General features: G+C 44.8%; 221 protein-coding genes, 2 tRNA genes and 1 pseudogene (1 of these 224 cut by a window edge). 144 read left to right on the top strand and 80 right to left on the bottom strand.

Features of this window, described 5'->3' with window-relative positions; translation table 11 throughout:
* A protein-coding gene (locus L9Q40_RS11220; RefSeq protein ID WP_014233954.1) for a mechanosensitive ion channel family protein crosses the window boundary here: on the top strand, positions 1-226 show its end. The gene continues 635 nt to the left of window position 1, outside the view; only the last 226 of its 861 coding nucleotides appear in the window; the start codon falls outside the window, past its left edge; its stop codon occupies positions 224-226.
* A 145-nt stretch (positions 227-371) separates the two neighbouring features.
* Positions 372-1415 (top strand): NAD(P)H-dependent flavin oxidoreductase, encoded by a 1044-nt coding sequence (locus L9Q40_RS11215; RefSeq protein ID WP_498793323.1) that lies wholly within the window; start codon positions 372-374, stop codon positions 1413-1415.
* A gap of 32 nt (positions 1416-1447) precedes the next feature.
* Here L9Q40_RS11215 and L9Q40_RS11210 read toward each other — a convergent pair whose 3' ends face one another.
* The gene (locus tag L9Q40_RS11210; RefSeq protein WP_231113099.1) at positions 1448-2494 is read right to left on the bottom strand and encodes a LysR family transcriptional regulator; all 1047 of its coding nucleotides are present in this window, start codon (positions 2492-2494) and stop codon (positions 1448-1450) included.
* A 145-nt stretch (positions 2495-2639) separates the two neighbouring features.
* Here L9Q40_RS11210 and L9Q40_RS11205 point away from each other — a divergent pair, with 145 nt between their 5' ends.
* The 6 genes from L9Q40_RS11205 (at position 2640) to L9Q40_RS11180 (ending at position 8272) form a co-directional block, all read left to right on the top strand.
* Positions 2640-3419, top strand: coding sequence for an ABC transporter substrate-binding protein (locus tag L9Q40_RS11205; RefSeq protein ID WP_020333773.1), 780 nt, complete (start codon positions 2640-2642; stop codon positions 3417-3419).
* A 62-nt stretch (positions 3420-3481) separates the two neighbouring features.
* Positions 3482-4198, top strand: a complete 717-nt coding sequence (locus tag L9Q40_RS11200; protein WP_065298813.1) for an ABC transporter permease — start codon at positions 3482-3484, stop codon at positions 4196-4198.
* A 10-nt stretch (positions 4199-4208) separates the two neighbouring features.
* Entirely contained in the window at positions 4209-4928 is a 720-nt protein-coding gene (locus L9Q40_RS11195) for an ABC transporter permease (RefSeq protein WP_020333775.1), read from the top strand.
* Between the two features lie 82 nt (positions 4929-5010).
* The gene (gene dgcN, locus L9Q40_RS11190; protein WP_065298812.1) at positions 5011-6033 is read left to right on the top strand and encodes an N-acetyltransferase DgcN; all 1023 of its coding nucleotides are present in this window, start codon (positions 5011-5013) and stop codon (positions 6031-6033) included.
* Complete coding sequence (gene dgcA, locus L9Q40_RS11185; RefSeq protein WP_498793322.1) at positions 6026-7012, top strand: N-acetyl-D-Glu racemase DgcA; 987 nt, start codon at positions 6026-6028, stop codon at positions 7010-7012. Before dgcN ends, dgcA begins: the two co-directional genes overlap by 8 nt.
* Positions 7013-7594: 582 nt before the next feature.
* On the top strand, positions 7595-8272 hold the full coding sequence (locus L9Q40_RS11180; RefSeq protein ID WP_498793321.1) for a hypothetical protein: 678 nt from the start codon (positions 7595-7597) through the stop codon (positions 8270-8272).
* A 178-nt stretch (positions 8273-8450) separates the two neighbouring features.
* Here L9Q40_RS11180 and L9Q40_RS11175 read toward each other — a convergent pair whose 3' ends face one another.
* Entirely contained in the window at positions 8451-9479 is a 1029-nt protein-coding gene (locus tag L9Q40_RS11175; RefSeq protein WP_498793320.1) for a methionine synthase, read from the bottom strand.
* 28 nt (positions 9480-9507) lie between these two features.
* Complete coding sequence (locus L9Q40_RS11170; protein ID WP_498793319.1) at positions 9508-10485, bottom strand: DUF1852 domain-containing protein; 978 nt, start codon at positions 10483-10485, stop codon at positions 9508-9510.
* Positions 10486-10884: 399 nt separating this feature from the next.
* Between L9Q40_RS11170 and L9Q40_RS11165 the strand changes: the two genes are divergently transcribed.
* Together L9Q40_RS11165 and L9Q40_RS11160 are read left to right on the top strand one after the other, a co-directional pair.
* Positions 10885-11307 carry a MarR family winged helix-turn-helix transcriptional regulator gene (locus L9Q40_RS11165; protein ID WP_498793318.1) on the top strand — a complete coding sequence of 141 codons (423 nt, stop codon included), beginning with the start codon at positions 10885-10887 and terminating at the stop codon, positions 11305-11307.
* Positions 11308-11322: 15 nt separating this feature from the next.
* Positions 11323-13224, top strand: a complete 1902-nt coding sequence (locus L9Q40_RS11160; protein WP_498793317.1) for an FUSC family protein — start codon at positions 11323-11325, stop codon at positions 13222-13224.
* Between the two features lie 107 nt (positions 13225-13331).
* On the opposite strand, the gene L9Q40_RS11155 is transcribed toward L9Q40_RS11160, so the two are convergent.
* The 6 genes from L9Q40_RS11155 to L9Q40_RS11130 all read right to left on the bottom strand — a co-directional run bounded on the left by L9Q40_RS11155 (position 13332) and on the right by L9Q40_RS11130 (position 20471).
* On the bottom strand, positions 13332-14234 hold the full coding sequence (locus L9Q40_RS11155; RefSeq protein ID WP_498793316.1) for a hydroxymethylglutaryl-CoA lyase: 903 nt from the start codon (positions 14232-14234) through the stop codon (positions 13332-13334).
* A complete protein-coding gene (locus L9Q40_RS11150; protein WP_498793315.1) occupies positions 14215-16275 on the bottom strand; it encodes an acetyl/propionyl/methylcrotonyl-CoA carboxylase subunit alpha in 2061 nt (686 codons plus the stop codon). The genes L9Q40_RS11155 and L9Q40_RS11150 overlap by 20 nt, the downstream gene beginning before the upstream one ends.
* A complete protein-coding gene (locus tag L9Q40_RS11145; protein WP_498793314.1) occupies positions 16268-17050 on the bottom strand; it encodes an enoyl-CoA hydratase-related protein in 783 nt (260 codons plus the stop codon). Before L9Q40_RS11145 ends, L9Q40_RS11150 begins: the two co-directional genes overlap by 8 nt.
* A gap of 107 nt (positions 17051-17157) precedes the next feature.
* Entirely contained in the window at positions 17158-18765 is a 1608-nt protein-coding gene (locus L9Q40_RS11140) for a carboxyl transferase domain-containing protein (protein WP_498793313.1), read from the bottom strand.
* A 104-nt stretch (positions 18766-18869) separates the two neighbouring features.
* A complete protein-coding gene (locus tag L9Q40_RS11135) occupies positions 18870-20039 on the bottom strand; it encodes an isovaleryl-CoA dehydrogenase (protein WP_065298804.1) in 1170 nt (389 codons plus the stop codon).
* Between the two features lie 45 nt (positions 20040-20084).
* On the bottom strand, positions 20085-20471 hold the full coding sequence (locus tag L9Q40_RS11130) for a MerR family transcriptional regulator (RefSeq protein WP_005373242.1): 387 nt from the start codon (positions 20469-20471) through the stop codon (positions 20085-20087).
* A gap of 209 nt (positions 20472-20680) precedes the next feature.
* Here L9Q40_RS11130 and L9Q40_RS11125 point away from each other — a divergent pair, with 209 nt between their 5' ends.
* The 13 genes from L9Q40_RS11125 to choV all read left to right on the top strand — a co-directional run bounded on the left by L9Q40_RS11125 (position 20681) and on the right by choV (position 35913).
* Entirely contained in the window at positions 20681-21859 is a 1179-nt protein-coding gene (locus L9Q40_RS11125; RefSeq protein WP_065303460.1) for a thiolase family protein, read from the top strand.
* Positions 21860-21929: 70 nt separating this feature from the next.
* On the top strand, positions 21930-23423 hold the full coding sequence (locus L9Q40_RS11120; RefSeq protein WP_014233974.1) for a CoA-acylating methylmalonate-semialdehyde dehydrogenase: 1494 nt from the start codon (positions 21930-21932) through the stop codon (positions 23421-23423).
* An 84-nt stretch (positions 23424-23507) separates the two neighbouring features.
* Positions 23508-24662: an acyl-CoA dehydrogenase family protein gene (locus L9Q40_RS11115; RefSeq protein WP_014233975.1), complete on the top strand. Its 1155-nt coding sequence runs from the start codon at positions 23508-23510 to the stop codon at positions 24660-24662.
* Positions 24663-24710: 48 nt separating this feature from the next.
* Positions 24711-25487, top strand: coding sequence for an enoyl-CoA hydratase (locus L9Q40_RS11110; RefSeq protein WP_020333788.1), 777 nt, complete (start codon positions 24711-24713; stop codon positions 25485-25487).
* A 27-nt stretch (positions 25488-25514) separates the two neighbouring features.
* Positions 25515-26645: an enoyl-CoA hydratase/isomerase family protein gene (locus tag L9Q40_RS11105; RefSeq protein ID WP_498793378.1), complete on the top strand. Its 1131-nt coding sequence runs from the start codon at positions 25515-25517 to the stop codon at positions 26643-26645.
* A 72-nt stretch (positions 26646-26717) separates the two neighbouring features.
* Positions 26718-27614 carry a 3-hydroxyisobutyrate dehydrogenase gene (gene mmsB, locus L9Q40_RS11100; RefSeq protein WP_020333790.1) on the top strand — a complete coding sequence of 299 codons (897 nt, stop codon included), beginning with the start codon at positions 26718-26720 and terminating at the stop codon, positions 27612-27614.
* 9 nt (positions 27615-27623) lie between these two features.
* Positions 27624-28382, top strand: coding sequence for an SDR family oxidoreductase (locus tag L9Q40_RS11095; RefSeq protein ID WP_014233979.1), 759 nt, complete (start codon positions 27624-27626; stop codon positions 28380-28382).
* 625 nt (positions 28383-29007) lie between these two features.
* On the top strand, positions 29008-29607 hold the full coding sequence (gene betI / locus L9Q40_RS11090; RefSeq protein WP_014233980.1) for a transcriptional regulator BetI: 600 nt from the start codon (positions 29008-29010) through the stop codon (positions 29605-29607).
* Positions 29608-29625: 18 nt separating this feature from the next.
* The gene (betB, locus tag L9Q40_RS11085) at positions 29626-31086 is read left to right on the top strand and encodes a betaine-aldehyde dehydrogenase (protein ID WP_498793312.1); all 1461 of its coding nucleotides are present in this window, start codon (positions 29626-29628) and stop codon (positions 31084-31086) included.
* A 19-nt stretch (positions 31087-31105) separates the two neighbouring features.
* Positions 31106-32806 (top strand): choline dehydrogenase, encoded by a 1701-nt coding sequence (gene betA / locus L9Q40_RS11080; protein ID WP_498793311.1) that lies wholly within the window; start codon positions 31106-31108, stop codon positions 32804-32806.
* Positions 32807-32852: 46 nt separating this feature from the next.
* Entirely contained in the window at positions 32853-33791 is a 939-nt protein-coding gene (locus L9Q40_RS11075; protein ID WP_498793310.1) for a choline ABC transporter substrate-binding protein, read from the top strand.
* 92 nt (positions 33792-33883) lie between these two features.
* On the top strand, positions 33884-34726 hold the full coding sequence (gene choW / locus L9Q40_RS11070; RefSeq protein WP_041170393.1) for a choline ABC transporter permease subunit: 843 nt from the start codon (positions 33884-33886) through the stop codon (positions 34724-34726).
* 2 nt (positions 34727-34728) lie between these two features.
* Positions 34729-35913 carry a choline ABC transporter ATP-binding protein gene (choV, locus tag L9Q40_RS11065; RefSeq protein ID WP_118120311.1) on the top strand — a complete coding sequence of 395 codons (1185 nt, stop codon included), beginning with the start codon at positions 34729-34731 and terminating at the stop codon, positions 35911-35913.
* 99 nt (positions 35914-36012) lie between these two features.
* On the opposite strand, the gene L9Q40_RS11060 is transcribed toward choV, so the two are convergent.
* The 3 genes from L9Q40_RS11060 to L9Q40_RS11050 all read right to left on the bottom strand — a co-directional run bounded on the left by L9Q40_RS11060 (position 36013) and on the right by L9Q40_RS11050 (position 41021).
* Positions 36013-36795, bottom strand: a complete 783-nt coding sequence (locus L9Q40_RS11060) for a slipin family protein (RefSeq protein ID WP_014233986.1) — start codon at positions 36793-36795, stop codon at positions 36013-36015.
* Positions 36796-36804: 9 nt separating this feature from the next.
* Positions 36805-38184 (bottom strand): NfeD family protein, encoded by a 1380-nt coding sequence (locus tag L9Q40_RS11055; RefSeq protein ID WP_498793309.1) that lies wholly within the window; start codon positions 38182-38184, stop codon positions 36805-36807.
* Between the two features lie 188 nt (positions 38185-38372).
* Positions 38373-41021: a bifunctional diguanylate cyclase/phosphodiesterase gene (locus L9Q40_RS11050; protein ID WP_498793308.1), complete on the bottom strand. Its 2649-nt coding sequence runs from the start codon at positions 41019-41021 to the stop codon at positions 38373-38375.
* Positions 41022-41385: 364 nt separating this feature from the next.
* On the opposite strand from L9Q40_RS11050, the gene L9Q40_RS11045 reads away from it, so the two are divergent.
* The 4 genes from L9Q40_RS11045 to L9Q40_RS11030 all read left to right on the top strand — a co-directional run bounded on the left by L9Q40_RS11045 (position 41386) and on the right by L9Q40_RS11030 (position 44116).
* The gene (locus L9Q40_RS11045) at positions 41386-41508 is read left to right on the top strand and encodes a membrane protein (protein ID WP_014233989.1); all 123 of its coding nucleotides are present in this window, start codon (positions 41386-41388) and stop codon (positions 41506-41508) included.
* An 81-nt stretch (positions 41509-41589) separates the two neighbouring features.
* Positions 41590-42057 (top strand): OsmC family protein, encoded by a 468-nt coding sequence (locus tag L9Q40_RS11040; RefSeq protein ID WP_065303466.1) that lies wholly within the window; start codon positions 41590-41592, stop codon positions 42055-42057.
* Positions 42058-42237: 180 nt separating this feature from the next.
* On the top strand, positions 42238-43248 hold the full coding sequence (locus tag L9Q40_RS11035; protein WP_498793307.1) for a DUF2804 domain-containing protein: 1011 nt from the start codon (positions 42238-42240) through the stop codon (positions 43246-43248).
* 7 nt (positions 43249-43255) lie between these two features.
* A complete protein-coding gene (locus tag L9Q40_RS11030; RefSeq protein WP_498793306.1) occupies positions 43256-44116 on the top strand; it encodes a sterol desaturase family protein in 861 nt (286 codons plus the stop codon).
* A gap of 176 nt (positions 44117-44292) precedes the next feature.
* Here the strand turns inward: L9Q40_RS11030 and narL are convergent, their stop codons facing one another.
* The 6 genes from narL to cobA all read right to left on the bottom strand — a co-directional run bounded on the left by narL (position 44293) and on the right by cobA (position 52289).
* Positions 44293-44937, bottom strand: coding sequence for a two-component system response regulator NarL (narL, locus tag L9Q40_RS11025; RefSeq protein ID WP_498793305.1), 645 nt, complete (start codon positions 44935-44937; stop codon positions 44293-44295).
* 109 nt (positions 44938-45046) lie between these two features.
* Complete coding sequence (locus L9Q40_RS11020) at positions 45047-46801, bottom strand: bifunctional protein-serine/threonine kinase/phosphatase (protein WP_498793304.1); 1755 nt, start codon at positions 46799-46801, stop codon at positions 45047-45049.
* A gap of 173 nt (positions 46802-46974) precedes the next feature.
* Positions 46975-48444 (bottom strand): NarK family nitrate/nitrite MFS transporter, encoded by a 1470-nt coding sequence (locus L9Q40_RS11015; RefSeq protein ID WP_020333804.1) that lies wholly within the window; start codon positions 48442-48444, stop codon positions 46975-46977.
* Between the two features lie 89 nt (positions 48445-48533).
* Positions 48534-48860, bottom strand: a complete 327-nt coding sequence (gene nirD / locus L9Q40_RS11010) for a nitrite reductase small subunit NirD (protein WP_498793303.1) — start codon at positions 48858-48860, stop codon at positions 48534-48536.
* A gap of 35 nt (positions 48861-48895) precedes the next feature.
* A complete protein-coding gene (nirB, locus tag L9Q40_RS11005; protein WP_498793302.1) occupies positions 48896-51436 on the bottom strand; it encodes a nitrite reductase large subunit NirB in 2541 nt (846 codons plus the stop codon).
* A gap of 43 nt (positions 51437-51479) precedes the next feature.
* Positions 51480-52289 carry a uroporphyrinogen-III C-methyltransferase gene (gene cobA, locus L9Q40_RS11000; RefSeq protein WP_014234000.1) on the bottom strand — a complete coding sequence of 270 codons (810 nt, stop codon included), beginning with the start codon at positions 52287-52289 and terminating at the stop codon, positions 51480-51482.
* Positions 52290-52678: 389 nt separating this feature from the next.
* Between cobA and L9Q40_RS10995 the strand changes: the two genes are divergently transcribed.
* The 21 genes from L9Q40_RS10995 (at position 52679) to L9Q40_RS10895 (ending at position 72568) form a co-directional block, all read left to right on the top strand.
* The gene (locus L9Q40_RS10995) at positions 52679-55168 is read left to right on the top strand and encodes a molybdopterin oxidoreductase family protein (protein ID WP_498793301.1); all 2490 of its coding nucleotides are present in this window, start codon (positions 52679-52681) and stop codon (positions 55166-55168) included.
* Between the two features lie 236 nt (positions 55169-55404).
* Complete coding sequence (gene nifH / locus L9Q40_RS10990; protein ID WP_014234002.1) at positions 55405-56286, top strand: nitrogenase iron protein; 882 nt, start codon at positions 55405-55407, stop codon at positions 56284-56286.
* A gap of 55 nt (positions 56287-56341) precedes the next feature.
* Positions 56342-57808: a nitrogenase molybdenum-iron protein alpha chain gene (gene nifD, locus L9Q40_RS10985; RefSeq protein ID WP_498793300.1), complete on the top strand. Its 1467-nt coding sequence runs from the start codon at positions 56342-56344 to the stop codon at positions 57806-57808.
* An 87-nt stretch (positions 57809-57895) separates the two neighbouring features.
* Positions 57896-59467, top strand: a complete 1572-nt coding sequence (nifK, locus tag L9Q40_RS10980) for a nitrogenase molybdenum-iron protein subunit beta (protein ID WP_498793299.1) — start codon at positions 57896-57898, stop codon at positions 59465-59467.
* A gap of 125 nt (positions 59468-59592) precedes the next feature.
* Positions 59593-59811 carry a putative nitrogen fixation protein NifT gene (nifT, locus tag L9Q40_RS10975; protein ID WP_498793298.1) on the top strand — a complete coding sequence of 73 codons (219 nt, stop codon included), beginning with the start codon at positions 59593-59595 and terminating at the stop codon, positions 59809-59811.
* A 13-nt stretch (positions 59812-59824) separates the two neighbouring features.
* Positions 59825-60514 carry a NifB/NifX family molybdenum-iron cluster-binding protein gene (locus L9Q40_RS10970; protein WP_498793297.1) on the top strand — a complete coding sequence of 230 codons (690 nt, stop codon included), beginning with the start codon at positions 59825-59827 and terminating at the stop codon, positions 60512-60514.
* Entirely contained in the window at positions 60507-60806 is a 300-nt protein-coding gene (locus L9Q40_RS10965; RefSeq protein ID WP_020333812.1) for a DUF6129 family protein, read from the top strand. Before L9Q40_RS10970 ends, L9Q40_RS10965 begins: the two co-directional genes overlap by 8 nt.
* Before the next feature lie 149 nt (positions 60807-60955).
* Positions 60956-62374: a nitrogenase iron-molybdenum cofactor biosynthesis protein NifE gene (gene nifE / locus L9Q40_RS10960; protein WP_372379035.1), complete on the top strand. Its 1419-nt coding sequence runs from the start codon at positions 60956-60958 to the stop codon at positions 62372-62374.
* A gap of 1 nt (position 62375) precedes the next feature.
* Positions 62376-63746, top strand: coding sequence for a nitrogenase iron-molybdenum cofactor biosynthesis protein NifN (gene nifN, locus L9Q40_RS10955; protein ID WP_498793296.1), 1371 nt, complete (start codon positions 62376-62378; stop codon positions 63744-63746).
* Positions 63743-64222 (top strand): NifB/NifX family molybdenum-iron cluster-binding protein, encoded by a 480-nt coding sequence (locus L9Q40_RS10950; protein ID WP_014234009.1) that lies wholly within the window; start codon positions 63743-63745, stop codon positions 64220-64222. Before nifN ends, L9Q40_RS10950 begins: the two co-directional genes overlap by 4 nt.
* A 22-nt stretch (positions 64223-64244) precedes the next feature.
* Positions 64245-64535, top strand: coding sequence for a ferredoxin III, nif-specific (gene fdxB, locus L9Q40_RS10945; protein ID WP_014234010.1), 291 nt, complete (start codon positions 64245-64247; stop codon positions 64533-64535).
* Between the two features lie 254 nt (positions 64536-64789).
* Complete coding sequence (gene nifU / locus L9Q40_RS10940) at positions 64790-65680, top strand: Fe-S cluster assembly protein NifU (protein WP_498793295.1); 891 nt, start codon at positions 64790-64792, stop codon at positions 65678-65680.
* Entirely contained in the window at positions 65670-66902 is a 1233-nt protein-coding gene (nifS, locus tag L9Q40_RS10935; RefSeq protein ID WP_498793294.1) for a cysteine desulfurase NifS, read from the top strand. The genes nifU and nifS overlap by 11 nt, the downstream gene beginning before the upstream one ends.
* Before the next feature lie 10 nt (positions 66903-66912).
* Positions 66913-68055: a homocitrate synthase gene (gene nifV, locus L9Q40_RS10930; protein WP_014234013.1), complete on the top strand. Its 1143-nt coding sequence runs from the start codon at positions 66913-66915 to the stop codon at positions 68053-68055.
* Between the two features lie 26 nt (positions 68056-68081).
* Positions 68082-68375 carry a nitrogenase-stabilizing/protective protein NifW gene (locus tag L9Q40_RS10925; protein ID WP_239947135.1) on the top strand — a complete coding sequence of 98 codons (294 nt, stop codon included), beginning with the start codon at positions 68082-68084 and terminating at the stop codon, positions 68373-68375.
* A gap of 4 nt (positions 68376-68379) precedes the next feature.
* Positions 68380-68832 carry a nitrogen fixation protein NifZ gene (locus tag L9Q40_RS10920; protein WP_065298780.1) on the top strand — a complete coding sequence of 151 codons (453 nt, stop codon included), beginning with the start codon at positions 68380-68382 and terminating at the stop codon, positions 68830-68832.
* A 10-nt stretch (positions 68833-68842) separates the two neighbouring features.
* Positions 68843-69679, top strand: a complete 837-nt coding sequence (locus L9Q40_RS10915) for a peptidylprolyl isomerase (RefSeq protein ID WP_498793293.1) — start codon at positions 68843-68845, stop codon at positions 69677-69679.
* A 4-nt stretch (positions 69680-69683) separates the two neighbouring features.
* Positions 69684-70433, top strand: coding sequence for a molybdate ABC transporter substrate-binding protein (gene modA, locus L9Q40_RS10910; RefSeq protein ID WP_498793292.1), 750 nt, complete (start codon positions 69684-69686; stop codon positions 70431-70433).
* 23 nt (positions 70434-70456) lie between these two features.
* Positions 70457-71125, top strand: coding sequence for a molybdate ABC transporter permease subunit (gene modB, locus L9Q40_RS10905; protein WP_498793291.1), 669 nt, complete (start codon positions 70457-70459; stop codon positions 71123-71125).
* A 10-nt stretch (positions 71126-71135) separates the two neighbouring features.
* Positions 71136-72269, top strand: a complete 1134-nt coding sequence (gene modC, locus L9Q40_RS10900; protein WP_498793290.1) for a molybdenum ABC transporter ATP-binding protein — start codon at positions 71136-71138, stop codon at positions 72267-72269.
* Positions 72270-72391: 122 nt separating this feature from the next.
* On the top strand, positions 72392-72568 hold the full coding sequence (locus L9Q40_RS10895; RefSeq protein WP_498793289.1) for a hypothetical protein: 177 nt from the start codon (positions 72392-72394) through the stop codon (positions 72566-72568).
* 114 nt (positions 72569-72682) lie between these two features.
* On the opposite strand, the gene rarD is transcribed toward L9Q40_RS10895, so the two are convergent.
* Positions 72683-73582: an EamA family transporter RarD gene (rarD, locus tag L9Q40_RS10890; protein ID WP_065298776.1), complete on the bottom strand. Its 900-nt coding sequence runs from the start codon at positions 73580-73582 to the stop codon at positions 72683-72685.
* Positions 73583-74436: 854 nt separating this feature from the next.
* Here rarD and L9Q40_RS10885 point away from each other — a divergent pair.
* Positions 74437-77007: an ExeM/NucH family extracellular endonuclease gene (locus tag L9Q40_RS10885; RefSeq protein WP_498793288.1), complete on the top strand. Its 2571-nt coding sequence runs from the start codon at positions 74437-74439 to the stop codon at positions 77005-77007.
* A gap of 206 nt (positions 77008-77213) precedes the next feature.
* On the opposite strand, the gene L9Q40_RS10880 is transcribed toward L9Q40_RS10885, so the two are convergent.
* Complete coding sequence (locus L9Q40_RS10880) at positions 77214-78122, bottom strand: LysR substrate-binding domain-containing protein (RefSeq protein WP_409390018.1); 909 nt, start codon at positions 78120-78122, stop codon at positions 77214-77216.
* 122 nt (positions 78123-78244) lie between these two features.
* Here L9Q40_RS10880 and L9Q40_RS10875 point away from each other — a divergent pair, with 122 nt between their 5' ends.
* Entirely contained in the window at positions 78245-79138 is an 894-nt protein-coding gene (locus L9Q40_RS10875) for a DMT family transporter (RefSeq protein ID WP_498793377.1), read from the top strand.
* Between the two features lie 98 nt (positions 79139-79236).
* Here the strand turns inward: L9Q40_RS10875 and L9Q40_RS10870 are convergent, their stop codons facing one another.
* The 4 genes from L9Q40_RS10870 to L9Q40_RS10855 form a co-directional block, all read right to left on the bottom strand.
* On the bottom strand, positions 79237-79719 hold the full coding sequence (locus L9Q40_RS10870) for a gluconokinase (protein WP_014234025.1): 483 nt from the start codon (positions 79717-79719) through the stop codon (positions 79237-79239).
* 34 nt (positions 79720-79753) lie between these two features.
* Complete coding sequence (locus L9Q40_RS10865) at positions 79754-81031, bottom strand: TRAP transporter large permease (protein ID WP_049794701.1); 1278 nt, start codon at positions 81029-81031, stop codon at positions 79754-79756.
* Between the two features lie 151 nt (positions 81032-81182).
* Complete coding sequence (locus L9Q40_RS10860; RefSeq protein WP_498793287.1) at positions 81183-81731, bottom strand: TRAP transporter small permease subunit; 549 nt, start codon at positions 81729-81731, stop codon at positions 81183-81185.
* 52 nt (positions 81732-81783) lie between these two features.
* Positions 81784-82800: a TRAP transporter substrate-binding protein gene (locus tag L9Q40_RS10855; RefSeq protein WP_014234028.1), complete on the bottom strand. Its 1017-nt coding sequence runs from the start codon at positions 82798-82800 to the stop codon at positions 81784-81786.
* Between the two features lie 283 nt (positions 82801-83083).
* Between L9Q40_RS10855 and leuE the strand changes: the two genes are divergently transcribed.
* Both leuE and L9Q40_RS10845 read left to right on the top strand, forming a co-directional pair.
* A complete protein-coding gene (gene leuE, locus L9Q40_RS10850; RefSeq protein ID WP_498793286.1) occupies positions 83084-83725 on the top strand; it encodes a leucine efflux protein LeuE in 642 nt (213 codons plus the stop codon).
* 276 nt (positions 83726-84001) lie between these two features.
* Positions 84002-85213, top strand: coding sequence for a hypothetical protein (locus L9Q40_RS10845; protein WP_498793285.1), 1212 nt, complete (start codon positions 84002-84004; stop codon positions 85211-85213).
* A 140-nt stretch (positions 85214-85353) separates the two neighbouring features.
* On the opposite strand, the gene L9Q40_RS10840 is transcribed toward L9Q40_RS10845, so the two are convergent.
* From L9Q40_RS10840 to nifL, 7 genes are all read right to left on the bottom strand, one after another.
* Complete coding sequence (locus L9Q40_RS10840; RefSeq protein ID WP_014234031.1) at positions 85354-85761, bottom strand: VF530 family protein; 408 nt, start codon at positions 85759-85761, stop codon at positions 85354-85356.
* Positions 85762-86030: 269 nt separating this feature from the next.
* Positions 86031-86243 carry a transcription antiterminator/RNA stability regulator CspE gene (gene cspE / locus L9Q40_RS10835; RefSeq protein WP_014234032.1) on the bottom strand — a complete coding sequence of 71 codons (213 nt, stop codon included), beginning with the start codon at positions 86241-86243 and terminating at the stop codon, positions 86031-86033.
* A 314-nt stretch (positions 86244-86557) separates the two neighbouring features.
* Positions 86558-87082 carry a nitrogen fixation protein NifQ gene (locus L9Q40_RS10830; protein ID WP_498793284.1) on the bottom strand — a complete coding sequence of 175 codons (525 nt, stop codon included), beginning with the start codon at positions 87080-87082 and terminating at the stop codon, positions 86558-86560.
* Positions 87082-87342 (bottom strand): 4Fe-4S dicluster domain-containing protein, encoded by a 261-nt coding sequence (locus L9Q40_RS10825; protein WP_498793283.1) that lies wholly within the window; start codon positions 87340-87342, stop codon positions 87082-87084. Before L9Q40_RS10825 ends, L9Q40_RS10830 begins: the two co-directional genes overlap by 1 nt.
* Entirely contained in the window at positions 87320-88645 is a 1326-nt protein-coding gene (nifB, locus tag L9Q40_RS10820; RefSeq protein ID WP_498793282.1) for a nitrogenase cofactor biosynthesis protein NifB, read from the bottom strand. Before nifB ends, L9Q40_RS10825 begins: the two co-directional genes overlap by 23 nt.
* Before the next feature lie 141 nt (positions 88646-88786).
* Positions 88787-90385 (bottom strand): nif-specific transcriptional activator NifA, encoded by a 1599-nt coding sequence (nifA, locus tag L9Q40_RS10815; protein ID WP_498793281.1) that lies wholly within the window; start codon positions 90383-90385, stop codon positions 88787-88789.
* Positions 90382-91923 (bottom strand): nitrogen fixation negative regulator NifL, encoded by a 1542-nt coding sequence (gene nifL / locus L9Q40_RS10810; RefSeq protein ID WP_498793280.1) that lies wholly within the window; start codon positions 91921-91923, stop codon positions 90382-90384. Before nifL ends, nifA begins: the two co-directional genes overlap by 4 nt.
* Before the next feature lie 295 nt (positions 91924-92218).
* Here nifL and rsxA point away from each other — a divergent pair, with 295 nt between their 5' ends.
* From rsxA to L9Q40_RS10770, 8 genes are all read left to right on the top strand, one after another.
* Positions 92219-92794 (top strand): electron transport complex subunit RsxA, encoded by a 576-nt coding sequence (gene rsxA / locus L9Q40_RS10805; RefSeq protein ID WP_498793279.1) that lies wholly within the window; start codon positions 92219-92221, stop codon positions 92792-92794.
* Positions 92795-92807: 13 nt separating this feature from the next.
* Positions 92808-93335, top strand: coding sequence for an RnfABCDGE type electron transport complex subunit B (locus L9Q40_RS10800; RefSeq protein ID WP_498793278.1), 528 nt, complete (start codon positions 92808-92810; stop codon positions 93333-93335).
* 9 nt (positions 93336-93344) lie between these two features.
* Positions 93345-94976: an electron transport complex subunit RsxC gene (gene rsxC, locus L9Q40_RS10795; protein WP_498793277.1), complete on the top strand. Its 1632-nt coding sequence runs from the start codon at positions 93345-93347 to the stop codon at positions 94974-94976.
* Positions 94973-95968, top strand: coding sequence for an RnfABCDGE type electron transport complex subunit D (locus L9Q40_RS10790; protein ID WP_498793276.1), 996 nt, complete (start codon positions 94973-94975; stop codon positions 95966-95968). Before rsxC ends, L9Q40_RS10790 begins: the two co-directional genes overlap by 4 nt.
* A 2-nt stretch (positions 95969-95970) precedes the next feature.
* On the top strand, positions 95971-96579 hold the full coding sequence (locus tag L9Q40_RS10785) for an RnfABCDGE type electron transport complex subunit G (RefSeq protein WP_498793275.1): 609 nt from the start codon (positions 95971-95973) through the stop codon (positions 96577-96579).
* Entirely contained in the window at positions 96572-97252 is a 681-nt protein-coding gene (locus L9Q40_RS10780) for an electron transport complex subunit E (RefSeq protein ID WP_498793274.1), read from the top strand. Before L9Q40_RS10785 ends, L9Q40_RS10780 begins: the two co-directional genes overlap by 8 nt.
* Positions 97253-97254: 2 nt before the next feature.
* Entirely contained in the window at positions 97255-97521 is a 267-nt protein-coding gene (locus L9Q40_RS10775) for an RnfH family protein (protein ID WP_498793273.1), read from the top strand.
* A 136-nt stretch (positions 97522-97657) separates the two neighbouring features.
* The gene (locus tag L9Q40_RS10770; RefSeq protein WP_020333842.1) at positions 97658-98194 is read left to right on the top strand and encodes a flavodoxin; all 537 of its coding nucleotides are present in this window, start codon (positions 97658-97660) and stop codon (positions 98192-98194) included.
* A gap of 262 nt (positions 98195-98456) precedes the next feature.
* Here L9Q40_RS10770 and L9Q40_RS10765 read toward each other — a convergent pair.
* Positions 98457-98531 (bottom strand) — tRNA-Gly (locus L9Q40_RS10765).
* 403 nt (positions 98532-98934) lie between these two features.
* Between L9Q40_RS10765 and L9Q40_RS10760 the strand changes: the two genes are divergently transcribed.
* Positions 98935-99453, top strand: a complete 519-nt coding sequence (locus L9Q40_RS10760; RefSeq protein WP_020334727.1) for a DUF4136 domain-containing protein — start codon at positions 98935-98937, stop codon at positions 99451-99453.
* Positions 99454-99524: 71 nt separating this feature from the next.
* Here L9Q40_RS10760 and L9Q40_RS10755 read toward each other — a convergent pair whose 3' ends face one another.
* The 3 genes from L9Q40_RS10755 to L9Q40_RS10745 all read right to left on the bottom strand — a co-directional run bounded on the left by L9Q40_RS10755 (position 99525) and on the right by L9Q40_RS10745 (position 101402).
* Positions 99525-99848 carry a hypothetical protein gene (locus L9Q40_RS10755; RefSeq protein WP_065298759.1) on the bottom strand — a complete coding sequence of 108 codons (324 nt, stop codon included), beginning with the start codon at positions 99846-99848 and terminating at the stop codon, positions 99525-99527.
* Between the two features lie 20 nt (positions 99849-99868).
* Positions 99869-100360, bottom strand: a complete 492-nt coding sequence (locus L9Q40_RS10750) for a hypothetical protein (protein WP_498793272.1) — start codon at positions 100358-100360, stop codon at positions 99869-99871.
* A gap of 394 nt (positions 100361-100754) precedes the next feature.
* Positions 100755-101402 (bottom strand): murein L,D-transpeptidase catalytic domain family protein, encoded by a 648-nt coding sequence (locus L9Q40_RS10745; RefSeq protein WP_014234049.1) that lies wholly within the window; start codon positions 101400-101402, stop codon positions 100755-100757.
* A gap of 460 nt (positions 101403-101862) precedes the next feature.
* Here L9Q40_RS10745 and L9Q40_RS10740 point away from each other — a divergent pair, with 460 nt between their 5' ends.
* Positions 101863-102264: an NUDIX hydrolase gene (locus L9Q40_RS10740; protein WP_065301069.1), complete on the top strand. Its 402-nt coding sequence runs from the start codon at positions 101863-101865 to the stop codon at positions 102262-102264.
* Positions 102265-102717: 453 nt separating this feature from the next.
* On the opposite strand, the gene L9Q40_RS10735 is transcribed toward L9Q40_RS10740, so the two are convergent.
* Positions 102718-105090 (bottom strand): putative bifunctional diguanylate cyclase/phosphodiesterase, encoded by a 2373-nt coding sequence (locus L9Q40_RS10735; protein ID WP_498793271.1) that lies wholly within the window; start codon positions 105088-105090, stop codon positions 102718-102720.
* Positions 105091-105566: 476 nt separating this feature from the next.
* Between L9Q40_RS10735 and rbsD the strand changes: the two genes are divergently transcribed.
* The 6 genes from rbsD (at position 105567) to L9Q40_RS10705 (ending at position 111587) form a co-directional block, all read left to right on the top strand.
* Positions 105567-105986 carry a D-ribose pyranase gene (gene rbsD, locus L9Q40_RS10730; RefSeq protein WP_065298755.1) on the top strand — a complete coding sequence of 140 codons (420 nt, stop codon included), beginning with the start codon at positions 105567-105569 and terminating at the stop codon, positions 105984-105986.
* A gap of 23 nt (positions 105987-106009) precedes the next feature.
* Positions 106010-107515: a ribose ABC transporter ATP-binding protein RbsA gene (rbsA, locus tag L9Q40_RS10725; RefSeq protein WP_020334733.1), complete on the top strand. Its 1506-nt coding sequence runs from the start codon at positions 106010-106012 to the stop codon at positions 107513-107515.
* Positions 107512-108495, top strand: coding sequence for a ribose ABC transporter permease (gene rbsC, locus L9Q40_RS10720; RefSeq protein ID WP_020334734.1), 984 nt, complete (start codon positions 107512-107514; stop codon positions 108493-108495). Before rbsA ends, rbsC begins: the two co-directional genes overlap by 4 nt.
* A gap of 79 nt (positions 108496-108574) precedes the next feature.
* Positions 108575-109453, top strand: coding sequence for a ribose ABC transporter substrate-binding protein RbsB (gene rbsB, locus L9Q40_RS10715; RefSeq protein WP_014234055.1), 879 nt, complete (start codon positions 108575-108577; stop codon positions 109451-109453).
* Between the two features lie 189 nt (positions 109454-109642).
* On the top strand, positions 109643-110563 hold the full coding sequence (gene rbsK, locus L9Q40_RS10710; RefSeq protein ID WP_498793270.1) for a ribokinase: 921 nt from the start codon (positions 109643-109645) through the stop codon (positions 110561-110563).
* Between the two features lie 16 nt (positions 110564-110579).
* Entirely contained in the window at positions 110580-111587 is a 1008-nt protein-coding gene (locus L9Q40_RS10705; RefSeq protein ID WP_498793269.1) for a substrate-binding domain-containing protein, read from the top strand.
* 513 nt (positions 111588-112100) lie between these two features.
* Here the strand turns inward: L9Q40_RS10705 and cueR are convergent.
* Both cueR and L9Q40_RS10695 read right to left on the bottom strand, forming a co-directional pair.
* Complete coding sequence (gene cueR / locus L9Q40_RS10700; protein ID WP_014234058.1) at positions 112101-112487, bottom strand: Cu(I)-responsive transcriptional regulator; 387 nt, start codon at positions 112485-112487, stop codon at positions 112101-112103.
* A 149-nt stretch (positions 112488-112636) separates the two neighbouring features.
* Positions 112637-113605 carry a helix-turn-helix transcriptional regulator gene (locus tag L9Q40_RS10695; RefSeq protein ID WP_498793268.1) on the bottom strand — a complete coding sequence of 323 codons (969 nt, stop codon included), beginning with the start codon at positions 113603-113605 and terminating at the stop codon, positions 112637-112639.
* Between the two features lie 116 nt (positions 113606-113721).
* On the opposite strand from L9Q40_RS10695, the gene L9Q40_RS10690 reads away from it, so the two are divergent.
* On the top strand, positions 113722-115734 hold the full coding sequence (locus tag L9Q40_RS10690) for a TonB-dependent siderophore receptor (protein ID WP_498793267.1): 2013 nt from the start codon (positions 113722-113724) through the stop codon (positions 115732-115734).
* Between the two features lie 24 nt (positions 115735-115758).
* The gene (locus L9Q40_RS10685; RefSeq protein WP_329353136.1) at positions 115759-116040 is read left to right on the top strand and encodes a DUF2218 domain-containing protein; all 282 of its coding nucleotides are present in this window, start codon (positions 115759-115761) and stop codon (positions 116038-116040) included.
* Positions 116041-116110: 70 nt separating this feature from the next.
* Here L9Q40_RS10685 and L9Q40_RS10680 read toward each other — a convergent pair whose 3' ends face one another.
* The 3 genes from L9Q40_RS10680 to yccS all read right to left on the bottom strand — a co-directional run bounded on the left by L9Q40_RS10680 (position 116111) and on the right by yccS (position 119855).
* Positions 116111-116362 carry a YgjV family protein gene (locus L9Q40_RS10680; RefSeq protein WP_014234059.1) on the bottom strand — a complete coding sequence of 84 codons (252 nt, stop codon included), beginning with the start codon at positions 116360-116362 and terminating at the stop codon, positions 116111-116113.
* Between the two features lie 830 nt (positions 116363-117192).
* Positions 117193-117354: a hypothetical protein gene (locus tag L9Q40_RS10675; RefSeq protein ID WP_014234060.1), complete on the bottom strand. Its 162-nt coding sequence runs from the start codon at positions 117352-117354 to the stop codon at positions 117193-117195.
* Positions 117355-117701: 347 nt separating this feature from the next.
* Complete coding sequence (yccS, locus tag L9Q40_RS10670) at positions 117702-119855, bottom strand: YccS family putative transporter (RefSeq protein ID WP_239947093.1); 2154 nt, start codon at positions 119853-119855, stop codon at positions 117702-117704.
* 388 nt (positions 119856-120243) lie between these two features.
* On the opposite strand from yccS, the gene helD reads away from it, so the two are divergent.
* On the top strand, positions 120244-122313 hold the full coding sequence (gene helD / locus L9Q40_RS10665) for a DNA helicase IV (protein ID WP_498793266.1): 2070 nt from the start codon (positions 120244-120246) through the stop codon (positions 122311-122313).
* A gap of 77 nt (positions 122314-122390) precedes the next feature.
* Here the strand turns inward: helD and L9Q40_RS10660 are convergent, their stop codons facing one another.
* The gene (locus L9Q40_RS10660; RefSeq protein WP_014234063.1) at positions 122391-122846 is read right to left on the bottom strand and encodes a methylglyoxal synthase; all 456 of its coding nucleotides are present in this window, start codon (positions 122844-122846) and stop codon (positions 122391-122393) included.
* A gap of 71 nt (positions 122847-122917) precedes the next feature.
* Positions 122918-123922, bottom strand: a complete 1005-nt coding sequence (gene torT / locus L9Q40_RS10655; protein WP_498793265.1) for a TMAO reductase system periplasmic protein TorT — start codon at positions 123920-123922, stop codon at positions 122918-122920.
* Positions 123923-124083: 161 nt separating this feature from the next.
* Here torT and torS point away from each other — a divergent pair, with 161 nt between their 5' ends.
* Positions 124084-127035, top strand: coding sequence for a TMAO reductase system sensor histidine kinase/response regulator TorS (gene torS / locus L9Q40_RS10650; RefSeq protein ID WP_498793264.1), 2952 nt, complete (start codon positions 124084-124086; stop codon positions 127033-127035).
* A gap of 47 nt (positions 127036-127082) precedes the next feature.
* Here torS and L9Q40_RS10645 read toward each other — a convergent pair whose 3' ends face one another.
* The 16 genes and pseudogenes from L9Q40_RS10645 to L9Q40_RS10570 form a co-directional block, all read right to left on the bottom strand.
* Positions 127083-127274 carry a hypothetical protein gene (locus L9Q40_RS10645; RefSeq protein ID WP_014234066.1) on the bottom strand — a complete coding sequence of 64 codons (192 nt, stop codon included), beginning with the start codon at positions 127272-127274 and terminating at the stop codon, positions 127083-127085.
* Between the two features lie 81 nt (positions 127275-127355).
* The gene (locus L9Q40_RS10640; RefSeq protein WP_498793263.1) at positions 127356-128645 is read right to left on the bottom strand and encodes a site-specific integrase; all 1290 of its coding nucleotides are present in this window, start codon (positions 128643-128645) and stop codon (positions 127356-127358) included.
* On the bottom strand, positions 128642-128863 hold the full coding sequence (gene xisR / locus L9Q40_RS10635) for an excisionase family protein (protein WP_498793262.1): 222 nt from the start codon (positions 128861-128863) through the stop codon (positions 128642-128644). The genes L9Q40_RS10640 and xisR overlap by 4 nt, the downstream gene beginning before the upstream one ends.
* Positions 128864-128984: 121 nt before the next feature.
* The gene (locus L9Q40_RS10630; protein WP_498793376.1) at positions 128985-129221 is read right to left on the bottom strand and encodes a DNA translocase FtsK; all 237 of its coding nucleotides are present in this window, start codon (positions 129219-129221) and stop codon (positions 128985-128987) included.
* Positions 129195-130100 (bottom strand): annotated as a pseudogene (gene rdgC, locus L9Q40_RS10625) (recombination-associated protein RdgC); the annotation flags it as partial. The gene L9Q40_RS10630 and the pseudogene rdgC, both read right to left, overlap by 27 nt.
* A gap of 17 nt (positions 130101-130117) precedes the next feature.
* Positions 130118-130750, bottom strand: coding sequence for a hypothetical protein (locus L9Q40_RS10620; RefSeq protein WP_498793261.1), 633 nt, complete (start codon positions 130748-130750; stop codon positions 130118-130120).
* Positions 130747-131397, bottom strand: coding sequence for a phage N-6-adenine-methyltransferase (locus tag L9Q40_RS10615; RefSeq protein WP_498793260.1), 651 nt, complete (start codon positions 131395-131397; stop codon positions 130747-130749). Before L9Q40_RS10615 ends, L9Q40_RS10620 begins: the two co-directional genes overlap by 4 nt.
* Positions 131398-131716: 319 nt before the next feature.
* On the bottom strand, positions 131717-131926 hold the full coding sequence (locus tag L9Q40_RS10610) for a hypothetical protein (protein WP_498793259.1): 210 nt from the start codon (positions 131924-131926) through the stop codon (positions 131717-131719).
* Positions 131919-132083: a hypothetical protein gene (locus L9Q40_RS10605; protein WP_498793258.1), complete on the bottom strand. Its 165-nt coding sequence runs from the start codon at positions 132081-132083 to the stop codon at positions 131919-131921. Before L9Q40_RS10605 ends, L9Q40_RS10610 begins: the two co-directional genes overlap by 8 nt.
* Positions 132080-132349 (bottom strand): hypothetical protein, encoded by a 270-nt coding sequence (locus L9Q40_RS10600; protein WP_498793257.1) that lies wholly within the window; start codon positions 132347-132349, stop codon positions 132080-132082. The genes L9Q40_RS10605 and L9Q40_RS10600 overlap by 4 nt, the downstream gene beginning before the upstream one ends.
* Before the next feature lie 43 nt (positions 132350-132392).
* Positions 132393-134093, bottom strand: a complete 1701-nt coding sequence (locus L9Q40_RS10595; protein ID WP_498793256.1) for a lambda-exonuclease family protein — start codon at positions 134091-134093, stop codon at positions 132393-132395.
* Positions 134090-134833, bottom strand: coding sequence for a hypothetical protein (locus L9Q40_RS10590; protein WP_498793255.1), 744 nt, complete (start codon positions 134831-134833; stop codon positions 134090-134092). Before L9Q40_RS10590 ends, L9Q40_RS10595 begins: the two co-directional genes overlap by 4 nt.
* Before the next feature lie 11 nt (positions 134834-134844).
* Positions 134845-135300, bottom strand: a complete 456-nt coding sequence (locus L9Q40_RS10585; protein ID WP_498793254.1) for a hypothetical protein — start codon at positions 135298-135300, stop codon at positions 134845-134847.
* A gap of 166 nt (positions 135301-135466) precedes the next feature.
* Positions 135467-135543, bottom strand: a tRNA-Arg gene (locus tag L9Q40_RS10580).
* Positions 135544-136001: 458 nt separating this feature from the next.
* Positions 136002-136172, bottom strand: a complete 171-nt coding sequence (locus L9Q40_RS10575) for a DUF3927 family protein (protein ID WP_498793253.1) — start codon at positions 136170-136172, stop codon at positions 136002-136004.
* Positions 136173-136184: 12 nt separating this feature from the next.
* Complete coding sequence (locus L9Q40_RS10570) at positions 136185-136616, bottom strand: tellurite resistance TerB family protein (RefSeq protein WP_498793252.1); 432 nt, start codon at positions 136614-136616, stop codon at positions 136185-136187.
* 771 nt (positions 136617-137387) lie between these two features.
* On the opposite strand from L9Q40_RS10570, the gene L9Q40_RS10565 reads away from it, so the two are divergent.
* Positions 137388-137939: a KilA-N domain-containing protein gene (locus L9Q40_RS10565; RefSeq protein WP_498793251.1), complete on the top strand. Its 552-nt coding sequence runs from the start codon at positions 137388-137390 to the stop codon at positions 137937-137939.
* A gap of 28 nt (positions 137940-137967) precedes the next feature.
* Here the strand turns inward: L9Q40_RS10565 and L9Q40_RS10560 are convergent, their stop codons facing one another.
* Positions 137968-138609: a LexA family protein gene (locus L9Q40_RS10560; RefSeq protein WP_498793250.1), complete on the bottom strand. Its 642-nt coding sequence runs from the start codon at positions 138607-138609 to the stop codon at positions 137968-137970.
* A gap of 105 nt (positions 138610-138714) precedes the next feature.
* Between L9Q40_RS10560 and L9Q40_RS10555 the strand changes: the two genes are divergently transcribed.
* The 34 genes from L9Q40_RS10555 (at position 138715) to L9Q40_RS10390 (ending at position 162554) form a co-directional block, all read left to right on the top strand.
* Positions 138715-138903, top strand: coding sequence for a Cro/CI family transcriptional regulator (locus L9Q40_RS10555; RefSeq protein ID WP_498793249.1), 189 nt, complete (start codon positions 138715-138717; stop codon positions 138901-138903).
* Positions 138904-138922: 19 nt separating this feature from the next.
* Positions 138923-139384: a YmfL family putative regulatory protein gene (locus tag L9Q40_RS10550; protein WP_498793248.1), complete on the top strand. Its 462-nt coding sequence runs from the start codon at positions 138923-138925 to the stop codon at positions 139382-139384.
* Positions 139384-140238 carry a hypothetical protein gene (locus tag L9Q40_RS10545; protein WP_498793247.1) on the top strand — a complete coding sequence of 285 codons (855 nt, stop codon included), beginning with the start codon at positions 139384-139386 and terminating at the stop codon, positions 140236-140238. Before L9Q40_RS10550 ends, L9Q40_RS10545 begins: the two co-directional genes overlap by 1 nt.
* A complete protein-coding gene (locus L9Q40_RS10540) occupies positions 140235-141635 on the top strand; it encodes a replicative DNA helicase (RefSeq protein WP_498793246.1) in 1401 nt (466 codons plus the stop codon). The genes L9Q40_RS10545 and L9Q40_RS10540 overlap by 4 nt, the downstream gene beginning before the upstream one ends.
* A gap of 240 nt (positions 141636-141875) precedes the next feature.
* On the top strand, positions 141876-142082 hold the full coding sequence (locus L9Q40_RS10535; RefSeq protein ID WP_498793245.1) for a hypothetical protein: 207 nt from the start codon (positions 141876-141878) through the stop codon (positions 142080-142082).
* Positions 142079-142351 carry a hypothetical protein gene (locus tag L9Q40_RS10530; protein ID WP_498793244.1) on the top strand — a complete coding sequence of 91 codons (273 nt, stop codon included), beginning with the start codon at positions 142079-142081 and terminating at the stop codon, positions 142349-142351. Before L9Q40_RS10535 ends, L9Q40_RS10530 begins: the two co-directional genes overlap by 4 nt.
* Complete coding sequence (locus L9Q40_RS10525) at positions 142344-142592, top strand: hypothetical protein (RefSeq protein ID WP_498793243.1); 249 nt, start codon at positions 142344-142346, stop codon at positions 142590-142592. Before L9Q40_RS10530 ends, L9Q40_RS10525 begins: the two co-directional genes overlap by 8 nt.
* Complete coding sequence (locus tag L9Q40_RS10520) at positions 142592-142957, top strand: putative endonuclease domain-containing protein (RefSeq protein WP_498793242.1); 366 nt, start codon at positions 142592-142594, stop codon at positions 142955-142957. Before L9Q40_RS10525 ends, L9Q40_RS10520 begins: the two co-directional genes overlap by 1 nt.
* Before the next feature lie 2 nt (positions 142958-142959).
* Positions 142960-143406 (top strand): NinB/YbcN family protein, encoded by a 447-nt coding sequence (locus L9Q40_RS10515; RefSeq protein WP_498793241.1) that lies wholly within the window; start codon positions 142960-142962, stop codon positions 143404-143406.
* Entirely contained in the window at positions 143403-143756 is a 354-nt protein-coding gene (locus tag L9Q40_RS10510) for a hypothetical protein (RefSeq protein WP_498793240.1), read from the top strand. The genes L9Q40_RS10515 and L9Q40_RS10510 overlap by 4 nt, the downstream gene beginning before the upstream one ends.
* Positions 143757-143760: 4 nt before the next feature.
* On the top strand, positions 143761-144051 hold the full coding sequence (locus L9Q40_RS10505) for a nuclease domain-containing protein (protein WP_498793239.1): 291 nt from the start codon (positions 143761-143763) through the stop codon (positions 144049-144051).
* Positions 144048-144458: an antiterminator Q family protein gene (locus L9Q40_RS10500; protein WP_498793238.1), complete on the top strand. Its 411-nt coding sequence runs from the start codon at positions 144048-144050 to the stop codon at positions 144456-144458. Before L9Q40_RS10505 ends, L9Q40_RS10500 begins: the two co-directional genes overlap by 4 nt.
* Before the next feature lie 187 nt (positions 144459-144645).
* Positions 144646-144840: a hypothetical protein gene (locus L9Q40_RS10495; protein ID WP_498793237.1), complete on the top strand. Its 195-nt coding sequence runs from the start codon at positions 144646-144648 to the stop codon at positions 144838-144840.
* On the top strand, positions 144840-145361 hold the full coding sequence (locus L9Q40_RS10490) for a glycoside hydrolase family 108 protein (RefSeq protein ID WP_498793236.1): 522 nt from the start codon (positions 144840-144842) through the stop codon (positions 145359-145361). The genes L9Q40_RS10495 and L9Q40_RS10490 overlap by 1 nt, the downstream gene beginning before the upstream one ends.
* 9 nt (positions 145362-145370) lie before the next feature.
* Positions 145371-145559 carry a hypothetical protein gene (locus L9Q40_RS10485; protein ID WP_498793235.1) on the top strand — a complete coding sequence of 63 codons (189 nt, stop codon included), beginning with the start codon at positions 145371-145373 and terminating at the stop codon, positions 145557-145559.
* Between the two features lie 61 nt (positions 145560-145620).
* Positions 145621-145809, top strand: coding sequence for a hypothetical protein (locus L9Q40_RS10480; protein WP_498793234.1), 189 nt, complete (start codon positions 145621-145623; stop codon positions 145807-145809).
* 236 nt (positions 145810-146045) lie between these two features.
* Positions 146046-146324 (top strand): hypothetical protein, encoded by a 279-nt coding sequence (locus L9Q40_RS10475; RefSeq protein ID WP_498793233.1) that lies wholly within the window; start codon positions 146046-146048, stop codon positions 146322-146324.
* On the top strand, positions 146324-147505 hold the full coding sequence (locus L9Q40_RS10470) for a hypothetical protein (protein ID WP_498793232.1): 1182 nt from the start codon (positions 146324-146326) through the stop codon (positions 147503-147505). Before L9Q40_RS10475 ends, L9Q40_RS10470 begins: the two co-directional genes overlap by 1 nt.
* Entirely contained in the window at positions 147498-147746 is a 249-nt protein-coding gene (locus tag L9Q40_RS10465) for a hypothetical protein (RefSeq protein WP_498793231.1), read from the top strand. Before L9Q40_RS10470 ends, L9Q40_RS10465 begins: the two co-directional genes overlap by 8 nt.
* A 128-nt stretch (positions 147747-147874) precedes the next feature.
* Positions 147875-148480: a hypothetical protein gene (locus L9Q40_RS10460; RefSeq protein ID WP_498793230.1), complete on the top strand. Its 606-nt coding sequence runs from the start codon at positions 147875-147877 to the stop codon at positions 148478-148480.
* Between the two features lie 9 nt (positions 148481-148489).
* Complete coding sequence (locus L9Q40_RS10455) at positions 148490-149062, top strand: terminase small subunit (protein ID WP_498793229.1); 573 nt, start codon at positions 148490-148492, stop codon at positions 149060-149062.
* Positions 149040-150539: a terminase large subunit domain-containing protein gene (locus tag L9Q40_RS10450; RefSeq protein ID WP_498793228.1), complete on the top strand. Its 1500-nt coding sequence runs from the start codon at positions 149040-149042 to the stop codon at positions 150537-150539. The genes L9Q40_RS10455 and L9Q40_RS10450 overlap by 23 nt, the downstream gene beginning before the upstream one ends.
* The gene (locus L9Q40_RS10445) at positions 150539-152671 is read left to right on the top strand and encodes a portal protein (protein ID WP_498793227.1); all 2133 of its coding nucleotides are present in this window, start codon (positions 150539-150541) and stop codon (positions 152669-152671) included. Before L9Q40_RS10450 ends, L9Q40_RS10445 begins: the two co-directional genes overlap by 1 nt.
* 49 nt (positions 152672-152720) lie before the next feature.
* Entirely contained in the window at positions 152721-153632 is a 912-nt protein-coding gene (locus L9Q40_RS10440; RefSeq protein ID WP_498793226.1) for a hypothetical protein, read from the top strand.
* Positions 153633-153634: 2 nt separating this feature from the next.
* Positions 153635-154924: a P22 phage major capsid protein family protein gene (locus L9Q40_RS10435; RefSeq protein ID WP_498793225.1), complete on the top strand. Its 1290-nt coding sequence runs from the start codon at positions 153635-153637 to the stop codon at positions 154922-154924.
* Between the two features lie 49 nt (positions 154925-154973).
* A complete protein-coding gene (locus tag L9Q40_RS10430) occupies positions 154974-155324 on the top strand; it encodes a hypothetical protein (protein ID WP_498793224.1) in 351 nt (116 codons plus the stop codon).
* A gap of 14 nt (positions 155325-155338) precedes the next feature.
* Complete coding sequence (locus L9Q40_RS10425) at positions 155339-155803, top strand: packaged DNA stabilization gp4 family protein (protein WP_498793223.1); 465 nt, start codon at positions 155339-155341, stop codon at positions 155801-155803.
* A complete protein-coding gene (locus L9Q40_RS10420) occupies positions 155803-157224 on the top strand; it encodes a packaged DNA stabilization protein (protein WP_498793222.1) in 1422 nt (473 codons plus the stop codon). The genes L9Q40_RS10425 and L9Q40_RS10420 overlap by 1 nt, the downstream gene beginning before the upstream one ends.
* Positions 157224-158069, top strand: a complete 846-nt coding sequence (locus L9Q40_RS10415) for a tail needle knob protein (RefSeq protein WP_498793221.1) — start codon at positions 157224-157226, stop codon at positions 158067-158069. The genes L9Q40_RS10420 and L9Q40_RS10415 overlap by 1 nt, the downstream gene beginning before the upstream one ends.
* A 7-nt stretch (positions 158070-158076) precedes the next feature.
* A complete protein-coding gene (locus L9Q40_RS10410) occupies positions 158077-158442 on the top strand; it encodes a hypothetical protein (RefSeq protein ID WP_498793220.1) in 366 nt (121 codons plus the stop codon).
* On the top strand, positions 158439-159305 hold the full coding sequence (locus L9Q40_RS10405) for a tail fiber domain-containing protein (RefSeq protein WP_498793219.1): 867 nt from the start codon (positions 158439-158441) through the stop codon (positions 159303-159305). Before L9Q40_RS10410 ends, L9Q40_RS10405 begins: the two co-directional genes overlap by 4 nt.
* Positions 159292-160551, top strand: a complete 1260-nt coding sequence (locus tag L9Q40_RS10400) for a hypothetical protein (protein ID WP_498793218.1) — start codon at positions 159292-159294, stop codon at positions 160549-160551. Before L9Q40_RS10405 ends, L9Q40_RS10400 begins: the two co-directional genes overlap by 14 nt.
* The gene (locus L9Q40_RS10395) at positions 160536-162269 is read left to right on the top strand and encodes a hypothetical protein (protein WP_498793217.1); all 1734 of its coding nucleotides are present in this window, start codon (positions 160536-160538) and stop codon (positions 162267-162269) included. The genes L9Q40_RS10400 and L9Q40_RS10395 overlap by 16 nt, the downstream gene beginning before the upstream one ends.
* Before the next feature lie 51 nt (positions 162270-162320).
* Positions 162321-162554: a hypothetical protein gene (locus L9Q40_RS10390; protein WP_498793216.1), complete on the top strand. Its 234-nt coding sequence runs from the start codon at positions 162321-162323 to the stop codon at positions 162552-162554.
* A gap of 595 nt (positions 162555-163149) precedes the next feature.
* Here L9Q40_RS10390 and L9Q40_RS10385 read toward each other — a convergent pair.
* Entirely contained in the window at positions 163150-163818 is a 669-nt protein-coding gene (locus tag L9Q40_RS10385; RefSeq protein WP_498793215.1) for a KilA-N domain-containing protein, read from the bottom strand.
* Positions 163819-164158: 340 nt separating this feature from the next.
* Between L9Q40_RS10385 and L9Q40_RS10380 the strand changes: the two genes are divergently transcribed.
* On the top strand, positions 164159-166843 hold the full coding sequence (locus L9Q40_RS10380; RefSeq protein WP_498793214.1) for a phage tailspike protein: 2685 nt from the start codon (positions 164159-164161) through the stop codon (positions 166841-166843).
* A gap of 181 nt (positions 166844-167024) precedes the next feature.
* On the opposite strand, the gene L9Q40_RS10375 is transcribed toward L9Q40_RS10380, so the two are convergent.
* A complete protein-coding gene (locus L9Q40_RS10375; protein WP_498793213.1) occupies positions 167025-169385 on the bottom strand; it encodes a fatty acid cis/trans isomerase in 2361 nt (786 codons plus the stop codon).
* Positions 169386-169708: 323 nt separating this feature from the next.
* Positions 169709-170566, bottom strand: coding sequence for a LysR family transcriptional regulator (locus L9Q40_RS10370; protein WP_498793212.1), 858 nt, complete (start codon positions 170564-170566; stop codon positions 169709-169711).
* 140 nt (positions 170567-170706) lie between these two features.
* Between L9Q40_RS10370 and L9Q40_RS10365 the strand changes: the two genes are divergently transcribed.
* The 10 genes from L9Q40_RS10365 to yegS all read left to right on the top strand — a co-directional run bounded on the left by L9Q40_RS10365 (position 170707) and on the right by yegS (position 181719).
* Positions 170707-172224, top strand: coding sequence for an arylsulfatase (locus L9Q40_RS10365; RefSeq protein WP_014234069.1), 1518 nt, complete (start codon positions 170707-170709; stop codon positions 172222-172224).
* Between the two features lie 102 nt (positions 172225-172326).
* Positions 172327-173619: an anaerobic sulfatase maturase gene (locus L9Q40_RS10360; RefSeq protein WP_498793211.1), complete on the top strand. Its 1293-nt coding sequence runs from the start codon at positions 172327-172329 to the stop codon at positions 173617-173619.
* A gap of 9 nt (positions 173620-173628) precedes the next feature.
* On the top strand, positions 173629-174612 hold the full coding sequence (locus tag L9Q40_RS10355; RefSeq protein ID WP_498793210.1) for an AAA family ATPase: 984 nt from the start codon (positions 173629-173631) through the stop codon (positions 174610-174612).
* A gap of 11 nt (positions 174613-174623) precedes the next feature.
* A complete protein-coding gene (locus L9Q40_RS10350) occupies positions 174624-175586 on the top strand; it encodes a DUF58 domain-containing protein (RefSeq protein ID WP_498793209.1) in 963 nt (320 codons plus the stop codon).
* Positions 175587-176129: a DUF4381 domain-containing protein gene (locus L9Q40_RS10345; protein WP_498793208.1), complete on the top strand. Its 543-nt coding sequence runs from the start codon at positions 175587-175589 to the stop codon at positions 176127-176129.
* Positions 176122-177204 carry a vWA domain-containing protein gene (locus L9Q40_RS10340; protein ID WP_498793207.1) on the top strand — a complete coding sequence of 361 codons (1083 nt, stop codon included), beginning with the start codon at positions 176122-176124 and terminating at the stop codon, positions 177202-177204. The genes L9Q40_RS10345 and L9Q40_RS10340 overlap by 8 nt, the downstream gene beginning before the upstream one ends.
* Complete coding sequence (locus L9Q40_RS10335; protein ID WP_498793206.1) at positions 177197-178927, top strand: vWA domain-containing protein; 1731 nt, start codon at positions 177197-177199, stop codon at positions 178925-178927. Before L9Q40_RS10340 ends, L9Q40_RS10335 begins: the two co-directional genes overlap by 8 nt.
* The gene (locus tag L9Q40_RS10330) at positions 178924-180228 is read left to right on the top strand and encodes a BatD family protein (RefSeq protein WP_498793205.1); all 1305 of its coding nucleotides are present in this window, start codon (positions 178924-178926) and stop codon (positions 180226-180228) included. The genes L9Q40_RS10335 and L9Q40_RS10330 overlap by 4 nt, the downstream gene beginning before the upstream one ends.
* A gap of 50 nt (positions 180229-180278) precedes the next feature.
* Complete coding sequence (locus tag L9Q40_RS10325) at positions 180279-180704, top strand: bifunctional diaminohydroxyphosphoribosylaminopyrimidine deaminase/5-amino-6-(5-phosphoribosylamino)uracil reductase RibD (protein WP_014234077.1); 426 nt, start codon at positions 180279-180281, stop codon at positions 180702-180704.
* 109 nt (positions 180705-180813) lie between these two features.
* Entirely contained in the window at positions 180814-181719 is a 906-nt protein-coding gene (gene yegS, locus L9Q40_RS10320) for a lipid kinase YegS (protein WP_498793204.1), read from the top strand.
* A 6-nt stretch (positions 181720-181725) separates the two neighbouring features.
* Here the strand turns inward: yegS and L9Q40_RS10315 are convergent, their stop codons facing one another.
* Both L9Q40_RS10315 and L9Q40_RS10310 read right to left on the bottom strand, forming a co-directional pair.
* Complete coding sequence (locus L9Q40_RS10315) at positions 181726-183348, bottom strand: VRR-NUC domain-containing protein (RefSeq protein ID WP_498793203.1); 1623 nt, start codon at positions 183346-183348, stop codon at positions 181726-181728.
* 81 nt (positions 183349-183429) lie between these two features.
* The gene (locus L9Q40_RS10310; protein WP_498793202.1) at positions 183430-184662 is read right to left on the bottom strand and encodes an L-lactate MFS transporter; all 1233 of its coding nucleotides are present in this window, start codon (positions 184660-184662) and stop codon (positions 183430-183432) included.
* 622 nt (positions 184663-185284) lie between these two features.
* Here L9Q40_RS10310 and L9Q40_RS10305 point away from each other — a divergent pair.
* Complete coding sequence (locus tag L9Q40_RS10305) at positions 185285-185641, top strand: hypothetical protein (RefSeq protein ID WP_014234081.1); 357 nt, start codon at positions 185285-185287, stop codon at positions 185639-185641.
* Between the two features lie 83 nt (positions 185642-185724).
* Here the strand turns inward: L9Q40_RS10305 and L9Q40_RS10300 are convergent, their stop codons facing one another.
* The 4 genes from L9Q40_RS10300 to L9Q40_RS10285 all read right to left on the bottom strand — a co-directional run bounded on the left by L9Q40_RS10300 (position 185725) and on the right by L9Q40_RS10285 (position 191272).
* Positions 185725-187581, bottom strand: a complete 1857-nt coding sequence (locus L9Q40_RS10300; RefSeq protein WP_498793201.1) for a M48 family metallopeptidase — start codon at positions 187579-187581, stop codon at positions 185725-185727.
* On the bottom strand, positions 187582-188172 hold the full coding sequence (locus tag L9Q40_RS10295) for a LemA family protein (RefSeq protein ID WP_498793200.1): 591 nt from the start codon (positions 188170-188172) through the stop codon (positions 187582-187584).
* A gap of 251 nt (positions 188173-188423) precedes the next feature.
* A complete protein-coding gene (gene dcuC / locus L9Q40_RS10290) occupies positions 188424-189791 on the bottom strand; it encodes an anaerobic C4-dicarboxylate transporter DcuC (RefSeq protein WP_014234084.1) in 1368 nt (455 codons plus the stop codon).
* 356 nt (positions 189792-190147) lie between these two features.
* Positions 190148-191272: an acyl-CoA desaturase gene (locus L9Q40_RS10285; RefSeq protein ID WP_498793199.1), complete on the bottom strand. Its 1125-nt coding sequence runs from the start codon at positions 191270-191272 to the stop codon at positions 190148-190150.
* Between the two features lie 271 nt (positions 191273-191543).
* Between L9Q40_RS10285 and L9Q40_RS10280 the strand changes: the two genes are divergently transcribed.
* Both L9Q40_RS10280 and L9Q40_RS10275 read left to right on the top strand, forming a co-directional pair.
* The gene (locus L9Q40_RS10280; protein WP_498793198.1) at positions 191544-192092 is read left to right on the top strand and encodes a GNAT family N-acetyltransferase; all 549 of its coding nucleotides are present in this window, start codon (positions 191544-191546) and stop codon (positions 192090-192092) included.
* 209 nt (positions 192093-192301) lie between these two features.
* Positions 192302-194356 (top strand): hybrid sensor histidine kinase/response regulator, encoded by a 2055-nt coding sequence (locus L9Q40_RS10275; RefSeq protein WP_498793375.1) that lies wholly within the window; start codon positions 192302-192304, stop codon positions 194354-194356.
* Positions 194357-194569: 213 nt separating this feature from the next.
* Here L9Q40_RS10275 and ylqF read toward each other — a convergent pair whose 3' ends face one another.
* Positions 194570-195514 carry a ribosome biogenesis GTPase YlqF gene (gene ylqF / locus L9Q40_RS10270; protein ID WP_014234088.1) on the bottom strand — a complete coding sequence of 315 codons (945 nt, stop codon included), beginning with the start codon at positions 195512-195514 and terminating at the stop codon, positions 194570-194572.
* Positions 195515-195983: 469 nt separating this feature from the next.
* Here ylqF and L9Q40_RS10265 point away from each other — a divergent pair, with 469 nt between their 5' ends.
* From L9Q40_RS10265 to L9Q40_RS10245, 5 genes are all read left to right on the top strand, one after another.
* A complete protein-coding gene (locus L9Q40_RS10265; RefSeq protein WP_498793197.1) occupies positions 195984-199664 on the top strand; it encodes an ATP-binding protein in 3681 nt (1226 codons plus the stop codon).
* Positions 199648-200802: an EAL domain-containing response regulator gene (locus L9Q40_RS10260; protein ID WP_498793196.1), complete on the top strand. Its 1155-nt coding sequence runs from the start codon at positions 199648-199650 to the stop codon at positions 200800-200802. Before L9Q40_RS10265 ends, L9Q40_RS10260 begins: the two co-directional genes overlap by 17 nt.
* A gap of 3 nt (positions 200803-200805) precedes the next feature.
* The gene (locus tag L9Q40_RS10255) at positions 200806-201417 is read left to right on the top strand and encodes a response regulator transcription factor (protein ID WP_014234091.1); all 612 of its coding nucleotides are present in this window, start codon (positions 200806-200808) and stop codon (positions 201415-201417) included.
* Entirely contained in the window at positions 201414-202781 is a 1368-nt protein-coding gene (locus L9Q40_RS10250; protein WP_498793195.1) for a GGDEF domain-containing protein, read from the top strand. The genes L9Q40_RS10255 and L9Q40_RS10250 overlap by 4 nt, the downstream gene beginning before the upstream one ends.
* A 180-nt stretch (positions 202782-202961) precedes the next feature.
* The gene (locus L9Q40_RS10245; RefSeq protein ID WP_498793194.1) at positions 202962-203849 is read left to right on the top strand and encodes a LysR family transcriptional regulator; all 888 of its coding nucleotides are present in this window, start codon (positions 202962-202964) and stop codon (positions 203847-203849) included.
* Here the strand turns inward: L9Q40_RS10245 and L9Q40_RS10240 are convergent.
* Positions 203846-204454, bottom strand: a complete 609-nt coding sequence (locus L9Q40_RS10240) for a response regulator transcription factor (RefSeq protein ID WP_014234094.1) — start codon at positions 204452-204454, stop codon at positions 203846-203848. The genes L9Q40_RS10245 and L9Q40_RS10240 overlap by 4 nt on opposite strands.
* A gap of 353 nt (positions 204455-204807) precedes the next feature.
* Between L9Q40_RS10240 and L9Q40_RS10235 the strand changes: the two genes are divergently transcribed.
* On the top strand, positions 204808-205188 hold the full coding sequence (locus L9Q40_RS10235) for a hypothetical protein (protein ID WP_498793193.1): 381 nt from the start codon (positions 204808-204810) through the stop codon (positions 205186-205188).
* A 54-nt stretch (positions 205189-205242) separates the two neighbouring features.
* On the opposite strand, the gene L9Q40_RS10230 is transcribed toward L9Q40_RS10235, so the two are convergent.
* Together L9Q40_RS10230 and L9Q40_RS10225 are read right to left on the bottom strand one after the other, a co-directional pair.
* Positions 205243-206871: a response regulator gene (locus tag L9Q40_RS10230; protein ID WP_498793192.1), complete on the bottom strand. Its 1629-nt coding sequence runs from the start codon at positions 206869-206871 to the stop codon at positions 205243-205245.
* 62 nt (positions 206872-206933) lie between these two features.
* Positions 206934-207296, bottom strand: coding sequence for an Hpt domain-containing protein (locus tag L9Q40_RS10225; RefSeq protein WP_498793191.1), 363 nt, complete (start codon positions 207294-207296; stop codon positions 206934-206936).
* A 404-nt stretch (positions 207297-207700) separates the two neighbouring features.
* Here L9Q40_RS10225 and L9Q40_RS10220 point away from each other — a divergent pair, with 404 nt between their 5' ends.
* On the top strand, positions 207701-208423 hold the full coding sequence (locus L9Q40_RS10220; protein WP_498793190.1) for a sulfite exporter TauE/SafE family protein: 723 nt from the start codon (positions 207701-207703) through the stop codon (positions 208421-208423).
* 63 nt (positions 208424-208486) lie between these two features.
* Complete coding sequence (locus tag L9Q40_RS10215; protein WP_498793189.1) at positions 208487-208873, top strand: MAPEG family protein; 387 nt, start codon at positions 208487-208489, stop codon at positions 208871-208873.
* Between the two features lie 52 nt (positions 208874-208925).
* Here L9Q40_RS10215 and L9Q40_RS10210 read toward each other — a convergent pair whose 3' ends face one another.
* Positions 208926-209831, bottom strand: a complete 906-nt coding sequence (locus tag L9Q40_RS10210; protein ID WP_014234100.1) for a DMT family transporter — start codon at positions 209829-209831, stop codon at positions 208926-208928.
* A 194-nt stretch (positions 209832-210025) separates the two neighbouring features.
* Here L9Q40_RS10210 and L9Q40_RS10205 point away from each other — a divergent pair, with 194 nt between their 5' ends.
* The gene (locus L9Q40_RS10205; RefSeq protein WP_020334772.1) at positions 210026-210481 is read left to right on the top strand and encodes an NUDIX hydrolase; all 456 of its coding nucleotides are present in this window, start codon (positions 210026-210028) and stop codon (positions 210479-210481) included.
* Between the two features lie 9 nt (positions 210482-210490).
* Positions 210491-211039, top strand: a complete 549-nt coding sequence (locus L9Q40_RS10200) for a GNAT family N-acetyltransferase (RefSeq protein WP_065303524.1) — start codon at positions 210491-210493, stop codon at positions 211037-211039.
* Between the two features lie 60 nt (positions 211040-211099).
* Here the strand turns inward: L9Q40_RS10200 and L9Q40_RS10195 are convergent, their stop codons facing one another.
* Positions 211100-212503 (bottom strand): anion permease, encoded by a 1404-nt coding sequence (locus L9Q40_RS10195; protein ID WP_498793188.1) that lies wholly within the window; start codon positions 212501-212503, stop codon positions 211100-211102.
* The gene (locus tag L9Q40_RS10190) at positions 212496-212777 is read right to left on the bottom strand and encodes a hypothetical protein (protein WP_498793187.1); all 282 of its coding nucleotides are present in this window, start codon (positions 212775-212777) and stop codon (positions 212496-212498) included. Before L9Q40_RS10190 ends, L9Q40_RS10195 begins: the two co-directional genes overlap by 8 nt.
* 57 nt (positions 212778-212834) lie before the next feature.
* On the opposite strand from L9Q40_RS10190, the gene L9Q40_RS10185 reads away from it, so the two are divergent.
* Together L9Q40_RS10185 and L9Q40_RS10180 are read left to right on the top strand one after the other, a co-directional pair.
* Positions 212835-214352: an ATP-binding protein gene (locus tag L9Q40_RS10185; protein ID WP_498793374.1), complete on the top strand. Its 1518-nt coding sequence runs from the start codon at positions 212835-212837 to the stop codon at positions 214350-214352.
* Complete coding sequence (locus L9Q40_RS10180) at positions 214349-215041, top strand: response regulator (protein WP_498793186.1); 693 nt, start codon at positions 214349-214351, stop codon at positions 215039-215041. The genes L9Q40_RS10185 and L9Q40_RS10180 overlap by 4 nt, the downstream gene beginning before the upstream one ends.
* A gap of 78 nt (positions 215042-215119) precedes the next feature.
* Here the strand turns inward: L9Q40_RS10180 and L9Q40_RS10175 are convergent, their stop codons facing one another.
* The gene (locus L9Q40_RS10175) at positions 215120-215599 is read right to left on the bottom strand and encodes an aminoacyl-tRNA deacylase (RefSeq protein ID WP_498793185.1); all 480 of its coding nucleotides are present in this window, start codon (positions 215597-215599) and stop codon (positions 215120-215122) included.
* 152 nt (positions 215600-215751) lie between these two features.
* Between L9Q40_RS10175 and L9Q40_RS10170 the strand changes: the two genes are divergently transcribed.
* The 6 genes from L9Q40_RS10170 to L9Q40_RS10145 all read left to right on the top strand — a co-directional run bounded on the left by L9Q40_RS10170 (position 215752) and on the right by L9Q40_RS10145 (position 221469).
* Positions 215752-217299, top strand: coding sequence for a glutamate synthase-related protein (locus L9Q40_RS10170; RefSeq protein WP_498793184.1), 1548 nt, complete (start codon positions 215752-215754; stop codon positions 217297-217299).
* A gap of 187 nt (positions 217300-217486) precedes the next feature.
* The gene (gene katG / locus L9Q40_RS10165; protein ID WP_014234109.1) at positions 217487-219658 is read left to right on the top strand and encodes a catalase/peroxidase HPI; all 2172 of its coding nucleotides are present in this window, start codon (positions 217487-217489) and stop codon (positions 219656-219658) included.
* A gap of 198 nt (positions 219659-219856) precedes the next feature.
* Positions 219857-220132, top strand: a complete 276-nt coding sequence (locus tag L9Q40_RS10160) for a nitrogenase-stabilizing/protective protein NifW (RefSeq protein ID WP_014234110.1) — start codon at positions 219857-219859, stop codon at positions 220130-220132.
* A 114-nt stretch (positions 220133-220246) separates the two neighbouring features.
* A complete protein-coding gene (locus tag L9Q40_RS10155) occupies positions 220247-220672 on the top strand; it encodes a PaaI family thioesterase (protein ID WP_498793183.1) in 426 nt (141 codons plus the stop codon).
* Between the two features lie 43 nt (positions 220673-220715).
* Positions 220716-221105 (top strand): MazG nucleotide pyrophosphohydrolase domain-containing protein, encoded by a 390-nt coding sequence (locus tag L9Q40_RS10150; RefSeq protein WP_020334783.1) that lies wholly within the window; start codon positions 220716-220718, stop codon positions 221103-221105.
* Between the two features lie 112 nt (positions 221106-221217).
* Complete coding sequence (locus L9Q40_RS10145; protein WP_014234113.1) at positions 221218-221469, top strand: DUF2999 family protein; 252 nt, start codon at positions 221218-221220, stop codon at positions 221467-221469.
* Between the two features lie 97 nt (positions 221470-221566).
* Here the strand turns inward: L9Q40_RS10145 and L9Q40_RS10140 are convergent, their stop codons facing one another.
* The 3 genes from L9Q40_RS10140 to L9Q40_RS10130 are packed head-to-tail and all read right to left on the bottom strand — an operon-like array spanning position 221567 to position 224608.
* Positions 221567-222952, bottom strand: coding sequence for a TRAP transporter large permease (locus L9Q40_RS10140; RefSeq protein WP_014234114.1), 1386 nt, complete (start codon positions 222950-222952; stop codon positions 221567-221569).
* Entirely contained in the window at positions 222939-223481 is a 543-nt protein-coding gene (locus L9Q40_RS10135; protein WP_014234115.1) for a TRAP transporter small permease subunit, read from the bottom strand. The genes L9Q40_RS10140 and L9Q40_RS10135 overlap by 14 nt, the downstream gene beginning before the upstream one ends.
* Positions 223482-223534: 53 nt before the next feature.
* On the bottom strand, positions 223535-224608 hold the full coding sequence (locus tag L9Q40_RS10130; protein WP_014234116.1) for a TRAP transporter substrate-binding protein: 1074 nt from the start codon (positions 224606-224608) through the stop codon (positions 223535-223537).
* A gap of 210 nt (positions 224609-224818) precedes the next feature.
* Between L9Q40_RS10130 and L9Q40_RS10125 the strand changes: the two genes are divergently transcribed.
* The 5 genes from L9Q40_RS10125 to L9Q40_RS10105 all read left to right on the top strand — a co-directional run bounded on the left by L9Q40_RS10125 (position 224819) and on the right by L9Q40_RS10105 (position 230204).
* The gene (locus L9Q40_RS10125; protein WP_498793182.1) at positions 224819-226204 is read left to right on the top strand and encodes a cache domain-containing protein; all 1386 of its coding nucleotides are present in this window, start codon (positions 224819-224821) and stop codon (positions 226202-226204) included.
* Positions 226201-226830, top strand: coding sequence for a response regulator (locus tag L9Q40_RS10120; RefSeq protein WP_014234118.1), 630 nt, complete (start codon positions 226201-226203; stop codon positions 226828-226830). Before L9Q40_RS10125 ends, L9Q40_RS10120 begins: the two co-directional genes overlap by 4 nt.
* Positions 226830-227768 (top strand): LysR family transcriptional regulator, encoded by a 939-nt coding sequence (locus L9Q40_RS10115; protein WP_498793181.1) that lies wholly within the window; start codon positions 226830-226832, stop codon positions 227766-227768. Before L9Q40_RS10120 ends, L9Q40_RS10115 begins: the two co-directional genes overlap by 1 nt.
* 95 nt (positions 227769-227863) lie before the next feature.
* Positions 227864-229429, top strand: coding sequence for an acyl CoA:acetate/3-ketoacid CoA transferase (locus L9Q40_RS10110; RefSeq protein ID WP_498793180.1), 1566 nt, complete (start codon positions 227864-227866; stop codon positions 229427-229429).
* A 40-nt stretch (positions 229430-229469) separates the two neighbouring features.
* Positions 229470-230204: a beta-ketoacyl-ACP reductase gene (locus L9Q40_RS10105; RefSeq protein WP_498793179.1), complete on the top strand. Its 735-nt coding sequence runs from the start codon at positions 229470-229472 to the stop codon at positions 230202-230204.
* The last annotated feature ends 482 nt before the right edge of the window (positions 230205-230686 follow it).

Here is a 230686-nt window from a genome sequence, read left to right as displayed (position 1 = left end):
TGGTAATCCAGAGCCCGATGTATTCTTCCAGGACTTTGGTGATAACGCTCTTATCTTTGAATCGTATTTTTGGATCCATTCAACGGTTGAAGGAGGGATTCGTGCCGTATCCAGTCAGATACGTTTTGAAATTTATGAAGCCTTTGAGCGAAAAGGCATTGAGATCGCATTTCCTCAACGTGATGTTCATATTGATGGCGAAATTAAAGTTTCTCGGGAGCGTTAGCCAACCTTGCCTTAATTCACCGTTTCATGTGATGGCTCCTTAACCTTTAAAACCTTGAACCTCAGCGATACTCGCGGATTGTATGAATACGCAAAAGGTTGCATTATGTGTGCTTCGTTTTCTTAATTAGAGAAGCAGGGAAATAATGAACACAAGATATAAGGATTTATTAGGTACCGAACTTTGCGTTATTCAGTCGCCGATGGCGGGTGTCCAAGGAAGTAATCTGGCCATTGCTGTGAGTGAAGCGGGAGGGCTAGGGGCCTTACCTTGTGGCATGTTGAGTATTGATCAAATCGTGAGTGAAATGGAGGCGATCAAAGCGGCAACCAGCAAACCATTTAACCTCAATTTTTTCTGCCATGAGGCATCGCCTTTCAATCAACAGCGCCAAGCGATTTGGCAAAATGAGTTAAAACCGTTTTTTGATGAACTGGATTTAGATATGACGCTTGCGGCTGGTGGCGCGAACAGGGTGCCATTCAGCCATGAGATAGCGGATGCGATTGAACCGTTTTCTCCGGAGTTCATCAGCTTTCATTTTGGTCTGCCCGACAGTGACTTATTAGATCGAGTCAAACAATGGGGCACCAAAGTCGTGTCATCTGCGACGACGGTAGAGGAAGCACTTTGGTTAGAGTCTCGCGGAGTGGATGGCATAATTGCACAAGGCATAGAAGCTGGTGGCCACCGCGGAATGTTCTTATCCAAAGATATCTCGACGCAAATGGGCTTGGTTGCACTTCTTCCTCAAATTGTAAATCGAGTCAACGTTCCGGTGATAGCCGCAGGTGGTATCGCTGACAGTCGCTCAGTGCATTCTTGTTTACAGCTAGGAGCGACAGCGGTACAAGTCGGAACGGCTTATCTATTATGTACAGAAGCTCAAACATCGACACTACATAAACAGGCTCTGAAAGAGGCGAAATCACAACATACCGCACTAACGAATATCTTTTCTGGAAAACCAGCGCGTGGCATTGTCAATCGAGCAATGAGAGAACTGGGTTATATGAGCTCGTCTGTTCCGGAATTCCCATTTGCTTCCATCGAAATGACGCAACTTCGCAAGCAAGCTGAAAGCCAAGACATAGATGACTTCACCCCGTTATGGTGCGGCCAAAATACGCAAGGTTGCCAAGAAATATCGGCAAAAGAGATGACACTTGCGTTAGCTGGGCTGCGTTAATTTTCAATATTTATAGAGATTGGTAGTACGACTTAATCTCCCTGAGGCTGATGATGAGCACTCTGAATCGCATTAAGGGTATCGCGCACCAACTCTTGAGTTTGTTGCTTGAGCAGTTTAACAAACTGCACTTCAATATCGCTCAACGAGACCGTTTCTGGCGTTACCAGATACATTTCGGTTACGGGCAGTGATTCGTAGGGAGGAAGTGGCCACAGTAGTCCTTGTGCAACGTAAGGTTTGGCGCTTTCGACAGTCAGTGCACCAAAGCCGATTCCTGCCATGATCATGCGGCGAACTTCCTCAACATTGGACGAAACGGCAACTAATTTACCCCAAAACTGCTGTTGTTCACGAAAGTGGGCGATAGCGTCCAGTCCTTCTCCTGGCTGGTCGCTTTCAAAAGAGATGTAGGGCAAGCCTTTAATTTCGTCGAGGGTCAAGTCTTCGCGACCAAAGCACGGGTGGGTTCGTCCGCAATAAAAACCCATCTGTTCGTAGCCGAGAAAGTCACAGCGAATGCCTGTTTTTGCTATTTTCTTATTACTCAATCCTATGTGCAATAAACCGTCAGCGACGTGACTGACGATGTCAGCGCTTGGATGGGTATTAACGTTAAAAATAACGTTAGGGTACAGCGCGTGATAGTTCGCCAGTGTGGCATCAAACGCCGGGCACTGCAGATGACTGGCTATCTCAATCGTCAACTCGCCTTGAATATTATCCGCTTGATCAACAAATTGATCCGCCATGTTGCCAATGATACGACTCACTGATGAGGCATACTCGTAAACTCGCATCCCGTGCAGAGTAAGAGAGAACACGCCTTTTTTACGCAGGATGAGCCGTTTATCTACGTGCTCTTCAAGTCGCTTCAACGCATTACTTACGCTGGGTTGGCTGAGCGATAACTTGCGCGCAGCAGCACTAATACCACCTTCGTTAACAATGGTTAAGAACGTATACAGTAAGTTCCAGTCGAGATTACGTAAAAGGCGGTCTTTAGGGTTTAGCATGTGCTTCTTTCCTTGAATGGTTACTTGAACGAACACCCCATAGCGATAGGCTATGTATATCATACTAATTCATCATTATGGCTTTTAACTACTTTTTTCACATACTCAATACTGTCTTTGTGACCGTTTGCTGAAGTAGAAGGGAGATGTCTTCTTAGCGAGCGAGAATCTGGAATGAAACGATAACAAAAGTAGAAGGGAATCCATGATGTCAAAAGGAAAATTTTTAGGTGCTTTGCTTGCAACCTCCGTGGCCGTCGCTGCTTCAGCGGGCGTTAATGCAGAAACAATCAAAATTGGTACAGAGGGTGCGTATCCTCCGTTTAACTACTACACCGCAGACGGCCAGCTAGCTGGTTTCGATATCGAAATCGGTAAAGCACTCTGCAGCGAGATGAAAGTCGAATGTGAGTTCGTCGCTCAGGATTGGGACGGTATTATTCCGGCGCTTTTGGCGGGTAAATACGACATGATTCTGGCTTCCATGTTCATTACCGATGAGCGTAAACAACAAGTGGCGTTCAGCGCTCCGTATCAGGCGTCTGCGATGACGTTTGTTGTCGATAAGCAGTCAGGTATTAAAGATGTGTCCCCAGAGGCGATGAAAGGCATGATCATCGGTGCACAAGGCTCGACGACACAGGCTGAGTACCTGTTAGCGAAATACCCAGATTCTGAAGTGCGTTTATACCCGACACAGGATGCAGTAAACCTCGACTTGGTTAGTGGCCGTATTGACGCTCAAGCGGGCGACATCATGCCAATGACGGACTGGTTAAGTTCTGAAGATGGTGCTTGTTGTGAAAAAGTTGGCAACCTGATCATGGACCGACAATATGTGGGTGATGGCGTGGGTATCGCATTTCGTAAAGAAGATCAGGAACTTCGCCAACGTTTAGATCAGGCGTTAGCGAGCATCATCAAAAATGGTACTTATCAGAAAATCAACGACGAGTTCTTCTCGATTAACTTGCTGACTCTGAAATAAGTCAGATCTAATGTGGCGGCCTATGTCGCCACTAAGTAGTAAATCAAAAAGAGAGCGACGCGATGGATTATCTGATGTATCTGAGTCTGGGTGACACTGGCTGGGGAGACGAGCTGCTTAAAGGCTTAGTGGTGACTCTGGGATTAGCTCTGTGTGCTTTACCTGTGGGATTATTTTTGGGAACGGGCGTGGCGGCGCTATCAATAAGTACCAACAAGAGCCACCGTTGGTTTGCCAATGTTTATACCACTGTACTACGAGGGCTTCCGGAGCTGCTGACTCTGTTTATTATCTACCATGGCGTCGGTCTGCTGATTAACAAAACACTTAAATGGATTGACCCGAGTAACGGTTTTTTCGAACTGAATCCGTTTGGTGCAGGCGTGATTGCACTTGGTCTGGTCTTTAGCGGCTACGCGGCAGAGGTGCTGCGTGGTGCCTGGAAAGCGATGGATAAAGGTCAGCGTGAGGCCGGATACGCACTCGCGTTGTCCAGACTTCAAATATTCTGGCTGGTCGAGCGCCCGCAACTGCTGCGTTTGGCTCTGCCGGGGTTAGGTAACTTGTGGATCAACTTATTAAAGGATACCGCTCTGGTGTCGGTCATTGCACTCGATGACTTGATGCGTGCGGCGAACATCGCTGTAGGTGCCACCAAAAAGCCATTTTTGTTCTACCTGACGGTTTGTTTGGCCTATTGGGCGGTGTGCTTGTGCTGCGAAAGATTATTGGCAGCAATGGAGCAACACTCAAAACGTGGTATTCGAGTGAGTCGCTAAGGAGAAAGCTATGACGGATTTTATTGCTAAGGTCGCTCCGATGTTGCTCGATGGGGCATGGATGACGCTGAAAATCACCTTTATTTCGGTTTCGATAGCGGCTTTGCTGGCATTGCCTATGTCACTATTGCGTATTCAGCGGGCGCGCATCTATCGTTGGCCAGCACAGCTCTTTATCTCTTTCTTTCGTGGAACGCCACTGATTGCTCAGCTGTTTTTACTCTATTACGGATCTGGTCAGTTTCGCCCTTGGCTAATGGAAATGGGAATGTGGGGTTTCTTCCGCGATCCAGTTAACTGTGCGCTATTGGTGTTCACCCTCAACTCACTGGCATATCAGACCGAGATATTACGCGGTGCAATTCAATCTGTAGATGCAGGTGAGATAGAAGCGGCCAAATCAATGGGCATGAATAATAGCTTGTTGTACAGACACATCGTCATGCCGCTTGCGTATCGTATTGCTTTTCCTGCCCTTGGGAATGAATGTATTTTAATGCTCAAAGGCGGCGCAGTCGCGAGTGTGATTACCGTTATGGACTTGATGGGACAAACTCGACGCGCATTTTCTCAGACTTTTGATATCTCGACGTACTTTCTGGCGGCAGCGATGTATTTGGTGATTGCAACTGTATTTGTAATGGCCTGGCGTCAGGCAGAACGTTATCTCTATCGTCATCAGATCCAGCGAACGCCGGGCACACAGCCAGCGACTGTCGCTACGACCTGATTTTTCAACCCTACCACAACCTGATGGCAACAGGAGCAAAGACTCTTGTGGGCTCGTTTGACTTTAAAAAAGGATCAACACAATGAACAAGATTGAATTGAAAACGCCTTATTTGGTGTTTCTGGGCGATGCAAATGATCTTCTAATGGCGAAAGTAGCTAAAGGTGTGGCTCACTGGCGACCAGAAAAGTGTCTGGCGCAATATCGACTTCCGGGCGCAAAAGCAGACCTTGGTATCGCGGAAATGTCACCGCGCGAAGCGGCTGCGTGCGGCGCGAAAACCTTTATTCTTGGCCTAGCGCCCGTAGGTGGCACGTTGCCACTGGCTTGGATTGACATCTTAATTGAAGCGATGGAGTCGGGAATGGACGTCGCAAGTGGTTTACACATGCGCCTAAACGACATCCCTGAACTGGTTGCAGCGGCTGAACGTACGGGGCAAAAACTATTGGATGTTCGCGTGCCTCAAGGGCCAATGGTATGTGGCACAGGCCTTCCGCGCACTGGTAAACGTCTGCTGAGCGTTGGTACTGATTGCTGTGTTGGAAAAATGTTTACCACGCTAGCGATTCATCGAGAGATGGAAAAACGCGGTATTCCGGCAACGTTCCGCGCCACTGGCCAAACCGGTATTCTTATTGAAGGCAGTGGTGTGCCTGTAGATGCCGTGGTTTCCGACTTCATTTCTGGCATGGTTGAAACGCTCTCTCCAGATAACGCACCAGAACATTGGGACATTATCGAAGGGCAGGGCTCACTTCTGCATCCAGCTTATGCGGGGGTAAGCTTGGGCTTGTTACATGGTGCTCAAGCGGATGTGATCATCGTTTGTCACGAGGCTGGTCGCACACAAATGGATGAAATGGAAGGTTACAGCGTGCCTGATCTACAAACGGTAATCGACATTAACCTTACGATGGGCCGCGTGACGAACCCGAATATTCGTCTGGGTGGTATCGCGCTGAACACGGTGAATTTGAGTGAAGAAGAGGCACTCGCTGAAATTGCACGTATTGAGAAACAATTTGGTGTACCTGTGGTCGACCCTGTCCGTACAGGCGTGGCGAAAATTGTCGATGGCATCGAAGAGGTTTGCTATGCGTAAGATGAGTGTGCGCGTTGAAAGGTGGCCACTGCATGAACCATTTGTCATTTCACGCATGGATCCGATGCTGCATGGTGAAGTTGTGGTTGTTGAGATAGAACAAGATGGACTCGTAGGGCGTGGCGAATGCGAACGGATGAATGTCTTCGAGCCCGATTACCCTTACGATGTCTTGGCGGATGTTGAATCTGTTGTTCAAGCAGTAGAGTCGGGTATCAGCCGTGAAGAACTCGGTGAGTTGCTACCATCTGCTGCGCCACGCAATGCCGTTGACTGTGCTTTATTTGAACTGGAAGCCAAGCTAAAACAGCAACCAGCATGGCAAATGGCGGGTTTTAGTGACGCACCTCAACCAGTAACAACGGTATTCACTTTATCACTCGATAGTGCTGAAAAAATGGGCAAAGCGGCTGAAGCGCAAAAAAATCGCCCAATTCTGAAGCTAAAACTCGGTCGGGATGGTGACTTAGAACGTGTCCGTGCAGTACGTGAGGCAGCGCCTAATACCCGTTTGGTGATTGATGCCAACACCGGTTGGAGCTTTGCACAGCTGTGTGAGTACTTGCCAGTTCTCGCTGAACTCGGTGTGGAAATGGTTGAGCAGCCGTTGTCGTTTGAAGAAGAGCACTTACTGGAAACGATCACGCCGTTGTTGCCCATTACCGCGGATGAGTCTTGTATTGATCGTTCCTCGCTAGCTGCTTTGAAAGGACGCTATCAGGCGGTGAATATTAAACTGGACAAAACCGGTGGCATGACAGAAGCATTGGCTTTGCTTAAAGATGCGCAGGAGATGGGCTTTGAAGTGATGGTCGGGTGCATGATTGGGACTTCTCTTGCTATGGCTCCGGCACTGCTTCTCGCTCAACAAGCTCGATGGGTCGATATTGATGGGCCACTTTTGTTATCAGAAGACAGAACACCTGCGCTCAATTATTGCGAGAGCGTAGTCGAGCCGACAGAAGGTGTATGGGGATAAGACTGCAGCCTGACTTTTATCTAACGTCTAACTTTTATCTCGTTCAAAGCCATGGTCAAGTGCCATGGCTTTTTTGTTATTTTGGCGAGAGCGAATTCCTGATCGTATAAATTAGCCACAGTCTCGCTTGGCTTAGGCCTCTGAGGGACAGGTAATTTCTTGCAACCATTTGTTGACTTCGAATGCATTGGCTCCGAATGGTCAAATGATGATGAGGTATCGTAGGTGCAGGAGTGGCATTGAAAGCAATGTTGCCTGTCATTTGGTAGGATGTTGTTCTTTTTATAAGTTAACTGGTTGTTAGAGCTAAAAAATGGCGTTCAGCACTCCCTAAGTTGCAACTATGTTGATAAGATGACGGCGACGATTATGTAAAGAAGGCAAAATTACATCGGCAAAGAGAGCAATGCTGCTGACTTGCAGCGCATTTTAGTTCTTTGTCTCGGGGGATCGATTGCTTTGGCTGACTTGATTAAAAACCGTGTATGAAACGGAAAGCAAACTATACATCCACAGTAAAGACTGATGTAATACCTTCGAGCTTCAATATTTGTGCGAGTAGCGCTGAGTAAAAGACTGTATATGAAAAAAATTATCTCCTTGGCTGTGTTAATTAGCCTAGCAGGGTGTGTTACGACATCTACTAGTAATCCTGTTTTATCGGATGTACACGTAGAAAAGTGTGAAGAGCTCGGTAGACTAGTCGTCACTCAAGATAAAGAGTTCCAACCATCAATGTCAGTGTCATCGCTCGTTTTAAACCAATTGCCAGTTGTTGCTGAAGATTTTAAGGGTGGTGTTCTGACCTGTACTGTTGTTGGTGCTACTGATACGGGTTACGCCATTGCGTATGACGAGAGTTCAGAGATTTATCTACACCGCAGGTTTAGTGGCAACAACAAGACTGCAGTTCTGGCTAGTCTGACCGAGCAAGTGGCACAAGAAGAGCAAAGACGCCAAAATTTAGAGCGCGAGAAAAGAGAACAAGAACAAGCTGCTAAACGTCAGGCCATGATTGATGAACGCATTCAGTTTTGTTTGGACTTTGGGGCAAAATACGCTGATATCCTTAAAGGGCACGGCATGAGAGTTGATAACGTGTCAGTATACGACTCGTGGAACAGCGGTGAATCCGTCACTTGTGTTAATAGTTACGACGGTTACTGGGTCGATGATATTAATGAAAAGGGCACCGAACAAGTGAGAGAACAGCATGTTATCAATAAGAAAACGGGAGAGTATCAAACGATTTTTCGCTGATAATCGACCGTTAGATTAGGCCGAAACCTTAGATTACTCAGATTTCTATTTGTTTGCCCAAGCCTAATTCTAAAGGCAAAGATAGACAATCACATTTGATGAAGGGTTACCAATTGGACAATGGATTCAGAATCCATTCTGTTCGAACACGGTAACCCTCGCTTTAGTTTGAGAACGGTTAAGCCAATAGTTCTCTTCTAACGATGTCTGCCCCGGCACTTAGGGCGTTAAGTTTGCCTCTCGCTATTTGGCGAGACAACGGTGCCATACCGCAGTTAGTGCAAGGGTAGAGCTTATCGGCATCAACAAACTCAAGTGCTTTTCTCAACGTATCGGCGACTTCCTCTGGTGTCTCAATCGTATCGGTTGCGACATCAATTACCCCAACCATCACTTTTTTACCGCGAAGAAGCCCGAGCAACTCGATAGGAACTCGAGAGTTGTGACATTCTAATGAGATGATATCGATATTAGATTTTTGCAGCTTTGGAAAAACTTCTTCGTATTGACGCCACTCTGAGCCCAACGTTTTTTTCCAGTCGGTATTGGCTTTGATGCCATAGCCATAGCATATGTGGACAACCGTTTCACATTTCAGACCTTCAATGGCTCGTTCTAATGCTGCGATGCCCCAATCATTAACTTCATCAAAGAACACATTAAACGCAGGCTCGTCAAATTGGATGATGTCCACACCTGCAGCTTCGAGTTCTTTTGCTTCTTGGTTGAGTATTTTGGCAAATTCCCAAGCCAGTTTTTCACGACTTTTATAATGATCATCGTACAGCGTATCGATCATTGTCATAGGACCTGGCAATGCCCATTTGATAGGTTTATCGGTCTGCTGGCGCAAGAACTTAGCATCTTCAACAAAAACTGGCTTTTGGCGAGAAACAGGGCCCACTACGGTTGGAACGCTTGCATCATAGCGATCACGAATTTTAACCGTTTTGCGATTCTCAAAATCAACGCCGCTGAGATGCTCAATAAACGTCGTTACAAAGTGTTGTCGCGTTTGTTCGCCATCGCTAACAATATCAATATCTGCGAATTGTTGTTCTTGTAAAGAGATACGTAACGCATCTTCTTTACCGGCAGTAAGTTCTTCACCTTGTAATTTCCAAGGTGACCAAAGTGTTTCAGGTTGAGCGAGCCAAGAAGGTTTAGGTAAACTGCCTGACGTCGAAGTAGGTAATAATTTTTTCATAATAAAGGCTGCTGTCTATATTCGTTGATTATAAAGCGTAGTTAACTGACCAATTCTCAAGAATCGTTTTATACGGTTTGATGAAATGTTCTTCAGTAAACTTGCCCTGTTCAATAGCTAACTGGCCACGTTCTTCTCGGTCATAAACAATTTGAGTTAATGAATGATCCAGGTTATTTAAATTTGGCTGATAGCGCTTTCCTGCCGTCGAATTAGCATTATAAATCTCAGGACGATATATTTTCTGGAAGGTCTCCATCGTACTGATCGTACTAATGAGCTCAAGATTGGTGTAATCATTGAGCAGATCACCAAAAAAGTAGAAAGCTAAAGGCGCGACACTATTTGGTGGCATAAAATAGCGAACCTGTAAGCCCATTTTCTTGAAGTACTGTTCAGTCAAAGAAGACTCATTAGGTTGGTACTCAAAGCCCAGCACAGGATGATGGTTCTCTGTACGTTGATAGACTTTGTTGTCTGAAACACTCAAGCAGATAACCGGCGTTTTTTTGAAGTTTTTCTTGTAAGTATCTGAATCTACGAAGCTCTTGAATATCTTGCCATGTAAATCGCCAAAGTTATCTGGAATGCTAAATTGATTTTGGTTCTTGTTATGATCCAAAAGTAATACGCTAAAATCATAATCTCGAACATAAGAAGAAAAGTTATTGCCAACAATGCCTTCAATACGCTCATTAGTTTTATGATCAACAAAGTTCGTTTTTAATATTTCAATCGAGGGGAAGGTTTGACCGCTGCCTTCAATGTCCAGATCAACAGAAATTATTTCCAGTTCGACTGAATAACGATCGCCAACGGGATTATCCCAGCTCGCTAAGGCGTTAAATCGATTGTTAATCATCTTTAAGGTGTTGCGTAAGTTCTCTTGACGACTCTCACCTCTTGCCAAGTTGGCAAAGTTTGTCGTGATACGTGTGTTATCAGAAGGCTGATAATTTTCATCAAAGCAAATGCTATTAATCGTAAATGTAAAGTCTTTATTCATTTTGAGCTGACATCCTATACCTAAGGTAAACCTGAACTTATTCCTAGCTATCTCTGTTCTTTCTAAATTTTTTCTGACGTTATGTTTGTTGTTAGTGACAAAAAATCGAGTAGAGATTCAAATTCAATATTATTTTGAGTTATAGATAGAGTGTTTTTTATACCCTTCGTGCTACATGAATTAAAACGCTTTTACTTAATGTGGCACATGAAAAATATTCATGGTGTGGCATAGAGAGTAGGGAGAGGCTCAATAATTTTCTTGTTGTCAGTGTTAAATCTGCTTAATCAAAGCTCGTAAGTCCCAAGCGTGACGATAACGACAGAGAGATTGATCTCTGCAAGAATGCTGTTATCATTTCAAATAGTTTGAATTCAAATTATATTAATTGAAGTTATTATGAGCAGATTAAAATTCGGTATTCAATTTTCGATTACCTCCCGTTTATGGCGAAGACACATCGACCAACGACTAGCTCAGGTAGGTTTTACCGATGTGAGTTGGTCACCGCTTTTGCACTTAGACGAGTTTGGTGATGGTATCAGCCAAAAAGCGTTGGCATCTTCTGTTGGCATAGAAGGCTCATCACTGGTTCGCCTTCTCGATAGCTTAGAAAAGAAAGGCTTCATCACTCGCCAAGCTGACCAACATGATCGGCGGACGAAACGAATTTATTTAACAGGAGAGGGGCGCCAGCAAGTTTCAGTATTGCGCGCTCATTTGCTGGAAATTGAAGAAGATATGCTGTCTGACATCTCCGATGAAGAGATAAGCACTATGCTGGAAGTGCTAAATAAATTAACCACACGTTTTAAGAGTTAAGTAGTGAGAGGCCAAATGCTGGAGCGATTAGTACAATGGGGATTTGATGCCAGCCGTCTTAGTTTTGCGTTTAGGACGGCCATTGCGTCTTGTGTGGCGTTATTTATTGGATGGTTACTTGGACTGGATCACCCATCCTGGGCGGCGATGTCTGTTTGGGCAGCCTCCCAGCCAGGGCGGGGAATGCTGATAGAGAAAGGGCTATTCCGTATTCTGGGTACACTGATTGGTACGCTAGTTGGGTTGGCTTTAATGCATCTTTGCGGTGATCAGTTATTTTTGCTGGTTATCGGCTTGGCATTATGGGTTGGTCTATGTACAGCCGCAGGTAATGTCATCCATGGTTTGTTTAGCTACTGCACCTTACTGTCTGGCTATTCTGCTTCACTGGTTGTGCTTTTAAGTGAGGTCAACCACCAAAGTATCTGGACGCTTGGCGCGGACCGCCTTCTCACAGTTCTCACTGGTGTCATTGTGGCACTTGTGGTCGGCCTTGTGTTCGCCCATCGAAGTGACGAGGACGCGCTGATCTGGCGACTTCGAACTCTGACGGTATCCGTACTGCGTGCGTTGCAGCAACAGGTTCGACAAGAGCCGCTTTCTCAGTCTGTCGAACAACTTCTATTGGAAGCTTCACAAATTGAAGAAGCGTTAGATCCACATAGCGCAGGCTCACTTCGTTCTCGTCGTGCTGTCCAATCCATGCGTGCTGTGGTGTTTGCGCATGTTTCTCTCTTAACGATACTGGCCGAAAAGCGTCCTGTTCTTCGCAATGATGAGCTGGCGGATTACTTACAAAAAGTCATTGATGCGCATGATCTGAAATCTCCTCTTGAGCAAGTGGTATCTAACCTGACTTATGCCATTCAAGCCTGTAACACACCTCATTTCGCTCAGGGACTGGCTGAACTAAAACAAGCGTTATCTGGTAGGCACGCATTTAATCAACACGGTCGAATGACTACCACACAATCGCCTTATCACGTTGTACTTCATCGTGATTGGGTAAGTGCTTTGCAGGCTATGTATCGCACTAGTGCGCTTATCCTTATTGCGGGTTCAGGTTGGGCGATTACCGGCTCGCCGATTGGGGCATACGTTTTACTCGGAACATCTGTAATGGTGACGCTGTTCTCTACCTTTGAGAGTCCGGCACTTATTATGAAACACATCACCTTATGGCAAGTGGTGGCAGTGGCTGCAACTGCTATCTGTCAATTGTTGTTGTGGCCATTGGCGAACTCGGAATGGCAAATGCTAGTCATGATGGTTCCGTTTATTTTGCTCATCACACTTCCGTTTGCTTACCCTAAGGTGATGTCAGGTTCGATGGATTATGTGATGATCTTTTTGTTGCTCTCGACACCAAGTTTGCCTTATACCCCTGATGCAGGTGAAATGGTCATCAAAGGCGTCGCAATCATCGCCGGACCGACACTGGCATTACTCGCATTTAAGCTTATCTTTCCGACCAATTTGCTTCGCAGACAACAAGTGCTCATGCAGGCGATGTGGCGTTCTCTTTCCTCTCTAGCTTCAGATACTACGTCTTTCCCGTTTTGGCAGGCGCGTATGAAACACAGAGTTGTTAGGCTAACGAGTATGACTCGAAAAACCAGTATGGACTGGCCGCAGCATGGTCGCGCAGGACTCGGGCTTCTGATGCTTGGTCAGTGTGTTGAAAACTTGCGCCGAGAAGCAGTAGAGTCGCCAGAAGGGTATCATCAGTCACGGCATCAGGTTTGGTGTAAGCGCCTGCAACAGGCATTACGTCAGTCACCACAAGACACGTTAGCGCTATTACATCGCTATGCTGAGATGGAGAAACATCGAACGCCACACCTCAGTGCGCAGGCTTCAAGTGCGGCGGAAGAGTTGGCACAAACTCAGCCACTTTGGAGTCGTTGGGTAGGGTAATTTGTAGGTTTATGATTAGGCTGACTATGATGCAGTAACTCAGGTTGGCTGGCTTATATCGCCAGATTACCCTGAGTTACTGTGTAGTCACTTTATAGGCTTCTCGGTTAAAGGCTTCTCGGATCGCCAATTGCGAGTGCCACTTTTGACGCTGGTGGTTTACCTAATGCGCGGCAAATTTGCCAACCTGCTTCATTGACCGCGTTAAGATCAACGCCCGTGTCAATACCAAGTTGCTCACACAGATAAAGCACGTCCTCTGTTGCGACATTGCCGCTCGCTCCTTTTGCGTAAGGGCAGCCTCCCAGACCTGCAACGGCGCTATCAACGGTGTTAATTCCCATTAATAAAGCTTGGTAAATGTTGGCCAATGCCTGCCCGTAAGTATCGTGAAAATGTACTGCGAGAGCATCTTTTGGTAGTTGCGTTAACAGCGAATCAAGCATGGCAATAACGCGATTTGGGGTTGCTTTACCGACAGTATCGCCCAGAGAAATTTCATAACACCCCATATCAAACAGCGTATTCGCTACCGCGGTGGTTTGCTCTGGTTTGATTTCGCCCTCGTAGGGGCAAACCATGGTGCAGGATAAATACCCACGCACAGAAATGTTATGCTGCTGTGCTAAAGCGATCACAGGTTCAAACCGCGCGAGGCTTTCCGCAATACTGCAGTTGATGTTCTTCTGGCTGAACGCTTCAGAAGCAGAGCCAAATACCGCAATTTGCTTTACGCCACTTTCTAGTGCTCGTTCTAATCCTGCTAAATTTGGTGTCAGCGCACTGTAAACTACGTCTGGTTGTTGAGTTATTCCCGCAAATACCTGATTAGAATCGGCCATTTGTGGCACCCATTTCGGCGAGACGAAAGAACCCGCTTCAATGTGTTTTAACCCGCTGAGGCTCAATTGATCGATCAAGCGGACTTTATCCACCAACGTCACTGCGGTTTCATTTTGCAGGCCGTCGCGAGCGCCAACTTCGACGATATTAACCTTCGCTGGTAGCATACTCGCGCTCCTTATCTACATAGACACTCTCTGATGCCAAAGTTAAATGCAGCAGTATCGAACCATGCTGTACTTGGTCTCCATGCTGATAAAAAAGTTCATCAACGGTGGCAGCTACCGGAGCGGTGATGGTGTACTCCATCTTCATCGCTTCGAGAACTAACAATGGATCACCAGCCGCCACTTCGTCGCCTTTATTCACCATGACAGCGGAGATTATGCCGTTAAGTGGCGCCGTTGGGCTAAGCTCATCCTCTTTGCCTTTTGGTGATTCAAAGCTTGGTTGGTGCGCAAATGTACGTTGCTGACCAAGATAAAACAGTGTCGTTTTCTGCTCGTCGTTGAGTGCATTAAAGATGTAACGCACCTCATCAATATCAACGATGAATTGTCCATCTTTTTCAAGCAGGCAGACCTGATGTACTTGATCACCACATTGAATCGTAAATTGATCAGGATGCTGGAAACCGGACTCCTTAGCAGAATGGTGTAAGCGTACTTGATGGTTAGACGTTGCATCCGTGAAGTTAAATCGATACACGTTCTCAACCGACAGCCTAAAACCTTGTTTAGTAGGGGACGGTAATGATGAATCTCCAGACGTCGAGGTGATATCGTTCCAGCGCGCAATGGCGGCCAATGTGAGCCAGATCGAATCAGACACGTTTTGTTGCTCGTTAATGCCTTGCTGGTGTTGGACCAAGAATCCGGTATCAAGCTTAACATCAGCAAAGGCTGGCTGCGAAATAATGCTGTGCAGATAACCGATGTTGGTGGTGACGCCACGCACGTGATACTGAGTTAAAGCCTGTTTAAGCTGTTTGAGTGCAATGTCGCGCGTTTGACCCCAGACGATCAGTTTACTGATCATCGGATCGTAGTACTCGCTAATGGCATCGCCTTGTGTGACACCACTATCGACACGCACGCACGCCAAGCGAACATTGCTGTCTGAGACGGGTTCTTTCAAGTAATCAATGCGGCCAGTTGATGGCATAAAGTCATTCTCGGCGTCTTCGGCGTAAATTCGTAGCTCGATTGAATGACCGTTATGTGTGATTTCGTTTTGTGAGATAGGCAAACGCTCGCCAGCCGCAACGTTGAACTGCCATTCAACGAGATCAACACCTGTTATCAATTCAGTGACTGGGTGTTCAACTTGCAGACGAGTATTCATCTCCATGAAGTAGAACTGACCACGGCTATCAAGTAAGAATTCAACCGTACCAGCGCCAACGTAGTCGATCGCCTGAGCGGCCTGAACAGCGGCTTCACCCATTTGTTTACGCAGTTCATCACTCAGACCGGGAGCAGGCGCTTCTTCGACGACTTTTTGGTGACGACGCTGAATGGAACAATCGCGATCAGAAAGATAAACGCAGTTGCCATGGTGATCGGCGAATACCTGCACTTCCACGTGGCGCGGCTGCAATATGCATTTTTCGATAAGAAGCTGTTTGTCGCCAAAGCTTGAAAGTGCTTCGCGCTGCGCACCGTCAATGGCTAACGGCATTTCAGCCGCACTGTTGACTACTCGCATGCCTTTACCGCCACCACCTTGAGTCGCTTTTAGCATCACCGGGTAACCGATTTTTTCCGCTTCTGCTAATAAATGCTCTACGCTGTTGTCTGTGCCGTGATAGCCGGGAACCAATGGTACGTTCGCCTCTGACATGATTGCTTTGGCTTGAGATTTAGAACCCATAGCCTCGATTGCGCTGGTGGAAGGGCCAATAAATACTATGCCATTTTCACTGCACGCTTTCGTCAGTTTCGGGTTCTCCGAAAGAAAGCCGTAGCCAGGGTGAATAGCGTCGGCTTGCCATTTTTTTGCAGCACCGATGATGGCATCAATGTCCAGATACGACTCACTCGCCGGAGCGGGGCCAATAAATTCGGCAAAGTCCGCATGTTTGACGTGCAGGCTGTTGCGATCGGCCTCGGAATAGACGGCAACGGTTTCGATGGCCATGCTTTTTGCGGTTTTAATGATTCGGCATGCGATTTCACCGCGATTTGCAATCAGTATTCTTTTAAACATGATTCCTCCAATTAGCGGCACGCTTTTCGAAAAAAGCAGTCAGGCCTTCTTGTCCTTCTGCGGACACACGAGCAGCAGCTATCGCTTGGCTGGTGTATTCAATTAATGAGTGGTTGATAGGTTGGTTATCACAACGTAAACAAAGTGCTTTTGCCGCCTGCATGGCTTGCGGACCATTATTAATCAGCTGATCAACCATACGATTGACCGCCTCTTTTGGCTGGGCATCGATTTGATGAAGAATGTTCATCGAAAGCGCAGTCTCGGCATCAATCAGTTCAGCGGTTAAAAAATAGCGTCGGCTTTGTCGTTGTCCAATCGCTCGGATTACGTATGGGCCGATGGTCGCGGGCAATAAGCCGAGTTTCACCTCACTCAAACAGAAGCGGCTCTCAGGTGTGCCAATGGCAATATCGCAGCAGCAAATCAGCCCAAGCGCACCACCAAATGCTGCGCCATGCACCATGGCAATCGTTGGTTTGCTGAAGGTATCAAGCGTATGCAAAAGTTTTGCTAGTTGCTGTGCATCTTGAAGGTTTTCACTTTGGGTTTTGGTTGCCATTGACTGCATCCAGCCAAGATCAGCCCCCGCAGAAAAGTGTTTTCCCTGTGCAGTTAACACCAGTGCACGGAGAGAATCTTCCTTTTCGAGTTGCTCTAGTGTCTCAATCAGTGAGGCAATCAATTCGTCATTAAACGCGTTGTGTTTTTCTGGCCGATTCAGGCTCAACCAGGCAACGCCATTGCTGTCTTTTTCAAGCAGTAGTCCGGTCATGTGACTTCCTTTGTCTGACATTTCAGTCTGATATTCCAATGCTCGCTAATCAGCACTTTATTCATCATTGATGGATAGCGAGGAGTTAAGGTTTGCTTTGTATCCGACTACATACGGAAGATGCCAAATTTGCTGTCTGGTATCGGTGCATTAAGCGCAGCAGACAGAGCAATGCCGACAACATCTCGGGTTTTCGCGGGATCAATAATGCCGTCGTCCCACAGACGAGCACTGGCGTAATAAGCGTGGCTTTGTGTCTGATATTGCTCCGCAATTGGGCGCTTGAACGCTTCTTCTTCCTCTGCGCTCCAGGTTTCACCTTTGCGCGTTTTAATATCACGGGTCACTTGCGCCATTACGCCCGCAGCTTGCTCGCCACCCATGACGGAAATACGCGCATTTGGCCACATCCACATCATGGTTGGATCATAAGCTCGGCCACACATACCGTAGTTACCTGCGCCATACGAGCCACCAATAACAACGGTAAATTTAGGCACGTCCGCACATGCCACAGCGGTCACCATTTTTGCGCCATGCTTAGCGATGCCTTCTGCCTCGTATTTTTGACCGACCATAAAGCCTGTGATGTTCTGCAAGAAAAGCAGAGGAATTTTTCGTTGTGCACACAGCTCAATAAAATGGGCGCCTTTTTGTGCCGACTCTGAAAACAGAATGCCGTTGTTAGCAACGATCCCAATCGGCATACCATGGATATGAGCAAAGCCGCAGACTAAGGTTTCACCGAATAAGGCTTTAAATTCATCGAACTGGGAATCATCGACGATTCGAGCAATTACTTCTTTTACATCAAACGGCTTTTTAAGATCGGTACCGACGATGCCGTAAAGCTCTTGCGCAGAGAAACGTGGTTCTTGTGGCGCTTTTTGCTTAAGTTGGATCGGCTTTAAGTGGTTGATTTGTGAAACGGCCTGTCTTGCTAGCTCTAACGCATGGTGATCGTTTTCTGCATAATAGTCGGCTACGCCAGATGTACGGCAGTGAACATCGGCACCGCCAAGATCTTCAGCACTCACTTCTTCACCAGTCGCTGCTTTCACAAGAGGTGGACCCGCTAAGAAGATCGTACCTTGCTCTTTTACGATGATGGAAACATCACACATGGCAGGAACGTAAGCACCGCCAGCGGTACACAGCCCCATCACCACAGCAATTTGTGGGATGCCTTTGGCCGACATACGGGCTTGGTTGTAGAAAATACGGCCGAAGTGGTCTTTGTCTGGAAATACTTCATCTTGGCGAGGCAGGTTAGCGCCGCCAGAATCGACTAAGTAAACACATGGCAGTTGGCATTTTTCTGCAATTTCCTGAGCTCTTAAGTGCTTTTTAACGGTAAGTGGATAGTAACTGCCGCCTTTTACCGTCACGTCATTAGCGACGATCATGCACTCTGTGCCGTCTATCACACCCACACCTGCAACCACTCCGGCGCATGGAACGTAATCAGGGTACACATCCCAGCCAGCAAACTGACCGATTTCTAAAAAGGACGAACCTGGATCGAGTAGGGCCAGAATGCGCTCTCGAACAGGGAGTTTGCCTTTCTTCTGCTGATGTTCTCGCGCTTTTTCGCCGCCACCGTCTTCTATTTGCGCGGTCACGGTATAAAGTTGATCCACAAGTGACGCCATAGAGCGGTAGTTTTCCTGATACTGCTCTGAGTGGGTATTAATATTGGTCGTCAAACAAGCCATAAATAGCCGATCTCCATTCGGAGTGACAGGCGCAGATTGCCTGTCACCAATTTAGGTTGAATAATGAAATGTGTTGAGTCAGTCCGCCTGGGGTTAAATGATGGCTAGGCGCTTTCGTTAAACAATTCGCGACCAATAAGCATGCGTCGGATTTCCGAAGTGCCCGCGCCGATTTCGTAGAGTTTGGCATCACGAAGCAGACGACCCGTATCAAACTCATTGATATAGCCGTTTCCACCGAGTAACTGGATCGCATCCAAAGCCATTTTGGTTGCCAGTTCCGCGCTGTAGAGAATCGCACCAGCGGAGTCTTTACGTGTGGTTTCACCGCGATCACAAGCGGCTGCCACAGCGTAAACGTAGGCTTTAGCAGCATTCATTTGTGTGTACATATCCGCGATTTTCGCTTGTACAAGCTGGAATTCGCCAATGGATTTGCCGAACTGTTTACGGTCGTGAATATATGGCACAACGATATCCATACATGCCTGCATAATGCCAAGCGGGCCGCCGGCAAGCACAACGCGTTCGTAGTCCAAACCGCTCATCAGCACTTTCACGCCTTGGTTTTCTTCACCAAGAATGTTTTCAGCAGGGACTTCGCAGTTTTGGAATACCAATTCACAAGTGTTCGAACCGCGCATGCCTAGTTTGTCGAGCTTTTGCGCTTGAGTGAATCCAGGGTATCCACGTTCTACAATAAAGGCCGTGATGCCTTTGGAGTGCTGGCTTGGATCGGTTTTGGCGTAGACAACATAGGTATGTGCATCTGGACCGTTAGTGATCCACATTTTGTTGCCATTTAGCAGGAAAATATCGCCTTTACGTTCGGCTTTGAGCTGCATGGATACCACATCGGAACCTGCGCCAGGCTCGCTCATTGCTAGCGCACCAATATGTTCACCGGAGATAAGTTTAGGCAGATATTTCTCTTTTTGAGCTTGTGTCCCGTTGCGGTGGATTTGGTTAACACAAAGGTTGGAGTGCGCACCGTAGCTTAAAGCAACCGAAGCTGATGCCCGGCTGATTTCTTCCATCGCTATCACGTGGGCGAGGTAGCCCATGTTTGCGCCACCAAACTCTTCGCTGGTGGTCACACCTAAAAGACCCATTTCACCTAATTTGGACCAAAGATGGTTTGGAAAGTCGTTAGATTGGTCGATAGATTGCGCGAGAGGCGCAATTTCTCTTGCAGCAAAACTATTGATTTGCTCGCGAAGCAAATCGGTATTTTCGTCATAAACAAAGTTTAGGGAAGAGTAGGTAGATTTCATTGCGTGTCCTTGCCTTTACGTCACCTACATCCCAGTGCTGAGGTGTCAGGTGACTTTTTCGCCTTTCATGGATCTCAGTGTGTTTTGGCATCGCAACTGCGCAGCATTTAATTCCATCATTACCGCTTGAATGTCATTCGCCTGCTGTTGCAATGCTGCCTTCTTCTCTTCGATCAACCGAATCATATAGTTCAACTGCTCAGTACTTTGATCGGTATCGTAGAGTTCAAACAACTCTTTGATATCTGCAAGAGAAAAGCCTAATCGCTTACCTCGCAAAATCAGTTTTAGTCGAATTCGATCGCGACCATTGTAGATTCGAGTGTTGCCTTTACGTTCTGGAGTTAGCAGACCTAAATCTTCGTAAAAGCGAATACTTCGGGTTGTAATATCGAACTCCTTCGCGAGCTCACTGATCTTAAATGTATTCATTCTTTAACCTTACGACTTTCGTATAACATTTATCCGAATATACAATTCGTTAACGTTAAAGTAAACAACTAGTGAACACTCTTGAGCCTTGATATTACTGACGTTTACCCGAAACTGACGATTCACTCGAACAAACAATAACCTCAAACTTGACGTTAACGTAAATGTTAGTATAGTTATGACGTAAACGTCAACAAAAGGTTAACAGAATGAAAAACGAAACATGGATTGTTGCCGCTAAACGAACGCCTATCGGTGCTTTTCAAGGGGCATTAGCTTCAACCGATGTCACTGAACTCGGGGCGACAGCCATTCAGGGCGCTTTAGCAGAAAGTCAGCTTGATGCAGACAAAATAGATGAAGTACTGATGGGCTGTGTTCTGCCAGCAGGTGTGGGGCAAGCCCCTGCAAGACAGGCGAGTTTAAAAGCTGACATGCCACAATCCATAGGTTGTACCACGCTGAACAAAGTGTGTGGGTCGGGCATGAAGACCGTGATGCTTGCTCATGATCTTATTCAATCTGGCAACGCGCACGCGGTTATTGCGGGTGGTATGGAAAACATGTCTTCGTCTCCTTATCTATTAAAGAAAGCGCGAGAGGGTTTCCGTTTAGGCCACGAACAAGTGCTCGACCACATGTTTTATGATGGTTTACAGGATGCTTATAAAGGCGAGCTGATGGGTGTCTTCGCTGAACAAACAGCGCAAAAGTATCAGTTTAATCGTGAAAGCATGGATTCTTGGGCGCAGCAATCGGTGACTCGCGCGCAGCAAGCAATTGAGCAAGGTTTGTTCAAAGAAGAGATCGTGCCTGTTAACGTGAAAAGTCGACGCGGCGACATCTTAGTTGCCGACGATGAGCAACCGAGCAAACTCGACGTTGCCAAAATTCCAACTTTGCGCCCTGCGTTTGCTAAAGATGGTGGCGTAACAGCGGCAAACTCAAGCTCCATTTCAGATGGCGCGTCGGCAATGGTATTGGTCGATAGCGAGTTTGGTCGTCAGGAAAACCTTCAACCTCTGGCCAAAATCGTGGGTTACAACACACATGCAAGGCTGCCAGAAGAGTTCACCATCGCACCTGTCTTCGCGATTGAAAAACTGCTGGAAAAAACGGGCTGGGACAAATCGGACGTTGACCTTTGGGAAATTAACGAGGCCTTTGCTGTTGTCACTCAATACGCAGTGAAAGTACTCGAACTCGATGAGAACAAAGTTAACCCGCGCGGTGGTGCTTGTGCGTTAGGTCATCCTATTGGTGCCAGTGGTAACCGCATCCTCGTGACGTTGATTCACGCGCTTAAGCAAACTGGCGGAAAACGTGGCGTTGCATCGCTTTGTATTGGTGGCGGTGAGGCAACCGCGATCGCGATTGAAATCTGCTAATTCATTCTCAACAAAGTTTCACTTACATAACAGTAGTCAGTAACAAGCTGAAAAATACAAGGATGTCATCATGACAGAACAAGTAAAGCAGTATATCGGTGGTGAATTCGCCATCTCCGACTCAAAACAATGGCTAGATGTAACCAACCCGGCAACTAATGAAGTGATTGCACAAGTGCCTTGTGCCACGGAATCAGAAATGAATGCGGCGATCGCCAGCGCAACAGAGACGTTTAAGCGTTGGAAAGAAGTGGCTGCACCGGAGCGTGCAAGATTGATGCTGCGTTACCAACATCTACTAAAAGAGCAGCACGACGAGTTGGCAATATTGCTTTCAAGCGAGACAGGTAAAACCCTAGCGGATGCTAAAGGTGATGTTTGGCGCGGGATTGAAGTCGTTGAACAAGCTGCAAACATTTGTAGCTCAATGATGGGCGAAACGGTTGAGAATGTCGCAACGAATATTGATGGTTACTCTTACATTCAACCACTTGGTGTTTGTGCAGGTATCACTCCGTTTAACTTCCCTGCGATGATCCCTTTGTGGATGTTCCCTATGGCGATTGCGTGCGGCAACACCTTTATTTTGAAACCGTCGGAGCAAGTGCCGCTAACCGCGATGAAACTGGCTGAACTGTTTGAACAGGCCGGTGCACCAAAAGGTGTATTGCAAATTGTCCACGGCAGTAAAGAGCAGGTTGACCGCATTCTTACCGATCCAGTCGTCCGCGCTATCTCCTTTGTTGGCTCTGTGCCGGTTGGAGAGTACATCTACAAAACGGGCACTGACAACCTAAAACGCGTTCAGTCATTTGCTGGTGCGAAGAATCACATGGTTATTATGCCTGATGCAAATAAACAGCAAGTGATTAATAACCTTGTTGGCGCATCCGTAGGTGCCGCAGGTCAGCGCTGTATGGCGATTTCGGTGGCGGTGTTTGTTGGTGAAACGAAAGAATGGATTCCAGAGCTTAAAGAGGCGTTAGCTCAAGTTCAGCCAGGCGCGTGGGATGATGAATCAGCAGGTTATGGACCGCTTATTAGCCCGCAAGCGAAACAACGTGTGGTGAACTTAATTAATGAAGGCAAAGAATCTGGCGCGAATTGTGTTCTGGACGGTACCGACTGCCAAGTGGCTGGTTTTCCTGACGGCAACTGGGTGGGTCCAACACTGTTTACCAACGTGACGACAGACATGTCGATTTATCAGGAAGAGATTTTTGGCCCAGTGTTGCTGACCATGGAAGTGGATAATCTGGACGAGGCGATTGAGCTTATCAACGCGAACCGTTTTGGTAACGGTACGTCTATTTTCACAGCGAATGGCGCTGCCGCGAGAAAGTATCAGCACAATATTGAAGTGGGTAATGTGGGTATTAACGTGCCAATCCCAGTTCCGTTGCCATTCTTCTCATTTACGGGTTGGAAAGGCAGTTTCTATGGCGATTTGCATGCCTACGGTAAACAAGCGGTTCGCTTCTACACTGAAACGAAAACGGTCACCGCACGCTGGTTTGAAGATGACATTCCAAGCGGTCCGAACATGACCATTCAGCTTAGCTAATTACCCACGTTAACAGTATATGGCCAAGCTTATTCCTGCTTGGCCTAGATTCAAATGCAATGAATTAGACCTTAGGACTTCAAGATGGATTTTGAATTAAACGAAGATCAAATCGCATTCGCAGACGCAGCTAAACAGTTCGCAGAACAGATGCTTGCACCGCACGCCGCAGAGTGGGATGAAAAACAACACTTCCCTAAAGATGTACTTCGTCAGGCGGGTGAACTGGGTTTTTTGAGTATCTATACGCCACCTGAGCACGGTGGCCTGGGGCTTTCCCGTTTGGATGCTGCGATTATTTTTGAACAATTGGCGATGGGTTGTACGGCAACTACAGCGTTTATGACTATCCATAATATGGCAACCTGGATGATCACCAGCTTTGCCAAACCGGAAGTTGCTCAACAATTTAGTGGTGAATTGATCACGGGTGAAAAGCTCGCTTCTTACTGCCTCACTGAGCCAAATGCAGGTTCTGACGCGGCATCTCTGACGACGAGTGCAGTGCGTGATGGCGATGAGTTTGTTTTGAATGGCGCAAAAGTGTTTATCTCTGGCGCGGGTGATACGGACGTACTCGTTGTTATGGCTCGCTCTTGTGGAGAAGGTGCTGGCGGTGTATCTGCTTTTGTTGTACCTGCTGACAGCGAAGGCATCAGTTACGGTAAGAAAGAAGCCAAAATGGGCTGGAACTGCCAACCAACGCGCATGATCACCTTCGAAAACGTCCGAATTCCGGCTGACTACTTGTTGGGTGAAGAGGGTGAAGGCTTTAAATTCGCTATGCTCGGCCTTGATGGTGGCCGAATCAATATCGCTACCTGTTCTGTTGGTACGGCACAACAAGCGCTGAACGAAGCAAAACAGTACATGACAGAGCGTAAACAGTTTGGACGTTCACTAGCTCAATTCCAGGCGCTGCAATTCAAGCTGGCGGACATGGCAACAGAGCTGGTCGCTGCCCGTCAAATGGTGAGACTTGCGGCTGCAAAACTCGATGCTCAACACGCAGAAAAAAGTGCGTACTGCGCAATGGCGAAACGCTTTGCAACGGATGTGGGCTTCAAGGTTTGTGACGAGGCACTGCAAATTCACGGCGGTTATGGCTACATCAAAGAATATCCAGTTGAGCGTCACTTCAGAGACGTTCGTGTTCACCAAATTCTTGAAGGTACCAACGAAATCATGCGTCTGATCATCTCAAGACGTCTGCTCACGGAAGGCGTTGAGCTGGTTTAGCCTGCGCGGTAGAGCTTTACCTTAAAGAACAAAAGGGATTGAAAGATTATGACAGCACAAATCAAATTAGAGCGCGAAAATCACATTGCCAAGCTAACCATCAGCAATCCACCTGCGAATACGTGGACGCTTGAGTCTTTGAATCAGCTTAAAGAGTTGGCAATTGAACTCAGCAACGATCGCTCTATCTACGCTTTGGTACTAACGGGTGAAGGGGAGAAGTTCTTCTCTGCTGGTGCAGACCTTAATAATTTCGCCTCGGGTGACAAATCGCAAGCGGCGGATATGGCGTTCGCATTTGGTGAAGCGTTTGAAGCCTTGTCAGCGTTTGATGGGGTGTCTATCGCGGCGATCAATGGCTATGCAATGGGCGGTGGTTTGGAAGTCGCGATGGCTTGCGACATTCGTATCGCTGAAGAGCAAGTACAAATGGCGTTACCAGAAGCGTCGGTTGGCTTATTGCCTTGTGCCGGAGGAACGCAAAATCTCACTGCGTTAGTCGGTGAAGGTTGGGCGAAGCGCATGATCCTATGTGGTGAACGTGTGACGGCCGAGCGAGCAGAGAAAATTGGTTTGGTTGAAGAAGTCGTTGAAAAAGGACAAGCGTTGGAAACCGCAATGGAACTGGCACAGCGTGTCGCGGGTCAATCGCCTAAGTCTGTATCTGCTTGCAAAACACTCATCCAAAATCGACGCAGCCAGACACATGCGGCAGGGCTGGTTTTGGAACGTGAACTGTTCTTACAGCTTTTCAATACGCAAGATCAGACAGAGGGTGTGAACGCTTTCTTACAAAAGCGTAAGCCAAACTGGACCAATAGCTAAGGAGTCACCATGGCGAGCAACGTAGAGATGACCAGCAAAGTAAACGTGTCAAAGCTTGAGTGTGCCGATAGTTCTGTCATTGGTGTGCTGGAGTTAGATAATCCGGCAGCGCTCAACGCACTGAGCTATGTAATGATCGAGCAGTTATACAATCAGCTGCTCGAGTGGCAAATCGATGACAACATTGTTGCGGTATGTTTGCATGCGAAGGGTGAAAAAGCATTCTGTGCAGGTGGTGATATTCAAGCCATTTACCGCGCGTTAGAAAACAAAGAGCAAGATTTTAACTCTGCACTTTCCGCGATGAAGACGTTCTTCGATCTTGAATACCGCTGCGATCACCTGATTCATACCTATTCAAAGCCGATTATCGCTTGGGGGCATGGCTACCTGATGGGTGGTGGGGTCGGTCTGTTTATGGGCGCAAGTCATCGCGTGGCGGAGACCAACACTCGCTTTGCGATGCCAGAAATCAAAATTGGTCTTTATCCGGATGTGGGCGCGACTTACTTTTTGAATCAGTTACCAAAACACTACGCGCTGTTTCTTGGTTTAACTGCCTGTCAGATTAATGCGACCGATATGAAAGCATTATGGTTGAGCCAATGGATTACCCAGCCTGATAGCAAAGGGGATTTCTTCTCCCAACTGTCTGATATCAATTGGAAAAGTGAGACAGACATTAACGAGAAGATTGCGACACTACTTCGTACTCTAGAAGTCGAAGAGCCGGGCGAGGGATTGATGTTACCTCATGCTAACTTGATAGAGCAGCTTTGTCGTGGCGATTTACCAACGATAGCTGACGCGATAGCCAACGCTGATGTGGATGATAAATGGTTCGTGAACGCGCAGAAAGCACTCAGTTATGGCAGTCCTCTTTCACTCAATCTTACTTACCAACAATTGACTCAGTATCAGGGGCTGTCTTTGGATGCTTGTTTTGATATGGAGTTTAATCTCACATTGCGTTGTGGCTTAGAAGGTGACTTTAGAGAAGGGGTTCGTGCGCTCATCATCGATAAAACCAATCAGCCAACGTGGATGCACAAGAGTGTTGTCGATGTGACACCACAAGAGCTGCAACGCTTTTTTGCACCCATTGATTCAGTGGATTACCCACTCAAAGACACGCAATTGGCGACAGCTGAATTTTAGTTGAACGGAATAGTTAAGCGTAATAGTTGAACGGAATAGTTAAACGGATTAGCGACAAGGAAGAGACAGAACATGGATAAAATAGCATTTATTGGTCTTGGCAATATGGGCGCACCTATGGCTAAGAACCTGGTTAAAGCCGGTTTGAAGGTTGAAGTATTTGATTTGAATCCGAACGCTGTGGCGGAACTGACCGCACTTGGCGCTTCGAGTGCTGATTCTGTTCAGCAAGTCGTTCAAGGTGCTGGCATTGTCGTCACTATGTTACCTGCTAGTCAGCATGTAAAAAGTGTCTATCTTGGTCAGGATGGCATTTTAGAAAGCGTTGAGTCTGGAACATTGCTGATTGATTCATCCACCATTGATCCCGCGACCGCACGTATGGTTGGCGAAAAGGCACAACAGTTAGGCATCAGCTTTGTCGATGCGCCGGTTTCGGGAGGTGTGGCTGGCGCAGCAGCAGGGACACTAACATTTATTGTTGGTGGCTCACAAGAGAACTTTGTTCAGGCTAAAGCGTTGCTTTGCCATATGGGAAAAAACATCTTCCATGCGGGTGACGCTGGTGCTGGTCAGGTGGCGAAAATCTGCAATAACATGATGCTGGGTATTCTGATGAGCGGCACTTGTGAGGCACTTAACCTCGGTATCGAGAACGGTCTCGATCCTAAAGTGCTGTCTGACATTATGCTGCAAAGCTCAGGTCGAAACTGGGCGTTAGAGCTTTACAACCCGTGCCCTGGCGTGATGGAGAATGCGCCGGCGAGTAATGGCTATCAAGGTGGTTTTATGAGTCAGCTTATGGCGAAAGACCTCGGTCTTGCTATGGAAGCGGCAGTTGCTAGTCAAACTTCAACGCCAATGGGTAGCGTGGCACGCAATCTATTTAATTTTCATAACGGTCAGGGCAACGGACAAAAAGATTTCTCTAGCTTGTTTGAGTTCTACCAAAAGCAAAACCAAGCCTAAGGAGCGCTTATGGAGTTAGCAAATAAGGTTGTTGCGATTACAGGTGCTGGGCAGGGGCTTGGCAAACAGATGGCATTATCGCTGGCAGAAAGCGGAGTGAATCTCGCGTTAATCGATCTCAATTTGGAACAATTGAGGGAGACACAGGCAGAGTGTGAATCTCTGGGCGTTAATGCTCGAGTTTATGTGACGAACGTGACAAACGAACAACAGGTTTGCGCGGCATTTGAGCAAATTGAAGCGGACTTTAAGCAGCTCAATGGCGTGATTAACAACGCTGGCATCATGCGTGATGGTATGTTCATAAAAGTGAAAGACGGTCAGATTACGCCAATGTCTCTGGAGCAGTTTCAGTCGGTTATGGACGTAAATGTCACGGGTACTTTCTTATGCGGTCGTGAAGCGAGCAAAGTGATGCTCAACACCGACAGTAAAGGTGTGCTTATTAATATATCCAGTGTGGCTCGAGCTGGGAATATTGGTCAAACCAACTACTCTGCCTCCAAAGCAGCAGTGGCGACAATGGCGACGGTGTGGGCGAAGGAATTAGGCCGATTTGGTATTCGCTCTGTTGCGATCGCGCCGGGCGTAATCAAAACGGCGATGACGGACCAGATTAAACCAGAAGCTATGGACAGGCTAATAAAGATGATTCCTGTCGGTCGTTTGGGGCTTGCTGATGAAATCTCCGCGACCGTGAAATATGCATTAACTAACGAGTTCGTGACCGGAAGAGTATTAGAAGTAGATGGTGGTATGCGAATGTAACCTCACTCACAAGGCTAACAATGTTCGTTGTATTGTTAGCCAACATCAAAATTTCCTCATTAATGGCAGTTGCATAAAACAAGATTGAGCCTCTCTATCTGTTTTACGTTACATGCCAATTTATCTTTCCCGTTTCTCTTTACATCTTTTTAAGTGCTTTTTCTAAAACCGTTTACGGATCACACTTTTGAATCGCCGTTATCGGGCATGAAAAATCCTACTTCATCGCGACCAATAATTGTGCAAATGAAAATTATAATGTTATGAGACTGTTACCACATGGCGTGGGCAATGTTTGTGCAAACAGAACAGTATCGGTGCAATCATTAGTGTACGATGTAAATTTTTTGTGTTGATAAATTTGAAAATTAATCTACCCGAAAATTAAAAAACACAAAGATAATAATTTTATGTCTATAATATATTGAAAAATAAAGATTAATTTTCTTTAGTTAAGCTGTGTATCGTCTTTTAATGAGTCATTTTCAACACGTCATCTCTGTGTCTCAAAGCACAAATTTCCAACATTCTTCGGATGAATCTACAAAAAATAGTTTGAGATCGAACTAAAATTCAGGCATTTTATATTTAACTAACCGTTCAATTAAAAATGAAAGGGGATGAAATGCCGAAGGTGGGAATGCCTGAAATCAGGAAGCCACAGCTGGTGAAAGCGACAATGTCAGTGATTGATAGGGTGGGCTTACATGCAGCGAGTATCTCGTTGATCAGCAAAGAAGCTGGCGTATCAACGGGTATCATCAATCATTACTTTGGTGGTAAGCACGGGTTATTGGAAGAAACGATGCGCGAGATCCTTCGCCAGCTTTCATTCACGATCACGAAAAAGCTTCGTGAGCTGCCGGCTGACGCTCATCATCAACGTATCAATGCCATTATTGACGGTAACTTTGTCGGCTTTCAGGCTGAAAATAAAGTGGCCAAGACATGGCTAGCCTTCTGGTCTTATTCGATGCATGACGAACAGCTAAAGCGTCTGCAACGTGTAAACGAACGACGTCTTTTGTCCCATCTAAGAAGAGAATTAAAAGCACTATTAAGTGCAGAGCAAGCGGAATTGGTTGCTCACGGGATTGCGTCACTCATTGATGGAATATGGCTACGCGGAACGCTCAACCCGCAAGGCATCGATGCAGAAAAAGCAAGAGTCATCATCAACGATTATCTCGAAAAGCAGCTAACGTACTACTCACAAAAAATTTAAAAGTCACAGGTCTTCAAAATGGAAATGAAAACACATTACATCGACGGTGCAATGTACACCGGAAGCTCTGAAGAGCATTTCACCACATACAATCCGGCTAATGGTGAGCCGTTAGCCAATGTTAAACAAGCAAATCAGCATGATATGGAAGCGGCGGTTGAGTCTGCAAAACGCGGCTTTGAAGTATGGTCTGCAATGACGGCAATCGAACGTAGCCGTATTCTTAACAAAGCCGTTGCGATTCTACGCGAACGCAATGACGAATTAGCCGCACTAGAAGTAGCGGATACAGGTAAGCCAATCCAAGAAGCAAACGCTGTTGATATTACGACAGGTGCTGATGTACTGGAATACTATGCGGGCTTAGCGCCTAGCTTACAGGGCGAACAACAACCGCTTAATGAAAACCAGTTTTTCTACACACGCCGCGAACCTCTCGGCATTTGTGCGGGTATAGGTGCTTGGAACTACCCAATTCAAATCGCGATGTGGAAATCCGCACCGGCGCTTGCTGCTGGTAACGCAATGATTTTCAAACCATCGGAAGAAACGCCTCTGACAGCACTTAAACTGGCTGAAATTTACTCAGAAGCGGGCATGCCTGACGGTGTATTTAATGTTGTGCAGGGTGATTACCGTGTTGGCCAAATGCTAACGGCGCATCCGGATATTGCGAAAGTCTCGTTCACTGGTGAGTGCGGTACAGGCAAAGTCGTTATGGGTGACAGCGCGAAATCACTTAAACAAGTCACCATGGAACTGGGTGGTAAGTCACCACTGATCGTATTCGAAGATGCAAAACTGAATGATGCAGTGTCGGCTGCCATGGTTGCAAACTTTTACACTCAAGGTGAAGTATGCACCAACGGTACCCGCGTATTTGTTCATGAATCCATTTACGACGAATTCGTGGCGCAGCTTAAAACTCGTACTGAACTGCTGGTTGTCGGTGATCCCCTTGATGAAAACACGCAAATTGGCGCTCTAATTTCAAAAGAGCACGAAGGCAAAGTGTTGTCTGCAATTGAAGAAGCGAAAGCAAGCGGCGCGACCCTTTTGACCGGTGGTTACAAAGTTACGGAAAATGGCCTTGCTAACGGTAACTTCGTTGCTCCAACGGTATTTATCGACTGTGACGATAGCATGAGTCACGTACAGCAGGAGATCTTTGGCCCTGTTATGTCTGTGCTTAAGTTCAGTGATGAAGCAGAGGTTATCGAGCGTGCGAACGACACGGAGTATGGTCTGGCAGCGGGTGTCTTCACGCAGAACCTCTCTCGTGCACATCGCGTTATTCATAAGATTCAGGCGGGTATCTGCTGGGTTAATGCCTGGGGTGATTCTCCGGCAGAAATGCCAGTAGGCGGTTATAAGCAATCAGGTATTGGCCGCGAAAACGGCGTCGAAACACTGAAGCACTATACGCAAACCAAGAGCGTACTAGTTCAACTGAGCGATTTCGAAAGCCCTTACGCTTAAACCTTCCAGGAGAATCAAAATGCAACAACGCTACGATTATATTATCGTCGGTGCGGGTTCGGCCGGCTGTGTTTTAGCGGATCGCTTGAGTGAAAGTGGTCAGCACTCTGTTTTATTGCTAGAAGCGGGCGGCACAGATAAGAGTATTTTTATCCAAATGCCAACAGCACTTTCTTATCCGATGAACACCGAAAAATACGCTTGGCAATTCGAGACCGTGAAAGAAGACGGCCTTGATGGACGCCAACTGCACTGTCCTCGCGGTAAAGTTCTTGGCGGTAGCTCATCTATTAACGGCATGGTTTACGTACGTGGTCATGCTTGCGACTTCGACCAGTGGGAAGAAGAGGGCGCAAAAGGCTGGAACTATCAGGCGTGTTTACCTTACTTCCGTAAAGCGGAATCTTGGGTTGGTGGCGCGGACGAATACCGTGGCGATAATGGCCCTGTTGGTACCTGCAACGGTAATGACATGAAGCTTAACCCGCTATACGAAGCGTTTATCGAAGCTGGTAAAGATGCGGGTTACCCAGAAACGGATGATTACAACGGTTACCAGCAAGAGGGCTTTGGTCCGATGCATATGACTGTTGATAAAGGCGTGCGTGCTTCGACGTCTAATGCGTACTTAAGCCGTGCTAAAAAGCGTAAGAACTTCACGTTAATGAAGCGAGTCACCGTCCACCGCGTTTTACTTGAAGGCAAGAAAGCGGTCGGCGTTGAATTCGAGCAATCAGGTTCTGTTAAGCAGTGTTTTGCAAACAGTGAAGTGATTTCTAGTGCGGGTTCAATTGGTTCGGTACAGCTGCTGCAACTTTCCGGTATTGGTCCTAAAGATGTGCTGGAAAAAGCAGGTATCGAGGTGAATCACCAGTTGGAAGGCGTGGGTAAAAACCTGCAAGACCATCTGGAGGTTTACTTTCAATATCACTGTAAACAGCCGATCACGCTTAACAGTAAGTTAGGTTTGGTGAGTAAAGGGTTAATCGGTACCGAGTGGATTCTCACCCGTAAAGGCCTCGGTGCGACCAACCATTTTGAATCGTGCGCGTTTATTCGTTCTCGTGAAGGCTTGAAGTGGCCGAATATTCAATACCATTTCTTACCAGCTGCGATGCGTTATGACGGTCAGGCTGCCTTTGATGGTCATGGATTCCAGGTGCACGTTGGCCCTAATAAGCCAGAAAGCCGAGGCTCAGTAGAAGTTGTTTCATCGAATCCGAACGACAAGCCGAAGATCGAGTTTAACTACATCTCCACCGAGCAAGATAAGCAGGATTGGCGTGATTGTATCCGTCTGACACGTGAAATCTTGAATCAGCCAGCGATGGACGAGTTCCGTGGCGATGAGATTCAGCCAGGTTTAAACATCACGACTGACGAGCAAATTGATGAATGGGTGAAGCAGAACGTAGAGAGTGCTTACCATCCATCGTGTAGCTGCAAAATGGGCGCGGACGATGACCCGTTAGCCGTACTGGATGAGCAGTGTCAGGTACGTGGCATCCAAGGATTACGTGTTGTGGATTCATCTATTTTCCCAACCATTCCAAACGGCAACTTGAATGCGCCAACCATCATGGTTGCCGAACGCGCTGCGGATATGATCCTCGGGAACGCATTACAAAAATCAAACAATACTCCAGTTTGGATTGCACCGAACTGGCAAGAGATGCAACGAATGCATCCACCAAAAAGAAATTTAGATTCAATCTCATAATTCAAATAATCAACAAATAGTCAGTAATCATTACAAGGAACTAAACATGTCTAAGATGACGAAAATTGTATCAACTATCGCGTTAAGTACCTTAGCAACCGGTGCTTACGCAAATCAGTGTGAAACCGTTCGATTTGCTGATGTAGGTTGGACAGACATTACAGCAACAACCGCCGTTACTTCAGAAATACTAAAAGGGTTAGGGTACAAGACCAAGACAGATCTGCTTTCTGTACCCGTAACTTACTCATCAATGGCCAATGGTGACATTGATATTTTCCTGGGCAACTGGATGCCAACAATGGAAGGCGATATCGCCAAATACCGCGATGCTGGCACCGTCGAAACCGTTAAAGCGAACCTTGTCGGAGCTAAGTACACGCTTGCGGTACCAAAATACGTTTATGACTCGGGCGTAACGAGCTTTGCTGACCTGGTAAGACATGCTGACAAGTTTAAAGACCGCATTTATGGCATCGAACCAGGTAACGATGGTAACCGGTTAATTCAATCTATGATCGACAGCGATGCATTTGGTTTAAAAGGCTTCAGCCTTATCGAATCGAGTGAAGCTGGCATGGTGTCACAAGTTTCACGCGCAGTGCGTCGTAACCAGTGGATTGTTTACCTGGGTTGGGCTCCGCACCCGATGAACAATAACGTTGAAATGGAATACCTTTCAGGCGGTGATGACTTCTTCGGCCCAAATTACGGTGGCGCGAATGTCTACACAAACGTACGTAAAAACTACCTTTCTGAGTGTCCAAATGTAGGTCAACTAGTGAAAAACCTAGAGTTCAGCCTAGAAATGGAAAACGAGTTAATGGAAGCGATTCTTAACCAGAAGCAAAAGCCATCAAAAGCGGCACAAGCGTGGTTAAACGCGAATCAAGATCAAATCGAAGCGTGGCTTAAGGATGTGAAAACGGTCGATGGCCAGGATGCACAGGCAGCGATCACAGCGTACCTAAAAACAAACGCTTAATTCGATTTATACCCCAAGAAACTCAACTTGAGTAACGATTTGGGGATAGTAGTGGGCGGTGATGCCCACTTCATTAACACAAAGGGTTTATTGTGAATATTATTACGGACAACAAACTACCATTAGGGCAGTGGATGGAAACGGGTGTTGATTGGTTAACCATCAATGCGTCCGGGTTCTTTGATACTATCTCAATTACACTTGAAACCATCATTATGTTTGTGGTGGATATTTTCAAATGGATGCCACCTGCGGCTCCAATCATTATGACGGCGGCAATTGCGTGGTTCCTACATCGTAGTCTTCCTCTTGTTGTATTTATCGTGCTTGCGTTACTCGCGATTCTTAACCTTGGTTATTGGCAAGAGATGCTGGAAACCTTTGTCCTTGTTTTTGCTGCGACAACGATTTCCGTATTAATTGGTGTGCCTTTAGGAATTATGGCTGCGCATCGTCCTTGGTTATATACATTACTCAGACCGATTTTGGACCTGATGCAAACCGTACCAACGTTTGTATACCTGATCCCGACACTGGTTCTGTTTGGTTTAGGTATCGTACCGGGGCTAATCTCAACGATTATCTTCGCCATTGCGGCTCCAATTCGATTGACTTATCTAGGCATCATTAAAGTGCCGGAAGAGTTGTTGGAAGCAGGTAAAGCGTTTGGTGCAAGCCGAATGAAACTGCTGTTTAAGGTGGAGTTACCTGCGGCATTACCAAGTATCATGGCAGGCGTGACGCAATGTATCATGCTGTCTCTTTCAATGGTGGTTATTGCGGCGCTAGTGGGTGCTGACGGTTTAGGTAAGCCGGTTGTACGTGCGCTAAACACCGTAAACATCTCACAAGGTTTTGAAGCAGGATTAGCGATTGTTCTTGTTGCAATCATCCTTGATCGCTTGTGTAAAGCACCAAACCAGAAGGAGGCGTAATCATGGACGCAATTACTATTGAAAACCTTGATGTGGTTTTTGGTCAACAGCAAACGCAAGCGCTGAACCTGCTAGACCAAGGTAAATCGCGACAAGAAATTATCGATGAAACTGGTCAGGTCGTTGGTGTGGACAACGTATCGTTGAGCGTGAAACAAGGTGAAATTTGTGTGCTCATGGGCTTATCCGGTTCGGGTAAATCCAGCTTGCTTCGTACTGTGAACGGATTGAACGATATCTCCCGTGGTTCACTGAAAATCAAAGATGGTGACGACATGGTGGAACTGGCGAACTGTGATGAACAGACGCTTCGCCATTTACGTACTCATCGTGTTTCTATGGTATTTCAGAAGTTCGCTTTGATGCCTTGGTTATCGGTCTTAGATAACGTGGCGTTTGGACTGGAAATGCAAGGCATTGGCAAAGCTGAGCGTCGTGAAAAAGCACGTGCACAGTTAGAAATGGTGGGATTGTCAGAGTGGGAAAACAAGTTTCCTCATGAGCTTTCTGGCGGTATGCAGCAGCGTGTTGGCTTGGCTCGCGCCTTTTCGATGGACACTGACATCTTATTGATGGACGAACCGTTTTCAGCACTTGACCCATTAATTCGTGCGCAGCTTCAGGATGAACTGATTTTGCTCCAAGAGAAGTTGAATAAAACGATATTATTTGTAAGTCATGACTTGGATGAAGCACTTAAAATTGGTAACAACATTGCCATTATGGAATCGGGCAAACTGATTCAGCATGGCAAGCCAGAACAGATCATTCTGACACCAGAAAACGATTATGTGGCTGACTTCGTGGCACATACTAACCCGTTAAACGTGCTTAAAGGCCGTTCTTTAATGCAGTCGTGTGATGCTCTGGTACGTCAAGAAGAACGTGTTCTCATCTGCGCTGATAAAGACATTTGGGTGTCGCAAGATCCGAAAGGATTGAGGTTAATCGATACTGATAAGCTGTTGATTCTTTGGGATAGCGAATCATCGAACCTTGATGATGTGAAAGAAAATACGTTGGTTCAGGTTAGCCCGGATATCAGTATGCGTGAAGCGATAGAGCTTAAGCAGCGCAGTAACCAGCCTTTATTGATGGTTGAAGATAACCAGTTGGTCGGCATATTGAGCGACAATGAGTTGTACAATGCACTACTGGGTAACTTCAGGTCAGATAAAGTGGCTTGATAACTCCAGAACAGAAAGTTCGGAGAATAAAAAGAGCCGCAGCTTTGGTACGCTGCGGCTTTTGTCTATCGAGTCGAAATTAATTTCAATTTACTCTGCTCATTGCTCTTTCTTTTCTTTGTCCTTATTCACTGCTTTCGCAATATCTTGTACCGCTTCAACTAAATTAATTGGCATCGGGAAAATAATTGTCGAAGTTTTATCGGTGGTAATTTCAGTTAGCGTTTGCATATAGCGCAATTGCAAGGCATTTGGTGCTTCATTTAGCATTTGTGCCGCTTCTTTTAACTTGTTAGACGCTTCTAATTCACCAGTCGCATGGATGATTTTTGCACGACGATTACGCTCCGCCTCGGCTTGACGAGCAAGCGCTCGAACCATACTTTCATTCAAATCGACATGTTTAACTTCAACGGTGGCTATTTTAATCCCCCAGTCATCCGTTTGTTGATCGAGGATGGACTGCAAATCTTTATTGAGTCGCTCTCGCTCAGAAAGAAGTTCATCTAGCTCATGCTGCCCTAATACTGAACGAAGCGTTGTTTGCGCTAACTGACTGGTCGCCTCGCTGTAGCTCTCAATATTGTTGATAGCCATTTGCGGGTCGACGACGCGAAAATAGACCACAGCGTTTACGCGAACAGACACATTATCTTTCGTGATAAGGTCTTGTGTCGGTACGTCCAACACGACAGTTCGCAGGTCTACGCGCACCATTTGTTGGATAAAGGGAATCAAGATGATCAGGCCAGGGCCTTTTACCTCTTGAAATCGACCCAAGAAGAAAATTACGCCACGTTCGTACTCGCGCAGAACTTTGAAAATTTGTGTCGCTAGTGCGATCAACAGAACCAGGATTACAGAAACAGTGTAGAGCAACATATTCGCCTCCTATTCATTAGGGCGGTCATTTGGCTTTACCGTTAAGGTTAGCCCTTTCACATTGACAACGGTAACTTGGTCACCTTGTTTGAGTCCTTGGTTTAATTCAGCTTTGGCGGTCCAAAATGCGCCATCCATTTGCACGCGACCTTCACCGTCAATGAAATCATCACTTACGACTGCTTGTTTGCCAGGGTAGGTTTCAAGACCAGTCGTGACCCTTCGGTGGCGTATTCTCACTAGCATACCGACAGTCAGAATGATCAGCGCAACTGAAAAAATGGCAAGACCAAATATTAAAGGCAATGCGACTTGAAAACCTGGTAAGTCACTGTCCATCAGGAATATCGAACCGAGAATAAAGGCAACCACACCGCCCAAGCCCAAAACTCCGAAACTCGGGCTAAATGCTTCGGCAATCATTAGCGCAATGCCGAGTAGTAGTAGCCCCAGACCAGCGTAGTTAACGGGCATCATCTGAAGTGCGTACATCGCAAGTAGCAAGCAGATGCCACCTAATACGCCGGGTAAGCCAATTCCGGGATTGTAGAACTCTAAAAGTAGACCATAGATACCAATAAGGATCAGAATGTAAGCAACGTTGGGATTGGTGATGACGGCAAGCATTTCCGCACGCCAATCAGGGACTCTTTCTACCCAGACAGGGTTTTCCAATGATAATGTCACGGGCTGATTGTTTATTTTAACGGTTGTTCCGTTAATAGCCTGAACCAGCTCTTCGGGTGAATTTGCTATATAGTCAATGACATTCAGCTTTAGCGCTTCCTGAGCGTCGAGACTTGCCGCTTCACTCACGGCTTTTTCCGCCCATTCAGCATTGCGATCGTGAAGCTTAGCCAACCCTTTTATATATGCTCTGGCGTCATTGATGACTTTCTTTTCCATCGCTGTTTTAGCTGGGACTTTTTCAGAGGTGCCATCTTCAGTTTCTTGTTGGTCTTTGGCTTTTTCGTTTTGATCGTCGCTAGGGGAAGGGGCTCCTGGTGCCCCACCACCCAATGCGACAGGGGTAGCAGCGCCAAGATTTGTAGCCTCTGCCATTGCTGCGACGTGGCTGGCAAGAAGAATATAAGTACCCGCACTGGCTGCTCGAGAACCCGATGGTCCAACCCATGTTGCGACGGGAATGGAGGAAGTAGTGATGGCATGAATAATGTCTCTCATCGAGCTATCCAGTCCGCCCGGTGTGTCCATCCTTAAAATGACTAAACTGACGTTTTCCTGTTGGGCTTGTTCTATTTCTCTGGAAAGGTAATCACTAATAGCGGGGCCAATAGCACCGTTGACCGGGACGATCCATACCGTGTTAGCCAATGCCTGACTAGCAAACAGGATAAGCGGTAATAGCCATATTCGTATCCATTTCATACAGTCCTCCTAGTGCAGTGACAGGGACTTATTGAAAAGCTTATTTAAAGTATATACGCAAGTAACAGGGACAGTATGAGCACAGCGCTATAGATTTATTTAATGGGATGGCAGTTTGAACAACCCGATACGGTTGAACAAAGGATAACAAGGAGCGGGGAAAGAGTTGGAGCCATTTTCCCCCTCTATCAGAGCAACTCGCTGACCTGATGACCAGAGAACGTTTTAAGTACAGCATCCATTGGCATCGGTCTGTAAAAATAGAAACCTTGTAGGTTATTGATGTTCCAGACTTTGAGCTTACGCACCTGACTTGCTGTTTCTACGCCTTCAGCAACGATCGTTAGTCCTAACTCTTGCGACATATTGACGATGTTACGTACCAGTGTTTTAGCTCGGTCATTGAATTCAATTTCATCAACGTAGGACTTGTCTAATTTAACGATATCCAACGGGAAGTTGCAGATACTGCTGAATGAGGAAAAGCCAGTACCGAAATCGTCTAGCGCAAGTAGAACGCCGAGGCGCTTAATCTCATTAATGCAGTGAATTGAGTCGGCTTCAGTCCCCATTAACATGCTTTCGGTAATTTCAAGCACAATACTTCCTGAAGAGATTTGGTACTCATCAATCAGCGTCGTGAGGTATGAAATAAGCCTTGAGTGATAAAAATGACGGGCACTTAAGTTAATGTGAACCGAAAGCTGTGGTAGTCCTTTAGCATGGCGAATTTGGTTAAGTTGTCCAATAAATGCACAAGATTGTTTAAGAACGGACTCTCCAAGCTCAATAATGAGTTTACTTTGTTCAGCCATTGGTATGAAAACATCAGGCGGAACCATACCTAAATCCGGGTGTTGCCAGCGAGCAAGGGCCTCGAAACCTATTACATCTTCGGATTGTGCATCAACAATGGGTTGGAAGTGCGGAATGATGGCGTCTTGATGTATTGCCGCTTCTAAATCACGGTTAATAATATTTACGGTTTCTGCTTGATCAGACTGTGCTTCACCAGTAACGAAAACCTCTCGAATCTGACGTCCGCTTAACGATTGTGCGGAGTGGCGAGCAGCCATCAACAGATGTTCGGCTGGCTGATGCGTAATTTGAGGATCCATCATCACGGCTTTGCTATTAAGAGACACAGTAATGTCTGCAAATACGGTCCTATAGGAAAGTTGGTTTAACAGATGGTTAGTGGATTCAATGACATCATGATGGTTTACACCTTTAGGAATTAGGACGACAAATTCATATTCACTGATACGACCAATTTTATATTGCCCCAACGCCTCACGTATCAACCGAGAAATGTGCACTACGGCTTCATCAAACACTTGGTGTCCGTATACCTCCGCGATCTGTTTAAGTTGCTTACTTTTTAGCAAAATGAACGAGAACTGATTGGGTTGAGTTTTCACCAACGTATCAAGCGCTTCGACGATGACGGGACGATTACAGAAACCCGACACAGGGTCTAAATCGGTCAATTTTTGGATCATCTCGGCTTGTTGTTTTGTTTCCCGGATGTCCTGAATTAGCAGCATGATCGCATGCTGGCCGTGGTGTTGGATGAATGCGGCTTCTATTAGACAGTCGATCGTATCACCTTGACCGTCGAGAAGTTGCGCTTCAAACAATGTTCTGCCGTTTTCTAACTCAATCAGCATCTCTTCGAGTCGAGATTCGCCTAGATTGTGAGAACAAAGGTATTCGAGAGGACGTTTAATCAAATCCGGCTTTTGATGATTGAGTATTTCTAACGCTCGGGGGTTGGCATCGACAATTTCTCGCTCAATCACAAAAAGCATACCCAGCGAAGAACTATTATACAACGCGCTGAAGTTATGCATTGAATCCTTTAACTTCGATTGTGTCATCGACGTATTGTCAGAAAGCTTCTGCACCAGTTTAGACGCTAGTTCCAGTTCATCAGCGCTAATTGACTGAACCCCTTCAAGCTTATATTCCGACGCGATTTTGTGCATATTGTCAGCGAAGTGATTGAATCGAGCTGACACTTTTTTTCTGAAAATGAAAAACGTCGCCATTGCTATAATTGATGCCACCACCCCGACAGCGGCGAATAAGTAGAGAAATAAAGCATTACCTTTAGAGTAGTAATCACGTTTCATTTCTGTCTCTACCCATGCAATGGGAGAACCTTCCAGATCTCTCAACATGGAAGATTTTGTAATACCTGCCGAGGATTTTTTAATCTCTTGTACAAGATCATCGTCAGTTGGTGGAGAGAATAGGGGAGTTAATGAGTTTTGAGCGAAGAGAATAGACGTAAAGTCACCGGGAAAGCGTGTCGTCAAATTTTTTCCCCACAACAACCATCCATTTGAGGCAAGATTAGCCTCACTGTTTTTTACCGGAGTTAAACTCAGTCCCCAGATGGTTTGATCAATTTTCAATAATCCAGAAAGGTGGGTTGGATGAGCATCCGACTTTTGATTCATCGACGCTATATGTTGTTGAATGAGCGGATGATGCACAGCTTTAGTCGATAACGTAGACGACTTTTCTCGAGCCAGTGAGAGTAATTCTTGGCCTGACAGCGTGACAAACGACATCATGTCCAAATTCAATGAATTAAGCGTTTCTATATACAGGTTTCGCTCGGTGTAACCTGCGATGTCGGGATCTTCTAGAAACAGATCGTAAGTTTCATCCCAATATGCCCAGTCATAAGAGTTAGTCGTCTGTTGGGAGACCATCAAATCAACCACAGCGAGTGCTTGCTGGTTTGCATGGTTTATTTCCATGTCTTCTAGTTGATTGACGCTGTACAGGAAAAAATAACGAACGATAAATAAACAACTTAGTACCATTCCAAGCAAACCAAGTGAGAAGTATAAAGCGGTCTTATAGCGGAGATTTAAGTTAGATAAGCGAAATGTTTGCATTAAAAAATGGTAATAGGTATAAGTTTTTTGCAAGTGTATGGCATCTAATACTATATTTTTTTGACGTAAGTTCAAATTGTTAAAAATGAGTTAGAGAAATAGTTATACAGTGTCGTTGCATAATCTCGTCCGGCTACTAATCATATAGATCCCCATAAAAACCACCTAATAACCTTGTTCTGTATACTCGGCGCTATTCATGCTTTTTTATGAAAAGAGAACGAATGTTCATCTGAGTTTATAAATAGCGTAGGTGATAGTAAACTGTCAAAAAACAAAGGAATTTGTCATGTTTATTGTTTACCGTTTAGCCAAATTAGCCATTATCTGTATGATCTTCTTTACCATTTATGATTTGATTGCCTATGGAGAGATCACTTGGTTCCATCGACTATTGTCATATTTCAACTAATTTGAACCTTATGGCAGGTCGCTCAAACACCTGCCACACATTAGAGCAATACGCAGATATTCAAATAGATAGGAAGTTCGTATGAGTAAGCACACCGCCACTATTCAGTGGCAGCGCCAAGCAAGCGAGATTTTCAGCGATAATCAATACAGTCGCGCGCACACGTGGACGTTTGACGGCGGCTTGCAGGTGCCTGCTTCTCCGTCCCCTCATGTCGTACCTCTTCCTCTATCCGTGGCGGAAAACGTCGACCCAGAAGAAGCGTTTGTTGCGGCGCTTTCGAGCTGCCATATGTTGGTGTTTTTATCGATAGCCGCCAAACGTCGGTATGTCATCGACTCTTATATTGACGCTGCTGAAGGTGAACTCACAAAAGGGGACAATGGTAAAGAGTGGGTTTCTCGTGTGGAGTTGAATCCCAGCATCGTGTTTTCGGGCGACAAACAGCCCACGCACGAACAGTTAGAAAAAATGCATCATATGGCGCATGAAAACTGTTTTATTGCTAACTCTGTAAAAACTGAAGTAGTAACAAATATTCTTACGTAACCGAAATTCACCACTCCACTTTGGGTTTTGTCTAGATAACATCGGCTAAATTCACTGAGACGCACGCGACAATGTCAGCTTATGTCGATGAGACGAAATGACATTGTTGTGCGTCAGCGCAAATGTCATTTGTTAAATTAATGTTATTGTTTGCATATGTTAACCCGACAAGATTATGACATGACGAGCCGCACCCCACTGGAGTCGTTTATTCAAACGGACGGCACCCCAACGTTTGGTCTTCTTGAAGCCATGCCTAAATCGTTACAGCTTGATCGCTTCGAATACCGGAATGAGATGGACCGACCTGCATCGAAATTGCGTAAGTATTTCGGCTACAAGCAATTCCAGTTTGTCTCTCTGGTTACTCCTGAGTATCTCATAGGCATTGCGATCGCTGATATTCGTTATTTGGCCTCTGGTTTTTGTTATCTTTATGACATTAAAAACAACGAACTCGTTGAACAGCAGTGGCTGAAACCTTTCAATCTTGGTTATCAAACTGAGCCATCAAGTTGGTCAAGCTCCGCGGCTCTGGCGGATGACGCGATCCAGTTTTCCATCCAGGAAGGTACGTGGCACGTCCATTTTGTGTCTGGCTCAGTCAATGCGGTAATCAGCTTACATCCTGAACCCCAAAGCAGCCCGTTGATGTTATGCACGCCAACGGGTTACTCAGGCTGGACGTATACGCAAAAGCACAATGGCTTATCGGTCGCTGGTAACCTGTTTATTCTGGGTCAAGAACAAGATCTGAGTAAAGTTTCTGCAGGGTACGATTTTTCGGCAGGATACATGCGAAGAGAAACAAGTTGGCGATGGGCGAGTATCAACCATATGCAAGACTCCGATCGTTTAGGTCTTAATCTCGCCGTGGGTGTCAACGAAACGGGCTATTGCGAAAATGTGCTTTGGGTGAATGGTGAGCGTCATTTGCTGGCGCCGGTGCACTTTCATTTTTCACGCAATAACCCGCATGAAGAATGGAAAATCACCTCTCAGGATGGGCGAGTTGAACTCAATTTCACGCCGTTAAACTGTCGTTCAGAAAGAAAGAATTTCTGGCTTCTCAAAAGTAATTTTCGTCAATATATGGGACATTTTAATGGCTTTGTCATTGATGGAAATGGCAAGAAGCATGAGTTGAATGAAGTCGTCGGCTTAACCGAAGATCACTACGCAAAATGGTAGCAAAGAGATGGATTGGTCAATATTGATGGAGCGTCCTGAGCTGCTGCTTTTGATTCTGGCTCCAATATTTTTTCTCTGCATATTCTCAGAGTACTGGTTCGGCCAGCGCCGAGGTCGTTTACCGAAGAACGCAACTTATGTCCTACCTGAAGTGACATGTAATTTTGTTTTGGCCGGTCTTCACCAAGCGACAGATATTCTCGCAGGTTTGTTTATCTCTCAACTTTATTTATGGCTTTTTGGCTGGCGCTTTTTTGACATTGAAATCAGTATTTCTACGTTCTTAATGCTCTTGGTTCTTCAAGATTTTTTCTATTATTGGTTTCATCGCGCTAGCCATCGTATTCGCTGGATGTGGGCGGCTCATGTTGTCCATCATAGCTCTGAAAGAATGAATTTTAGTACTGCCTTTCGTCAAAGCTTAATGTATCCGCTTGCCGGTATGTGGATCTTTTGGTTGCCTTTAGTGGTGATAGGCTTTGAACCGAAATGGGTGATCTTCGCGGTATTGCTCAATCTGGGGTTACAGTTTTTTGTTCATACTCAGTCGATACGCTCGCTTGGTCCATTGGAATGGGTATTTAATACCCCGTCTCACCATCGTGTACATCACGGTATCAATCGACAATACATAGATAAAAACTATGCGGGCGTACTTATCATCTGGGATCGTGTATTTGGTTCTTTTGAGCCTGAGGTCGAAACGGTACGTTATGGGATATCTAAACCAGTGAACAGCTTTAACCCTATAAAAGTGACCTTTGCCGAGTGGCAGGATATGTTTCGAGACGTCTGCCAGCCCTCGCTAACGTGGCGTCAACGCTGGCAATGTTTGTTTTCACCACCAACGGATTCCAGGGACTCATAGTAAGGTAAACTTATCGCCTTTTCGTCGTCTATATCCAATGTAAGTGAATGCGGTGTTAGTCGTTACATTGGTATTGTTCCTTAAGCCTCTTTCCGTTGAGGTCGATGTGATCATGCTGAATTTAGAATGGTGTTATTAGGTTTTCAATTCCTGCAAGTCGTCATTCAAAGATCGAGCTATTGGTTATCTATCATCCAGACTGCGGCCTCTAAGCGGGAACTGACGTTGAGCTTTTTCAAAAGATTTTTGACATGGACTTTTACTGTCGAGTCTGTGATGCTCAATTCGTGAGCGATGAGCTTATTACTCATGCCTTTAGAGATGAGTGATAGAATTTCAAGTTCGCGACTGGTGAGCGTTTTGAGAGGGCTTTCTTGCGCAGGTTTTTTCGGTTTATTGCATGACTGAAGCAGTACTTTGGTCAGTCTGTCAGACAAGGCAAGTTGTCCTAGTACGGCTTGCTTTATGTTAGTCACAATGTCTTCTGGTTCCATGTCTTTCAGCAGATAACCATCCGCACCACTGGAAATTGCGTTAAGAACATCATCTTCATTGTCCGAAACGGTCAGCATCACAACACGGGAGGTGACGCCTTTTTCTCTCATTTGGCGAACAGTTTCTAAGCCGTCTATTCCTTGCATGTTAAGATCGAGAATAATCAAGTCCGGATCATGCTCTACGGCACTTTCAATTGCATCAGTTCCGTTGCTGTATTCACAAATCACTTGCAAACCTTCTTCCAAGGCAATCAGTTGTCGCAACCCACTGCGAAATAGTGGGTGATCGTCGACCAACATTATCGTTGCTTCTTCTGAGCTCACCGTTAACTCCTTTAACGCTTCCATGTGTTTATTACTTTATCATCATGATTTAGGGCCACTAAATCTACAATTATTTTTAGCTTCGGAAAAATTCTCTTACTTCTTGCGGTTAATTGGGGGTAAAGCGCAGTAAAAGTAGCCCTTCAATCACTGCAGCAGTGCAAGCGAGCAAAGCAAGGGACTTCCAAAATAAAATGGGGTTGCGCTTTAATAAAGGTTTGTTGTCGACACCGTTTAATAGTTGGGTATTGGGCGTGAAAAGATCAGCAATAAAATCACCAAGAGCCTGATACCGATTAGCTGGAATCTCGGCAGTCGCCTTTTTAAACGCGAGATCTACCCATAGCGGAATATCTTCCCGATACTCTTTTATCGAGTGGTAATCCCACCTTACGTGCCGAGCCTGCTGCAGTGTTTGCTGTGAATGTTCCTTATACGGCAGATGAGCGGTGAGCATTTCGTAGCCGATAATGCCGATAGAAAAAAGATCAGAGAGTGTACTCGCTTCCCCAGTATTGATGTACTCGGGAGCCGTATAGTTGACCGATCCAAGCGGAAACGACGTGGCTTCTTCTTGTTGTATCTCGCGCAGACCCTTTGCCTCAACCGTACCAAAATCGATGATCTTTACCTCACGATTTGGTGTGATCATGATGTTTTCGGGTTTCAAATCGCGATGCACCATATCCGCACGTTGGAAAACCCTCACTGCTTTTACGATGCCATCCAGTATTTCCCGCACTGAATCCAAAGGTGGGTTAGGGTGGTCATGCATCCATTGGCGCAGCGTTATTCCCTCAATATATTCGCAAACCTGATAGATGAATTTTGAATGAACGGGCCTTGGATACATTTTCATTACTCGGCGGCTGTCCAACTGAGTCGAGAACCATTGCTCGTTGGCAAATCGTTTTAATGTCTCCGGATCGTCACTGTAATTGAGCGATGGCGCTTTGATAATAACATTGCCACCTTTTTGTCGATCAAAAGCGAGATAGACGTGGCTGCGTGGGCCTTCGTAGAGGGTATCTAATATTTCAAAATGATCCAGGCTTTGACCCTGGTGTAATGCTGGTGGAATGTTGTTCGCGAGTAAGGCTGTTTGGTATTCAGTCAAGTTGAAGCTGGGTAATTCTTTTACCTTCAATACGGTACAGCTTACATTGTCAGTGCTTCCTTTGAATAAAGCGTTGTTACATAAAGCCTGTGAAAGGGCTTCAGAGGAGTCTGCGCTGCTAATTTGTTGTTTGATTTCCTCATGAGTTAAGGTCTCATGCACCCCATCTGTGGTTAAAACTATGGTGTCGTTTTCTTTGAGCGCTAATGTGAGAAAGTCGATTTCGACTTTTTCATCCATACCAAGGGCTCGAGTCAGATAACTTTGGTGGCCGAAATTAGTGCGTTGATGATCCCGGGTTAGGAGAGTCAGAGTGTCATCGCGATAGAGATAAACTCTGCTATCACCAACGTGAAAAATGTACCCAGTATTGGATTTAATCACAATGGCACTAAAAGTCGTCACCATGCCATTATGGTAAAGTTGATCTTTGCCCTGACTATAGAGCCAACTATTTAAACTGGTGAGTAATTCAATCGCAGAACGCTTAATGCTCCAGCTTGAGGGGGTTGCATAGTAATCGGTAACAAATTGAGTGGTGGCGGTCTGGCTGGCTTGTTGAGCATGATTACTGCAACTCACGCCATCAGCAATACAAGCCACAACCCCTTTGTGAATCAATTCATCGCGAGTCGTTGGATACTTGACGATAAAGGCGTCTTGATTTTCGTCTCGTTTACCCACCAAAGAGCATCCGGAAAATTCGATATGTTGTATTTCTTGAGCTGACTTTTCCTGAACTAACATTGATACCTTCCTTGCCGCACTTTCCCACAATCAAAAGAAACAAGAACAAAAGCCCAACCAAAACTGGTCGAGCTCTTGAACGATATTGAGGCATTACTTAATTTGGTGATTCTTTGCATATATAAATCAGTAAAGCTCAATATCTCCCGATAAACCTCTAATACTGATGCAATTTAGTGAGACACATCAATCAGAGTGACGCTACCATCTTCGTTAACCTCTGCAATTTTTCCTGATGGTTCTTCCATAAACATCAGAGCAGCAAACCCGATCACTGCAGTACCAGCAATCACGAAGAAGAAGGTTTGGTATGAGACAAACGACAAGATGGTCAGATAAGTCACCGCACCAACATTGCCGTACGCGCCTGTCATACCTGCGATTTGCCCTGTCATTCGACGCTTGATAAGTGGAACCGTTGCAAATACCGCGCCTTCACCTGCCTGCACAAAGAATGAACAAGACATTGCAGCAGCCACAGCTAACCAAACTGGCCAGCTTTCATTGACTTGTCCCATCAGGAAATAACCCACGGCAAGGCCTGCTGTCAGAATGAGTAGTGTCAGTTTACGACCAAACTTATCTGAGATTAGACCACCACCCGGACGCGACATCAGGTTCATAAATGCGTAAGCGGATGCCACCATGCCTGCCACGACCGGTGATAGTTCAAAGGTTTCAGAAAAGAAAAGTGGCAACATGGAAATTACAGCGAGTTCAGAGCCAAATGTTGCAAAGTACAGGACGTTTAGAACCGCTACTTGCTTGAATTTGTACTGATGAATAGGTTCAACGGGCTTTTTGAAAATCGATTTGTTGACCTTCCAAACCTGATTCGCGTCGATGACGTAAAGCAATGCGAGACCCGCGTAAATCGCGTTTACCACACCTTGTTCAAGCATATTGATATTGCTTGGTGATAACTTCCATGCCAGTAGTGCGAGTACAGCGTACATTGGTACTTTCATCGCTAAAAGAAAGAAGAAATCGCCTTTTGATGTCACTTCCATTGCTGACAAGTGTTTAGGTCGGAAGTAAGTTGCCCCCTTTGGTGTGTCAGATACGTTCTTGTAAAACACAACAGAGAACAGAAGGCTCATTACACCCGTCAAAGCGATCGCATAGCGCCAGCCGTCCTCGCCACCAAAGACTAATGCTAGAGTTGGTAGTGTAAATGCGGCTGCTGCAGAGCCAAAGTTACCCCAACCACCATAAATGCCTTCCGCGGTTCCGAGTTGATTATGCGGAAACCATTCCGAAACAAGACGAATACCGATAACGAAACCTGCACCGATAAAGCCAAGCAGGAATCGTGCAATGGCTGCTTGTATAAACGAATCTGCAAAGGCGAACATAAAACATGGGATGGAGCAGATAGCCAGCAGTGCTGAATACACAATTCGCGGACCAAATCGATCGGTAAACATGCCGATAAGCACGCGCGCTGGGATAGTCAGTGCAACGTTTAGAATCAACAAGGTTTTAATTTCCTGGCTTGAAAGGCCAAGTGATTCTTTGACCATTTGTAGCAATGGTGCAAAGTTAAACCAAACAACAAAGGTAATAAAAAATGCCATCCAGCTTAAATGGAGGATCTTCATTTTTCCACTAAAAGAAAAGAGGGTGAATTTTGAGCTTTCCATGTTCAATAATCCTTATAAGATTCATTTCGAAGGCATTGCCTTGATTGTGTTGTTAAGGCAATGCCACAGTTTTTGGCGTTTGCTTCTCGTTACTGTCTCAGTTCGATCATGCCGTTGTTATTTCGGACTTCATAAATCGGCACGTTATACTCTGGGTTTTCGATACATTTGCCTGTTTCCAGACAAAAATGTTGTTTGTATAAAGGCGAGGCAACACACAATACCTCTCCCACACAGCCAAGAATCCCCCTCGATAAAATATTGGCTTTACCAATAGGGTCAAAGTTAGAAATGGCGTGCAAAGAGTTAGTGCGCTGGCTGAAAAACACCGCGATTTGTTTATCATCTACTTTGGCGCAAACTCCGGTGTTGGGTGCGATGGCAGTTGATTCACAGATTGATATCCAGTTACTCATATCGATTCTCCTAAAATTAAATATCTAGATTGGTATCAGCTAACTTCGACCACTTCGATAGCAAGCTCTTCTGCTGTGTTTTTCGGAAATTTCTGTTCTCTGATGGTAACGAACTGAAGTGATTCATCACGATCAGGACTGTTAATAAAGTGGCTGAATCGACGCAGTTTCTCTGGAGATTCCAAGGTGGTTTTCCATTCGCACTGGTAATTTGCCAAGCTGTCTTGCATCGATTTTTCCAGCTCATCTGCTAACCCAAGTTTGTCGTCAATCACCACTTCTTTGAGATAGTCAATGCCGCCTTCGAGGTTCTCAAGCCAGACGGAAGTACGCTGCAGTCTGTCTGCGGTGCGGATGTAGAACATCAGAACGCGATCGACATACTTAATTAACGTTTCGTCGTCCAGGTCTGTTGCCAGTAAATCGGCATGGCGAGGGCGCATACCGCCATTACCACAGACATAGAGGTTCCATCCTTTGTCTGTCGCTATCACACCGATATCTTTTGATTGAGCTTCAGCACATTCGCGAGTACAGCCAGATACAGCAAATTTGAGCTTGTGAGGGGAGCGAAGGCCTTTGTAACGATTTTCCAAATCGATAGCGAAACCGACGCTATTGCCAACGCCGTAGCGACACCAAGTGCTGCCTACGCAGGATTTTACGGTACGAACGGATTTACCGTAGGCGTGGCCAGTCTCAAAGCCCGCATCAACGAGTCGTTTCCAGATTAAAGGTAAGTCATTGAGCTGTGCACCAAACAGGTCGATTCGCTGGCCACCAGTGACTTTGGTATAAAGGTCGAAATCACGAGCGACTTCGCCAATTACGATGAGTTTCTCAGGGGTAATTTCACCACCTGCGACTCTTGGGACGACAGAGTAGGTACCATCTTTTTGCATGTTACCAAGATAAATATCGTTGGTATCCTGAAGCTCAATATGATCATCGTGCAAGATATAGTCGTTCCAGTAGGAAGCTAAGATAGAACCTGCGGTAGGTTTACAGACTTCGCAGCCAAGCCCTTGACCGTATTGCTCTAACAGCTCATCGAACGTTTTGATTTTGTTTACACGAATAAGATCACTGAGTTCCTGACGAGAATAAGCAAAATGCTCACAAACATGGTTGTTCACTTCCACGCCGAGCTTTTCTAATTCGCTGTCGAGTACTTGTTTTGCCAGTGCACTACAACCGCCACAACCTGTTGACGCGTTAGTCGTCTCTTTTAGCGCAGCCATCGTCGTACAGCCAGCAGCTACAGCTTGTTTAATCGAGCCTTTGGTCACATCGAAACATGAACAGATAACAGCACTGTCAGGCAGAGCGTCAATACCCAGACCAGCAGATTCATCTTCAGCCACGTTAGGCAGAATTAACACGGATGGGTTCTCTGGTAATGGAAGATCGTTCTGGCGAATCTGTAACAGATTTCCGTAGGCAGTCGCATCACCGACTAAGACGGCGCCAACAATTTTCTTTTTATCTTCAGAGACGATCAGGCGTTTGTAAACTTGTTCAATTTCATCTTTGTATGTGTATGACAAAGCACCTGCAGTCTGGCCATGGACATCACCAATACTCGCGACATCGACACCCATTAATTTCAATTTGGTGCTCATATCTGCGCCCGTAAATTGGGCTGCTTCATCAGTGCTAAGGATATGTTGAGCTGCAACCTTCGCCATTTGGTAGCCTGGCGCTACCAGGCCAAAAATACGTTGCTCCCACAATGCACATTCACCAATCGCATAGATATCGTCGTAGTTAGTTTGACAGTGATTGTTAATCACGATGCCGCCACGCTCACCGATCTCTATGGAGCTATTACGAGCTAACTCGTCTTGTGGGCGAATACCTGCCGAAAAGACGATCATGTCGGTATCAATATGAGTGCCGTCGGAAAAATTCATTCTGTAACGGCATTCGTTACCATCGATAATTTCTGTAGTCGCTTTTTCTGTATGAACGGTAACACCCAGTGCTTCAATTTTACGGCGAAGTAAATCACCACCATCCTGGTCAAGCTGAACAGCCATTAGACGTGGGGCAAACTCAACAACATGCGTTTCTAGCCCTAGGTTTTTGATTGCATTCGCTGCTTCCAGACCCAGAAGGCCACCACCAATCACCACACCAACTTTGCTTTCTTCACTTGAGCGTTCGATTTCGTCCAAATCTTCGATGGTTCTGTAGACATGGCAGAACTCTTTTTCGTTACCAGGAATTGGTGGCACAAAAGGGTACGAACCTGTCGCAAGCACCAATTTGTCATAATTTTCTACACGGCCTGAAGAAGTGACAATCTGTTTGTCGTCTGGATTTACTTGACTCACTTTCTCATTCAGCAGGTATTTAATGCCGTTTGACTGATAGTAACCTTCACTGGTTAACGACAGATCATCGACTGTTTTGCCTGTAAAATATGAGGTCAATTGAACACGGTCATAAGCCAAGCGAGGCTCTTCAGAAAATGTCACGACTTCAATGTTGTTCTGCTCAGACTGGATCAACGTGTCTATAAATTTATGGCCAACCATTCCGTTACCGACCACAATGATTTTTTGCTTACTCATAATCTCATTCCCTTAGTGATTCTGACTTTTCATGGCCGTGTAATTAGGCGCTTCTACGTAAACTTGATTCGGAAAGAACTTCCATATTCTTGTTATTAAGTTGTTGTAACCAATGCATTTGGCTTGATACGGTGACAACGTCACCTATTACAATTAAGGCCGGAGACTTTATTGAATGACGCGTTATCAATTCGGATAGCTCGGATAACTCGCCTATGATCGTTCTTTGTTGTGGCGTACAGCCGTTTTCAATAATCGCGACTGGTTTGTCGGCGTTCATACCTGAGCTGGTTAGTTGCTGCTGTATGAGTGGCGCTTTGGTCAGGCCCATATAAATGACTAACGTTTGGTTGAGTTGGGCTAACGCCGACCAGTTAATTTCAAGCTTCTTATCCGCGTGAGCGGTGATGAATGTACAACCCTGCGCTAAGCCTCGGTGGGTTAGGGGGATGTTGGAGTAAGTTGAACACCCTGATGCGGCGGTAATGCCCGGAACTACGTTGACATTAATTCCCAGTTTGGTGAGAAATAGCATTTCTTCTCCGCCACGCCCAAACACGAACGAGTCTCCGCCTTTTACACGGCATACGTTATTTGCATCGAGCGCAAAATTAGCGATTAACTGGTTGATTTCTTCTTGTTTATAGCTATGGCAGCCTTTTGCTTTTCCGACATAAACAAGCTTGCAATGGGAAGGGAACAGAGCACGTATATCCTCACTGACTAGGTTGTCGTACACGATGACATCCGCATGCTCAATCGCCTTAATCGCCTTAACGGTAAGTAAGTCTGGATCACCTGGCCCAGCGCCTACTAAGGATACATTTCCAATAACTGAATGTTCTGTATTCATCATCATTGCCTCGAATGTGATTTTGCTAGTTGTTAGCCACAAAGCAATATGAATGCCAGTATGATTTATTTTTGTTGAAATTAAATAAAAGTAATTAAAATACAATAGGTTATTAATTTTTAGTTTGTGTTAGGTGTCGGCGTAAAGTAAAGAGAGGTGATTACCAAAAGTGGTAGACGAAGGTGGTAAATGGTCAAGGTTGCATCAAAATAGGTAAATATACACAAAAGGTGGTAGTTTTAAGGGGAATTACCCTCTACCACTTTAGGGTTAGGTGATAAATTAAGGTTATGAAATAAAACAATAAAAAATTGAAAATCATAAATTAGTGGTATTTGGAATGGATTTTGCTCCTAGGTTCCTAAAAGGAAATTTGGAGACTAGTGGGTATGAGCGAAGGATGGATTAAATCAACGTGTGCTTATTGTGGCGTCGGGTGCGGTATTGAAGCCAGACCTATGTCTAATGGACTGCTAGAAGTCCGTGGCGATAAGGAGCACCCCTCGAATTACGGAAAATTATGTACTAAAGGCATTGCTTTGGGCGACACCGTCATTCATGACGGCCGCTTACTGGCTCCCAAACTGAAAACAAAAGCGGGTGATTGGTGTGATACAGAGTGGGACGAGGCTCTTTCCCGCGTAGCAAAAGGTTTCTCGGATACGATAGAACAATTTGGTCCGGATTCTGTGGCGTTCTATGTTTCTGGACAACTGTTAACAGAAGACTATTACGTCGCGAATAAACTCATAAAAGGTTTTCTTGGTACCGCGAATATCGACAGTAATTCTCGCTTGTGCATGGCGTCTACGGTTGTCGGACACAAGCGTGCTTTCGGAATGGATACCGTTCCCGTTTGCTATGAGGATCTTGAGAAAACTGACTTGGTTATCTTGGTTGGCTCTAACCTGGCCTGGTGTCATCCGGTACTATTTCAACGGTTGAGAGCCGCTAAACAGACCAACTCCAATCTAAAAGTGATAGTCATCGACCCACGCCGTAATGAATCCTGCGAGATTGCAGACCTACATCTAGCGATTAATCCTGGCTCAGACGTCGCGCTGTTTAATGGCTTATTGGTACACCTTGATGAGCATAATCTAGTTGATCACGCTTTTATTAGCGCAGCGACAAACGGTTTTAGTGAGGCATACCAGTCTGCACTAAACGGCTCCGAGGTAAGCGAGGTGACGGGCATTGATTTGGCTTCGCTTCAGAAATTCTATGAATGCTTTTCTCAAACAGAAAAAGTCATCACGATTTACTCGCAAGGGGTGAACCAGTCCTCTCAGGGATCCGACAAAGTAAACAGCATCATAAATTGCCACTTAGCGACGGGAAAGATTGGGAAAGAAGGCTCTGGCCCTTTCTCTGTTACCGGACAACCCAATGCGATGGGAGGTCGCGAGGTTGGTGCTCTGGCGAATACACTGGCTGCACACATGGAATTTCATCCTGATGATATTGATCGTGTTGAAGCTTTTTGGCAAACCGACACATTAGCGAAAAAACCAGGCCTCAAAGCCATTGATATGTTTGATGCCATTCACCGTGGCGAAATTAAAGCGGTGTGGATCATGGCGACAAACCCGGTTGTGAGCCTTCCTGATAGCGACAAAATTAAACAAGCTTTGGAAAACTGTCCTTTGGTGGTGGTTTCGGATTGCGTTGAGAACACGGCGACGACGCCTTACGCTGATATCCTGCTACCTGCGCAAGGTTGGAGTGAAAAATCGGGCACTGTGACCAACTCCGAACGTCGAATCTCACGACAACGCCGACTGTTAGCCAGTCCAGGAATGGCCAAACCGGACTGGTGGATTATCTCTCAAGTCGCACAACGAATTGGCTTTAAAGAAGCGTTTGATTACTTACATGAGGGAGAAATCTTCCGCGAGTATGCTCAACTTACGACCTTAGGTAACGCAGCCTACGGAAGTAAAAAGGCTAGACAACGAGACCTCAATTTAGCTGGCCTTGTTGAGATTACTGATTCCGAATACAACTCGCTTACTCCCCAGCAGTGGCCGGTAGAACATCAACAACATCAGGTGGTGAATCAGAGAATGTTTGCTGATCAACAATTCTTTACCGAGGATCATCGTGCTAACTTTATCGCGGTAAAACATACACCGCCGCAAGCATCAACAACGAAAGTGTACCCGTTAGTTTTGAATACGGGTCGGAGTCGGGATCAATGGCACACCATGACGCGAACGGGGCTATCAAGTCGTTTAGCTGAGCATGCAAGTGAACCTTATGTTTTGATCCATCCTCAAACAGCGATGCAGTATGACCTTTCTAATCACGAAATGGTGGTTGTGTTCAATAACAACGGTGAGTGTGTTGTTAAGGTTGTTACCAGTGACACTATGAAGCCAGGCGAGCTGTTTGTTCCTATTCACTGGAATGAAATTACAGGCCCGTTAAGTAAGCCTTGCGCTCTGGTTGATTCGCGAACGGATACTTTGTCTGGTCAACCTGAGTTTAAATACACCCCTGTAGATATAAAGCCTTATGACTATCAGACCAGTGCTACCGTATTGGTCAAAGACGCTATTTTAATAGGTGATGTTGGATACGTCGCCAGACAAAAAGTAGATGGCGGCTATTTATATCGTATTCGTTCACCGATGGAGATTAATGAGCTACAGATGAAAATTGAACGACTATTACCGAGTTCGTCATCTGCTGATAAGCTCATTTGCCGCGATGATTCATCCATAAAAGGAATGGCGGCAGTCGTCGAAAACAAAGTTACCTCGTTATATAAACTGACGAAAGATGAGCCAAGCGCTCAGGAAGTACAGGCGTTGAGTGCGTTGTTCAACAGCAGCGCTGACGAGGGTTCTTCTCTGCATTCTTTATTGGGGAATTAGCGCACCCATAGGAACACCAAGGGTAACAGTCGTCTTCTGTTACCCTTTTCTTTTTCCAACCTGTTCAGTCATTCAATCACGACAAACAAATCTTGTACTAAAACAAACAATGTCAGTTGTTTGTTTTTTCTTACATACAGGAAATTATACGTAAGTTATTGAAATATTTTATTTTTTATGATTGGTATGCATTTCGCAACAACGGTCATGAGTCTAAATTAAAAAGGAGATAGACCATGGCAATTCGTCAATGTGCAATTTACGGTAAAGGTGGTATCGGTAAATCCACTACAACTCAAAACTTAGTAGCGGCGCTTGCTGAAGCAGGGAAGAAAGTCATGATCATTGGCTGTGACCCTAAAGCCGACTCAACCCGATTGATTCTACACTCCAAAGCACAGAATACCATCATGGAGATGGCGGCTGAAGCGGGAACGGTTGAAGACATCGAACTAGAAGATGTACTTAAAATCGGTTACGGCGATGTTCGTTGTGTTGAGTCAGGCGGTCCAGAGCCAGGTGTTGGCTGTGCGGGTCGCGGTGTTATCACGGCCATCAACTTTTTGGAAGAAGAAGGAGCTTACGAGGAAGACTTGGACTTCGTATTCTACGACGTACTGGGTGACGTTGTATGTGGTGGTTTTGCGATGCCAATTCGCGAAAACAAAGCGGAAGAAATCTACATCGTTGTTTCAGGCGAAATGATGGCGATGTACGCTGCGAACAACATTTCTAAAGGTATCTGTAAATATGCGACGTCAGGTAATGTTCGTCTTGCGGGCTTAATCTGTAACTCTCGTAACACTGACCGTGAAGATGAGTTAATCATGGCTCTGGCAGCTAAGATCGGTACTCAAATGATTCACTTCGTTCCTCGTGACAACATCGTACAACGTGCAGAGATTCGTCGTATGACCGTTATCGAATACGATCCTAAATGTAACCAAGCGGACGAATACCGCACTCTCGCTAAGAAAGTTATCGAAAACCAAAAATTCGTTATCCCTGAGCCATGCACCATGGATGAGCTTGAAGATCTGCTTATGGAATTCGGCATCATGGAAGTCGAAGATGAATCAATCATCGGTAAGACGGCTGATGAGGAAGAGGCTGCTTAATCAAGCGTTAAAACTCTCGAGCGTTACATTGAATCCTAATGGATAAGGACAAATTATGACGATGAATAAAGAGCAAACTCAAGCGCTTATCGATGAAGTGCTGGAGGTGTATCCGGAAGTCGCCAGAGCTGACCGTAAAAAGCATGTCGCGGTTAACGACAGCTCAGCAGACAGCAGTAAATGCATTACTTCAAACCGTAAAACCTTACCTGGTGTTATGACAGTACGTGGTTGTGCGTATGCTGGCTCCAAGGGTGTGGTTTGGGGACCGATCAAAGATATGATTCATATCTCGCATGGTCCTGTTGGTTGTGGTCAATATTCACGAGCTGGTCGCCGAAACTATTACTCGGGTACGACAGGTGTCGATAGTTTTGGCACGTTAAACTTCACCACAGACTTTCAAGAGCGCGATATTGTCTTTGGCGGCGATAAAAAATTGGCTTCCGCGATTGATGAAATCGAGACACTTTTCCCGCTGGTTAAAGGCATCAGTATTCAATCTGAATGCCCGGTTGGTCTTATTGGTGACGATATCGAAGCGGTAGCCAAAACGAAATCGCAAGAGATAGGCAAGACAATCGTTCCGGTTCGCTGTGAAGGTTTCCGAGGTGTTTCCCAGTCACTTGGTCACCATATCGCGAATGATACGTTGCGTGATTATGTTCTCGACGGTTCGGCTGATAAAGAGTTTAAATCGACCGACTACGACGTCGCGATTATTGGTGACTACAACATCGGTGGGGACGCCTGGTCATCTCGCATCATCCTGGAAGACATGGGGCTTCGAGTTGTTGCTCAGTGGTCTGGCGACGGTACGTTACCAGAGCTAGAAAATACGCCAAAAGTAAAACTCAACTTAGTGCACTGTTACCGTTCTATGAACTATATCGTTCGTTACATGGAAGAAAAACACGGCATTCCTTGGATTGAGTACAACTTATTTGGCCCGACCAAGATTGAAGAATCCATGCGCAAGATTGCAGCGTTGTTTGATGAAAAAATCCAGCAACAAACCGAAGAAGTTATTGCCCGTTACCGAGAGCAATGGAACGCAGTAATTGAGAAGTATCGCCCTCGTCTTGAAGGCAAACAAGTGATGCTTTACGTCGGTGGTCTGCGACCTCGTCATATTATCGGAGCCTATGAAGATTTGGGTATGGAAATCGTCGGTGCAGGTTATGAGTTTGCGCACAACGATGACTACGTCAAAACCACACCGGAAATGAAAGACGCCACCTTATTGTTCGATGACGCGAGTTCTTATGAGCTTGAAGAGTATGTGAAACGTCTGAAACCTGATCTCATCGGCTCGGGTATCAAAGAGAAGTACATATTCCAGAAAATGGGCTTTCCATTCCGTCAGATGCACAGCTGGGACTACTCAGGTCCTTACCACGGCGTGGATGGTTTCGCGATCTTTGCTCGCGATATGGATATGACAATCAATAACCCATGTTGGAGCAACCTAACCGCTCCTTGGAAAAGCCAAGATGCTGTTGAGTTAGCGAAAACAGCTTAAAGCACTTAACGCTAATGTGGGAAGGGATTTCCAATTGTATTAACCGAACCGGCGTTCACAGATTAGTGGCACGGTAGGAGAGAAACTATGACTCAGAATATTGAAGAGATCAAAGCGGGTTATTCACTGTTTCAAGAGCCAGAATACCAAGAGTTGCTCGCGAATAAACGCAGTAACTTTGAGGAAGCTGTTGAAGCAAACAAAGTGAAAGAAGTGTTTGAATGGACTACGACGAAGGAATACCAAGAGCTCAACTTTAATCGTAAACACATCACCATCGACCCAGCGAAAGCGTGTCAGCCCCTTGGTTCTGTATTGTGTGCACTCGGCTTTGAAAAAACGTTGCCTTATGTCCATGGTTCACAAGGTTGCGTGGCGTATTTTAGAACGTATTTTAACCGACATTTTAAAGAACCTGTTGCCTGTGTGTCTGACTCGATGACGGAAGATGCAGCCGTATTTGGTGGCCAAAACAATATGTTTTATGGTCTGCAAAATGCTTATGCCCTGTATAAACCAGAGATGATTGCGGTATCGACCACATGTATGGCCGAGGTTATTGGTGATGACTTAAATGCCTTTATTGGTAATGCGAAAGAGGGCGGTTACCTACCTGCTTCTGTGCCGACACCATTTGCTCATACACCAAGTTTCGTCGGCAGCCACACCAATGGTTGGGATGGAATGTTAGAGGGGGTATTACGTTACTTTACTGTGAACAGCGGCGAAACCTATACACCAGGTTCAACCAACGCTCTCAATATTGTCCCTGGCTTTGAAACCTATTTAGGTAATTACCGCGTTATTCACCGTATGTTGGGTGAGATGGGTGTCGATTATCAGATGCTTTCTGATCCTTCAGAGGTTTTAGACACCCCGGCAGATGGTGAATATCGCATGTACGCGGGTGGTACCAAAGTCGATGAAGTTAAGCGCGCGCCTAACGCAAAAGCCACGCTGCTTCTCACTCCAACACAGTTACCAAAAACGAAAAAATTTGTCGAAACGACCTGGAAACAAGATGTGCCAGCGCTGGATATTCCGATGGGCTTAGAGTGGACAGACAATTTCTTAATGAAAGTTTCTGAGCTCACTGGACAACCGATCCCTGAGTCATTGAGTACAGAGCGAGGCCGTTTGGTAGACATGATGACCGACTCTCATACCTGGTTACATGGTGTCAAAGTGTCGCTTTATGGTGACCCGGATTACTTATCTGGTATGTGTAAGTTCTTGATGGAACTTGGCTGTGAAATCAAACATGTACTGTGTCACAACGCTAATAAACGCTGGCGTAAAGCACTGGAGTCTATGTTGGCAGACAGCCCTTACGGTCAGGGAGCAGAAATTCTAGTGGGCAAAGATCTTTGGCATCTGCGTTCACTGATGTTTACCGATAAACCGGATCTGCTAATTGGCAACTCCTACGGTAAGTTCATTGAGCGCGATACCAAAGCGAAAGGTGAAGAGTTTCAAGTTCCTTTGGTTCGCATTGGATTCCCAATCTTCGACCGTCATCACCTCCATCGCAGCACAACGCTTGGGTATGAAGGTGCGATGTACATCCTGACGACACTGGTTAATGAAGTACTAGCCAAACTTGACCGTGACACCATGACGCTTGGTAAAACCGACCTTGGTTTTGATTTGGTTCGCTAAATCATAAGCCATAGAGGATTGGATACAGAGGGCTGGTACTAGGGGGCTCCATGTGGACAGCATTAAACCACAACAGGTTAGCACGCTTTAGTTCAGCCCTTTCTCATTGAATAAAGGAGAAGAGCATGGCCAACGTAATGATTCAATACAATGAGGTTGGAGAACTTAGCCTTTACCTCGCTAAGAAAGACCTTGAAGAAAACATCACTTACTTTGAATTTGACGAAGAAAATAAATGGGGTGGAGAGGTTCATCTATCGAGTGGCGCGGTGTATTACATCGAACCCATGAACAAGCCAAAGTTACCGATCACCGTAAGAGCTAAGCGACTTCAGGCTGCTTAGAGGAGGACAGGTTATGAACGAAGAAATTACCCCTTCGGTTGCACTGCGTATCGCGCTAGCGGCGAAATCACTTCCTAACATTGACGTAAGTGGTTTACTAGGGTTACTGGTGCAGCATGTGAGTGCGCCATTAACTGAAACAGAACTGATGCGAATTTCTCCCAAAGCGTTCCGTCTTTTAATTCTATCTCTGGATGGAGAACAAACGCGTAAAGACATCAGTCACGCTTATACGATACTGACGAGTAGAGAACTTGGTGACGTTGAACCACCTCGGGTGACGCCTTCTGCGTCTTTGGACGGTCCCAAACTGACTGTCGCATTAACCTCTAATCAGGGTGAAATGGTAAACGGGCATTACGGATCGTGCCTTCGTATTCTTATTTACGAAGTAAACGAGACAGAATTTCAGCTTATTCAAGTCAGTGAAGTGAACCGAGAGTGGCAAGGCGAGGAGCGTGCTCTGCATTTAGTAGAGCTGATTAAGGGATGCCAGATACTGTTTACTTTGTCGATTGGCGGCCCTGCAGCGGCACGCGTGACCAGAGCTAACGTCCACCCAATTAAACGCCCTCAAGCTGTTGACGCAAAAACCGTGATGGAAGAGTTGCAGGTTATGCTGGCAAATACGCCACCTCCCTGGATTCAGAAACTGCTTGGTACTTATATTCCTCTGCATCACGGGGAACCCGCTTATGAATAACGTAAACGCTTTCCACGAGCCATTCCCGCTCACGGCTAATCTGCTGGAACAACTGGGTATGGAAATAGATAAGCTGATTGCGCAAGGCGTGAATGAGCAAACGCGGCTCACTGAACGTTACCCTAACGTGAGAATTACGTTATGTAGCGAAGATGAGATGGGATGTCGTGAACCCTATCAGAGTTACGGCCATTACGATCTTTATTTGTACGCACAACAAGCGTCGGGATGTTTGACGCTGACACATTACCCGGAAGCGAGCTCCGGTTTGGTTGTCGCTCTCCACGAATAGCGGCGCGTTTTTTGTCGGCTTTACGACAATGTCAGCTTTTATCTTTGTTGGTGTCTTTATTAATCAATAGGTTATGGGTGGAATGGCGCTTGCAGCTAACAAAGTGTTTGGTATCTCAACTTTAACTGTTGCAACTCAAGGAGAGACGCATGAAGCGATCGGAGATCAAGTTACTGCAAGATGAACCCGCCTGTGAGCACAACAGCGGAGAAAAAAGTGGTTGTAGCCGACCAAAGCCCGGAGCAACGGCTGGTGGCTGTTGTTTTGATGGCGCTCAGATAAGTTTATTACCCATAGCGGATGTGGGGCACATTGTGCATGGTCCGATTGGCTGTGCCGGAAACAGCTGGAATAACCGCGGGACTCGAGCTCTGGGCAGTAATCTGTTTCGATATGGATTCACCACGGACCTCAATGAGCAGGACGTTATCATGGGGCGAGCGGAGAAACGTCTGCTACACGCGATAAAACAGCTGATTAAACAACATCAACCACCTGCGGTTTTTGTTTATATGACCTGCGTACCTGCTCTCGAAGGCAATGATATTGAAGCCATCTGTTCTCTTGCCACAGAGCGTTGGAACATCCCTGTGATTCCTGTCGATGCGGCTGGCTTTTATGGTAATAAAAACCTGGGTAACCGAATCGCCGGTAATGTGATGGTTGAGCGCGTCGTGGGCAGCGCCGAGCCTCCAGCGAAACCAAAAATGCTTCACGACTCAACTCGGCTAGTACACGATATCGTTCTTATTGGTGAATACAACATTGCCGGAGAGTTTTGGCATGTATCGCCATTATTTGAGCGTTTAGGGTTAAGAGTGTTGTGCTGTATGGCGGGTGATACTCAGTTCCATCAAATACAAACTATGCATCGTGCAGACGCTGCCATGGTCGTTTGTGCCCGAGCACAAGTGAATGTTGCACGAAAACTAGAAGAAAAATGGGGTATACCTTGGTTTGAAGGAAGCTTTTACGGTATCGAAGATACATCGAATTCACTACGAGAATTTGCCCGTTTACTTGGTGACCCCAAACTGAGCGAAGAAGTAGAAGCGTTGATTGCAGAAGAAGAAAGTCGCATTCGCTCGGCTTTGGTACCCTACGCAGAAAAGTTGCGTGGTAAGCGAGCGCTGCTTTATACCGGTGGCGTTAAGTCCTGGTCAGTAGTGAGCGCCTTGCAAGAGCTTGGTATTGAGTGTGTCGCTACCGGTACCCGTAAATCCACACAATCCGATAAAAATAAAATTCTGGAGATAATGGGCAAAGACGCGCTCATGCTGGATGAAGGTGGCGCCAGGTTGTTGCTCGATACTTATCATCAACATCACGCTGATGTCATGATTGCTGGTGGCCGAAATATGTACACCGCATTAAAAGCGAAGCTGCCTTTTTTAGATATTAACCAAGAGCGGGAACATGCCTATGCTGGTTACGAGGGCATGCTTACGTTAGCAAAAGAGCTATGTAGAACAATAGAAGCGCCCATCTGGCAAACCGTTCAAAGTCAGGCTCCCTGGATCGTCGAAGACGTAACATTCACTTCTGCCATCATTGAAAAAGGAGCCTGATATGGTTACTCCAATCAAACAAAATTCACCACTGGTTACTCAGCCGTTAAAGACGAGCCCGGCAACGGGTGCTACGTTGGCGACCCTTGGTTTTGCTGGCTCCATACCTTTGATGCACGGCTCTCAAGGTTGTAGTGCGTTCACTAAAGTTTACCTTATCCAACACTTGAGGGAGCCGATTCCATTGCAGAACACGGCAATTGACCAAGTTTCCGCAGTTATGGGCGGAGAGGGTAATGTAAGTGAAGCACTACAAGTATTATGTGAAAAACACGCGCCAGAATTGATCGTACTTATGAGCACGGGTTTAACTGAAATGCAGGGGGCTGACCTGTATCACACCATTACCGAATTCACTCTCAAGCACCCGCAATATTCGGATACGAGAATTGTTCCTGTTCTGACGCCGGATTTTGTCGGTTCCATGCAAACTGGATACGCGCATACGGTTCGTAGTGTGGTGAAGCAATTGGTTAAAGGGCCGACAGGTCGAGACAAACAGCGCAAACAAGTGAATATCCTTTGTTCTATAGGAATGACTTCTGCGGATATTGAAACGATTAAACGCTACGTGGAAGCATTCGAATTGGACTCTGTCATTGTGCCCGACTTATCGCTTTCGTTAGACGGTCATTTAGGTCGGGAGGATTTCAGCGCGACCAGTACTGGAGGTACTTCGGTCCTTGAAGTTGAGTTGATGGCTGACAGCGCGATCACGTTGGTATTCGGCGAATCTCTCGATGAGGTAGCAAGGTGGCTTAAAGTGAGGTTCGGTATTCGCTATCACCAATTTGGGATGGCAATGAACCTGGACGTAATCGACCAATTTATCATGACGTTATCGGAGATAAGTGGTCGCGCTGTGCCCGGCTGGATAACACGTGAGCGCCAACGCCTGCAGGATGCATTACTCGATGTCCATTTTCTGCTCAGTGGCGAGCAATACACCATTGCACTTGAACCAGACTTGGCGAGTGGTTACGTTGACCTAATCACCATGGCAGGTGGTACCGTTAGTCAGGTTGTCACGACGTTAGATGTTCCGGGTTTGCAAGACATGGAAGCACAAGAAGTAATTGTTGGTGACTTATCGTGCATCGATCTGTCCAACCCGGAGTTAACCTTAGTGATTGGTAACAGCCATTGTGCCAACGTATGTGAGTCGGTTGTCCCTGTTATGCGAGTCGGCTATCCATGTTTTGACCAGTTCGGAAATATGGAGCTCAAACAAACAGGCTATGAAGGTGCTCGTCAACGACTGTTCGCACTTGCCAACTTGTTGCTTCGCAACCACAAAGACGAGGTAACACCCCACGTCAGCTACTATCGTTTTGGTGCAAATGACGTGTTACCAACAACGGAGGGGTTATGAAGTCGACAAAAAGAAGGCTATATCTTCCACCGGAGCCAACTCAGGAAAAACTGCGCGTTAAAATTGCTTTTACTACGTCAGATAGACAAACGGTTGACCAACACTTTGGTTCTGCGAAAGGTGTATTGATTTACGGCATCTACCACACCGAGTGGCACCTGATGGAGGCCATTGAATACCGTACTAGCGGCCCTGCACACGATAAGTTACCCAGTCGTATCGAAGATTTATCGGGGTGCGCAGCAATATTCTGTAATGCGTGCGGTGCTTCGGCGATACGACAATTGTTGGAGTGTGATATCCAGCCAGTCAAAGTTAATGAGAAATGCGACATTCACTTTTTATTGAATGAAGTCCTGTCTGAGTTAGACAGCGCTCACACAGGATGGCTTTCCAGAGCGCTAAAGAAAAATAAGCAGCCCGACACCTCAGGCACCGAAAAGAGGCTTACTCAGCTAATGGATGAAGAATGGTAATTGTAAAACAAGGATGGTTAATATGACGACGCAACTCAGTTATACCCGAGGTGGTGAACCGTGGGCACCTCAATTTATCGAGGCGATTGATGAACAAAAATGTATAGGGTGTGGCCGCTGTTTTAAAGTGTGCTCCCGAAATGTCTTCGACTTAATTGAGAAGGAGGCCACGGATGATGATGATGACTATTATGATGAAGACGAAATCATGATGGTGATGACTCTGAAAGACCAAATGGACTGTATCGGATGTATGTCCTGCGCCAAAGTTTGTCCTAAAAACTGTCAGACGTTCACCGCACCCTCTGCATAAATAACAAAAGGATGAGTTCTCATCCTTTTTTAGTCAGTCCTTTTTATCCCCTTAATGTTTCTTAGCTGACAATTTGTTTTGTTATAAACCCTACAAATGGTATGACAATTTTGTCGTTCTTATTCCAATGTTACATCGAGAGCATTTTTTACTTCTTAAAAATCATATATTTGTGACTTTTTGTGATCTTGGTTGGGTTATTGCAACGGTAACAATATCGAAAGAACCGAAAGATATTCAACCAAGGAGTGGCTATGTGGGATTACTCGGAAAAGGTGAAGGAACACTTCTTTCATCCAAAAAACGCAAAATTAGTTAGTGACGCTAATGCACGTGGGGATGTTGGTTCAATCAGTTGCGGAGACGCATTGAGTTTAACGCTTAAAGTTGAACCTGACACTGAAGTGATCTTAGACGCGGGTTTTCAAACCTTCGGGTGTGGAAGCGCGATTGCGTCGTCATCCGCACTGACAGAGATGATCATCGGTAAATCACTTGATGAGGCCATGAGCATTACAAATAACGACATCGCGCAATATCTTGATGGTCTACCGCCAGAAAAAATGCATTGTTCTGTAATGGGGATGGAAGCATTACATGCGGCAGTCGCTAACTATCGTGGTGAAACGTTAGAAGATGATCATGAAGAAGGGGAGTTAATCTGCAAGTGCTTTGCTATTGATGACTTGATGATAAAACGTGTGGTCGCAGCCAATAAACTCACCACGCTTGAAGAAGTGATCAACTACACCAAGGCGGGCGGAGCATGCACCTCTTGCCATGAAAAAATTGAGTGGGTATTAGAAGATTGCCTTAAAGAAATGGCAGAACAAGGTTTGATTACTGATGTATCCAAAAAACACGATGAGCCAGAAACTGAGATCGTCGCCATTGTTGAGTCCATCATTGAACAAGTTCGTCCTTCGGTGCAATCCGATGGCGGTGACATTAGCCTGGTCGATATTGAAGACAATATCATTTTTGTTGAAATGAGCGGCGCATGTGTTGGATGTGGCTTATCTGGCCTGACGATGGCGAACTTGGAACAAAAAATCACTCAAGCCTTGGGTGACGCTTATACGGTATTCCCAGTTCAACAAAACGCATCGAACACGATTAAAAAGGAAGGCTCTTATGACGTATAACGCCAAATTAAGCAGTGATAAGCTGGTTTACCTTGATAACAATGCGACAACCCGTATTGACCCTAAAGCGCTCGAAGTGATGTTACCGTGTCTAGATACTTTTTATGGCAATCCTTCTTCGATTCATCGTCTTGGAGCCGCCGTCGGTCATGCGATGGAGACAGCACGCGAACAAGTTCAGAAGTTAATTGGTGCGGAACACGCGAGCGAAGTCATTTTCACTTCTTGTGCGACCGAATCGACTTCTACGGCCATTCTATCTGCGGTTGAAGCCTACCCAGATAAGAAAGAGATCATTACCACACAAGTTGAGCATCCGGCGACGCTGCAACTTTGTCAGATGTTGGAGCGCAAAGGCTACACCGTTCACTGGATAGGTGTGGATAAAAAAGGTCGCCTCGACATGACTGCCCTCAAAGCGGCTTTAAGTCGCAATGTTTCGATACTTTCTATCATGTGGGCCAACAATGAAACCGGCACGATATTTCCTATTGAACAAGTCGCTCAACTGGCGAAATCATTTGGTGTGACTGTTCATGTAGACGCGGTCCAAATGGTAGGAAAATGCCCGGTAAATGTACAAACTTGCCCGATTGATATGTTGTCTATTTCGGGGCACAAGTTTCATGCGCCAAAAGGGATTGGGGCTTTATATGTAAAACGTGGGACTAAGTTCCGTCCGTTATTACGTGGTGGACACCAAGAGCGTGGAAGACGTGCTGGCACGGAAAACGCAGCATCTGTCATCGCAATGGGTAAGGCTGCTGAACTGGCATGTGTAGCACTTGAAACAGAAACGCATCGAATTCAAATGCTTCGCGATCGGCTTGAACAAGGGCTACTTGCGCGAATTCCCAATTGCTTTGTGACGGGCTTTCCGAAACGTCGAGTTCCAAATACCACCAACATCGCTGTGGAGTATGTCGAAGGTGAGGCGCTTTTGTTGATGATGAATCAGGTTGGTATTGCCGCATCGTCGGGGTCCGCTTGTACCTCAGGATCACTAGAGCCGTCTCATGTGATGAAAGCGATGCAGATACCGTTTACTGCGGCCCACGGTACATTGCGATTTTCTCTGTCTCGATTTACGACCGATGAAGATATCGATCATGTGCTCGAACATTTGCCGCCGATCGTCGCACGATTGCGTGAAATGTCGCCGTATTGGAACTCAGAAACACAACAGGGTAGTGAGACGGAATTTATTCCAGTCTATGGCTAGGAGTGTCGCGATGGATAAGCAAGCGCAGCCGTTAAATGTCATTATCAATGACACAACATTACGTGATGGTGAACAGAGCCCCGGTGTGGGCTTTACCATCGACGAAAAGGTAAACATTGCTCTATTGCTCGAGTCTGCAGGCGTCAGTGAGCTTGAAGTCGGTATCCCGGCGATGGGTGAGCGGGAGCGTGAGGGTATTAAGGCTATCACCCATAGTCTCACACATTCCAAGACGATGGGGTGGTGTCGGATGTTAGCGGAAGATGTGGATTGTGCGGTTGATCTTGGACTGGATTGGCTTGATCTTTCGGTACCTGTATCGCACCAGCAAATCAAACATAAGCTGAATAAGACACTGGAGCAGGTGATAAGAGCTTGCGAATCCGTCATTCAACAGGCCATAGATAACGGTATGCAAGTCTGTGTGGGAATGGAGGACGCATCCCGCGCCGATCATGATGTGTTATGCCGGGTACTCGAAGTGGCGGAATCTTTTGGCGCGAGCCGGGTTCGTTTCGCTGACACACTCGGTATTCTCGACCCGTTTTCTACATACCAGACCATATCTGAATTACGAGCTCAAACGGGTCTTCAGATTGAGATGCATGCACATAACGATTTGGGAATGGCGACCGCGAACTCTTTAGCGGCAATACGTGCAGGGGCAAACTCTATTAACACGACAGTGAATGGTTTGGGCGAGCGCGCAGGTAATGCCGCGCTGGAAGAGATAGCGGTTGCGCTAAAGGTGCTTAATTACGCAGAAACTGGCGTCGATTTGCTAAAGCTTGAAGGTTTGTGTCGCTATGTTCAAGTCGCCTCTGGCCGTCCGCTGATGCCGCAAAAGGCCATCGTTGGGGACTGTGCTTTTACGCATGAATCGGGCATCCACGTTGATGGCTTACTCAAGGATATTAAGAACTATCAGGGTGTTGAGCCAAGTCTGGTAGGACGAGACCATCAAATGGTTCTGGGTAAGCACTCAGGTATGCAGGCCATTGAGTCAATCTATACAGCGATGGGGATCAGGCTGACTACAGCACAGTGTGAATTGATAAAAGCACAACTCGTCAATTGGGCTGAAACTTACAAATGTGTCCCGGATCCTCAGCAGTTGCGTAGTTTCACCTCAATGATTTTACACACGGCTTAATCTCAAAACTTTCGGGAGAGAATGGTATGGATACCAGAGAGCAGCATCGGATTATTGAAGATCTCGAACAGCTGGAGGGTGTGGAGGATTTTTTAGAATACTTCGCCATTGAATACGATAGCCAGATTGTACAGAGCAAGCACATTCCGCTGTTAAGGCTTTGTCGTCAGCTCTTAGACGCAAGGAAAGTCACAGACAACTACGATGATTACCGAAGTGCATTATCGATAGCCTATGGACAAATTACGCGCGGAAGGCTTCCTACGGTAAATCAAAGCGCCTGTGCGACATGCCAGTCAGATTGTGACCAAGCGGAGTAACCTTATGCAGGCAGAAATACCCCGTTTTGAATCGGGTGACGAAGTACGAGTAGTGAGAAATATTCGCAATGATGGCAGTTTTCAGGACAGAGACAAAGGTGACTTGCTCGTTGAAGCCGGAAGCGTCGGTATCGTTCGTAGTTACGGTTATTTTTTGCAGACACAGCTCATTTATCAAATTTTTATCGCAGCAGAAAACAAAGTGGTTGGCGTGAGAGACAGTGAAGTTATTGACGCCACATTGCCTTGGGTTCCTTGCCTGTTTCGGTCTTTAGATAAAGCAAAATTGACTTGCAGTTTAGTCATGTTTGGCGAGCCACTTGCGTCCAAAGGTGACGTAATAGAAGTGCACCGAGCTTATCGAAATTTAGATGATGGAACCGTTAACTACGAAGTTAAGTTTGGAGAGCACACGATTACCTTAGATGCCACGCGATTAAGCCCAATAGAGGCATAGGAGTAACAGCATGGAAGCATATAAACGTCACTATCTGACTGCGAAAGTGGCGACAGAGAGATATCAATTAAATCCTCAGTGGTTGAGTGAACAGCAGAAACAAGATGTAAACACGCAGGTTGAGCAGCTTTTTCGAATTCAGTCGGCAGTACTAAGCTCAAGTCTGGGTATTCAAACTTATGTGCATGACAATGAACTTGAACAGGCGATAAATGACGTAATGGAAGGGTATCCAAGCTTAGAGGAATTTTATCGTGCGCTTAACGGGCAACAGTTGTCAGAAAGTGATCTCAGGCTGGCGTTAAAGGATGAACTTCGCTGCAATAAAGTGTTAGAAAAAGTCAGTAGTGATGTGCCCGAGCTTAGTGAACAAGCGGCTTTCGAACATTATCAAGCCAACCAGGAAAAGTTTGTACGCCCAAGCCTGTGGGAACTAAGTCAAATACTGGTCACCGTAAATACCGATATTGAGGAAAACCACCGTAAACCTGCATTTGCTCGTATTCAGACAGCAAAGCAAGAGTTAAAGGAGAGAGATTTTTCTCAAGTCGCACTGAAATATTCTGAATGCCCGAGTGCAGTCAATGATGGCTATCTGGGATGGTGTGAAGAGGCCAAACTTTTTCCGCAAATCGCACAGCAGTTACCACTGCTTGATCTTATGGAGATTAGCTCAGTTATTGAGACGGAAATTGGTTTTCATTTGATTCGTGTCCACTCAGTAAAACCCAGTGGTCAATTACCATTTGAGCAAGCCTATTCCTATCTCAAACAAAAACATCAACAAAGAGCGAAAGCGTACATACAGAAGCAGTGGGTGTCTCAGTTGTTAGCGGAAGAGGGATAGTTTTATGGCCAAAAATAGATCTACCCTCAGTTGTTGCTTGGCTGTTGCTTTGCTGTTCTCGAGCAACGGCTACAGTCAATCTCTGACACTTGCTGTTGCAAATAACTTCTATCGTCCAATGAAAGCGCTTGCGAGTGATTACTCGCAACTGCATAGCGAGGATGTAGAAATTAGCACTGGTTCAACGGGCCAGCTTTATGCGCAAATTGTTAACGGTGCACCTTTTGATTTATTTTTCTCAGCCGATCAACTTCGGCCTCAACTGCTGGTGGAACAACAATTGGCTGAGAACCGCTTTACTTACGCACAAGGCGTTTTGGTGGCATGGTCGCCTGTTGAGAATCTTGACGTTAAATCAGAGTTATTTGCGGCAAATTTTCAATACCTTGCGATCGCTGATCCAAAGCTTGCCCCCTATGGGTTGGCAGCACAGCAGATGCTTGAGAAACATCAACAGTGGCAAGGTGTGCAGAACAAACTGGTTATCGGTAAAGGGTTGAACGCGACCTATCAATTTGTTTTTACGGGTAATGCACAAATCGGACTGCTGGCGAAATCACAGGTTTATCAGCAAGGAGAATTTCAGTCTGGGAGCGTTTGGCAAGTGCCTTCGAGTGATTACCAGTCAATCAAGCAAGATGCAGTGACGCTGACGTTGGGGAAAAGTAAAGCCAGTGTGACGCAATTTATTGCTTACCTGAAAAGCGACCGCGCTAAAGCGATCATTCGCAGTTATGGCTATTTGACCGACTAAAAGAAAGAGTGAAGGAGATGCCATTGGATGGTCTAGTGATTGTTACAACACTGAAGTTGGCTTTCGTCGTAACGTGCGCACTGCTGGTGATTGGCATACCCACAGCTTGGTGGTTATATCATGGTAAATCGCGTTTTAAGCCGGTGATAGAGTCTGTTCTGCTGCTACCTTTGGTTCTGCCGCCGACCGTTCTCGGTTTTTACCTGCTCGTACTACTTGGACCGCAGGGCAGTGTGGGACAAATTTTATATCAGCTGGGCTGGCAACAACTGCCGTTCACTTTCACGGGTATCGCGGTAGCTTGCACCATACACTCGCTACCGTTCGTCCTCCAACCGCTTAAGAACGCGTTCGCCGCCATTGGTAAAAGACCAATGGAAGTGGCGGCAACATTACGAGCGTCGCCATTCGACACGTTTGTGACGGTCACTCTGCCTTTAGCATGGCCGGGTGTTTTATCTTCTGCTGTCATGGGGTTTTGCCACACACTAGGCGAGTTCGGCGTGGTGCTTATGATTGGAGGAAATATACCGGGACAGACTCGGGTTATGTCGGTCGAAATTTACAATCATGTCGAAGCACTCGACTTCCTAAATGCTCATATTTTATCAGCCGGATTAGTCGGTTTTTCTTTTCTGGCGTTGTTGTTGATTCATTGGCTCAACAATCTGCATAAAGCCAGAATGGAGTAGGAGTACTCGTATGATCAACGCGACAGTTATTGAAAATGAAGACGTAATAAGTACTGAAAATAAAGCTTCAATAAGAGCGAAGCTGAACATCAACTATGAAGACTTTCAGCTCAAGGCAGAGTTAGATCTGCCCAGTCGAGGTGTGACCGTGCTTTTTGGGCATTCAGGTTGTGGGAAGACCACTTGTTTGAGAGCAATTGCGGGGCTTGTCCGAGTAGAACAAGGCGAAGTACGAGTCAACAGCGAACAGTGGCAAAGCTGGGATGGAAAAGTTTTTCTTCCTACCTTTGAACGCCGAATCGGTTACGTTTTTCAGGAGCCAAGTCTATTTCCGCATTTAAACGTTGATCAAAACCTGGCTTACGCGGAGAAGCGGGTAAAGACACAATCGATCCTTTTTAATCGTGACAGCATTTTGCAGCTATTAGGCATCAATCACTTGTTGAATCGTTATCCATCACAACTTTCCGGAGGAGAGAAACAGCGAGTGGCAATCGCGCGTGCTTTGCTGACACAGCCCCAATTGTTGCTGATGGACGAGCCGTTATCGGCACTGGACCATGCCAGAAAAGAAGAGTTCTTACCTTACCTTGAACGTCTTCAGAGGGTGTGGGATCTGCCTATCATCTATGTCACTCACTCGGTACAGGAACTAGCAAGGTTAGCCGATCATATTGTGTTGTTTAATCAAGGCAGCATTATCGCCAGTGGTGGTGCTCAACAGGTAATGTCTGACGCTCAGTTTAGTCATCTATTTGGTGAAGAGATGGGCAGCGTGTTTGACACCGTAGTACAAAGCCATTGCGAAAAGTATGGCATGACGGAGGTGGTGTGTGACAATGTCACGTTTCATATCCCCGGAGAAACGGCGAACATTGGAGAGCGCCAGCGATGTCGGATTCTGGCCAGCGATGTGGGGATAGCATTGGATGAACCAGTTTCCACCACAGTACTTAACCGGTTACCGGCAAAGATTATCGAGATTGAATCGAAGTCCATTCAATCTGGTGAAGCTTTAGTTGTATTGGAACTCGCTAATCAACAACGTTTACTCGCCAGAGTAACGGTTAAATCGCTTCATGAACTCGACTTACAGCGAGATCAGCGTGTCTGGGCGCTCATTAAAGCTGTCGCGATTTGTTAAGAGCGATAGATTAGCTAAGAGCAATAGATTAAATGCCCGAATAGCGCACTTTTGCGTGAGACACCACTTTTATTCGTTCATCTATACTTTCAATAGATAGTCATGATGGAGAGGTGGCTGCCATGGACTTTACAGAAAAACTTCGGCTTAAAGGTAAGGCGGAAGAAGATCTCTATTTTGCGAAGTTAGACCGTCAGCTTATCGAAGCACTGCATGCAAAGGAGAAGCAAGAGCAGGCTATTTTGAACTCAGAAGAGTCGCAGGATCCAATCCTAACGGCGACGATGGAAACAAAATAACCGGCGCTATCTGAATAATGTGTTTACAGACAGATGCTCGTGAAATCCCAGTTAGGTCATATCAATTACGTTGAGTGGGCAAGACGCGTTTTTACGATCTATTACGCCCACCATTTAATACCGGGCTTTCTTCAAACTTAAGTAACCTTCTACCATCAGCACAAAAACAGCGAGCCAAATTGCTATATACGTTGGCCACTCTTTCGCTGTGATACTCTCACCTAACAAAATCGCCACCACAACTAAAAGAACGGGTTCAACATAGACCAACAGACCAAACAAACTGAGGTTAAGGTGCGGCGCAGACAAAGATTGAAATGCCAGGGCTAACGTACTGATTAATCCCAAACCCAGAATTAACCACAGGAGATCAGAACTTACATTGATCTCTTGAAGAATGTAGCCGCTTTCAAAAATAAAGTAGAGACTGACAGGCAGGCTCAGCATCATATCGAACCAAACACCACCAATATTGTTAGTCTCAGTTTTTTGTCTTAGCCAAAAATAGATTGGGTAACCTAAGCAGACAACCAGTGTAGGCCAGGCTAATGTCTGCGAGATGACCATTTGGTTGAGAATGCCCAGTATGGCAAAAAAGCACGCTAACTTTTGAAAACGCGACAATTGATCGTTAAATGCCAAACGTCCCACCAAAACTAACGTGATCGGCATAATAAAGTAGCCAAGCGATACCGCAAGTCCATAGCCGTTCACGGGTGCCCACAAAAATAGCCACAACTGGATTCCAATTAAAAAAGACGTCAAGAACCGAGTTAAGATGAACATTAAGTTAAATTGCAATAATCGCTGAAAGATACCCACAACTTGATGCCAATTGCCGTTTAGCAAAATGAAACCCGTTAAAAGAGGGAAAGTGATTAAAATACGCCATCCATAAATTTCTTCTCCATCGAGTTCACCGAGTAAAGACGTGTAAGCGAACATAGCGGCGAAGAGGGCTGACCCGATGATATTGAGAGTCACGCCAAAAGGAGTATTGGTTCTAGTGTGCATAATTATTTTCGAGTGCGATTCAAATTGATGATGGTACTTATACCAATCGTAGTAAATAACTGGTCATTCTAGCTTGTTAAAATGCTCGATAACGGCGTTAAAATTTTTGATTGTAGGATAACTATTTATCGAAAAATTTTGCCTTGTTCTCCAGCATTTTTCCTACGCTACCTCTGATCACTTACTTACTGTGATTGGTATTTCAAAACACGTGAGCTTGTTAGCGTAGTTACGAGCGGACTTATTCAGGAATGAGTCAGTTGTTTTACCGCATGATTATTGATTGCTCAATGTGTTGCAAAATTATTGTTGCGTTCTGTTGCGTAAGCTAACAGAAATGAAACATCTTTGCACCAAATGTGTGCTTGAGTGCATAAAAAAATAAGATTCGAGGTTGCTCATACGCTTCTCGTAGATAGATGAGCCAGAAACCTTTAATTTATTATGTCTATTCCTGTCAATCTTAAAATATTGTCCCAACCAGTGCTTTGTTGATGCTCCGTTGTATCGACCCTAACTCGAAATTTACGTTTTATTTTAATTAATATTCATCGTTAAATCTGAAGAATAAATGTATTCGATTACACTCTATTATATTTAATTGTCTTGAATTTAAGGTGGATAGAATAATTAAATGTTCATATTATTTTAACTTAACAATGACACTCTGAACGGAATGTAACTAATTAAAATGCAATAATATTACCTTTTCCTTAATTAGCTATCTCTATGAATTTCATTAACTTAAAAGTCATATTTAAATGCTAATTTAATATTAAATATACGGTTAACCACTACAAATAAGTCTCCGCTATATTAAACATTCAATCTATAAAACATGGATGAGATACAAGATGAAAAAAACACTGATTACATTATCGGTGTGTCTGGCACTTTCTAACGTTGCCAACGCCGAAGTTTTGATTACGGAATATGTTGAAGGCGGCAGCTATAATAAAGCAATAGAGCTGTACAACAATGGCTCGGAAAGTGTTCTGCTCTCTAATTACACGTTAGCACGCTATAAAGATGGCTCTGAAATCCCGACACAAATGTTGAATTTGACTGGTACTTTAGCGCCACAAGAGCTGTTGGTCGTACAAAACAGTCAGGCAGAGCTGTCACTATCGGCTGATGTCGCCACTATCATTTCTTCTGCTCTGGTACACAATGGTGGTGATGCAGTTGCGCTTCTTAATGATGGCAATGTAGTTGATATTGTTGGCGATGTGCCAACGACAAGTGGTTGGGGAAAAGACATCACCCTGCGCCGTATAGGACGTTCTGCGAGCACAGTATTCGATGAGAGTGACTGGACCAGCTACGCCAAAGATACATTTGACGGTTTGGGAAGCTTGTCGGATGAAGGTGTAGATAACACCATTCCAGACGCGACAGCAACAACCATCATGGAAATACAGGGGGATGCCTGGAGTTCACCTCTGATTGAATCTGGTTATGAATCAGAAGGGTATTACGAAGTTACAGGTATCGTGACAGCGATTCAAACGTCTGCACTAGGCAATGACCTGCCAGTAGGATTCTTCCTGCAAGATCAATATGGGGACGGTAACGAGAATACCTCTGATGCAATTTTCATCAGAGGTGATATTAGTGGTATTGAGGTCGGCAATACCGTTACGGTGCAGGGTAAAGCTTACGAAAGCTATGGCTGGACTCAACTGATTGATACGCATGTTAATAATGTTGAGCCTACCCAAATCACGATAACTCCAACGCCACTGCGTACTCTGGATACGGATGACAGTTTCGACTTCACTCTGGAACGTCATGAAGGCATGCTTGTTGAGCTGGACGAAGCAGCAGATATGCATATCACGCGAACGTTCAGCTTTGATTACGACGCATACCGCTACAACATGATGGCATCGTATGAACGGGTTAATCTACATATGAACCAGCAAAATGTAGCGGGGTCCGTCGAAGCCACAGCTAAGGACAATGAAAATAAAGATCGCCGAATCTATATTGAGTCATTCCAAAAAGCGGCTAACGGTGTTGTGCCTTGGTACAGTGATTTTCTGACAGAAAGTGCGGTTCCAATGGAAGACGGTACAACAACCAGTGATGACTATATCCGCATCGACGACACTATTAACGGACTTCAGGGCGTATTGGGGTACTCATACAGTGATTTCCGTCTGTACGTTACCAATGAAGCAACGCAAGACACGTTTATTCACAATAATGACCGTACCTCGACGCCGGATCTCATCGATGGGGACCTGCGCGTCGCGACTTTCAACGTACTTAACTACTTTAACTCACCATTTGGCGGGGCTGAAAACCCATATGGTGACAACCGTGGTGCGGAAACAGTCGATGAGTTTGAACGTCAGGGTGATAAAATTGCCAAAGCCATCGTCGCGATGGATGCAGATATCGTTGGTCTGATGGAGATTGAAAACAACGGTTTTGGCGAAGCGTCTGCTGTAGCGCATCTGGTTAATCAAATTAATCTTTTGATTGAAGATGAGTCTAACCAGTATTCGTACGTGTCCAGCGAAGATTACGACTATGTTGGTACCGATGCCATCACTAACCAGGTGATTTTTAAACCTGCTAAAGTCACACTTGATACATACCGACTGATTGAAATGCCGGAGCAACACGCGACCGAAGGTGAGGATACTGACAACTATCAAAGAGATGCCATTACTCCTACGTTCCGTATCAACGGTACTGACGAGACCATCACGGTGTCTGTTAATCACTTCAAGTCAAAGGGCTCAACCTGCTGGGAAGATGTAAACCTGCAGAACAAGCAAGATGTAGATGGACAGGGCTCATGTGAAAATTTCCGAGTTTCTGCCGCACAACACTTGGGTACTGAGTTAGCTAAAATTGATGGACACAAGTTGATCCTAGGTGACTTGAACTCTTACGCCAGCGAAGATCCGATTTTGTTGTTAACAGAGCTTCCGGAAGGTTACTCGGTGACACCAGCTCGTGATACGTTTATTGGTGATCAAAAAATGGATGGTGCTCAACCTGAAAGCCTCTCACAATCCTTTGGCTATAGAAATGTTATCAGAGAATGGCATCCGAATTCATACAGCTATTCGTACGACGACACTCTAGGGACTCTGGATTATATTTTGGCAGATGCAGAAACGGCAGAAAACAACGTCGTTGCAGCTATCGATTGGAATATCAACTCGCCTGAATCCACTTATGTTGATTACACAACAGAGTACTCAGGTGACTTACCGAAATATTCTGATATTTACCGAGCGTCTGATCATGATCCAGCGATCGTTGTGCTTGCATTTGGCAATGATGATAAACATAAGCCTGGAAAGCACCCGAATCATCCTAATAAGCACAACAAACATAAAAATAAACACAACCAGTCCGACAACAAAAACAAGCCTAAGAAACCGTGGTTTCAAGGTGGTAACTAAGACATAAGTGTTTATTGAAGTGAAGGTTTTTAGGTTGACTTTATTTGTATGGATAGTTTTACCTTCCAGATAAGTAATGTCACTTAAATAACAGCCACTTAAGCCCGGCCAGGAAGTAAACAGTTTCCTATAGCCGGGCTTTTTTTATAACTGCCTATAAACTAAACCGAATGGTGGTGTGGTGCCAAATGGCGCGCTCTTAGTCATCATTCATCCGACGTGTTATTAAATTCCTTACTCAACCAAGATTTCAACTTAAGAACATTTTCGTTGCGCAGCTTTTCTGGTTTGCAAACAAAGAAAAACTCCAAATGCGGATTTTTAACTGGCGACCCTATTTCTACCAACAAACCGTGCTTAATTTCATCACGGACGAATAATCGGTGTGTAACGAAAACACCCAGCTTTCGGATTGCGGCCTGAACGGCATGAATTGACGCGATAAAACTCAAATTATTTTGCTTCTTGGGAACGGGCAGAGAGTTACCCTGACACCAAACACTCCAGTCCTGCTTTCTACGCAGGTTTTCAGCATAAATCGCAGGATAGCGTTGCAATAATTCAGCAGCGGACGGGATGTCTTGTGATGAATCCAACAGGTCAGGGCTGCACACCAGTAACAGCTCATCATCTCCTAGCTTTTCGCAATAGTAGTCTTCCCATTCATCGGACTTACCGTGAATGATTGCTACGTCCACACCTTCTTGATTTAAATCAAAAGGACCGATTAGATTAGACAGGCGAATGTCCGCGTTCGGGGCGTATTGTTGGAAGTTATCGACTCTTGGTACCCACCAATGGATTGCCAGAGAGTTAATCATATTCAGTGTGATTCGATTTGATTGTGGCTGGTGAGTAACGGCTTCCGTCGCATCAACGATCGTTTTTAATGCCGGAGCAATGTCATTGTAGTACTTCTGGCCAACTGAATTGAGTTGAACCTGCCTGCCGACTCGTTGAAACAATGGTTGCCCGATGAGTGATTCAAGGCTTTTTATCGCTTGGCTGATTGCAGAGTGGCTCACGCTAAGTACACCAGCGGCTTCTGTCATGCTGCCGGCTTCTGCGACCGCAACAAATGCGTAAAGAGATTTCAGAGGTGGTCGTTTATTCATTTGTAAGTTTATCTAACAGGTTTGTTTAAATATATTCGTTTTTTTCTCTGTTGTCATTGCACTAGTATGGGCTCGTCAATAGGGAGGATACTATCTTGTCGAAGAACCACGCTGTACCTTATATGCTAATTTCAACGTTCAGTTTGTCATTAACTGGACTTCTATTAAAAAAACTTACCGAAATGATAGGTATTGAGCTGCTTACGTTTCTCCGTTTTCTTATGCCAACCTTGTTGCTTTTTGCAATTGTAGTGGCTTCAAAGTTACCTATGCCGCCACGTAAAGTAGTAAAGCCTATTATTATTCGTGGGCTATGCATCGCTGTATGCCAGTTGTGCTTCATTGCCTCATTGAATACGTTATCCCTGGTCGAAAGCTCGGTACTTTTTGCAACAGGGCCGCTTTTTATTGCCGTTTTAGAAAAGCTGTTTTTTAAAGTGAAGATTAAAACAGAAACGAAATTCGGTTTAGCCGCGACTTTTATTGGCGTTTTAATGCTGGCTGGTGATGTGTCCGGAATTCAGTTTAGACCGGAGCTGTTAATTGGTTTAGCTTCGGGACTGTTCAGTGCAGGGTCACAGGTAAGTCTGTTTCGCGCTAGCAAAAGGGAGGTGACGCCTTCTGTTCTTAATAGCTGGACATTTCTTATCGCTGCATTGAGCGTGCTACCGTTATCCTTCATATCAAGTTTGTCAGAACCAGACATGCAGATATTGTTAGCGCCGCAGGGAAATTTATTGGTGTGGATATGCCTTTTCGGGCTCTCGATATCCGTCGTAGGCAATCAAATTTTCCGCTCTAAAGCGTATAAGCTGGCCGAAAATAACTCTCAAGTTGCACCGTTGATCTTTACCAGTTTGTTGTTCACCGCGATATGGCAAGTGCTGTTTTTTGAAGAGAGCTTTTCTATCTATCAGGTGGTCGGAATTGCACTCATCATTATGGCTGCGTTGATGAATAGCTTTGCTTCCAAGTTATTCAAGCACTTGTTGCAAACCAGAGTTCGCCATGTTTAGTCGGTTCAGCATAGGGCATGGAGTGATGACGAATAATCAACTGTAACAAGCTAACACGTAGGATCAAAAGAAAGGGCTGGAGTACCAGCCCTTTTTGATCAAACTTTTGCGAGGATATCTCCAACCACTTTTTCTGGAGGCTGATTGATATCGATATAGATTGCCTCCTGCTCGGTGGGTTCGATCAGAGTATTAAACTGGCTTTCTAGCATCGCTGAACCTTGGAAATAGTGATCTTCTCTGGCCTTTAGACGAGCCCATATCGTGTCAAAATCACCTTTTAAATAGCAGAACGTGAGATCATTACAGCCTGCTCTTAATGTTTCTCTGTATTCTGGTTTTAAGGCAGAGCATGCCAGTACCAAGTTTTCCTGTTCCTGTATTAACGCATTTAAGGTTAACAGCCATTCTTTTCTGTCTTCATCGGTAAGAGGGATGCCATTCCTCATTTTTTCAACGTTCTCCGCTGGATGGTAATCATCACCATCGAAAAAAGGGATGTTCAGAGATTTTGCCAGCGAGTCACCGATAGAAGATTTACCGCACCCAGAAACACCCATAACGACATATTTTTTATTCATAGTATCAACTCATAATTAGGCTTAATGGGCAGATTTATCGCCACCATAATGCAAGCTCTGGGAAAACAATCACGAGAGCAAGAACACTAACTTGTAGTGCTATAAACGGAAGTAGTGCAGTGAATATTTCACCAAGGCTAATGTCTTTAGGCGCAACAGACTTAAGATAAAATGCTGCTGGACCAAAAGGTGGCGACAAGAACGCGACCTGCATGTTTAGACAGAACACCACACCAAACCAGATTGGGTCCATTCCAAGGCCAGTGATGATCGGGACGAAAATCGGCATAGTCAGTAGTGCGACGCCAACCCAGTCCAGGAACATACCCAGAACGAACAGAATCGCCATCATGATAAGCAAGGTAGACATCGCGTTTCCGCCACTTAGAGCGAGAATCGTTTCCTCTACAAAGTCGATACCGCCCATTAGGTTGTATACGCCAACCAAAGCTGAAGCGCCGATACCAATCCACATGATCATGCCGCAGGTACGCATGGTTGCGATAGAAGACTCTTTGATCATCTTCCAATTAAGTTCTTTGCGGATAGCCGCGCTGATAGCAATACCAACCACACCCAGAGCAGAGGCTTCGGTAACTGATGCAATACCGGTGTAAATACTTCCTAGAACCGTCGCTACCGATAGCAAAGGGAAGAACAGCGCTTTGAAGTAACTCGGATGAGCTTCAGCATCTTTAGCCAGGTCTTCTTCTGAAGGTAATGGAGCCAGGTCGGGATTCAGCTTACAGCGAATCAGTACGTAAGCCATGTAGAACATTGCCAGAATAAACGCTGGTAAGAATGCCGCTTTGAATAGTTCGCCAATTGATACGGAAGCCGACAAACCATAGATAATCAGAACGATACTCGGTGGCAGCATGGTGCCTAGTGCACCGCCGGCACATGTGGTGCCGATTGCTAACTTACGGTCATAGCCCAGTCTTAGCATTTGTGGCAGAGCAAGAATACCAAGCAGTACCGTTTCACCGCCGATAACGCCCGACATAGATGCAAGGATAACCGCAACAAGCAAGGTTTGAACCGCAACCCCACCGCGAACTTTACGGCCAACACTTTTCATTGCATCGAACAAGTCTCGGGCAATTCCTGAGCGGTCGAGCAACGCAGCCATCAGTACAAACATTGGTACCGCGAGGAACACGTAACCGCTGACGAAGCTGAAAATGCGGCTCGTAATAAGCGGTAGTGCATCGACGCCAAACCAGCCTAAGGTAAAGATCAGTGCGACAAGGCCTGTTACGAAAGCGAGTTGCATGCCAGTCAACAATAGACCAATCATCAACACCAGCATCAGCAAGCTGCCGTACTCGATGCCAATTGATGACAAGTTCGATGTGAAGGTTTGCACACCAACCCATCCTAAAGCAGCCGCTAAGGTCAGAAGGCCGATGACAAGGAACACTGGTTTGTAGCTCCCAACAGAAGGTTTTGTAGAAGATAAGTTATTCATCGCCTTCGTCCCTTAGTTGTTGAATTTCTTTAATCAAATGCAAAATGAATTGAATAAACATCAGGCAAACGGTAAATAGAATGATGCCTTTAAGCAGGGCAGGAAATGGAGGATTCCAAGCGGAGCCCGAGGTTTCTAATCTCAATCCACCCCAAGGAGCAAACCAAGAGTTAGCCACAGTTTGCCACGCTGCATAAATCAATAACCCGCTAAACAGTAACCCTGCAAGATGGTGAAAGACATTCAGGTAACGTTTTGTCTTTTGCGATACCGCATCGTAAACAAGAACGACTCTTACATGTTTGTCGGTTGCCAGAGCGTAAGCCCCGCCGATCACAAACAGTGCTCCACCAATAAATGAGGCGGTTTCGTGCACCCACATGGTTGGTGAGTTAAACAAATAGCGACTTGCTACTTCGTAAAATGAAATGATGACGGTGGCAACAAACAATAAACTAAACAGCTCACTGACTTTGGTTATTGCTTTGTCGAGAATATTCTGGGGCATTTCAGCCGCTAGATTTGTGTCTGATTCTTTCATATGTCTAATTCCAAATGAAATAGGGAGGAGTAAACCTCCCTTTTTTAACAACTTATAGAAGACCCGAGTCTTTTAGGTAAGTCGTAATAGAATCGTAAACTTTTTTCGCATTAGGAGAGAGTTCAGCATATTTTTCCCACTCGCCCATCGCAATCAGACGGAACTTCTTACGCTCTTCTTCCGACCAGTCGTGGATGGTAATGTTAGGGTTCGCTTCAGCTTCTTTCACGGCTTTCTGGTCTGCGATACGCAGTTGAGTCGTAATATCTTCAGCAAAGTCACGAACCGATACCGTCATGATCTCTTGAAGATCGGCTGGTAGTTTGTCCCACTTTTTCTGACTCATTGAGATATCAATCGTTGGCAGTGAGTGGAAGCCAGGTTGAACTGGGTGAGTTGCGATATCGTTCATGCCTGCTTGATGGTTAGTAGAGAAAACGGTGTAGTCAGCAGCATCAATAACGCCTTTACTCAAACCCGTAAAGACCTCTGAACCTGGCAGGTTTACAGGGGTCGCACCTGCAGCCGCAAATACTTGTTGAACCAGACCCTCCGGAGCACGAAGTTTAAGACCTTTTAGATCATCAACGCCATTTAGTGGCACCTTAGATACAAACGACTCTACGCCTGTTGTTGAACCGCCAATGTATTTCACGCCGTACGGTGCGTAGAGTTCAGTCATTAACTCATAACCACCACCGTAGTTGATGTATTGAAGTAGTTGGCGAGTGTCTGACCATGCACCAACCATATTACCGATCAGACCAAATGCTGGATCTTGGCCAGTAAAGTAACCTGTTGCGGTAATGTGACCATCGATAACGCCCATTTTGATAGCGCCAAGGGTTTCCGTGTGTTTAACCACGGCACCAACAGGCAGTAGGTCGATTTCAATACGACCACCAGACATTTGCTCTACGCGTTCCGTCCACTCTTTTTGAACCTGAAAGTTCTTGTCACCAGATGGATCACTAGATTGAAACTTAAAGTTAAAGTCAGCAGCGAATGCTGAAGTGGATAGCAACGCTAGTGAGATAGCTGAGGTTAGGGATTTTTGTATGATGTTCATTCATTCGTCCTTTAATTTATTATCGGATCTACTTGTATTCCTACTACGCCCGAATGTTACCGGGAACATCTCGTAAGTTACCGGTAACATCGGTTGAAATCTACGAGTTTGATCACGTTCCGTAACATCTTTAATTAGTTTCTAACATGAATGAGAGGTCTGTTTATGAATGAGGGTTTATATATTTTTGATGGAATTCTTCGCGCTGAGATAGACTTTGCTATTTGTTTCAGTTATATCTCGTAATTCTGTTCGATGTCATTTGGTAAAAGGGTTGTTCGTCATGTTGGAGATGTTTGGCGTAATTAATATATGGACGTATTTGGTCGGTCTGACCATGATCATTCTTGCTCCGGGTCCAAACTCTCTCTATGTGTTGAAATCTAGCTCATCGCTGGGTGTTAAGGCGGGTTATAAAGCAGCTTCTGGTGTGCTTATTGGTGACGCGGTTTTAATTTTGCTCTCTTACCTAGGTGTTGCTTCGTTAATTCAAGCTTCACCCGTCCTGTTCACGATTATTCGCTACTTGGGTGCCGCGTACTTGCTGTATTTAGGGATGAAAATCATTCATCAGTTAATGAGCAAAAGTGATGATGGAGAATCAGACGTCGCTCGCCCTAAGAAACGCGAAAATGTGTTTGCTAAGTCGCTGACGTTAAGTCTTACCAATCCAAAAGCAATCCTGTTTTACGTCTCTTTCTTTATCCAGTTTATCGACTATACGTACGAACACACGTGGATTTCATACTTGATCCTGGCGTTTATCTTAGAAGTTTTTAGCATCATTTATTTGAGTACGCTGATCTTTCTGGGTTCATCATTAACTCAGTTATTCAAAGATAATAGAGTGTTAGCAAAGTTAGGCAACGGGTTACTTGGCATGTTCTTTATGGGCTTTGCGGCAAGGCTAGCAAGCTTAAGTTAATCCGGCCCAAGGCTGGTGGACTTTGTACAAGATCTTCTGAAGGCGAAACCTTTATCCTCTGAGACCGTTTCTGTATCAACATTGTAGCGTCTACTAAGAAACTTAATTGATATTCAATTGATCCGTATCAAAATGCTTGCGTATATTAGCGGTTGCTTATTAAATCTACTCTACAGTTAATTTGGTGGTGTTAAAAACTTAATTAAGTCAGACAGTCTTTTTTCTCTTGAGCAATGTATTGCGATGGGAGCGTATCTATGCGCTAAGGAGCAGATGATGAAAGACTACACACCAATTAAAAGCATAAGCATGAATGTACTTATGTTTGTGAGTATGGCGCTCGCGCTACTATTATTCTTGTCGCTTCCTTTCGCTCTGTCCGCTGATGATAGCTCAGATCGTCCTTCTTGGGCTGGGAATCAAGGTAGAGATGGAAAGCCAGGCAGAGGTAATAATGATCCGGGCGTGAGTAAAGGCGACCTTTACGGTGACTTGCTTATTATTGTACGCAATGACAATGGTGAGCCAGTGAAATATACCTGGGACTGGGATGAATTGGACGCAACGTTATACATACCGCAACAAGATGATAATGGTTGCTTCCAGCCAATCGCAAATGAACAGGCTACCGATGTACTCACCGGGGAGCCGCTACCTATACTTCCTGAAGAGTTTCAAACAGAAGATGGATTAACACTGATTCCACTTAATAGTGATTGTGAAATTGTCGAAAGCTTAGTGGGTTATGAGGACTACGTTTTTGCAAGTTACGCTGAAGAAGTGGACTTTGGTCGCTTGAGTGTTGCGAGATCACCGGTTGATGTGATCGACTCATCCTACAATGAAGCGATGTCTAATATTAACAATGCGATTAGTGTGAGAACCGACCCAGCTGGACGAATTGAGGTGGAGGTTACGGAGGATGTATTCAAAACCATCGATTCGCCACTGGAAAACTTGGCACTCTATAAAGCACTGATGCTGAATGGTCATCTACCTGATCTTACTTTGTCAGAAGAGCAGTTAGGTGGTCTTAGACATTTGGCTGGTAACGGTGTTGAAGCATTGAGTTCGGAAGACTTGGATACGGCCGCAGCGCTTTTAGCAGGGGCTGGAGATAAGTTTGGATCTATCACTCTCGATCTTGTTATTAATATCAACACCACTTTAGGTATTAATGACAATGGGTATTTCAATTTTATGGGGTATAGCTATTATCGTGATGTTGTGTATTCCGGAATTGAAGTGGGGCTAGTTCTTCCAGGCGTAGAGCCGGATATTAATGCCCCAGTGGTGATTTCAACTTTGTCATATCAGGTGGTTCCTCTTCTTGATATAGCAGGAAACCCTCAGGTCTTTACGGTTGACCAAGTAAATACGAATTATGCACGTGGCTTTACACAAGCGGCCGATGATTCGTTAAGAGTGATTAATTACATTCATAACTGGGCGCTTCCTGATTTACCTGAAGGCCTTGTATGGGAGTAGAGAATAGCTTGTATTTGTCGTTGCAATAAAAGTAAAGTGGGGGAGATTACAGCTCCTCCACTTTTTTCTATTCTAACAACCCGAACAATCGAATTTGTTTTATGTTTGCCAGCACTATGCGGTAATGAGTTACCCAGATATTAACGTTTAGAACGGCCGCGAGAAGAGCGTTCTTTGTGTGCTGAAGCGGCTTTAGCTTGTGATTTCAAGATTGACTCAACCGTCAGTTCCATTGGCTCTTTAGGTTTTAGTCCGTTTGGAAACGTACGGGCACGTGGAGGCAGTTCGAACTCTTCACTTGATGCTCTCGGCATGCGCTTAAATCGGTACAAATAAAAGTTCTCTAACTTCTCTCTTGCCCAATCTGTCTTCTTTAAATACTTCACGCTACTTGCGACTGAGGGGTTGGTATGAAAACAATTAAATCGCATTGCTGCATCTAAGATATCCCATCCATAAAAATCCGCTAGTTCTGCGATCATCGTCTCTAGTTTAAGACCATGGAGAGGGTTGTTTTTTTGAAGTTCAATTCTTTCTTCATCAGTCATGATCTGTACCTCAGGGGCTCGTGTTTAAATATAGGCATAATACCAATTCCCACAATAATCTGACCATTTACTCATCAAGATTGGGATTTTGTATGGGTATGACATGTAATAGCTTAAAAGCGTGAAAGATGCTCGCTATAAGGAAAAATCAATAGAAGAAAGGGAATCAGATAAAGAGAATTGAGGAGTTTAAAAGGGGGAGGTATTTATAAAATCAGAGATAAGTGACGCAAGCCATAGTCTCCTACAGCCTGCGCCTACTTAAAATCTTATGCTACTTCAACGTTAGCAGCTTGAAGACCTTTTTGGCCTTGCTCAACTTCGAAAGTCACTTTTTGACCTTCAGCAAGAGTTTTGAAACCGTCAGAAACGATTGCACGGAAGTGAACGAATACGTCTGCGCCGCCGTTGTCTTGAGTTAGGAAACCAAAACCTTTAGTTTCGTTGAACCATTTTACAGAACCAGTTGTTTTATTAGACATGATATGTCCCTTATATAAATTGAAAAAATTAATTATTTGAATGCGCTAGTAGCTTGAATTATTTAATGTATCTTTGAAGCTAAGGGAAACACTGAGGATAACAACTTGGTTTTCTAAGGGTTTTACTTTTACTACGTGATGTCTCATTTAATAACTCTGAACAACAGAGCGGCGCCATTATTGTCTTTTAGTGATCACATGTAAAGGATTATTTGTATTTATTTTTTTGGGATCTACACGTCTCTGAATGTTAAAAACCGCAAACTTACACGTTCGGCAATGGCAGCTCAATATTTAAACGATATTGAGTGAGGTTACGACACAGTATCGAAGCATTCACTGTAGCTTGAGCAGGTTTCACAACTTGGCGAGCGACATACATAGTCGCCGCCGTTTTCACATAACTGACGGTATAAAAACCGTTTCCAGCGCATGTTGTTAACATTTTTAGCAGATAAGTTGGGGAAATAGTCAGAAAATAATTGTGTCAGTAGAGCCCGTTCGGGTAGCCCTAGGTCATGCCAGAGGTGTTGGCTTCCCATACAGCCACTTGATATAACGATGGCCATTTCCTCTGCAAATGGACGTGAGTTATCCAAGTTCTGAGATAACAATTGACGTAACTGATCGTATTCTTCGGTTCGTAATGCCATTAATTCGCTACGTAACCTGGCTTGTTTGGTTTCGAGATTGGCTAAACTTACCTCAAGGCCAAAAAATACAATAAGTTGAATAAAGTGGCTTTTCTTCAATCCGAGGTAAAGTGGCAGCGAAGATCGCCCACTCAGATAAGAGTGGACGATTGGTCGCCAGTACTGTTTGCATTTTTCAGCGTTCACTATACTGAGCTCCTATTATGTTGCGGGCTCAAGCTGCCTAAAGGGTTTAGGGGGCGACTGGCGTGGTCAACAATCGCCTCTTCGATAGGGCAAATACTGGCGCATTGTGGCTCGTGCCAAAAAGAAGAGCACTCATTACATCGCTTAGTATGAATCGCAAATGGTTTGTCTGCTCTGTCGCTTTTATATATCGCCTGATTAGGACACACGGTCATACAGGCATGACAGCCGACACATTTATTGTTGATTGAAAAGCTCATGTTTTGTCTCCGCTTGCTGAGTGTCACGACAGTATTGTTTGGCGATTGCTTCTAAGCTGCTGCTTACTGGTTGGAAGGCGAAGTCAACATTGGGAATCACTCCACGCCTCTCTAATTCACGCCACGGTGAGATTCCGATTCTCGCACTGAGAACCACTTGGCAATCTGCGATTGTGTCGAACAAGCCTTCTTTTTCAGACTCTTCACCACATTCACTTTGGCCTGTGCAGTATTGAGCAACGTTACGTGATTCCTCAAAAAGGAATTGCTGTGATTGTTGGTCATATTGGTAGATCTCAAAGCGTTTGGCATGGCCAAAATGCAATCCGATGTGGGCCTCTCCATGGCTGGCAACCGCGACTTTATATACCGATGGTTTAGAAGACGAGCCACATGTTGAGGCCTTGTCATCACTAAGCATTCCAACAGCGTCTGCTCGGCACTGTTTACAATGGGTCATTTGCGGCATGTGCACACCGCATTCTTCTCGGACGCGTTGCAGTTCATCTTCGGTTGGCCCCCGCTGACCACTCAACCCAAAATAGGTGCCATGACTTGGATCGGAAATTAGGGGCATGATGTTATGTAACGTCGCGCCCAGAGATTTCACTTTCTCTGATACTTGAGCAATGTGATGGTCGTTGATGCCCGGGATAAGTACCGTGTTCACTTTCACCAGCATGCCAGCCTTCGCTGCTAACTGTAATCCGAGCAATTGACGCTCGATAAGTGTTTGTGCCGCGATTTTGCCCTTAAGTCTTTTTCGGTTGTAAAAAATCCAAGGGTAGATTTTTTCTCCGATATCAGCATCAATACAATTAATCGTAATGGTGAGGTGATTAACGCCCAATACCGCCAGCGTCATAACATGTTCAGCAAGCGCAAGTCCGTTGGTTGAGATACAAAGCTGTACGTTTGGGTCGGCTTTATGAATATCGCGAAGCGTTTTAAATGTGGCTTGCGGGTTTGCGAGCGCATCACCAGGGCCTGCGATTCCAACTACCGTCAAGTTAGGCGCTCGCTTTTTAATGGTTGAAAACTGTTTGAGTGCCGCAGCACTATCCATAACGTGTGACACGACTCCCGGGCGAGACTCATTACTGCAGTCATATTTCCGGTTACAGTAGTTGCACTGTATATTGCATGCTGGTGCTACAGGTAAATGCATACGCGCGTATTGATGAGCCTGTTTTGAATAGCACGGATGTTTTGCAATTTTATCCTGCGTTTGTTTATTGAAAAAGTGATGAAGATTATCTTGTGCACAATCGTCACTTTTTACACTTGATGAAGGACTTTCCATGTCTGCCCCTTATGATTAAATGCCTTTAATAAGCTTCATTGCAATCATTGTTCCTTAACTAAAGTATTGTTTTACATAAGCTAAGGACTCTGACTAGTAACAATTGTCCGTTTACCGACAATATCTGGCTTTCAAAAATTGTCAGATTTGTTTCATCTCGATATTTAATATTTGAATTCGGTAAGCAATTTGACGCGGCGTCATATTGAGTAGCCTTGCTGCTTTGGCTTTTACCCAACCAGATCGCTCAAGTGCATCGATTACCAGTTCTCTCTCGTCAGCCGGTTTGCTTTTCTCCCGATGTATAAGCTGACTTTCTGTTGCGCGAAGTGGTGCAGCGGCAGAAAGTGGGGGTGTGTAAGCGGATTGGACCGGCGGTGAAAAGCTGGGTTCAGACTGGTTGATTTTGATTAAACTGGCATCAATGACACCGGACTCGCACAATACCGAAGCGCGTTCTAAGGTATTTTCTAGTTCACGCACGTTACCCGGCCAACTGTGATTCATCATCACACGTATCGCATCATCACTGATGGTGAGGTTACGGCCTTGTTGCTTACTGAGCTTTTTGCGCATGAACTCGGTCAGCTCTGGAATGTCTTGAATGCGATCGCGAAGAGGAGGTAAGTGCATTGGCATAACATTGAGGCGGTAATAAAGGTCTTCACGGAAGTTACCTTGCGTCACTTCCTCTTCCAGGTGACGGTTAGTCGCGGCGATAATACGCACGTTTACCGAAATAGTTGTTGTTCCCCCGACTCGTTCAAACTCTTTCTCCTGCAATACTCGTAACAACTTTGCTTGAAACGCTGCACTGGTTTCGCCAATTTCATCCAGGAAAATAGTGCCATTGTGTGCCATTTCAAATCGCCCTTTACGCTGCTTGACCGCACCTGTAAATGCGCCTTTTTCGTGACCGAACAGTTCAGATTCGAGCAAGTTATCAGGCAGTGCTGCGCAGTTGAGTTTGATGAACGGACGATCAGCACGAGGAGAGTTATAGTGAATCGCGTTGGCTATAAGCTCTTTACCCGTCCCCGATTCACCGCGAACCAACACCGTTGAATCCCAGCGAGACACCAGACGAATTTGATCGAAAATTTGTCTCATGGTCTTGGTGTGTCCCACTAAGTTGTGAAAACTGTAGTTGTTGCGAACTTTACGGCGTAATCCGTCACGCTCATCAACAAGTTCTTTTTCGGTTCGCTCAACGTTCTGAGACAGTTGAATATTCTTGGCGATTAAGTTGCCAATCATATCGAGGAATTTCGACAACAACGTAAGGTGCTCGTCGCTGACATTAGGTGGTTGGGCTGAAAGTGCGCCAAGAACTTTACTATTACTGTCTTTGATTGGGACACAGATGAAAGGCTTGTCATAGTCATAAAGTGCCAATTTGTCCGCAAAACGCATATCGCTACCGAGATTGCGAATTACCATAGAGCTCCCTTGGTTGAGGACCTCTCCGACAATACCTTCACCGGTTTTATAGTAAACGTTCTTTTGGTCTCGGCTACTATCGCTAAGTGGGCTATGTACAGACTTAACCAATAAAATGTTCTTTTGGTGGTCAAGAATGGTGAGCATGCCACACTGTAAACGACACTCATCGTGCAGAATTTTAAGTATTTTGTCGCATGACTCAACGTAATTTAAGCTAGCGTTTAGAACACTAGATATTCGATACATTGCCGCCAATAACTGACGCTCTAAATCTAAAAGAGAATGATCTTCTATCATAATGACTTACCGCTATTAATTGGAAATGTTAAGCAGACTTTGGCGCCGTTTAGCTGGTGGCTGTCTGAGATCGTTACGGTGGCTGAATGTTCATTGAGCACCTGTTGCACGATAGAAAGCCCAATGCCTCGACAGCCAGACTGGTGCTTTGGTTTGGTGCTATAAAATGGTTGGAATACGGTCAGGCGAAGATCTTCTTTCACCCCTAAGCCATTGTCTTCGATATCAACCACTATCTCTCCGTTTTTCTCATAAGATTGAATGAACAGAGTCCGATCTGATGGCTTAGCATATTTGATAGCATCTAACGCGTTATCGATGAGCTGTTTTATGGCAAGAATAAGTCGATGAGGCGTGCCATTGATTGAGGAAAGCTTTGGCGATAGATCAAGTTCTAAGTTGATCGATAGCCTCATCAATTCATCATTACTGATGCTGCATGAGTCACGAATCACTTCATTGAGATTCACTGGTTGCCGCGCTTCTCTTTCTCGTTCTGGGATGGCGAGCATGATTTCTTGCATGGCTGCATTTGCATTCGCCATTGCGTCATCCATCGCGATTAAACCGGGACAGGAGGCATTAGTACGTTTGAGAATATTTACAGCAGAATCAATGACATTGAACGGTCCCTGCAATTGATGCAGTGTTCCCATTAATGCTTCTTGCATGGCGTGTACGTATTTATTGTCCCTCGCCATAAGCTTGGTAGCATTAATGCGTCGTTCCTCGACCAAGAGCTTCTCTTTGGTACGCTCAGTGATAGAGATAACACTATAGTCATCATCACTGTCTGGAAGAAAATAATGTTCAATGTTGATGGTTGAAACCGGGATTTTCGCCAATGTAAATTCAAACCATCGTTCGCATGTGCCGTCTTCATTTCGAACAGAGATATTTTGCGTACGGTTTTTATGTTCGCCGATGAACTCAACCACACTCGTCTGTTGATAGTCTCTCTGAATGCTTTGCAGCAATAAGTCGATAGGGCTGTGGTGAATGCTGTTTTGTATCCGTTGATACTTTTTGTTGTTGACTAGCAGCTTGTTGGAGGCATCAATCAGTGCAATGGCTGTCGAAGAACCATCCAACACCGCCTGAAAGAGTGTGAACTGATTTTTTTGCTCAGTGATACGTTGGTGTCGCTCTGTAATATCGCGATGGATGGCATAATATCGTGTCTCGCCACTTTTCTCTTTTAGCCGAGAAATCGAAATTTCGGCAATATACGGCTCACCATTTTTCTTTCTGTTGACCAACTGACCTTGCCAATGGTCACCGTTGGTAATGGCTAGCCACATATTTTGATATACGCGTTGAGGTGTTGCCTTATACGAAAGCAGTGACGAGTTTTTACCAATCAGTTCGCGTGAACTATAGCCAGTGATCTGATTAAAGGTCTTATTGACGAAAAGTATGTTGCCATATTTGTCGGTAATGCTGATGGCGACAGGAGCATGCGCAACGATCTGCTCGAACGCTTGCATGTCAAACACCGTTGAATTGCTATCGGGTAGCAGGCTATCAAGTTGTTCCATACGTCTTTCCTTATACGTTTGGCGATATAAGACCGTCGATGCATTTCCTATTCCAAACACTCAAGCCAGGTATGACGGGCTCGCTTAAATGAAGGTTTGTTTGATTTCGGACAATTATTCATGCGAACAAGCGAACTTTGTTGGGTTTGTGACACAGCTATTTTGGTAAAGAAAAGCGCTTAGCCTGCGCGCTAGCGCTGTATTGACGGGGTTGTTTGATTCATTCCAGTGCAAAAACGCTCCGTGGCATACGCTATGCACCACCTTCGAGAAAGGAAGCTAGTGGAGTGCTGTTATGTCCGAAGGATTGATCATTTTTCTGAGTGCGACATTTGTAAACAATGTCGTTTTAGCTAAATTTCTGGGCTTGTGTCCGTTCATGGGAGTGTCGAGCAAAATTACCAGTGCGGTGGGAATGGGGATCGCAACGATATTCGTGCTTACCTTAGCGACGGTATCAAGCTGGATTATTGAGTTTGCGATTTTGAAGCCGTTGCATCTGGAGTTTATGAGGATCATATCCTTCATATTGGTCATCGCTGCGGTCGTTCAATTTACCGAGCTATACGTTAAAAAATCTTTTCCTGAACTGTACCAGTCTTTGGGCGTATTTCTCCCTCTCATCACCACCAACTGTGCCGTTTTTGGTGTCGCATTGCTGGCCGTACAAGATAATTTGTCGTTTCTCAACACGCTGATGTTCAGCTTTGGCTCTGCTCTGGGCTTCTTGTTCGTCATCACTATTTTTGCTGGTTTACGCAGCCAACTTATGTTGAGTCAGGTTCCGTCAGCATTTAAAGGCTCTCCGATAGCATTCATCACAGCGGGATTTTTGTCGATGGCCTTCATGGGCTTTTCGGGAATGGCATAGAGGAGACTAAGTCATGTTACCTACGACGCTTATATTTTTTGTCACGCTCGGAGCATTGCTTGGGCTTGCGCTTGGGTACGCTGCAAAAATGTTCCATGTGGAAGGCGACCCGAGGATAGATAAAGTTGAAGCATTACTGCCGGGTGGCCAATGCGGTCAGTGTGGAGAGGCTGGTTGTCGCCAGGCCGCCGAAAAAATGGTCACTGGTGAACTAAGCCCGGCTTGTTGTCCACCTGGCGGAGCGCTACTTGCTCAAAACGTTGCACAGTTGCTCGGTGTTTCAATTGATACAAGTGATCAAGACACTGAGCTGGTGGCAAGGGTTGATGAAACGCAGTGTAACGGGTGCAACCGCTGCTACAAAGCCTGTCCTTTTGATGCAATTGTCGGTGCGCCGAAACAGTTACACACGGTACTAAAAGACGTGTGTACTGGTTGTCAGTTATGTGAAAAAGCCTGTACACGAGGTTGCTTGACCATGTCCGAAGTGACGCCGTCGGTGTCGACATGGTATTGGCCAAAGCCTTCATTGTCGGTTTAGGAGTGAATCATGTCCAGTTTAAGCAGTGTTAGTTTGTGGAATAAACCATTTAGTGGCGGTATTCATCCCAAAGCTTATAAAGAGTTAACGTCCGATCAACGTATTGATCGCCATTTCTGGCCTCGGAATATCTACTTACCTTTGCAGACGCGTTCTGGGGCAAAGTTAAGAGTATTGGTTAGCCCTGGGGAGTCAGTGTACAGAGGGCAGTTGGTTGCTGTTGGACTTACTGATTTCGTCGCACCTTTGCATTCATCTGTGAATGGTGTGGTGACAGCAATTGTCCCGCATATTACGACTCATCCGGCGAAAGTGAAGTGTGACACGGTAGTGATTCGCGCGAATGATGATAAACAATGGGGAGTATCTTCGCCGGGTGAAGATATCCATAACTTAGATGCTGATACCATTATTGATCGCGTTGCGGAAGCGGGCATTGTCGGGCTTGGTGGCGCTGGTTTCCCGGCCGCGGTTAAGTTGCGATTTTCAAGAAGTGCCAACGTAGACACCATCATCATTAATGGAGGTGAATGCGAACCGTATCTGACCAGTGATGATTTAACAATGCAAACCTACCCGGAAGAAATTATTTCGGGGATACAGATGATGCTGATTGCGAGCGGTGCGCAAAGGGCCATTATCGGCGTGGAAGATAACAAACCGGATGCCTTAAGTGCGCTCCATTATGCCGCGAGTGAAGTCGACACGATTGACGTACGTAAAGTGCCGAGTATTTACCCGATGGGTTCAGAGAAGCACTTAATTAAAACGCTCACTGGGAAAGATGTTCCTCCAGGAGGACGTGCCACTCAGGTCGGTATTTTAGTTAACAATATTTCCACGGTTAGGGCGGTGTACCATGCGGTGCGATTTCGTCGTCCTCTGGTTTCGCGGATTGTCACGGTGAGTGGTAAGGGGATAGCGGAACCTAAGAATGTAGAGGTACCAATTGGAACCCCAGTAAATGAAGTCATTAACTATTGCGGCGGGGTCAGTGACTCCACGGAGCGATTACTTTTAGGCGGACCCATGATGGGCCAGGTTATTCCTTCAATGCAGGTACCTGTTGATAAAACGGTTGGCGGAATACTGGCGTTAACCGAAGACGAGGTGTTTCTTGAAACCAAACATCAAGAGTGTATTCGTTGTGGTCAATGTGTTCGAGCCTGTCCTATGGGTTTGATGCCATTTCAAATGGCCGCATACACTCGAGTTTCCGACTTTAAACGCGCGGAAGAACTGGGTGTGAATCATTGCTTGTCTTGTGGTGCGTGTGGGTACGTTTGCCCTTCTTCGATTCCTTTAGTTCAGTATTTTATGCACGCAAAAGGAGTGATTGCATCACATACCTTTATGGAGCAAAGGGCGGCTCAGACCAAAGTGCTTAATGAATCCAGAAAGCAACGTCTCGCCCTTGAGGCTGCTGAGAAGAAAGCCAAAGCTGCGAAAAAAGTGACAAGACCAGCCCGAAATGCTCGGCCTGAGCGACCAGAAAGGCCGTCTCGACCAGAGAGACCAACCCGAAATGCTCAACCTGAGCGAGCGGAAAAGCTGACTCGTCCAGAGAGACCTGCCCGCCCACCACGTCCAGAGCGAGTATCGCGTCAGGATAAAGCCGCTGAGAAGGAGCAACAGTTATGATCAAATATGACTCAATAATTGGCCCATTTGCTCACAACGGGAGCTCATCTACACGAATCATGTATCTCGTTATCTTAACGTTATTACCGGCTTGTGTATTTGCTGGCTTTCAGTTTGGTCGCAACAGTTTGGCACTGATACTCGTGTGTTGTTTAACCGCCATCATAAGCGAATGTTTATGCTTGTTGGCAATGAAAAAGAAACCTAGCGCGTGTTTTGATGGTTCAGCGATTCTGACTGGGCTTTTACTCGCCATGAGTTTACCGCCTTCGTTCCCAATCAACTTAGCTGTTTTGGGCAGTATGTTCGCGATTATTTTGGGTAAGCAAATCTATGGCGGGCTGGGGCAGAACTTATTCAATCCAGCCATGCTCGGGCGCGTGATGCTACTGATCTGTTTTCCGGTTCAAATGACCCAGTGGGCGGCTCCAACGCCGATAGATTTAAGCAACAACTTAGTCACGGTGCCGGATGGATGGCTGAGTTTTGACGGCGTGACTGCAGCGACCGCACTCAGCAGTGAAAGAACCTTGCCAGTTGAGTTTGCTCAGCAGTTCTTTGGGCAGCATTCTGGAAGTTTAGGTGAGACCAGCACTTTGCTTATTTTGTGTGGTGGTGGTTATCTGATTTGGCGACGCATTATTCACTGGGCGATACCTGTGACCTTCATGCTTGGTCTGGCACTACCTGCTTTAGTCAGTCATTTGATCAACGCTGAAGCCTACCTGGCACCATGGATTCACCTTACCAGTGGTGCAGCCATGCTGGGTGCGTTTTATATCGCTACGGATCTTGTTACCTCTCCAACCAGTATTCGCGGACAGCTTATCTATGGGCTGGGATGTGGGCTGCTTGTTTGGTTGATTCGAACCTTTGGTAGCTACCCCGAAGGCGTGGCTTTTGCGGTACTGATTATGAATGCGGTTAGCCCTTTGATTGATTACTACCTGCGCCCACATGTGTTTGGTACTAGCCGAATGACGGAGAAATAATCATGGAAGTCAGATTACAGCCAACTAAAGAGCGTATTTCGTATCAGGTCATATTACTTGCTGGTGCATGTGCGCTCGCCGCATTACTTTTGTTTGTCACGAACTGGGCGACAAAGCCGATCATTACTCAGCGTATTTTAGAAGATCAGAACGCACTATTGAGGGAGGTGCTTGCGGGACAACCTTATTCGAATGATGTGTTTTCGAACCGTCAGCTTATCGAGTATGAGGGCAAGTTATTCGAATTATATCGAGTGGAAGATGAAAATCAGCAACTGATTAACTGGGTTATCCGAGGTGATCAGGAGGGATACAGTGGCACGATCCGCTTTCTTGTTGGCTTAAAAATCAGTGGGGAGATTATCGGCGTTCGAATCATTAGTCACAGTGAAACACCGGGACTGGGTGACAAAATCGAAGCTGAAAAAAGCAGTTGGATACTCAGTTTTGCCAAGCGCACTTTAGAGAATACAGGTGTGTGGGCGGTGAAAAAGGACGGCGGTGATTTTGACCAATTTAGCGGCGCAACAATTACACCGAGAGCGGTAGTCAAAGGCGTGCATCAGGCGTTGCTAGCGCTTGAATCTTATCAAGGAGCGAACAATGAGTGAATCGAACCAGTACAAAAGCATTATGTCACAAGGTTTATGGGACAATAACATTGTACTCAAGCAGTCCCTTGCGCTTTGTCCTTTACTTGCCGTAACCAGCAGTGCGACCAACGGCCTTGGTCTTGGCCTGGCCACTATGGTCGTAATGGTTGCGGCAAATACACTTAACTCGATGGCGAAAGGTGTCATCAGCAAAACCGTACGTATTCCGGTAAATGTCATCGTCATCGCCACACTGGTCACGCTTACCGACGCCTTGCTGAACGCCTACCTCCATTCTCTACACAAAGTTCTCGGTTTATTTATACCGTTGATTGTTACCAACTGCGCCATCCTCGGGCGTGTCGAATCGTTTGCCAGTAGAAGCGCGGTCATGCCCTCTATCGTGGATGGTCTGTTTATGGGGGTAGGCTTTACTTGGGTACTGACTATGCTCGGCGCGATACGCGAAATTCTTGGTAGTGGAACCCTGTTTAGCAATGCGCATCTACTTTTGGGCGAACGTTTTGCGTTTCTGGAAATGGTCATTATTGATGATTACCAAGGGTTGTTGTTGGTTATTTTGCCGCCGGGAGGCTTTCTGGTTTTGGGCTTGGTTCTGGCGTTAAAACAGAAATACGAATCCATGCTGGTAAACACAACGCCAGCGCTAGCACATAACACTAGGGGGTAACCATGAAAGTAAGTGTTGTCTACGCCTTACCGGATGAACAGGTATGGTTGTCAGTCGATGTTGACCATAGCGCAACCGTACTTAGCGCTATTCAGGTTTCGAATATTTTAGATATGTTTCCCGCTATCGATCTCGACAAACAAAAAGTGGGTATTTTTGGCAAATCCACAAAGTTGGATAGTGAGCTAAAAGAAGGTGACCGTGTGGAAATATATCGCCCGTTAATTTGGCAGCCTGACGACGACGAAGATAAGGATGATGACGATTAATTGTCACCTTTGCGACATTAGGTCAGACATTGTTTGAAAGGAAATTTTTAACTTATTGAAAATATAGAACTAAATGTGTGGTAGATATTTTGCAGCGTATCCCTGCCATGACAAAAATTTAAGCAAGGAGCTAATTATGAGCAAAGTGGGAATTTTCTTTGGTACTGATATGGGCAGCACTCGCAAAATGGCCAAGTTGATCCAAAAACAACTTGGTGACGAGGTTGCGGATAAACCGAAAAACATTAATCGCGTCGACGCCGATGAATTTGCCAGTTATGACTATCTGATTCTCGGTACGCCAACGTTAGGAGAGGGACAACTTCCAGGGCTATCTGCGGATTGCCAAGAAGAGAGCTGGGAAGAGTTTCTACCCAACTTCTCGGACATGGATCTATCGGGAAAAAAAGTTGCGCTATATGGATTGGGCGATCAGGTTGGTTACAGCAACGAATTTGTGGACGCACTTGGTGAGCTATATGATCATGTCGCCAACTGTGGTGCAGAGATGGTTGGGTTTTGGCCCACAGAAGGGTACGAGTTTACGGCCTCTAATGCGGTTGACGGCGATGACTTTGTCGGGTTAGTGATCGACAAAGATAATCAATCAAGTCTGACTGAGCAGCGCATTGCGGGTTGGGTTGAGCAGATTAAAGCTGAAATGGAGCTATGAATAAAAATAAAGCTATTAACCCAATATCAGTAATTAACTGATAGCTTGTGGGTTTTTGTTATTTTGCCGAACTTAACTGTCATAGGCACAACGCCATTCTTGTCGTGAGAGTGGCTTTTTTTATGGAATTTTGTTCTATAGAGCGTATCGGTTTTGGATAATATGATTAAAGCTAGATTGTAATGATGACGTTACTGACAGTAAATCAATTGCTTTGTTGGGAATGGTGAACAAAAGGATTTAAAACTTAAGCAAGAAAGCTTGGAGCGGGCAGCGGGAATCGAACCCGCATCATCAGCTTGGAAGGCTGAGGTAATAGCCATTATACGATGCCCGCGCATCGAAAGCACTCATCTAATATGCCACATTAATTCGAAAAGAAAAGTCTTTTCTCTTCAATTGTTTGTCGATTGCGTAAAAATCACTCAAGATGATGCGAAGGTACTCAATTCGAGTGCTGGTGGGTAATTCTCTTAAGAAAATCAGCACCCAATTGGCTACGACTTTGTGAAACAAGACCTCAGATATTGAACACTTGGCGTTCTTAGTTAAGACTCAATAATGTCTATCTAATTATTTTAAAGTGCGTGATTCAGTAAAAGAGAGATGGCTTACGAATTTGGAAATGTACTGAGTTGGACATCTTGTCGTAGCATAATGATTCATTTTTGTTTTTAGCCGTATAAATGACAACAAAGAAGGCGACGCTGATACTGTCGATAAATCAGAGGAGAATATCTATGTGGAAAGGGTTCTTGTTAGGCGCATTGGGGCTGTTTATGGTCGCATGCACTACGGTAACAACGGATGTCGACAAACAGGCTGACTTTTCATCGTATAGAACGTTCGATTTTGGAGACCAGAATGGTGCGCCCGCAAGCATCGATGCGAGGCGTATTGAACAAAGTATTGCCTCTCAATTAGGAGCTAATGGACTTTCACAAGTTTCGAGTGACGGTGATATCTATGTCCATCATGACATTGTTGAGAACACAGAGTTTGTTTCTTCTGGGTCGAACATCAGTTTTGGCTACGGATGGAACCGATTTGGCGTGATTACTTCCAGTCCAGAGCGATATAGAGAGCGTAAATACGGTAATTTGGTTATCGAATTAGTTGATATGAAGGCAAACCAAGTTGTTTGGAAAGGGATATCTAGCCGTAAATTAACGACGTCAATGGACAGTGAGAAAAGGGAAGAGCTAATTGCAGAAGAAATTGCGAAGATGTTTGAACACTTTCCTTACGGCGCTAAGTAGCGAGATTTAAATGTTCATATCGAAAAAGGCGCAGTGAATGCGCCTTTTTCGTTTTGGGACGATAACTTCAATTAGTACCCGATGCTATAGAGCTGCTCGCCTAGGTCACGACACTTGCTCTGATACACTTCTAACACATCTGTTGTGTTTTTGTTTGCTGCTTTAAACTCCAGTTCTGCAGAAGAAAGCGTGCTAAAACTAAAATGTCTTACGGACATTAAATAGTTTCTAAAAGAGGCTCTATGCTCTGGTACGGCATTCTGTACGTTCGAAACATTGGCGCATTCCAAAAGGGCTTCGTTGCTCATTTGTTCAAGATTTACGTCGGCGTAAACGACATTGGAGAATGCAGTGAGTAATAAAGTTAAGATAGTTGGAATTGCGAATCTGGTCAAAATTTGGGCCTCGAATGGATTCAGGTAAATATAAATGTACCCATGTCACTTGTTGACACGTTTTCTTGATTTCTCTGTTTTTCTTTCGTCAAGTATTCACGGCCATGTTTAAACACATAAAGTAAATTTGCTTCCCTTGTTCCGAGGCGATGATAAAGCGAGCGTTGGTTTTTAAGTTTACCGTAGCTATCTCTAGGTAATGGGGTTGTCACCCAAGCGAGAGAAAGTAACGGAGGCGATAAAAAAGCGATGAGCAACTGATAATCGGGTTCGAAGCGTAAACTTTGTACATCATCATGCAGAGAAGTGCGACGGCATGAAACCAGAGCCAATATGTCTCGTTTATGATGCTGTGAGTACTTATGGGCAACCGAAGGCGAATTATTTTCTAAAGACCATTGGGGTAAAGCAAAGTCTGGCGTTAAAAGTGATTGTTGAGCCCACTTTGATAAATGAACGGACGTATTGCTTGTTTGGTGATTGTTATATTCATGCGCATAGGCAGACAGCATACAATCTGGGAGCAGAGACAGAGCTATTAGCCAAAACGTACAAATTAGATAACGCAAAAATTAACCCTAATACATCAAAGATTTGTTGCCGATTTTACATACTTATTCATCACCGGCGAGCACCTTGTCTCGGGGCTTTGATGCTTAATCAGTATCTGAATGATTTCGTATAGTAACGATAGGAAAGATAGATGAACAGGCTTTTCTCACTGCCTAAGCGGAATTTTAAACTTGAATTGTTTCAAAATACAATCACAGCGACGACTAGTCAGAACAATGGATTAGTATCGATACAATCTTAAGGGAAGACGTTGAAGGAATGGCGTCAGTTTTGAAACAGGGAAGAGTATTCTGACTAGAAAGATAAAAGGGAGCTACTGCTCCCTTTCGTATATTATGCGCTTGCGTAGATGACACTGCCGCCTTTAATTGTGTCGATGATTTCTCGAGACAGGTTCTCTGGCAGAGCCGGACAACCCCAACTGCGTCCTAAATACCCGTTCTTTTTAATAAAAGAAGGATTCGCATATTTAGCACCGTGTACGACGATGTAGCGTTCACGAGCCTTGTCGTTCAGTCCAGAAGTCAGGCCATCTAAGCGAAGGGAATAGCCATTGGATCCGTAATAGGTGGTATCAGTTAAAAACGTACCCAAAGAAGTTTTACGTGAATTCACGATATTGGAAAACTTCGTCGCGGTCTTCTTTCCACTATTTACACCATGAGAAACATACGTGTTGTAGATCAGCTGCTTCTTGTTTAAATCAACGACATAAAATCGCTTATCCGTAGAAGGTTTGCTGTAGTCGATGATGGTAAGTAGTGGCTTCTTTCGCTTTTTGGTTTTCTTGTACGCTAAATAGGCGTCGTTAAATAGCTTAAAGTCGATAACGCCTTCTAGTTTAGCGTCTTTATATGTTTTTCTAACTTGTTGTTGAGAAATCTGATTCTCTACTTGAGCTTTGCCGTCCGAATCTTTGGCGAAAGCAAAAGGAGAAACAGAGAAAAACGTCCATATCAACAATAAAAATGATTTTTTCATTTTGGTCAAATAAAACTCTAGGTGTTACAAATTTGCCGAATGCTTCATGCGTTCAGTAATACTACATGCACATCAATTATATTCTTTCCCAATATTAAGCGTTATACATTAAGCACTTACTCATTGGGATGTTATTAATGTTTAGCTTTTAATGCTAACTTTTTGATATTAAAAAGTTTTTCTTTTACCAAGAGAAACTTCAGATTTAATAATAACTTAAAATTCTAACTAATAAAATGGTGAGTAGTGACGTTTATGAAATTCTTCAGATTAAAAACAATGTATAATTATTGCGCATTTTAAAAAATCCCTGAAATTTCAATGCGTTTATTTTTAATAATCTAACGCTAATAAAAATCTCACTCTGTGATCCGAGTCGTAACAAAACATGAGTTTAATCTTGAATGCAAACACTTGCACAGTATAGATTGGAATAAATGATGAAAGGTATGGGGTTCAAATGAGAGTGCATGAATGTGTTTCCTTTATATTAGTGAAAGACTCTAAAGTATTGTTGGAAACACGAGCCAAAGACAAAGAAACTGATCCTGGAACTATTGCTATTCCAGGCGGGCATATGGACCCAGGTGAGGACCAGAAGCAAACATTATTTAGAGAACTCAAAGAAGAGCTAAATTTGACACCTCAATCATATGTATATCTATGTTCTCTTTATCATCCCACAATTGAATTACAACTAATACATTACTATATCGTTAGTGAGTGGGAAGGTAATTTAGAATGTTATGAAGCGGAATCTGTTGATTGGTATACGCCGAATAATCCTCCTGTAGGAACAGAGGTTGATACTATAGCGTTGAAAGAGTTTAGACGACTAAAAGATACTTTAAGTTCAATGTAAAATTAAATAAATTAGATGTAGTTAAATGTTTATTTTCAAATAAACTCATGGGAAGTGAGTTATATCAGAAACGTTTGTGTTCAAAATTTAGTTTTGAATACAAACGTTGTGAAATATCAAACTGTCGCTTTTTATCTTGTGCTACTTTCCATCTAGACTTTTATGAGCTAATTCTCTTGTGCAGTTTTTCTGGCGGAAGGTAACTTAAGTTAGGGGATTAGTAATATTCGTCAATACATTGATATTTGCTAGTAGGAAGATAAAGTGATTAATAAATGTGGACAGTGTCGGCAATTTACGAGAGAAAAGGCAAACAATAAAGATATATGCGGTGCCTGGGGGCAGCCAACTATAGCGACAAGGTTTGCCTGTGAATTTTTTATGCCCACCATTTCGTCAAAAAACCGCGTTACTAAAGCCCTAGATACGAAACAGAGCTAATTCTACAGTGTCTTATTTGGCTAGTTTGGAAAGCCCGCCAGCAAAGGTCTGAGTATGATTCTGTCGATTGAAGATCATGTGGTTGGATGATTCCCACCATATTTCCAATTCCTCGATACTCATTGGCTTACCAAAAAGATAGCCTTGCATAAAATCGCATTGGTATTCAGATAGCCATTGGCGCATCACGTCATGCTCAATTCCCTCGGCGGTGACGGTTTTATTCTGGGCGTGGCACAAGTCTATAATCGGCTTGATTACATGCCCATTATTGGTTCTCATCAGTGTGAGTAGAAACTCGCGGTCAAACTTAATTTTTTGCACCGGGAACTGAACAAGCTGGGTCAGGGATGTATATCCTGAACCAAAGTCATCAATTGCCAGTCGATAGCCTAGGTTAGAAAGCTCGTCTAATAGGGCGGTCCCTCGTTGGTCAGAGGCAAAAGTCTCTGTAATTTCGAGTTCAATAAACTTAGGATCAACGTCGTACTTAGTTGTATATGTGTGGATATACTCCGCCATTTCTAATGAGTTGAGCTCTGCAGAGGATAGGTTGATGGATAAAATAATGTCTTTATCAAATATTTCTCTCAATTGATGGTATTGGGCCGCTGCAGTAGAGAACACCCAACGGTCGACCTTATCGAATAGACCCGTTTGCTCAGCAATAGGGATAAACTCAGCAGAAGGTATTGGCCCGATACCTTCCGCATCCCAACGCAGTAGTACTTCTAAGCCTTCAATTTCATTGTCGTAACGGCTTAAGTAGGGTTGAAAAACTAATCGGAATTCTTTTTCTACATCGGTTTTTCTTAACGCTCGTTCAATTTGGCTTCGTCTTTGTGCCTCTATATTCAAGTCGGCAGAGTAATAGGCGTATTGGTTTTTACCCGCGCGCTTAGCTTGGTACATTGCGGCATCGGCATTAGACAGAAGTTTTGTAATGTCTGCACCGTCCTCTGGGAAACGCGCCACGCCAACACTGGCGGTGACAGGGAAGGTATTTGGCCAAGAGTGGCTAAGCGTATTGATTGGTTTTAGCAATTCTGTCGCGAGTAAATCTGGGAGATTTTCTACGTATTCGTTAGAGCTGAGTAGAATGGCGAACTCATCTCCGGAAAGGCGCGCACCAAAACAAGGGCTGTTATATTGATGAGAGAACTTTTGACACACATTCTTGATATGGGTTGAAAACACTTTTAATAACGAATCCCCCAACTCATGGCCATATTTGTCATTTACATATTTGAAGTTATCCAGATCAATATAGATGACCCATAAATAATCAGAAGGAGAGGCGAGCTCTTGAGTAACCAGTTGATTGAATCGATGACGGTTAGCAAGTTGCGTTAATTGGTCTGTTTCTGCGAGACGTTTCGTTTTCTTGTAGATGATACTTAGCTCTTCATACATATCGAAGAAGCGTGATGAAAGCCTGCCTATCTCGTCGTTAGTCTCTAACTTCTCAATGTTATCTCGCTTATTTGCTTCGAGTTCCTTAAGTTGCCTGTCGAGTCGAGAAACAGGACGTAATACATTTCGATATAGAACAAGGACGATCAATGTAATGGTACAAAACGCGGCAATCCCAAATGAAAGTGCCAGCTCGAGCCACACTTTGTCGACTTTATTCCACATCAGATATTCTGCTGGAGAGAGTATGGCAAAAAAATGCGGCAGCAGTTCTATCGTTTGAGCAAGAGGAATATCGAGATAAATCGGCTTATCAGAAAAGGTAATGACGCTATGGGTGTCAAACTCGATATCGTGTTTAATATCACTAAAGGCTTCCAGAGAGACGGTCACAATAACAAAAAATGCATTGCTGGGATCGAAACTTAACGGGTGTTCTCCCGTGCGTTTATCGATCAAATCGTATTGAAGTAGGATACTTTGACCACTGGAATTATAAATAAAACCTGTACGGCTATAATCGCCGTGTTTTGCAAAGCTGTCTGAAATGTACTCCGTTACTTTAGGATCAATCGACCCGGAAGATTCAAAAAATTGATTTTCTGTGTAGTAGAGGAGTTTTTGTTTACCATTGAGGATAGCCATATTGGTATCGCCATGATAGCCATGGCTTAATACATCCGCTGTTTCTTCTAAGCGATTAAACAAAACTCGCTCACGGTAAGGGTTATCGTGATTAATTAAGTAGTCTTGTAGAACGTCACTTTTACCCAAAGTATAAGCGTAGCTATGAAGGAAAACATTCGCTTGTCGGAATTGCCCCGCAAGTTTCTCCATTTGCAATTGAATATAGCTATCTTCTCGCTTGATGAGTGTGACTTTTTGAATGCTATAGATTATGTAACTCGATACCACCGCACTTAACAAGATCACTGGTGTTACAAGCAAAATTACCCTGCTGCTTAATTTCATTCTTTTTCTTCAGTTCCGTTTGTGTCCTTACAAACGTTGCATACCGATTCGGTAGTTAACGGATGACGTAAGTTCTCAAAGTGTAACTAGATTTTGAGTTTACTGAGCTTGAAAATCTGTCAGCTCTCTGAGAATTGTGAAGCTGCATATCCTTTTCATTGGCCTAATTGGGTTGTTTCTCAGTAATTAGACGTGTTTGTTGCCAACAATTGACTCTTTTAAAGATATGCAATTAAGTGAAATTGCTCTGATATCGAAACGTTTCGATGTCGGAGTTGTGATGAAAGTTGTCTTTTTATGTATGACGAAGCTTCAATTGCAGATCATTCTCACACCTTATAAATCGCTCCCTTTTCAAATTTTTCCTGCGAACTATTATTGCATCGAAACGTTTCGATGAGTTTTCTGTAAATAACCAAAACATCCTAATGCAGACGCTTATCGTTTTATGAACGTGTAACCGAAAGGTCTATGAGATGAAAAAAAGTACCCTTATAAACTCAGATATTTCTTACTTGGTGGCAACGTTGGGTCATACCGATGAAATCACCATTTGTGATGCTGGCTTGCCAATTCCTGAGCATGTGCAACGAATCGACTTAGCGCTCACTCACGGGGTACCAAGCTTTATTGATACCGTTCGAGTGATTTTGTCTGAATCACAGATTGAAGGCGCTATCCTTGCCGAAGAGTTTTGTGACGTTAACCCAGACCTGCATAACGCACTGGTCGAAGAGTTAAGCCAAGAAAGCAAGCGCACAGGCAAGCCTATTGAAATTAGTTATGTATCGCACGAAGCGTTTAAAGCTCGCACTGAACAAAGCAGAGCAGTGATTCGCACGGGTGAATGTACACCGTATGCGAACGTTATCTTCCAAGCTGGTGTGGTTTTTTAAGCCAGGGAATGTGAGGACAGATTATGACTCAAGCCATTCTACAACTGAGTGAGATTGAAAAAGCGTTTCCGGGCGTAAAGGCGCTAGATAAGGCGAGCCTTCATGTGTATCCAGGGCGGGTAATGGCGCTTATGGGTGAAAATGGAGCAGGTAAGTCGACCTTGATGAAAGTGCTAACCGGCATTTACCACATGGACTCAGGTAGCATTCAGTACCAGGGTCAGCCCGCTGCATTTAAAGGTCCAAGAGATTCTCAAGAAGCAGGTATCAGCATTATTCACCAAGAGTTGAATTTAATCCCTGAGTTGACCATTGCGGAAAACATTTATCTAGGGCGTGAATTTACTGGTGCGATGGGACGTATTCAGTGGAGCAAAATGTACGATGAAGCTGACAGGCTTTTGAAGCGTTTGAACGTAAAACACAGCTCTAAAACTCTGCTTGGCGATTTAAGCCTCGGCGAACAGCAGATGGTCGAAATTGCCAAAGCGATCTCTTTTGAATCGAAAGTCATCATCATGGATGAGCCAACCGACGCACTGACGGATACGGAAACCGAATCGCTATTTAAAGTGATCAATGAGCTTCGTGATGCAGGTTGCGGCATTGTTTACATTTCACACCGTTTGAAAGAGATCTTCGAAATTTGTGACGACATTACCGTACTTCGTGATGGTAAGTTCATTGGTGAGTGTCAGGTTTCGGATACTGATGAAGATGGTCTTATCGAAATGATGGTAGGCCGAAAGCTTGAAGAACAATACCCACGCATTGATGTAAAACATGGTGAGACGTGTCTTGAAGTGATCGGTTTAACTGGCTCCGGTGTTCACGATGTTAGTTTCACGCTTAAACGTGGTGAAATCCTTGGTATTTCAGGGTTGATGGGCGCGGGTCGTACTGAATTGATGAAGGTGATTTACGGTGCTTTACCGAGTGAGCATGGTGTTATCAACCTAGACAGCAAAACCATTAACCCAGTTAGTCCGCAAGATGGTCTGGCAAATGGTATCGCCTACATCTCTGAAGACCGTAAAGGCGATGGTTTGGTACTCGGTTTGTCAGTCAAAGAAAACATGTCTTTGTGTGCTCTGGATAAGTTGACCAAAGGTGTCCAAATCCAACACGGTGAAGAAGTGGTTGCGGTAGAAGACTTCATCAAACTGTTCAATATCAAAACACCGACGCGTGACCAAATTATTGGCAACCTCTCTGGTGGTAATCAACAGAAGGTGGCTATCGCGAAAGGATTGATGACCAAACCTAAAGTTCTGATTTTGGATGAACCAACACGCGGCGTAGATGTTGGCGCCAAGAAAGAGATTTATCAGCTAATCAATAAATTCAAAGCCGACGGCATGAGCATCATCTTGGTTTCTTCTGAGATGCCAGAAGTGCTGGGCATGAGTGACCGCATTCTTGTCATGCATGAAGGTCGTATTAGTGGCGAATTCGATGCGAAAGACGCCGACCAAGAAAAATTACTCGCCTGTGCCGTAGGCAAAAAGATTAATGAGGAAGCAGCATGAGTACCAATACCATGAGCAAACCGAACGAAGCTAGCAGCAAAAAGCTGTTCACCAAAGAATGGCTGATTGAACAAAAATCACTGATTGCACTTATATTTTTGATTGTTGTCGTATCATTCCTGAACCCGAATTTCTTCACGGTAGACAACATTCTTAACATTCTTCGTCAAACCTCGGTGAATGCGATTATCGCTGTAGGTATGACACTTGTTATCCTGACCGCAGGTATCGATTTAAGTGTAGGCTCTGTGCTGGCGTTATGTGGAGCATTTGCTGCAAGCCTGATTGCAATGGAAGTTCCCGTGCTGGTTGCTGTGCCTACCGCTCTTTTTGCTGGTGCTGCGCTTGGTGCGATAAGCGGTATCATTATCGCTAAGGGTAAGGTTCAAGCGTTCATCGCAACACTGGTTACCATGACTTTATTACGCGGTGTAACCATGGTTTACACAGACGGTCGACCAATTTCTACTGGTTTTACCGATACCGCTGATGCATTTGCATGGTTCGGTACGGGTTATGCGCTGGGTATTCCGGTTCCTGTATGGCTGATGGTAATTGTGTTTGCTGCCGCGTGGTACCTACTTAACCACACTCGCTTTGGTCGTTACGTTTACGCACTTGGTGGTAATGAATCTGCGACCCGCTTGTCAGGTATCAATGTTGACCGAGTGAAGATTGGTGTTTACGCCATCTGCGGTATGTTAGCGGCGCTTGCTGGCATCATCGTGACTTCTCGTCTTTCTTCTGCACAACCTACAGCAGGTATGGGTTATGAGCTAGATGCGATTGCAGCAGTAGTTCTGGGTGGTACCAGTCTGATGGGTGGTAAAGGCCGCATTATGGGTACACTAATTGGTGCGCTTATCATCGGTTTCTTGAATAACGCACTGAACCTGCTTGATGTTTCCTCCTACTACCAAATGATTGCAAAAGCAGTGGTTATCTTGCTGGCAGTACTGGTAGACAACAAAAATAAGTAATTCATAACAATCCAAACGATGTGAATAACACTGAGCCAGTCGACGTGTGCTGGCTCACCCTACACAAAGGACTATAACGATGAAAAAACTCGCAACTCTTATCTCTGCTGCACTTCTTTCCTCAACCGTATCTGTGGCTGCACAAGCTCAGGATACGATGGCGATTGTGGTTTCAACTCTGAACAACCCGTTCTTCGTAACGATGAAAGACGGTGCTGAAGCGAAAGCGAAAGAGCTGGGATACGATCTGATTGTTCTTGATTCGCAAAATGACCCGAGTAAAGAACTATCAAACATCGAAGACCTGACTATCCGAGGCGTTAAAGCGATTCTGATTAACCCGACAGATTCAGACGCAGTATCTAATGCGATTCGCATGGCAAACCGCTCTAATGTACCAGTATTGACTCTTGACCGTGGCGCAAGCCGTGGCGACGTGGTTAGCCACATTGCTTCAGATAACGTGATTGGCGGTGAAATGGCTGGCAAATACATTATGGAGAAGGTTGGCGAGAAAGCGAAAGTCATCCAGCTAGAAGGTATTGCGGGTACATCAGCGGCACGTGAGCGTGGCGAAGGTTTCATGACGTCAGTAAAAGGCAGCAACATGGAACTTCTTGCAAGCCAGCCTGCTGATTTCGATCGTACTAAAGGTTTGAACGTTATGGAAAACCTATTGGCTGCGAATCCAGATGTACAAGCCGTGTTTGCACAAAACGATGAGATGGCACTTGGTGCGCTACGTGCGGTACAGGCATCAGGCAAAGATGTGGTTATCGTAGGCTTTGATGGTACTGAAGACGGCATCGCTGCTGTTAACCGTGGCAAGCTTGCCGCAACCATCGCACAGCAACCAGACCTTATCGGTGCGCTGGGTGTAGAAACAGCAGACAAAGTTCTTAAAGGCGAAAAAGTCGAAGCTTACATCCCGGTTCCTCTAAAAGTGGTAACCAAATAATCACGGCTTTGGATAAATAATCCTAGTTTCTTCGCTCTCTCCTCCGTTTTATCTGTCGTTAGGGGGAGAGGGCAAGAATAGATGCCTTTGACTTTTTATTACGGCTCAGACGAGAAGTTAAAGTCATCTAATGTATTTTTCAGAAAACAGTTTTTCAAAAAGGGTTCATTCAGAACCGAGGATAACCGTATGAATAAGTTAGTAGTGTTAGGTAGTGTAAACGCTGACCATGTTCTTCAAGTGCCTTCTTTTCCTCGCCCAGGCGAGACGCTTCATGGTCGCAACTACCAAGTTATTCCTGGCGGTAAAGGAGCAAATCAAGCCGTTGCCGCAGCACGCCTGAATTCTGATATTGGTTTTATTGCTTGTGTTGGTGATGATTCATTCGGGATCAATATTCGCGAGAATTTTAAGATGGATGGCATCGACATTAGCGCGGTGAAGATGCAGCCAAACTGTCCAACTGGTATTGCGATGATTCAGGTAGCAGATAGTGGCGAGAACAGTATTTGTATTTCGGCAGAAGCGAACGCTAAGCTGACCGCTGAGGCTATTGAGTCAGATCTAGAGCGCATACGCCGCGCTGAATACTTGTTGATGCAACTTGAGACACCGATATGTGCCATCGAGAAAGCGGCGCGTGTAGCAAAAGATGCAAAAACGAACGTGATTCTTAACCCGGCACCTGCGCGTGAATTATCGGACGAATTATTAGCGTGTATCGATGTCATCACTCCTAACGAAACCGAAGCAGAAGTCCTGACTGGCGTGACAGTGACGGATAACGATAGTGCTCAGGAAGCGGCCAACATCCTGCATAGTAAAGGCATTGAAATCGTGATGATTACCCTAGGGGCGAAAGGCGTTTGGTTAAGTCAGAATGGTCGTGGCGAGATTATCCCTGGTTTCCGCGTTGACGCTACCGATACCACGGCAGCAGGTGATACCTTTAATGGGGCATTCGTCACTGGTTTATTGGAAGGTTTGTCTTTAGAATCAGCAATTAAGTTTGCACACGCAGCGGCAGCCATTTCAGTTACGCGCTTTGGTGCACAGACGTCTATCCCAACTCGTGAAGAGGTGGACGCATTCTTAGCTGAAAACCAATAAGTAAGGAATTTATAACATGGCAACGATGAAAGACATCGCGAAACTGGCAGGGGTATCCACTTCTACGGTGAGCCATGTTATTAACAAAACTCGCTTTGTTAGTGAAGAGATCTCAGAGCGAGTTAATAACGCCGCAAAAGAACTCAATTATTATGCTCCATCAGCGCTAGCGCGCAGCCTTAAGGTCAATCGAACTCAAACTATTGGTATGTTGGTAACAACCTCTACCAACCCGTTCTTCGGTGAAGTCGTAAAGGGTGTCGAACGCAGTTGTTACCAAAAAGGTTATAGCCTTATCCTATGTAACACCGAAGGGGATAACGAACGTATGCGTCAATCCATTAGTACGCTGCTTCAAAAGCGTGTTGATGGTTTGATTCTGATGTGTGATTCATTGGAAGGGGAGCGTATTGATGTGTTCGAGCGATACCCTGATATCCCGGTTGTGGTTATGGACTGGGGACCAATGCTTTTTACCAGCGATAAGATTCAAGATAACTCGCTGCGTGGCGGACATCTTGCAGTGAAGCACCTGATAGATTGTGGGCATAAGCAGGTTGGCTGTATTACTGGCCCTCTGATCAAGCATCAGGCCCAAATGCGATATGAAGGTTACAAACGTGCCATGCTTGAAGCTGGCTTGACGTTTAATCCCAACTGGATCATCGAATCGGATTTTGAATGTGAAGGTGGCTATCAGGCTCTGAAAAAGATGTCTGAAAGGGGAGCGTTACCGACTGCTATCTTCGTCTCCAACGACATGATGGCGATGGGGGTGATCAACGCGGCCAACGAGCTAGGTATCAACGTGCCAGAGGATCTTTCTCTCATTGGTTACGATGACATACATATCGCCAAATTCATGTCTCCATCACTGACAACTATTCACCAGCCTAAGTATCGATTGGGTCAGGCCGCGGTTGAAACCTTGGTCAGACGGCTAAACGACAAATCAGCGGAAGCAGAAGTTGTCCAGTTAGAGCCTGCGTTAGTCGAGCGAAAGAGCGTAAAAATGCTTTTTTAGCTCCATTTCTCTAAATGTATGAGTTCGTTTTTTATATCTTTGATATATATCAATTTTTAAAATAAATGGTTTAATTTTGTCCGTTAATTGATAATTTTTACAATAAATGTGACTTTTTGCCAGAAAATGAATAAGTACATTTTCATAAGTTGATAAAATATCTATTATTACCGCCTATAAATAATAGTATTGTAATTAATGGGGTAATTGGATGGGGTTTGCTCTAGTTCAAAAATACGCTCAGTATTCTGTAAAACGACCATGGTGTCATCGTATTAGTGTAGCACTCGTCTTTTTTGTCTTTTTGTTTAGTAGTTACGGTCTTCTGGCGCACGAGGAACTATCATACTTGCTAGGGATTTTTGTTACTTTTGCAGCGACCGGGCTGTTTGCATCCGCATCGGCGTTTAAGAAAAGATACCCAATTTCAAAATCGTAGCTTAAGTGCACGACTAGTTTGAATTATTAAAGGAGGGCTCGTGTCCTCCTTTTAGTTTATTTGGGCAAATGAACTTATTTGGTCAGTTCGTCAATGATAGGACAACGACTTTTAGCATCACCAGGGCAGGAAGATACCCAGCTTTCTAGCTGTTGCTTCATCTCTAGCAGGTGCGCTATTTTCTCTTCTACTTCTTTTAATTTATCCATCGTGCGAGCTTTAACTTCACTGCTTTTTCGATTTGGGTTGTGTGCGAGTTGAACAAACTCTTTGCACTCTTGCAGTGAGAAGCCAGCATGCTTCGCGCGCGATACTAGGTTGAGTTCTTGGATGTGGTTGTCAGAATATTCTCGATATCCAGAGTCACTGCGAGCGGGTGGTGAAATAATCCCTTTATCCTCATACAGACGGATAGACTTAGAGGAAAGGCCGGTCAGTTTGGCTACAGCACCAATATTCATAATTCACCTCTTCATTCAAGATAGCGCTTAACGCGATTATATACCCAAATAGCTTCAATATGCAGGAGTTAGAGTGAGGTGTCTGCTGTAAGTTCCCGTAAAAAGGTCACTTTCTCTTTTCGATGGCCCCGTTTTGGCTTGATACACGTCTACACTTTCGCGACTTCATGAGGAGGCATACCGAATGCCTTTTTAAATGCGTTGGTGAAATTGGACGGGTGGTGATAACCAGCTTCATAGGCTGCCTCTGTAATGGTAACAAGGCCTCGTTCTAAGTGTTGTCGAGCCACGACTAAACGGCGGTAGCGAATGTAGCCGTTTACCGTCATGTTGAATGACTGTTTAAAGCGGCGTTGCAAGTTGGATACGCTCATAGAAAAAACCGTCGATAACTTTGCTAAGCTCAGTTCTTCAGCTAGATGAGTTTCGATGTAATTGATGATGTCTTCAATCTTATGATCTTTCCTGCTTGTCACTGATTTGTGTTGAGAATAATGGATGTTAGGCATCTGCTGAAGGACATTGGATAAAATCTGATAAATCAAACTTTCAATCCCGATCTTAGTTTGCAAGTTACGTGGCGTTCCACTTCGTAAGAGAGTGCTAACAAGCTCTGTGAGCATGGGACATACTTCCAGGGAATAGAAAGCTTCGTGCGAGTGAAAAAAGTTGCTTGTTTCACATGAGTCGTTCAAACGTTGTGCTAGCCATTGTGGTTTTACGAGGATGTTTATCTTGTTAACGTGATTGTCTTTAACAAGTGAGCGAAAGAAGTTTGCAGGTTGTAGCAAGTTCACCACCACGCCCTTAGGTGACTTGGTAGCGTCCAAATTAAATTGTAAATCGTCGTAGCCAAAAGACAGTTTTCCCTCAAGAAGAATGGTGATCAACAGTGATGACTGAGCGGTTGAAACTATATTTGAGTTTACGAGTTCTACGCAGCGTCCACCATGGACAAAAATCTGGTCGTTATATTGGTAAGTTAAGAAAACACCTTCAGCTAACTGCAGTTGACACGGCTGACCGAGCGTTACGATCAACTGTTTTTCCGTATCTTGCAAAATTTGAGTCATAGATATTTTATCAAGTTTAGTTCGTTTAGGCCTACCTACCTGCATTTAACGTTTCCTCATAATATGTATGTGATTTCGCATAACCTAATAATCTTTGTGTTTATATCATGCGCACCTATTATACCTGAGAATTATAATCATTAATATTTAGGAGTGTGTATATGGAAAGCCCAGTTTGCCCATCACTCAAGCTTTCAAGCCTTTACCTTGCAGTGGGAATGGCACTAGCGAACCCAGTTTATGCTGGCGGTTCAACATCGGATTCTCATACCGAGAAAGTCGTCGTATGGGGTACGAAAGTTTCAAGTAACTCGGAATCAATGTTTGCTGACGATATGTCGCTTAAGCAAGCCGATCATATGTCGGATCTGTTGCGCGATATTCCAGGTGTGGATGTTGGTGGCACCCACTCAGTTAACCAAAGAATTACGATTCGTGGCCTTAGCGAGTCTGATTTAGATATCCGTCTGGATGGCGCATCACAACATGCAAGCATGTTCCACCACATTGGTAACTTGACGTTAAACCCAGATATTCTAAAGTCCGCAGATATTCAGGTGGGTAATAACTCAGTTACTCAAAATGGTTTAGGTGGTTCTGTTTACTTTGCAACAAAAGATGCTCGTGACCTTCTGCGCTATGACGAAACTTTTGGCGCACGTGTATATGGCGGCTATGCTTCGAACGACAACCAACAAGGTTCGTTAACTCTGTATGGCTTATTGTCCGAAAACGTCGATGTCATGGTCTATGGTAACTACGTGACGCGTGATGATTTTGAAGATGGCGATGGAAATCAAACTTTTGGCTCAGAAGGCGATGTATATAACATTCTGGCTAAACTTGGCTACGAGTTTAATGACATCCACCGTTTTGAAATCTCCTATGACTTGTATCGTGATAGTGGTGATTACAGCCCACGCCCGGATATGTCCGGAGCGGCCAACAATGGTCTGTCGAGTGAGCTACTGATCCCTACTGATTATGATCGTGATACGGTAACTCTGAGTTATGAGTTACGTGGTGACAACCATCAAGGTAACGTAACCCTTTACAACACAGAAACGGAAATCCTACGTGATGAGTCGGTTATGGCACCGCGTTGGCCTGCAAACCGTCTGTCGAAAAATACGGCGAAGAACCAAAACTTTGGTTTAAACGCAAAATTCCAATCAGATTTGTTGCTGGGACAGTTTGATAACCGCGTAACATATGGTTTTGATTACATGGATAAGACATCTTCTAGCTACTACGGTAGCAGTAAGTTCATGGATGAGTCGGCTATATCGACAGCGCTGTTTGTTGAAGAGCAGTTCCACGTTTCGGATTCTTTCTTTATTACCGCTGGTCTACGGTTTGATGATTATGAACGGAAGGCGGAAACTGGCACTGACGACTTCGACGAAGTGACTTGGGCGCTGGCAGCTGAGTGGGCGGCGACCAACGACTGGACGTTATTTGCAAGTGCGCGTTCGTTATTCAAAGGCCCCGAGTTGATGGAAACCTTTGTCGCTTACCAAGATGTGGCGTTTCTTGAAGACGGCTTGAACCCAGAAACTGGTCTGAATTCGCAAGGTGGAGTACGTTTTGCTAAGCGATTGGACAAGCACTTTTTCGGCGCAAATGTGACTCTGTTTAAGACGCAGATAGATGACTACATTGCTGAACAGTATCAAAGTGCAAGCCAAACTTACCTTATCTACAATTTAGGTGACGTGGAAATTGAAGGCTTTGAAGCGAGTGCGTCATATGGCTACGATAAGTTCAATAGTAAGCTATCTTACTCTCAATCGGATACAGAAGATAAGACCAACGGTGGCCCTGTTGCTGGTGGTAACGGACGCAGTATCGATATGGGTGATAGCATTGCGTTGACGCTTGATTATCAGTCAGAAGAGTTAGAAACCGTATTTGGTTGGAATTCAATGTTTATACTAGAAGAAGACAACGTATTTGATGGTCAAACCGTCAAGGATAGCTACGATGTTCACAACCTATACGCTCAGTGGGTACCTTCTGATATTGATGGCTTGTCGGTCACCTTTGGTATTGATAACGTCTTTGATGAGTTATATACATCTCACGCATCCCGTTCAGGTACGGCGCGTGGATTTACTCTAGATGATTACGAACCAGGCCGAAACTTTAAGCTTTCAGCCGCTTATCAGTTTTAACTAAATTGCAAGTAAAGTGACTCTATGATTACAGAAACGGCTCACATTGAAAGTGAACACGTGAGCAAATACTTAGTGACACTTTGTCGACATTTCGCGCGCAAGGTACCTGCAACATGGGATGAGACAAATGGCTTAGTCACTTTTCCTCCAGGTCAGGCGGTACTTACCGTTAGTGATACCAAGTTAACAATTGTCTGTGGAGCTGACTCTGAAGAAGGTTTAGGTAAAGTCAAAGATATCATCACTTCTCATGTTGCTATGTTCTCACGTCGAGAGACCATAGAGCTTCAATGGATGAAATGATAAAACGCAAAAAAGCCCGCTAACAGAGGTAGCGGGCTTTTTAAATACTGTATTTTTAAGACATCGGTGTCTATTGAGCTTTTTCAGGCTCTAGGTTGCTTTTTTCCTGATGCATTTTAGCTAGGAAGTACACGTTAACACATGCAATAAAGCCGTTGGTTAGTACAACTGGCCATGAATCAATCATAAGGCCGTAAGCGGTAAATAGACCACAACCGATAAAGTTAAGGATACGAAGTTTAACGATGTCTTTCATAGTAAGCGAGATAGCAACCATGATAGAAGCCGCATAACCTAGAATTTCAACCATATTCATTTCCATTTTTTGACCCTCTTTAAATCTGCCGAATATGTCGGTACCAATTCTTCTCTTCTTGAGATTATTGAGGAAGCTCCGTGCCTCGAATGGTCTTTATGTTGGGCGTACTATAACAACGTACATAACGTGATAAAAGCCTCAAAATTGGGGAAAGTGAAGGTTAGCGATTACGCAAACGTTTAATAAGAAAATTATTGATAGCGTTATTCATTTGTTTGATTGATTGTGCTGATGAGATCAATAGTTAAAACGTATTTGAAGATGCTTGAATGGTTCACTAAAATAGAAAATGATAATTATTTACATTTGTACTGTTATGTTGAACCTTGCTATTAGCCTTATTCTTTCTTTTGCATTAATCCGTAGAACACACCCAAGTTCTTGGAGTGCTGAGTTGCATATTCTGTCGCATCTGATCTGCGCATTGTTTCTGCAACCGATTTATATTATTCCCTATCTTATGGTTACGTTTTACTCGTCCCCTTTGCTGATAAAACTGTCTAAACGTACGAGTTTCTACAGCGTTATATTTGGCTTTTTGCCACTACTGGTTGCATCGGGAAGTTTTGTTTTCACCTGAAGCACGCATGTCTAAAGGGTTGTCCTGAAAGCTAAAGCTTCAATACGGTATTTGGGTTTGATTTGACAATAAATCAGTGAGGCTTAACGAGTATTCATTTGGAGAGGGGGAGTTAACGGAGGTGCAGGTTAGGACTCTGCTCTTCTGCTCTAAGTATTAAAAGGCGTTACTTTGTACGTGCTACAACGAGGGTAAAGTACGGCAGAACAATACGCGAATTGGATTCGTGATCAGCGAGATCGAGGAAACAAGGTTAAGAAAACAGTTGTGAAATCATCTCACGCTCTTCCGAAGAAAGCAGTGGAGAACGTTTTTTGTCTAGGGTCTTGCTAATTTCACCCTGAAGAGACTTAAGCTGACTGTCCGTTAAATCACTCAATTTTTGTTTAAGCTCGTTAAATTGCTGTTTGTTCATATCACATTCCTCGTTGTACACAGGTTTATCCTTCATTACCTATTTTTAGGGCCTCCATGGCCATACAACAAACTTATTCACACAAGGCTAGATTAGAGCTCAATCGCATTATTTTTGTCCGAATATTGTCAGGGTGTGTCAAGTGAAGGGTCAAAATGTGACTAAATTGTAAGGTGAAAAAACTGGTTTGTAGGAAGGTGTGTAAATATGTAGGAATGGTTACCAGCATGGCTTTAGCACATGTTGAGTTCAAGAACGCTCGCTTTGATTGATGTATTTATTCGATAAAAAAGGGAAGCTAACAAGCTTCCCGAGTTAAAGAGCAGATCAGTGAGTCGCGAATACGATCAGTTAACGCGGACCGCGAATTTACTTGCCAGTGAATGTAACTCCGGCAACATGCGATAAATAAGGTGGAGTTGTTGCAATACCATTCGAGCCGAGCTGTCATCTTCGTCCCGCCATTCATTTAAACGTTGTTCCAGACCAGCGTCTTCAATATCCGAGAGATCACATGTTTCACAGTGCTGGTGAAGCTGCTGATGAAGAACATCCAAATGCTGATGAATACAACGGTGGGCGTCTAACACTAATTTATGAATTGAGTTATCGTCGATACGTGTACGATGTGCACCCAATGCAGAGATATAGTTCAGCATAGCGTGATTGAGAGTGAGAAAACGGAAACTTTCATCAACGGCGGTTCTGTATTTCCCTGGCTCAGCAAGCATGGTACTGATAGCTGAGGTGAGCGTTGCGTCACTATTATGTGCCTGACGACGTGCGATACGATAACTTAAGCTGTCTTTTTTACCGACTCGGTATTGACCAATGATCTGTCCAAGGTATTGCTTGTTTGCATCAATCGCATCTGACATGACTTTATGAAGTCGTCGGGACTGCCAGTCAGGAAGAATAAACATGACCGCCCCTACCGCAAGCATACAACCAATAATTGTATCGGCCAGTCGAGGCAGTACAACTGCGTAGCCTTCGCCTAGCTGGTTGAACAGGAACAGTACGAGCAGGGTGATAAAGCCAGTTGCATAACCATAATTGTTCATTCTAAAGGCGAAAAACATCACACCGGAGACGACAACGAACACCAATTGGCTTTCTTGAGAAGGAAAAGCGGTGAGCAGCATCACGCCAACTAATAAGCCAGCCAACGTCCCAATTACTCGGGCAGTAAGCTTCTGGCGCGTTGCACTGTAGTTAGGCTGACATACAAACAAGGTCGTTAAAAGAATCCAATAGCCACGGTCAAAATCAAACGCCTGAATAATTCCATAACCAAGCGTTAATGCAATCGACATACGTAATGCATGGCGAAACAGTAGGGAGTCTCGATGGAGGTTCGCTGAAATCCGTTGCCACATGGCTTTTAAAGTATGTGGATTGGTATCGTCCAGCATGTCTTCTTCAAGTCTTTCGGCATCGGGGTTATTGATATTACTCAGCTGTTTTTCGACGGTAGCTAAGTTATTGAATAGGTAAGTAAGCTGACCTAATAGTCGTTTCCAGTGACTCTGCTTTTGTTCTTCGAGATAGTTAAGGGAGTTTTGAACCTCAGCTAAAGCGAGAATGGATTCATTGGTGTGAGTGTACTCGTTACCAAGTTGAATCGCCTGAGCTATATCACGGCACGCTCGCGCTTGAGATTCTAGCAGATACTTAAATCGAAACAGGACATCCGAACGTTCAAACTCAGTTGCCAGATCTTGATAACGATAATGACTGGAACTCACGCGCTCGTGAATGTCTTGGGCGATAAAATAGATATTTAAAAATCGGTCACTTGGACCATCGATATGACCGCGTTTCGAGCGGTTAAGCAGCGTGGCTTTACAAGCATTGAGAGCCGTCACTGTCGCTGCGTTGAGGCGTGCTGCTTCAATTCGCATAGGCTGCGGTTCAAGGTTAATCACCGGATGGAAAAGTTTTGCTTTTGCATCCAGATAATTCGCCATTTGGAAAAAAACGTTCGCCAGATTTTGTTGTACGGGCTGCAGCGGCCAAAAAATCTGCCATATCATCGACATGAAGTAATACCATGCCGCACCAGTTAACAGTAGCAGTGGTTGGAACCATAAATTTGGGCTTTCATGGGCGCCAAGCATGGTATAGATGGCGATAAGTAAGGATCCAAACGCAATACTGGCGTACTTAGGGCCAATTGCACCAAGCATGATGAATCCGAACGTAGAGATAAATAGTCCGGTGGCAAACAACAACGGAGTGTTGAACAGAATTTCAATTGAAAACGCGGCAACAGCAAAACAGATGAACGTTAAGATTAGCGCTTTTATTCGTCCGGTAAAACTGTCGTCACTTTCCGCCAGCGCTGCGGCGATAATTCCCAATATCAGCGGCGTAATCAATGTATTTTGACCGAAATACCAGGCAGGTATGACAACACCTAATAAGGTTATCAGTATAAGAATACTGTAGTTAACGGTTTTGTTAGCCCAATAGAGGCGAAATTTAGAAGTTGCTTGCACGTTGCGCCTTAGATTTCCGATAAAAAACGGACAGTTATACCCGTATATCCCGAGGTTGTTTGGATATCATACCAACTCCACTATAGCGTTTTTATGATTTAATTTAAGAAAAAAGATAGCTTGCTTATGAAATAACCAGAAAGAGCCTCGAGATTAGCGTGACTAGTTAAACGCTTAATCTTTAAGGCTTCCTGAGTTGATAATTTCTTTACGTAAGCATGATGTTTTTAGGTTGATTAGTGTTAGTAATGTTCACAAAATCAGCAGTAATGTGAAATTTATTTAAGAATGTAAACCAGATGCTTATTTCAGTGCGTCGCATTGCTACAATTTGATGTTCTAAAATGATATAAATCGAAAACTTATCACTCAAAAAGGCGCACATTTCATGCAGCTTACTGCCACCAGCAAAGCACAGTTTTTTATTCAAAATGAGTATTATCATGTCGAAATAAAAGAGAACAGTGTTTTATTAAGTTCCATAGGCAGTGAAGAGCATATTCCGTTTACCGTGTGGAATGGCAAAGTCAACGTCAAGCGTGGCTTGCTTTGGAGCTCGCTACAATTCTTTTCTCATGAGCAAGATGGTAAGCAACGAAGCTGGTTGGTTCAGGGATTACCATGGCCACAATGCAGAAAATTCGCGCTTGATGCGGTGCGCCAGTATCAGGACTGGCACAACAATCAGTGTAAAAAGTTAGCCGAATACCTTCCTGTATGGGAAGAGGAGCTCTATAAGTTAAAACACCTGCCTGCTTATCTTTCACACTCCCAGGTTACGTCCTGGGTTGAGCGTTTAAACCAAGAACTCGTGGAAATTAAAACGACTTTGGAAGAAGCAAAATTACGCATGCCGAACCGCATGGCAGAAATTGAACCTTGGCTTGTTGATACTTCTGAGACGTTAGAAGAGCGAAATCGAGAGTGGTTGGAGAGTGAACGTCCAAACTGGGAGGTGCTGTTCAGCCGTATTGAGTCTTCACCATTGAACCTGTCTCAGCAATATGCCGTACTGCTCAACGATGATCACAATCTGGTGCTCGCAGGTGCTGGTTCTGGTAAAACCAGCGTCCTTACCGCACGTGTCGCTTATTTACTTCAAAGCCATCAGGCACAATCTGAAGAACTGCTAATGCTTGCTTTCGGGCGTGATGCCGCGACAGAGATGAAAGAGCGCTTAGTTGAAAAAGTAGGTATGGCGGCAGAGGGCACTCGTGTAAACACCTTCCATCAATTAGGGTTGTTCATACTGAATCAAGTCGAACCACAGCCCGTGGAGATTAGCCCATTAGCGTTGGACGATAACCAACGTACGGCGTGGTGTATTGATTGGCTTAAAAAGCATTGGATGACTCCTACAAACTTCAAGCGCTGGCAAAAGCATTTGGACAAGTGGCCTATTGCCTATTTGAAAGGGGATGATGAGCTGGGTAGCCACTCTGAGAACCCTAAACTGATTGCGTGGTTAGACTCACAGCTGTCACATCTGGCGGCGGTTGGATTAACCAAAAAGCAGGTTCAAGAAAAACTGGTCGATCATCAAGAGTACACTCGATTAAATAGTGAGCTCGCACTGTGTTGGCCATGTTTTACTGCCTGGCAAAAAATGCTCAAAGAGACAAATCAGGTTGATTTCCCAACGATGATCAGTCGAGCGACTGAGTATGTAAAAAAAGGTAAGTTTGTCGCTCCATGGCGCTTTGTTATGGTCGATGAGTATCAAGATATCTCTCCTGATCGTTTAGCGTTAATCGAAGCGCTGTGCGAATCCAGTGAGAAACAAGCGGGTGCAACATTATTTGCAGTAGGGGATGACTGGCAATCCATTTATCAGTTTGCCGGAGCTGATGTTGATCTGATTACTGGCTTTAAAGACAGATTTGCGTATTCGACGGTTCATCATCTTGACACAACTTATCGTTTTAACAATCAGATTGGTAATGTGGCAAATGCGTTTGTACAGCAAAACCCAGCGCAGTTACCTAAGACTCTAAATAGCCACAAACAACGTAAGCAAAAAAGTGTCCACACAGCGCCAAGTAACCAAGTGGAGAAAATCCTCGACCAGTTAAACCAACAGGCGAAGCAAACTAAATCGGTGTTGCTGCTTGGACGTAATCATTATCATAAACCAGATCTATATGATGACTGGTTGAGACGATTCCCGAACCTTGATATTCGCTTTATGACATGTCACGCGAGTAAAGGACGTGAAGCGGACTTCGTGATTATCCTGTCGGTAGATGAAGGGCAATTCCCAGCGAAGAAAAAGCAAGTCCATATTGATGGTGCCTTGACGGAATCTAACGATAAGTTTCCGTATGCCGAAGAACGCCGATTGTTTTATGTTGCGATTACCCGAGCGAAAGAAAAAGTCTGGATTACCCATACAGGCGCTGGTTCTGCGTTCATTCAGGAGCTGGTTGCAGGGGACTACCCAATCATTACTTCGCGCTAAATAAAATAGACACCGTTTGAAATAACAAAGGCGATACTCGGTATCGCCTTTGTTTTATCTAAAATATCGGGCACAGATTATGTGCGCTCGCTCAGATAGGCTTCATAGTCTGGCACTTCGATATCGACTTCTTGTTCGATAAGCGGAGAGTTGAAAATGAATTTTGCAGTTGCACGGTTGGTCGCAACTGGAATATTCCAAACGCTGGCAATACGAAGAAGCGCTTTTACATCTGGATCATGCGGTACGGCATTCAATGGATCCCAGAAAAACACCAGTACGTCGATTTTACCTTCCGAAATCAAAGCACCAATCTGTTGGTCACCACCCATAGGGCCGCTGATCATATTTTTAATCGCTAAGCCTGTTTCTTTACTTAACATATGCCCTGTTGTCCCTGTCGCATACAGGAAGTGGCGTTGAAGTTGTTCTTTGTTTTCTTGTACCCAGCGAAGCAGTTCAGGTTTGCAGTTATCGTGCGCAACTAAAGCCACGTGCTTGTGTGCAGGCATGGTACGAGTTGTTTTTTGCATCAAGTTATTTCCGATTCAAAATGATAAAGTTATTTTTGGTGTATTGGTTAATGAAACACTTTTTTAATCGATCAATCAATAGGCTTGACGCTGAATGTTGGCCTATATTCGGACGGGGATAACGATTCCTGAATTGTATCTTCGTCAAGCGTTGTTGGTGTCAGTGGTATGATGCTCGGTGACGCATGTTTTTCATAAGGTAAGTCTCTCAAGTAGCGTGTTGCCTGAATGAGGGATAGTCGACCTTGCTCAACCATTTTATCCGTTGCTGCGAAGAGTACCTTATTACGCAGTAAGCCACGATAAACGCCGTGACTTAAATAGACGGAAACCAAGCCAATCTCACTCGCTTTATCGGCACTGCGCAGCTCACTGATCGCTGCCTCAATGGCCACTGCGCTTCCAACGATGTAGTCAATGTTGCCTTGGTCAATGACGCGTTGCACTAGGTTACGCTGTAACTCTTTGTCGTTATCCGCCCACAGAGTAGTAACAACGTGGATATCGCTGTCTTTTATGGCGTCGTAAAAGCCCGTCGCTACCGGTTTTGTTCCACCGCGAGTGCGCGGGCCAAGCAACAAAGCGATATTGGTATTGCCAGAACCTTTGGGATGACGTTCGGCTAAATACTTTCCTGCTTCATGTCCCATCCAATACCAATCCACTCCGACTTCACCTTTTAGCAGAGGACTCTGTTTTTTATCTAGAATGAGCTGGTTGACTGCTGCGAATACGGGGGTGTCACCCACTAAATTGGTTAAGTTGTGTTCATAGGCATGAGGGTCGACCGTACCCAAAATGATGGCGTCGGCACCCCATTGATGACAAAGCTTGAGTTGTTGTTCCTGACGGTGTTTTACCGGATATCCACCGGCTTCCAATACGCGAAGGTGAACACCTTGTTTTTCTGCTTCGGAAACCATGCCGTAATTGACAGACAACCAATACGAATCTTTTAGATGTGGGTAAATGGCACAAATTTTTTCTTCAGCTAGCGACGGTAGGGATGCGAATAATGCACCGGCGAGGATGAAGTGTTTGATAATTGAGCGAAGCAAGCTTTGATTAATAACCATGGATGAAGTTCGTTGGCTTAGATTGAGTGAACAATGCAAAATATAACGTATTATACCCAAATATCCTCAGGATATTTATTTTAGCAATATCACTGTGAAGCTTTCATATTGAAATTATTTGAGTATATTTCGCCAAACATGAATAGTAAGGTCATTAAAATATGTTGCTAGCAACCGCAAGCATCGGTCGTAAGCTTTTGCTCTCTTTTATTGCGATGGCAATGTTGGTCATGTTGTCTGCATTGATCGGCATGTCAGGCTTTTCGATGGTGTCGAAAACGGAAAGGAACGTGGTTGATTCTGCGATTCCTGCCATGATAGAAGCCCGGCAGGTCTCTGAACTAAGTTCTCGTATTATTTCTTCTGTTCAGACGCTGTCTAACGCCAAAAATGAATTTGAGCGACAAGCCGCGGGACGAGCACTCTTCGACCAACTGGAAGTGTTGCTTTCTCATATCAAAAAGCTTGGCAGAGACGCGTTTGATTCCCAGCTACTCGATACGTTAGAAAGCCATGTTCAACAGGTTATTAATAACCTGGGTGATTTGGGCACATCGGTTGAACGTAAGCTCTATCTCGCGAAAGAGATAGAAACTCGGGTCGAAGAAATGCGTTTGCTCAGTGAGGAACTGGAACAACTGACCCGAACTCAAGTGCAAAACACCAGCACTGTCGCTGTCGCGAATGTGACTCACATTTATGGTCTGCTGGAAGCAAACAAAAAAGAACAGGCTTACCAAGCTCTGGATGCGTTGGTTGAAGTCGATTTGGATCTGACCGAGCGGCTACATGAGTTTCATCTGCTGGCGTTTCAGGTTCTCAACCAAATTGAAGAAGCGCGTACGCTGACCAATCTAGATCGTATCCAACAAGTTCAGGCGGACTTCGCTAATAACCTTCGAATTATGAAGAGGCGCGTGCAGGCGGTGGAAGATCCGACGTTGTCGACGCGAATGGGGCAGCTGCTCACGGATCTTGGTGAACGTCAGGTCGTCTTTAGCATCTTAATGCATCAATATGAAAATAATGAGCAGTCTCAACAATTAATGCAAAGAACACTGGAGCTATTTGCTGAACTTAATAGTACCGTTAATAAGTTGGTTGATGATTCCAACACTGCCACGTCGGTTGCGATAGATGAAATGACGAGTTCACTCACATTTGCACAATGGTCATTGGCGATTATTTCGGTGGTTGGCCTCATAGTGGCTATTTTAATTGTTTGGCGTGTTGTTTATGTGTCGGTGCTCAAGCGACTTGGGGAGTATTCATCAGCGTTGCTGTCGGTGGCGCAAGGCAACTTAGCAGTGGATCTGACAGTCAAAGGAAAAGATGAACTCGCGCATATGGGGCGAGCTATTATTACCGCAAGAGACACCGCTCAGGCGTTAAAAGTTGTTGCAGAAGGTGAGGCGAAGGCGAAGAAAGAACTCGAAGAGCATAAAGAACACCTTGAAGAATTGGTAGAGCAACGTACTTCTCAGCTAAAGCAAGCCAACTACCGCTTGAATGAAGAGGTATTAAACCACGCTAAAGCACGTAAGCAGGCAGAACAAGCTAGTCGAGCTAAGTCTGCTTTCCTTTCTACGATGAGTCATGAAATACGAACACCTTTGAATGGGGTACTAGGAACCGCACGTTTGCTCATGGATTCAGGATTAAATCCACTGCAAAAACGCTATGCAGACATCATTAATCGAAGTGGTAAAACGTTACTTGCCATCATCAATGACGTTCTGGATTACTCAAAAATAGAAGCCGGCCATCTCGAAATACGTCATTCAGACTTCGACTTGCATCAACTGGTGCAAGACACTTACCAGCTAATGGAAAGTCGTGCCAAAGAAAAGAACTTGTTGTTCTCTTACCATATTGAAAGCGATGTGAATAAGTACTGGAAAGGTGACGCAACACGGATCAGTCAGGTGCTGAATAATCTGGTTGGTAATGCGATAAAATTCACCCAAGAAGGGGAAATTGATATCTATGTGAGCCTCAATCCCGAAGACGAAACGCAAGTTCTATTCGAAATTTCCGACACTGGTATTGGTATCGCGGATAAAGAACAAACATCGCTGTTTGATGCCTTTACTCAAGCCGAAGGTGGATTGAGTCAAACTGGTGGAACGGGGCTTGGCCTTGCGATTAGTAAACGTATTATTGAGGCAATGGATGGCACGTTGGCGTTTGAATCAGAAAAAGGCCAAGGCAGTCGTTTTTGGTTCTCGTTGCCACTCGAAAAGAGCGACGAAGTAAAAACAAATGCGGTTGTAAATACACCGTGTGTAGTGAAAGCCAAAGTATTGCTGGTTGAAGACAACGAAGTAAACCGAGTGGTTGCGGAAGGTTTTCTGCAGAGCATGGGGCACGAAGTCGTCACGGCTGAAAACGGACTTCAGGCAGAAAAAATATTAGAAAAGCAGGATTTCGATATAGCGTTAGTCGACATCAATTTACCTGATTGCAACGGCGCCGATTTAATTCAGCGTCTTAAGTGCATTGAACAGAATAAGCCTCAACGACAAGCGAACTCACCAACACCGATGGTTGCGGTTTCTGCTCATGTATTTGAAGAGGAAGTGGAACGTTATCTGGAGGCAGGGTTTGATGGTTACTTACCCAAGCCATTAGTGAAAGAATCTCTTGAAGTCATGATTCAAGAGCAGTTAGACGGCAAACCGTTGTTATTGGGTCAAAGAGAGCAGGGTTCATCGCATAAAGAACCCGTTTCCACAGACGATGTTTTGATATCTGTAGATAATAACCCGCTTGCTGCTGAAAATATTATTTCACCACACGTTGTGCTGTCTGATATGAAGATTTTGGGCAGAGAAAGAATGCTGCACATTATTGATTTATTCCGAACCAGCAGCCTTGATGTTCTCAATCAATTAGAGTTAGCCGCAGAGAAAGATGACACACGTGAGGTGAGGTCCTTAAGCCATAAACTCAAAGGAAGTTCGGGTAGTTTAGGCTTAACCTCACTAATGAGAACGCTGCAGAGCATCGAAGCCGCAGAGGACCCGCTAGAGGCGTACAAGCAAAAGAAAAAGGTGCTTACGGATCAAGTAACCGCATCGATAACCGCGCTTGATGAACTGATAGCGGATTAATGACTTTGATAAAAACAAAAACCTCCGGAAGGTGCCGGAGGTTTCTTCTATTCGCTCATGTCATCTTCCCACTCGAACCGAGTGTCTAGAGCATAAGGGTCATCGTCAAAAGGATGATCCACTCTGCCTCGCAAGTATTCGAGTTGATGCTCAAGCATATTGACCGTATCGTAGTCTCCCTCTGAACAGGCAACGTAAATCTGTTGCTCCAGAGCGGCAATGTTATCTCGGATACCCATGAGAACCCCCTTAAATCGTCATCGATTCTCAAAACGATTATAGTGTAAATCGCCTAAGTTGATGAAATATAAGTAATTTTATCAACTCTTGTTTGCCAATGGGGCGCTGGTGGGACAATTTGAAAATTGATCGTTTAATCGATCGACTTCGGACTGCCCCGCACTTGGCATGAATTTACCGTAAACGTTCATTACCATTTGTGCGTTTCTGTGCCCCATCTGCTGCGCTACGAAATTAACGTTTGCGCCTTTTGTCAGCATCCAGCATGCGTAGGTGTGTCGCGTCTGATATGGGTTACGTCTTCGTATTCCAGCTCTCTTTACGCAGCGGTCCCACGCTTGGCGAATGCCTTCATTAGACAAGTGTAGCTTATTTAAAAAAGAAGTATCTTTGCTTGTTGAATTGATAAAAACCCAAGTGCAAGAGTCCGTTCTCGCTCTACCTCTTTCAAGAAGTTTTACATCAACGTCTTGAGAGGGGCAAAGCTGACTTATTGCTCGTTGGGATTGCAGGGCATCAAACGCAGGCTGAAGTAAGTTGATAGTCCTGACGCCTGATTTTGTTTTTGGTAGCTTGAAGTGATCGAGCCTTGACAGGTTCCGACTGACTTTTATTTGCCGCTTTACGAGATCAATATCTTCCCACGCTAAAGCGCACAGCTCACCGTGTCGCATTCCGGTAAACACAGCCAGAGTGATGATGTTCTTATCTTGCTGTGACAGGGTAGCGTTAGTCATGATCCGGTTGTATTCGTCAACTTCAAGCGGGTCGGGTTCGTGCTGCTCTCGCTTTAACCGCTTCACGCTATCAAAAGGGTTCGCTTCTGTAATTCGAGCTTCGCGGGAAAACTCAAACACATTTTTGCATGTCGATAGATAGTTATTAACTGATGTTGCAGTCATGCCGGTGCGATTCGCCCTGTCTGTATATCGAGTGGAGGAGGCAAGCATTTTAGATCGCATTGTGAGAGCATCAGCAAGTGTGATGTTATTAGCCAGCCGCTCTTCACCAAGGAGCTCTGCGCACGTCTTTAGCTCTGATGTTATTTTTCGAAGCGTGTTTTTTGTCACCTCCGCCTCTTTGGTTGACAACCATAAATCAAATAATTCTCTGACAGTCAGTGTGAGCTGCTGCTGTTTTGGAGAGCTGAGAACAAGTGGGCTTTTTGAGTTGGGGAATTGCGAAGCATAGCAAAAGGAGCCATCTGATATTTGAGAGACAATGCGGCTACGCAACTGTCCTGCTTTTTTGATATTTTGTTTTGTAGCCGGCCATCCCTTTAATGTTTCTTTGCATCGCTTCCTTTTGTAAGTGAAACTGATGCGAATTGATTTCCCCCTAATCTCTACACCCTCGGGGAGATTATTCACGTAACGGACTCCTGTTCAAAAAAGTGGTTCATTTCAACGTGGTTATACATTGCTGTTCTTCCGTTCTTGCGACCCGTTGTTGAAATCATTTTGTAGTGCTTGCCTTCAACCAGCTTGGTTTGCTGAAGTGATGTTAACTGACTCTTAGATAATCCGGTTATTTCGATATACTTCGACTCATAGAGCCATTCGGGCAACTGGTAGACTTGGATGATCATGTTGACCTCTCTTTGTTGAAATTAAAACTACCAATGTTTTTGAAATTTGGTAGGTGACAAATGGGAAAGTCTGGTATGTACTGGAGACATTAAAAGAAAAGGCGCACTAAGCGCCAATTCGTTAAACCAAAACTTCTCGTAATCCGTTATGTCCTGGTTGGGATACGATATTCTGTAGCTCCATAGAATCCATTATTCTGGCTGCATGGTTGTAGCCGATCTTGAACTTGCGTTGCAGGGCAGATACTGAAGCTCTACGAGTTTCTTTTACGAACTCGATAGCTTCGTTAAGTAGTTCAACGTTTTTAAGTTCAATTTTCTCCAATTGCTTTTCAACCTCATCCAGACCGCCAAGCACATCGATGAGCGATTTGATAAGAACCTGCATTTCGCCAGCTGCGAGAGCAAAGTCAGCATCCATTCGAGCGTGAACATCCTCGCGTGGGATATCTGCGTTTTGGTCTAGCAGTTCACTACCGAAAGAAACTCGGCTGATCGCCATACTCTCTTTGAGCACGAAGTTAATACTGTCCTGCCAATTAAGCTCAAGAGCGACTACCATCTTGTCCTCTGCTATGTGCTGGTGGACTGCTTCAGAGGTGAGCTCGTTGTTTTTGAGTTTTACGGTGCCGCCATCATCAAGAATCGATTTCATGTCAGCGGCATTTCCTATCGTGTAACCTGCAGGAACATCACCAGACTTAACCCATTCGGTTAGCGTGGTTTCAATGGCGATTTGTGGGATGAGTGGAACGACCGGAAGACTGCCCATAGATTTGCGGAGTAGGGCGAGAACATCTTCTGCTTTCTTGTGAGTGGAAGCGTCTATAACAATCAGGCCATCTGACGGGAAGATAAAAACATTGGTAAACGTTTCTTTGATAAAAGCGGTTGGCAATTTATCCATGATCACATCATCACGGATATTATCTCTCTCTGTCTTCTTGAGTGGCCCTCCTACTTCTGCCTCCATGAAATCAACTTTCTCTTTGACGAGTTTGTTGATACACGAAGCCGGCAATAGCTTTTCTTGCTTACAGGAACGTAGAAGGATGTTACCGCCAGACAAGTGAGTAAACATCTGGCCTTTTGGTAATGCGGACACCCAGCCGAATTTCTGTTTATCCTGGCTACCACATGGAGTGAGTTTGAACTCTTCTAGTTGCTGTTCGAGTTTTTCTGCATTGAATACTAAATCGCGGTTAACGCGATATATGATCATATTTTTTGGAAACATTGGTCGTTACCTGTTAATTAAACACGCTCAAATCCGGCACAGAGAACGACGATCATTCCATCGCTATCTTCTCCGATTTTAGGCATGGTTTTGAATTGTGATGAGGAAGGACATTCATGTTTGAATTGAGGCCAGTTCTCAAAGCCTTCTTTCTTTATCTGCTCCTTGTTTTTACGCAGATCGTTTAGTGTTTCAATTCGAACGTCGGTAACTTTTAGCGTTAACCGGCTAGCCCAGCGAGGCATATGAATAGATGGTCGCCAGTGATAACCTCTGACTTCCCAATCAGGACAATTAGCGATTGTATCGCGCTCACTGGCTTTGAATCTTACCTCGTGAACTTCACTACGATTTCGAGGAGATACTTCTTGGTAATCGTTATGACCTAGTGTGGCAAATGTCTCGCGCACATATATCAGATCGCCAATTGACGCTATCGGACAAGCATCACTAGCCACTCCGTCCCAGAATAAATCACCTTTAACTTCATCAAGGTTGATCATCGTTTGATGAACCTTGCTAGGCCACCAGTCATAGCCAAGGCCACTAGCTTCTGGCTGTGGTTTCATTGGACGACGCGTAACACTCTTTCGCTCATCCAAAAGCGCTTTAACCATTTCTGTGTTGAAGATCATAGGTACTGCTTTCATACCGCCACCTGCTTATTCATCATTTCCAATATAACATTGCCTTGAGCCAGCAAATCATCACGGCTTAATCGCTCTACTGGGCGTCGTTCCCATCTCCATTCGCGGTCAAATATCATTACTGCTGATGAAAATCCGGATGAACTCGGCTTATCTTTATCCGTAGCTGGCTTATACCAATCAGGAGCTTCAAAGCCGATTCGACCTTCTATGTACTGGATAAAGTCGGCTTTATCTGTAAACCATTTCTCAGACGTAGCGGCTTTAATGAGAAGGATGATTTTTGCACCCTGGTCGCGTTGTTTTAGGCACCAGTCGATAATGTGAGTCATACCTGTGATGTATTGGTCGTCGTCCATGAATGGGCGAGAATAGGGAGGATTGCCAAACGCAGCACTTCCACCAATCTCCTTCAGGTCATCAGCGAGGTTCTGTGCCAGTGCGTTATCTTTGGCTGTGTAGTAATTCGGAAGCAGGGCATTGCAATCATCTGCGAAAATATCAAGGACGATAGAGCCAAGGCGTGAGTTGAAGGTACTAAAAAGGCCCCACGCGAGAGCCTTTGGTGTTTGCCATTGATCTCCAATCTCTCGGAGTTTATGAGATGGCCGTTGCTGAATGTCTAACAGCGATTGAGCGTATTGGTTCATTTGGTCGTCACCTTATTTGCCTATGTTGATTTCGTGAGGTTATCCCAAGCGCTAAGCACCAAAGCTCGCTTAATTGGTCTGGAAACTTGCAGGGAGTGCGATTGGATTTAGGCTTTGGCTTCGGCTTGTATGGATTAAGCTCTCTAACCTTGTTGACCTTCGCACGAGATTTGTGAATGTCGTCAATGGCTTCATCGAGCGTTAAACCTTTGTGCAATCGACGCCTAATTGTTGGCACCGCCGCGCCGATAGATTCGGCTATCGCCACTAGGCCGACAATGCCATTCCATACATGTTTGGGCGCTGCCATAACTTCTCATTAAATGACTTGATAACCTTGGCATTCAAGCCAGGCTATCGCTGCATCTTTGCCGATCTCACTAAGCAGAAGCTCTTTGTTGAGGTGTTCAACTGCGTCTGCCTCTCCAATTGATTCAACAATGTCACGAACTGGAACACCTTCGGCAGAAACCTCATCGCCTTGAATGGTGACTTTGTTGGATGAGAATTTGATGTTTTTCTTAAGCATGGCTGTATTTCTCCATAACCTTTCTTGCGTCGGATACGGCATTGCGAGACAAGTCGCCATTCAGAAGTGATTTAAGTGTTGAAACAAGTTCGGCTTTATCTTCTTCAGACTGGCTAAGCTTTTTGGTCAGGTTGGTGATGATGTCTTCGTCACTCATTGGTCGTTACCTTTATCAAAAACTTGTTCTTCCCAATCAATAACGTATTGAGAAAGGTTATTAGCATTGGCGCATCGCTCAACTTCAGAACGTTTAGCACCAGCGTTAAATGCTTCTTTTAGCCAGCCAACAAACTCTTGAGGAGTTCTTCCGATTAAACTTGCATCCCATACACGCTTAACGAATGTGCTATTTGCTTGAACTCCACCATGCGGTTTGTAAATCAAGCTTCCGTTTTCGTGTAAATAATATTCGCCTTGGATCATGGTCGTTACCTCAAAGAAAGGAGCCGAAGCTCCTTGTTAGTATTTATGCCGCAGAAACCATATCCATGGCTTCACCGTATCCGTCCCAGTTATCAACACCAGCTGCGTACAGAGCATCAAGCAGGTCTGCTTTGCGCATTAGCTCGTCGTATTCTGATGTGGTGATCGTGATGGTTGTTTCTGATTGGACTTCTGGCTGTTTAACCGGAGTTGATTCAGCTTGTTGAATTGCCTGACGCGCTGTTTCAAAACGGCTTGGTTGCTTATTGGTGGTTTGTGGAGCCGCTTCTTGATGCGGCTTTGATTCGGCCTTGGCAGTTTCATCTAGCTTACGCTGCGCTTCTAAAGCTTCGCGCTTAGCCTTTTCATCAGCTTTACGTTCTTCTTCTTGGCGAATGCGTTCACGTTCTAGTTCAAGTTTCTTCTGCTCAGCATCTTTGTGCTCAGCAATGCGAAGCTTAACCAGCGTCTCGAAGTCGTCGGCAGGTTTGAAAGCAATGGATGACCAGTCGTTGAACAGGAACTTGTATTCCTGATGCTGCTTAACGTAATCAAGGTTGGTTTGAACAATGTCTTTCTGTTCGGAGAGAGCAACCTTAGCGTTCGCCAGTTCTTCACTGATTGCGCTGCGCATGCTTTCGATGTTGCGTTTGCCTTTAATTGCTCCGGCAAAGTCAGCTGAGATGTTGAAGGCAACGTTGTACTTCTGACATGCATCAGCAATCAGGCCTTGAATTTCACCTTTAGCCTTCATGACAAGCTCAGTCTTAATCTCTTCTTTGCGAGACTTAACCTGCTTGTCGAGAGCCAAACGAGCCTGACGAATATTCTCACCGATAAAGCCAAGGTCTTTAACGAATTGGTCGATACTTTCCACCTCTCCAAGTACTTGGTGAGACATCAGGCCGAGTTTGTCTTCTGCAGACTTGAACACCTTGACCATGCTTTCGGCGCTGGCGAAGTCCTGGTCAGTTTCCAGTTTCTTCTTAGACTGCTCAACCAAATCCAGCGCTTTCGCTTTGTACTCTTCTAGGTTGCTGGCAATCGCCAGGCCGTTCATCTTGTAGCTAATAGCAGGAAGATCTTGAATGACTTCTGCAACGACTTCAGGTTTTGATTCCTGAGTCACTTCACCGTTCGCCAGCTTAGCCTTGTACTCTTCCAAATCCACTTTGAACTGTTTCAGTCCCGCAAGCATCTTCTTAACCAGTGGCTTGCTTGATTCATAGTTCAGCTCGTTCCAGTTATCTTCGGTTCCGTCACTGGCTACGAACTTACAGAACGGAGCGCCGGATAAAAGCAGCTGCTGCTCCATTTGGTAGTTGTAGTGGTCATCGAGCTTTTCATTATGGATAGCAGCAATGACTTTCTTGTTTGGCGACTTATGCTCAAAAGCCATGCTGGCGTCCATGGTTAAACCATCTAGTGAAGCGAGTAGGGTAAGGCCTTCGCATTCTCCGGTAATGGTCGTTGGATAGAGCTCTTCTTCATAACGGTCTTCAAGTAGCGCTCTCGCCATATCTTCAAAACGGTGACCATCCGCGAAAATCTTTTCCTGATGGGCTGAAACTTCCGGTTTGATACCTGTCGCTTTCTCATGCATCAGTTGATCGCGAGATTTGTAAGGAGAGCACCCCAGTGCTGCAGAAACTTCAGAAGCGGTAAAATCAACAGAGTCACGTAATGCATGCCACTCTGCAGAACCTTGTTGAACGTTATGGAATTGAATGTTCGTTACTTTCATGATGTTTGCTCCTGAGTAATTGCGCGGATTTTGCTTTTCATTTCGTCGGTCATCTGGCCTTTGGACTCAGCCATTGAAATGATGCGCTCTGGCGTGTTTCTTCCTGATTCAATGACCGATTCCCACTTAGGAAAGTTCTTGTCGAAATCATCCTGTGAGTAGTAGGCAGGCTCTTTAACTGGATTAATTTCCTTCTCTTCTGCTTTGACTGGCTGAATGTCTTGAGATTCTTCAGCCAGCTGTATGCCGCGAAGTCGGTCTGCATAGGCTTTTCTTGCTGCAAAACCAAATGCGCGCCATTCAAGCATTTTCTTCGGATAGGATTTCCAGGTGTTGCGGCCCCATAGTCCAGCATGTTCCGCATCTGCCTGGCTGAACTCACCAGTGAACGTCACAACGTTACCGTTGATGTTTCTTTGAATGATGCACTTTGCCGTCATTGAGTGGTTGTCAAAGCCATCGTCGATACTGACCAAGTCAGGTGCAGACATTATCAAAGCACGAAGACCGTCACCCCAAACAGAAGGGCGACCATTCACGACCGCGATATTTTGCAAGGCTTGTACTGGTTTTAATCCGAGTTCAGCACCCATTTGGACAGCGACAAGCACGTTAGCCGGCTTGCCTTGATAATCTTTTGGCACCATTTCTGACTGAGCCATGAGTTCTGCCATTTTCATAGCTTCATCCAGTGACTGTGGGGTGAGTGAAAAGCCGCTTGTTGTAGCGATATTTGCCATTGGTCGTTACCTCAGTAATGTTTTGAAATTTGAATTTGCTCGAATTGAGTAATTAGGTTGGTTTCGAATTGCTGCTTTCGATCCTCGTTGAATCCCTTAAGCACGACTTTCCAATTGGCCTTGATAAATCGCTCGAGCAATTCTTTGAAATGCATTTGGTAGGTTTCAAGTTCGATAAGCTTGTGACCGCTCATCTGTGGCGCGAAATCAATCACCATGATGTTGCGAATAATTCCGCAAATCATTCGATGCGACATGTCTTGGTCATACAGCCAGTCAACGAACTTGCTTATGGTTAACCCGCAGAACTCTTTATTGTGAGTGATGCGTTCAATTCCATTATCGATGTAGGCGTCGAATGAGGATTCCTGCTCCTCGGGCACTAGCTTTAAGATATCCATTGAAGTATCCTTTTCGTGAGTAAGCCGTTTGGTCGCGGCTTGCTGGCTGATGAACTGAGTGTTCATTGGTCGTTACCTTTGTGACGGGACTTTGGTCGGTTACGTCACCCGATAGCCCCGCTTATGCGGGGTTTTTGGTTTCTGGAGCTTAAGAAGTGAAGCCCCTCGACCTCCTCCAGAGGCGAAATATGGTAAAAACCAGCGTTCTTTTAAAACCAAGGGGCATTGAATGTGGCACCCCGTACAGAATTCGAATCTGTAACTTTCGGATTAGAAATCCGATGTTCTGTCCAGTTGAACTAACGGGGCATATTTTGAAAGCGGCCTGCACAGGTTGTCAGTACTGCTATTTTTGTTTGACCGTATAGGTGACTCAAGCCGCTTTCGAAATGACTGTAGTTTTACTTCATTTCGGAAGGGCTCATTATCGTTAGCCTTTAACAAGATTTTCGGTTTACTCCGCTGAACCGCTTTAGTGCGTTCTCGTTCCACTTGCCTATTACTTTGCAGCCGTTGGCTTGTTCGAGGCTATCGCGGTCTTTCCCGCCGTCATAATGATCACAGGTTAAGGAGGAACCCGCTCATTCCGTAGCATTTTTGCTGTCCATTCTACGTCCTAAGCGCAATGGAATTTACTTAGGCTTCAGCTTCCAGTGCGGTGTAACTGGCGCGGATTACCATGTCTACACAGATACCGTCTTTAGCATGTACAAGATGCTTCGGTTGAGTGTTTAGTGTCATTCACCGAAGAACCTTAAGGTGAGGCACTAAGCCTCATCCTCTTTTTTCGCTTTAACCATCGTCCACAGTATGTATAAGACGATAACCATGATTGAGCCCTCAACGACAAAGCTAACAATTCTGCTTACCGAGTCGAAAAGAGCAACAAACACACATAAGAATGCAGCGACAATGCCTAGTATTTGTTGCTTATTCATAACTGGAGCCTGTTAGATGTAGTTGTCAGCGTTAAGGCCAAATGCTTTACCGATGTCTTTCAGTACAGCCATTTCCGCGTCGTCGATCTCGCCATCAGCGTCTGCAATCTCAATCGCAATGATGAAAGCTTCTTCTTTTTGCTGCTCGTCGCTGTTAACGTCTTTAAGCTCTTTCATTAGCTTAACTTTTGCTAGGCGAGCGCCTGATTCGTACATTGATGAGTACTTATCGATGGTTGCGCCGATTTCAGAGCCGAAGTGTTTAAGGTTATCGTTTGACTCGATGATCCCTTGCAGCTTCTCAAGCTCGTCTGCTGAACAATCGCCGTCAGCAAACGCAACAAGAACTGAACCTGCAACAATAGCTTCCATCAGGTCGCGGTTTTCTACTTTGTGAAGGTTTGCTTTGGCTGCTGCCGCTTTCTTTTTAAAAATTCCGAACATGTGTTATTCCTCATTGGTTGTAATTTGAAATCCCTCTAATGCAGTTTCATTAGGCCTTGTCGGCTTTGCCTTACTCCGCTGTCCGACCATTAAAAGGATTTCAAATCGGCACTCATAGAATGCCAATTTCCCGAGTCTCGAACGCACGTTGTGCTCAATGGCAATGTATTTCTCGTGACTGCCAAACGTGACTCTCGCATCCAATTCATTTCCACCGTGGATGATGCTCGGTGTGACCTCCAGTTGTTCGGTAATTCAGAACTGCTGGTAATCGTTCATGGTCCAAGTTGTTAAAGAGCGGTGTTCTGTGTTGATGGATTTAATTTAAGAAAACTTAAGTTTTAAGTCAAGTGTATTTTTAGGAAAACTTAAATTAATTTTTATGACTTATTAAATTTCAGTGAATTACAGGTGTAAAAAAAACCGCCACTAGGGCGGTAGATGTCATAAAAATTATTAGGCTTGTGGAATGAGCGTAACCATTGAGTTACTATACCTGCGTGGGTTGCTTGGTCGTGGCCCGCAAGCTAATGAATTATATTCATTGGTTGTTACCTATTGTGGCGTTGCCTTGGTCGGTTCGCCACCCGATTAGCCCGGCTTTATGCCGGGCTTTTTGGTTTCTGGCGGTTAAAGAACGATCGCTAAACTGGTTGAATAGCCAGCGTTATGAAATTAAGATGGATCTTGTCCTTGCCGTAGCTTTAAAAAGCGTAATACCGACCAGTGCGTTAAGGACACCGTTCTTTGACAATATAAATAGGTAATTACATGACCAACAAACATCAAATGAAAAATCACACCCAAACTGTACCTGTTAATGGCGTTTCAGTCAGAGTAGATGATGAGGGAAGATACAACCTCAACGATCTGCATGCGGCGGCTGTTATTAATGGAGAGGCAACAGAAGAACAAAGGCCTAGTCAGTTTCTTAGAAGCCGACAAATAAAGAGATTTGTTCAAACATTGAGCAAAGTGCAAAAATGCACTTTGGAACAAAATCAACCACTTAGTGTAAATCATGGCGGTAATAATCAAGGTATATGGGCTCACGAGCTTATTGCTATCCGCTATGCGGCCTGGATAAACCCAGAGTTCGAAATCCACGTTTACACCACATTCAAAGATGCTGTTCTTGGAGAGCTGGCAAACCTAAATCAGCTAAACAGGCTTGATCTACTTATCGCATCAGAATCAAAAGAAGTCAGCCAGTGCGCCAGTAAGATGGCGAAGTGGGGATCTGGCGGGCGAAAGAAAATACTTAACTCAGCCAGAGATAGAATGGTAGACAAGTTACAACTTTCCGTCCCGGGAATTGAATAAAGACAATAAGCCTCCTTTGGGAGGCTTTCTAAAACATCTTCCATCTGGCATCAACAACTACTCCAGCGACCTCGCAGTACTCATCTGCCATATTGATTCGTCTATAAGTTGGATCTGGGTTGAGTGGCACTAGGAACATTCCTTCAGGTTCGATACTGATTTTTTTAAATGTCGCCATATGTTTATCTTCACAGTAAGCAACGACAAAATTTCCATGGCAGTATTCTCGCTCTGGATCAACTAGTATCAACATGCCCTCTAAGAATGAAATTCCAGATCCTTGGGGTGCTGTCATTGAATGCCCGTCTACAACAAGCCAGAATGAATTATCACTACATTTAACCGTGCTATTTTCATATTCTAAGTCAAACGTTTGCACTGCGTCCTTAAACCTACCTGCTGATACCTTCCCTAGAATTGGGTATTTGTCTTTGTATGATGGTTGGATATCTAATCTAGTTACGTTATTTAACCCTTCATCAAGTAAGTCTGAAGCTGAGACTTTAAGAGCTTCGGCAAGCTTCAAAAGATTTGCACCTTTGGGCGCTGTATCTTCCTTTTCCCACTGAGATATTGTTACGTGGGATACGCCCACTTTGTCAGCTAAACCTTTTTGAGTGATTTTTAGCTCTTTTCTTCTGGTTAAAATCTTTGTTCCCAACGACGCCATAGTTAATCTCTTGTTAATTTAAGCTTGCTTAAATTGTCGCACATATTGATTTAGGTTTTCTTTAGTTGTAGAGTTAAAGAAAACTTAAACATGAAGGTCATGTAAATGCGTAAATCTGACGTTATTAACTACTTTGGAAGCAAGGTAAAAACCGCCAAAGCTTTGGGTATTTCACCTGCATCCATCACTCAGTGGGGTGAAATCATCCCAGAGTCACGTGCTTATCAAATTGAGCACATCACCAATGGCACCCTCAACGCCGACCATTATCGCAAAAAGTTAAAAACCGCGTAACTACAAGGAGTGATTGATTATGTTAGTGACATTTGACTCAAAGAAAGAAGTGGTTAAGCAGATCATCAAGCACACCAAAGGTGGTCGCGGTGCTTTGGCTGGCGCTATTGGCATGTCTGAAACCACATTCAACAACAAGCTTTACGAGCGCAATGGTTGCCGTTTCTTCGACGATGAGGATTTGGAAGCCATGGAAATTCACGCAGATACGTACTTCTTAGCTCAGTTCCGAGCAAATCAGCGTGGAGGCTTGTTCATTCCGCTTACTCAAGCAGAGATTGATTCTGAAGAACTCAGCGAAATCCAAATTCGTGAAATGGCGGCATTGGGTGAAGTGAACGTGGAAATTTCAAAAGCACTCGCCAATGACCAGATGATCGACAGCAAAGAAGCTAAGGCAATTAAGTCTGCGGCGATTGAAGCAGCTGCGCGAGTTATTGCCAGTAAGTTGGCAGCGATACGAGTGTATGGGGTGGAATGATGAGCAAAGCATTCAAGGTAATTCAGGCTATGGGCGGTAACGATGCAATTGTGATTCATAAGCCATTTATGGAGTTTTGTCGCAACTACAACCAAGCGGCGGTTTTATCTCAGTTGGTGTTCTGGTCAGGAACAAAGCCCAATGGCGAATGGTTCTATAAATCACACGCTGAATTGGGTGCCGAAACCTATTTAACGGTCGATCAGGTTCGTGGTGCGTTGGCGAAATTAAAAGATAAATTGGGCGATGCTTTGGAAGTAAAAATCAAGAAAGCAAACGGCATTCCGACGCCTTACTTTAGATTCAACCAAGAAGCACTGATTAACCTTATTTTTCCTTGTGAGGCCTTATCACAACTGGATTCGGTGAAATCCCCGAATCCATTCGGTGAAAATCCCGAATCCATTCGGTCAAATCCCCAAGTCCATGGATTCGGTGAAAATCCCGAATCTATAACAGATCATAACCATATAAATACTACAGATCTAAAAACTACCAAAAAGGAAAAATCCAAGAAGCAAGAATTGATTTCTAAAGAACAAATCAAGTCCATTTGGAATGAATCAGTTTCTGGCTCTAATAATCCTGAGCAAGCTCAGCTCGTTCGGGTGGTGCCTGAGAAATCGCTGAAAGACATTGCAAAGACCTACAAGCTCTACCAAGAGATTAAATCCTCAGATAATCAGGAAGCGCTTCCTATCGGTGACTGGATAGGGAATTACTTCCAAGCCGCCCTTAAGTTCCGTGCAAGCATGGGTTCAACTGACGGGACATTCAACTGGAAGATCAGTCTTGAGTACGCATGCCGACCAGCAACCTACGAGAAGGTGCTTAACTGGGGGACAAATCAATGATGAATTATCCAGCGTCTGACAATGCGCATTCAGCGGAGCAGTCTGTGATTGGCTCTCTGGTTCTGATTGGCGACATGACTCAAGAATCAGCAACAAAGCTCCTTGGGTACCTGAAAGAATCTTCATTCCTGCATCGCGCTCATCAGGTTATTTTTAAAACGATCCGAGATATGGCCAATCGCGGCGAATACGTGGACATGATTTCGCTTGAAGCCAGCCTGAATCGCAATGGCCACTTGGAAGACTGCGGAGGGTTGGGGTATTTGGTTGACCTGTGCAAGAACACGCCAAGCGCGGCTAACGCAATGGCGTATGCGGACATGGTTCGCGAGAATGCGATAGAGCGCGTCATCGCCAGCAAGTACCAGAACGCTTTGGCACTGCTGAGCGAAAAGGACGGGCGCAAGGCCAGTGACAAGCTCGGAGATATGATTTCTGAACTGGAATCCATCAGTGCCAGATCTTCTCGCGGTAAGGAATCGGGTTTGGTTCACATCAGCGAGGTATCTGAGCAATGGGTTAACGAGCTAGACCAACGATTTTCTAATCCAGAACTGGCAGCGGGTTACACAACCGGCATTGAATCACTGGACAAAATTTTATATCCGAAGTTCATACGTCGCGGTTCGCTTGTTGTTATCGGCGCTCGTCCAAAGATGGGTAAGACTAATCTGCTTAACAATTTCGTTTCTCAGTTTGCGTTTAAGCATAAAAAATCCTGCGCGGTGTTCTCGCTTGAGATGCCGAACGGTCAGGTATTTGAGCGCATGGTTAGCTCACGGGCACAAATTAACTCAGAGGTGTTTTACTGCGGATCAAGTGATGATGCGGATTTCGCAAAAATGAGCATGGCTGTTGGTGAGCTAAATAAAACAAACATCTATCTCGATGACACACCAGGCATAGATCTAAAACACATTCAGCGTGAAGCACGCAAGTTAGCTAAAAAGTCACCACTTGGATTAATCGCTGTTGACTACCTAACGCTGATGAGAGCCGAAAAAGCAGACCGTAACGATCTGGCTTATGGCGAAATCACCAAGGGGCTAAAGAACCTGGCTAAAGAACTGGACTGTGTTGTTCTGTTGCTTACCCAACTTAACCGTAACCTTGAAAGTCGCGCAGACAAACGACCAATGCCGAGCGACAGCCGAGATACAGGGCAAATTGAGCAAGACTGTGATTTGTGGCTTGGGGTTTATCGTGAATCGGTTTACCGGGACAACGTTGCACCAGAAGCCCGTGGAGTTACCGAAGTGATCGCAAGATTGAATCGCCACGGCGGGACTGGGACAGCTTACCTAAATCTCGTGAATGGCTACTTCGCTCAAGCTGACGCTCATCTGGTTCATCTGGCTCACGCATCCGGAGCTAAGAACAAAGGGAGTGATTACTGATGCGTATCACAAGCAAAGTTCTTCAATCAGCATCACACCACGAACGAGAAGGTCAGTTATTGCGCGCTGCGCTCTTCTGGCTGATAGCCTCTCGATTAACTGAAACATCAACAGTTCGCAAATCAATGATTGAGCGAGCTAGGGAATGCATCAGTAGCGTATTTGAAAAAAGGGGTAACGACCAATGACCACTCTATTGACCAAAGTAAATGCCATTAACGTGACGGAAGAGGCTTGATCATGGAAAAGATAAAAATTCTCTCACTATTTTTCATTGCTGCCGTCATCACCATGGTGGTTGGCATACAGATTTACACGATGGAAATTGATGACGAATGGAAAGGGATCATCTTGTACGTTTGCGCCTGTGTCGTGGCTTACGTTCTGTACGTCATTTCTGGTGAAGCAAAACGCGAAGATCTGGACGCATGGGAGGACGAAGAGTGAAAGATATCGTCATAAAGAATGTCCACGAGCATTTGGTTTCGTGTGGCTTTAGCGTTCAGAACTCCCTGACACAAGCAGGTAAAGCGTGGCAGTTCTTTCAGAAGCAAATCTGTAATTCTCGTGACCCATTCAAAGACGCTTGTGATTTTGCGGGGGGGCAAGCGGTACTAATAGAACCAAAAATCAAATACAAGTCGCCAAAGGCCAAGTCAAAACCGCGCACCAAGAAACCTCAGGAAGCTTTCAACTTTGGGGGTGCGCATGAGTAAATTAACGATCTGCGTTCTGCCAGATAGCAAAGCCGTTGATGCGCTGGTTACCTGCTACTCATACAAGAAAGTCTATGTGCATGACGGCAAGTCATACCTTGTTGAGGAGCTAAATCCGATCGGAAAAGGGCAATCCGCCCGACTTCAAGCAACGCTCAATCCCGTTTCAGACGAATGGGAGCAACTGCAAAAATCATACGAATCCATTTTTGGGTTATCTACGAATGGAGGAAGTTTCTGATGGCTAGCGCTGGAGAGCTGTTATTCAAGAGCAACATCAAGAGTCTTGGGCTTCCTGTTCCTGAGTCTGAATATCGCTTTAAAGGATTTTGCGGTAAGCGTCGATGGCGGTTTGATTTCGCCTATCCAGATTTGAAAGTTGCAATTGAAATCGAAGGCGGAGTTTACACAAAAGGTCGTCACACTCGCGGCAAGGGCTACGAAGCGGATTGTGAGAAGTACAACACTGCTACGGCTATGGGCTGGCGGATATTCAGGTTCACCACTGGCATGGTTAAGAGTGGCGAGGCTGCGCTGGCAATCGAAAGGTTCTTGTTGGATCAAAAAAGTGACGACAAGCAATTGATTAATTCGGTGGCGAGGTAGTTATGAAAGCTATCGAACTCAAAGCGGACATGCGCACCGTTGGCTCCGTCATTGCTCAAATCACAAAACTTGTCTCTGATGGTTTCGCTTTGCGCATCTCCGTTAAGCAGTGGACGGAAAAGAGATCGCTTAGCCAGAACGCACTGCAACACGTTATCTACAAAGATATTAGCGTTTATCTGGTTGATCATGGCCGCGACTGGTCGCCAGAGCGAGTTAAGAAAGCGCTGAAATATAAATTCCTCGGTGAGTACATTGAACAGATAACCGATGTCGTGACGGGTCAAGTGTATGAGCGTCGAGAATTGCGCAGCACAGCAGGATTAGATAAAGGCGAGGCCTATCACTACACCACGCAAATCATTCAGTGGGCCGAATCAATAGGATGCGAAATCAAGATACCAGCTAACTGCGAGTATCGAGATTTGATGGAGGAGCAAAACCAATGAGCGTTTTAAAAAAATCGATGAGAAGTAATCACTCAAATTGGAACTTCAGAAGTAAGGTTGATGAGGATATTAAATGGTTTGAAGATCGGCGTGGTGTAGCGTTGAGTAAAGAAGAAACGCTAGATTTCCTATTTGGCAATCACTCTGAATTTTCAAGAACGAGACTTGATTTATACCTTCTAGAAAAACCAAAAAAGACAGCTTTTCATCGCTTAAATCATCTATGGGCTTACCCGCTTACGTTCGCTCTTGCGCCATTTCGATACGTCCTCTACGGCGACATTGGCTGGACAAACAAGACTAAGTTTGGCCGGTTCTTATTGAAATCTTGTGGGTATAGTAAGGAGTAGCACAATGACTCTGGCCAGAAGTAAGAAAATACTCAAGTCTGCCAAAGGCGAAGATTGCACGCTTCGCCTGGTTGGCATCTGCAACTTTAATCCTGAAACAACCGTGGCTGCTCATGTTGGCGTTCGTCGTGGTATGGGGATCAAGTGTGGCGATAATTTCATTGTTTACGCTTGTTCTAATTGTCATGCCGTTATCGATTCAGCAGGCCGTGAGCAGTACGCCGCAGATAAAATGAGAGCTCTTGAAGAAACTCAGGAAAAGCTCATTGAGAAAGAGCTATTGGTGATTGAATGAGAGATTTGAGCACAACTAAAAAGATACTTAGAGCGTGGGGAAGCTGGAGTGACAACAACGTTAACTGCGATTGGTACCGAGAAGCGCCTGGCATGTCTAATGTTCTTCCCAAGGAGGCTAAGCCATACTTCGAAACTCTCTCAGATGAAGATGCAGCCGCTATCGAAAAAATCGTGTTGATGATGCATGATCCAGAAAACCCAAGGCCGATGACGTTTTTCATCTTGAGTTATGTTTACGGCCTGAATAACTGCGAGATAGCGAGACGAGCCTCTGCGTCTGATAAAAAAAAGTGCTCAGAGGGCAAGGTCAGAAGCGTTCTAATGCTGATGGAGACGTTCGTGCAAGGCGCGCTCACTGCGCAGGAAGATGTTGGGCTAACACTGAAATTTGAAGTTTGTGAGTGATTTTTTCAAAATAACCCTATTCGTTACGAATTTTTTGCCCTAGTCTGACAGTATAAAATCTTCGGCGGTCGCACTGTTCCGCTGCAAATAACCATTTCAAAGCTCGGCATTCGCTGGGCTTTTTTCGTTTCTATCGTCAGTTAAATTTAAGTTTAAAGGGACACTCCGGCAGGGGGTGGATATGCGTATGAATGAAAAAATTTCCAGTTCCTTGTCGTATGCGTGGGCGTGGTTTTGCGGCCTGTTTGCTTGGGCACCTGGAATCTCTCCAGATTGGTGGACAGTAATTATTGCTGCAATAGGTATGGTCATCACGGCAACTATTAACTGGCACTTCCAGAAGAAGCGATTTAGAGCGGAGTTTGGGGAGGGCGAAGGCTGATGGATTTCGACACTATATTCGATCGAGTGATGGGGGCTGAGGGCGGGTTTACCGACAACAGAAAAGACCCTGGCAACTGGACTGGCGGTAGAGTTGGGTCTGGCGAATTGAAAGGCACCAAATTCGGCATAGCTGCAAACACCTATCCAGACCTAGACATAAAGAACCTGACAATAGAGCAAGCAAAAGCCATTTATTACGAAGATTTTTATATCGCGAATGGCATTAATTCATTCTCAACTGCAATGCAATACCAAATGTTTGATGCGGCGTTTAACCATGGAATGCGTAACGCATCCAAGATTTATCAAAGAGCGGTAGGCGCCAAAGACGATGGACGCATTGGGCCAAAAACAATGAAGTGCCGTGAAGCGCTAAGTGAAGATGATGTTCTCCTTCGGTTCCTGGCTAAACGCATCTTGTTTTACACATCATTAAGTACATTCGCTACGTTTGGTCGAGGATGGTCAAACCGAGTTGCAGATAACCTGCTATACGCAGCACAAGACAATCAGAGTTAGGTTGGAATTATGATCGGAATTATCACAAAAGCGCTACTCGCATTCGGCTCTAAGCTGCTTATGTCATTCGGCAGCGAAAAGTTGATTGAATGGGCTTTCTTTTATCTTGCAGAGCAGATAGTGAAAGGCACTAAGACCAAACACGACGACGAGTTTCTTGAAAAGGTCAAAGAGGCTTACGGCGAAAAATCCGCATGAATAATCAGTCCTAATATCTGCAGGACTACATCAGAACCCAATGCTTACAGGAGCATTACTAATGACAAATCCAATCATGAAATATTTCGAATATTCGCACCTGCCTGATCATCTTCAAGAAGTCAGTAAGCCGATTGGCGATTTGGCGAAACAGATGGATGAAGCGCTTCCTGATGGTCCAGAGAAGTCAGCAGGCCTTCGAAAATTATTGGAAGCGAAAGACTGTCTGGTTCGCGCGAAGCTTGGTTAATCATGAAGAAAAAGAACAAAAAGCACATCAGAGACATAAACCTCCGCAAGCGCGGTAACTCATTCAAAAATCTCCCATGGAGACGTTGAGAATCCTTCCTTTCGCTACCGAAGGGTTTTTGTCATCTCCACAATAAGGAGGTGGTCCATCTTGGCGGCTCGGAAATAGACGAGAAGTGTGCCAATCACTCTGTGAAGCGTCACTTGGTATGCGGAACATTAATTCAGGGTAAAATTATGAAAATAACATCTAATTCCGAAAAGCTTATAACGAACCTATATGCACGTTCGAGTGCTGTTTTAGCCTCGGGTGATTTGGGTGGCGGAACGGCAACGCTGGGGTATCGCGACAGTTACGGAAACTTCGTCCCTCTACTTGATGAGAATGACGCAGAGGTAACATTAACTATTGGCGGTCAAGTACTTGTTGAGCACGGAAAAACAATGCCAATTTACGTCAAGCTTGAAAATGCTTTAGAGCCTAATTTAGAAATAAACGTATCAGTGGTGTCGTGATGAAAGCGCTGGTAAGAAAAAGCATCATCAAAAGAAGCTTGGTATCTAGTTTAGTTAGAAAGACTTTATTAGCTACTGGGAATAAGTTTTGGCAATACAACCGTGACGGTATTGATGACTACTCCAGATTCTTAGCGCCTATCCCAGCATTTGAGAATGACCTAATTGAATTTGACATTGAGTTTACAGGCATCGCTCCAAATACATACATCCTAGACGGTCGGGTGTCCGGATTAAACTCCGAGGGGGTCTTGCAGTTTAACGCATCGTCAGCACTATCGTTCAGTGGGTTTACTGCGCTAAAAGTTGATGGTGTGCCATATACTACGGGGATGTTTACCCCAGCAACCGGCGTCACGCATCACATTGAGGTAACAGCGGCTGATTTGACTTACTTGTGGTTTATCGGAGTTAGATACTCCGTATCCGGCTTTATCTCAGCAGTCATTAAGAATTTAGGTATCACTCGCGCTGTTCGTGACAACTTAGACCAATATCCAGATTTATTTTTTCCGATGGATGATGGATGGGCTAACAACCCTATGATGAGGCAGACAATTCCACATCATCATAAAACGGATGGTACAGAGTCTTATGATATGGACGGGGCTGTCTGGTTGGATTATGAGACTGAAGCAGCTCCGCAATACGTGAGAGTGACTGGCTATGAAACACTTGCTGAACGTGCTGTGTTGTCTGGTTTATCTGAGAATGAAGAAGCTAAAGCTAGCTGTCGTGAGGGGTTGGTTAAGAATGGGGATTTCAGGTTTGGGGATAATGGGAGTTGGTCTACGGCTGTAGGTTCAGGGTGGACATTTTCAACGGAAGGAGCAACATCTGTAAATTCTACGGTAAACTGTACACAGTTGCTTGTCTTGGATGACTCACAAGAATATATCTTAGACTTTGAAATAAAAGATACTACACTTGGTTCTCTAAGGGTGGAAGTCGGTTCTGGTAATTTTATTGGCTCTGGTTTGGTTGATGGAAACTACAGTGTAAAATTTACGTCAATCGCAGGTGCTGACCCAATTTATTTTTACGCAACATCAGGGGCACCGTTTTCAGGAGTAGTAACTAACATCTCAGTGCGCAAAGTAACTGACCAACAGGTGCTGACGCCTTATGTGAATCATGGGGAGTATGTGAACTTTAATGAAGAGGGCTGGGAATATGTCTAAACAAGCAATGTATAGGTTTATTCCGCTGGATGTGTGGGAAGCTACAGAAGAAGTAACAGATAGTGAAGGAAATATAACTCCTGTTCGTACTTGTGAAGATGTAGCTAAGTACCCTAATGCGCGAGTTAGTGTTAATGAGGTGGTGATTAGCTGCAATGACGACTCAGGCACGCATACCAAAGAAGAAGCATTGGCGCATATTGAAGCCAATTGGCCTAAGCAAGAAGAGCCTACGGATTAATATTTGTTTATAAAATTCTACAAATCACATTAGATTAGTGTGATTTTTAGAGAGTTATATCTGCTTCCTTGATGGCTAGTCTCTGAATTCTCGGGGGCTATATAAATTAAACCAGAGAATTATTCCAAATGACCACTATCGCTTATCACCACAAATCAAAAACCATTGCTTGGGACTCTCGTGCCACAGAAGGCGGGATTATTAAAAATGATTCGGCAGTGAAGGTACGAGAGCGAAACGGCGTGAGGTTTTGGCTGACCGGATGCCGAACTGATTACGAAATGCTTATTGATGCTTGGTTTGGAACTGAGCTTAACGTAATCCCAGAAGCTCAAGCGCTAGCTCTCGATGGCGAGAAGGTTTATGGATGCGCAGTAAACGACGATAAGATTTTCTGGCGTGAAGAGCTGGAAACAAACGAAGCAATTGGCAGTGGCCGATATTGGGCATTAGCTGCAATGGATTTCGGAAAGTCAGCAAAAGAAGCGGTTGAGTACGCTAAAACCCGAGACTGTTATACGGGTGGCGATATTCATACTGTGGAGCTACTGCCAAAGCAAGAAGCGGAACCATATATTGTCGCAAGACATGAAGACTTGAATAATCCAGTAAATTGGATTGACGGGAGAGTTGGCGGGATAAGTGGATACACCAATCAAAATCTAATTAACAGCCTTAGTGATGTCTATGCGGGCGGAATGGGAATGGGAAAAGCCCCAGAGAATAAGAAGTAGAGGTAACCAATGGCAAAACTCACTGACAAGCAAGAGATGTTCTGTCGTGAGTATCTCATCGACCTAAACGCAACTCAGGCGGCAATTAGGGCGGGGTATAGCAAGAAAACAGCATACAGCGCAGGTCAGAGGCTGTTGAAGAATGTTGAAGTCCAAAAACGAATCTCCGAACTTAAAAGCACTCGCATTGAAGAAACCAAGATTGACGCTAATTACGTATTGAACCGACTGGTTGAAATAGACCAGATGGATGTTCTCGACATTCTCTCAGAAGACGGCTCAATCAAACCAGTAAGCGAATGGCCAAAGGTTTGGCGAACTTACTTATCTGGTATGGATATTTCAGAGTTATTTGAAGGTCGTGGTGAAGAACGGGAACAAATCGGATTCCTCAAGAAAGTTAAATGGCCTGATAAGGTCAAGAACCTTGAGCTTCTTGGTAAACATATCGAAGTTCAGGCATTCAAAGAGAAATACGACCACTCATCATCTGACGGCACCATGTCACCAACTGCTGAAGGCAGAGATAAGCGCAAAGCAAGAATTCAGGAGTTGTTAAATGCTAAGTCCAGAGGTTCTTGATTCATTAACCGACGAAGAACAGGTCGAACTGCTACGCCTTCTTGAAGAAGAAAACGAATACGAAAAGATGCACCAGCTTTTCCAGTATTTACCATATGAAAAACAAAAAGAATTCATCGAAGCCGGTGCTGAATTTACTGAGCGCTGCTTTATGGCGGGCAACCAGCTGGGGAAATCATTTACTGGTGGCGCTGAAGTCGCATTTCATCTTACTGGTCGTTACCCTGGCACTGCAGGTTATCCATCTGACGGATGCTGGGAAGGTGACTGGAAAGGCAAAGTATTCGATGAGCCGCCCGTTTTTTGGGTCGGTGGCGAAACTAACGAAACAGTAACCAAAACCACACAGCGTATTTTGTGCGGTCGTATCGAAGAGAACGGCGAACCCGGTTACGGCTCAATCCCGAAAGAAGACATCATCAGCTGGAAGAAATCGCCTTTCTACCCAAACCTTGTCGATCACATTCTTATTCGTCATCACAAAGCTGACGGAAAAGAAGATGGGATCGCAATCTGCTATTTCAAGCCGTATTCACAAGGCCGCGCTCGATGGCAGGGTGATACGGTTCATGGTGTTTGGTTCGACGAAGAACCACCACTAGCAATTTATTCAGAAGGTCTTACTCGTACCAACAAATACGGTCAGTTCTCCATACTGACATTTACTCCACTAATGGGTATGTCAGACGTTGTAACCAAGTTCGTCAAGAACCCAAGCAAATCTCAGAAAGTGGTCAACATGACCATTTATGACGCTGAGCATTACACCGAAGAAGAAATAGAACGCATTGTTGCTTCATATCCGGAGCATCAACGTGAGGCTCGCGCTCGTGGTATTCCAACCATGGGTAGCGGTCGTATTTACCAAATCCCTGAAGAAAGTATTAAGTGTCAGCCTTTTGCTTGTCCTGAACATTTCTATGTCATTAATGGGCAGGACTTCGGGTGGGACCATCCACAGTCACACGTTCAGCTGTGGTGGGATAAAGACGAAGATGTTTTCTACCTGGCGAGAGTCTGGAAGAAATCAGAGAACACAGCCGTTCAGGCTTGGGGCGCGGTTAAGTCATGGGCTAACAAGATTCCTGTTGCTTGGCCTCACGATGGATATCAACACGAGAAAGGCGGCGGTGAAGAGCTAAGAGGCAAGTATAAAGACGCTGGCTTCAATATGCTTCCATCACACGCTACTTGGCCGGAAGGCGGTAACTCGGTTGAGGTTGGTTTAACTGAATTACGCGATCTCATGCTTGAGGGTCGCTTCAGAGTATTCAATACCTGCGAACCGTTCTTTGAGGAATTCCGACTCTATCACCGAGATGAAAACGGAAAGATCGTCAAAACAAACGATGACGTTCTCGATGCGGTTCGTTACGCCTACATGATGCGCCGCTTCGCTAAGATGATGCGCGATATTACCAAACCTAAAGAGAAGAAAGCACCGGCCCCGATAAGGCCAATTCCCAGAGGTAGATAATGGCTGAAAATAAAGAAAGGCTAGAAAAAATTCTGCGTAAGTTCGATGCAGACTGGACAGCCAGCGAAGAAGCCAGAACTGAGGCTAAAAACGACTTGTTCTTTAGTCGAGTATCTCAGTGGGACGATTGGCTAAATCAGTACACAACACTGCAGTATCGTGGTCAGTTTGATGTTGTTCGTCCGGTCGTTCGTCGCTTAGTTGCTGAAATGCGCAAGAATCCGGTTGATGTTCGGTTCAGACCTGTCGATGGGTCGGACCCAAACTCAGCAGATATTCTCATGGGTATGTATCGCACAGACATGAGAAACAACACGGCGAAAACGGCAGTAAACGTCGCGGTTCGTGAGCAGATAGAAGGTGGCGCTGGTGCCTGGCGCTTGTGCACTAAGTACGAAGATCAGAACCCGACCAGTAATAACCAGGTAATACGCAGAGAGCCAATTCATAGCGCCTGTTCTCATGTTATTTGGGACAGCAACAGCAAGCAGTTAGACAAAAGTGACGCGAAGCACTGCACCATCATTCACTCTTTAAGTCGTAGTGGTTGGGAGGACTTTGCAGAAAAGCACGGACTAGATGAGAGTGACATTCCATCATTCCAGAGTCCGAACGATTGGGTTTTCCCTTGGTTAACTCAAGACACGATCCACGTTGCTGAATTCTACGAGGTCGAGGAAAAACAGGAAACGGTATTTATCTACCAACACCCATTAACGGGTGAGCCTGTTAGCTACTTCAAATCGGATATTGCTAAGGTAATCGATGAGCTTGCCGATTCAGGAATGCAAAAGATTTCTGAGCGCAAAGTAAAGCGTTGCCGAACTTATAAGTCCATCATCTCGATGACCAGTATTCTGGAAGACAAAAAACTCATTGCCGGCGAATACATTCCGATTATTCCCGTATTTGGTGAGTGGGGATTTGTAGAAGACAAAGAAGTCTACGAAGGTGTCGTTCGTCTTACTAAAGACGGTCAGCGCCTACGAAACATGATCATGTCTTTCAATGCTGACACAGTAGCCAGAACGCCGAAGAAGAAGCCGTTCTTTTATCCAGAGCAGATTGCCGGTTACGAGTCCATGTACGAGGGGACCTATGATTTCCCGTATTATCTTCTGAACCGTACCGATGAAAATAGCGTTGATTTACCGCCAGCGCCTATTTCTTACATGGACAACCCAGAGGTTCCGCAAGCTAATGCTTACATGCTTGAAGCAGCCACTGGCGCAGTTAAGGAAGTGGCCGATCTTGGTGTCGATGCAGAAGCGGCTGGCAGTCAGGTTTCGTTTGATACCGTCAACCAGCTCAATATGCGCTCTGACTTAGACAAGTATGTCTTCATGGACAACTTAGCTACTGCAATGCGACGAGATGGCGAGGTGTATCAGTCGATCGTCAATGATACCTATGACATCCCAAGAAAAGTCATGATCACCTCGGAGGATGGTAGCGAACACGACGTTCAGCTAATGACTGAAGTTGTGGACTATCAAACGGGTGAGCGGGTCGTGATGAATGACATTCGCGGTCGCTATGAAACTTACACCGATGTTGGTCCATCGTTCGACTCAATGAAAGAGCAAAACCGGACAGAGATTGGTGAGCTTCTTACTAAAGTTCCCGCTCAGAACCCCGTTTGGAATGTTCTATTGCTTCAGTTCTTGTCATTGCTTGATGGCAAAGGAATCGACATTACCCGTGAGTACGCGAATAAGCAGCTTATTCTTCAAGGGCTCAAGAAACCAGAAACACCCGAAGAAATGCAATGGATGGCTGAAGCTCAACAGCAGCAACAGCAGCCAAATCCTGAAATGGTTCAGGCTCAAGGCATTCTTCTACAAGGTCAGGCCGATCTGCAGAAAGCGCAGAACGACCAGCAACGCATTCAGGTTGATGCTGTTAAAGCTCAGGCTGATATCGAACTCTCTTCCGCTAAGGTCGCTGAAATTATCGCCGGCCTTGACTTAGACAAACAAAAAGAAGCGCGAGAATTACTAAAACTTCTCGGCAGCTTCCAACAACAGCGCAGTGATGAAGCTCGCGCTGATGCCGAATTGATACTGAAAGATGCTGGGCAGCAACACCAACAGCAACTTGATGTAGCCAACCTCCTGCGAACGCAGAGATAAATTACCAGCAAATCGCTGAGAACAATTAACCTTCCATGTGAGAGTAAACATGAGTAAACAAACCGACGAAATTCAGGAAACTGAAGGCCCAACCGTATCTGACGATCAAGTAGTGGCAACTCAAGATGGTCAGGATGTTGATAATGCAGCAACAGACGTAGATGCAGAAGAAGGCTTTGACGTTGTTCTGAATGAATACGAGACGAAACCAAAACAAGACCCGGCAACCAACGCTGAATTTGCAAAACGCCGTATTGAGCGCAAGCGCCAAAGAGAGCTTGAAGAGCAAATGGCAGCGGTTCAGCGTGGTGAAGTTCCGGAGAACTTGCGGGTAAATCCTGAGTTGCCAAACCAACCAGACATTAATGACTTTTTAAGTGATGAAGCTCTGGAAAAATACGATTACGACCAGAACCGTGCCATTGCCGCATTCAATGCAGCAAACACGGACTGGCTAATCAAAGCGCAAGATGCTCGTAGCAATGCTACAGCTGAGCAGGGACGAAAAACTCAGGAATATACCCAGCAATCAGCGCAATACGTCGAGGCAGCAAAAAAGCATTATGACGCAGCTGAAAAACTAAACATTGCAGACTATCAGGATAAAGAAGATGCATTCATGACTGCAGCCCCGGCTAACTGGGGCGCAAATATCATGCAGCTATTTCCAGATAAATCTGCAGCACTTATTTATCACCTGGGCGCAAACCCAGAGAAAGTTAACCAGCTCAAGTCAATGAATGAGGCTCAAGCGCTGATTGAACTCACTCGACTATCTGAACGTTTAACTCTCAAGCCACGCAGCAAGCAAATATCTTCTGCGCCACCTGCTGATGAACCAATTACTGGCGATGTGACAGCGGCAAATCGTGATGCCGTCCAAAAACAAATGGACGCAGCGGCAAGCCGTGGTGACGTAGACACATACCGTAAGCTGAAGGCTAAACTGAAAGGACATTAATCATGGCTTTGAACGAAGGTCAAATTGTTACTCTGGCGATTGATGAAGTTATCGAAACGGTAACTAACATGACGCCAATGGCGCAGAAGGTGAATAAGTACACGCCACCATCTGCTGACATGCAACGCTCAAGCAACACTATCTGGATGCCGGTAGAGCAAGAAGCGCCAACTCAGGAAGGTTGGGACTTAACTGGTAATGAGTCAGATATTCTTGAGCTTAACGTCGCTGTAAACATGGGCGACCCTGACAATGATTTTTTCCAACTTCGTGCAGACGATCTACGTGATGAAACGTCATATCGTCGTCGCATTAATGCAGCGGCCAAGAAGCTTGCAAACAACGTTGAATCAAAAATTGCTAATACGGCAACGGAAATGGGTTCTTTGGTTGTGACATCTGCAAGTGAAATTGGCAATGCAAAGGGTGACGGGTGGGGTTTTGTCGCTGACGCTGAAGAATTCATGTTCTCACGTGAATTTGATCGCAGCATGGGCCTATCTTACTTCTTTAACCCGGCTGACTACAAAAAAGCCGGTTACGATTTGGTAGGCCGTGATATTTACGGTCGCATTTCTGAAGACGCCTACAAAAAAGGCTCTATCGGCCGTCAGGTTGCTGGTTTCGATGATGTATTGCGCTCTCCAAAAATGCCAACGCTTACCGCATCAACAGCTTCAGGACTGACTGTGGACGGCGCTCAGACATTCAAACCTGAAGCGTATACCACTGACAACGATGGCAACAAAGTTAACGTGGATAACCGCTTTGCGACAGTTACTCTGTCTGCGACTACAGGCTTGAAACGTGGTGACAAGATCAGCTTTGCTGGCGTTAAGTTCCTAAGCCAAATGGCTAAGAACGTGCTGACTCAAGACGCAACCTTCACGGTTGTAAATGTGGTTGATGGTACAGATATCGTTATCTCACCAAAACCTGTCGCACTTGATGACGGCACACTGACTACTGCAGAAAAAGCATACGCGAACGTGAATACTTCGCTTGCTGATACTGCTGCTGTGAATATCCTGAACATTGCCACCAAACAGTCAAACGTGTTCTGGGCAGACGATGCAATCCGTATCGTTTCTCAGCCAATTCCGGCAAGTCACGATCTGTTTGCGGGCATGAAGACCACTTCATTCAGCATTCCTGATGTTGGTCTAAACGGTATCTTTGCTACTCAGGGTGATATCTCTACCTTGTCTGGCAAAGCTCGTATTGCGTTGTGGTACTCAGTTAATGCAACGCGCCCAGAAGCGATTGGTGTAGGTCTATCTGGTCAGTCTTAATGGCCTTGTAATTGGGAGCTTCGGCTCCCTTTTTATTTGGATGATGATTATGAAATCTCAAAACAAAAGAGTAATGCTATATAAGCCTGGCGGTACCACTCGAGTATGGAATACGACTGCTCATACTCTTGTGGTTGATAAAGCTGATGTTGATTCGTATCTGGAAGAAGGCTGGCTTGACCACCCGTCTAAGCTTTTTGAAGAGACAAAAAAACCTGAACCAGTAGCGCCGGTACTAAAAACGGCCGAAGAACTGGCCGCGCTAAAAGTGTCGGATTTGGACGATGAGTTATCTGCATTGCCTTATACGGCTGATGTTATTGCCGCTGCTCGCGCTATCGAAGTTGACGGTAAAAACCGCACGTCAGCGTTAGAAGTTTATGACGGTGCACTTGAGTAATTAAGGCGGTATTCATGCTGATAACAACCAAAGGTGAATTGGTTCTTGCGGCGCTGCGTAAGTTGGGTGTGGCATCAAGTGCCACCCTAACTGACATCGAACCAGAATCGATGCAAGACGCCATCCAAGACCTTGAGTCAATGATGGCTGAATGGTACGACGACGGTAACGGCATTGATGTTGGGTACATCCTCGCTGACGAAACAACAGACGAGCCGTATGACGGTGACGATCACGGCATGCCGCAATCAGCAGTGAGCGCGGTTTATCACAATCTTGCTGTCCGCATCGCTCCTGACTATGAAATGACTGCATCAGCAAAGGTTGTCGCGACCGCTCGTAAAGGCAAGGACAAGCTTATTGGCAAGTCCGTCTTGAGCAAAACCAAAAAAGCCGCTTATCCGTCACGCATGCCAATCGGCAGTGGAAACACTAACGCACGAGTTAATAACTGGAACTATTTCCCGGGTGAAGAGTAATGCCAAAACTTCCGCTTATTAAAGGTACTGGCAAGAATTACAAGGACGCTGATTACATCGATGCGCTCCCTGTTAACATGCTCGCTACGCCAAAAGAAGTGATAGACGCCGATAGTTACCTGCGATCTTTTCCTGGTGTCGATAAAAAAGCAGACGTTGACGGTATTTCTCGTGGTGTTGAATTCAACACGCATCAGAACAAAGTTTACCGAGTCTGCGGTGGCAAGATTTACGCAAGTGAAGATGAGGTGGGCGATGTGTCAGGAAACAGTCGGGTAAGCATGGCTCACTCTGCAGTCAGTCAGGCTGTCGCTCATCAAGGCAATATGACGCTGTATCGATATGACGGGACAGAAAAGCAGCTTGAGAACTGGCCAAAAGAAGTTGATGGTGTCGAATACAGCCAATATGAAATCGGCAGTGTTCGTGACATTGTTCGCATTCGAGGCCGTTATATTTGGGTGAAAGATGGGACGCAGACTTTCGGTATTACTGATTTAACCGATGAATCGCACCCTGACCAGTATTCTCCGTTTTATAGCGCAGAAAGCCAGCCTGATGGGATTATTGGTTGCGGTAAGTGGCGCGATTTTGCGGTAATGTTTGGTTCATCGACGATTGAGTATTTTTCTCTGACTGGCGCAACAACGGTCGGGGCTGCGATTTATACCGCTCAACCTTCATTGATGGTACAAAAAGGCATTGCTGGCACACATTGCAAAGCAGAATTCTTAGATTCTCACGCTTTCATTAGTCATCCAGCCAATGGTGCGCCTTCGGTTTACGTCATCAGCTCCGGTCAGGCCAATTCCATATCAACAGCGACCATCGACAAGATACTGCGCGAATACACACAAGAAGAGCTGTCACTAGGTGTTATGGAAACGCTTCGGTTTGATGCTCATGAGCTGTTGATCATTCACTTGCCTCGTCATGTTCTTGTATTTGACGGTGCGGCTAGTGCTGGTGGTGCTCAGTGGTCCATTATCAAAACAGGGCTATATGATGATGTCCATCAGGCGATAGACTATTGCTATGAAGGTAGCGGTATCAGTTGTGGTGACAAGTACCAAGCGAGAACGGGAAAACTTAATTTCGCATCATCAGCACAATATAGCGTCCAGCAAGAGCACCTTCTTTATACGCCACTAATCAAGGGCGATAACGCTCGTTTGTTTGACTTCTCGCTCGAAGCCAGCACAGGCGTTGCTCAGATTGCGGATAAGTTATTTCTATCGGCAACGGCTGACGGCATTACATTTGGTCAGGAAAGGACCATTGCTCAGAACAAGCCATTTGATTACAACAAGCGTGTTCTCATGCGTCGAATTGGTCGCGTTCGTCGCAACATTGGTTTCAAAATTCGCATCATCACCAAATCACCAGTGACGCTTTCGGATTGCAGTGTGAGGGTTCAGTAATGGCAAACCAAGATTTAATGGATCCTATTGTCATTCAGGCAAGTCGAATTGATGCTTCCATACTGCCTTCTGTCTTTTCTCAGCCATATCTACTGTACGTCATTCAACAAAGTACAGATGTTGGTAACGTTGCGAACAAGGCCAACGAAGCGGCCGAGGGTGCATTTGATGCCCAAGAAAAAAACGATGAGCAAGATTTAATACTTGCAGACCATGAATCTAGAATCGAAGCAAATGAATCTAAACTTGCCGACCACGAATCAAGAATCTCTGCAAACGAAACGGAATTGGCTGACCATGAATCTAGGATTTCAGCTAATGAGTCTCAACTTGCTAATCATGAAACTCGAATATCAGATAACGAGACAACGCTGGCTGACCATGAAACCAGAATCTCCGAATTAGAAGACTACGTTTATCGGCAGAAATCGGAAGTGGTTTATTCCGGAATATCTCTGGCAATCACAACCACTCAGGTCAATTTACTTCAGTTACTCGGTACGCTAACGCCAACCAGCGGCTCTTTATCCCCGTTTTTTGATACCACGACCGGATTAATGACCGGGTTAAACAAAGATAAAAACCTTTACTTCAAATTGGCGATCATCGGTACTTACGACAACTCATCAGGCAACCGTTCCATGCAGTTTGATTTCGGCACTATTGTTCCTGACATTATCGTTAGGTCACGAGATGCCTCAGTTAGCACGGATAACATATTCATTGCTACGTTCTTCTCAGTCGAAACAGACGACGACATAACCGACCCGGGCATTGATATTCTCATCAAGGCCAACGGCAGCGGCTTCACTGCAACTCAAATCAAAATTATTGCAACTCAATAGGTAAATCATGCACCGAATAGACAGATTAACTGGCTCACAGCTTATGCGGTTGTGGGGCGTCTCGTCGTGGCCGAATGTAGACGGAGATTACTTTCTGTGGGACGGCGCGGCCGTGTTCGCTCTCCGCGATCGAGGTGAGTACGTTGAGATTCATATGGCGATGAAGAAAGGCGAACGACACAAGTGCAGAGAAGCGGTTTCTGATGCTCTGTCCATTATCGGAAAAAGAGAAGTTCACGCGCTGATAGAGAGCCAATACAAGCACGTTAGAAATCTAGCGAAAAATATGGGGTTTACCCACCACTCAGAATTCGAAGGTCTGAGAAAGGATGGCTCTGTAACGAAAGTAATTAAAATGGTGAGGTACATATGAGCTTTGTAGGAGACGCGATAGGGGATGTTTTTGGTGGTATCACTGGCGCAAGCGCAACTGAAGATGCCGCAAAACAATCCAACAAGCTTGGCTATAAAACGCTGGCGATGCAGCAGGATTGGCTTGATTACATTAAGGGACAATACGAACCCTATTCAAAAGCCGGTCAGCGAGCACTGAAGAAACAGGAAGGGTTGTTATCTGAACTGTCTGCTGGTCCAGATTATGAAGCAGCCGCCAACTCAGAAGCGTTTCAGGAAGCAAACCGACAGGCTCAATATTCCCTGTTGAATTCTGCTGAAGCCACGGGCGGTTTGGGTTCTACAGCAACAGGCAATGCGCTTGGTGCAAGTTCTGCAAATGTACTGAGCAGCGTCGCTAACGAAAACTACGGCAATTTATACAACTACTACAATGCGCTTGGTGCGATATCTGGGCAGGGAATGCAAGGCTCTCAAAGTCTGGGCTCGTTTGGCGGAAACGTCTTAAGCGGCATGTCAGGCACTCTATCTGGTATTGGCTCTAATACGCTAAATGCAGCAGCTGCCAATCAAGAAAGCAATACCGCTCTATTGTCTGCAGGGGCTGGCATATTAGCTGCCGGAGCTAGTGGAGGCACTTCTGGATCTGGTCTTTTTGCTGCGTTTTCTGACATCCGACTCAAGAAAAATATCAAAGCGACGGGTGAATTTACCAGACGTGGAAACGAGATTTACACATGGGATTGGAACGATAAAGCAGAGAAACTTGGGCTTGTTGGCTCAGGCCGTGGCGTTATTGCTGACCATGCCGAAAGCGTGACACCAGAAGCAGTATCTAAAGACAAATCAGGTTACAAGGTGGTTGACTATGCAAGGGTATAATCCAGATTGGAGCGGAGTTCTATCCGCTAGCCAACATCAAAGTCAGGCATTAGGTCAAATTGGCCAGTCAGTTGGTCAGGCCTTTGCTCAAAAGCGCGAAAGAGAGCAGTTGCAGCAAAAACAACAGCTGGCGCAAGAAGAAATCAGCGCAGCCATGAAGTCTGGTGACCCGAGCCAGATTGCAGAGGTATCTCTCAAATACCCTCAAATGTCGGAGGCCATCACAGGTGCGTTTAAATTCAAAGATGCAGCTACAGAGAAGAACTTTCTCGATACCAACTTCAAAATCCTGTCTGACCCGGATAATACTGAGAAGTATCTCAATGAGCGCGTGTCTTACCTGAATAGTGTTGGTGGCGATCCAACTGAAACACTCGGTCGTCTCGAAATGTACAAAAATAACCCTGAAGGCTTCTTGAAAACAACGGAAGAGATAACTGCATTCAAGGCCCCCAAACGATGGGATGCATATAACTCAACTAAGCCTGAGAAGATGACGCCTTATCAACAAGCTCAGATTGATTTGAGAAGGGAAGAGCTTGCTTTAAAAAGGCAGACGGCTGGAAATAAAAAGCCAACCCTTAAAGAGGTTTCGGGCGGGGTTAAATACTTTTCAGATGGCTCTGAAGCTCCAATCGGCAATGGCGAGTCCGTTGCTAACCCAGTAACTGGCAAGCGCTTTACGCCTGCTCAGGCTCAATCTGTACTGGCAGAAGCAAAAGAATTCCAGCTTAAAAACGGCGGTTTCGCGGTAACGCTCGATTCTGGTTTAAACACCATCGATAGAATGTACAGTGAAGGCTATGACCCATCAAAGGCCGCTTGGGTTGATGCTGCTTTCGGCGGCGGCTCTGTATCAAACTTACTTAAAACCCCAGAAGATCAGATTTTCATGGGGGCAGTAGATGAAATGATAAACGCCATTGCTCGTCGTGAAACGGGTGCCGCTATTACCGAGTTCGAGCGAAAAGATTTCTTTAACCGATATATGCCGCGACCAGGTGATAGTAAAAAACGCTTGGATCAGAAAAGAAACTCTCTTGAGCGTCAGCTCAAGTCAATCGCTGGACAGTCTGGTGGTGTGTATGAAGCACTTAAAGTAACTGGTGATGATACATATTACAAACCGCAGCAGGCTGAGCCTCAGGAAGAGCAAAAAACAGCATACTCTGAAGGGCAGACGGCAACCAACCCACAAACTGGTGAGAGATTAATATTTAGAGGTGGACAATGGCAACCAATGTAACTTTACCGGAAGGGTTTGTGGTTGATAATAATAGCTCTGAATTACCATCTGGATTTGTTATTGATTCTGATGGTTCGAGTCAAATTGAGGCTGAACGTGATCCTGCAACACCCATGCCACAAGATGAAGATCCACAACAAGCTAAACAAGTGGCCACGCCTTATAGCGATATAGCAAAAAATAAAGCGGAGCAATACTCTTACCAAACAAAGCCCAATGATAAATTCACACAGGATAAAAGCTCATTAGGTGGAGCAATAACAGGTGGCGCAGAGGTTGCTGCGAACTTATTATCTGGAGCTATTTCAACCCCTATCGCTGGAATTGCTGGCCTTGGCGAGTTAGCTTCTGGTGGGGATTTGAAAAGTGCAACTGACACTATAGAGTCAACTCAAGAAGCTTTGACTTACCAACCAAAAACAGAGTCTGGGATTGAGTATCAGCAAGCGCTTGGTGAAGCAATTCAACCAGTTGGTGAGGTTATCGAGTCAACTGGAGAGTGGCTGGGGGATGCGACTAGAGATGCCACTGGAAGTTGGGTTCTTGGTGGTTTAGCTCAATCAATACCTGAGGCGGTTTTAGAACTTGTCGGTGTTAAAGGCGCTGGGAGGATAGTTAAACCAAAAAACATATTAGAACCAAAACCAAAAGCCGCGCTATCTCAATCTGCTCCTGAGATAAAACAGTTAAGACAAGCTGCATCAAAACTGTATAAAGAAATTGACGATGCTGGGGTTAGAGTTCCTAAGTCAGACTATCTAAATCTTGGCATAAAGATAAACAACGTAGCAAGACAGAGTGGCTTTGATCCCAATCTAACACCTAAGGTTAAGGGTTTTTTGGACAGGCTTGAGAGTGATTACAAAAAGGGTCAAATTAAACTTAGTGATATTGATCAGCTAAGAAAAGTCGCACAAATACCAGCAAACGCAATAGATAATGCTACTGAGTCAGCTATCGGATCCAAGATTATATCAACCATTGATGATTTCCTTGATTCTCAAGGAGAGAAACTTGCTTCATCTGGCGGTCAAAATCTTGGCGGGAAATACAGAGACGCGCGAAATTTAATATCTAGAGTTAAAAAGGCAGAGGTAATTGATGAGGCGGTATTTAAAGCTTCAGAGGCTGCTAGCGGATTTGAGAATGGGCTGAGAAATGAAATCAGATCAATATTGAAAAACAAAAAGAAAAGAAGGGGATTTACACCTGATGAAGTAAAAGCCATGCAGCAGATAACTCAGGGCGGGAGCATGGAGAACATGTTTAAGAAGCTTGGTAAGTTAGGGTTTGGAGCCGACCAGCAAACAAACATGCTACTAGGTTCTCTTGGTTTTGCTGGCGGAATGCTTGCTGGTGGTCCATTAGTCGCTGCTGCCGTTCCAACCGTAGGCTATGTATCAGCTAAAATCGCCAAGAAACTTGGAGAAAGGAATGTCAGATTTTTAAATGACATTACCAAGGCTGGTAAAAACGGAGAGGAATTAGTAAAGGCTTATATCAAAAACGTGCCCAAGGTAGCGCAAAGACCAGAAGAACTTTCGGCTTTGCTATCAGATCCATCTATTGATGCGACGGATATATCTGAAATCGGTAAAAGGTACAGATCAAGCAAGAAGCTAATCGATGATGCTGCATTTATGACTAGGAAGCTAAGGCAGGCTCAACTGGCTGGTGCGTTATCAGCGCAAATCCCAGATGAGGGTGAACAGGAATAATTGAGTAAATTTTGATAATATTAAATATCACTTATCTAGATGGTTGCGAACATGAAGGATTGGTTTTTTAATGCATTCTCTATGACAGATATCATTTATTTTATTTCACTCTATTTGATAGTTGATTTTTGGATTCGATGGGTTTTTGCTGGTAAAAATGACAAGAGATTGCAGAAACATGAAGAAAGAATAGATAAATTGGTCGATGAGATTAATTACCTAAAAGGTGAAAAAAGTACGCTTGAGTTGAAAGTAGCCAGATTAGAAAACAATCAAAATGACTAGCTTGGTTTATTCCATATAACCACCAAGCGCTCGCGTTACAAACCATAAAGTAACCAACAAAACAAAGCCCAGATGCATGAATGTGCGTCTGGGCTTTTTGTATTCAAAACAAAAACCCCGAGGTGTTAGCGGCATCTCGGGGTTCTTTATTTCCAGCGTTAAGAGAGTAACGAGGACTTATGAATAATCTTAGCAAAATATTACAGGAGTTGCGACTCATGGGTGAAAGATTAACAAACTGGCGGTTCATCCTCATTTGGATAGTGTTTTTGATGTTCGGGCTAACTGGAATGATGTTCGGTGCCGCTAAGTTGTTAGCGGTTATTGGGTGGTAGCATGAACAACTCTCCAAGCGAATTCAGGAAAAATCTCTGGTCAGCAGTTGCCGGAATAAGCTGCATCATTGCAGTGTGGAAACTATTTTCTTTGCTGCAAATTGTTGTGCCATTACTACTGAAAGGATAATGACATGAATGATTTAGAAACATGGCGATTCTTGTTTATCTGGACGCCGCTGTGGTTGTTCTCGATAGCGCACTTGATAAAAGCCATCAAACAAAAGTAAGCCCCGATAAATGTCGGGGCTTTTTTATGCCTAAATATCAAACCATTTTCTCTGTAGCGGCTTCGTGAAGTTCACGTTATTGCCCCAAACCGATTGACGGTGACGGTTCGCCATTTGGGTGACTCTATCTAAGCTTTCGTGCAGTTCGGTGAACATCTCGTTATAGAAAGCCTGATACTCAGCTAAGTGATAAAGCGACTCCAACCGAACCTTTACGCCGTCCACGTTGTAACCATCATTTTCTAACATGGTAAGCAGCTCCATCTCAGGGGCGCGATTAGAAAGCAGTCTTTGTGGTGTCATGATGGCGTTTTGAAATTGGCGGTCGGAAGGGGAAGCGGTTTCTAGTGGGAAATGGTAGCGAGATAAATCGAGGTCGTATTGTTGGCCTTGCGTCATGGCATCAAAAGCGCGGATCACTTGAAGATGGAATTTAGCGCTAATCCACATGGCGTAAGCGTAAACCAGTTCTTTGCAGACCCAAGTGCCTTGGTTTGCTCCGCCTCGCTTGGTTTCTACGGCGATCTGCATATTTGCAGATCGGTTAATCTCGTCAATCAATTCTTTTGTTTGATCGACTCTCATAAAGAAAGCTGGCTGGTGGTTTTTATTATTGCCTGACGCCTTATGAAGATCATTCAAAGAGTACAGATTGTTATGAGTGCGGATTTCTTTAGAAAGGATAGAAAGATTAGACATGTGAATACTCCTTTGGATTTAAAGAAGCTCACCTCCAAACTGCGAAATTGGGTGGTGAACTGAACAAGGTTCGCAGTACCGCTCCAAAGGAAACGCGGCCGACCGAAGTCGCCTCATCCAGCCCACCATAATTCAGATGTGCGGATTTATCGCATAAAAAAACCAGCGATAAGCTGGCGACATGCGCCTCTGGAACAATTCGGGCTGCGAATCCCGGCACTGGATTTTGCCAGTGCCCTTAAAGATTAACCCTGAAATAAACGCAAGTCAATTTAACCAAGCCCGCTTCGGCGGGTTTTTTATTGCCTGAAAGGCTGAACACTTACCGGAGAAAGTAAGAATGACTTATCCAAATACTGTTATCAGTATGCCTTCCAACCTGTTCACGCTTAACGACAAGTTTAAAGCGTGTACGAATGGCAGCGTGTATGTTGGTCAGGTAGATACTGACCCTACAGTAGAAGCAAACCAAATTCAGGCATACATTGAGCAAGAGAACGGCACGTTAGTTCTTGTCGATCAGCCAATAAAAATTAATTCTGCCGGCATGCTTGTTGATGGTAACGGCCAAGTGCAGAAGTTCGTTCTCATAAATTCTGAGTACTCAATGACCGTTCTGAATGCGAGCGATGTTCAAGAGTTCTATTTTCACAAAATATACGATCAAGGCATTGCCGCAGCACTCGAAGTCGAAGAAAGACTGCTACAACCAGGTGCAAGCCTATACCGCGGCTCGAATGGCAGTTTCATCCAAGACGGCGATGTTGTGCCAGCCGGAACGACACATGTGAGTGTTCTGACTAACGGTAAGATTGAAAATGTGGCGTTGTCGCCTGTCGCATCAGGCACTGTTAGCAATCTTTATGACTTCAACGCCACAATTGGCGGGATTGATGTAGACTTTGTTGCTCAAATCACAAGCTTTGCTACGCTGGCAGATGCATTAAATGCCAATCTGGTTCCGTATCAAGCGATAACCATCACTCGATATGCAAACGGCCTTGCACCTATCGAGTCCCCACCAAAGGGTGGTGGTGATTTTGTTTATATCCCAACTTACCCAAAAACCTCACACAACGGTGGTACTGTCATTTCTACCACAGTGCCTTTTAGTGGTGCCGTATCTTCGATCCCGGCATTTCTGGACGGTATCGGAGAAACTTCAGAGGGCGAGGGTTGTCTTGTCCGAATTAATGAACTGGGTTACGAAACCCCAGAGATGTATGGCGCACAGAGAGATGAAAGCACCGATGATATTTATTCGATATCTAAGTGTGATGCAACCTGTCCCAGTCGCTATATCAAATACACATCCGGCGTCTATGCTATTGGTGCTCATCCAGATCACCCTGAAGGCTTCTCACCAAGCCGTGATAGAACAACACATGAAGGCGTAGGTTTTAGCTGGACGGGCGAGACTGGTCATACAATTCTCAAATACATTGGCCCTGTTAATGACATTTTTGCTGTCCTTAAACTGTCAAGAATTGATATCGGTTCTGATAGTGGCGCGTCGAGAAACTACATAGCAAGAAACTTTAAGCTTGATGGTAATGCGCTGGCTGGATTTGGTTTGTATGAGAACTACGCTAACAACGATTCGTTAGCGGAAAACATTGTAGTTATAAATACACGTTACCGAGCGTTCCATGTTGTTAAGTCTTGGTACAACAACATGCGTAACATTGTGGCGTATAACAACTATGGGGCTGGTATTGCTATTGCTACGCAGTTGACGGATTTAATACCAGAGTCAACAGAAAGCCGAGACTGTAACGGGTTAAACATCGTCAACCCTCGCGCGCACTCAAACGGTCGCCAGCTGCCAGATGAAACCACGGAAGATTGGGAAGCAAGACGCTTTAATGAAAGCGAAAACAGAATTGCTAACTGGGGTATGGCGCTCGGTCAGGTTCACGGCGTGACTATATCTAATCCGGTATTGGAGTATAACTACGGCCCTGGTTACTATCGTACGAATGCTGGCGGCTCAGATGCACGTGGCACAACAATAACTGGCGGTTATGTTGAGCGTAACTGTAACCAGGCAATACTTGATGGGGTTGCTACTGACTTTTGGGAAGTGTGGCATGACAGTGATGATTCAGGTGTACGCTGTGAAACCGTAACTGGATTGTGGTTTAACGCCAGTATGGGCAGTTCGCGCGGTCGAGTAAAAATTACAGGCACCCCGAAATCATCAAACAACAACAAGCTAATTGAGTTCAAAAACTGTCCGAACATTAGTATTCCATCCCCGTCGCACCAGCAGTTCGGGAACAACTCAGAAGTTGGCGGCTCTAGCATGTCTAACCCGCACACGGCAGTATTCCAAGATCAAGGTCTGGCAGATACGGCAGTTACACTAAGGGATGCAAGAGACGGCACTGGGGTTGAGTTCGGCACAATTCGCTATGACACCTCATCTTCTTTTGATTCGTCAAAAGCAATTGAGTTCTTGCCTAGAGCCAGTGTATCTAACGTATCGCTAAGAACATCGATGAGCGCAACATCCCACGGCGCGGACAATACAGGCTCTAGTGGTACGCCTTCTTTAAGATGGACTGAGGTTTGTGCTGTAAATGGCTCTATCACTACATCAGACAGACGCGAGAAAACAGACTTCACAGCAATGCCGTCTGAGTTTGTTGATGTGCTTATTGCTCTTATTGACAATATCCAGCTATGGAGATGGATCAGTGCGGTAGAAGAAAAGGGCGATGAAGCAAGATATCACGTAGGACCTATTGCTCAGGATGTTTACGATGCATTTAAAGATGCCGGATTTGATGCATTTAATTACGGCTTTGTTGGTAAAGATGCGTTAGTGGAGCTGGTGCAGGTTGGTACAGAGTGGGTGGAGGACGGTGAAGAGACATACGAAAAGCCAATCTATGAAGAAGTGCCAGTTTTAGATGAAAACGATGTCCCATATGAGCGCTGGAACTTGCGCCATGGTGAATTACGTTACGCAATGATTTGGGCGCAACAGCAGCAAATAAAACAATTGCTGGCCAGTAGCTAGGAGGCACTTTGACCTTGCGCCCCAACTTAAAAATCTGGGGCGATTTTGGGGCAAAAATAACAAAATGGGACGCAAATGGGACAAGTTATTTTGCTAAATAAGCACGAATAGAGAAAAACAAAACCCCGCAACTTGCTGATATAAGATGTAATTATATGAAAGTAGCGAGGTTTGTGGTTTCTTATCTGTTCTCAAAACGATTATAGTCAAGTAATCCAAATTCGATCGGTTGATTTGTACGGTACCAATGATGAAGTCGATCGCTGAACGGCCAGAACTTTTGTGAGCTACGACGAATCGCAAAACGATCCAATAACTTAACGTAATCCTCTTCATTTTGAATATTGCTGAATTGATCGACAAAATCTTTTACTTGCGCTTCTTCTATCGAAAAAAACGCAGCGGGATAACTTCCAACCACACCACGGACGATAGTCATATCATCTTCTGAGAAGTTGCGGTTACTTTCTTCATCGAACAAGCTGGAGATATTTGTATGCGCATTATTGTGGAGCAGGGTAAAGAGTTCATCTTTTCCAGACTTGCTGCGCACCATCAACATAGTTATCTGAGGCACTGGTTTTAACCCTTCACCACGTACCTGTCCGATACGTTTTATCTGCTTTTCATTCTCATCGGAGAGCGCTGTATTGGTGATCTCATAACGAGGGCGCAGAATCGGAGACAGATCTTCTTTCAGCTTGTTAAGCAATTCAGACTTCGGATCATCCGTTTGGTAAACAATGCTTGTCGGCTGATTAAACGGCTTAACATTTCTCAATAAGAAATCCGATAATTGAGGGCTTTGGTCTTGATACCAGCTGGATTGCAACTGGTGACGCATGTCTGCCGGTAATAATGAGATAAAGTTACTTTCGCCTTCCATACGCAGAAAGTCCATAAACATACGCGTAATCAGTTGGTGGCCAAAGTTGCCGTAGACATCAAACCCGGCTACGAGCAGGTAATGGACTCTTTCGAGCAACACGTAATCCATGACCCAGACCGTTTTAGGCTGGTCGCCCACTAAACCTTGCACAACCGAAGCACTGTCAAAATGGCGGAAAACGGTCAGAGCAGCATTAGCGTTGGTTCCATCACCATCCCAGATAACGTCAGTAGACAGGTGCTCGCCATGTTTGAACCAATGGTTTGCAAAGTCCGACTTCGCTTCAAGGTAGCGAGCTTGTTGGCGAGAGTATTTAACCCAGTTCGCCACAGGCAGCGTGTTGCTTTCTAACTCGCTTGGCAGCTTTAAGTTTTCTGCTTGTGAGCGATAAAACTCGTTCACTTCAGGAATATCGCTTTTATCAGGGTCGAGGAAGAATACCCAGAAACGATCGTTAATGACGTTGAGTGCCAACTGACCACGGCAAACCGGACCTTTAATAAACGCCATAATGGTATTTTGCGCATTGTCGAGCATGAACTTAAAACGCGACTTCACTGGAATGTCAGTAAATGAAGTCATTGGGTTCGCGGCAACTTCTGGTTCATAGCTAGGTAGCTCATTGACCGTATAGTCAGGTTGAATAAACCACTTCTTCCAATTGTCGATACGCTGTTGATTTAACGCATATGGCATATGTGTTTTGTCTAAAATAGTGCCTTGCTCTGGAATGATTCGGTAGTAAACACGTTCCGTGTTTGGATCATCATATGGCCGACGAGTTGAAATACGTTTTACAGGCTGACCCGGAGGGGTCTGGGAGCGAACCAGAGAGAAAAAGCGACGGGTCGGCTTATCGCTTAGCTCAGAGAAATACAAATGAGATAAGAACAGATGCTCATAGATGTAGCGCGCCATGAGTTGGTTCTTGAAGTCATCCTGATTCAGTAACGATTCGTACTTAGTAATCTCGGCTTGTTCATGCCTGCTAATCGGCGTGTGGCTATTCATGACTGCGCCATTTTCCAGCCAGGTCATCAATGTAAGATACTCAGAGTCTGTCAGGTTTGGCATGCCAAAAGGCATTCCCCAAGTCGGGTTGTCTTTCTCATACTGCTCATATTCTTCGATGGTCGGGCAGGTTTGTTCTCTGTCTATCGAAAAATCAAACCCTTCCAACTGAACTTGATCGGGCAGAGGATGACGTTCTTTTTGCACTAACAGTCTTGCGATTAAGCCTGCATCCAAGTTCGCAGCCATGCTTTGCTCACGTTCATTTAAGACCGGGTGAAAGCCGGCATCACGCCATTCTTGAGTGGTTTCTGCGTCTTCAAAAAGACGGGTGGGTGCGACCGCAGTAAGACGTGTGCCTTCGTAAACCAGCTTTTTCGTCGCACCTCTATCAATGCCCTCAACCGATGAGAGTTTCAACTGACAAGGTGCGTCGTAGCACGCGTGACAAACCACGCAACGATTATCCACGATCGGCTTTACTTTGTTTTGGAAAAAGTTTGCATGCTGTGTTTCAGCACTCGCGGTACGCTCTCGTACCAGTTGAGGGCCAAAAAGCACGTCGTAATTCAGACCAGCATAAGTGGCACAGCCAGCAAAGAGACTAACAATGCAGAGTAAAAGAATGAGGCGCAAATTCATGGAGTTACTTGGGTAAATGAAGTTTAAACTCATTAAAGCAAAATAACAGATTAAATACCAAAGATTACAGCAAGGTGTTTAGAGTAAGGAGCCTAAATCAACCCAAAAGATAAACCGATCCTAGTTCCATAAACAGGTTGGTACTCCATATACAATTTGTTGCAAATAGTTAATTTATATACTATAAACTTTGTTGCATTGCGTTTGGTTTGTTCAGAATTTGTTACTACATAGTCAATACAGTAGTAGAGCCGATGCATGTATTTTGAAAAGTTGTATTAACGGACAAAAGTCAAAGATCGGCGTTTAGTTGAATGATGGCTTTATTGCTTGAATGGCTTGCCATGGGCGGCGACAAGTAGCTCTTTAATTTTTTGGCGCAGGGCAAGATGAGCAGGATTGTCAATTTCACGCTTGTGATAGACAAATTTGTAAGGGATGGAATGAATCGAAATAGGGCAAGGGAGCACTTGCAGGTTTAGCGCCTTACTCCATTTCTTTGCAAACGATTTAGAAACGACGCCCAAGCAATCTCGGTCGGCAACATATAAAGCCATGCCTGCCAGGGAGGATGTCACTAAATCGACTTTTCGTTCCTGTATATTTTCTTTGGCAAGTTGTTCGAACCCAGTCATGTTTTCCCATTTTCCCGAAAACAAACAGTGGCTTTCTTCATAAAACTGTTGTTTTGTAAGTGTTCCTTGGATTCTAGGATGGTCTTCTCGGCAAATGACTACCGCTTCTTCTGAGTATGCATCTTCAATAACAAATGCAGAGTCTTTTGTTATGACTGTATCTATAGCTAAGTCGACTTTTTGTTGCCTTATAAGCTCAAAGAGAATGTATTTTTCCGGTGGAGATTCATAAAACACCACGTTTTCAATAGGAGGCATGCTATGTAGCAAAATCTCTGAGCAGCATACTTCAAAATGGTTTTTATCAGATATTGCACTATCAATGATACTTACCGCTTGCTGAAATTGAGGAAGCAATTGATGTGCGGTGGAAGTAAGAGCTATTCCGCGGCCTTTTTTAACGAATAACTGTTTATCTACGACTTGTTCTAAACGCTTTATCGCTGCGCTTACTGCAGGTTGCGTCAACCCAAGTTGCTCCGCTGCCTTTGTGTAGGATTGGAACTCGGCGACGACCAGAAAAGTTTGGATAAGGTTTAAGTCCATAACGCTACTCATAAATTAGATTTATAGATCAACTAATCCTGACGGTATTTATCGTCTGAAATTAGTGCTTTATCTTATAACAGTAATGGTATTGGAATGCGAATGCCATTTTAATGCATCAGCGAACTTTTGGAGAAAATATGAAAAATGCGACCAAAACGAGCAGTAAAAAACTCGTACTTAACGCATGTACTTTAGCGCTAGGTGCTGCTTCTGCAACCGCATACGCAGCTGACAAACCGAACATCCTTGTTATCTTTGGTGATGATGTTGGTTACTGGAACCTCAGTACCTATAACCAAGGGATGATGGCTTACAACACACCGAATATTGACACGATTGCTCAAGAAGGTGCGAAGTTTACTAACTTTTACGCCCAGCAAAGTTCCACAGCAGGCCGTTCAGCATTTATTACCGGTCAGATGCCTAAACGTACAGGTTTGTCTAAAGTAGGCTTGCCTGGCGCACCTGAAGGTATTTCCAAAGAGGACCCAACGATTGCAACCATGCTTAAAGAGCTTGGTTACGCAACGGGTCAGTTTGGTAAAAACCATTTGGGTGACCGAGACGAGCACTTGCCAACAAACCACGGCTTTGATGAGTTCTTCGGTAACCTTTACCACTTAAATGCGGAAGAAGAGCCAGAGAATGTTGATTACCCTAAAGATCCAGAATTCAAGAAAAAGTTCGGCCCTCGTGGCGTGATTCACTCGTATGCAGACGGCAAAATTGAAGATACCGGTCCTCTGACCCGTAAACGCATGGAAACCGTCGATGGTGAATTCCTTGATGCGGCAGAAAGTTTCATCGAGAAACAAGTAAAAGCGGATAAACCATTCTTTACTTGGTTCAACACTACTCGTATGCACAACTTCACTCACGTTCCAGAAGAATATCAGGGCAAAACAGGCGCTGGATTCTACGCTGATGGTGTGAAACAGCATGACGATCAAATCGGTCACCTGCTTAATAAGATTAAAGAGCTAGGCATTGATGACAACACTATCATCGTCTACACAACAGATAACGGACCAATGATCAACTTGTGGCCAGACGCTGGTATGACTCCATTCCGTTCTGAGAAAAATACTGGCTGGGAAGGTGCATTCCGCGTTCCTATGCTGATTAAATGGCCAGGGCAAATCGAAGCCGGTAAGACGTTTAACGGTATGATGTCACTGGAAGACTTCTTCCCGACATTGGTTGCCGCGGCAGGTAACGATAAAGTAACGGACGAATTGCTCAAAGGTAAGAAAGTTGGCGATATGAACTACAAAGTTCATTTAGATGGCTACAACCAATTACCATACATTACTGGCAAATCAGAGGAATCAGCTCGAAATGAGTTTGTTTACTGGAGTGATGATGGTGACCTGCTGGCACTGCGTCAAGGTAAGTTTAAGTTCCACTTTATGATCCAAGAAAATGAAACGGGACTAGAAATTTGGCAGAAACCATTTACTAAACTTCGTGTACCGAAGATCTTTGACTTGAGCATTGACCCATTTGAACGTGGTGATACGGGCATGGGCTACAACACTTGGATGTATGAGCGTTCATACTTAATGGCACCAGCGATGGAAGAAGTAAAACAAGTGATGGATACCTTTAAAGAGTTCCCACCACGTATGGAAGCAGGTTCATTTGTTCCTAAGTAACCTTGCACTTAAGCTAAGACTAGAATAAAAATGAATGGCGCTCTCAGGAGCGCCATACTTAAAAAAGAAAGTAGAAAAGCCAACATTCAAAAGAGAGGCTGCATGAGCAAAACTTCACCACGTCATTCTACGGCTATGCCAATTGTTCCGATGAAAACTGCTTTCAAATCCGAGCAGGGAAATGAACGCCGCTTTCATGTGATGGCGAAACCCGGCGGCGCAAAGTGCAACATTGACTGCCAATATTGCTTTTACTTACACAAAGAAAACCTGCTTCATCAACCAAAACAACCCAAGATGGATGATGAAACCTTAGAGGCGTTTGTTAAGAGTTATATTGAGAGTCAAGATGGCGAACAAATCGTATTTTCGTGGCAGGGCGGTGAACCGACACTGCTTGGGTTAGATTACTTTCGTAAAGTGGTTGAACTGCAAAAGAAATACAAACCTAGCGGAATTCGTATTGAAAACGATTTACAAACGAATGGTATCTTACTCAATGATGAGTGGTGTGAATTTTTATTAGCGAATAACTTCCTGGTCGGCTTATCTATCGATGGTCCAGAAGAGCTGCACGACAAATACCGTAAAACGCGAAGTGGTAAACCGACTTTTCATCTGGTGATGAAAGCGGTTGAGAAGCTTCAGCGTCATGGGGTGCTGTTTAATGCGCTGGTGACGGTTAACCGCCACAACGTTAAGTACCCTGTGGAAATTTATCGATTCCTCACTCGCGAGTTGGGCGTGACTTATATTCAGCTTGCGCCCGTGGTTGAAGCGAATGACTTTCACACTACCGCGCCTCAGTTCTGGAACGAACAGATGATCCCTGTCATAGGGAGCGAGTTAGCCAAGCCTGGACATCCAATGTCAGTGGTGACGGATTGGTCGGTGGACCCTGATGATTGGGGCAAGTTCCTTAGTGAAATGTTTGTTGAGTGGGTGAACAATGATCTCGGCCGTGTGTTGGTCAACCTGTTTGAAACGGCGGTTGCTCAGGTGATGGGTAAACCAGCGCAACTCTGCATTACCTCAGAGTTTTGCGGTAAAGGATTGGCGATAGAGCACAATGGCGATGTGTACAGTTGTGACCATTACGTTTATCCAGAATACAAACTTTCCAATATTCACGAACATTCGTTGAACGAGATGGCATTCTCTACGCGTCAGTTTAGCTTTGGTATGGCAAAGCGAGATTCATTGCCGGACTACTGTAAGAAATGTCCTTACCTTAAATACTGTTGGGGCGAATGTCCTAAAAATCGCCTTATTAAGACGCCGGATGGTGAAGAAGGGCTGAATTACCTTTGTTCTGGTATTCGCCGTTTCTTCGATGACACCTTACCTATGCTGGTGGGTCTATCTCAGATTTTACAACAACAGAATTCTAAGTAAGGAAGACGAATGAACAACGCGCAGCAAGCAATCAATAGACTGATTGAAGAAACAGAGAAAAGCGTCATTGGTCAAAGCCACGTGGTGCAAGCGTTGGTGATTGGCTTATTGACCAATGGACATATTCTGTTGGAAGGTTTACCGGGTACCGCAAAAACGCGTTCAGTAAAATCATTAGCCAATCTTCTGAACACTAGTTTCGGTCGCATTCAGTTCACGCCTGATCTTCTGCCTTCGGACGTTACGGGAACCGAGGTTTATCAGGAGTTAGATGGCAAACCGCAGCTACATTTTCAGCCGGGTCCCATTTTTAACAGCATTGTCCTTGCCGATGAGGTTAACCGTGCTCCTGCCAAAGTGCAGGCCGCGCTGCTAGAAGCCATGGCTGAAGGCACAATAACTGTTGGCGATAAAACGCATGTGTTACCCGATCTATTTATGGTTCTAGCGACGCAAAACCCGATCGAGCAAGAAGGGACGTACCCTCTGCCTGAAGCGCAAATGGACCGCTTTATTATGAAGGTTACGGTGGACTACCCGGAAGATGCTGCTGAGCGCGAGATTATTCGTTTGGTTCGTAGCGAAGAGCTCGGGGCGGAAACCAGTTCCGAGTTGGTTACGCCGCAGCATATTGAACCCGATTTGGTTTTAGAAGCACGCCGTCAATTGCCCGATGTCGCGGTTTCTGAATTAGTTGAAGACTATATTGTCGCGTTGGTGATGGCGACTCGTAAGCCAGAGCGTTATGCAGACTCGCAATTATCTAAATGGATTGAAATTGGCTCCAGTCCCCGCGCTTCAATTTCGTTGGATAAGTGTGCTCGCGCCTATGCTTGGCTTCAAGGACGTGACCATGTCACACCTGATGATGTCCGTGCTATGGTCCCATCAGTATTAGGACACCGATTCTCACTCACCTATGACGCGCTAGCTGACGGTGTGGATCATCAACGAGTCGTTGAGGAATTACTCGATTACGTTGAAATCGGATAAGTGGTGGCAATATGGCAAAGCCGACACTTGCTCCTAAACCTGAAGAGATAGATCACCGTTTATATTGTGATTACGCAAGGCTGGTGCGATTACAAGCGCAAGCTGAGTCGTTTAGTTTACTCCCTCACCTGAAAGCTGGCAGTGTGTTATCTGGCCGACACAACTCTCTTTTTCGCGGTCGCGGACTGAATTTTGAAGAGTTGCGTCATTACCAATTAGGGGATGATATTCGTAATCTCGATTGGAAAGTGACGATGCGCACGGGAAAGCCTCATGTGCGCAGTTATACCGAAGAAAAAGATCGTAATGTCATTGTCTGTGTTGATCAACGCAGTGCGATGTTTTTTGCTTCCACAGAGGTGATGAAGTCAGTAGTTGCTGCAGAAGTTGCAGCAATGTGTGGATGGCGAGTATTAAAAGATGGTGACCGAGTAGGATTTGTTATTGCTTCCCATCAAGCCCTGTTTCATTCAAAGCCACAGCGTTCGCAAAACGATCTTTTAACACAGCTAAAACACTTATCACGGGCGAACCAATCCCTTAGCGTTGATTCGGTTGATTCTGAAAAAGTAACGTTTAGTCGCTGGATTGAGTTGATAAAGCGAATGAAGCTCAAACAATCCACGCTGATTTTTATTAGCGACTGGAGTGACTGTGAAGAGCCGCACCTCGACCACCTGAAACAGCTTCAACAGCACAACGACATTCTTGCCGTGATGGTCAGTGATCCACTTGAACAAACACTGCCTGATGACTTAGCAACATCAAAATGGGTGGTTGGTGATGGTCAATATCAGCTCAATTTGGATAGTAAAGCAAAAGTGCAAGCTGCAAGTGCAAAACTGGAAGCGAAAACAGACGTGCAGCGTCAATCTTTAGCGCAACTGATGGCAATTAAGCATCTGCCTTACATTGAGCTTGATACCACTGGCCAGCATGTCAAAGAGTTTCAAAAATTGGTAGGAGGGCGCTAGATGAGTGATCTTCCGCAACCCCCTGGCTCTTACATTCTGAGTGAGCTTCATGACGTAACCGTACCGCCCAGTGTCAGCTGGTATCCTCAAACTATTGGTTGGAAAATTCTAGCTGTGATATTCGTGCTGGCTTTAGTGTACATGGCTTATCGCATTCTGAGTAAATGGTGGATAAACCGCTATCGCAAGGAAGCATTGGATATGATCAGTCAGATTAATCCAAGCGACAGGGAGATGCCGAAAACGCTATTCTCGATTCTAAAAATTGTTTTGATTCATATAGACAGTCGCAATGCGAGACTGTTTGATGGTGCTTTTCTTTCTAAACTTGACGAGCTGGAACCGAAAAAACAGGCTTTCAATGATGAAGTTTCCACATTGTGGCTCAAGAGTATCGTTAACCCCAAAATCGAGCTTACGTATCAACAGCGAGTGCTTTTGATCGAGAAAGCAAACTTTTGGGTCAAAGAGCATTCGCATACGTCTGGCTCAAATATATCAACGCCAGGAACAGAGCCAAAGCAAGGTGGTCAGAATGAATGATCTCCACTCTTTTATGGGGCTGTCTGGCTTTGCGTTTGCGCACCCTTTATGGCTGATTATTTTACCCCTGCCACTCGTGGTTTATTATCTGGTTCCTGCTTACCGTACTAAACAGACAGCGATTAAAGTCCCGTTTTTTACCCAACTGGTTGAAGCCATTGGTGAAACTCCGTCAGAAGGTGCAAGCCAGCTAACGCCAAGTTGGTGGCAGCGCGCAACGTTAATTCTCTCTTGGATATTGGTTGTCTGTGCAATGGCTAAGCCCACGATTCTGGGTGAGCCGCAAGTTCGTGAAAGCCTTGGTAGAGATGTCATGGTTGTGGTTGATCTTTCTGGCTCAATGGCTGAGGTTGATTTTACCTCAAGTACGGGGGAAAAAATCTCACGCTTAGAAGCCGCCAAAGAAGTGTTGGCAGATTTCGTGCAGTCACGTAAAGGCGATCGACTTGGTTTGGTGCTATTCGGTGACGCTGCATTTGTGCAAACCCCGTTTACTGCTGATCAAAGCGTGTGGTTAGAACTGCTTGATCAAACTGACGTTGCTATGGCTGGGCAGAGTACGCACCTTGGAGACGCGATTGGGTTAGCGATAAAAGTGTTTGAGCAGAGCGATAAGACTCGTAGTGAGTTAACGCAAGCGACAGAGCGTGAAAAAGTTGCGATTGTATTAACTGATGGCAACGACACTGGCAGTTTTGTTGAACCAATAGACGCGGCAAAAGTGGCAAAAGCGAAGGGGGTTCGCGTGCACGTTATCGCGATGGGCGATCCCCAAACCATTGGTGAAACGGCGCTTGATATGGACACGATTACACGAATCGCGGCTGAATCAGGAGGCGAGGCATTTGAAGCGCTCAACCGGGACGAGTTGGCAAAGGCCTATGAAGAAATCAGCCTGCTTGAGCCAGAGTTGTATGAAAGTACGACCTATCGGCCTAAACAAAGTTTGCACCATTACCTGATGGTCTTGGTGGTATTGATGCATTTGCTCGCGTTCAGTGTGGCGACACTCAGACGAAGAACCAAAGCGCGCTTTTCGACGGGGAAAGTATCGGTAGGAGAGCACGATGTTTGATTCTCTCAGCTTAACGCAATTTTTTACTCAGTTTCATTTCATTCGTCCTTTGTGGCTATTGGCGCTGATCCCGATGGTTTTCCTGATTTGGCTACGCTGGCATGAGGAGAGCAAACCAAGCTGGAAAGACATCCTGCCCGATCATTTACGTGAGGTACTGACAATAGGTGAGCATGGCTGGCGGAAACAATCGCCACTAAAACTCCTGATGGTCAATGTATTCATCGCCATTTTGATTTGTGCGGGCCCAAGTTGGCAGCGAGAGGCGTCACCATTTGGTGAGGACAAAGCGTCAATGCTGGTGGTTTTGGATAATAGCGACTCTATGTTGCAAAAAGATCTGCCGCCAAGTCGCTTAGAACGTTCTAAACAAAAAATCCGTGATCTACTCGCTGAAAGAAAAGGTGGTAAAACGGGGTTGGTGGTGTTTGCGGGAACGGCACACGTCGCTATGCCGATAACACAAGACAGCGCTGTTTTTGACCCATTCCTCGCGGCAATTGATCCCGAAATTATGCCAGTTAAAGGTAAACTCGCGGAGCAGGCATTACCTCTTATTGGCCAGCAATTACAAGGATTAGCCGGCTCAACGGTACTCTTAGTGACGGATGGTGTTAACCCCGCCACCATCAGTAAGTATGAAGATTATTTTGCCGATAAACCCTATCAGCTGTTGATATTGGCCGCTGGCAACCCTGATATTGTCAGTAATAATCCGATCGATCTCGATTCGTTGCAAACACTTGCAAGTAAAACTGATGGAAGACTTGTTGAAGTAAGTGTTGATAACACAGACATTCAGCAATTGAGCCGGTATGTAGAGCGTAATATGCAGCTTAATGGTGAGTCTTCTATGCCATGGAAAGACATGGGGTATGTGCTTTTGTTTCCTATTGCACTGATTATGCTGATCTGGTTCCGAAAAGGTTGGTTAGTTCAATGGTGCTTGATCGCAATGGTATCTGGAAGCGTGATGATGCCCGGCGAGGTAATGGCTGAAAATGTATCGCTAAAAGCCGAAGAACCTCAAGTTGTACAAAAAGTGACGACGTTCGACAAAGCCGCCCAGTGGTGGTGGGACTTGTGGCTCACACCCGACCAGCAAGGTCAGAGGTTGTTCAATAAACAAGAATACTTAGCAGCGGCAAAACAGTTTTCTGACCCCTTGCGAAAAGGCACTGCTTATTACTATGCCAGTGAATTTGAGCTAGCCCATAGCGCGTTTTTAGAAATGCAGAATGATCCTTCGGAAGAAGTCAGAGACTTTGGTTTATACAACGCGGCCAGCGCATTGGCACGTCAACGTGAATACTTGGCAGCGAGAGACTTGCTTCAATCATTGGCGAACAAACCAACACTAAGCCAAGCGCTACGCCCTGATGTTGAGCATAATTTGAAAGTCATCGGCGGCATTGTTGAGGACATCAATCAGATGAGTGAAAGTCAGGCCGGAACGGAACAAGAGATGTCGACTGAACTTGGTGATAATCCGCAAACAGCAGAAGGAGCGGAAGAGCAAACGTCGCAAGAAATGATGATCAAAGAGACACTGAGTGCCGCAGACATATTAGGCAATCAAGAGGTGGCGGATAAGTGGCTAAAACGTGTCGAGTCTGATCCAAGGGATTTTCTACGTGCAAAATTTCAAATTCAACTCAACTCGCCGGCAGCGAGAGGTACTACTGATGAACGTGGTAATGATAACGAGGAGATAACGCAATGATGGAGCTATTTCGACGCGTTATGAGCCGTTACCTGCCTTGCTTCTTCATAGTATTGACCAGTTTCTGTACAAGCGGTTTGGTGAGTGCACAAGATATCAATCAGTTACAGCGCAATCATGATGTGGAGATAAAAGCGTGGGTTGGTAAAGCGACAAGTAACGAGGAAAATCGTAACTCACCCAACTTCAGTGTCAACGAGCAAGTCATTCTGACTATAGAGGTGGTGACGCCGCGCTGGTTTACTGGCGGAACGCGGATTGGCTCTGTGGAAATTCCGGATGTGATTGCCAAACAACGTAACCAACTGGCAACCAATTTCACTGAGAGAAAGGGTGGGCAAACTTGGTCGCGCCAACGTTGGGAAGTGACGTTGTATCCTCAAGTATCGGGTGATTTTGTCGTTCCTCCCATTGCTGTGAGGGTTCAGGTTTCAGCACCTGATGGAAAAAACGTCTCAGGAACCCTTTACACGCAGCCAATTCAGTTTTCAGCATCATTACCGTCTGGCTTATTGAGCGACAATACCCAGTGGTTTACTGCGACACATGTCGACGTAAATCAAGATTGGGAAACGTCTTCTGAACCGCTAAAAGTTGGCGATGCGATCACGCGAAAAGTAACGATAACCGCACAGGACAGCTTGTCGGTGTTACTACCTGACCTGCTAAAAGGTGAGTCTAACGATAGTTATCAAACTTACTTGCAGCCTCATCAGCTTACCGATACACAAACGCGTGGAGACTATCAATCTACCCGAACTGAAGAAAGTGTGTATGTGATTCAGCAGGGCGGAGAGTTCTCGTTACCTGCTTATGAGTTCCAATGGTGGAACAGCGAAACGCAGCAGCTAGAAAGCATCGTGATTGAAGGACAATCATTTCAAGCAAAACATACGTTAAAGTCGTTTGTTAAAGCCTATTTCGTCTGGATTATCGGTCTGGTGAGCACTTTGGTTTTGGGGTTTGTTTTCCTTCTAGCCATCAAGCGTTATTACCGTTCAAGGCCAATTCCACCATGGCTGAACTTGCATCGATTACTCAAAGAAAGTCGCTGGGGAGAGGCGAGAGCCGCCCTTTACAGGCAGTTGCGAGTGAACACTTCTGAATTGGAGATGCGCCATGCAGATTCCAGTGACTCATGGCAGAAAAGTTCATCTCGAATGCAAAGTGGAGAATGCAGTTCTAGCCTGATCAAGTCGATGTGGCGCAAAATTCAGATGAAACAAAAGCATCTTAAACTTCGCATACCAAAAGCTTTACCTCAATTGGATAAGTTAAAGCAAAGAGATGGTATTGAATAAAGCTGAGCGCTACTATAGTCCTTTGTTTTTCATTAAAGAATAGATGTTACATGAGCCAAGAATTTATGCGCCGTGCGTTGGAGATTTCTAGAAATGCACTACCAGCGTGTCAACCTAATCCACCAGTAGGCTGTGTTTTAGTTAAAGACGGTCAGATCGTCTCCGAGGGCTACACTCAGGCTATCGGTGGAAATCATGCCGAAGTGGAAGCGTTGAATGGATACAAGGGAACGTTAGAGCAGGTCACCGCTTATGTGACACTTGAGCCTTGTTCGTTTGTTGGAAGAACGCCTGCCTGTGCGGTGACATTGGTAAATACTGGCATCAAAAAGGTTGTCGTTGCCATGCTCGATCCCGATCCTCGCAACAGCGGCCGTGGTATCGCTATCTTAGAGCAAGCTGGTGTTGAAGTAGAAGTCGGAGTTTGCGGTGAGGAAGTGAGTGCGTTTTTGACGCCGTATTTGGGTAAATCTTAGTTATTTATCAAACAGACCACTTTAACCGTTTTAAGTAGGGAGTTTTTGTCTACACTCTCGAAAGTACCGAGCAGTAAGAAACGCTACTAAGCCACAGAGACGGATTTCAATGAAAACAATACGAGCGATACTAAACGGCAAAAAGGCTGGCATACCCGAGCTAAGAAACGCAATTATGGAGACGCGCGAGCAAGGCGTCGACGTGCAAGTTCGTGTGACTTGGGAATCTCAAGACATGTCGCGTTTAGTTAAGGAAGCCGTAAATGAAGGGATTACGCGTATTGTTGTTGCTGGCGGCGATGGGACGATCAATGAAGCAGTTTCGGCGATTGCCCAAATTGAAGACGACCAGCGGCCTGAACTGGCGATAATTCCACTTGGCACCGCCAATGACTTTGCTACTGCCAATCGTATTCCTGTTTCTATTTCTGACGCCTTGCATTTGGCTGTGAAAGGACAATCCGTTTCTGTTGATTGTGTAAAAGCCAATGATCGTTACTTTATCAATGTCGCTACGGCAGGGTTTGGTGCCGAAATTACCACTGAAACACCAGTCGAATTGAAGAATTTTTTAGGTGGTGGCGCTTATACCCTGACTGGTGTGGTGAAAGCTCTGGGCTTTAAACCTTACGATGGAACTATCACGGTCGATGACGGAAGCTACGAAGGTGGGATATTACTCGGTGCATTCTGCAATGGCCGTTTGGCGGGCGGTGGCCAGTCGTTGGCCCCAAACGCGATGATCGATGATGGTTTAATGGATTTAACGCTGGTTTGTCCATTCTTACCTCATGACTTGCCTAAAGTGATCGAAGAGATCAATAACCCAAGGATTACAGGCGAGTTCGTTAAGCACACACGGACAAGCTGGTTGGAAATTGACTTCCCAAATCCATTACCTCTGAATTTAGATGGGGAGCCATATCGCTCGCGTAAAGTACGTTTCGAAGTGTTACCTCAAAGCATTCAGTTAGTCCTACCGAGTGACTGTCCGTGTGTTGGCACGTCTGGCTAATCCCATTTATGTGGCTGTTTTGGCAGTCACGTAGCAGACTGAAAACGGTACCTTAAGTCGGTTAAACTCTTTAATCCAGCGCCATTGATTGTCTTGCAGTTTATCACCAGGGCCTTTCACTTCTATCCATTCAAATTGATCTCCCTTAAACGCAATTAGGTCCGGCATACCATTACGGTAGAGCTTGAGATCACGGAGTTGGACGCTTAATAGATCGACTAACATTGACGTCGGAATGGTTGTGAGTGCATGTTCGATAAGCGCTTTACTTACCGCGCCCCAATGAACGAACGGATTGCTTATCCCAATCTTGGCATCGTATCTTTCTATTAACTGTTTTGTATTTCCAGTTTCGAGGCTATTGAACGCGGATGTGATTAACTGTTCGCGTTTAGAAGCAAAGTCACTGTGATACAAATCGAGTGGGCGATGTTGGTAGGCGTTTATAAAAGCGCCTTCTACGGGAGCAAAAATGGCGTCCCAGAAGGTTAAACCAAACAATGCATTGAGCAACGTATTCTCTGCATAAAATACTTGCCAGCCCAATTTTTCAAAGTGTTCCTTAGTGACAAGTTCGACACGTTGTTGGGATAAATCCAGTTCGAGACGATGTTCATTGCATTGTGGCTTGGGTGTTCTTGGTACCTTTTGTCCAAGTTTTCGCTTTACGCGTTGTTCTAGCTTTTGTGCCACTTCAAACTCGGAGGCATTGATAGGTGCTTCTAACATACTTGTGACAATGTCACTCAATCGCGTGTTTTGCTCCAATTTATCATAAATGCGTGCGCGGCGTTCTCTACTCGGTGGGAGGTGGGTTTTATCAAAAAGCGCCAGTGCGATTTCAAGTTCATTGATACGCTCGTAGTCTCTGGCTATGTCGTTAAGCATGTGTTCACGCTTTCTATCCACGTAGTCATGTTTGACGGGGCTTGGCATCGCTTCAATGAGCAGGTCAAGGTTGGTCTTATCTTTACGATCAAATTGCCAGTACAGATTTGAGAGTTGACTGAGTTCAATCAATCTATCAATTTGCTCTCGCGAATCAAAAAATCGGCGCTCTTTGCTTAACTGATAGTGTTCGAACTGATGCAAGCCAAGATCATCGAGTACGAACTGGCTTAAATCCTGATGAGTATTGGCGAAGAATAACGTGAGCAAGACATCAATCATATGAGCGGCATTCAGCCGGATCACAGAAAATATTAGTAAATCAAACTGGTCGAACTCAGTATTGCTCAAACACTCAACGAGATTGTCCTTTTTCAGTGATTTAGGTAGCTCAGGGTAAAGCGCAGAGATTTCTGACTTGGTCAGTAAGTTAGACGCCAACTCTTGGTGGGACAGCGTAGGGGATAGCTCAATAAGTCCCGATTGTTCGAGCTCTGACAGGGCTTGGTGAAGAGAGGGAATTTCCTGATAATTGAGTTTATCACTGCGAAACAAACACCCTTTACGGCTATACAGTCGCACTAACAGGCATTGTGATGGTTTGCCCAGTTGCTTGAATGTTGTGAGCCAATGGTGCTCTTCCTCTAGTAATAAGTCACTGTACCAATGCGTAGCATGTTGGGTTAGTTTGAGGAAATTATCTAAATAGTAATCTGGTGCAAGTTCGACAGGTTTTTGCATAATTCGACAGGATTTTTATACCGATAACAAAAAAGGCTTAACCAATAGGTTAAGCCTTTTCATCATCAAATCAATCCACAATTATGCGATTTTAAGCTTCGCAACTTTTGCTTCAGGTAGTGGCTTAGTGATGAACGCTAATACGATACATACTGCCATCATTGCTGCAGAAACGGTGTAAGCCAGAGTGTAACCTTCGCCGTTAGTCATTGAGTAACCAACTACAGCTGCACCAATAGCGCCACCAATACCCCATGCTGTGTATAGCACACCATAGTTAGTACCGTAGTTTTTCAGACCGTAGAATTCTGCTGTAAGAGTAGGGAATACAGCCAGAAGTGTGCCGTAACCAACTGCTGCGATAGCGGTACCAATAATTAGGGTAAACTCTGAATCGAACGTTGCGAACAACGCCATGTTGACGCCTTGCAGGATGAAAGCAAGCAGAAGCGTGCGAACGCCACCAATTTTGTCTGCAAGCATACCAGCAACAACACGACCACCTGAGTTGAATACTGCAAGAATAGACGCCAGGTAAACCGCGTTAGGCAGGTTAGCTTGAACACTTGCAATTGTCGTGATGTTACCGATGATCATAAGACCAACAGAAGCTGCAAACGCATACATGATCCATAGTGAGTAGAACTGTGGCGTTTTCAGCATCGCTTTCCAGGTTAAATCGTCAGACTTTTTAAGCGCTTTAGGTGCTTGGCCTTCTTTTACTTTAGGCTCTGCTGGCGTGTAATCGGCTGGTGGGTTGTTAATGGTTGCTGCAAGTGGAACGGCAATCGCCAGGACACCAACACCAAGAATCATAAAGCTGGTTTGGATGCCCAGGCTTTCGATCAATGCAGATGTTACAGGCGCTAGGTAAATAGCTGCCAGACCAAAACCTGCTGCGATGATTCCGTTAACCATACCTTTCTTAGAGGCGTGGAACCATTTCATTGCAGAAGGTGACAAACAAGCGTAACCAAAGCCGATACCAGCACCAGTGATCACACCGAAAGTGATGTTCAGCATCAATGGTGAGTCAACAAAGCCAGATGCGATCATGCCCAAACCTGTTAGAACCGTACCAAGAATAAGGATCAAACGTGGACCCATGCGGTCTTGTAGGATGCCTGCAACAAGAAGACAGATAGAGAAAGTGATGGTTGCAGTTGCGTACGGTGCAGAAGCTTCCGCAGCTGTCCAACCGGACTCAGTTACCAGTGCCTTATTGAATACACTCCAGGCATATAGGATGCCAAGACAAAGGTTGATGCAGAAACCTGCTAGCAGGATGCGCATCGCTTTATCAATCTTACTCATTTTTTCTCTCGGTTAACTCTTTGGCGGGAGTATGGAACCAATCACTGACAATCAGCATTTGGAATTCCTTCTCTCCAGCATTAAAGAGTGGTGGGTTTAAAGGTGTTTTTTATAAAAATAAGTTTGCGTTTTTCAACATTTGACGCAATTGGCGCGGATTATAACCAATAAATATGTGATTGGAATCTCTTTTTGAGGTTAGTTTTAAAATTTATTTGAATCTATAAAACCATGTGCACCTCTACGGCGATAGATGTAAATAACTCGTTAATGGGGTTGGATGGTGTCGTTGTCTTGTATGATTCTGTACAGAAATGAGGTGAACATGTTGAACAAAGATATTTAGTTCACATTTTTAGAGAAAAGTTACGAAATATTTCCGTGTTAACACTTTGTGACAAGATTGCCTAAAATGAGAGCTTCTAAAGCTAAGTATTGGATACAAAGGATTTATAAGGATTAAGTTGTTAACCTTTTGTAATAAGGTCATTTGGCTGGGTGGGTTGTACATAAAGCGAGCAAAAAATGTGCTTGTAATAGCATGCAAAATGAGCAGAATATAGCGAAAAATGAGTTTTCATTTATGAAGGGATGCTTTTTTCGATTTATTGTGAGGTAACTTATGAAACTGTTCCTAGTGCTTTTCGCTTCTGTTTCTGCAGGTGTGGCATCGGCAGAGCATTTCCATTCATTTATGTTAGGTCTTTCTATCGCTTCCTTGGCTGTTGGTAGCTGCTACTTTTTCGCTTTTCGTAGCTCTCGCTTCCCGCAACTTGCGCTGTTCTTGTTGATCTGTGGCATGCTGTCTAAATTGGCGATTACCGTTACGGGTGTAATGTGGGGTATGTCTGCGGAACTGATTACTTCGCCTATAGTGTTTGCGTTGTCTTACTTCTTCTTCTCTCTGGCAGTAACGTATCTGTGGTTTAGTTACCGCCAAAGCGTTACACGAGTTCCAGAGCGCTTTAAAGCCGCGTAAAAAAGATAATGTTAGAAAAACGCCAGCGATAATTCGCTGGCGTTTTGCTTTTTGTTTTAAAGGCGAAAAACTAAGGTACGTTTCTAACCAGATATCGTTAGTGGCGGTTCTGGTACTTCAAGGAAGCAAGCCACAACTCGATAAAGCTCACCTTCTGCGACCGTAACTTCACCATCAGACTCGATTGCGAGTCGGCATGCCTTAACAAACCTTTCTCGTTCTTTCGGTTTTAACTGCAGTAGCAGTTCTAACGCAGCACGGCTCAAACTCCAGTTGTTATTTGCTTTTTCTAAATCATGTTTAGGAAACCCCAAACAAGCGAGCGCAGAGTGGTACGCGCGTTGTGCATGATCCTGTTGGGAGTGGCTAACCCAAGCCAGTTCCCTGAGCAACCAAAACACACTTTCTTTTAGCTGTTTTAATGTTTTTTGCTGCTTCGTATTCCCAAAAGAAACAAGTAACTGTTTTTCCAGCAAGTTGATCACGCACCATTCTGCCAGCGAGTAATCATTATCAGTTTGAGAAAGATCACGCAGCACTTCACAAAGTCTATTTCGCTGACCTTCGCTAAGGGATTTAAGGGCGGGTATTGCTAATTCAAGCAAAGGAAACCGGAGATGAAGCGGTATATCGTAATCGAACCAAGGGAGTAGCTTCGTTTGAGAGGAAGGTGGTACGTGACATTTTATCATCTCTCGTTGAATATCACTGCCATCGAAGATGATGAGGAAAGTAATGAAGCGTGCACTGTAGGGCTCACGAGCAAGGTCCACAAGTTCTGAAGGTAGTTGTTCAATTAACCGCTGGCCTGCGTCATTGAACTGAACAGGCGCTGTATCTGGCTTGTTGGGAGTTAATGGTGCGTTTTCCGCAAATCCGCTTATTTGATCACCAGTAAAAGTGGCACTGCTATTGTCAGTCAGGTGCGAATAGTTTCCATCCCAGTTAGGCTCAATACGGCGAATTCTTTCATCAAGCGGTGGGTGAGTTGCAAACAAACCAGAAAATCCGGAGAGCTTACTTTGTCCAAACATCATATGACTCATTTCGTCACTTGCTTTGGTATCAAGTGTCGAGCCATGAGAATTGCTGCCTATTTTTTTGAGTGCGCCTGCTATCCCCTGATCGTTGCGAGTAAACTGAACGGCACTCGCGTCGGCTAAAAACTCACGCTGACGAGAGATCGCGGCTTTTATCATAGAACCAAACAGTGTGCCCAACCAACCAAGTATCAGACAGACGATAGCGATCAGTAGAATGGCGGCATAACCTTTGCTGGAATCTGAAGAGCTACGAGAAAGTCCCCGAGATGTACGGTGAGAATTATCCAGTACTAAGTGGCCAAAATGAGCGATACACGTAATGCCGAATAAGACACCAATCAGTCGAGTGTTGAGGCGCATGTCGCCATTCAGGATATGGCTAAATTCGTGAGCGATGACGCCCTGAAGTTCATCACGATTAAAGCTATCAAGGGCTCCCTGGGTTACGCCAATGACAGCGTCGTCGATACTCATACCTGCGGCAAAAGCGTTAATGCCTTGTTCTTCTGCCATCAAGTAGACAGAAGGAACAGGAATGCCTGAGGCAATTGCCATCTCTTCAACGACATTAAGCAATTGCCTGTGCTTCGAATCTAACGTATCTGGCGAAATCAGTTTGCCACCAATACTTTCTGCCACTCCGCGTCCGCCATTTGAACTTAGCTCGCTAAGCCGAATGAATGAACTAACGAAGACAACTAACGTTACTCCGGCAAAGCTCAACAAACCATAAGTTATGAAGTTTTGGGTATCAAATGGCTTACCAGTGGTGCCAAAATAGATACCAATCGATGCAATACTAACCAGACTGGTGATGGCTAATATTGCCAGCGCAAACAGTATGACTAAAAGCCCGGTTCGCTGACGCGCAGTATCTTGATGGTGAAAAAAATCCATTTAAAATACAACCTTCGGCGCTTCTTGGATGGCTTCGCTATCAGCAAACTCGAGCAATTTACCGTCCTGGAATCCAAACATGTTGGCAAAAATGACGGGAGGGAAAGTTTGTTTGTAGATGTTATAGCTGGTTACCGAATCATTAAATGCCTGACGTGCAAACGCGACTTTATTTTCTGTACTGGTCAACTCTTCTTGCAGTTGGCTCATCGTCTCATTGGCTTTTAGCTCTGGGTAAGCTTCAACTACAACATTTAGTTTACCCAGAGCGCTTTGTAACATGCCTTCCGCTTGGCTAAGTTGGCTTATCGCAGCATCGCTGTCTGGCGCTTCACTCGCTGCCTTAAGACCAGATAATGCTTGGTTTCGTGCTTGAATTACACGTTCGAATGTCTCTTTCTCATGCTCCATATAGCCTTTCGCAGTGTTGACTAAATTTGGAATTAGGTCGTAGCGGCGTTTGAGTTGAACTTCGATTTGAGCAAAGCTGTTTTTGAATCGGTTTCGCAGAGTCACTAGTTTGTTGTAGATGCTAATGGCGTATGCCGCGATAAGGAGAACAATAACAATAAAGACGATCAGTGCAGTCATAATCAGTTCCAGGTTTCGAGTAAGTTAGGTTTTTATATAAGCTGTTGACACAGTAAGCAAACTCTAACGCGAATACCGTTACACATACGCGAAATATGTCACGTGTTGAATAATGTTAATAACTTGTGAGAGTGATTGGAAAGACAGGGAAGAGGTAATAGAAGATTGGGGTTACACCGCTATGAATGAAAAGGCCCGACGTTACATCGGGCCTTTGTGATTTTTGAAACTAGATGTTGTCAGCAGACGTACTAAGCACTCATTGGTACCAGTACCATTGTGCCTATGATTACTGTTACCAAGCCTGCCAGTACAGGTACAGAGGTACGTTTAACCACTTCGAATGGGCTTATTTTCGCCATGCCAGATGTGGCTACGATGACGCCTGATACCGGAGAAATCGTGCGACCTAGATTCGATGCTTGCAGCATTGGGATGATTAAGAACGCAGGGTTCAGGCCCATTTTCGCTGCCAGTGAAGGAGCAAGCTCCACGAAAGCATAGAATGGTGCATTACCAGATCCTGTAGCAATGGCTGCTGCAACAGTTAGGGCTGTCAAAATCAGCATCAGAGCAATGCCGCCAGCACCAGCCTGATCCGCTAGGTGAAGTAGGTTATCAATTGCGCCAATAGACATCAGACCTTGCGCAAATACACCAGCCGCAACCAACAGCATTACTACGCCTTTAAACGCGTCGGCCATACCTTCGTAACAAGAGTCCAGATCTTCCAGAGACTTTTTGCCGTCAAACTTGTTTACAACGTAATGAATAATCGCACCCAAGAAAATAGAGCCAACCACGATGGTATAGATATCCAGACTTAAGCCTGGGATGGTACGGCCATTGAAGAGAAAGACACCGAAGATTGGCAAAAACGGCAGTGCTGCATAAAACGCAGGTGCATCAGCTTTGATTTCTGATACATCAATTTTTTCCATTGGCGTATTTTCTTTCTTATCCAGATACTTGTTCCAGAAGAAAGCAGCCGCAGCCATGACGATGATGGCGCAAATCGATACTGGTAGAACGGTTTGCACAGCAAAGACATCAAGAGCCAGTCCTGATTTCTCTGCTGCGATAACCACGTCGCCTGAGGTCGGAGAAAGAATGATCGCGGCTGGTGACGCACAGACTGCAACGGCAGCTGGGCGCGAGATACCCATCGCTACCATCATCGGGAATAGCGTCGCCATCAAAAGTACACCTAAACCAGTCGCTGAGCTTACTGCAAGAGACATCAAACAAGCCACGATGTACGCCGCAACTAGAAGAACATAAGGAGACTTAATAACAGAAAGTGGTTTCGAGAACTGTTTTACTACCACGTTGTTGGCACCGATGTGTGTCATGTAAGACGCAAAGCCACAAAGCAGCATAATCTGCATGCCTAAGCCACCACCACGGTACTGAAGCATGTATTTAACGTATTCTAATGAGTCCGTTACCATGTTTCCGGTTGAAGTGATGCTCGATGGTAGAACTTGGTGGCCTAATACGCCAGTCAAGAGAAGCAAACTAATACCTGCGGTTAAAAGTACTCCAGCCGCTTTATAGCCTTTGACAATGAAATAGCCCACGGCAATGGTCACTATTAAGCCAATTAAGAGCTCTAGCATAAAGGTCTCCAGATGTAATGAAAAAAAGGATTAAACTGTTTCAATTTATGACAGAGAATGTACAAAATTCTTGGCTGTGGCACGAGTTGAATCTGGAACTTACATGATCTAAAACAAATTATAATTTAATAAGTAATGGCGATTTATTATTTTGTTTAACTATGAGTTGATAGGTGATATGTGCTGAAATTTATGCTTAATAAAGAAACAAAACACTAGGATAAATTCGACAATAAAACGGAGATGTGCATGGAAAGTATTCAAAAAGATAGTTAAAAGGTGATAGTGGTTTAAGAGGGATATAAAAAGCAAAAGCCCCGATGAATCGGAGCTTTTAACAGGAGGTAGGGATACAGTTACGCGTATTGACGAATCATTAGATTCCAGCTGTGCTGTTGTCTTTCAAACTCGGCTTTGATCTGCTGATACTTCAATTTGCAGAGTGAGTATTCATACTTTTTCACGACGTCTGCGGTCTTTTGACTGAACAGCTCTTTTCGAACCTCATAGTACTCCTGCATATGATGAACGAGAGAATCAAACTCTTGCTGAAGTTGGTCGAGAATCGGTTGTGTATTCGGCCTTGATTCTAGCTTTTCTTTAGTTGTCTTCAACAATTGGGTAGCCCGCGCTTTTTCTATTCTGAAAGTCGGCGTTGTACGTAATTTCGAGGTTAACCCTAACCAAGAGCAAGATTTAATCAGCCATTTGGTTGGGTCGTAATGCCACCAATATACGCCGTTACGGTAGTCATTCTCAAAGATGTGATGAAAATTATGGTAGCCCTCGCCAAAGGTAAAAAAGGCCAGGATTCCATTATCACGCGCTGTATTTTTGTCAGTAAACGTCTGTTTACCCCAAACATGAGCCAATGAATTGATAAAAAAGGTCGTGTGGTGGCTCATAAATAGGCGAACGGCGCCAACAACCAGTAGCATTCCCCATACATCACCATAAATAAGTCCCAAGGCAACGGGAAAGCCGATATTTGTCACTAGCGCAAGTGGGACATAGTAGTCGTGTTGCCACATCACAATCTTGTCGCGTTTCAGATCACGACAGTTAGTGTATTCATTTTGCTTGGACTTATTGTAATCACGTAGCATCCAGCCAATGTGTGAGTACCAGAAGCCACGCTTAGCTGAATAGGGATCTTTGTCGTTGTTATCCACGTGTTTGTGATGGACACGGTGATCGGACGACCAATGTAATGCACTGTTTTGTAGAGAAAATGCACCGCCAATAGCAAATACGAAACGTAAAATTGGATGAGCCTCATACGTTTTGTGGCTCCAAAGGCGATGATATCCCGCAGTAATCGACAAGTTGGTAAAACTGAACGCAATAATGCCCCAAATCAAATGTTCCCAGCCCAACCCAAAGCGGTAGGCATACCAAGGTGCAACAATGAAAGTAAGAACGAAGCTGGCCGAAAATATTAATATATTCAACCAGATAATAGGTGGTCTGTTTTGAGTCACAGTGTTTTCCTGACTTTGAGCTAACAACTGTGCGCTAGAATATCAGCGTACACATGTAAGTCAAATTGAAGTTATACAAATGTGATGATTCTTGTAGTGTATTCTCCATAAACTTGTCGGCATATTTTGCTTTTAATTAAATAATGAGTAGTATTAAAAAATGAGCTTTGGCTTAAGCTATGGAAAATCTATCAGTAAATAAGGTCTAAATTAGTGAAAAAGACCAAATTATGGCAGAAGAGCAGGATTTATAAGAATATAGGAATACGTAATGGATTTACGACTAGCGGAATATAAGGACTACGAGCGCATCGCGCATCTGCATGCAGAGAGTTGGAAACGTCACTATCAAGGCATCCTCAGTAGCAGTTATTTAGACAAAGATGCTTTGGATGATAAAATGCTGATTTGGCAGACCCGTCTTACCAACCCTCCGTTTAATCAGCACATTGTACTTGCAGAAGAGGGTGGTCTTTTAATTGGCTTTGTTTGCATCTTTGGTAACCATGATTTTGAGCGTGGAACTTTTATTGATGCATTGCATGTCGATGAGGCGTTTCGTAGCCGTGGTATCGGAAAACAACTCTTACTTGCCGCCGCTGAATGGCAGCAACAATTCTTCAAAGACAGTGGCTTATATCTGGAAGTCGTTTCACAAAATACTTCAGCAATTGAATTTTATCGCCATATCGGTGGGCGAGAGTGCCAGGAGCGTATTTGGCGCGCACCGGGAGGCACGGAAGTGATGGAAAAAGTGTTTAGTTGGCCGAGTGCGCAAGCTTTGGTAAATGGCATTGAAGATCATGTGGTCTATTCGTAGTTATCGCATTATCTTATGATGTTATATGCATAAAGAGCAGCAGGTCGCTGCTCTTTTTGTTGGGCAAGAGCAAGGTTGTTTAATATTTATACCATTCCATACTGTATATCGTGGTTGAGTCCTATATAATCACCAGCCCAAAAAGATAATAACAATGATAATCAGTGACAGATATGGAATATCAGAGTAAAGCAGGTAAGTTGGGTTATATGGATGCGATGCGTAAAGTTTATCAGTACGCAGAGCCCAACCTCACACTTGTTGGCTGGCTAGGTTTTATTGGTTTCCCTCTATATTACGTGGTTTGGGAAATGATGTTTCCACAAACTTATGAAAACTTACCGCTACGTTTGTTCTGCTCACTATTATTCCTAGGCATTATCTTCAAAAATCGTGTCCCGTCGGCTTTGCATCGTTACATTCCCATTTATTATCAGGTGACCATTACGATCTGCTTGCCATTTTTCTTCTTCTATATGTTGTTGATGAATGACTGGTCCGAAGTTTGGGTAATGTCGTTCATGTGTGCGATTTTCCTGCACATTTTGTTAGTACATGTCACCAGAGTCATGTTTGCACAGACCTGTACTGGAGTTGCGCTAGCGACGTTTTTTGCCTGGGTATCAAAAGGTTTCCAAATTGACATTGCAATGGATTGGGCACATGTTCCTATCTTTTTGTTTATCTATGTTTTTGGCAATATGTTCTATGTGCGAAACCAAGTTGAACATGAATCAAAAGTGTCATTAGCCAAATATTTTGGTGCAGGCATCGCTCATGAAATGCGCAACCCTCTTAGTGGTCTTTCTACGTCTATCGATCTGATTCGTTCTATATTGCCAGATAAGCAAATGGCCGATAGCGATCAATATCTTATGACGGGTAAAGATATCGCGCTGCTAAATGAAGTCAGTCAAGACGCCAAGAGTATTATTCATTCAGCGAATGAGACGATTGATTTATTGCTTACTTCTATTGATGAAAATCGTATTTCGCGTTCCACTTTCAAAAAGTATTCCTCTCGTGATGTTGTAGAGCAGGCGATAGACAGTTTCAGCTATGAGCGTTCGACAGACAAGCGCGTTATTTCTCTGGATGTGCGGGACGAATTCTGCTTCTTAGGTAGTGATACACTGCTTCAATATATTATGTACAACCTTTTGAAGAATTCTTTTCATCACCGTAGCTCCGAAGATTTTCATATTCTCGTAGAGCTAAAAACTGAAGAGTCGGTAAATAAAATCATTGTGACGGACAATGGTGCAGGTATCGCGTCTGACGTGATTCCCAATATTTTTCAGGACTTTTACACCACTGGCAAATCAAAAAGCTATGGTCTCGGGTTGCCATTCTGTAAAAAGGTGATGTCCTCATTTGGCGGTAGCATTGAGGCGAAGTCCGTTCTCGGTGAGTGGTCTCAGTTTACTTTGAGCTTTCCGCGCTTAAACTCTGACGTTGTCACAAAGATCAAACAAGAACTCATTATGTTAAAGAAGGTTCTTGTTGTGTCGAATCAGGACATACTTCTCTCCAGAGGTTATGAGACGAGCAGCCAAATGGGTTTTTCGCTGAAGTGCATGCAAGTAAATGAAGCACTTGATCACAAGCAAAATGATTGTGATTACGATGCGATTTTTATTGATTTACATAGCTTAGACAGCGCTGTTGAACAACTCCAGCAATTAGTATCCTTGTTCGCCTACAGCGAAGCACGCATCGTTTACTTATTTGAGCGTCATCCAGTTCCCAAAGAATATCAGCCAGTTAATGAACCGATATGGGTAGAAACGCAAGCTTGGTTGCTTAATACAGCAAATACTATTGATCAAATTCTTTTTGAGCCACGTGATACCACGGTCTCATCAAGCAACAGTGAAACAGTGGCGTCAGTGCACCCGGACCGACACACAATTATGGTAGTAGATGACAACGAGTCACTACGAAAATTTACCGCTATGTTGTTAGAAAAGCAGGGGTTTGATGTCATTCAGAAAGAAGACGGACAACAAGCCGTCGAAGCGTTAGAAACAGAGCGTATCGATGTGATTCTCATGGACATTGAAATGCCAGTGATGGATGGGATTGAAGCATCAAGAGTGATCCGAAACTCTAACAAGCGTTATGCGTCGGTCCCTATTATTGCTTATACAGGAGATAGCACAGGCATTACTTTGGATAAAATTGACTCTTCCGGTATGTCTGATTTCATTGTGAAACCAGCCGATAAAAGCCGCATACTCGATAAAATAGCTAGTTGGGTATAATACCAATCTAAATAAGTATTTAATCATTCTTGCTAGGTAAAATCGCTGATAGCTGCGTTATAGATTTTGAAATTAGAATAACTAGTTACTGCAATCTATGCCTTGCTCTAAGTGATTTTTCCAGCGCAATTAAAAGACCATCTACTTATCCAGATTGGTATAAAAAGCTCAGCATTAGGCTGAGCTTTTCGGTATAGGGTTTAAAGAGTGGGATTAACGCTTGTTACGCAAGTAGCGTTTACGTCGTTCTTCTTTACGTTTGGCTTTTTCTTCTTCTTTACGCGCAGTTTCGACTTCCACTTCGATAAGCTCTTGCGTAATCATTTCTGGTCGCTCTAAAGTGATCTGGCCTAACGTTCCCTGACGTAATTCATGAAGCAGAATTTCAGATACTTTGTGTAGATCAACACGGCCACCTGCACGTAACGCGCCTCGACGACGACCAATCTCTTCCATGATTTCGATATCAGATTCTGGAAGCTCTTCAATTTGATAACGTTGTTTCAGCTTCTCAGGGTATTGAGCGGCTAAGTATTCGATGGTGTAAAATGCCACTTCATCATATTCCATCGCGGTATCTTTCACGGCACCTGTTGCAGCAAGACGAAAACCACTGTGCGGGTTTTCTACTTTTGGCCATAAAATTCCTGGCGTGTCAGATAGAACAATACCATTTTGAAGGTTGATACGCTGTTGACGACGCGTTACCGCAGGTTGGTTACCCGTTACGGCGATCGTACGACCTGCAAGCGTATTGATGATGGTTGATTTACCAACGTTTGGAATGCCCATGATCATGGTACGAATGTTTTTGCCGATTTCTTCGCGGTGAGGTGCAAGCTTACGGCAAAGTTCCATAATTTTATGAACTTCCTGAGGCTCAGACGTTGTGATAGCCATCGCTTTCACATTCTGTTCTTGCTCAAGGTGATCAATCCAGAGCTGAGTCATTTCTGGGTCTGCCAAATCGCGTTTGTTCAATACCTTAACGACCGGCTTGTCACCACGAATCTGAGAAATCAAAGGGTTTTCGCTACTAAAAGGAATACGGGCATCCAGTACTTCGATGATCACATCCACTTGTGGGATCGCTTCTTCGATCTCTTTACGTGCTTTGTGCATGTGGCCAGGAAACCACTGGATTGAGTTATTAACCATTTGAGTTACTACCTTAAATTCTGTGCTCATACGGGGTACGGTTACTAACCTGAATACTTGGCGGAACGCTTTGATATGGCCAGTATACTGGAAGTTGTAAGTATCTTTCCTATGTACCGCAGAGTTGAGCTTCATTCTGCTGTTAATCGTGTAGTTTATCACGTAATCCCATTAAGCACTCAAGATGATGGCGAAAAACCGTTTACTCAGTATTAAGTGCCGAATATTTGAGCTTACAGTTATTCATCCTCATCTTTACAAATGTAAGATGCAATCTGGTTAATATTATTTGCTGAGATATTGAGCGCAAAAAGAATGTAGTCAAAGGTGGAAGATTCTGTAGGAATGTACTTACTAATTTTAAAATAATCTTTATATATCAATAGAATATGTATGTTTTGTTGTGGTGTTGATATTTGACTTTTGAGCCTCTCAGATTAATCTGACTTCCCAATCAGAGGAAGTCGTTATGATCAGCATTTTAAGAAAACTATTCTTGCTATCCGTTACGTTATTTAGCGTTGTGGTTTCTTTTAATGCACCTGCGGACTCAACGATTAAAGAGCGAAAAGACACGGTGGTTGTTGGCGTGATTACTCAGCACAATGCCGGTGACTCAATGCTTGATAGTATTGGTCCTTTCTATGACATCAACCTTGATTACCTGACCAACATTTCAAAAGCGCTTAACTTCAAGCTAGAGCTTCGTCCTTACAAACATATTCCTCCGTTGTTAGCTGACGTAGAGAGCGGTGTCATCGATGGCGCAGTTGGGTTTAGCAAAACAAGTGAAAGGGAAGGTCGCTTCCTGTTTTCGCAGCCATTCTTTTCAAGCACCATTGCAGTTTGGTATCAAGATGCCAGCCTTAAGCAACGATCAAATCAGGAAATTTACTGGGTTTGTGTTGAAGGCAGCTCATATTGTCACAACCTTAAATCTCAGGGGTTCGACAACATCAGTTACGCCAGAACGCGATTAGAAGCCTTTGAAAAGGTCCGTTCTGGTCAAGCGAATGCACTCATTTCTACTTATGTCGCGATCAACCAATATCTTGATCAGCACAATGTCGTTAAAGGTTTGGTAGACATACCAGAATGGCTGAATCATGAAGACGTGAGTTTCATTACTTCGCCGGAAAATCAGGACCTTATTAATCGAATCAATAAGATCCTAAGTTGGGAAAAGAGCGGGAAAAATATTCGTTCTGTTGCTTCCCAGAACCCTTACCACATCAACGACAAGCTATTAGTTGAGTATCGTAAGCATTTAGGTGTTGAGCACAAGATTACTTACAGCAGCAGCGAAGAAGCGTATCCGTTTTTATTTAAGAAAGCGCACTCTGAACATTTGGATGGTTTTCTTCCGGACTTCATCGAGTTAATTCAATCTCGAACTGGCTTGTCATTTGAATTTGTTCAGCCAAAAACGAGTTTAAGCAGTGGCTTGACCGCTTTTAACTCTGATCTTGTACCTGTCGCTTATGTTGATGATGCCCCGGTTTCTGACTGGTTGGTGACAAAGCCCTTTATGCGTAACAATTTCGTGTCTATCCGAACGGAAGAGCGCAATGTCGATGTGACCGAAAGCTCGAAGCTTGGCATTTTAATCAGTTTGAAAAAGCAAGGGTTAGTGCACTTAGACTCATGGCAGCATGATCGCTTTTCTCGCTACGATGATCCCAAGCAGCTATTGATGGATCTGAAATCGGGTAAGTTAGATATTGCGTATGTCCCTGATGATATTGTCCATAGTTTGATTGCACAGGACCAGGTCGATGGTTTAGTCATCAACGAGCATGACGCACTGACATTCTCTATCGCTTTTGCTGTGTCTAACCACAATACGCAGCTGAAAAACATGCTCGATAGTGTCATCGACACGATTGATTCAAACGAAATAGAAAAGCTGCTTCGTTCACACCGAAACTTCAATTTAGTCTATGGCTATGACGATGAACACATGACAAGAATCGTTGTGTCAGGCGTCGTGGCGTTTATTGTACTGTTAGTTGTGGCGTATTTTGTCTTAGCGCATTTGAAGTTAAAGGTAAATTTGGCCGAGCTGAATGCCAATAACGAAGAAAAAGAAAAGCAGTGGCTTATGGAAATTATTCAGGAAATCAACAGCCTGGTATTTATCCATGACGAGAATAACCACTTAGAGATGAGTAACTGCGCCCGCCACAAACATGGTCAATGCCAAGGCTGTAGCCTACAAAGTTGTGCGACTGGTCTGCGCCTTGTCGATAACGAAGATGAGCTGAGCAGAGTTATTGAAGGAGAACGCATTACCGAAGAGGTTGCGTCGGCAGGATGTAAGTTAGGCATTAACCATGTCTACCGAGAGCGAAAATCAATCTCTTCTCCGAGTGGTAAGAAAAAATTCGTCCTTACTGTCGTACAAGACATTACGCATCAGAAGGAACGTGAACAGGCACTTATCGATGCGCAAGAGAAGGCGCAGACGGCTGTGCGGGCTCGTGAAAACTTTTTAGCAACCATGAGCCATGAGTTGAGAACGCCATTGTCAGCGGCGCATGGCATTCTCGATTTGCTTCAGCGTCAGGTAGAGGATACGTCAAACCGTGAGCTTATATCTCAGGCGATGCTTGCCCTAAATCATTTAAATACCCTGGTTGATGAAGTTCTGGATTATTCCAAATTGGAAGCGGGGCAGTTAACTGTCGTACCAGTACAAACGGATTTGTTATCAACACTTTGCGACGTTTTACGTAGCTTTGAGCCAAAAGCGCTAGATAAAGGGCTGGATTACAAGGTAACAGTGAAGCCTTTCAGACACCGTCTCGTGGAAATTGACACACTAAGACTCATCCAGATCATCACTAATCTGTTGTCTAATGCGGTCAAATTTACCTCTGAGGGTGAAATTGCGATTAGCGTCATTTTGCATGAGTCGCAGTTGACCATAAAAGTAGCGGACACTGGCATTGGAATGACAGAAAACCAGTTAAAAGGCGTTTTAGATCCTTTTGTTCAGGCCGATGACACGATTACGCGTAAATATGGTGGAACTGGACTAGGGCTCAGCATTGTCGATCGATTGATCCAATGTATGGGCGGAGACCTCACGATTGACTCTCAATATGGTCTGGGAACGACGATGGTTGTGAAGCTACCGGTAACCTTGTGTGAACTCAACTACGAGTACTATCCAGAGCTAACTTACAGTGAAGCATTACCACTGTCTGTTCGTCAGTGGTGTGAAATCTGGAATATGAAAACGCCGAATGAATCGTCTGACATAGCGGCGAATTTAATTCCTGAAAAAGATCAGCAAGGGCGCTGTAAAGGCGTTCTGTTTAGTCAGCATGAAATCGCACCTATTTGTCTTTCATTGCGTGAGATTCAGTACCCAGACACCCTGTTAAGCTTGTTTGATCAAAGCCATCAGAATGTGATTTCAACGGAATTACCCCAAGAATCTATCGCTTGGGTTAAGGGTACCGTTTTGATCGCGGAAGATAACCCGATCAACCAGAGCATTATTTTGATGCAGATGCGTGAGCTTGGTATTGAACCCGTGATCGTCAATAACGGTCGTGAAGCATGGGAATATCTGCAGCGTAACGAACAAGTCTCCGCACTTCTGACGGATTTTCATATGCCAGAAATGGACGGCTTCGAGTTGGTTAAGAGAGTGAGAGCTTCACAGGTTTTTGAAACGCTGCCAGTTATCGGCGTAACGGCTGAAGATTCCCGTCTGGCAAGTGAGAAAGCGAACGAGCTAGGTATGGATAATGTGCTTTATAAGCCGTATGACTTGGATAAGTTGAAGGCCATATTGCTTCCTTTTTTAGGTCAGAAAGAAAAAAGCCCATCAATAAACTGGATTGATAAGTTTACCTCACAAGAAGCCAGAGAAATTGCTCAAGTGTTCCGCCAATCGATGGCGGCGGATGTGGCTAAGTTGAAGAAAGCGACCACAGACAAAGACAAAAAACGAGTGATTCACGGGATTAAGGGAGCAGTAGGCGCAATAGGCATTTCAGTGTTAACCGATCTTTGCATTAAGGCAGAGAAGGTCAGTGCTACAGAATTGGATAAATTTGCAGCGGAACTCATTATACATATCGAGCAGGAGATCGAGAACGTACAGAACTGGACAGAAATACATGAACAGAACATTTAGTGCCATGGTGATCGACGATCATCCCCTTCAAACCACTTTGCTAACCCATGCCTTACGCAAGCATGGTGCTTTTGTTGCCCCATTTAACTGCGTAGATAAAGCAATTATGTGTGCGGAAACCACGCAATTTGATGTCATCTTCTGCGATATCATGATGCCCGGAAGAGATGGGGTCGACATGATGGAGTTGCTTGATGATATAAACTATCAAGGCAAGGTCGTGATAGTGAGTGCGATGGACCTGACGATCATTTCAGCGGTTAAAGCCATGTGCAATGACTTTAGCTTTGAGGTGGTTGGTAAGTTACAAAAGCCTTACGATCAACTTGAAGTCGCTGACATTGTTGACAAAATGCAGCAAGACACACAAAAGAAAGCGACATTTATTCAACCGATCGAAGTCGACGATCATGAGTTTATCTGGGCGTTGGATGAGGGGCGAGTAAAAAACTACTATCAGCCATTGGTTAATACGAAAAGTGGCGAGGTGCTTGGTTATGAGGCTCTTGCGCGCTGGTATCATCCCATTTATGGCGTGTTATCACCTTACCACTTTTTGCCAATTGTTGAGCGCTGTGGTCTATCGAAAGCGCTTTTTGATGCGGTATTTAATAATGTCATTTACGACATCAAACATCGTGGCTTTACGCAAAAAGTATCCATCAATGTTGATCACGCCAACTTAGAAGATCCGCAGTTTGCGAGCCGTTTTCTTTCCCTGTGCCATGACAATGATATAGAGCCAGAACAAATCACGATAGAAATTACCGAACGTGATACGTTCCAGGCAAGTACCTCAATTTATAAAAACTTACTCAAGCTACGAATGAACGGTGTCACGGTGTCTATTGATGACTTCGGCACTGGCTCGTCTACGTTTGAAAAGTTAGCGCAACTGCCTTTTAACGAACTCAAAATCGATCGTTCTTTTGTACACGGTGTCGAAAGCGATCCCAAAAAACGAAATATTGTCGTTGCCATTCGCTCTTTAGCAAAAAGCTTAAATATTCACGTTGTCGCAGAAGGTGTTGAAAACGAGGCGACGATGAAAGTGATGCGTGAATACGGAATCGACCTTTGCCAAGGTTTTTACATCAATAAACCTATGCCCTTAGAAGCCATAACCATACTGAGCTAAAAAATGAATAGACTAAACTGCTTAATCTTTGACGATCATCCACTTGTTTGTGTTGCCATTAAATACCTGCTTGAAGAGTTAGGCGTCGCCAATGAAGTGATTACAGCCACTTCTTCGAGAGCAGCACTGACAGCGATTAAAGAGTGCGACATCGAATTACTAATACTAGATGTGAATTTATCCGATTGTGACGGCTTTGATTTCTACAAGCGCATCAAATCACACGGTTATGCTGGGAAAGTGATTTTCTTCTCTGCTGAAACAAGCCAAATGTACAGCCAAATGGCATTTCGCTCGGGCGCAGATGGGTATGTATGTAAATCAGAAAATCACGAAATATTGAAAGATGCCATCGAAGCGGTATCGAAAGGGTACTCATTCTTTAAGTTTAAACAGGTGGCCAGCGAAGTAAGAGCGGCACCACAGCTTTCAAGCCGAGAGAGCTCGGTAATGAAGTACCTGTTACAAGGTAAATCGAACCGCGATATCGCAGAAGTATTGTCTATCAGCGATAAGACCGTCAGCACGTATAAGCGTCGCGTGTTAGACAAATTTAATGTGGACAATATTGTTGAGTTGACAAGGGTTGCGGGAGATTTAAAGGACGTGATATGAACGTGAATCTAAGAAATGTCTCGTTGTCATTCTTCATCGCTACTTTACTGTTTGTTACGTCGGTCGTCACTATTGGCGCGGTAGTGTTCTCATACGAGAACAAGCAGTTTCGCTCTTATGTCGAGGGTTTATCTAAGGTAAAGCAGCAAGTGATTCTGTTAGGCTTGCTGACAGAATCTCAGCTTGATCAGCACCAGAATAGCAGCGCTGAAAGTATAGAATCGCAAACGAGCTTAAGTTTTCGCGATGCGATATATTCTTTAGATTCCAGTAAAAAGCTCAATTACGTTGAAGCAGTCGCACGTAAAGTGTTCCATGAGGCGGAACAGTATTTATCGAATGTTTATAAAGACACTGCATCGGTACTGTACTTTCGTTCTTACACCGGAAATAAACTGATCGTTGAGCGTCCGGTTGAAGGGCTGGAAAACAACAAAAGTGCATTCGATTTAGAAGTGTGTAAAGAGAACATTTCTTGTGCAAAGGAAGCATGGAAAGGTCAATTAACAGATCGTGTGTTGTTCTCAAAGCCGTTTAAGAGCAGCTCTACAGGTGAATACGCATTAAGCGTAATGAGCCCTGTGTATCATCATGGTGAACTGGTGGGTGAATTCTCGACTCAGATGCATTTAACTACGCTTTACCAAGAAGGAAAAGCGGTAAAGTCGATCATCAATAATGGTAATAAACAGTTGATCATCTACTTTCCGGGTTATCCATGGACGCATTTTTCCTATACCCAATCGTATATGGCAGACAACAATAACCTGATCGTTTACCAATATCCTTTCAGTAAACTGCTGGTGGATTATAGCTATCTGTATGTGATCTTTTTTATTGTTGCGTTCGCTTACTTTTCCAAGGCTCATGAGTCAAATCAGAACAAAATGCAGCTTGCCAATGCATTAACTGATGTGACAAAAGATGAACTTACAGGCTTATATAATCGGAGGTTATTTAAAGATAACACCTTTAAAAACCGATTAGCTGAAGCCCCTTACTCGGTGATGGCAATAGACGGCAACCGAATTAAGAAAATTAACGATTGTTTTGGGCATCATGTAGGTGACGACGCTATCGCTATCATTGCTGAGTCGATGAAAAAAGTATTCAGAAACAGCGATTACCTTGTACGAACCGGGGGAGATGAGTTTTTGGCTATCTTGCCTAGTTGCAGCGAAAGTCAGGCGTCTGTACTTGCTAAAAAATTACAGGGTGTTGTAAAGGACAATCGACTAAAAGCACTCGATATTGAAATTAGTGTTTGTACCGGCTTGGCCACAAGCGAAGAGCACGAAGTCCTTGAAGATGTGATTATTCGTGCGGACGAAGAGCTGTATGAGATGAAAAAGCGACGAGATTAGCACCGCAGGGCTGGTTTAATGTTGAGCGTATATGAAACGACAAACAGTGTGATGACATAACCATTTGATAAATTTGACCAAACGAGAACTTTAGTCTTTTATATTAGGGCAGCCGCTTGTTAAAAGTCGGCTGCCTTACTTTTTTTGATAAAGAACATCCGACGTAAGTGGTGCCTCGTTTTGAATAAAGACCTCGATCTCAATCTATTAAAAATACTGGTTTTGCTAGAAAAGCATCGTCAGCTCAAACCCGTTGCTAAAGCACTCGGGAAGAGTGAAGCATCAATCAGTAAATATCTCGCCCGCTTACGTGAACAGCTGAATGATGAATTATTTATTCGCCATCCCCATCGCTTTGAACCCACAGATTACCTGATACGCCAATTGCCTCAGATTGCTGACGCGCTTGATCAATTAGAAACATGCTTGCTTCGCTCTGAGTTTGATCCAGAAAACTACGAGAAAGATATCACCATCTCTTTGCCTCAAGTGGCACAATACTCGTTTGGTCACTTGCTCGCGATGAAATTGATGGCGGTGTTTCCGAAAGCTCATATCACGATCACAACCAATAATGATCATACAGTTGAGGACATATTGCTTGGTAAAGTGGATGTTCAACTGCATTATTTTAATGATGAACTGCCAAAATCCATTTACCAGCACTTTGTCGGTTATGCACCTGCGGTTGTTGTTGTGTCAGAGGAATCCGGTATTACCACTTTAGAGGGTGCCGCCGAATTACCTTTTGTCATGCTTGGGCTAGTCGGCTGGAAAGAGCGTGAACAAATAGCGAAACGAGTGATGGAAGAGAAAGGTCTCACCATCGACAGGGTTGCGACATTGGATAACGTCAGTGCGGTCCTCAAGCTCGTCAAAGAGATGGGCGCAGCAACCGTATTACACGAGTTTCAATCACCAATAGATGGTTATCGTTTTATACGTGTTCCTGAATCTTACTACGTGGATGGTTGGCCGAAAGTCGTGTTGCAGATGAAGCAAAGCCATCGCTACGATGCAATGCACCAGATTTTAACTGGTGCCATTGCAAAACATATGGCGATTTAACCGAAAACCCGAGCGTTTTCTGATTGCGGAAGCGTATGCAGTAACTCTATTAGAGAAGTCGCATGGTACTTTTTCAAAATTCTTGTTTTATAAGTACTGATGGTTTTTGCACTCAGTGATAACTGCTCAGAAATTCGCTTGTTTGAGTAGCCCTGAGCTAAGTAGTGGAAGACCATTGCTTCTCTTTTCGACAAGGCAACACTGTTTGAAGACTGTGTGTGTTTCAGTTTAAACATCGAGTAACCACGAGAAACACTGACAATAGCGTCCATAATGGTTTGTTTACTCTCGTTCTTGTTCAAAAAGCCGTTTGCGCCAAGCTCGTAAGCCGCTTTAGACAAGCTTGAATAGTCTTTAGAAGAGATAAACAGAATCTTACCCTGGTACCCGGTCGCTAAAATATTTTTTGCTAAACGCATACCGTCTCTATCGCCAACGACCACGTCTAAGATTATTAAATCAATCCGTTGATTTCGAACTAAGTCCATCACTTCTGCGCTGCTTGTAGACTGTTTTACGTCTGCAGTATTCATTACATTGTTTACAAGTGTCGCAAGTGCGTCACTGTAAAGCGGTTGTGCATCAATAATAAGAACGTTTTTCACAGTGGACCTCATTTAATTATTAAAGTTAATTGTTTGCCCGCATACAACCTTATCGGATTGATTATGATTGTAGGAAAATTCCTGATTATTTGAAGGAAAATGACATTTTCGAAAAACGAAATTCACAAAAATTATTTTATTTATCAAAGGTTAGGTAGGTTTTTCTTATTGGGGGCTTTACGATAAGACGCTATTTTAAAATGATTGATGTAATTAGATTACAAAATTGACTGTTTGAAGCTGCGAGTTAACTCTCACATTTAATGAAGATGAATTATGGGGGAGATTGCATAATAAATGTCAGAGTAATTGTCTTTGAGTTGTAGAGCATACATTGTGCTGCGGGAGTAAGAATGACGAAACAGCGAGTTTGGATTGAACGTGGGGCTATTGTTAGTAAAAACAGCCCAAAACCATTAGCCATTTCCAACGTAAAAAGTATTTACGTTAAAGAGCACGACAGTAAGAGCAAGTTAAAACGCGCTGCGCTAATAGGGTTTGTATTTAGTTTTGTCGCTGCTTTAGCACATCCAATACTGTCGGTAGTTGTATTTACGATTGTGTTTGGCTCGAGCTATCTCCTGACTAAGAAATATGAGCTTCGTGTTTCGGTTTACAATAATGATGAGATCGGAGTCGTTGAGTCGGGACTGTGCTTGAGTAACGATCGCTCTGAGTTTGATAAAGTCGTTACTCAGGTACACGAGTTAAAATCAGAACAGCAAGAACCTTAAGTGTTTATATGCACCTTAGCGGCTATTTACTGAAGTGCTTTTGCCCATTCCAGCCTAACTGTTTAATCTAATGTTATCTTTTGCAGACTGATACATCGCTGAGTAACTCATAGTGCTCAGTTCTTCTCGGCTATATGCAGTCGTGACCACTTGATCACACTCATTAAGCTTAGTAAAAATTCGGTATTCACCGTGATAGGCAAAAGGACGAAGTGACGCCAGTTTTACGATGGCTAAGCAAATTTTTTCTGAGTGAGGAAAAAGATCATGCAATTTGAAATAGTGGTCAAAGTGAGAAGTCATTCCAAGTGTTGCGTTAGATTTTTTCTCAGACAGCTGTTTTCTTATTGAATCGACTCTTAACTGAGCCTCCAGCAGTCGCTCCTTTAATTTCTTTAACATATGCATCTGACTTCGGCGAATACTTGGATGCTGTAAATCCGAAATGGCCGAATGCGCGAGCGGTAGGACAGATTCCATTTCCTCCAAAAGTGAACAACGCTCAAGTAAGACACAAAGGTGATACAAGTCGTAAAAGTGCGTTAACTCATTCGTTTTTAGAGCTTGTTTTATACCAGACGTTGCAGATTTTAAGTCCCCGCGAATGAGTGAAATATGTGCTGAGAGTAGAAGAGCATGCGTTTTAAATTGAGGGTGACTGTGTATATCACTGATTATCGGATTTAAACCAGACAACAAACTTTCAAAACAGTTACTCAGAGGGTTATTTAGCGCACGATATAGATAACATCGAGTGAAATTAAGTTTTGTGTATATCTCGTCTCTGAAGGTGTGAGCGTTTTTTTCTTCATAGCGTCTAATATAGGTCACAGCATCATCGTATGACTCGTTTGCTAAGGAGAGATTAGTGATCACCAGTTCACGTTCTGCCCCTGAATCTACAAGTGCGATCGATTGTTTAAGGTGTTTTATTGCTGTTGTGAAATCGTCTTTTTCGACCGCGATTTTAGACATCTCGTCGTGATAATAAGGGTTCTCTACTTGATCGTTAACTGAGTTGAGAACCTGCTGGGCTTTTTCTAGCTGATTGGATTTGATTAAGGTGTTTGCCAGTGCAATCTTAACCCAGTCAAAACCGTAATCGTCCAGTAGTCCTTGATACTCTTCTTGGGCGGCAAAAAATTGCTTGCTGTTGACCAACGCCAGCGCACGATATTGCTTGATGACAATAGAATACTCAGGGTAGAGGGGAAGCAATGCGTCACAGGCTTCAGTTGCGCCGCTAAAATTCAGCGATTGAAGCTGCTTGTAAATAGGTAAAAGTGCAGCCCGTCTTTCCATCGCCGACAGAATTCGATTGCGAAAGATTTTAAAGTTTAAAGGTTTGAAAAAGTAATCGTCAGCGTCGCTATCTTGGATGGAATTAATGATCTTTGGGTTATCTTCTCCACTGAGGAAAACAAACGTTGTATGCGCAGGAAGCAGTTTAGAATATTGCAATTCCTCTAAAATCTGGAACCCGTTAAGAGAAGCCTGAAAATTATAGTCGCAGAGGATCAAATCAAACTGGGTTTGCTCACATAGCCGGATTATTTCTTCCGGTTTGTGCGCATAGCTAATGTCATCCATTCCTGATTGTTTGAGGATTGATGTTATGGTGCTGGTGACCAATTTTGAGTCGTCGGCGATTAGCACTTTACGCTTGTTAAGGTTAGGGAGCATGGCGCTATCCTCAGGCATCAAACTTAGTGAATGAGATGAACATTTTGGTCCTACTTGAGATTTTAATAACAGTACACCTTAGGTGAGTTGGCTTTTCGTGCGTTGTAAGCCTTCCAATTTTTTACATCGACGATGCTCTGTTTCACTTCTTTTACTAGCGATGATAAGGCGACCGGGTAATCAGGTGAGGCAAGCTTGCCGAGCTTTTCGGTATAAATAGCCGACTGGTTTATGGTTCTTAAACCTATTTGCGCCGTGCTGCCTTTTATCTTGTGCAAGATGGCTAATGCATCCTGAGTACTTGTTGCGCCCATTAATAACTGTTCCAACTGAGTGACGTCGTGGTTCATGGTTTCGATGTAGGTTTCCGCCATATGAATTCTCATATCTTTAGGGAAATTGAGTAACCATTGTGTGTTTAACATAGCGCGAGAATTCATAGTAACTGGTGGTCAACGGTAGTTTTAAAACGCCTATGATCGTGTACAAATTCACCAGATACGTCAAGATTATCAGTATTGGTCTTAATTTATAAGTTATTGATATATATTGTTTAAATTTTATGTAGGAGTAATCCTACAGCAGTTTAGGACAATATTGACTACGGGCATGATTTTCGTAGCGGAATATTTGTAGGACATATATCTTTGAGGCTACCCATAAGTGGCTATTGAGACATTTTCGTTGAGTAAGGTTTCTCGATGTAAATTGGGATAAATACGTTGTATTTTCATTTACTTTCATGAATGCTACACGAGGTTAAGCGAACCACGTACGTAAGAGACTTGGTGACGCTTTCGATGTCTCATTAAAAATAAGAATGGTCTCGATGGAATTCGATTCGATAAACTTGGTTGCGTTAGGTTTGATCTTTCTTGGATCCTACGTTCAAACGGCTATTGGCTTTGGCTTAGCAATTGTTGCTGCTCCTTTACTTATTATCTGGTCCCCAGAATATGTCCCTGCGCCTATCTGTTTAGTCGCTTTATTTATTTCTTTGATGAATGCAGTTAAACACCGCAGTAGCGTAGAAATTGGTGGCTTGAAAATGGCGTTGATAGGACGTATTCCGGGCTCTATTGCTGGTGGCGTCATGTTGTTCTTTGTATCAACAGAAGCACTTACGCTGTGGATTGGTATTCTAGTATTGTTCGCCGTGATTGTAAGTGTTTTGCCGTTTAGAATTGAACCAACGCCAACTCGTATGACATTTGCGGGTTTCTTTTCTGGCTTGTTTGGTACGAGTTCAGCGATAGGGGGGCCACCAATGGCGCTCTTGCTGCAACATCAAGAAGCTAATCAGTTACGCGGTAACCTATCGGCTTTCTTCGTCGTCAGCTCTATCATTTCATTGATCGTTCAGATACCCGCTGGATTTTTTACATGGAATCATTTACTTATCACTATTCCTCTGTTGCCTGCAGCGGCGCTTGGCTATTGGCTAGCGATTAAAACGACTCAGTCTTTACCAAAAGAAAAAATCCGAGTTGGTGCGCTGATACTCTGTTTTGTTAGCGGCTTTACGGCCATTGTGCAGGGAGTGAACTTGTAGGTTGTCTGATGCCGCGTCGTGGATTAACTATAGTGATAGAACGATAAATCAAAAGGAATGGATATGATTACCGCTCTCTACGCTTGTATTTTGACTGTACTACTGATTTGGCTGGCACTTCAGGTTATTAAACTGAGACGCAAGAATAAGGTCGCTTACGCAGATGGTGGAGTCGAAGCGCTTCAAATAGCGCGAAGTGCGCAAAGCAATGCGAGTGAATACATTCCCATTACATTGATATTAATGGCGCTATTGGAGTACAACGGCGCGCAACCAGTTTGGATACACCTCACCGGAATCATCTTCGTTATAGGGCGTATTATTCACGCTCGAGGTATTTTGCAAGAGAGATTTAAAGGGCGGGTTAAAGGGATGCAGCTGACTTTTCTAATCATGGTTGCGTTGGTGGTTTTGAATTTGATTTATCTGCCTTACGACAAGATTTGGTAACAAGCCCAGCATGAATGTTTTCTGCCGGGCCTGTTATTTTGATTAATCGCTTTTAAGCACTTCTGCGCGCGAATGGTAATCGAATATGTCGACCAAACGCGTTAATCATCGCACCTGTGACGATTAACCCTGCGCCAATGTACGTCCATACTGACGGTAGCTCACCAAAGACGACAATACCTATCAGGCCAGAGAAGACTATCTGAATATAAGAGTAGGCTGAGGCTTTACCTGCTTCTTGAGTCTGCATTGCTTTCGTCATACCAAGTTGACCAATTTGGGTGAAAACACCAATTAAAACCAACATGATGGTCAGATAAAGATCAGGCACAACAAAATTGTCTCCCATCAAAACTATCGACGCTGGCAGGGCGACAAGTGGGAAATAGAAAATAATGACTGAACTGTCTTCTGTCCGGCTCAATTTTCTGACGATTACATACGCGATAGAGCTACCAAACGCGCCTAACAGTGCCATCATGACGCTAAATGGAGGCAGGGCATGTTCGGCTGATGCACCAGTTTCGGGGCGGACCATCACATAGATACCCAGCAAACATAACGCGATACAAACCAATGTTGATGGTTGAATCCGCTCTTTTAAGAAAAATACCGCAAGCAAAGCGGTAAATGCCGGATGAATATATTGGAATATGGTCGCTTCTGCCAAAGGTAAGGTGGTGACAGAGTAATAAACACAGACCAACGCAACGGTACCGACAGCGCCACGCACGAGCAATAAAGGTTTGTTGTTTCCCCAGATAGAAATTCGTTTACGCTTCACATCTAAGTAACTGATCACTAGGGAAACCAGAGCCCTTGCTGCGACGATCTCAAAAACGGGGATACCGTATAAACTGACGTGTTTAACCGTCGCGGACATCAGTGCGAAGCCAAAGGCAGAAAGAACCATAAAGCGAACACCAATGGGAACCATGGCGCTTAAAGAATTAGACATGAGAATGCTCGATTGTTGCGTGAGATCTCACTTTAACATACTAAGTGGTTAAAATAAGCCACTAGATAAAATGAAATTTGCCGATAAAATGAGATTGCACTTTGATATCTATCCGCTTCGCCAATCAATAGCAATTCATTGATACATTGAGTTTTATGGTTGGTATAAATTTGCCTAACTCACAAGGAAATAGCATGATTCCAGTACAAGCAACCCACGTGTCAGGTGTCGTCATTTCTGAGATTGATGGCGTGATCAAAATGTTGCTCTTAAAACGCGTGAAAGGCGGCTACTGGTGCCACGTTGCGGGCGGCGTGGAAGAGGGGGAGTTAGGATGGCAAACCATCTTAAGAGAACTTGAAGAAGAAACACAGATAACCGATGTAGAGCTGCATACCGCCGACTTCCTGGAGCAGTTTTATGAAGCGAAAAAGAACCGTGTCATGGTGATCCCTTGTTTTGTTATGTTCTGCCAGCCCAATCAAGGTGTTACGCTAAACCACGAGCATACTGAATATCGCTGGTGTACATTAGAAGAAGCGAAACAATTGGCGCCTTTTGCAAATCAACACAAACTTTATGAACACGTGTGGATGCATTACGTTGATAAGTCCAAACTGACTCCTTTCACACTCATAGAACAAGACTAAAGGAAGATAATGCTGCAAGCCGATGATTTAGAACAACGCTTTGCGATATCTGACAGAATATCGATGGAGCCGTTAGCGTCGAAACACACCTTAGAGTTGCTAGAAACCGTCAATGCCAATCGTGAAAGGTTAACGGTTTATTTACCCTGGCCTGAGTTTGTGACCAACAGACGTGAAGCTCGCCACTACATTTCACAAAGAGTGGATAGCAACGCAGTCGATGCGTATTGGTTTGCCATTTACTTTGACGACCGATTTTCCGGCGTGATTGGCTCAAAAGGGGTTGATCCAGAGACGCACGTGACCGAAATCGGTTATTGGCTTGCGGATCATGGCAGAGGTAACAAATTGATTGATCAGGCTCTTTCTGTTCTCATTCTTTATCTTAAAAAGAGAGGCAATGCTAAATCTGTCCAATTCCACTGCTTGGAAGAAAATATAGCGAGTATCAAAATTGCCGAGCGTACCGGGGCGAAATTGAAACACTATCTGGACCATGATTTCGATATGTTGGATCGCTCTCAGCGGTTGGGAGTTTATGAGTTGCCTCTGAGATAAAGTATTTAAAAAACCGCCTTAGTAGGCGGTTTTTGTTTTTCGAAAAGGCCTTCGCCAGACTTACCAAAGACCAAGTAATTTCCACCATGCGCCGCCCACGAAGATAAATACTGGGATAACGATGAGTGAGAATATAAAGCCAATTTTCCACCAGCTTTGCAGGCTGTGGAATCCTGCGCCAAACAAGATTGGGGCTGGGCCAGAAGAGTAGTGGGTCGTTGACATGTAAAGGTTGCTGAAAATACCCAGTACGATAGCGGCCAGCATCGGTGGCGCACCCGCTGAGATAGCAATGGCAAGGAATGCAGAATACATCGCGCTGATATGAGCCATTGCACTCGCCATCAAGTAATGGCTGTAGTAGTAAACCAGCAGCAGTACAACGACCGTTGTAACCCAGCCAAATCCAGACAACGAATCGCTCATAGACTGGCTGAACCAGCCGATAAAGCCAAGGCTGTTAAGTTGTGCTGCCATCATTACCAGAACGGCGAACCAAGTAATGGTATGCCAGGCTTCTTTTTCACCCAGCACCGAATCCCAGGTAATGGTGCGTGTCATAAGCAAGAACACCAAACCCAATAGTGCAGTAACGGTTGCATGAATGCCTAGTGTTGGGCCAAGAACCCAAAGTGAAACCATACCAACGAACGTGATACCAACCATGACTTCATCACGAGTCATCTTGCCCATTTCTGCCAATTTCTGACGAGCGATTTCGCGCATCTCTGGCGTTTTCTTTAACTCAGGCGGGAAAACAAAGTACATAACAAGTGGAATCAGGAACAAACACAGCAAGCCAGGTACGATTGCCGCTGTTGCCCAACCCGCCCAAGTGATCTCGACGCCCTGTTCTTTTGCAAAGTTAGCAGCGAGAGGGTTACCTGCCATTGAAGTCAGGAACATCGCACAAGTGATCGCATTACATTGGAAGATACACTGAACCAAGAAAGCACCGATGCGGTTTTCTGTACCTTTTTCTGGATCAGAATCGTATGCGCTGGCGACAGAACGGAATAGAGGAGAGATGATGCCGCCACAGCGTGCCGTTGTACTTGGCGTTGCAGGTGCAAACAGTAAATCGGTTAAAACAAGACCGTAAGCAAGACCGAGCGAGTTATGGCCTAATTTTGAAATAAACCAGTAACCAACACGTCGTCCAAATCCGGTTGTGATAAAGCCACGCGAGATAAAAAACGCAGCGGCGATCATCCAGATCGTCGGGTGAGCAAAGCCAGTGAGAGCGGTTTTAATCGGTAACACACCAAGTAAAGTCGCTACGGTTAAACCCGTTAAGGCCATTGCCCCAAGAGGTAACGGGGCGAGAATCAAACTCAGCACCGTTGTGACAAAAATTGCCATCATTTGCCAGGCTTGATCAGACAGTCCTTCAGGGGTTGGGATAAACCACAATATACAGCCTATCGCCACCAGCAGGAGCATCTTCATTTTGGAATCATTCATACATCCATCTCCAAGTTAATTTTTCTCCATAATAGGGTCTGGATGGTGAGGAAAACTGAGGCAAATCAATTTCATGAGAAAGTGGTTTTTGCACTTGTTTAACTTGGGTGCTGAGGTAGATTCGGGCTGCAAACGCATTGAGAATAAACTCATTAAAATAATAAAAATCATAAAATTCATCCTTGAGATATCGGTCAAGTTTTATCGCGTATTCCTCAATAATTGGTACAGACTTACGGTAAGCTTGGACTAGGCAACCTTTAGGAATTCTCACGTGGCTATCACCTCTTTTACCTTCACCAAGCAATTGGCCGCATTACTGAGTGGCGTGATGCTATTTGTTATGCTGAGCTGGTGGAGTTACAGTGCGTATCAATTGGATGAAGTCCTTACACAGCAGATCAGCTTGCGAGCACAAGTTCAATCACAACAGCTATCCCAGTTGCCCAGTCTTGTCGCTGCCGTTGCATCTGGTAAAGCGTCGTCTGTTTCGGAGATTATTACTGCAGTTCAAGCGGTGAGTGACGCGGACTTTATTACCGTTAGCGATAAAAACGGTATAAGGCTGGCACATCCGGTTGAAGAACGCATTGGCCTGCATGTTACTGGCGGCGATATCGAAAGAGCGTTAAACACTGGTGAGTCTTATCTGTCGTACGGTATCGGCTCTTTAGGCCCTTCTATTCGTTACATCTCGCCAATCTTGTCTGATGATGGCAACGTGATTGGAATGATCAAAGTCGGATACCTCATTGATACGGTCGACTTATGGACCAGTGAACAGCTGTTACCTTTGCTCGTATTTGGGCTTGGTGCAGTTTGCATTTGTATTTGGTTGTCCTGGAAGTTCTCACGCTATGTCAGAAAACAGATGCAAGAGATGGAACCCTGGCAGCTTAAGCAGGCATTAAAAACCTATCAAGGCGTATTAGAAGCCACTTATGAAGGGTTAGTCGCGATAAACTCACAAGGGCAGTTATACCTGATTAATGATTCGGCTCGTTCGATGTTGAATTATAATCTAGAACACGGTGAAGCATTCATTGATGGTATTGATAACCCAACCAGTTTCTCTCTTTCCGGAGAAGACTACATCAATGGTTTGATTCGCGTGAATGGAAAAAACTTGGTGGTGAACCGAGTAACCTTGCGAACCTCAACCGGAGAACCTTATGGTGCCGTGTTTAGTTTGCGTGACCAAAATGAGCTGCATGTACTCTCAGAGAAAATTAGTCAGGTAAATCAGTACATGGAGAACATGAGAGTGGCTCGGCACGAATATCAAAATAAACTCTCGACGATTTCAGGTTTACTGCAGATGGGGGCCTACGAAAAAGCATTAGCGGTTTGTTTGTCGCAAGCCAAAGCCAGCCAGTCACAGCTGGATTCATTAAATGCGCTTAAGGACCGTCCTACGTTATCTGCGTTGATTTTGGCGAAGGCCAGTAAAGCAAATGAACTCGATGTTGCCTTCAGCATTGATTGTCGAAGCGATTTGAGTCGGCTCTCTAAGCGTCTATCGGAAGAACAGTTGTGCGCCTTGATAGGTAATCTGGCACAAAATTCATTAGATGCTGTGAAAGGAAAAGAGGATGGTCGCGTTGATATTCATATCTCAGAATCTGAGTGCGAGTACACTATCCAAATAGTCAACAATGGACCGATGGTTGAAAGTGAACTGGACACCTTGTGCGAGCTTGGGTTTACCAGCAAACTAAGCAATTCCGAACATGGCGTAGGTATGCATATCGTTCGCTCTGTAGTTGAGCAAGGTCGCGGCCATATGGAACTTGATAGCGACGAGTTAGAAACGGCATTCACCGTGTATTTTTCTAAGGAGATGGCATGATAAAAGTTGTGATTGTAGAAGATGATCCCAGCATAGCTGAGCTGCATCACCACTTTGTAGAACAAGTCGAACAGTATCAGGTGGTTGGTATCGCTGGTAGCGTCCATATTGCTCGCCAGTTAGTCGAGAGAGTGCAACCAGACTTGGTCATCGTCGACAATTATCTTCCCGATGGTCTGGGTGTCGATCTGGTCTATCAATGGCTCACTAATGAACACAAGCCCGAGTGCATTTTGGTTACGGCGGCAAATGATGTTGATACCGTTCAAAAAGCTCATCGGTTTGGTGCGTTTGATTATTTGATTAAGCCGATGGACTATTCACGCCTTACTGAAAGCTTGCAGCGATTTGCAAAAGTGAAAAATCACATGAGCAGCCAAGGTTCTTTTCGGCAGTCTCAATTGGATGATCTGTTTCATTCTGGCAAGTCGAACACAGTTGAACTGAATCAGGTCGAGCTTGCTGGGCTTGACCCTTTTATGTATCGACAGGTTATCGACCTGTTCACTCACATTAATATCGAACATACTGCTGCCAGCGTATCCGGACAGTTGCCGATCAGTAAAAGTACGGCTCGTCGCTATTTGGATAAAGCGGTCGAACAAGGTGACTTAGTCGCCTTTCTAGAACATGGCAAGGTAGGGCGCCCAACACGGGTGTATCGCAATAAACACATCTCAGAAAATTAACTGAATCAAATGTTAAGCAAAATAAAGGCTCTTAAAGAGAATTGATAAGAGCCTTTTTCTTTGAGGTTTGGGGGAGTATCAATGTAGAACCTCACTACTGAACCTTAGGTATTTGCAGTCGTTCATCAATTCTTTAAACGACTCTCTGTCTAGTTTGATCAATGTTTCATGGTCACCCGCTTCTAGATAGACATGATCCAGATTTGCTAATCTTTCATCGCACACCGTTGCCATGTGGTATGGGCTACCAATTGGCGGTACCGCCCCATGTTCGCAGTCGGTAAAAAGACGATAAACCATGCTTTCTTTAACCAAGTGGAAAGAAGCGTTGAACTCGTCGTTTAATCTCGACAAGCTGATTTTATTGTTGGCTGGTAATACCGCCATAATATGATGACCCTCGTGATCTTCCAGGATCACGGCTTTCGCCAAGTTCATCAAAGGTATACCTGCAGATACACCAATTTGAAGAGAGCTATGACTGTGGCTGTGATTCACTGTTTGAAAGTGAATATTGTGATCAGTCAGGTATTGATCCAATCGGGTTGCAATCGTCATAAAACCTCCACGTGTATTACACCCTTAAGAGTATAGGAGATAAGTGAAGTCATCGCTTATTTTCTCTCGGTTCAATGACGCTTATAAGCACCTGTCCTACGCTTACGTTAAAGCCTGCGTGAACGACGGGCAATAACAGAACTGGAGGCAACATGAGTAAACCAATTATCGCCGACAACAAGCCGATCAAAGTCAATTTGCTGGAAGGGAAAGAATACTATTTTTGTCGTTGTGGGCGCTCCAAGAGCCAACCTTATTGTGATGGCTCGCATTCAGGGACCGGTCTGAAGCCGATGAGCTTTGTCGCCGAAAAGAATGAAGAGGCTTACTTATGTCGCTGCAAACAGACTTCTAACGCTCCATTTTGTGATGGTACCCATAAAAAATTTACGGCAGAGCAGGTAGGGCATGAAGCGCCGGAAGCAAAGAAAGAAAAAAGCGGAAAACCGGTGGCGGCGTCAACACAAGAAGAACCCACATTGGAGTTTATTCACCAACTGGCGAGAGAAGGGTTATCTAAACTCGGGCATCATGGCCCCATGGCTGCTATGGGGGTACCAAGACACCTGTTACCGCATTGGGACGCGATACAAATTATGGTCGCTCAGATGGCCACTCAGCCATTGATGGAAGATGTGCCAGTCGCAACCGAGTTAATTGTGGGGCCGAATGCACGTAAGCCTCTCAAGTTGGCGATCCCTTTGTTAGTCTCGGACATGAGTTTTGGCGCGTTATCGGAAGAGGCAAAAATTGCGCTCTCTAAAGGCGCAGAATTAGCAGGTACAGGAATTTGTTCCGGTGAAGGGGGCATGTTGCCTGAAGAGCAAGCCGCAAACTCTCGGTATTTTTATGAGCTTGCCAGCGCACAATTTGGCTATGAGGAGTCTAAATTGCATGGCGTACAAGCTTTTCATTTTAAAGGCGGACAGGGCGCGAAAACGGGAACCGGAGGACACCTGCCGGGTAGTAAAAACGTAGGTAGAATATCGGAAATACGTGGCATTCCTGAGGGCGAGCCCGCGATATCACCACCGACATTTAAAGACCTCCATTCCGCACGTGACTTCAGGAAATTTGCTGACAGAGTACGTGCCATCACCGGAGGCATACCCATCGGATTCAAACTCAGCGCGAATCATATTGAGCAAGATATTCAGTTCGCTCTGGATGCCAGTGCGGATTACATCATTCTTGATGGTCGTGGCGGTGGTACGGGGTCGGCACCATCCATGTTTCGTGATCATATCAGTGTTCCAACCATCCCAGCTTTAGCGCGTGCTCGTAAATATTTGGATCAAAAAGGCGTTAGTGACAATGTCACGTTAATTGTGACTGGCGGATTGAGAGTGCCAATGGACTTTGTTAAAGCTTTGGCATTAGGGGCTGATGGCGTCGCTATTGCAAACAGCGCAATGCAATCTATCGGGTGCGTCGCTGCGCGAATTTGCAACACCAACAACTGTCCCGCAGGTATTGCCACGCAAAACGCCGATTTAAGGCAGCGTCTTGATATCGACAAATCATCGAAACAATTGAAAAACTTTTTCGACGCGTCTGTCGAGCTGATGCAAGTAATGGCGAGGGCGTGCGGGCACGACGCGCTGAGTCAGTTCAACATAAATGATTTAGCGACCTGGGATAGAAACATGGCGCAGTTATCTGGCGTGAAGTATTCGGGCGTCACTGATATTTATCGTTGATTGATGTTAACGCTAAATAGATACACATTTAGTGACACTTACGTATTTCAGACATAACAAAATATTGACCAAAAAATCATCAGCAATCTGGTGTATAGACTACGCTGTTATAAATGAATATTTCTATTCATTTAATCGAGTGACGATTTTTATTAGCGGCTTCTGTGCCCCTAACAAAGGAGTTTTTATGAGCGACACAAGCGGCGGTTCAGTAGGTAAATGTCCGGTAATGCATGGTGGGCAAACATCTACAGACAAGTCAGTGATGGATTGGTGGCCAAATGCGTTAAATTTAGACATCCTGCATCAGCATGACTCCAAAACTAATCCCTATGGAAACGACTTCGATTACAAAGAAGAATTGAAAAAATTAGACGTCGATGCGCTTAAGAAAGATTTGAAAGATTTGATGACAGACAGCCAAGACTGGTGGCCAGCAGACTGGGGTCACTATGGTGGTCTTATGATTCGAATGGCTTGGCATGCTGCAGGTAGCTACCGTATTGCAGACGGTCGTGGTGGCGGTTCAACGGGTAACCAACGCTTTGCTCCTCTAAACTCATGGCCTGATAACGCTAACCTGGATAAAGCAAGACGACTCCTTTGGCCGATTAAAAGAAAATACGGTAACAAATTAAGCTGGGCGGATTTGATCCTTCTGGCCGGGAACATGGCTTATGAATCGATGGGCTTCAAAACCTTCGGTTTCGGATTTGGCCGTGAAGATATCTGGCACCCTGAGAAAGACACGTACTGGGGTTCCGAAAAAGAGTGGTTGGCACCGAGTGGTGGTGAAGGGACACGTTACTCAGGCGAGCGTGACCTAGAAAACCCACTTGCAGCAGTAATGATGGGACTTATATACGTAAACCCTGAAGGGGTTGATGGCAATCCAGACCCATTGAAAACAGCCGCTGATATGCGTGTGACCTTTGCACGTATGGCGATGAACGATGAAGAAACCGTTGCGCTTACCGCTGGTGGCCATACTGTCGGTAAATGTCACGGTAATGGTGATGCCGCAAATGTTGGCCCCGATCCAGAGGCTGCGGACCTTGAAGAGCAAGGCCTTGGCTGGATGAATCACACTACGCGTGGAATTGGTCGTGACGCAGTAACTAGTGGTTTGGAAGGCGCATGGACCACGCATCCAACCCAGTGGGATAATGGTTATTTCCACTTGTTGTTTAAGTATGACTGGGAACAGAAAATGAGCCCGGCTGGCGCTCATCAATGGGAGCCTGTCAATATTGACGAACAAGATAAACCCGTTGATGTTGAAGACAGCTCGAAACGCTATAACCCAATTATGACCGATGCCGATATGGCTCTGAAAATGGATCCTGAATATCGCAAAATTGCAGAGCGTTTCAAAAACGATCAAGCGGCTTTCGAAGATGCGTTTGCTCGCGCCTGGTTTAAGCTAACACACCGTGATCTGGGGCCGAAATCTTGCTACCTAGGGCCAGATGTTCCGGCTGAAGATCTGATTTGGCAAGATCCAACGCCTGCGGGCAGTACAGGTTACGATGTTGATTCAGTCAAAACCAAGATTGAAGCGAGTGGTTTAAGCATTGGTGAACTGGTCAGCACGGCTTGGGATAGCGCACGTACATTCCGTGGCTCGGATCGCCGTGGTGGTGCCAACGGTGCTCGAATTCGTCTCGCGCCACAAAAAGACTGGCAAGGTAATGAGCCACAACGTTTGAGTAAAGTGTTACCGGTTCTTGAAAAAATCGCTGCTGAATCAGGATGTAGCGTAGCAGATGCTATCGTTCTTGCTGGTAACGTTGGTGTTGAGCTAGCCGCACGTGCAGCAGGTTACAATGTCACGGTTCCATTCTCGCCTGGGCGTGGTGATGCGAGTCAAGAAATGACTGACGTCGACTCATTTGAGGTTCTCGAACCTCTGGCAGACGGATACCGAAACTGGTTGATGAAAGATTACGTCGTCAAACCAGAAGAATTGATGTTGGATCGTACTCAGTTAATGGGTCTGACTGCACCAGAAATGACCGTGCTCGTAGGTGGTATGCGTGTGATGGGCACGAACTATGGCGGTAGTGCTGATGGCGTATTTACTGACCGCGTCGGCAGCTTGACTAATGACTTCTTCGTTAACTTAACCGATATGGCATACCAGTGGGTTCCGAAAGGTGAAAACCAATACGAAATCGTCGATCGCAAGTCAGGTGCAGTGAAATGGACGGCAACCAGAGTCGATCTTGTGTTCGGTTCTAACTCTATTTTACGCTCCTACTCAGAAGTGTATGCACAAGATGATAATCAGGAAAAATTCGTTCATGATTTCATCAAAGCGTGGGTAAAAGTGATGGATGCCGATCGCTTTGATCTATAGGAAAACATACGAGTTCTCTTAATTTACTGTCATACGATAAATACAGGCGGACTAAATGTTCGCCTGTTTTTTTATCGGTACTGTAGGTATCCCATCGGATTATCAAACCAGTTCTGAACATTAGCCCTCTGGAAATCAAAGAAAGCGGAACCAATTGCGATTAAACTTCGTCGAACGACCAACCAAAATGCCATAGTCATGACTCAAAACGCTATTAACGAAAAAATCGCCAGCTTCTCTCGCATAGAAGACGCGTTGAATTATTTCGAGATCGAGTTCGACAGCCGGTTTATCGAGAGTCATCGCACCGAATTAGTAAAGCGATTTAACGGCTATTTAATTTTGACCAAACCCGATGATTGGTTCTCAGCACGTCGCGCACTCAAAAACGCGTACTGCAAAGTACAACGCAGCTTGCTGGACAAAACAACCCGATCAGCCTGTCGAGGCTGCACGTCGTGTCAAAGACGCTAAGTCTGTTATACGCTGTTGAATGTCTACATACTGCAAACATAGATTACTCGAGACTTTCGCCAGAGTATTTGGCATATGCTAATTACACATTTTTAGACCGTGTAAAGTGCCACTATGCTAACAGATACTGAACATCATAAACCTCATCAGTCACATGACCATTGCGCAGTGTGCGCACCAATTGAAAACAATCCCCACTCTTTATCCGTCCATTACCATCAGCTATCGGATCATTCCATTTTTGGCGAATTCGATGTGCTTAACCGTCATCAAGGTTACACAGGGTTGTTGCATGGTGGTATCGCCAGTTCATTGCTCGATGGCGCGATGACCAATTGCTTGTTGTTGATGGGTGTTGAAGCATTGACGGCTCAGCTCGATGTCCGCTATCACTCGCCTATTGCTTTAAAGGAACATATTGAAATTACCGCGCGTTGCGAAAGGGAAAAGCGGGGTGTTTATCAGTTAGTCGCTCAGCTAAGTGTCAATAAAGAAGTCAGAGTCAGTGCAATGGGAAAATTTATTCGCCCTAAAAGTTAGCTAACCGTATACTCGTAGCTAATGACTATTCCATGGAGGGAATATGAAAGAATTTGATGAACTACTCTCAATCGCGACGAGGAAGTCAGAGTTTGATTTGACCAATACCTGGTTTAAAGGTGTCGAAACCTATCTGGTTGCAATTGGTAAAGAAGTCGAAGAAGTACGTGAAGAGATAGCTGAAGATCGTCTTTGTTATCTGGAAGATGAACTTGGCGATGTGCTGTGGAATTATTTGAATGTGCTGAAAGCGCTGGAAAGAGAGAAAGGCATTGACCCGAAGAAAGTTCTCGATAGGGCTTGTAAGAAATACGAACAACGCGTGTCCGCTATCGAATCAGGCAGCAGTTGGGAAGACGTCAAATTGAAACAAAAAGAAGCGTTAAGTATCGAGTTGGCAGAGCAGGCAGAAAACAAGCAGAGCGTCATCTGACGAGACAGGCGCGTACAGGTTCGGACTGCATTTGGCATAAGTCTTACTATAAACAGACAAAACCAGATGGTAAACTACACGTCTGTTTTACTTAGTGATTAAAGGTAATTTGATGAACCCGATTCTTGCAATGCTGAAAGAGAATAATATCAGTGATGCTCAGATTAATGAGCTATTTCAGGCGTTGACGCAAAACCCTCTTGCAGCAATGGCAACTATCAGCCAGTTGGGTCTACCTCAGGAGCAGCTTCAAGCGTTGATGGCGCAAGTGATGCAAAATCCTGTGTTAATTAAAGAAGCGGTTGAAGAGTTAGGTTTGGACTTTTCAAAAGTGGTTGAAGCAAAAGAAAAACTTCAGCAGTAACAAAGTATCCTCAAACAAATATAAAAAGCCGCTAAAATATTACGTTTTAGCGGCTTTATTTTTACGCGATTTCTTATTTGCTTGTCAGCGAATGAGGTTAACCATAAGCAACACTAGGGAACCACAACACCAATTGTGGCCATATAACCAGACAGATTAACGCGATTAGCTGTATAGCGATAAACGGAATCACACCGCGATAGATATCCTTCAGGGAAACACCTTCAGGGCAAACGCCTTTTAAATAGAACAGAGCGAAGCCAACCGGTGGGGTAAGGAAACTGGTTTGCAGCGCCATTGCGACGAGCATAACAAACCATACCAGACTTGGGTTATCCACCACGCCATGACCATCAAGCTCAATGCCTAAACTTGCTACCACAGGTGCTAGCAGCGGCAGTGCGATAAGGGTGATTTCTATCCAATCTAGGAAGAATCCAAGCAAAAATACGATTAACAGAATAAACGCGATAATGCCGTATTGACCGAAAGGTAAGCCACTCAGGAACGACTCGATCAGTTCGTCACCGCCTAACTCCCTTAGCACCAAAGCAAAGCAGGAGGCACCCAAGAAGATCATGAATATGTAGGCAGTCGTTCCGTATGAAGAAAGCATCACCTCCTTCAGAACTTTTAAGTTGAGCTTTTTGTTATAAGCCGCAAGTAGTGTCGCCCCTAAAGCGCCGATGCCAGAAGCTTCTGTTGGAGTAGCAATACCCGCAAATATTGAACCTAGCACACAGAAAATCAGGATAACGGTCGGTGTGATATCTTTGAACACTTGTAAGATAAGCTTCCAGTCAACAGGCTCTACATTTTCTGGAATTGGTGCTTTGCTCGGGGTCATTTTACCAACGGTAAGGATATACATAATGTATAAACTGCCCAGTAACAGACCCGGCATAATCGCGCCCATAAACAGATCGCCAACTGACAACCCAAGTTGGTCGGCCATAATCACCAACATGATGGAAGGTGGAAGCAGTATGCCTAATGTACCTGCTGAGGCGACCGTTCCGAGTGCCAGAGGAAGATGATAGCCCTGACGCATCATACTCGGCAGAGACATCACCGTTAACAGCACAACCGATGCACCGATGATGCCTGTAGAGGCGGCGAGTATGATACCAATCGCCATCACCGTAATGGCTAAACCACCGTGTACTTTGCCGAATAGCGCCTGCATCGAGGTCATCAGTTTTTCTGCAATGCCGGACTTATCTAGCATGTTGCCCATAAAGATAAACATCGGCAGGGCAACTAATATCCAGTTATCCATCACCTTATAAATACGGTTAACAACGAGACCAAGGGTGGTGTAATCGAGCCCGGTAAACGTATCAAGATAGAGATCGGCAAAATAACCGATTGCCGCGAAGACGATGCCGATCCCACCGAGCACGTACGCTACGGGAATACCAGTGAATAACAACAGGATGAACGAGCCAAACATGGCGATAACAATCCATTCATTCGCTTCCATGGTCGTCTCCTTTGATTAACGTATCCAGATCGCGTAATAATTTCGCCACCATTGAGAGCAACAGCAAGCTAAAGCTTAAAGGGATCACGGCTTTTATCATCCAGCGATAAGGTAAGCCGGAAGGTGCGGCTGAACTCTCGTTGACGCGCCAAGCTTCGTAAGCGAAGTCGTAGGAATGGAGAATGACGATAACAACAAATGGTGCCGCGAGAAACAGAATGCCGAGTATGTCGACTAGGGCTTTTTTGCGAGCGGAGAACTTGTGATAAAACAGGTCGACTCGAACGTGTAAGTTGGTCACCTGTGCATAAGCGGTTCCGAACATGACTGCTGTGGCATAGAGGTGCCATTGCAGTTCTTCAAGCGCAATTTGCCCGTTGGAAAAGACTTTGCGCATTACGACCTGAATGATGATCACCGCTATTAACGCGAGGTTTGTCCAGGCCAACGCTTTACTCGCGGAAATAACCAGCCTCTCGATTTGAAAATAGAGTGGGACGGTTGGGGAAGAATATAGCACTTTGCTCATTGGCTACTCCTAAAGGCCAGCGAGAGACGCTGGCCTTTTATTAACAACGACGTTTATTGGTTTTGTGTTTCACGAGGCAGGAAGCCGTTCGCAGACCACAACGCATAACCTTTGCGGAAGTTGCTTAGGTCGGTCCAAACTTTGTCGAAGAATGGGTCTTCTGCTTTCTTCTCTTCCACTACTTCCATCCAAGTATTCTTGAATAGATTCAACATATCTTGGTTCCAGTAGCGAATCTCTACACCATTTTGTTTCGCTTTTTCCATGGCTGCGTATTGCATCGCTTCACCTTCTGCGATCGAGTAAGTCATTGCCGCCATACAAGTGGTTTCGACTGCAGATTGTTGAGTTGCACTCATGCCATTCCATGTGTCTTTGTTGATCAACAGTTCAAATACCGTTGATTGTTGGTGCCAGCCTGGGAAGTAGTTGTACTTGGCTACTTTGTGGAAGCCTAAGCGGTCATCAACGGCAGGTTGTGAAAACTCAGAGGCGTCAATCGCACCTTTCTCAAGTGCACCAAAGATCTCGCCACCTGGGATCTGAACTGTACCCACACCAAGTTTTTCCATCACAGACGCCCCTAGTCCGTAGAAGCGCATATTGAGACCTTTTAGATCCTCTGGTTTTTCAATAGGTTTGCGGAACCAGCCTGATGTTTCAGGAGAGTTCATCGCACATGGCATTACTTTGACATTGAAGCCGCCTTGGTCGTACATCTCTTGGTAGAGCTTCAAGCCGTTACCAAAGAAAAGCCACGCCATAAACTCAGGGGCTTCAGGGCCGAAAGGGATAGACGAGAAAATTGCTGAAGCTGGCAGTTTACCTTGCCAGTAACCAGAAATGGCGTAGCCAGCGTTCACTTTACCCGTGGATACGGCATCGAGAATCTCCGGTGGGTTAACCAACTTACCCGGCTCGTAGATTTTCATTTTGATGGTGCCACCGGAGGTTTGCTCAATTCTGTCTGCAAACCATTGGATAGGGGTACCTAGAGCTGGAAGGTGGCTACCAAAAGCAATAGGGGTTTTTAGCAGTACCTTCTTATCAGCAGCCTGAGCACTAACAGAAAGACCAGAAGCGGTGAGCGTTAACGCAGTAGCAATGGCAACTTTCTTAAGATTCATGGAGATCTCCTTGTTTGGGTATTCCTTGTTAATATTGCTAAATGTGAACAGAGCGTATTAATTGATGTTAATGCAATGTTACATTGAGCTTTAGTTTAGGAAGGAGATTGGATGCTCTCCATTAGCAAAATTGCGCAAATTGAGTCGGTATTAAGTGCAATTTTTGACACGAAGATTCAGTAAAACTACGTATAAGAACGGATTCGGAAAATGGGATTGGTTAGCAACCGCAGGCTTACAATAAACATCATATTACTTTCAATCGTTCCATTGATTGTGGTGGTGGTCATCGTGGCAAGTATCTTATTTAGTCAGGCAAAACAGTTAGTTGATGACCAAGTCGCATTAACACGACTCAATGTCTTGTCGGTCAAAAAGCAAGAGCTGAAGCAGTACGTAGAAATGGCAGTGAAAAGTATCAAGCCATACTACGAAGATGAGTCATTATCTCCCCAAGTCGCTAAGCAACTAGTGGCTGAAAAATTGAGCCAACTCACATATGGGGAAGACGGATACTTTTTTGTCTACAGCTGGCAAGGTGACGCTTTAGTACTACCATATCAACCTGAAAGGGTTGGTCGAAATTGGTGGGGCGTGGAAGATCTTACGGGTAAAAAGCTGCTTCAGGAGCTGATTCACGCAGGGCAAGCTGGGGGCGGATTTGTGAATTATCTCTGGCACAAACCATCGACAAAAGAACCACTCCCCAAGTTGAGCTATGCTATTTCTCTTGATAAGTGGCAATGGATGGTCGGAACGGGTGTCTACATAGACGATATCGAGAAACAAGTCGCGCAGATGGAAAATGGCTTCGATCAGAATATCGGAAAAACCAGCAGTGCGCTTTTTGTACTGATGTTTGTTGCCATCACCGTTATTGCTGGGTTGGGGGCGTCACTGAACCTAAACATGCGTCGTTTAGCCAACGAGCAGCTCAGCGTCTTAAACCAGCAGATTATTGATTCGCAGGAAAATGAGCGTCATCGAGTCTCGCGCGAATTACATGATGGCGTAAATCAACTGCTGGTGGCCGCCAAATATCGCTTAGATAACGTGACTAAAGAGCAGGATGATGCGAAGAAACAGCTTGAGTTAGATGCAAGTAAAAATGCCATGGAACAGGCGATTGTCGAAGTTCGGCGCATCTCAAAAGATTTACGACCGCCACAGCTGGATGACTTAGGCTTAGTGGCAGGTATAGAGGCATATCTGAATGAGTTACGTGAGCGTACTCAATTAGAGGTGATATTTGAACACGATATCGAAGGTGAAGAGTTTCTTCCTCAAGTTGAAACCACACTTTATCGTGTCGTACAGGAAGCGTTGCACAACGTAGAAAAACACGCCAATGCGCAAGGTGTCGATATCATCATGCAGCGTGAAGGAAGGATGTTGATTCTGACCGTCAGCGATGATGGTGTCGGAATCCCTGCGAACCATCTTAAAGCGTATAAGAACAAACAATCGACGCTAGAGCATATGGGGCTGCAAAATATGAAAGAGCGAATTCAAGCTATTGGCGGCATGTTTGAGGTCAATAGCGAACCAGGACAAGGCACGGAAATTCGTGTCAGTTTAAACATGGAGTTTATATGATTAAGTTGGTATTGGCCGATGATCATAGGTTAATGCAAGACGGGCTCAAATCACGGTTAGAACGAGAAGATAACTTGGAGATCCTCGATTGCGTCGGAAATGGCAAGGATGCTTTGAACAGTACATTGACCCTAAAACCGGACGTGCTGCTTCTTGATATCAATATGCCGAAGCTTAATGGGATTGAAGTGTTAGAGAAGCTGACAAAAAGCGCCAGCAAAACGGCAGTCATCATGCTTTCTATGCATGATAGTCGTGACTACGTTATGCGATCCATCAAAGCTGGCGCTAAGGGCTACGTATTAAAGGACGTTGGTTCAGAAGAGTTAGTCATGGCAATTAATCAAGTTGCGGAAGGGCGCTCTTACCTATGTTCTCAAGCGTCTGATCGTCTTCTTGAACAGATCAATCAAAAACCTGAGCCGAGTGATAACACGCTGTCAAAACGTGAATCGGATGTGCTCAAAGCGATTACCAATGGTGCCTGTAACAAGGAAATTGCGGATTCGCTCCATATCAGTGTTCGTACGGTAGAAACGCACCGGCTTCGGATCAAAAAGAAACTCGGAGCCACTTCGACAGCAGCTTTGGTTAAGCTCGCTCTGCAGAAAGGATTGGTGAGCTGATGGTTGCAAATTTACTGTCGAGCCGTCAGCCGATCCTAGATAAAATTGTGTTTTTCTGCGCGGTTGTCCGGTTGGGCTCGTTTCGAGAAGCCGCGTTGCAGCAAGGTATCTCGCCCGCCGCAGGAAGCCGCTGGGTGAAAGAGCTCGAAGAGTCGCTGTCGGTAGAGCTGATAAAGCGAAGCACTCGCCAGCTGGTGACCACACAAGCAGGTCAGCTTCTGTATGATAAATTCGCCCCTTTACTGCCAGATATCGCCAGTTTATGTGAAGAGGTACAAAATCTGGCAGAGGAACAACAGGGTGAAATTAAGCTTTCTTCGACGCCTTTATTCGCCCGGCAATATTTAACTAAAATTGTTGCAGAGTATATGACGCTGCACCCGCAGGTGAATTTCAAAATATTCATTGAAGCGGGGGAATTTGATCCTCTCAATGTTGATTTTGCCTTTCGTGCCAGTGCGAGTTATCAAGGTGAGCCCGAGCAAGACTCGTTACTCGTTAAGCGCCGCTTGTTACGAGAGCCTTTGTATCTGTGTGCTTCCAAATACTACCTGGAGCAGCATGGGATGCCTGAAACACCGCAAGACCTCAGCCAACATCGTTGTTTGTATGCTCGAACGTTGGTGGGCGGGAATCGTTGGTGCTTCGAGTTTCAGGGGAATGTCGAAATCGTGACCATTTGTGACACACTGGAGTGTGACAACAGTGAAATGCTGCTGGATCTTGCCTTGGAACACGCCGGGATTGCCTATCTTCCGCACTCGTTGGTCTCTGACTCAATAGAGCGAGGGGAGCTTGTTCATATCCTGCAAGATCACCAATGTGCCAGTTTCGATATCAATATGTTTTACCGTCCACGCTCACCAATGCCAGAGCGTTGCAGTGGTTTCAAAGAATACCTCTATAAACGAGTAGGAGAGCTATGCGATCATTCCTAATATGAAATTCTCAATCTCTAATTCTGCAATTAACATCTGGGTAACATCGCACTAAGCTGAAAACCAATAAAGTACAGTAACTAAGGAAGGTTAATGTGGTTACGAAATTGACAGCAGAACAAGCGGCAGAGTGGATTGAAGATGGCGATGCGGTCTTACTGGGTGGTTTTATCGGTAGCGTAGTGCCGGAAGCGATTGAAAGAGCAATAGGCGAACGTTTTAGAGACACTCAGTCACCGCGAGATTTAACGCTGTTATTTGCTGCAGGTCAAGGTGACGGTCAAGGCCGGGCAATCAACCACTTAGCGGAACAAGGGTTAGTGAAATGCGCCATTGGCGGGCACTGGGGTCTGGTTCCTAAACTTCAGCAGTTAGCGGTAGATAACCTCATACAAGGATACAACTTGCCGCAGGGCATCATTTCCCATTTACTTCGAGATACGGCGGCAGGTAAGTTGGGCACCGTGAGTAAAGTTGGCTTAGGTACCTTTGTGGATCCGCGTTTAGAGGGTGGGAAAATCAATCAGGCGACGTCCGATGATTGGGTAGAACTGATTGAGCTCGGTGGTGAGGAGCATCTTTTTTATCACAAGCTACCTGTGACGGTGTCTATTCTTCGCGGAACGACTGCAGATGAGAATGGCAACATTACCATGGAAGATGAATGCTTGATCGTCGAAAGTCTGGCGGCGGCACAAGCGGCACGTAACAACGGCGGTAAGGTTATTGTACAGGTCAAACAAATAGTGCCCGCCGGAAAGCTTGATCCGCATGCGGTTAAGATTCCGGGAATCTTCGTCGATGCGGTTGTTGTGTGTGAAGATCCGACGGAGCACATGCAAACTTTTGCAACCATGATGAACCCGGAGTTTGTTGGTATTGAAAATTCAGATGACAACCTCATAACGAGCTCATCCCCTTCGACCCAATCAAAGCTGGACGCAAAAACCATCATTGCCCGTCGTGCGGCTATGGAGCTTAAACCCAACTCCATTCTTAATCTGGGCATTGGTGCGCCGGAATACATCGCAGAGGTCGCTAAACAAGCTGGCATACTTGATCAATTTACCTTAACCGTCGAACCCGGAGCGGTAGGTGGGATACCGCAAAGCGGCCTCGATTTTGGGGCTTCTCGTTTACCGCAAGCGATTATCGGCCAAGACCAGATGTTTGATTTTTATGATGGTGGCGGTGTTGACCAAGCCTTTCTCGGCTTAGCGCAAAGTGACGTTACAGGAAATATAAACGTATCGCGCTTTGGCAGTAAAATCGCTGGCTGTGGCGGCTTTATTAACATTACTCAGAACGCCAAACAGGTTTACTTTTGTGGCACTTTTACCGCGCAAGGCCTAGCAGTGGAAGTGAGCAATCAGGCTGTTAATATCGTCCAAGAAGGGAAGCAGAAGAAGTTCATCAAGCAGGTTGAGCAAATCACTTTCAGCGCAGCCCAAGCGTTAAGCAACAACAAACCTGTGATGTACATTACCGAGCGTGCCGTGTTCCAACTTTCTCCGTCTGGATTAGAGCTGATTGAAATCGCCCCTGGGGTGGACTTAGAAAAAGACATCCTTCAGCAGATGGAGTTCACTCCTGTCATCAGCCCGTCACTGAAAGTAATGCCAAATGCCATCTTCCAGCCATCATTCGAACTTACTCTATAAGTGCTGGATAACTATTTAATTTCTACCAAAGGATTAGGATATGTTTGAAAACAAAGTCTGCTTAGTCACTGGCGCGGCGCAAGGTATCGGCCGAGCGATTGTGGAACGATTTGCCAACAATGGAGCACAGTGTGTTTACGCCTTGGATGTCAACGCTCAAACTTTACAAAGTGCGTTTAGTGACCACGAAAATGTTAAACCAGTCGTCATCAATATTTGTGACAGAGAGGCGATTCAATATTTGGTCGAAAGCATCAGAGAAACCTATGGTCGTATCGATGTTTTGGTGAATAACGCTGGAGTTACCCGAGACGCACTATTGGAAAAAATGACGGAACAAGACTGGGACTTCGTGCTCGACGTTAACCTCAAAGGTGTTTTTAATCTCACTCAAGCAGTTGCACCAATTATGATGGCAAACAATTATGGCTCTATTGTCACCATGTCTTCGGTAGTGGGGACCGACGGTAATATTGGACAGTCTAACTACGCAGCAACCAAAGGTGGCGTGATAGCGATGACGAAAGGCTGGGCTAAAGAGTTTGCTCGTAAAGGTGCCCAAATTCGCGCTAACTGTGTTGCACCTGGTTTTATTGAGACCCCGATGACGGCCGACTTACCGACAAAAGTCCTCGAACTCATGAAACAGAAGACACCGCTCGGGAGAATGGGCACCGCAGAAGATATCACCAATAGCGTCGAATTTTTGGCCAGTGACAAGTCTAGCTTTATTACGGGGCAGGTGTTGAAGGTCGATGGTGGCTTAGTTTTGTAACGTCATGAAGATAACCGTTGTAGAGCGATTCGATAACCGTGCGGTTTGCAGATAAACCAGTCTCGCCGTAGTTAGATATCGGTCGCCCCATTTTGGTGATTCGTGCACGTAAACGCGAACGATTCTTTTGCAGAAGTTCGTCGTTGGGTAAAAGATGCAACTGTTTGAAAGTTTGGGTGTTAAACATCAATGAGTTACCGTTTCTTTTGAGGTGGTACAATCGTTGCAGTAATTTAGCTGTGGTGTTCCAATTGCTTCTCTCTGGCATGAACATAGCTTGGAAAAGGATGGTTCATTTGGAACACGAAAGTCAGAAATATACATTAACGACGAGGTCGTTAACGGAGTGACCGGAAATAGCTAATGACGAATAACAACTCATTAAGTGCCCGTATTACGGAGCATTACTCTTCACTCAGTGATGGCAATAGACGCATCGCGGACTTCCTTCAGGTGAACCCAGAAAAAATACTGATGTTATC

The organism is Allocatenococcus thiocycli (assembly GCF_921292965.1).
GTDB lineage: Bacteria > Pseudomonadota > Gammaproteobacteria > Enterobacterales > Vibrionaceae > Vibrio > Vibrio natriegens.
Note: the sequence above shows the minus strand (reverse complement) of the source record. Positions and strands in the feature narration are given on the sequence as shown.

Excerpts from the sequence above, each read along its gene's own strand:
- nifV (WP_014234013.1), top strand. The coding sequence starts at position 66,913 with ATGGATAAGCAAGCGCAGCCGTTAAATGTCATTATCAATGACACAACA.
- nifU (WP_498793295.1), top strand. The coding sequence starts at position 64,790 with ATGTGGGATTACTCGGAAAAGGTGAAGGAACACTTCTTTCATCCAAAA.
- L9Q40_RS11195 (WP_020333775.1), top strand. The coding sequence starts at position 4,209 with ATGACGGATTTTATTGCTAAGGTCGCTCCGATGTTGCTCGATGGGGCA.
- dgcA (WP_498793322.1), top strand. The coding sequence starts at position 6,026 with ATGCGTAAGATGAGTGTGCGCGTTGAAAGGTGGCCACTGCATGAACCA.
- L9Q40_RS10250 (WP_498793195.1), top strand. The coding sequence starts at position 201,414 with ATGAACGTGAATCTAAGAAATGTCTCGTTGTCATTCTTCATCGCTACT.
- L9Q40_RS10575 (WP_498793253.1), bottom strand. The coding sequence starts at position 136,172 with ATGAATAAGCAACAAATACTAGGCATTGTCGCTGCATTCTTATGTGTG.
- L9Q40_RS10780 (WP_498793274.1), top strand. The coding sequence starts at position 96,572 with ATGAGTGAATCGAACCAGTACAAAAGCATTATGTCACAAGGTTTATGG.
- rbsB (WP_014234055.1), top strand. The coding sequence starts at position 108,575 with ATGAAAAAACTCGCAACTCTTATCTCTGCTGCACTTCTTTCCTCAACC.
- L9Q40_RS11120 (WP_014233974.1), top strand. The coding sequence starts at position 21,930 with ATGACAGAACAAGTAAAGCAGTATATCGGTGGTGAATTCGCCATCTCC.
- L9Q40_RS10790 (WP_498793276.1), top strand. The coding sequence starts at position 94,973 with ATGATCAAATATGACTCAATAATTGGCCCATTTGCTCACAACGGGAGC.
- L9Q40_RS10775 (WP_498793273.1), top strand. The coding sequence starts at position 97,255 with ATGAAAGTAAGTGTTGTCTACGCCTTACCGGATGAACAGGTATGGTTG.
- L9Q40_RS10115 (WP_498793181.1), top strand. The coding sequence starts at position 226,830 with ATGGTTGCAAATTTACTGTCGAGCCGTCAGCCGATCCTAGATAAAATT.
- L9Q40_RS10305 (WP_014234081.1), top strand. The coding sequence starts at position 185,285 with ATGAAACTGTTCCTAGTGCTTTTCGCTTCTGTTTCTGCAGGTGTGGCA.
- nifT (WP_498793298.1), top strand. The coding sequence starts at position 59,593 with ATGGCCAACGTAATGATTCAATACAATGAGGTTGGAGAACTTAGCCTT.
- L9Q40_RS10185 (WP_498793374.1), top strand. The coding sequence starts at position 212,835 with ATGCTATTTGTTATGCTGAGCTGGTGGAGTTACAGTGCGTATCAATTG.
- L9Q40_RS10965 (WP_020333812.1), top strand. The coding sequence starts at position 60,507 with ATGAATAACGTAAACGCTTTCCACGAGCCATTCCCGCTCACGGCTAAT.
- L9Q40_RS11020 (WP_498793304.1), bottom strand. The coding sequence starts at position 46,801 with ATGTTAGTTCAGGAAAAGTCAGCTCAAGAAATACAACATATCGAATTT.
- L9Q40_RS10745 (WP_014234049.1), bottom strand. The coding sequence starts at position 101,402 with ATGAAAAAATCATTTTTATTGTTGATATGGACGTTTTTCTCTGTTTCT.
- L9Q40_RS10195 (WP_498793188.1), bottom strand. The coding sequence starts at position 212,503 with ATGAATGATTCCAAAATGAAGATGCTCCTGCTGGTGGCGATAGGCTGT.
- L9Q40_RS10505 (WP_498793239.1), top strand. The coding sequence starts at position 143,761 with ATGACTCTGGCCAGAAGTAAGAAAATACTCAAGTCTGCCAAAGGCGAA.
- L9Q40_RS10840 (WP_014234031.1), bottom strand. The coding sequence starts at position 85,761 with ATGACTGATGAAGAAAGAATTGAACTTCAAAAAAACAACCCTCTCCAT.
- rarD (WP_065298776.1), bottom strand. The coding sequence starts at position 73,582 with ATGCACACTAGAACCAATACTCCTTTTGGCGTGACTCTCAATATCATC.
- L9Q40_RS10445 (WP_498793227.1), top strand. The coding sequence starts at position 150,539 with ATGGCTGAAAATAAAGAAAGGCTAGAAAAAATTCTGCGTAAGTTCGAT.
- nifE (WP_372379035.1), top strand. The coding sequence starts at position 60,956 with ATGAAGCGATCGGAGATCAAGTTACTGCAAGATGAACCCGCCTGTGAG.
- L9Q40_RS11105 (WP_498793378.1), top strand. The coding sequence starts at position 25,515 with ATGACCAGCAAAGTAAACGTGTCAAAGCTTGAGTGTGCCGATAGTTCT.
- L9Q40_RS11110 (WP_020333788.1), top strand. The coding sequence starts at position 24,711 with ATGACAGCACAAATCAAATTAGAGCGCGAAAATCACATTGCCAAGCTA.
- L9Q40_RS10450 (WP_498793228.1), top strand. The coding sequence starts at position 149,040 with ATGCTAAGTCCAGAGGTTCTTGATTCATTAACCGACGAAGAACAGGTC.
- L9Q40_RS10520 (WP_498793242.1), top strand. The coding sequence starts at position 142,592 with ATGGCTAGCGCTGGAGAGCTGTTATTCAAGAGCAACATCAAGAGTCTT.
- L9Q40_RS10785 (WP_498793275.1), top strand. The coding sequence starts at position 95,971 with ATGGAAGTCAGATTACAGCCAACTAAAGAGCGTATTTCGTATCAGGTC.
- L9Q40_RS10415 (WP_498793221.1), top strand. The coding sequence starts at position 157,224 with ATGGCAAACCAAGATTTAATGGATCCTATTGTCATTCAGGCAAGTCGA.
- L9Q40_RS10590 (WP_498793255.1), bottom strand. The coding sequence starts at position 134,833 with ATGGCAAATATCGCTACAACAAGCGGCTTTTCACTCACCCCACAGTCA.
- betI (WP_014233980.1), top strand. The coding sequence starts at position 29,008 with ATGCCGAAGGTGGGAATGCCTGAAATCAGGAAGCCACAGCTGGTGAAA.
- L9Q40_RS10370 (WP_498793212.1), bottom strand. The coding sequence starts at position 170,566 with ATGGACTTAAACCTTATCCAAACTTTTCTGGTCGTCGCCGAGTTCCAA.
- L9Q40_RS10735 (WP_498793271.1), bottom strand. The coding sequence starts at position 105,090 with ATGAAATTAAGCAGCAGGGTAATTTTGCTTGTAACACCAGTGATCTTG.
- L9Q40_RS10660 (WP_014234063.1), bottom strand. The coding sequence starts at position 122,846 with ATGCAAAAAACAACTCGTACCATGCCTGCACACAAGCACGTGGCTTTA.
- L9Q40_RS10220 (WP_498793190.1), top strand. The coding sequence starts at position 207,701 with ATGGAATTCGATTCGATAAACTTGGTTGCGTTAGGTTTGATCTTTCTT.
- L9Q40_RS10465 (WP_498793231.1), top strand. The coding sequence starts at position 147,498 with ATGTCTAAACAAGCAATGTATAGGTTTATTCCGCTGGATGTGTGGGAA.
- L9Q40_RS10680 (WP_014234059.1), bottom strand. The coding sequence starts at position 116,362 with ATGGAAATGAATATGGTTGAAATTCTAGGTTATGCGGCTTCTATCATG.
- L9Q40_RS10335 (WP_498793206.1), top strand. The coding sequence starts at position 177,197 with ATGTTTGATTCTCTCAGCTTAACGCAATTTTTTACTCAGTTTCATTTC.
- torT (WP_498793265.1), bottom strand. The coding sequence starts at position 123,922 with ATGGTTATTAATCAAAGCTTGCTTCGCTCAATTATCAAACACTTCATC.
- L9Q40_RS11035 (WP_498793307.1), top strand. The coding sequence starts at position 42,238 with ATGACGAGCCGCACCCCACTGGAGTCGTTTATTCAAACGGACGGCACC.
- L9Q40_RS10155 (WP_498793183.1), top strand. The coding sequence starts at position 220,247 with ATGCTAACAGATACTGAACATCATAAACCTCATCAGTCACATGACCAT.
- L9Q40_RS10800 (WP_498793278.1), top strand. The coding sequence starts at position 92,808 with ATGTTACCTACGACGCTTATATTTTTTGTCACGCTCGGAGCATTGCTT.
- L9Q40_RS10585 (WP_498793254.1), bottom strand. The coding sequence starts at position 135,300 with ATGAACACTCAGTTCATCAGCCAGCAAGCCGCGACCAAACGGCTTACT.
- L9Q40_RS10120 (WP_014234118.1), top strand. The coding sequence starts at position 226,201 with ATGATTAAGTTGGTATTGGCCGATGATCATAGGTTAATGCAAGACGGG.
- L9Q40_RS11045 (WP_014233989.1), top strand. The coding sequence starts at position 41,386 with ATGTTTATTGTTTACCGTTTAGCCAAATTAGCCATTATCTGTATGATC.
- L9Q40_RS10510 (WP_498793240.1), top strand. The coding sequence starts at position 143,403 with ATGAGCGTTTTAAAAAAATCGATGAGAAGTAATCACTCAAATTGGAAC.
- L9Q40_RS10875 (WP_498793377.1), top strand. The coding sequence starts at position 78,245 with ATGCTAATTTCAACGTTCAGTTTGTCATTAACTGGACTTCTATTAAAA.
- L9Q40_RS10495 (WP_498793237.1), top strand. The coding sequence starts at position 144,646 with ATGAATGAAAAAATTTCCAGTTCCTTGTCGTATGCGTGGGCGTGGTTT.
- L9Q40_RS11205 (WP_020333773.1), top strand. The coding sequence starts at position 2,640 with ATGTCAAAAGGAAAATTTTTAGGTGCTTTGCTTGCAACCTCCGTGGCC.
- L9Q40_RS10170 (WP_498793184.1), top strand. The coding sequence starts at position 215,752 with ATGAGTAAACCAATTATCGCCGACAACAAGCCGATCAAAGTCAATTTG.
- L9Q40_RS10390 (WP_498793216.1), top strand. The coding sequence starts at position 162,321 with ATGAAGGATTGGTTTTTTAATGCATTCTCTATGACAGATATCATTTAT.
- nifL (WP_498793280.1), bottom strand. The coding sequence starts at position 91,923 with ATGGAACAACTTGATAGCCTGCTACCCGATAGCAATTCAACGGTGTTT.
- L9Q40_RS10400 (WP_498793218.1), top strand. The coding sequence starts at position 159,292 with ATGCAAGGGTATAATCCAGATTGGAGCGGAGTTCTATCCGCTAGCCAA.
- L9Q40_RS10350 (WP_498793209.1), top strand. The coding sequence starts at position 174,624 with ATGGCAAAGCCGACACTTGCTCCTAAACCTGAAGAGATAGATCACCGT.
- L9Q40_RS10130 (WP_014234116.1), bottom strand. The coding sequence starts at position 224,608 with ATGAATCTTAAGAAAGTTGCCATTGCTACTGCGTTAACGCTCACCGCT.
- L9Q40_RS10570 (WP_498793252.1), bottom strand. The coding sequence starts at position 136,616 with ATGTTCGGAATTTTTAAAAAGAAAGCGGCAGCAGCCAAAGCAAACCTT.
- rsxC (WP_498793277.1), top strand. The coding sequence starts at position 93,345 with ATGTCCAGTTTAAGCAGTGTTAGTTTGTGGAATAAACCATTTAGTGGC.
- L9Q40_RS10565 (WP_498793251.1), top strand. The coding sequence starts at position 137,388 with ATGACCAACAAACATCAAATGAAAAATCACACCCAAACTGTACCTGTT.
- L9Q40_RS10915 (WP_498793293.1), top strand. The coding sequence starts at position 68,843 with ATGGAAGCATATAAACGTCACTATCTGACTGCGAAAGTGGCGACAGAG.
- L9Q40_RS10470 (WP_498793232.1), top strand. The coding sequence starts at position 146,324 with ATGAAAGCGCTGGTAAGAAAAAGCATCATCAAAAGAAGCTTGGTATCT.
- L9Q40_RS10315 (WP_498793203.1), bottom strand. The coding sequence starts at position 183,348 with ATGCAAAAACCTGTCGAACTTGCACCAGATTACTATTTAGATAATTTC.
- L9Q40_RS10375 (WP_498793213.1), bottom strand. The coding sequence starts at position 169,385 with ATGAATTTGCGCCTCATTCTTTTACTCTGCATTGTTAGTCTCTTTGCT.
- L9Q40_RS10205 (WP_020334772.1), top strand. The coding sequence starts at position 210,026 with ATGATTCCAGTACAAGCAACCCACGTGTCAGGTGTCGTCATTTCTGAG.
- L9Q40_RS11210 (WP_231113099.1), bottom strand. The coding sequence starts at position 2,494 with ATGATATACATAGCCTATCGCTATGGGGTGTTCGTTCAAGTAACCATT.
- L9Q40_RS10105 (WP_498793179.1), top strand. The coding sequence starts at position 229,470 with ATGTTTGAAAACAAAGTCTGCTTAGTCACTGGCGCGGCGCAAGGTATC.
- L9Q40_RS10950 (WP_014234009.1), top strand. The coding sequence starts at position 63,743 with ATGAAGTCGACAAAAAGAAGGCTATATCTTCCACCGGAGCCAACTCAG.
- L9Q40_RS10845 (WP_498793285.1), top strand. The coding sequence starts at position 84,002 with ATGAAAGACTACACACCAATTAAAAGCATAAGCATGAATGTACTTATG.
- L9Q40_RS10455 (WP_498793229.1), top strand. The coding sequence starts at position 148,490 with ATGGCAAAACTCACTGACAAGCAAGAGATGTTCTGTCGTGAGTATCTC.
- L9Q40_RS10550 (WP_498793248.1), top strand. The coding sequence starts at position 138,923 with ATGTTAGTGACATTTGACTCAAAGAAAGAAGTGGTTAAGCAGATCATC.
- L9Q40_RS11095 (WP_014233979.1), top strand. The coding sequence starts at position 27,624 with ATGGAGTTAGCAAATAAGGTTGTTGCGATTACAGGTGCTGGGCAGGGG.
- L9Q40_RS11145 (WP_498793314.1), bottom strand. The coding sequence starts at position 17,050 with ATGACCGGACTACTGCTTGAAAAAGACAGCAATGGCGTTGCCTGGTTG.
- L9Q40_RS10360 (WP_498793211.1), top strand. The coding sequence starts at position 172,327 with ATGAGCAAAACTTCACCACGTCATTCTACGGCTATGCCAATTGTTCCG.
- L9Q40_RS10295 (WP_498793200.1), bottom strand. The coding sequence starts at position 188,172 with ATGACTGCACTGATCGTCTTTATTGTTATTGTTCTCCTTATCGCGGCA.
- L9Q40_RS10855 (WP_014234028.1), bottom strand. The coding sequence starts at position 82,800 with ATGAACATCATACAAAAATCCCTAACCTCAGCTATCTCACTAGCGTTG.
- nifB (WP_498793282.1), bottom strand. The coding sequence starts at position 88,645 with ATGGAAAGTCCTTCATCAAGTGTAAAAAGTGACGATTGTGCACAAGAT.
- L9Q40_RS10440 (WP_498793226.1), top strand. The coding sequence starts at position 152,721 with ATGAGTAAACAAACCGACGAAATTCAGGAAACTGAAGGCCCAACCGTA.
- L9Q40_RS10135 (WP_014234115.1), bottom strand. The coding sequence starts at position 223,481 with ATGAGCAAAGTGCTATATTCTTCCCCAACCGTCCCACTCTATTTTCAA.
- L9Q40_RS11050 (WP_498793308.1), bottom strand. The coding sequence starts at position 41,021 with ATGGTACTAAGTTGTTTATTTATCGTTCGTTATTTTTTCCTGTACAGC.
- L9Q40_RS11075 (WP_498793310.1), top strand. The coding sequence starts at position 32,853 with ATGTCTAAGATGACGAAAATTGTATCAACTATCGCGTTAAGTACCTTA.
- cobA (WP_014234000.1), bottom strand. The coding sequence starts at position 52,289 with ATGAATACAGAACATTCAGTTATTGGAAATGTATCCTTAGTAGGCGCT.
- rsxA (WP_498793279.1), top strand. The coding sequence starts at position 92,219 with ATGTCCGAAGGATTGATCATTTTTCTGAGTGCGACATTTGTAAACAAT.
- nifK (WP_498793299.1), top strand. The coding sequence starts at position 57,896 with ATGACTCAGAATATTGAAGAGATCAAAGCGGGTTATTCACTGTTTCAA.
- nifA (WP_498793281.1), bottom strand. The coding sequence starts at position 90,385 with ATGATAGAAGATCATTCTCTTTTAGATTTAGAGCGTCAGTTATTGGCG.
- L9Q40_RS10880 (WP_409390018.1), bottom strand. The coding sequence starts at position 78,122 with ATGAATAAACGACCACCTCTGAAATCTCTTTACGCATTTGTTGCGGTC.
- L9Q40_RS11150 (WP_498793315.1), bottom strand. The coding sequence starts at position 16,275 with ATGTTTAAAAGAATACTGATTGCAAATCGCGGTGAAATCGCATGCCGA.
- L9Q40_RS10180 (WP_498793186.1), top strand. The coding sequence starts at position 214,349 with ATGATAAAAGTTGTGATTGTAGAAGATGATCCCAGCATAGCTGAGCTG.
- nirD (WP_498793303.1), bottom strand. The coding sequence starts at position 48,860 with ATGAGTAACTGGATATCAATCTGTGAATCAACTGCCATCGCACCCAAC.
- L9Q40_RS11215 (WP_498793323.1), top strand. The coding sequence starts at position 372 with ATGAACACAAGATATAAGGATTTATTAGGTACCGAACTTTGCGTTATT.
- rbsC (WP_020334734.1), top strand. The coding sequence starts at position 107,512 with ATGAGTACCAATACCATGAGCAAACCGAACGAAGCTAGCAGCAAAAAG.
- yegS (WP_498793204.1), top strand. The coding sequence starts at position 180,814 with ATGAAAACAATACGAGCGATACTAAACGGCAAAAAGGCTGGCATACCC.
- dcuC (WP_014234084.1), bottom strand. The coding sequence starts at position 189,791 with ATGCTAGAGCTCTTAATTGGCTTAATAGTGACCATTGCCGTGGGCTAT.
- L9Q40_RS11180 (WP_498793321.1), top strand. The coding sequence starts at position 7,595 with ATGAAAAAAATTATCTCCTTGGCTGTGTTAATTAGCCTAGCAGGGTGT.
- L9Q40_RS10260 (WP_498793196.1), top strand. The coding sequence starts at position 199,648 with ATGAACAGAACATTTAGTGCCATGGTGATCGACGATCATCCCCTTCAA.
- L9Q40_RS10150 (WP_020334783.1), top strand. The coding sequence starts at position 220,716 with ATGAAAGAATTTGATGAACTACTCTCAATCGCGACGAGGAAGTCAGAG.
- L9Q40_RS10480 (WP_498793234.1), top strand. The coding sequence starts at position 145,621 with ATGACAAATCCAATCATGAAATATTTCGAATATTCGCACCTGCCTGAT.
- L9Q40_RS11200 (WP_065298813.1), top strand. The coding sequence starts at position 3,482 with ATGGATTATCTGATGTATCTGAGTCTGGGTGACACTGGCTGGGGAGAC.
- choV (WP_118120311.1), top strand. The coding sequence starts at position 34,729 with ATGGACGCAATTACTATTGAAAACCTTGATGTGGTTTTTGGTCAACAG.
- betB (WP_498793312.1), top strand. The coding sequence starts at position 29,626 with ATGGAAATGAAAACACATTACATCGACGGTGCAATGTACACCGGAAGC.
- L9Q40_RS10435 (WP_498793225.1), top strand. The coding sequence starts at position 153,635 with ATGGCTTTGAACGAAGGTCAAATTGTTACTCTGGCGATTGATGAAGTT.
- L9Q40_RS10705 (WP_498793269.1), top strand. The coding sequence starts at position 110,580 with ATGGCAACGATGAAAGACATCGCGAAACTGGCAGGGGTATCCACTTCT.
- L9Q40_RS10175 (WP_498793185.1), bottom strand. The coding sequence starts at position 215,599 with ATGACGATTGCAACCCGATTGGATCAATACCTGACTGATCACAATATT.
- L9Q40_RS11060 (WP_014233986.1), bottom strand. The coding sequence starts at position 36,795 with ATGTTGCTCTACACTGTTTCTGTAATCCTGGTTCTGTTGATCGCACTA.
- cspE (WP_014234032.1), bottom strand. The coding sequence starts at position 86,243 with ATGTCTAATAAAACAACTGGTTCTGTAAAATGGTTCAACGAAACTAAA.
- L9Q40_RS10675 (WP_014234060.1), bottom strand. The coding sequence starts at position 117,354 with ATGAACAAACAGCAATTTAACGAGCTTAAACAAAAATTGAGTGATTTA.
- L9Q40_RS10615 (WP_498793260.1), bottom strand. The coding sequence starts at position 131,397 with ATGAACCAATACGCTCAATCGCTGTTAGACATTCAGCAACGGCCATCT.
- L9Q40_RS11165 (WP_498793318.1), top strand. The coding sequence starts at position 10,885 with ATGAGCAGATTAAAATTCGGTATTCAATTTTCGATTACCTCCCGTTTA.
- L9Q40_RS10970 (WP_498793297.1), top strand. The coding sequence starts at position 59,825 with ATGAACGAAGAAATTACCCCTTCGGTTGCACTGCGTATCGCGCTAGCG.
- L9Q40_RS10345 (WP_498793208.1), top strand. The coding sequence starts at position 175,587 with ATGAGTGATCTTCCGCAACCCCCTGGCTCTTACATTCTGAGTGAGCTT.
- L9Q40_RS11160 (WP_498793317.1), top strand. The coding sequence starts at position 11,323 with ATGCTGGAGCGATTAGTACAATGGGGATTTGATGCCAGCCGTCTTAGT.
- L9Q40_RS11135 (WP_065298804.1), bottom strand. The coding sequence starts at position 20,039 with ATGAAATCTACCTACTCTTCCCTAAACTTTGTTTATGACGAAAATACC.
- L9Q40_RS10410 (WP_498793220.1), top strand. The coding sequence starts at position 158,077 with ATGCACCGAATAGACAGATTAACTGGCTCACAGCTTATGCGGTTGTGG.
- L9Q40_RS10265 (WP_498793197.1), top strand. The coding sequence starts at position 195,984 with ATGATCAGCATTTTAAGAAAACTATTCTTGCTATCCGTTACGTTATTT.
- L9Q40_RS10885 (WP_498793288.1), top strand. The coding sequence starts at position 74,437 with ATGAAAAAAACACTGATTACATTATCGGTGTGTCTGGCACTTTCTAAC.
- L9Q40_RS10325 (WP_014234077.1), top strand. The coding sequence starts at position 180,279 with ATGAGCCAAGAATTTATGCGCCGTGCGTTGGAGATTTCTAGAAATGCA.
- L9Q40_RS10210 (WP_014234100.1), bottom strand. The coding sequence starts at position 209,831 with ATGTCTAATTCTTTAAGCGCCATGGTTCCCATTGGTGTTCGCTTTATG.
- modC (WP_498793290.1), top strand. The coding sequence starts at position 71,136 with ATGATCAACGCGACAGTTATTGAAAATGAAGACGTAATAAGTACTGAA.
- L9Q40_RS10555 (WP_498793249.1), top strand. The coding sequence starts at position 138,715 with ATGCGTAAATCTGACGTTATTAACTACTTTGGAAGCAAGGTAAAAACC.
- L9Q40_RS10225 (WP_498793191.1), bottom strand. The coding sequence starts at position 207,296 with ATGTTAAACACACAATGGTTACTCAATTTCCCTAAAGATATGAGAATT.
- L9Q40_RS11055 (WP_498793309.1), bottom strand. The coding sequence starts at position 38,184 with ATGAAATGGATACGAATATGGCTATTACCGCTTATCCTGTTTGCTAGT.
- dgcN (WP_065298812.1), top strand. The coding sequence starts at position 5,011 with ATGAACAAGATTGAATTGAAAACGCCTTATTTGGTGTTTCTGGGCGAT.
- L9Q40_RS11155 (WP_498793316.1), bottom strand. The coding sequence starts at position 14,234 with ATGCTACCAGCGAAGGTTAATATCGTCGAAGTTGGCGCTCGCGACGGC.
- helD (WP_498793266.1), top strand. The coding sequence starts at position 120,244 with ATGCAGCTTACTGCCACCAGCAAAGCACAGTTTTTTATTCAAAATGAG.
- nifD (WP_498793300.1), top strand. The coding sequence starts at position 56,342 with ATGACGATGAATAAAGAGCAAACTCAAGCGCTTATCGATGAAGTGCTG.
- xisR (WP_498793262.1), bottom strand. The coding sequence starts at position 128,863 with ATGATCATCCAAGTCTACCAGTTGCCCGAATGGCTCTATGAGTCGAAG.
- mmsB (WP_020333790.1), top strand. The coding sequence starts at position 26,718 with ATGGATAAAATAGCATTTATTGGTCTTGGCAATATGGGCGCACCTATG.
- L9Q40_RS10540 (WP_498793246.1), top strand. The coding sequence starts at position 140,235 with ATGATGAATTATCCAGCGTCTGACAATGCGCATTCAGCGGAGCAGTCT.
- L9Q40_RS10870 (WP_014234025.1), bottom strand. The coding sequence starts at position 79,719 with ATGAATAAAAAATATGTCGTTATGGGTGTTTCTGGGTGCGGTAAATCT.
- L9Q40_RS10160 (WP_014234110.1), top strand. The coding sequence starts at position 219,857 with ATGACTCAAAACGCTATTAACGAAAAAATCGCCAGCTTCTCTCGCATA.
- L9Q40_RS10895 (WP_498793289.1), top strand. The coding sequence starts at position 72,392 with ATGGACTTTACAGAAAAACTTCGGCTTAAAGGTAAGGCGGAAGAAGAT.
- nifN (WP_498793296.1), top strand. The coding sequence starts at position 62,376 with ATGGTTACTCCAATCAAACAAAATTCACCACTGGTTACTCAGCCGTTA.
- L9Q40_RS10395 (WP_498793217.1), top strand. The coding sequence starts at position 160,536 with ATGGCAACCAATGTAACTTTACCGGAAGGGTTTGTGGTTGATAATAAT.
- L9Q40_RS11015 (WP_020333804.1), bottom strand. The coding sequence starts at position 48,444 with ATGGAAAGCTCAAAATTCACCCTCTTTTCTTTTAGTGGAAAAATGAAG.
- L9Q40_RS10600 (WP_498793257.1), bottom strand. The coding sequence starts at position 132,349 with ATGATCCAAGGCGAATATTATTTACACGAAAACGGAAGCTTGATTTAC.
- L9Q40_RS10140 (WP_014234114.1), bottom strand. The coding sequence starts at position 222,952 with ATGGAAGCGAATGAATGGATTGTTATCGCCATGTTTGGCTCGTTCATC.
- L9Q40_RS10920 (WP_065298780.1), top strand. The coding sequence starts at position 68,380 with ATGCAGGCAGAAATACCCCGTTTTGAATCGGGTGACGAAGTACGAGTA.
- L9Q40_RS10995 (WP_498793301.1), top strand. The coding sequence starts at position 52,679 with ATGAGCGAAGGATGGATTAAATCAACGTGTGCTTATTGTGGCGTCGGG.
- L9Q40_RS10380 (WP_498793214.1), top strand. The coding sequence starts at position 164,159 with ATGACTTATCCAAATACTGTTATCAGTATGCCTTCCAACCTGTTCACG.
- L9Q40_RS10535 (WP_498793245.1), top strand. The coding sequence starts at position 141,876 with ATGGAAAAGATAAAAATTCTCTCACTATTTTTCATTGCTGCCGTCATC.
- L9Q40_RS10545 (WP_498793247.1), top strand. The coding sequence starts at position 139,384 with ATGAGCAAAGCATTCAAGGTAATTCAGGCTATGGGCGGTAACGATGCA.
- L9Q40_RS10620 (WP_498793261.1), bottom strand. The coding sequence starts at position 130,750 with ATGAAAGCAGTACCTATGATCTTCAACACAGAAATGGTTAAAGCGCTT.
- L9Q40_RS10310 (WP_498793202.1), bottom strand. The coding sequence starts at position 184,662 with ATGAGTAAGATTGATAAAGCGATGCGCATCCTGCTAGCAGGTTTCTGC.
- betA (WP_498793311.1), top strand. The coding sequence starts at position 31,106 with ATGCAACAACGCTACGATTATATTATCGTCGGTGCGGGTTCGGCCGGC.
- L9Q40_RS11115 (WP_014233975.1), top strand. The coding sequence starts at position 23,508 with ATGGATTTTGAATTAAACGAAGATCAAATCGCATTCGCAGACGCAGCT.
- L9Q40_RS10300 (WP_498793201.1), bottom strand. The coding sequence starts at position 187,581 with ATGGATTTTTTTCACCATCAAGATACTGCGCGTCAGCGAACCGGGCTT.
- L9Q40_RS10760 (WP_020334727.1), top strand. The coding sequence starts at position 98,935 with ATGTGGAAAGGGTTCTTGTTAGGCGCATTGGGGCTGTTTATGGTCGCA.
- L9Q40_RS10430 (WP_498793224.1), top strand. The coding sequence starts at position 154,974 with ATGAAATCTCAAAACAAAAGAGTAATGCTATATAAGCCTGGCGGTACC.
- L9Q40_RS10425 (WP_498793223.1), top strand. The coding sequence starts at position 155,339 with ATGCTGATAACAACCAAAGGTGAATTGGTTCTTGCGGCGCTGCGTAAG.
- L9Q40_RS11170 (WP_498793319.1), bottom strand. The coding sequence starts at position 10,485 with ATGAATAAAGACTTTACATTTACGATTAATAGCATTTGCTTTGATGAA.
- L9Q40_RS10770 (WP_020333842.1), top strand. The coding sequence starts at position 97,658 with ATGAGCAAAGTGGGAATTTTCTTTGGTACTGATATGGGCAGCACTCGC.
- L9Q40_RS10645 (WP_014234066.1), bottom strand. The coding sequence starts at position 127,274 with ATGGGTATCCGAGATAACATTGCCGCTCTGGAGCAACAGATTTACGTT.
- L9Q40_RS10340 (WP_498793207.1), top strand. The coding sequence starts at position 176,122 with ATGAATGATCTCCACTCTTTTATGGGGCTGTCTGGCTTTGCGTTTGCG.
- L9Q40_RS10460 (WP_498793230.1), top strand. The coding sequence starts at position 147,875 with ATGACCACTATCGCTTATCACCACAAATCAAAAACCATTGCTTGGGAC.
- L9Q40_RS10475 (WP_498793233.1), top strand. The coding sequence starts at position 146,046 with ATGAAAATAACATCTAATTCCGAAAAGCTTATAACGAACCTATATGCA.
- L9Q40_RS10330 (WP_498793205.1), top strand. The coding sequence starts at position 178,924 with ATGATGGAGCTATTTCGACGCGTTATGAGCCGTTACCTGCCTTGCTTC.
- L9Q40_RS10280 (WP_498793198.1), top strand. The coding sequence starts at position 191,544 with ATGGATTTACGACTAGCGGAATATAAGGACTACGAGCGCATCGCGCAT.
- L9Q40_RS10560 (WP_498793250.1), bottom strand. The coding sequence starts at position 138,609 with ATGGCGTCGTTGGGAACAAAGATTTTAACCAGAAGAAAAGAGCTAAAA.
- L9Q40_RS10610 (WP_498793259.1), bottom strand. The coding sequence starts at position 131,926 with ATGCTTAAGAAAAACATCAAATTCTCATCCAACAAAGTCACCATTCAA.
- L9Q40_RS10605 (WP_498793258.1), bottom strand. The coding sequence starts at position 132,083 with ATGAGTGACGAAGACATCATCACCAACCTGACCAAAAAGCTTAGCCAG.
- L9Q40_RS10740 (WP_065301069.1), top strand. The coding sequence starts at position 101,863 with ATGAGAGTGCATGAATGTGTTTCCTTTATATTAGTGAAAGACTCTAAA.
- L9Q40_RS11130 (WP_005373242.1), bottom strand. The coding sequence starts at position 20,471 with ATGAATACATTTAAGATCAGTGAGCTCGCGAAGGAGTTCGATATTACA.
- L9Q40_RS10865 (WP_049794701.1), bottom strand. The coding sequence starts at position 81,031 with ATGCTGGTGTTGATGATTGGTCTATTGTTGACTGGCATGCAACTCGCT.
- fdxB (WP_014234010.1), top strand. The coding sequence starts at position 64,245 with ATGACGACGCAACTCAGTTATACCCGAGGTGGTGAACCGTGGGCACCT.
- L9Q40_RS10145 (WP_014234113.1), top strand. The coding sequence starts at position 221,218 with ATGAACCCGATTCTTGCAATGCTGAAAGAGAATAATATCAGTGATGCT.
- L9Q40_RS10385 (WP_498793215.1), bottom strand. The coding sequence starts at position 163,818 with ATGTCTAATCTTTCTATCCTTTCTAAAGAAATCCGCACTCATAACAAT.
- L9Q40_RS10500 (WP_498793238.1), top strand. The coding sequence starts at position 144,048 with ATGAGAGATTTGAGCACAACTAAAAAGATACTTAGAGCGTGGGGAAGC.
- L9Q40_RS10525 (WP_498793243.1), top strand. The coding sequence starts at position 142,344 with ATGAGTAAATTAACGATCTGCGTTCTGCCAGATAGCAAAGCCGTTGAT.
- ylqF (WP_014234088.1), bottom strand. The coding sequence starts at position 195,514 with ATGGTTAATAACTCAATCCAGTGGTTTCCTGGCCACATGCACAAAGCA.
- L9Q40_RS10685 (WP_329353136.1), top strand. The coding sequence starts at position 115,759 with ATGATTACAGAAACGGCTCACATTGAAAGTGAACACGTGAGCAAATAC.
- L9Q40_RS10485 (WP_498793235.1), top strand. The coding sequence starts at position 145,371 with ATGATCGGAATTATCACAAAAGCGCTACTCGCATTCGGCTCTAAGCTG.
- L9Q40_RS10405 (WP_498793219.1), top strand. The coding sequence starts at position 158,439 with ATGAGCTTTGTAGGAGACGCGATAGGGGATGTTTTTGGTGGTATCACT.
- cueR (WP_014234058.1), bottom strand. The coding sequence starts at position 112,487 with ATGAATATTGGTGCTGTAGCCAAACTGACCGGCCTTTCCTCTAAGTCT.
- L9Q40_RS11140 (WP_498793313.1), bottom strand. The coding sequence starts at position 18,765 with ATGGCTTGTTTGACGACCAATATTAATACCCACTCAGAGCAGTATCAG.
- L9Q40_RS11175 (WP_498793320.1), bottom strand. The coding sequence starts at position 9,479 with ATGAAAAAATTATTACCTACTTCGACGTCAGGCAGTTTACCTAAACCT.
- L9Q40_RS10200 (WP_065303524.1), top strand. The coding sequence starts at position 210,491 with ATGCTGCAAGCCGATGATTTAGAACAACGCTTTGCGATATCTGACAGA.
- L9Q40_RS10215 (WP_498793189.1), top strand. The coding sequence starts at position 208,487 with ATGATTACCGCTCTCTACGCTTGTATTTTGACTGTACTACTGATTTGG.
- L9Q40_RS10255 (WP_014234091.1), top strand. The coding sequence starts at position 200,806 with ATGAATAGACTAAACTGCTTAATCTTTGACGATCATCCACTTGTTTGT.
- L9Q40_RS11040 (WP_065303466.1), top strand. The coding sequence starts at position 41,590 with ATGAGTAAGCACACCGCCACTATTCAGTGGCAGCGCCAAGCAAGCGAG.
- L9Q40_RS11030 (WP_498793306.1), top strand. The coding sequence starts at position 43,256 with ATGGATTGGTCAATATTGATGGAGCGTCCTGAGCTGCTGCTTTTGATT.
- L9Q40_RS10235 (WP_498793193.1), top strand. The coding sequence starts at position 204,808 with ATGACGAAACAGCGAGTTTGGATTGAACGTGGGGCTATTGTTAGTAAA.
- rbsK (WP_498793270.1), top strand. The coding sequence starts at position 109,643 with ATGAATAAGTTAGTAGTGTTAGGTAGTGTAAACGCTGACCATGTTCTT.
- nirB (WP_498793302.1), bottom strand. The coding sequence starts at position 51,436 with ATGAGTAAGCAAAAAATCATTGTGGTCGGTAACGGAATGGTTGGCCAT.
- L9Q40_RS10125 (WP_498793182.1), top strand. The coding sequence starts at position 224,819 with ATGGGATTGGTTAGCAACCGCAGGCTTACAATAAACATCATATTACTT.
- modA (WP_498793292.1), top strand. The coding sequence starts at position 69,684 with ATGGCCAAAAATAGATCTACCCTCAGTTGTTGCTTGGCTGTTGCTTTG.
- L9Q40_RS10690 (WP_498793267.1), top strand. The coding sequence starts at position 113,722 with ATGGAAAGCCCAGTTTGCCCATCACTCAAGCTTTCAAGCCTTTACCTT.
- rbsD (WP_065298755.1), top strand. The coding sequence starts at position 105,567 with ATGAAAAAAAGTACCCTTATAAACTCAGATATTTCTTACTTGGTGGCA.
- torS (WP_498793264.1), top strand. The coding sequence starts at position 124,084 with ATGTTGCTAGCAACCGCAAGCATCGGTCGTAAGCTTTTGCTCTCTTTT.
- L9Q40_RS10695 (WP_498793268.1), bottom strand. The coding sequence starts at position 113,605 with ATGCAGGTAGGTAGGCCTAAACGAACTAAACTTGATAAAATATCTATG.
- L9Q40_RS10490 (WP_498793236.1), top strand. The coding sequence starts at position 144,840 with ATGGATTTCGACACTATATTCGATCGAGTGATGGGGGCTGAGGGCGGG.
- nifS (WP_498793294.1), top strand. The coding sequence starts at position 65,670 with ATGACGTATAACGCCAAATTAAGCAGTGATAAGCTGGTTTACCTTGAT.
- L9Q40_RS10275 (WP_498793375.1), top strand. The coding sequence starts at position 192,302 with ATGGATGCGATGCGTAAAGTTTATCAGTACGCAGAGCCCAACCTCACA.
- L9Q40_RS10750 (WP_498793272.1), bottom strand. The coding sequence starts at position 100,360 with ATGCTGTCTGCCTATGCGCATGAATATAACAATCACCAAACAAGCAAT.
- L9Q40_RS10925 (WP_239947135.1), top strand. The coding sequence starts at position 68,082 with ATGGATACCAGAGAGCAGCATCGGATTATTGAAGATCTCGAACAGCTG.
- nifH (WP_014234002.1), top strand. The coding sequence starts at position 55,405 with ATGGCAATTCGTCAATGTGCAATTTACGGTAAAGGTGGTATCGGTAAA.
- L9Q40_RS10515 (WP_498793241.1), top strand. The coding sequence starts at position 142,960 with ATGAAAGCTATCGAACTCAAAGCGGACATGCGCACCGTTGGCTCCGTC.
- L9Q40_RS10230 (WP_498793192.1), bottom strand. The coding sequence starts at position 206,871 with ATGCTCCCTAACCTTAACAAGCGTAAAGTGCTAATCGCCGACGACTCA.
- L9Q40_RS10825 (WP_498793283.1), bottom strand. The coding sequence starts at position 87,342 with ATGAGCTTTTCAATCAACAATAAATGTGTCGGCTGTCATGCCTGTATG.
- katG (WP_014234109.1), top strand. The coding sequence starts at position 217,487 with ATGAGCGACACAAGCGGCGGTTCAGTAGGTAAATGTCCGGTAATGCAT.
- L9Q40_RS10355 (WP_498793210.1), top strand. The coding sequence starts at position 173,629 with ATGAACAACGCGCAGCAAGCAATCAATAGACTGATTGAAGAAACAGAG.
- L9Q40_RS10365 (WP_014234069.1), top strand. The coding sequence starts at position 170,707 with ATGAAAAATGCGACCAAAACGAGCAGTAAAAAACTCGTACTTAACGCA.
- rbsA (WP_020334733.1), top strand. The coding sequence starts at position 106,010 with ATGACTCAAGCCATTCTACAACTGAGTGAGATTGAAAAAGCGTTTCCG.
- L9Q40_RS10420 (WP_498793222.1), top strand. The coding sequence starts at position 155,803 with ATGCCAAAACTTCCGCTTATTAAAGGTACTGGCAAGAATTACAAGGAC.
- L9Q40_RS10860 (WP_498793287.1), bottom strand. The coding sequence starts at position 81,731 with ATGAAAGAATCAGACACAAATCTAGCGGCTGAAATGCCCCAGAATATT.
- L9Q40_RS11125 (WP_065303460.1), top strand. The coding sequence starts at position 20,681 with ATGAAAAACGAAACATGGATTGTTGCCGCTAAACGAACGCCTATCGGT.
- leuE (WP_498793286.1), top strand. The coding sequence starts at position 83,084 with ATGTTGGAGATGTTTGGCGTAATTAATATATGGACGTATTTGGTCGGT.
- L9Q40_RS10595 (WP_498793256.1), bottom strand. The coding sequence starts at position 134,093 with ATGAAAGTAACGAACATTCAATTCCATAACGTTCAACAAGGTTCTGCA.